Raw genomic sequence first — 230686 nt, forward strand, 5'->3', positions numbered from 1 at the left:
AATCGCCTTGCTGATCACGTCCTGTACTTCAGCAGCAGACGGCCAGATGTCTTTCAGGAATACATCCTTGCCATCGCTGCCCTGCCCCAAAGGCTCGTGGTACAGGTCAATATCCATGGTGCCCGCCAAGGCGTAGGCGACCACCAGCGGTGGCGACATCAGGTAGTTCATCTTCACTTCGGGGTGAATACGACCCTCGAAGTTGCGGTTACCGGACAGCGTGGACACCACGGCCAGATCGTTCTGGTTAATGGCCTGGCTGACCTCTGGAATCAAGGGGCCAGAGTTACCAATACATGTAGTGCACCCATAGCCAACCAGATCAAAACCGAGCTTGTCCAGATAGGAAGTCAGGCCTGCACGCTGGTAGTAGTCCGTGACCACGCGCGATCCGGGGGCCAGACTGGTTTTCACCCAAGGCTTGCGGCTCAAGCCCTTTTCCACGGCTTTCTTGGCCAACAGACCGGCGGCCATCATGACGCTGGGGTTGGAGGTATTGGTACACGAGGTAATGGCGGCAATCACCACTGAACCGTGATCCAGCTCACACTGGCTACCGTCGGCCAAGGTGAATTTCACAGCAGCTTTACGGGGTGCTGGCGGCTTATGCGAAGGCACGTCCGACGCGGGGAAACTTTCTTCCACGGCCTCATCGTAGGTCGCTACGTCGTCGCCCAGCAAGTCGCGCACAGCGGTACGGAATGCCGGTTTGGAGGAAGACAAGGCAATACGGTCCTGAGGACGCTTGGGACCAGCAATCGAAGGCACGACGGTGGACAGATCCAGCTCCAGGCGCTCGGAGTAACGAGGCTCGTGCTGAGGATCGTGCCACAGGCCCTGGGCCTTGGCGTAGGCGCGCACCAGTTCGATCTGCTCTTTGCTGCGGCCCGTCAGCTCCATATAACGCAGGGTTTCCTCGTCAATCGGGAACATGGAGATGGTGGAGCCGTATTCAGGGCTCATATTGCCAATAGTGGCACGATTGGCCAAAGGCACAGCGCTGACGCCGGGGCCGTAGAACTCTACAAACTTGCCGACCACCCCATGCTGACGCAGCATATCGGTAATCGTCAGCACCAGGTCGGTCGCGGTGGTGCCTTCAGGCATTTGACCGGTCAGCTTGAAACCCACAACGCGAGGGATCAGCATGGAAATGGGCTGGCCCAGCATGGCGGCTTCGGCCTCGATACCGCCTACGCCCCAGGCCACCACGCCCAGACCGTTCACCATAGGCGTGTGCGAGTCCGTGCCCACACAGGTATCGGGATACGCCAGCTGACGGCCTTGTTCGTCGCGCGTAAAGACCACGCGGGCCAAATGTTCCAGGTTCACCTGGTGAACAATACCGGTGCCCGGTGGCACGACCTTGAAGTTATCAAAAGCACTTTGGCCCCAGCGTAGGAACTGATAGCGCTCCATATTGCGCTCGTATTCGATTTCCACGTTGCGTTCAAACGAGCTGGGCTTGCCAAAGTCGTCCACGATCACCGAGTGGTCGATAACCAGCTCTACCGGTGCCAGGGGGTTGATTTTTTGCGGATCACCACCCAAGGCCTGCATGGCTTCACGCATGGCGGCCAGGTCCACAACGGCTGGCACGCCGGTAAAGTCCTGCAACACAACGCGTGCGGGAGTAAAGGCGATTTCACGATCGGGCTCGGCAGCAGGGTCCCAGGCGGCCAGGGCGCGAATATCATCGGCGGTGACATCGCCACCATCTTCGGTGCGCAGCAAGTTTTCCAGCAGGATCTTCAAGCCATAAGGCAGGCTGGCAACATCCAGGCCATCTCCACGAACCGCATCTAACCGATAGTAGTCGTAGGACTGCCCGCCGACATCCAACTGGTGCAAAGCCTTAAAACTATCTACGCTTTTCATATCGGGATCTCCATGGAAAAGTGCCGGCCGATACCATCCAATCTACCCAGCCAGCGATACACATGTGGTAACTGTCTATTGGTCTAGACCATTCCACATCTTACACTCTGGCGTAATCCCCTGCCCTGCGCGACGTCCTTCCTGTGGCCTTAGGTCACACCTCCTCAAACTCGGAAACATTCTTTACGTATAATGTTTTAGGCGTCTTACGCCCGTCTGTTCGGCCTCCCCCGCCCCTCCCTTTACTTCGAGCGTTCGCCCATCCTCATGTTTTTTGTTGATCTGCGCCGGCTGATTCTCTTGCTGGCTACTGCCAGCAGTCTGCTGACCATGGGCTACACCTTGTATGGAGCCTATTCAGCGGAGCGTTCCTTGCTGATCGAGCAAGCTCTGGAAAAGAACCGCGCCTACGCGCTGAAACTGGCCAGCAGCACCGATGCCTTCATCGCCAATTTGCAACAGCAACTTCGTTATAGCGCCAACGAACTCTCCCGTTCCCTGAATCAGGGCAACGAGCCCATGCTACGTGACGAAGTCAGACGCCTGAAAGAACAAAACAACAGCTTTAACTCGGTTTTGATTCTGAATACCGAGGGCCGGGTTCTGGCCAATGCTCCCCAACAGCTCAACCTGCTTGGCACGACACTGCGGGGGGAAGGCACGCAACTGGCACTGAAAACCCGGAAACCCGTGGTCAGCCCACCCTATCTGTCCGCCACCGGGCGCTTGCTGATCTTCCTGTCCCACCCGATTTTTGATGCAGAAGGCAATTACAAAGGCCTGGTAGGTGGTTCCATCTACCTGCACGAGCCCAATAGCCTGAACGCCTTGCTGGGCGAGCACTTTTACCGTGATGGTTCTTACATTTATGTAGTTGACCAGCACAAACGGCTGATTTTTCACCGTGACGTCGCCCGGATTGGCGAAGTCATACACGGCAACCCGGCCATTGACGCTGTCAGCCAGGGCGAGAGTGACGCTCTGTCCCTGCGCAACGTGAAGGGCGTAGACATGCTGGCCGGTTTCGCGCCCAGCAACGATGTGAAATGGGGAGTCGTGGTGCAAAGCCCCACCAAAGTGGTGCTGGATGAATTAACGGTCCTGCTGGGCAAAGTACTGCGCAATTCCATCCCCTTTTTCCTGGCCGTGCAGATCCTGATCTGGATGTTGGCCATGCTGATCGCCAAACCCTTGCGACAACTGGCTCGCCAGGCTCCGCATCTGGATTCAGCCAAGGCCAGCTCGCGCATCGAACAAGTTCATGCCTGGTATTTTGAGTCCCGCCAGATCAAGCTGGCCATGTTGCTGGGCTTGAAACGTGTTAATCGCAAAATGGGCGTCATGGATGTGGAGCGCAATACCGACCCGCTGACCGGCCTGAACAACCGCCGGGGCATGGCTGTTGTGCTACAGCAATGGAAGGAAACGGACACGCCCTTTTCCGTGCTGACGGTGGATATTGACCACTTCAAGCGCGTGAACGACACCTACGGGCACGATGTGGGCGATCTGGTGCTGAGCTTTCTGGCCGACACCATGCGGGCCTGTACCCGCGATACCGATCTGATCTGTCGAGTCGGGGGTGAAGAGTTCTGTATTTTTCTGCCCGATCAGGATGTAGACCAGGCCGTGCAACTGGCCGAGCGCCTGCGCATTTTGATCAGCGAAACCAATAGCCCAACTGGCTCACCCATTACGATTTCCATTGGGTTGGCGCACTGGCCCTTGCATGCCCGAGAACACAGCACAGTGTTGAAACTGGCGGACGAAGCGCTTTACAAGGCCAAGCGCAATGGACGCAACCGCGTAGAAATTTGTGATCCGGCCGCCAGCGACGCTCAGAGCAGATCAGCTTAAAGACGGCGCAAGACCTTGATACGCACATCCACCTGAAGATCCAGGCTCGTCAATTGGCGAGCCTGCTCCAGCCCTTGCGCGCTGGCTCGGAACAAATGCGGCGTCATCAAGAGCAGATCGGCAATTTTCTCTTGTGAATCAAGGCTGATCTGACAACGAACACGTTCAACAGCTTCCAGACTGAAACCGACCGGGGACTGCGGAGTCTCGTCCTTGTCGGCTTTCAAGGTCGGATAAATAATGCGGCGCAGCTCCAGCAAATGGTCTGGGCCCGCTTCAACCTGCACCCAGATACCGCCCGGCTTCAGCGCACGCAAGAACTCCTCGGGCACGGCAAAACCAAACATGCACAGCAAGGCATCCAAAGCACCATCTGGCACGGGCAATTGTGCATTGCTACCCACCAGCCAACGTATGTCCGAGGAACTACGCGCCGCCGCCATGACAGCCCACTTGGAAATATCCAGACCAATCAGGGCCAACTGCCCTTCCTGATCCTGCTGACGCAAATAGCGCGGGTAATAGCCTTCGCCACAGCCCGCATCCAGGCAGGCATAAGGCGCCTCCCCTTCCAGGCCATCCATCAAGGCACGCCACACGCCAGCGGCGATAGGCTCGTACACCCCGGACTCCAGATAACGACGCCGCGCCGCCACCATTTCCTTGCTGTCGCCCGGATCGCGTGAACGCTTGTTTTGTACAGGAAGCAGATTGATATAGCCCTGGCTGGCCGTATCGAAACAATGGCCCGAGGGGCAGCGCCAGCTGGGAGCCTCAAACGAGAGCGGCAAGCCGTCCAAAGGACAGCACAGTTTCTCGAACAGGGGCGGGGAAAGGTCAGACATGAATGAATCGCTCTACGGCCACCGTGGCCAAGGCGATAGTGTAGCGCCCCGGCCTGTCTATGCCGGGGCTCAGGATGAATTTACGACTTGGTCGCAAAAGCCAGCGCGTCGCGCAGCAAGGCCTCGATCAGGGGCTGGATGTTACGGGCCGCCTCTTCCTTGTACTCAAAGGGCCACTGCTCTTCCATGTAACAGCACTGCGCCATTTCCAGCTGCACAGCATGGATGTTCTGCTCGGGACGTCCGTAGTGGCGGGTAATGTAACCACCTTTGAAACGACCATTCAACACGCTGCTGTAGTCTTTGTTGGCCGAGGCGGTTTTCATCAGACGTTCGCTCAAGGCTGGATCGCAACTCTGACCATTGGCAGTCCCGAAATTCAGATCCGGCAGACGGCCTTCAAAAAAGCGCGGCACGACCGAACGAATCGAATGCGCATCCCACAGGACCACACGGCCATGCAGGGCCAGCAAACGCGTCAGCTCTTCTTCCAGCTTCTGGTGATACGGCAACCAGATGGTCTCGCGACGCTGGGCAACCTCACGCTCGTCCGGTTCCTGGCCAGGCTGGTAAATGGGTTCATCGCCAAACGTGTCCACGGGACACAGGCTGGTGACGCTTTGACCGGGATACAGGCTGGCATTGTCCGGCGGGCGGTTCTGATCCACCACAAACCGCGAATACGTCGCCACCAGCACGGACGCACCCAGTTTCTGGGCGCACTCATACAAGCGTGGAATATGCCAATCCGTATCCGGCACCTGACGCGCTGACTCCGTAAAACGCGCCTGCAAGTCCGAAGGCACGTAGGTGCCCGAATGGGGCATGGAAATCAACAAGGGGGCAGTGCCCGGATAAAACTCAAAGGCAGCAGGTACGGTCATGGCAGACTCCAGTCTGTTTCAGCACACAATCAAGAAGGAATAGGATACAGATCACCCCGGCGGTGCTGCCAGGCCGGAAGTGATTCACGCATGCGCTGCACGCGAGCGGGGTCCAGATCGGCGCAAATATAGCCTGGATGATCAGGCATACAGGCCAATACGGTGCCCCAAGGGTCAATAATCATGCTGCGACCCAAGCACGGCATGGCGGGACCGGGACCGCCAATCTGCGCGGCGGCCAGCACGTAACACTGATTTTCAATGGCTCGGGCGCGCAACAGCACTTCCCAGTGGTCACGGCCGGTATGCACATTAAAGGCGGCGGGCACTACCAGCACATTCGCGCCACGGGCACGCAAGGTACGGAACAGCTCGGCAAAGCGCATGTCGTAGCAAATGCTCAGGCCCAGATTCAGATCCCCGACCTGCACATTTTGCAGATGCTGGCCGTGGCAGAAATCGTCGGACTCGCGGTATTCCAGACCGTTCACCACCGCATCGTACAAATGCACTTTGCGGTATTGCGCCACGATTTCACCCTCTGGTGAAAACGTCACGCTCGTGTTGCCCAGGCGATGATCATCAGGACGGCGCTCGTGCATGGAACCCAGATGAATCCAGGCACCGGTGCGGCGCGCCAGGCTGGCCATGTGATCCGTCACCAGACCCGGAATGGGCGTGGCATTTTGCTGCAACCATTCCGTATCACCACGTACATCGCTGTACTCGGGAGTCACAATCAGTTGTGCGCCGTCTTTGGCAGCGGCCAGCACCCAATGTTCTAGCTGGTCCAGATTGGTTTGGCGGTCGCGGCCGCTATCCAATTGAACCAGGGCAACACGTGTCGTAGACATACTTTTATCCTTTCGGACCGGCTCAGTACTGCAGGGCTCGGGCCGTTTCCAAGGCCAGACGGGACAAGACACCCGCTCCCTGGCCACCGTATAAAGAGGTGCTGGTGCGGCCATCGGTAAAGCCATCGGCCATCACAGCCAGCACCACACTGCGTTCGCCCATCGTCAAGATACCGGCGTCGTGACGCAAGCCGGGCAAGGAGCCGGTCTTGTGAGCCAGTTGGGCGATAGAAGGCAAAATTGCCGCAAAGTGACCTCGTTCGCGCTGATCCGCCAGCATGTCCAGCCCCTGCTGACGCAGGTTTTCCGGCAGGGCAGGCGAATGCAATAGATACAGCAAGGTCGAGCAGGCATCCTGAACAGTCGTCCAGTTGTCTTTACCGGCCTCGCGCGCCTTCATGTCCATCATGTGGCGCTGCAAATCCGTGTGCTTCAAGCCGGCCTGGGCGCTCCAGGCGTTGATGTTATCCATGCCCAGCAAATCGATCAGGGCATTGGTAGCGACGTTATCGCTCAGAATAATCATTAAAAGAGCCAACTCGCGCAGGCTCAGGCTGGGCACGCCGGGCAGCTGACTCAAAATGCCGGTGCCAGGGGTACGGTCGCCCTCGGGCAGAGGGTAAACCGTATCGAGCGACAGCTTGCCCTGTGCCACCTGTTCCAGCAGGCACAGGAGCATGGGCGTCTTGATCAGACTGGCCGAGGGCATGACGCGCTGCGCCTGCCACTCGAACAAGGAGGTACCGTCGGTAGCGTAGACCGCCATCGAAATACGGGCGGACTCCTGGGTCAGCAAAGGCTCCAGTCGTTCCTGCAGGCGCTCACGAACCAGTGGCGCATCCAGCAACTCGCTTCCTAAGGTAAACATACAAACACTCCTTCAATACTCAGACCAGAATCAGGAACAGGCCGACGAACATCAACAAGTTGACCGCCATGACCGCCCAGCCGTTATACAACATGTACTTGAGCTGAGTGGAACGCGCCAGGCCCATCTGGCCGAACATATCTGAAGAAGGGAAAGGACCAAACCAGTCAATCTGCGAACTGCCCAGAATCACGGCGGCAGTGGCTGCGGGGCCCACACCGGCGGCCGCCAGCACAGGACCAAAGATCTTGGCGGTGAAAGTCATCTGCGCCACGGCAGCACCCGGAATGTGACCGACCACGTTAAAGGCCACAATCAACATGCACAGCACGGCGCCACTAATACCGACCAGATAGGGCTGCACCGAATCCAGCAAGGCGTGATAGGCGTTCAACTGATCCACCAGCACCAGCACCGGGTTGAACAGCCAGAACAGGAAGAAAATCCAGATCAGCTTGCCCGCACCGGCATACATGGCCTGCAAAATTTCACGTGGGTTCATGCCACCGGCCAGACCGGTGGTGGCACCCAGAGACACCATCACAATAATGGCGTAGGCAAAACCGGCTTTGGAGGCAATACCCACTGCAGCCAGACCCACGATGGTGATGCAGAAAGCCCAGGCAGCACGCACGGCCTTGGGGGAGGCCTTGGCATTCACGTCAAAAGCAGCCTGACCTTGCGAGGCTTCTTCGTACTGGAAATGATCCTTGGTCATCTTCTGAATACGACCGGACATGAACCAGCCCGTCAGCAAGGTAGCAGCAGCCATGGGCAGACCGGCAACCAGCAGGTAATCGGTGTAGCTCAAACCGGTCAGACCCGTCACGGTCACCACGTTAGGGGTGAATGGGCCCAGCACCAGACCGGCGGAACCGGCGCTTTGGAACAAGGCAGCCACAGCAGGAGGGGACAGACGCACGGCCGCGGCAATTGGAATCACCACCGCAGCAATAATGGCGTTACCGCCAGCCAGCGTACCCAGAGCGCCACAGATCAAGGTGGAGGCCACCATGATGCCCAGACGCACACGCACCGGATTGGACAAGCCAATACGCTTCACAATGGCTCGCACCAATTGCTCGGCGGCACCCGTACGGGCAGCCACTTCACCCACCCCGGCGCCCAGTACAATAATCAAACCCACCACGGCAATGAACGAGCCCAGGGACTCGGCCAGCAGTTTGCCCATGGCAATGGGCGTCGTACTGGTCATGATGGCGCCCAATACAATCGCACCAATCGTGGCCAGAACAATATCCACACCCAACAAGGCGATAAGCGCAAACACCACTACCGGCGTCAAGCCCCACAGGGAGCTTTCACCCGGCATGTAAAAGTGGGTGTACAAGGCAATCGCCATGCCAATTAAAAACACCACCATGGCAGCATTGCGCTTGCCCGTTGGCATTTGTTGCTGAATGACACTCATGTCGTCTCCTTAACGATCCTTCCTGGCCAGTTTTCAAAAACCGACCTGCATGTGATGCAATCGCCCTGCCCTGGTTGACCGCCCCAGATCACAGCGACTGTTTTCTTGTCCGACGCGCCGCTTATAGCGGGATAATCGGCGCATCCAGGCTTTGTGCCTGAGCGGCAAAGGCGCGATCAAGCACCTGGCCGGGCCGCTGCTCCGGGGCAACAGGGTGAACCTGTACGCCATTCACAAACACGGTCTGCACACCTTGAGACGGTAAGGTGGGCTCTTCCCAGGTGGCGCAATCTTGCACCGTTTCGGGATTAAACACCACCAGATCCGCCCAGGCGCCGACTTGCAACACGCCGCGGTTTTCAAGCCCGAAGACCGAGGCAGGCATGGCTGTCATTTTGGCAACCGCCTGCTCCAGGGACATCAGGCCATCTTCGCGTACGTACCGCCCTAAAATGCGCGTGAAACTACCCCACAAACGAGGGTGGGGATGCGCATCCGCAGGCAATCCGTCCGAGCCCACCATGCAACATGGGTGGCTGAAAATGCGCTGGACTTCTTTCTCGTCCATCGCAAAATAAATCGCGCCAGCAGGCAGCAAACGCCGTGCGGCAGTTTCTCGGTCGCAGCCCCACTGCTCGGCAATCTCGGCCAGATACAGGCCATTGCACTCGGGGTGAGGCTCGGACCAGGTAATACGAATCTGGTCTATGGTGTGGGCGCGCTCAGGGATCAGGATCGTGGAGCTGCCCGAATAGGGATAAATATCCAGGGTGGCCTGCACGCCATCGGCGCGGGCTCGATCAATATTGGCCAAGGTATGGCTGCTGCGGCCCCAGTTGGCCGGCATCATGCACTTGTGGTGCGACACCAGGGTGGCGCACTGCGTCTGGCGGCCTACCGCCAGCACTTCTTCTACCGACTCCTGCACCGTGTCGCCTTCATTGCGAATATGACTGGTGTGCAAAGAGCCCTTGGAAGCGGCAACACGGGCCAGACCTTCCAGTTCGGCCGGCTCGGCCATGCAGCCGGGCTCGTAAGCCAGGCCGGTACTAAAGCCCACGGCGCCTTCTTCCAAGGCCTTGGCCAGCAAGGCTTCCATGGCCTTTTGCTCATCGGCATTCGGCTGGGACAAGGGGTCCTGCATCACGGCCATGCGCAGATTCGCGTGACCGACCAGAGCCGCCACGTTGATCATGGGCTTGAGCTTGCGCACGGCTTGCACGTACTGCGCCATGTCTTCAAACAAGGGAGAATCGCCCAGCAAGGCCAAAGCCGCTGCCGAGTTACCGGGCAAAGGAGCCGGGAAAGCGCTGACGCCACAATTGCCGACCACAACCGTCGTAATGCCCTGGCTGGTTTTCCAGTCCAGAACAGGCCGCTCGATGAACATCAAATCATCATGGCCGTGAGTATCGATAAACCCGGGAGCCACCACATGGCCGCTGGCGTCCACCGATTGATCGGCGTGCCAGGCGCTCAAGTCGCCCACGGCGACAATCCGTCCTTCTCGAATACCCACATCACCACGCCAACGCGGGGTGGCCAAGCCATCAATAATCCAGCCATTGCTGATCTTGACGTCCAGCCTGCGGTCGTCTGTCTGCATCTACGTCTCCACTAACCCTCCCACAAAAAGGGGAGTTGACCGCATTATCCAAAGGTATTATTAATATGAAAAATTGTTTAAGTTAATTGATTAATCAGAAAATGATATGGACAGACTTCCCAAGCACATCACGCTCAAGCACTTGAACGCGTTTGTCGCCGTGGCCCAGGAGGCCAGTTTCACCCATGCCGCGCGTCGTCTTTTTCAAACACAATCCTCGGTCACGGGCCTGATCCAGCAGTTGGAAGTTGCCCTGAACACCACCTTGTTCAACCGCACCAGTCGGCGTGTATCCCTGACGCCTATTGGTCAGGAGTTCCTGCCGCGCATCACCCGCCTGCTGGCAGATTTTGATGGCGCCATCAGCGATGTCATGCGTTATGGGGAATTGAAAAGCGGGCGGGTCAGTGTGGCCGCAGCGCCGTCGGCCATTACGGATTTGATAGCACCGGCAGCCGCCAATTTCTCCCAGCAGCATCCGGCGGTCCGTCTGTATTTACGGGATGACAACTCGGGACGCATTCAACGCCAGATCGTGGCGGGGGAGATCGACTTTGGTCTGACCAGTCCCTGGGCGGATGTCCAAGGGTTGGACAGTCAACCCTTGCTGGAAGACCAGTTTGGCGTGCTCTATCGCAGCGACGACAAGCTGATCAAACCGGATGCCAACAACACGGTCAGCTGGTCTGCTCTGGACGAACGCAAACTGGTCGGCGTCGTAGACGAAACCGGGATCATGGCGGTGCTGCAGTCCCGTCCGGACCTGCCCATCGAAACCTCGGCCCCGTTTTACGAAGCCTCCAGCACCACCTCGCAAGCAGCGCTGGTGCAAAGTGGTCTGGCCATTGCCCTGCTGCCTGCCTTGGCTGCACAACGGGTCTTGATGCCCGGTCTGAGCTTCTCCTTGCTGCAGGCCCCCACGCTGGTCCGCACCTTGTGTCTAATGTTTCACCAAGAACATGACTTGACGCCCGCGGCGGCGGCATTGGTCGATGAGGTGCGAGCCTACGTGAAAAAAGCTCCTTTACCGCCTGGATGCCGCGCTCTGTAAGCATGTGCAAATATGGTGGGAGACAGGCTTGGGCTCAGTAACAATAAGGACGGCAAGTCGCGTCCCGTTTTTCTCGCGACTTGGCCCTGACTGCTCGACCCTTTCCCTTCGATAGACGAACAGCAAAGCCGGACGTAGAATCGCCTTCAAGCCTCGCCTGATCAGAATGCCGTCATGCCAGTGCTTCTTCTCTGGTATCGATCGCACACAGGGCGACCCTGCAGGTCATTGTCCTGCTCTCCAGGAGAAGCCATATGACGCAGTCCTCCGCGGCATCCAGCAACGCCAAGCCGCTTCACATTGACGACATTACCGTCGTAGACAACAGCAAACTTAAAAAAGCCGTAACCGCCGCTGCCTTGGGCAACGCCATGGAATGGTTTGACTTTGGCGTTTACGGCTTTGTGGCCGCCACCTTGGGTAAAGTCTTTTTCCCCGATGCCTCTCCCGCAGTACAAACCATCGCCGCCCTGGGTACCTTCTCGGTGCCCTTTTTGGTGCGGCCTCTAGGCGGAGTGTTCTTCGGGCTGATGGGGGACAAGTTCGGGCGTCAGAAAGTGCTTTCCCTGACCATCATCATCATGGCCATCAGCACCTTCCTGATCGGCCTGATTCCCTCTTATCTATCCATCGGCATCTGGGCACCCATTTTGCTGCTGCTGTGCAAGCTGGCCCAAGGCTTTTCCGTAGGCGGTGAATACACTGGCGCGGCAGTTTTTGTGGCCGAATACGCGCCCGACCGGCAGCGCGGGTTCCTGGGTAGCTGGCTGGACTTTGGCTCTATCGCGGGCTTTGTTCTGGGCGCCGGTTTGGTCGTGCTGCTGCAAACGTCCCTGACCGAAGAGACCTTCCAGGATTGGGGCTGGCGCATTCCTTTCCTGATTGCCGGTCCACTGGGTATTTTGGGCTTGTACCTGCGCCATGCCGCTGAAGAGACTCCCGCCTTTACCGAGCAACTGGAAAAGATGGAGAAAGAAGACCGCGCCGCCCTGACAGAGCGCCCCACGGTTTCCTTTGGCGAGATCTTCTCCAAGTACCGCAAAGCCCTGCTAATTTGTATTGGCATGGTGCTGGTCACCAACATCACCTATTACATGTTGCTGACCTATATGCCTACCTATCTGTCCAGCAGCCTGGGCTATGCCGAAGAACATGGTGTCTTCATTATTGTGGTGGTGATGATAGGGATGCTGTTCGTGCAACCGGTGGTGGGTTTTGTCAGCGACAAGATAGGTCGCAAACCCTTTCTGATGGCCGGTAGTCTGGGCCTGCTGATCTTTGCGATTCCCGCCTTTCACTTTATTGGTAGCGACAGCAATGTGCAGATCTTCCTGGGGCTGCTGATTCTGGCCGTTTTACTGAACTGCCTGACCGGGGTCATGGCCTCTACCCTGCCCGCCCTGTTCCCGACCCGGCTACGTTACAGTGCCTTGGCCGCCTCCTTTAACATCGCCATTATTGTGGCGGGCCTGACGCCTACGGTTGCGGCCTGGCTGGTGGAGCAGACCAACAACTTGCTGGTGCCTGCCTACTATTTGATGTTTGCCAGTGTCATCGGCTTGATTACCGCCCTGTTCCTGCCCGAAACGGCGAACCGCCCCTTGCGCGGCGATACACCTACCGCCTCCAACCGCAAGGAGGCCAAGGAACTGCTGCAAGAAGCGTATGACCACATCGAACAAAGCGTGCAAGATGTGGAAGAAGCCATTGCCAAGGCCGAGGAAGAACTGGAAGCCTTGAAGCAAAAACGCCAGCGTCTGGTGGACCGCCACCCCGAGCTGGATTAATAAAACAGTCTTCTCTATATAGAGGGTAGGTGCTGTCGGATGGGGGGCCTGAAACGCCCCCTGCAACTTTCACAGCGGCAACGCCAAACCGCTTGTTCCCGTAGAAAAAGCCTGAATCTGCTTTAAGTCAGATTCAGGCTTTTTTGTGGCGGCTCAGGATTCAAACAGGAATCCTCCAAGCCATCGTTCAGAACACGGTATTAAACCGTCAAACCGCCCGACACTTCCAGCGTCGTGCCATTGATGAAGCTGGCTTCATCCGAGGCCAAAAACGCATACACATTGGCGATCTCTTCAGGCTTGCCCATGCGGCGCAGCCAGCAATGATCACGAAAGCCTTGCAGCACTTTTTCGGGGATGGTTTTCAGAATGTCTGTCTCGATAAAACCGGGACAGACGGCATTGACGCGTATCCCCTTGGGGCCCAACTCCCTGGCCCAGGTTTTGGTAAAGCCTATCACCCCGAACTTGCTGGCCGCGTAATTGGTTTGACCATAATTGCCGTACAAACCCACCACGCTGGAAGCGTTCAGAATGGAACCGCTTTCCTGCTCCAACATCACCGCGGCCACGGCCTGAGTGAAGTTGAAAACCGCTTTCAGGTTCACATCAATCACATCATCAAATTGCTGCTCGGTCATGCGCACCAGCTTGGCGTCCTTGGTGATGCCGGCATTGTTCACCAGCACATCAATGCGGCCAAACTTTTGCTTCACATCCGCCACCATGGCGTCAATCTGTGCACGGTCCGTCACATCCACGGTGTAGCCTACGGCGGTAACGCCATTACCACTTAAAGACTGCGCTGCTTGATTGACGGCATCCGCATTACGATCACACAACACCACAATCGCCCCTTCCTGGGCAAACTTCCTGGCTGTTGCCAAACCAATTCCAGCTGCCGAACCGGTGACTATGGCCACTTTATCTTTCAATCGCATTCCAGCTACCTTTTAGAAATTGTTCAACGCTGTTGTGCAAACAAAAGGGCTTGACCGCAGCCGTACAGACCTTTTCCTGTGGCCTTGCTTGCACCAGCACACTGTTTTGTACTCCGATCACAGGCAGACCGCCAGTCACGGTAGGCAAACTGTACACAGACACAATGGCCCCGAAAGGGGCCATCTGAACAACGGGATAAGGGCGAAATACACATGCGCCATAGCCCTGCTCGGAAACCAGGACAGGCAGCCAGCAAACCACCGCCAGCGTCATCGCAATAGACGATCAGAACCAGCAGCCGTCACTGAAAATCAGTTGCTTTCCCATGGCAGATCCGGCGCAATCAAGGGTTCACCGTCATAGCCATGCACCACACCAAAGCGCTCATGGGCCGCACGCCAATCGCGTTGTGCCTGCCCGATGACTTCCTTGTTTTCACCAACAAAATTCCACCACAGCACCAGCTCCTCGGTATACGGCTCGCCACCCAGCACAATGACTCGGCTGCCGGCACTCAGACTCAAGCTCAACTGCGTCAGGCCACGGCCCACATAGGCCAGTTCATTGGCCTCGAACTGCTCGGACTGAATACCCAGGGTGCCTTGCACGACTAAAAAGCCATACTCAAACTCGGGGTTCAAATTCAGTCTCACTTCCCCAGCCTTGGAGCTGCTCAAATCCATCCCCACCATAGGCGAATACATTTTGCTGGGTGCCTGATGCTGTGCATAGGTACCGGCCAGCAGGGTAAAGTCGCACTCGCCCTCACGCCAATGAGGCAAGTCAGGATGGTGGTCAAAAGCGGGTTCACAGGTGGCGTCCTTGGAGGGCAAGGCAATCCAGAGCTGAACCGCATGCAGCTTGTCCTCGCCGGGCAAGGACTCCTCGGTATGGCTGATACCGCGTCCCGCTGTCATCAAGTTCACCTGACCAGGCTTGACCACTTGCACATGGCCCAGGCTATCACGATGCAGAACCTCGCCCTGAATCATCCAGGTAAAGGTTTGCAGACCAATATGTGGATGAGGGCCCACACGCAGGCCGGATCCCGACGTGAACACGGCGGGCCCTGCATGATCCAGAAAGCACCAGGCCCCCACCATGCGCCGTTGCGAGGAAGGCAGAATCCGGCTGACGGTAATGCCCCCACCCACTTGTGCGCCGCGCCCGGCAACACGTTGAACACGTTTTTCGCCGTTGATGTCTTCGGGACAATCAAAGGATGAAGAGACTTCGGAACTGTGTGTACTCATGGGTCGAACTCCTGAAAACAGATCTGGGGGCTGGGTTTCAAACAGCCAAAAGCGCTGGCCACTCAAGTGACCAGCGCAGCGCCGAAGCGATTTACTTACCGGATGTGAACTTGGTGTGGCTATTGATCAAGTTGCGGTAGTCGGGGATATGGTTGGAGAACAAGGCACCCAGACCTTCCACGTCGTTACGCCAGTCGCGGTGCAGTTCGCAAGCCACGCCAAACCAGGTCATCAGTTGAGCACCGGCCGAAGACATGCGATCCCAGGCCGAGTGACGTGTCAGTTCGTTGAAAGTGCCCGACGCATCGGTGACCACAAACACATCAAAGCCTTCTTCCAAAGCCGACAGGGCCGGGAAAGCCACGCACACTTCAGTCACCACACCGGCAATAATCAGCTGCTTCTTGCCCGTTGCCTTGATGGCTTTGACGAAGTCTTCGTTATCCCAGGCGTTGATCTGGCCAGGGCGAGCGATGTAAGGCGCATCCGGGAAGGTTTCTTTCAGCTCGGGGACCAAAGGACCGTTAGGGCCTTCTTCAAAGCTGGTGGTCAGAATGGTGGGCAAGTTGAAGTACTTGGCCAGATCGGCCAGAGCCAAAACGTTGTTCTTGAACTTGTCTGGATCAATGTCACGCACCAGAGACAGCAGCCCCGTTTGGTGATCAACCAGAAGTACAGCGGCTTGGTCTTTATCAAGACGTTTGTAAGGCGTAGTCATCTCAGTCTTCCTTAACGATGATTGAAAGGGGCGGGTGCGGGACTGCACCCGGTACTGCAAGAGCGCGGCGTTGATTAACGCTGCGAATCCAGCTGTTCCTGATTCTTGAGCACGTCCTGTGCTTTGGCATAGCTTTCGATCAGCAACTGATAGGCGGGGAAAATCTTGGTGTAGACCTGGGCCCATTCCTGGGCATCAGGGCGGTTCCAGGTGCGCTGCAGTTCGGAGGCAACAGCACCCGTATCGATAGGCACCACACCGGCCTGCATCATGCGAGCCAGGGTAATTTCCTCGGCCATCTTGGAGTAGGTGCCGGAGGCATCAATCACCACAAACACCTTGTAGCCTTCAGCCACCGCGCTGATCGCAGGGAAAGCCATGCACACGCTGGTAATGGTGCCGGCAATAATCAAAGTCTTGCGGCCGGTTGCCTTGACAGCGGCAACAAAGTCCTCGTTGTGCCAGGCATTGATCTCACCCTTGCGTGCCACGTATTGGGCGTGGGGAGCATTCTGGTGAATCTCGGGAATCAGAGGACCGTTCGGGCCTTGGGGCACGGAAGCCGTGGTAATCACAGGCAGCTTGCTCAAGGTGGCGATTTTGGCCAGTGCTGCCGCATGGTCACGCAAGGTGGTCATGGGCATGTCCTTCACGGTCTGAAACAGGCCGCTTTGGTGGTCGATCAGCAGCATGACTGCATCATCGGGATCAATTACGGGAGCGGCACCATTAAAGTTGGCTACATTGCTGGGGATAGTCATCACGTTTCTCCTGTGGATGAGAGACGGGGGCCACCTGAATGCGGCCCCCGCGGGCCTTGCACTACGATGCCGACCCTGGTGCCATCGCACCAAAGCGGCCACTGCTGAAGTCATCCATAGCCTGCAAAATCTCTTGCTTGCTATTCATGACGAAGGGGCCGTGTCCCACAATGGGCTCATCAATGGGTTCACCACTGATCAGCAAGACAACGGCGTCATTATTGGCTTCCACGCTGAACTGGCTGCCTGTCCGATCCAGCACGACCAGTTGCCCTTCACGAGCCACGCTTTGACCATTGACCAGTACGGTGCCTTGCAGCACCACCAAGGCGGCTGTCCAGCCTTCAGGGCTTTCCAGCTCGGCAATGCCACCCTGATTCAGACGCATATCCCATACATTCATGGGAGTGAAGGTCCTGGCAGGGCCAGTGGCACCGTCCTTTTCACCGGCAATGACGCGCACCATGCCAGCAGCATCAGGCAGTGCGACCACAGGAATTTGCTGGTCGGTAATGGCCTGATAGCCAGCGGGAGCACGCTTGTCTTTGGCAGGCAGGTTGACCCACAGCTGCACCATTTCCAAAGTGCCGCCAGAACGAGCAAAAGCGTCGGAGTGATACTCCTCGTGCAAGATGCCCGAGCCGGCCGTCATCCACTGCACATCACCGGGGCCGATCGTGCCGCCCTGGCCCGTGGAGTCGTGGTGTGAAACCTCGCCCTTGTAGACGATGGTGACGGTTTCAAAACCCCGATGTGGGTGCTGGCCAACGCCGCGCTTGTGGTTGCTGGGAGCAAACTCGGCAGGGCCGGCATAGTCCAGCAGCAGGAAGGGGCTCAACTGTTTTGCGTGTGTGTGGTACGAAAACAGGGAGCGAACGGGGAAGCCGTCGCCCACCCAGTGAGGACGGGGAGCGCTATAGATACCAAGAATTTTCTTCATGTCCATCTCCTTGTTTCAACATAAGAGACAGAATAAACTCGGGACAACGAAGCCAGTAGCCCCCTAAATCGGCCATCTATGTTCCATTTATGGAACGATAAAACTGCCATGCAAGATTTAAACGACTTGTACTTCTACGTTCAGATTGTGGATCACGGCGGCTTTGCCCCGGCCGGTCGCGCACTGGGTTTACCCAAATCCACGCTTAGCCGCAGGCTGGCTGCACTGGAAGAGCGCCTGGGAGTGCGGCTGATCCAGCGCTCCACCCGCCGCTTTACCGTGACCGAGATTGGCCAGACCTATTACGAGCACTGCAAGGCCATGCTGGTAGAGGCCGAAGCGGCACAGGCAGCCATCGAACTGACACGTGCCGAGCCGCGCGGTGTGGTGCGCCTCAGTTGCCCCATCACCTTACTAAACGCCCATGTCAGTGATATGTTGGCCGACTTCATGGTCAGCTACCCGCATGTCACGGTGCAATTGGATGCCACCAACCGGCGCGTGGACCTGATCGGGGAAGCGCTGGATATGGCGATCCGCGTGCGCCCGCCACCATTGCAAGACAGCGATCTGGTGATGCGTGTTCTGTCCGACCGCAGCCAATGTTTGATAGCCAGCCCGGAACTGATTGCCCGCCACGGAATGCCCGGCTCACCCGCTGATCTGGCGGACTATCCCAGCCTGGCATTGGGGCTGCCACAACAAAGCCATACCTGGACCTTGTATGGTCCCGATGGCGCACAAGCCGTGCTGCATCACACGCCCCGCCTGATTACCACCGATATGACGGCCCTGCGCTGCGCAGCACTAAAAGGCGTTGGTGTGGTGCAGTTGCCTACCCTGGTAGTCTGCGATCAATTGGCCGACGGCTCTTTGGTGAAACTGATTCCGGACTGGGCTCCACGACGCGAAATCATTCATGCCGTGTTTTCCTCCCGCCGGGGGCAGATGCCAGCTGTGCGAGCATTGCTGGATTACCTGGTCGAACGCTACCAGCAGATGGATGAGGACTGACAGCAACCTTGCCAAGGCACAAAGAAAAACGCCCTGCATATGCAGGGCGTTTTGTAGTCCTGGGCAATCAAGCCAAAGGATCAGGCGCCGCCATTAAAGTCACGAACTTGCTTTTCAGCTTCTTCACGTGCAATGCCGTAGCGTTCCTGAATTTTGCCGACCAGATATTCGGTATTGCCTTCGGCAACATCAATATCGTCATTGGTCAGTTTTCCCCATTTGGCCTGAATCTTGCCAGACAGCTGTTTCCATTTACCTTTGATCGTATCTTCATTCATAGTCGTTCTCCTGTTTCAACGGGAATTCACAATGAGGATTGATGACGGAACTTTTATTCCGGTTTTACTTTCAATCCCGACGAATCGACTTTCACAACGCCTTTCACACTTTCCGTTGCAGCAACGGCTTTCTTGTGCTCAATTTCACTGGGCACGGTACCGGTCAATGTTGCGACGCCATTATTGGTCTCAACAGAGATATCCGTGCTCTTCAAATCCTTGGTGCTGGCCAAATCAGCCTTGATCTTGGTGGTGATCCAGGTATCGCTGACGGCTTCACCTGCGGTTGCCGAGTGATCCTGATTAACGGCTGGCTCATTAGCCATTGCACCGCTTTGCAAACCAAAACTCAAAGCGGTAGCCATTAATACACTGGATAGGATGGCAGATTTTTTCATATAAATTCTCCAATATCAGAAAGGGAATTTTTAATTTAAAAAACCCTTTACCCCTGCTATTAAAAGGAGTCCAAATCAATCAACAAAAATTTCGTTGTTTGCGATGGATGGTTCCACCGTAACATTCCCGATCAGGCTGGAAACTACGAAATGCTACAAGCGTTTTCTTTATAAGTAATTTCTTCAAATTTCATACATCCCTATTCACCTCACTTATGGCAAGCGGCTTGTGTCAGGCCAATCCTGGCCATCATGCTGGCTAGACAAAATCCGCCCTGAGACGCAGCACGGCTGGTTTCCATACGTTCCTGCCGAAGAAACGGAGGCCCCTTTGACGCGAAAAATTCTGGGCACGAACAGAGCAGTCAAGCAGAGCCTCGCTCACTGGAGAGGAGCCGCTCAGGGCAGATACATAAAGTAAAAAATTTAGCAGGGCTGCTAACAAAACCACCGCCTGGGCCGCGATGCTTGCCGCGCAAACACGCCCACCGCAGCTAACAAGCGGAAAAAAAAGCCAGATCATCGAATTGATAATCTGGCCAAAATCAGAACAAGGTGCAGACTGCGCACTCTCACCCAAACAACAAAGTCACTATCGATCAACGCAGATGATGCACCTCCTGCATCCCGTAAACCTGCACCGGCAAGCCCGCCTGACGCGCTTTAAGCTGCAAGGCCAGGTACTGGGAATAATGACGCGACTGATGCAAATTGCCGCCATGGAACCACAAGTTCGGCTGTTGCGTTGGCTTCCACATATTGCGCTGCTCGCCCTCCCAGGGCCCTGGATCTTTGGTGGTTTCCGAACCCAAACCCCAGCACTTGCCTACCCTATCCGCCATTTCCTGGCCTGCCAGATCGGCCACCCAGCCATTCATGGAGCCGTAGCCGGTGGCATACACCACCAGGTCCGCAGGCAATTCCGTACCGTCTGTCAGCACCACAGCGTTCTCGGTCAAATGACTGATACCGGTCCGAGACCTCAACTTGATGCTGCCATCAATAATCAGCTCGCAAGCGCCCACATCGATGTAATAGCCCGAAGCACGACGCAGATACTTCATGAACAAACCGGAGCCATCGTCACCCCAATCCAGCATGAAGCCTGCCTCCTCCAGCTTCTGATAGAACTGTGCATCGCGCTCGCGGATCTTGTCGTACACAGGAATCTGGAAGTCCGCCATGATGCGGTACGGCAGAGAGGCAAAGAGCAAATCTGCCTTGCGCGTGGTGACTCCCGATGCCAGTGCCCGTTCAGAATATAGATCTCCCAAGCCGATCTCCATCAAGGAGTCGGACCGCACAATGTGGGTAGACGAACGCTGCACCATGGTGACATCTGCCCCCGCCTCCCACAGCGCCGCGCAAATATCGTGCGCCGAGTTATTGGCCCCGATCACCACTACTTTCTTGCCCGCATATGCTTCCGGTCCGGGATGCTGCGAGGAGTGCTGCTGTTCACCCTTGAACACATCCTGCCCCTTTATGCTGGGCACATTCGCCTTGCCGGACATGCCCGTAGCAAAGACCAATTGCTGTGGCCGTAACGTCATGGGCTTGCCATCACGTTCGATCTCCACTTCCCAGGTCTGGCTGGACTCGTCGTAGCGCACCTTCTTGCATACGGTGCTGCTCCAGTAATTCAGCTCCATCACCTTGACGTACATTTCCAGCCAGTCGCCAATCTTGTCCTTGGGTGCAAAGACAGGCCAGTTATCGGGGAAAGGCATGTAAGGCAGGTGGTCGTACCAGACGGGGTCGTGCAGGCACAGCGACTTGTAGCGTTTGCGCCAGCTATCGCCAGGGCGGGCATGTTGATCAATGATGAGCGCGGGTACATTCAACTGCCGCAGGCGCGCGCCCAGCGCAATACCACCCTGCCCGCCGCCGATCACCAGCACATAAGGCTGCTCGGTCGTGCCCAACTCAGCCTGCTCCTGTTGACGACGTTCCTGCCAGGTCTGACGCCCACGGCGAATGCCATGCTCGGCCCCCATGGGGCGGCGCACACCCAAAGGCTCCTCGTGCCCTTTCAATTCCGACATGGTGGTCAGGAAGGTCCAGATCTTCCCGTCCTTGACCCGAATATGGCCGTAGCCACGCGCCACGTCAGTTTCCACACGAAACCAGCCCTCCACCAGACCTTGGCCGTCGTCACTGACCGGCTCGGCACTGTCGCGCTCGAACCTGGCTGACACGGCACCTTGTTGCTGCTGCGTCAGCATGTCGCGGATCTGGTCGCGCCCTTCCATGGTTCGGATATTCCAGGTGAACATGACCAGATCACGCCAAAAACACTCTTCGGCAAACAGGGCTGCCGCATCGTCCGGTGCATTGCTGGCAAGCGCATGGGTCAGTTGTTCGAGAACCGTGTCCAACTGTCGCGCAGACGGCTGCAGTTGCTGCTGTGTTTGCATGATTTGTCTCCATATCGTTTTAATGTTGCGCCGGGCTTTTGTTGCCCAGCTATGGAGTACATAGCAAACACCGTGCCAAACCGGGAGTGGCTTGTTTTAAAGGGGTGCTGCCTGTTTTAAGGCGGTGAAACTGTGCCAGCGGTGACACAGGTGGTGCATCAGGTGTCGCAACCTGTGTCAGAGGGCGACTCTTGGCGAGCTACGCCTGCCCGTTTGATATAACGATGCAAAGTGGACCGGCTGATACCCAGTTGCCGGGCCGCCGCACTGACGTTATCGCCACAGGCCTGCAAAACCTGCTGCCAGGACGATTCTCCGGCAGAGACAGCTGCGGCCGTTGGGCTGCCTGTAGATGTGGCCAGACGCCGCTCTCGCAAGGCCTCCGGCAAATCCTGCACCTCAATGCAGGAACCTTCCGCCAAGGCCAATGCCAGCACCAGCGCATTGTCCAGCTCGCGTAAATTACCCGGCCACTCGTAGGCTTGCAGCGCTTGCCAGGCCTCGGGAGACAAACCGGGCACATCGCCTTTATTACGCCGATGCAATATCTGCTGCACCAACCATTCCAGATCACTACGCTGACGCAAAGCGGGCAAGGCCAGCACTGCCGCATTCAAGCGATACAGCAAATCCGCACGAAAGCGGCCTTGCTCTACCAAGGCACTTAAATCATGGTGGCTGGCTGAAATCACACGCAGGTCCACGCGCTTGCTTGTGCGTGCGCCCAGTGGCATCACCTCGGATTCGGCCAGCACCCGCAGTAAACGGCTTTGCAGGGCCAGCGGCATATCGCCGATCTCGTCCAGGAACAGGGTGCCTCCATCAGCCGCCTCGATCAAACCCGCACGGCCCCGTGCAGCACCGCCGGTGTACGTACCGGCCAGATAGCCAAACAATTCGCTTTCAATCAGGCTCTCGGGCAAGGCCGCACAATTGAGGGCCACAAAATGCCCGCCACGGCCGCTAGCCGTGTGAATCGCACGTGCCAAATACTCTTTGCCCGAACCTGTCTCGCCCTGCAACAACACCGGCATTTCCCGCGTTGCCAAACGCGCGGCTTTCAATAGCATGGACTGCATGGCCGCATCTGTGCCTGCCAAACCTCGCAAGGCTTGTGGCAAGGCGGCATCCACGGCTGCCCCATCCATCCCCACAGACCGGTTGCTCAACACACGTCGGGGTTCAATGGCATGGGCAAACAGCACACTGCCATCCCGCGCCATGACGACTCGCTCCTGCGTGGGGCGATAGCGCATCAAGGTCGGTAACTGATCCACTTCCAGATGCAGAAAGCGCATCAAACTCTGCCCCAGCAGATCCGCAGGATTACGCCAGTCCACCCCCGCTGCCCGCGCCAGAATCCGGGCACCCGTATGCGTCATGCCCTTGATACGGCCAGAGCCATCAATCGCAATAGCGGCTTCCGGATCAATATCCAGAAACTCTGGCGATTGCGACAAACATAGAATCCATTCCTGACGGTGACAGGCCATCAAATTGGCCAGCTCAATACGGCGGGTCGCCGCATTGGCAAGGTGCAGGGCCAAACCTTGGCTGGCCTTGGCCTGCGGCGACTGCAGCAAGGATAAATCCAGCACCGCAGCCAGCTCGCCGTCGTAATGATAGATAGGCGCCGCCGTGCAAGACAGGGGCGCGTGCATATGATCGAAATGATCGTTTTGGTGAATGGTCAGGGCCTCGCCCGTGTGCAGACAAGTGCCCACCGCGCAGGTTCCTGCACGCTCTTCAGACCATTCCGAGCCCATATACAGACCGGCCTGCCGCAAGGCATCACGCTGTCCATCCGAGCCCAGGAAATCAACCGTGACGCCCTTGTTATCAGATAGCAGCAGCACGTAATTCAGCCCGGAGACCTGCTGATAAAGACGCTCCAGCCCGGAGCGCGCAATATTGATCAGGGCTTCGGACTGCTGACGATGCTCGCGCAATTGGGAGTCCGGCACGATATAGGCCTCGCAAGCCTGCGCCGGGTCCAGTCTGTGATGCTCGATGCATCGTCTCCAGCTATGGACCACAGCCTGATCGCGCCGGGACAGGCTGCCCTGCCAAACAGCCGTGATCTCTTGGACGTGTGCCACATGTGAAGACTGCATCAGACCTCATCCCGAAAATAGGCCAAGCCCCGGGCGGGCGTGGCCTATCTTTCAGTGTGCCGCCATGCTTAGCCGCCGTACATGGAGGTTTTCCTTGAGATGCGGTGCAGCAAATCAGCTGCTTTGAGGCATTTCCCCATTGGCCAAGCGGCGGTTGATGTCTGCCAGCACCTCGGGCAGATCAACAATGGTATCGATCAGATAATGCGGGCGCGAATCGCTGAACATGGCCCCAATACGCTCGCGTTCGCTTTGCAGCTTGTCGGCAGGCAGCTTCTTGAACTCATCATAGGTCAGGCCCAGAGCATTGCCCGAGCAGGTCAGTGCCACGGTCCACATTCCCGCACTGCGTCCCTCCACAATGCCGGGCCAGGTGTCATCTACTTTGACGCAGGCGGCCACGTCCGACACACCCAAGGCAATCACGTTGGCCAGCGACTGGGCCGGGTACGGGCGGCCATTGGGCACCTCATCCGTTGCGACCACGCATTCTGCCATGTAGCCATTTTTCGCTGCCAGTTCGACCACTTTATCCATGACCACTTTGGGGTAGCCAGAACAGGATCCTACTTTGACACCGGTACTTTTCAGGTTGGAGATCACTTCCAGTGCCCCCGGAATCAGGGCCGAGTGCTCGGCAATTTTTTCGATCTGCAAAGGCATGAAGCGCTCGTAAATCGCCGTGACATCGTCGTCGCTGGGGACACGGCCAAACTTGGCTTTATAGCGCTCGGCAATCTCGGGCACGTTGCACAAGGTGCGAATGTGATCCCACTTGCCCATCCCCATGGGGCCACGAGCTTCTTCCAAAGACACTTGCACACCAAACTCGGCAAAAGCCTCGACAAAAATCTGCGTGGGTGCAAAAGAGCCAAAATCAACGACAGTGCCTGCCCAGTCAAAAATAACGGCCTGTACTTGTTGGGGTTGCTGATACGTCATCATCGTTCTCCAAACGCGAAATGCTGTGTAAACAAGCTAATGGGTGGATTCCAGATCCATGAACAAATCATTAATAAGTGGTCGGTCTTTTCGTAATTCCAGGCAGCACAGGTAGTAGTCGATATAAAAAGGATGCTGGTCGAACGTAATCAGCCGGGTACCGGGAATATCCACATACTCCGGCGCTGAGACAAAACCAATGCCCAGCCCTTTACGTATGGCATGCACAATGGCCTCGCGGCTGTTCAGTTCCATCACGCAATTGATCCTGATCTGATGCTGCCTGCAACCCTCCTCAATAATCTGGCGGGTGCGTGAACCTTGCTCCCTCAGCACGACGGGCTCATCCTGAAGCTGCTGAACCGATACCCGACCCTGCGAGCACCAGGGATGCTTTTCGGGCACCACAGCCACCACCGGATAGCGCTGGTAAAGCCGGGTGTACAAGCTTGGATCTGATTTGGGATGCGCCAGCAAGGCCACATCCACATCAAAGTCGTACAGCTTTTCCAGCACCTCGCTGGCCGAGGCAAAGTAGGTTTTCAATTCAATATCCGGATTGTTCTGCCCCAGCTTGAATATCAGATCCATCGCGATAGGTGGCGAGACCGCCCCCACTCGCAACAGGCCGGATTTACGCTGCTTGAAACTCTCCAGCAATTGCACCGCTTCCTCTTCAAGATCAAACAAGGGCTTGGTGATCTCGTAGAGCTGCTGTCCGGCCGAGCTCAGTTCCAGCTGATTGCCGGAGCGATAAAACAGCTCGACATCAAAACGCTTTTCCAAAGCCCGGACTTGTTCGCTGACGGTAGGCTGCCCAATGCTGAGATAACGTGCGGCCGAGGTGAAACCGCCGGTATGGGCGACGGCATAAAACGATCTCAACCATTTGTGGTACTGGTGCATGGACAAGCCTCAGGAGTGATGATTAACGACGTATGAATAGTGCCACCAGTGCACTGCAGGCACACGCAATCAACACAATCACAAAGATCAGCGAGGTATCCCCCGTCGAATCCAGGACGCTCCCGATCATGGGCTCGGCCAGACCGGCGAACAGATAGGAAGAAAAGTTCATGACACCGGTTGCCGTGCCCGAACGTTTGGCTCCCACCAGATCGGGACACAAGGCCCAGAAGCTGGAAGCGGGTCCATACACAAAGAAACCGCACAGAAACAGCGCCACCAGGCCCAAAGTGCTATGAACCGGCAAGGTCCACATCCACAGGCTGGTCAAGGCACCCAGGCTCGTATAGAGCATGATGGCCAGGTAACGCTTGGAGCCAAACAGGCGGTCTGAAATCCAGCCATTGCTCAGCGCTCCAACGGCCATGCCCACTGGCAGAGCGATCGTGATCCACTTGGGATCAATCAGGCTATCGCCCGTCTTCCAGTCCGCGCCCAGAAAATGGACCGGCACCCAGACAATCAAGCCGTATCGGGCTGCATTCTGAAAGCCCAGGGACAAGGCCGCAATCAGCAGGCGCTTGTTTTTCAGAACAGCCTTGTAACGCTCCCAGGAGGACTCCTTCTCACCTTCCAGAGCCTTGGCCTGATCGTTGGCATTGGCCACTCCCGTATCGGCCAAAGGCTCAAAACCCATATCCTCTGGCCGCTCGCGAGCAACCAGATAAAACACGATTCCGCCCAGCAACATCAGCAATACGGGCAGGCGGAAAATCCAGCGCCAGTCCAGATGCATGACATCGATCACCACGATCGAGGTGACATACGACAGAATCGACGCACAGCCTGCAGCAAACACATATAAGCCATAAGCCTTGCCGCGCTCGGACACACCCCACCAGTTGGAGATCAGGCGACTACCCGGTGCCCAGCCCAGCGCCTGAAAGTAGCCATTGGCACCCCAGGGAATGATCAGGCTGAAAAAGCCGGTGGCAAAGCTGGCTACCCAGTTCGCGCCACACGACAGAATCGCGCCAGCAGACATGATGCGACGACCGCCATACTTGTCCGCCAGATTGCCATTGATGGCTTGTCCAATGGCGTAGGCCCATAACAAGGCGGCCGATACCCAGCCCAGGGCAGCACTGCTAAAGCCAAACTCCTCTTTCAAGCCCGGAATCGCAAACCCGAAAGTCTGCCGCCCGGTATAGAAAAACAGATAACAGAACATCGCGGCCAGCAGCATGCGCCATTGGGCTCGACGAAACGAAGACCCGGATGCCGCCGTGGCCCCCGACAGACTTGTTGCGTGATTCATAACCAGCTCCTTTCACTCCCCCGCTGCTGGCAAGCCAGGCCAGAGGAATGCTCTATTCATGCGGTATGAGAAGGGGGGGAATCTTTCCTCTCTCCCTTCATTCGTTTGTCTCTCGTTTTTTTTATGATTCAAGCGGCGATAAAGTTCTTGCCGCGTGCACCCTGCAAGGCATAAGTAATCATGGCAGCCTGCTCGTCTGGCCCTACGCCGTAGTCCTCAAACTCGGTCTTGACGCCCACACTGAGCAAGAAGTCCCGCAAATGAGCTTGAGCCTGCTTGCGATCAGGGCCAAACAGGCTTTCAAACACCAGATCCCGAGATGGATCGCAGCCCCAGGCCAGGCCCAGTACAAAGGGCAAGGTAAAGGAGCAGGCGATGCCATGCGGCAAGCCGTGACGCAAGGTCATTTCGTAAGAGATGGAGTGCGCCAGGGCGGTCTTGGTATTGGAAAACGCCATGCCCGCTTTCAAGGCCGCCAGCGCCATTTTGGAGCGCAGCTGGATATTACCCAGATCCTTCTGCAGCAAGGGCAAATAGGTAAGGATGTCCTGAATGGCAGAGACCGCAAAGGTGTCGGAAATGGGGTTGGCATTCACATTCCAGATCGACTCCAGGGCGTGCGACAAGGCATCCAGCCCGGTCGAGACTGTCACTTTTTCCGGTACTGTCAGCATCAACTCCGGATCAATAATGGCAACGGCAGGCCAGGTTTGTTCCAGATGCAAAGAGTATTTTTTCTGTGCTTGCTGATCCCAGATCGTGGCCCACGGAGTGACCTCGCTGCCGGTCCCTGCGGTTGTAGGCACCGCAATCAAGGACTTGACCTGAACAGGAGTAAAAGCCTTGCCGGTGGACAAGAGATTCAGCAGTTCCTGGAAGGTGCCCGTCTGAGTCCCCACAATCAGCGCCTTGGCCGTATCAATGGCACTGCCCCCGCCCACGGCCAGCACAATGTCCGTTTGCCCGGCTTGCTGCCAGAAGGACTCGTAGACATCCTTCAAGTAACTGACATCGGGATTTGGCTGCACATCTTCGACAACATGAATCAGCCTGTCGCCCAGCAAATTCCCGATACGCTCAACCAAACCCAGCCCACGAGCCTCCGGAAAGGTCACCAAGGTGACTTTCTTGTTGGCCGCCAAGGTAGAAATTTCATTCAAACTTCCCGGGCCGAAGCAGGTACGAACCGGGTTGGAAAAATACGCCGTCATGGTTTGCCTCCTTATTGTTACTAGTCATCGTAGAGAGGCATACCAAGGGGGACAAATCGATTAATTCGCACTGGCTATCGATGCAACCAATAGCAAGGGCCATAGCAATCGAGTTATAGGGAATACAAGACAAGAAGGGCTGGACGCTTCTTTTGCATGCTAGGCGGATGCACCGCGTGCGATTTATTGATCACTGTGTTTGTGCGATTGAAAGCCCTGGCTCAGCATGACGCCGAATCAGGGCTTCGCAAGTACCTCAAATCAAAACTTTGGGGCATTTCTCGGGCATGTCCGAGTAGCTACCTAATGCGCATGCGCCGCAATCCTTCAGACAACCTCTCCTGCATGAGCGCCTCCAAACGAGGTCCGAGCAGGAGACGCACCTGATCAAACTGCCCTTCTATCCTGTCCAGCAGCCGATCAAGCAGCTCCGCCGCCTCTTCATCACCTGACAAGCCAAAGGCTTTGGCATCGTGTAACGCATTGGCTCGACTGATCTGGCGGCTTCCATGACTCAACTCCATCGCCAGATACTGAGGGGTGAAATCTGGATTGGGAACGACATCAAAAGCGGGCGTCAAACGCCACCGGCCCTGATCATGAAGATAATGAATGGCATGGTTGCGGGGATGATCATCATCATTGCCAATGACCGCATTGAAAATCATGCGACAGAACAATTCAATGGCGTCCTCCTGAGGGGCACCTATCATCGTCAACGTTCTGGCCAAGTTGGGATAACTCCAGGCCGATGAGCCTGAATGACCGGGATACTCCGTCTGCAGCAAGGATGCCGCACTCAATGTCATGATCCTAAGGCCATGTTGGCGATCAAACCTCAATGAGCGCATCACACTCAGGGCGGAGTCCTCACCCAAACCTGTGTACGCGGTTTGGGCAAAGTTCAAGCCCACTGCCCGGCCCCACTCTTGAGTTGCATGTTCAAGACGCGGAATATCCTCGGTATCAGATGGCAGGATCGGTTTCACAAGCCAGAACTGATCACCATCACGAACGGTTGCTTTCGGTCTGGCTCCACCCATACTGGGTGTGGCCATCAGCCGGCGACGTAAATGCGGGTCCACCGGAGGGCGGCGCAGCTGCATTGCTTGCAGCTCTGCGCTCAGCTTTTCAATTTCTGTGATGGGCGGTGCGGACAATTCTGCGATCGAGGGTTTAGGCGAAGAGCCGACCGCCAATGCTCCCCAACGCTCCGCATTACCAGCCTTCAGAAGATAGGCATGGTTTGGAGAACGATCACTTAATCCGTGTTGCCTTTGAATGAGTAACCGGCCCCAGGCGTCGGGACACGCATCACGTAGCGCATCATGCAGGCCACCATAGCGACTCGCCTGAATAGGAACAAAGCCACTCAGCGGTAAGTTCACTGGATCAATTGACCATGGCAGACCTGCATCCTGATAGCTAGGCGCATAAATGAATTGGCCAAGCTGAGCTGACGAGTCGTGGATGTACCGACCTACGGTCACCCATTGCCCCGTGTCAGGCCGCTGCAAATAGACGTATAAAGGCTTAGAAATACTCATCGTCATCTCTGTCCAGTCTTGCGCGCCCCTTCATATCTCCACTGCTCCAATGAGCATCAGGCATAGGCACGATGGATTCGAGCAGACCAAGCGCTGCCAAGGCAGTCAAATAGCTCCCCATTGCCACAGCCGGATCGCCTCGTTCCATTCGGCGTAATGTACTTTCTGAGACCTCGACTCTTGAACTAAAGACTTGAGCTGTAATTTTCTGAGCAACACGTTGAGTACGAATGCAGCGCCCCCACACCAGAGTCCGTGACTCGACGGCTGGCAGGTAAAACGGAGTAGGAGCGAGTTTCTTGGGCATGGTGCAGACAACAATTATCGTTCATAGATAACCGTTTATATCACATAAACTCTTATCTATGAACGTTTTTTAACTATCCAGCCTTACTTGCTAACCCTCAAACAGCTTGAGAATCCTTAGCCAGCTCCGTCAAGTGTTGAGCAAACCCCCCTTGTGCACCCGCTGCATTCACATGGTCGAAATACACGTACCAACCACTGGCTTTGATGCCAGCCAGCAAAGCCTGGCAAGCTTGTTGATCAGGGAAGCGCCACACACCCATAAAGCGGTGCTCACTGGCCTGGTCAATATCGTGCTCGGTAGCGGTCAGAGCCAGCACTTCAATACCCAGGGTGGAGAGGCCACCCATCGCCTCCTGCAGACCTGCCAGGAAAGACTGGCGCTGCTCGACGGGCAAGGCATTCCACTTGGCATTAGGCGTGTAAAGCTCGATCAAATAATGAGACATGGGCTGTTTTCCTTTCACTGAGGAGACGTAATAGGGACTGAAGAATTGGATATGTAGCGTTTACAGGTGGGGCAACAAAGAAACTGCGTGCAGCGCAAGACTGCAGCACTGTTTCACCCTTTCCACATAGAGCATGCCATTTAATTAGATATCTAATCTTATAGATCACGAATAAATTTCGCAAGCAATCCATACGCGTAAAAAAGCCCGAGTTCGGCATCACGCCAAACCCGGGCTTTGGTTCCCACCTTGTCAATCAATCAGGCTACTTTGGCCTTTTAGAACTGGATGCGCACCATACGCTCTTTAGTCCCTTTTTCCTTGCTGTTGCCGTCGTTCTTCACCGACACATACAAGGCTTTTTCAGCGGGGATGTATTCCAGACTGTTGGGGTGTGGAGCCAGCTCAATGGTTTGCAGCGGCTTGTAGTTCACCGTATCGAAAATACTGACCGAACCCTTGCCCTCTTTCTCGCGCACACCGCCTCGGTTAGCGACAAACAGACGCTGGGATTCGGCGTCAAAACGCACACCAATAGGCACTTCGCCGGTAGGCATGGTTGCCAGGGTTTTACCGTTGGATGCATCCAGCACAAATACTTGATGACCAGCGCTGCGGCGCTTGTATTCACGCTCCAGATGCAGGTTACGCGCGTCATCACGGTCAATCCCCTGGTCCACCCCGAACAATCGGTTCTGCGCCGGGTCATACGCCAGGTTCAGCAACTGGTCGGCCTCAATTTCCAAGACCTGATCAATGTTCAAGGTCTGGGTATTCACGACCATCAGTTGGCCCTGCATATTGGAGACAAACAAGCGGTTATTGGCCTCATCCAGGGTGATGCCCACGACGTTATAGCCAAAGCCGGGCAGCACTTTTTCCAGTTCCATGGTCCGGGTATTCACCACGAACAGCACACTGTCAAAACCCAGGCCCAAGCCAGGCGCGAACACACGGTGGTTTTTCTTGTCCACGACCAGTTCACGCGTCTTGTACTGGAAGTCCTCGGTAATCTTGAAACGCTCCATCATCTTCAGCAAACCGTCTTTGCGTGCCTGGCCAAAATCAGCCGCGTTGATGGTGTCCTGAAAATTGATTTTTTCCTGCACCCGAATGCGCTTGATGACCTCGTTCTTGACGGTATCAACCACGGCAATCGTGCCGTTGAAACCTTGAGTCAGATACAGGCGGTTGGCGGCATCATCCAGGGCTACCCCAAAGCTCTTGGCCTCCATGGGAATCTCTTGCTTGATTTCCAGGGTCTTGGGGTCCAGCACCAGCGTGCGCGACAAGGTCTCGTCCTTCCAGTTGGGAGAGGACACGTACAAGCTGGATTGCGCAGGGCTGAAGACGATTTCCAGAACTTCGGCGGCAGTCGGTTTTTGCATGATCTGTGCTTGGGTAACGGCTTGATAGCCTGCAGGGGCAGGAGTTTTGGCGTGTACGTAGCCGGCCGACAAGCTCATTGCAATAGCAAGGTACAGACCACGCACAAGATGGCGAGTAGTAGACGACGTCATAATTTAGGCTCGATAAAAGTGGGGGAAGGAATTACCACTGGTAATCAATGGACAGATGCACATTGCGCGGCGCGCCGTAACGTGCCCGGAAGATCACGAAGTTGTCGTAGTAACGCTTGTCGAACAAATTGTTTACCGTGAGCTTGGCATTCCAATGCTGGTTCACGCGGTAATTGGCGTGCAGGCCAACCAGGGCATAGCTGCTGTGGGTGTCTTCCAGCGCCTTGCCGTTGCTGGCCGTATAAGGACGGCCAGCCGTCCACAGATCACGCTTGCCAAACCAGTTCACGGTGGCGCCGGCGCTCAAGCCTTGCAACGCACCGGAGAATTGGTACATGGTGCCCAGACGGAAGGTTTGGCTGGGAATGTAGGTGTTGATTCGCTCGCCTTCACCGTTTTTAGTGCTGGCGTAGCTATAAGAAGCAAACACATTCCAGTTGTTGGTCAGTGCGCCGCTTAGCTCCACTTCAAAACCTTTGGTTTTGTTGCCAGCGCCCGAAGACACGTAGGGGCGGCTGCCATCAGGCAATAGGAAGTCATCCGGCACCGAAGGGTCCAGCACGGCCAGATTGTTTTGACGGGTCTCGAAAGCGGCCAGGGAGAACTGCAGGGCCTCCTCCATCAAGCTGCCTTTCAGACCAATTTCACGGTTAACCCCGGTAATGGGATCCAGGAAGTTCTCGTTGATGTCCTTGTAGCTTTGCGGCTGGAACAGGCGGGTATAACTGGCGTAGGCCGTCAGGTTCGGGTTGATGTCATACGTCACCCCAAAGTACGGCGTAATTTCATTACGGTTGCGCAGCTCGTTGGACACGCCGGTGAACTGGCCGGTTTTACCGTAGTTGTCACGGTAGGTTTTGTAGTCCGACAAGCGCATGCCCATGATCACATTCAAGGGATCAATAATGTTCAGGCGCGTGCCGGCAAAGAAACCGTATTCGCGTGTGTGGACCCGGTTCCATTCACCTGTGCGGCTGACGCTGGGCTCGGGCATATAGCCGTCCCAGTCGTAAATATTGGGGATGAACCAGTTGCGGGTATCGCTGACCTGCATGGTGTACGTGGTGTCACGCTTGCGAGTGCCGTTAAAACCGAACATCAGCTGGTGCTCGCGGCCAAACAGCTCGAAAGGACCATTGGCCGACAACTCCAGATTGTCCTGATGGCGATAGCCATTGGCGGCCAGGTTGGCGCGGATGCCAATGCCGGATCCGTCCGGGCGCACCACCGGGTTCACGCCTTGCCCCAGGCCAGTAATCAAGGCATCACCATCGTCACGTTGATGGCTGTAGCTGAGCTTGGCATTCCACTTGTTTTCAAACTCATGCTCGACCGAGAAGAAAGCGTTTTGATGCTTCTTGTCCCAGTAGGTCCAATCCGGCACCAGCGACATGGAGCGCGAAACGTCAATACGGTCGCCCTCGCTGGTAAACAAGGGCACACCCATATTGCCTTCGCCTCGCAGCTTGGCGGTCTGGTAGTCGTAGCCAGCGGTCAGCAAGGTTCTGTCTGTCAGGTCAAATTCCAGCATGCCGGACAGCAAATCGTTCTTGTGGTCCTGGCGATCCATGAAGGAATCCGCCTGCTTGCGCGAACCAATAACACGCATACGCAAACGGCCGTCTTCAGTCAGCGGGCCGGTCACGTCCGCCGTTACGCGTTTGTCGTTCCAGGAGCCATAGTGGGCGCTTAACTTGCCGCCAAATTCTGCTTGCGGACGTTTGCGAATCAAATTGATCAAGGCGGAGGGCTCGCCGGTAGGCGACAACAAACCTGTCGCTCCGCGCACGACTTCCACACGGTCGTATAAATCCATATCCAGAGAAATAGGATTAAACGCTCCACGCCCGGCAGCACGGTAGCTGCTTTGCACGCCATCCACTTGCACATTGCTGATGTCAAAGCCACGGGCCTGAAACTGAAACCCGCCTCCCACCGCAGCCGTATTGGCCGTCACGCCGGTGGTAAAGTTCATCACATCATCGAAGCTGGTCAGGCCGAAATCGTCCATTTGCTGGCGCGTCATTACACTGACCGATTGCGGCGTGTGCTGGGTGTCCATGTTCAAGCGCGTCGCGGTGCTGCTGGTACCGTTCAGCGTGTACAAGCCTGTGTCTTCAGTCGCCCGATTCAAGGTGCCCTGCACACGCACGGGGGCCAATTGAGTGGTTTCCGTGACGGGCCACAAATTGACGGTATTGGCATCACGCGAATACTTGATGCCCGTGCCTGCCAGCAAAGTATCCAAAGCCTGCACCACGCTGTAATTCCCTTTCAGGCCCGCGCTTTGCTTGCCTTCGGCCACGCTACCTGCGCCGACCAGGTAGACCCCGCTTTCTTGCGAGAAGCGCATCAACACCCGGCTCAAGGGGCCCGCTGGTATGTCATAACGCTGTGTCTTGTCTGCCGTCGGGCTGTTTTGCGTGGCCGCCTGAGCAGGCGAGGTACTGGCAATAAACGCGCTACCGGCCATCAAGACATACAGGGCCAAGGCCAGTGGACGCAAAGGGGCGCAATGCGATCCTGCATCCTTGGACAGGGAAAGGGGATCGGGGCGACGATGCATAAGGAGACATCCTTCAAAAACACGGGTCAGTCACAATAAAAACGATGAACCTGAACGATGTTCTTGCGTTGATGTTCAGTACTGAGCAGCCACGGCGGGCTGCCTCCTGCTTCATTGGCCTCACGCCAATCAGGTCCTCTTACTGTCTAAAACCACCAAGTCTCCAAAACCCGGAACCTGCTTTTGCATCTTTTTTGAGGTTTTTTGGCCAAAATCCGGCAAGCCTTTGAATCTGATAGGTTTTTATTTTTATTATTTATGACCATCGTTGGTGAAATGCCCTGCTCAATCAATCCAGAGCTTGCACACTGGTCCACCAGGGCATGGGCTGATCGATGCGAATCGGCAATGCTGAAGCCAGCATTTTCAGCACGCGGTCCGTGTCATGAATGGGGAAGCTGCCATAGACCTTCAGATCGGCCACTGCCTCATCTACACCTAGATAGCCTTTGCGGTAACGGCTCAATTCCTTGATCACGCTACGCAAGGCAATGTTGTCAGCCACCAGTACGCCTTGGGTCCAGGCCTCACGCGCCTGATCGGCGTCCATGCTTTGCCGGATACGCTGCGCACTAAAGTGCACCTGCTTGCCCGCCTGTACCGTGGCGGTGTTTTGACCTTTTGCCGTAGACACCTGCACGGCCCCTTCGTAGACCGCCAGCTGCGTACAGTCCTTGTCCATACGCACATTGAATTGCGTGCCCAAGGCACGCATATTGCCCTGCGGAGTTTGAACAGTGAACGGTCTGTCCGTATCGTCTTTGGCCGTCTGAATGAAGATCTCGCCGGAGATCAAAACAATATGGCGAACCTGCGCAGTGAACTGCACATCAATCGCAGAGGCGGTGTTCAGCCACAGCCGGGAACCGTCTGCCAGCACAATCTGGTTCTGCTCTCCGGTTTGTGTAGAGTGGTCAGCCGCCAAAGCCAGAACACTGGAGGGCAGCCAGGACTGACGCCAGCCCAGCCAGCTTAGAACTCCCGTGCCTGCCAGTACGGCGACACTGGTCAGCGCGCGACGGCGCTGATGCAAACGCTCGTTAGCCGTATGCAATTTCTCTACCACACGGCGCGAATCCGGCGTGGTGCGCACAGGCTCAAAACTGCGGCTGACTTCCTCCACATAACGCCAAGCGGTGCTGTGCATCTCGTCCTGTTTGAGCCAGTTCTGCCAGGCAGAGCGCTGCGCCGCACTGGCTTTGCCATCGCGCAGGCAGGCATACCATTCAGCGGCTTGCATCAAAACGGCGTGGGGAGGTGTAGCGGGAGAAGAAAAACTGGAGCCGTGCTTCATGAGGCTTAGTATTGAGGTTCCTGACGCAATTCGGCGACGGTCTGGCAAGCATGCAGGCTGATGCAGCCCAACATGGCTTGTGCCACGTACTTGCGCACCATGCGGCCGGAAATGCCCATTTCTGCACCGACCTCATCATCAGTCATCTCGCAAATGACGGCCAGGGTAAACGCCTTGGCTGCTTTGGGAGACAGGCTGCTGAGCATGACACTGATCTCTTCCAGCGCCTGCAAAATCATGGCCTGACGTTCTGCCGAAGGGTAAAAGTTCTCGGGTGTAGCAGCCAGAATATCCAGCCAGGCCTGCTCAATTTCCTGACGTCGCCACAGATTGATGCACAGGTTTTGTGCCGTCTTACGCAAGTAGGCGCGGGCCTCGCCGGGACTGGCAAATTGCCAGCGGGAACGGCTACTTAACAAACGCACAAATGTGTCCTGCGCCAAGTCAGCCGCCTGATCTGCCCCACCCAAACGGTGATGCAGCCAGCGCTGCAACCAACTATGGTGGTCGCAGTAAAGTGACTCGACCGACTCGGCCGAATACACGCCTGACAAGGGAAGAACTGAAGATGACACGAGGGTACTCCGCACCGCTAGATAATGAGAATCGTTATCAATTATTATATGGTGCAGGCTGCTAAATCCGCTAGCGGTGTGGGTTTGGAGCGACACATAAACTGGCTTTCAGGCAAGGCTCACCCTCTTTCGCAGGATTTATTTCCCTATAAAAACCACTCGAAAATTGCCAAACGGCGAAGAATGCAAAAAGAGCCGCATAAGCGGCTCTTTACGGTCGATGTAATCTGAAAAACTTATTCGACAGTCACACTCTTGGCCAAATTCCGTGGCTTATCCACGTCCGTGCCACGCGAGCAAGCCGTGTGATACGCCAGCAATTGCAGGGTCACGGTGTGCAAGATGGGGGACAGCTTGCCGTAGTGCTCTGGCATACGGATCACATGCACACGCTCGCTGCTGCCGATGCGGGTATCGGCGTCAGCAAACACGTACAGCTCACCACCGCGTGCATGGACTTCTTCGATATTGGATTTCAGCTTTTCCAGCAGTTCATCACGTGGGGCGATAGTGACCACGGGCATGGCTTCGGTGACCAGGGCCAGAGGGCCGTGCTTCAGTTCACCAGCTGGGTAGCCTTCGGCGTGGATGTAGCTGATTTCTTTCAGCTTCAACGCACCTTCCATGGCGATGGGGTAATGCATGCCACGGCCCAGGAACAAGGCGTTTTCCTTGCTGGCAAAACGATCCGCCCAGGCCATGATCTGTGGCTCCAGAGCCAGCACAGCCGCGATAGCGGTAGGCAAGTGGCGCAGGGCTTTCAGGTAGTCGCCTTCCTGCTCCTGACTCAGGTGACCTTTGACTTGAGCCAGCGCGATGGTCAGCAGGAACAAGGCGGTCAACTGGGTGGTGAAGGCTTTGGTGGAAGCCACACCAATTTCCACGCCAGCGCGGGTGATGTAGGACAGCTTGCACTCACGCACCATGGCGCTGGTGGCCACGTTGCAGATGGTCAGGGTCTGTTCCATGCCCAGGCTGCGGGCATGTTTCAAGGCGGCCAGCGTGTCAGCCGTTTCGCCGGACTGGGAAATCGTCACCACCAAAGTGCGCGGGTTGGGCACGCTGTCGCGGTAGCGGTACTCGCTGGCAATTTCCACATTGACGGGGATTTTGGCCAGAGACTCAATCCAGTAGCGAGCGGTCAGACCGGCGTAGTAGCTGGTGCCGCAAGCCAGAATCAGCACATTGTCGATGTCCTGGAAAACCTTGTAGGCCTGGTCACCAAACAACTCGGGTGTGACGCTTTCAATGTCTTGCAAGGTATCGCCTACAGCGCGGGGCTGCTCGAAGATTTCCTTTTGCATGAAGTGGCGGTATGGGCCCAATTCAGCGGCTGCGGTGTGCAGATGTACGGTGTGTACCGGACGATCAACAGCGCGGCCGTCCTTGTCCATGATCCACACTTTATTGATCTGCAAATCAATCACATCACCGTCTTCCAGGTAGATGATTTGATCGGTCGTGCCGGCCAATGCCAGAGCATCCGAAGCCAGGAAATTTTCATTCTGGCCCACGCCCACAACCAGAGGCGAGCCATGGCGAGCACCCACTACACGGTGAGGTTCGTCCTGACAGAACACAGCAATGGCGTAAGCGCCAGTCAAGCGACGGATGACCTGCTGCACGGCCTCGAACAGATCCCCGTTGTACAGGTGGTCGATCAGGTGAGCGATAACCTCGGTGTCGGTTTGGCTCTCGAACACGTAGCCAATGCTTTGCAGCTCGGCGCGCAATTCGTCGTGGTTTTCAATGATGCCGTTATGCACCAGCGCAATACGCGCTTTGCCCTTGCCGGAGAAATGAGGGTGAGCATTGTGAGTAGCAGGCGCGCCGTGCGTTGCCCAGCGAGTGTGAGCAATGCCGGTAAAGCCTTGCAGATGATCTGCCTTGACCTGTTCTTGCAGCTCGGCCACGCGCTGAGTACTGCGTGCCCGCAACAACTGGCCCTGCGCATGAACAGCAACGCCGCAAGAATCGTAGCCCCGGTATTCCAGACGCTTCAAACCTTCCAGCAGCACGGGGACAATATCGCGTTGCGCTACCGCGCCAACAATTCCACACATAGCCAACTCCTGTTCATGGCCCCTTTCGATGGGCCAACTAATCAATTCAATCCGCCTATTCTGATCTGAAACACGAAAAATTTTATGTCTATTTTTTTTCTGAAATGAATTAAAATTTCATTTAATAATCAAAATGAAAGAAAAACAAAATTCATTTTATTTAACGGAATTTTATTTCATCATAGATAGATAAACATTGTCATGATTGAACTGGACGAGCTGGATTTACGCATTCTGGAGCAACTGCAAAATGATGCTTCCATCAGCAATCAAACGCTGGCTTTGCGCGTGCATGCCTCTCCCCCAACCTGCCTGCGGCGAGTACGTCGTTTAAGCGAACAAGGGGTAATTCGCAGGCAGGTTGCCTTGCTGGACCCGGAGCAACTGGGCCCCAGCTTGACGGCCATTGTGGAGATTACGCTGGACCGTCAGGGTGAAGAATACCTGCAGCAATTCGAGCGCCTGATGGCCCCCGAAGCAGCAGTGACGCAATGCTATCGCGTCTCGACCGGGGTGGATTTCATTGTGATCTTGCAGGTCAGCGACATGACGGCGTATCACAAGCTGGCTCACGCTTTATTCACCAGTCAGGCGAATATCCGCAATATACGAAGCTTCTTTTCGATTCATCAGGCCAAGTTCGAGACGCGGGTGCCTTTACCTGCACCAAAGATGTAAGCCGGGCTCAGGTCCGTACACGTTGCTGTACCAGTTGCTGATACAGACGCAAGTAACGCTGCACCATGACAGCGGGGTCATGCTCCTGCTGCACCCAGCGATGCGCCAGCGCTGCCTGTTGCCGCGCTGCTGTCGGATTGCTCAAAGTGTCATCCAGAGCCTGTGCAATGGCTTGTGCATCCCCTACCGCGCATAACTTGCCACGGCCATTATCCAGCAGCTCACTCAAACCGCCCGCCATCGTGGCCGTAACGGGCACGCCGTACACGAACGCATCAAGAACGCTGGAGCCCAGGGCTTCATGCCGGGAACTCAAGACAAAGCCGTCCATCAAGCGATAAGCCTGTTCAGGGCGGGCTTCAAAGCCAGCCAGCTTGTAGCAGTCTTCCAGGCCCAACTGCATAATCAGTTCCTGTGCCGCCGAGGTCTCGGAGCCAGGCGCACCGAAATGCAAAAACACAAAGTCCTGACGACGCTGATACAAGGCATGAACCGCGCGTATCAAAGTCTGGGGGTCTTTCTCGGACGTCAGTGCCGCCATCGTCCCCAGAACGTGCAAGCCCTGCGGATTCCACCGCAGCCGCAAGTGGTTCACATAGGCCTCATCCTGCTCGACGTACTCGATGGCACTAGGAATCACATCTACGGAAAAGCCCAGGCGACGCGGCTCTGCCGCTGCTGCCTGGCTGATCGCTACCAAACGATCCGCCTTGCGCCACTTCCAACGCGTGCGTCGTTCCTTGGAAGTCAAAGCGCTGTCTGGCTGCTGTCCGCTACGTTGCTCGACGCGTTTGCGGTCAATCGGAAAAGCCGTGCGACGCGTAAAGACCACCCGTTTGGGCAACCAGAAATGCAGCAAGGCCAGCCAGCTCATGCAGGACGCGGTTTGGGAATGGACGATATCAAAACCCCGGCCATGCACCAGTAAATAACGCAGCGCGGCACCCACGGAGGCGCATTCCACCACACTCACGCCCTGCTCTTTAGCACGCTTGGCCAACTCTTCATCACGTCGGGCCAATAGACTGACCTGATGACCAGCCTGTTGCATCTGCTGGATGCTCAGCAGGGTTTGCCGCTCGCCACCGCGCCAGCCGCGCTCGAAGTTAAGCTGCAGAATGCGCATGACGACGATCCAGAATCAGCCCATCCGGGCACTGTGTGCCACAAGAGCAAGCAGCAATGCTCCCCTTGCGATGCAAAGGGAGAAATACCGAAGATGGGCTAACACACATCAAGATTTGCGAACCGGGCGCTTCCAGCCGGACACGCTGCGCTGTTCCGAACGCGACAAGGTCAGCTGATCATCCGGTGCATTGCGCACCAGGGTCGTACCCGCGCCAATCGTTGCGCCACGGCCTACCGTCACCGGAGCCACCAGCTGCGTATCCGAGCCGATGAAGGCATCGTCACCAATCACGGTGCGGAACTTGTTCACGCCATCGTAATTGCAGGTGATGGTGCCTGCGCCAATGTTCACACGCTGCCCCACATCGGCATCACCGATATAGGCCAGGTGATTGGCTTTGGAACCTTCACCCAGCTGGGTGTTCTTGATTTCCACGAAGTTGCCCACGTGGGTGTGATTGGCCAGAACAGCACCAGGGCGCAGACGGGCGTAAGGGCCGATACGGGCTTCTTCGCCAACCTGGGCTTGTTGCAGATGGCTGAAAGCTTCGATTTGCGTACCGGCACCAATCGTCACGTCACGCAGCACGCTATGCGGGCCGACACGCACGCCGTCTTGCAACACAACCTTGCCTTCAAACACGCAACCCACATCAATGAACACATCACGGCCACACTCCAGCGTGCCGCGCAGATCAAAGCGGGCCGGGTCGGCCAAGGTCACGCCTTTTTCCAGCAGGCGGCGAGCCTGTTCTGCTTGCCACAGACGCTCCAGTTCGGCTTGTTGAATGCGGCTGTTCACACCCAAAGTTTCCCAACCAGCAGCTGGCTGAGCTGCCTGCACGGGCACGCCATCGGCAACCGCCAAGGCAATGATGTCGGTCAGGTAGTACTCGCCCTGAGCGTTGTCGTTGGTGATGCGGGTCAGCCAATCTTTCAGGCGCGCCGTCGGGGCTACCAGAATGCCGGTGTTCACTTCCTTCACGGCACGCTCGGCTTCGCTGGCATCCTTGTGCTCGACAATGCGCTGTACGGTGCCATCTGCACCGCGAATGATGCGGCCGTAGCCGGTAGAGTCTGCCAGTGTTTCGGTCAGCACGGCCACGCCTTGGCCACGCGCTTGCAGCAAGCGGCGCAAGGTGTCAGCCTGGACCAAAGGAACGTCGCCATACAGAACCAGCGTGGCGTCATCTTCCTGGTCGCCACCGACCAGTTCAGGCACGGCCTGTTGCACTGCATGGCCCGTACCATGCTGAGGTTGCTGCAAGGCAAAGGCCAGCTCGGCCTGTGCGAAGGTTTGCTGAACGCGCTCGGCGCCATGACCCACCACGACCACAACTTTTTCCGGCTCCAGTTCACGTGCGCTGTCGAGCACGTGGGCCAGCATGGATTTGCCGGCGATAGGATGCAGTACTTTGGGCAGGTCAGACTGCATACGCTTGCCCATGCCTGCTGCCAGAATCACGATATTAAGCATAAAAATTTACCTACAAGGTTGGTCGATCAGTTCTTTTTGGTACTGCTTTTGGTGCTGCGCGTGGCGGTTTTTTTAGCCGCCGTTTTGGTGGCCGCCTTGGCCGCAGTTTTAGTGGCGGCTTTCGCTGCCGTTTTCACCGGCTTGGCTGCTGCCGGAGCACTGGTCTTGGCCGACGTCTGGGCATGGGCAGCTGCCGGTTTAGGGGGTTTGGCCGAGCCAGCCGCTTTGGCCTTGGTCGCCTGCTGGCGATAGTTTTCTACCTGCTGCATCGATGCGGCTGTGGCGGTCGCCATGGCATCAAATTGCTGTTGCAGCATGTTCCACCACGCTTGCGCAGCGGGATTGCCTGCACCGGCTTCCTGCTGAGCACCGGGCTGTTTATCTTTGGGGCTGTCCTGCTTGGCAGCCGCTTCAGGCTGTGGCGCAGCCTGTTGAGACTGTGGCGAGGGCTGAGCCGCTGCTGACTGGGATGCCGTATGCGCGGCCGCCTCCGGCTTGCTGGCCTGCGCCTTGGCACCGGCTGCATTATCTGCACCCGCAGCACCCGCTGCCATGGGATTGAAGGCCATAAAGGCTTCAAAGGGATTTTTCCCGCCCGCAGCCTGTGTACCTTGCTGTGCCATGGTTTTGATGGCCGCCAAGGTGGAGCGCTGAATCTCCAGCCCCTGGATGGTCGTGCTCAGCATGGACAGGTTCAGCTGCAACCAGCTTTCCACGGCACGCAAGTCACGAATACGACGATCCAGATCATCGGGGGACAAGCTGGGCATCATGCCCGAGCTCAAATCGCCCGCCCCGCCGCTGGCCATGTTTTTCCAAGCCTGCGCCATCATGTCCATGCTGCGCAGCAAGGGATTGTTGCCGCCGCCCAGGGCATTGAAATCAGGTATACCAAAAGGATTCGGGTTCATGCGTAGCTCCCATCGGGTTGATGCCTGCCCAGTGACTCCCAGGTTCAGGCCAGCTGTTCCAGATGCTGCTTGATGCTGTCGATCAGCACCACTTGCGCTTCCAGGGTGAACAAATCTGCTTCTATCATTTGCCAGGCTTCATCCAGCGTCAATAAGCGAAACTCACTAACCTCGCCGTCCATATTGCAGGGCCGTACATCGTCGGCCAGCACGCAATCGCTAACCAGGGCGTTCTCCACCTGATAGCCTTCCGGCAGGCGACGGTGCATGCGCAAGGACACACGCAAAGGGGTGCAATTGTCCAGCACGGACTCGGCCAACCCCGCTTCTTCATAACTTTCGCGTATGAGAGAGGTATGCAGCGATTCGCCACTGACCGCCAATCCACCGACCAGCGTGTCCCACATATTCGGGTCTGTTGACTTGGTGGGTGAACGACGTGCGGCCCAGATACGGCCGTCTGTGGACCAGCCATTCAAATGCACGGCTTGCGTCAAAAAGCCCAAGGGCCGTACCGCACCGCGTTCAATGCGCGACAGGCACTGCCCTTCTCCGACCACGTCCAGCAACTCGTCACGCCAGGCCCGAATGCAACCGCCTTCCTGCAAACGCAAGGCGACCTGATCCAGGACCTGAGCCAAGCTCAATTCCTGGCTGGGGCAATCGCTCAGACGCAAGACATCTTCTTCAATCGAGACCCCTGGCAAAGGCTCGATACAACGAGCGGCCTTGGGGGTGATCCATCCGGCAACGCGCCCATCTACAGTGACAGGGCGGCTGCCCGGTGGGGGCAATTGTTGCAGCTGACTGGTCAAGCTGGCCATGCGCTGACGCAGGGCCTGAGTAAGTGATCGGTTCTGGAACAAAGTCATAGTCGGCGATTGTAATTCAAGCCTTGCCCCATTACGGCTTTTGTAGCGTTTAGTCCAACCTTGTCTTCTAGGGACATACCCTGCCCTTGAAGGCTAAAACAAGTTCTATATAATTTCCGTGAACAGATAAGCTACTAAAAACTTCGAGCGGACCAGCACTTAGATGCGACAAGCCCGCCACTGCAACACAGCAGTTTCTTCCAGCGTTGGATTTTTCGGAGCGTTGACGCAGCCGAACCCCGGTTTGGCATGGCAACACCAAAAGAGGGACAACAATGAAGATGTGGAGAAGTTTATTTGCTCTGACCGCCTGTTCGACGGCAGGGCCAAGCCTGGCTCAGATCACCCACATGGAGGGTGGTCCCCGTGTCAATCAGCTCAATTTGCATAACGGGGTTACCCCCATCGCCCAGGACATTGCCTGGCTGCATTGGATGATGCTGATCATCTGTACCATCATCTTTATTGGCGTGTTCGGCGTGATGTTCTATTCCATCATCCGGCACCGCAAGTCCAAGGGCGCGATTGCCGCCCGCTTTCACGAACACCTGGGTGTGGAAGTGGCCTGGACCATCATTCCTTTCCTGATCGTGATCGGCATGGCACTGCCCGCCACCAAAACCGTGGTGGCCATGAAGGACACCAGCAGCGCCGACCTGACCGTCAAGGTCACTGGCTATCAGTGGAAATGGGGCTACGAGTATCTGGACGGTCCGGCCACGGGTGTGAAATACCTGTCCAACCTGTCCACCCCGCGCGCCCAGATTGAAGGCCGCGAACCCATTGGCCCGAACTATCTGATGGAAGTGGACAAGCCACTGGTCGTGCCGGTTAATAAAAAAGTGCGCGTCATGCTGACGGCCGAGGACGTCATCCACTCCTGGATGGTGCCCGAGTTTGGCGTCAAGCAAGATGCCATCCCTGGCTTTTTGCGCGATACCTGGTTCCGTGCAGACAAGGTCGGCACCTACCGCGGTCAATGCGCCGAGCTGTGTGGCAAGGACCACGCCTATATGCCCATCGTGGTGCAAGTGATGGCGCAAGAAGACTACGACAAGTGGGCCCAGGAGCAGAACGACTTGATGACTGCCCAGGCCGATGATCCCAATAAAGAGTGGACCAAGGACGAGTTGACCGAGCGCGGCAAACAGATCTTTGCGCAAAACTGCGTGGCTTGCCACCAGGCCAACGGCAAGGGCATGCCCGGCACCTTCCCCGCTCTGGATGGCGATACGAAATTTGTGCTCGCCCCCAAGAAAGGCCAGATCGACACGGTGTTGAATGGTCACCCTGGCACCGCAATGGCCGCCTTCCGCAATCAACTGACCGATGTACAGATTGCTGCGGTCATTACCTACACACGCAATGCCTGGGGCAACGCTGGCAAAGGGCCTGACCCTGTCGTGATGCCCGCCGACGTCAAGGAACAGCGCTAATTTTCCGCGCGCCGCCTATCACACTATCAATCTATCCCTGACTACGGCCAGGGGGAGTGCAGCAAGGAGTCAAGCATGAGTAGCGTCACCGTCGACCATGTAGCGAACCCGAGCGGACATGATGATCACCATCATGCCCATGCCACCCCTAGCGGCTGGCGTCGCTGGCTGTTCGCCACCAATCACAAAGATATCGGGACCATGTACCTGATCTTCTCCTTTGTGATGTTGCTGGAGGGCGGCGTGCTGGCCTTGCTGCTGCGTACCGAACTGTTCCAGCCGGGCCTGCAGTTTTTCCGGCCAGAGCTGTTTAACCAGTTCACCACCATGCACGGCCTGATCATGATTTTCGGCGCGATCATGCCGGCTTTTGTGGGCTTTGCTAACTGGATGATTCCGCTGCAAATTGGCGCATCGGACATGGCTTTTGCCCGCATGAACAACTTCAGCTTCTGGCTGCTGCCCGTGGGCGCGATTCTGTTTACCGCGTCCTTCTTTGTGCCGGGCGGCGCGCCTGCCGGTGGCTGGACCATGTACGCCCCGCTGTCCTTGCAGATGGGGCCGGGCATGGACTTCACGATTTTTGCGGTCCATATTCTGGGCGCATCCTCCATCATGGGGGCCATCAATATTGTGGTGACGGTATTGAACATGCGCGCGCCTGGCATGACGCTGATGAAAATGCCGCTGTTTTGCTGGACCTGGCTGATTACCGCTTATCTGCTGATTGCCGTGATGCCCGTGCTGGCCGCTGCCGTGACCATGCTGCTGACGGACCGTCACTTCGGTACACACTTCTTTAACGCCGCCGGTGGTGGTGACCCGGTTCTGTACCAGCACATCTTCTGGTTCTTCGGCCACCCCGAGGTCTACATCATGATCTTGCCGGCCTTTGGCATTGTCTCTGCCATCGTGCCTGCCTTCTCGCGCAAAGCTTTGTTTGGCTATGCCTCCATGGTGTACGCCACCGCCGCCATCGCGATTCTGTCCTTCCTGGTGTGGGCCCACCACATGTTCTCCACCGGGATGCCGGTAACCGGGCAGCTGTATTTCATGTATGCCACCATGCTGATCTCCATTCCGACCGGGGTGAAGATCTTCAACTGGGTAGCCACCATGTGGCGCGGTTCGCTGTCCTTTGAAACGCCCATGCTGTTTTCCATCGGCTTTATCTTCGTGTTCACGATTGGCGGCTTTACCGGCCTGATCCTGGCCGTGGCCCCGATTGATATTGCGGTACACGACACCTATTACGTGGTGGCCCACTTCCACTATGTGCTGGTGGCCGGATCGCTCTTTGCCCTGTTTGGCGGTGCCTACTACTGGCTGCCCAAATGGACCGGCCGCATGTACAACGAGCGTCTGGGCAAGATCCACTTCTGGTCCACCATGATCTCGTTCAACGTCACCTTCTTCCCCATGCACTTTCTGGGTCTGGCGGGCATGCCACGTCGTTATGTGGACTACGCCGGTCAGTTCACGGACTTCCACCAGATTGCCACCATTGGTGCCTTCTGGTTCGGTCTGTCGCAGTTGCTGCTGATCTACATCGTGATCCAGGCCGCACGCGGCAAGGGCGAAGTGGCCAGCGCCAAACCCTGGGAAGGTGCCGAAGGTCTGGAGTGGACTGTTCCATCGCCCGCTCCGCACCACACCTTTGAAGTACCCCCTGTCGTCAAGTAACACTGGAGGAACGCCGTATGACCCCCGAACAACGCCGTCGCAACCGCCGTCTGGGATTGCTCCTGGCCGTGTTCGTCATTGCCGTCATGGCCTGGACCTTTCTAAAAGGCAGTCAATTTTTAGGACAGTGATATGGATGACGATTTTCGGGACCTCACACGGCGCAAGCTCAGTTTTTTCCAGACATTGAAAGCCATTGCCTGGGGTTTTTTTGGAGTCCGTCGTGGTCGTGACCATGAGCAGGACATTGCCAAGATCAATCCGGTCTATCTGATTATTGCCGCCTTGATCGCCACGGTTGTTTTCGTTGTGGGCCTGATTATGGTGGCCCGCTGGTTCATTGGTCAGGCCAGCTGAACCCTGGCCGGATACTGCGCCCCAGGGCACATGACCCGAAGGAGAACACTATGCATGTCGAGACTACGGCTCACCCGTCCAAGGCGCCGTATTACTACGTCCCCGGCTTATCGGGGCACCCGGTACGCGCCAGCCTTTCCCTGTGCCTGACGCTGTTGGGTGCGGCTACCTGGATCAATAACTGGCCGGGCGGTTTCTGGGTGTTCCTGGTCGGGATTCTCAGCTTCTTGCTGGTGCTGTTCTTCTGGTTCAGCGATGCCGTGCGCGAGTCTGAAACAGGTCTGAACAGCACCCGTGTCGATATCTCCTATCGCTGGAGCATGTCCTGGTTCATCTTTTCCGAAGTGATGTTTTTTGCAGCCTTTTTCGGGGCACTTTGGTATACCCGTGAAATTGCCACGCCGCTACTAAGCGACCTGGATCACCGCGCCCTGCTCTGGCCTGACTTCACCGGCACCTGGCCGAATCAAGGCCCGGCGGGCACTGTTGCCCCCTTCCAGACCGTAGGCCCGCTGTGGCTGCCTACGATCAACACGGCCTTGCTGCTGACCTCGGGCGTCACCCTGACCATTGCTCACCACGCGCTGCGAGCCAGCAAGCGTAGTAGCGCGATTTTCTGGCTGTTCATGACGGTTGCGCTGGGCTTTGCCTTCGTGGCCTGCCAAGCTTACGAATACATGCACGCCTACGCCGAGCTGAACCTGAAGTTCACTTCCGGCGCTTACGGGGCCTTGTTCTACATGTTGACGGGTTTTCACGGTTTTCACGTGATTATCGGCGCCACCATGCTGACGGTGATGCTGATACGGCTGATGCGCGGGCACTTTACCGCCGAGCACCACTTTGGTTTTGAAGGGGCCGCCTGGTACTGGCACTTTGTGGACGTGGTGTGGCTGGGCTTGTATCTGTACGTGTACTGGTTCTAGCAATTCATGCTCCAGGCCCGTGTCTTCGGGCCTGGGTTTTTACTTCAAGCCAAAGGCACGCCAGTGCTTTCAATCCAACCCAGATGATGGGCCAGCAACACAAACAGGAACAGGGCCACGGACAAGCCCACTCGCCAGGTCAGCGCATAGGCCATGCGATTGGAATTACCCCGGTCCCGCATCAAATACACCAGGGCCGAACCCAGCGAAACAATAATCCCCAGAAACACGATCAGGACTAGCACACGCATTACGTATCCCCCGCTTCAGGTTGAATTGATGTCCAGCAACAATCCTCGTTCTTCTTCGACTCGATCCCTGCTTGCCCTGGTTTGTCTGGGTTTGCTGATGCTGCTGTTCATTAGCCTGGGGCGCTGGCAACTGAGCCGCGCGCAGGAACGTCAAAGCCTGGCACAACAAATAGAACAAGGCCGCCAGCAAGCTCCCCTTCATATTGATTCCCAGGCCAGCCTGGATAAAGGTGCCTTGTGGCAGTCTGTCGCAGTGCACGGCTCCTGGCGCAGTGAGTTAACTGTACTCCTGGATAATCGCAATTTCAAAGGTAAGCCGGGCTACTGGATTGCCACCCCTTTTGTGCTGGATGAGGGCGATTTGGCGGGCTCCAGCCTGCTCGTACTACGTGGTTGGTTGGCTCGCGTACCGGGGCAAACCCCTAGTGTTCCGGCTGCACCATCCGGCCACCAAACCATTTCCGGCGAGTTGATGGAACGCGTGCCGCGCCTGTTTGAGCTGGGCAGCAGCCCCTTGCCTGCACACTTGCCCGACCCGTCTGGCACGCCCCCCGTCGTGCAGAACCTGGCCCTGGAAGATCTGCGCAGCCGCATTGATCTGCCTGTGCTGCCGCGCGTGCTGGCCCAGACCGCCCCCGCCTCGGAGCTGCAAACCAATTGGCCCGACCCGAATATCGACTTTGAAAAGAACCGTGGCTACGCACTGCAATGGTTCGGTTTTGCCCTGATTGCCCTGTGTGCCTGGATCGGTGTAGCGTGGAAATGGCTGCGACGCTCCAGGCTCAACTCTGCCCCTACAAGGAAAACCTGACGTGGACACGACTCAACCCCCAACCCGCCCGCGTTCCATGACTCCGCTGTATCTGCTGCTGGCGATCAGTCTGGCGCCGGTGCTGTTTGCACTGGCTGCCTACTACATGCCATCACTGGGACTGCGGCCAGACGAGAGCAATGCCTACGGCCAGTTGATTCAGCCTCAACGCAGCGTGCCTGAACCTGCCGCACTGCCCCTGCGCAATCTGCAAGGCGAAGCTTTTGATCTGCAATCGCTGCGGGGCCGCTGGGTACTGGTCAGCGCCGATGAAAGCGCCTGCCCCGAAAGCTGCGTGCGCAAGCTGTTCATTCTGCGCAACTCCCACGCCAGCCAAGGCAAGAACGTGGAACGCCTGGCACGCGTCTGGTTTGTGACTGACCAGGGCCAGCCTTCGGAACAAATTCTGGAGGCCTATCAAGGCACCCATATGCTGCGTGCGGACCCACGCCAACTGGCCGAATTCCTGACCCCTGAAGCCGCTGGCAAGGCCCCCGAACAAGCCGTCAAAAATGGCATGTGGATCATCGACCCCAATGGCAATTTGATGATGCTGTTCCCCGGCGATGCCGACCCGCTCAAGGTTCGCACCGACATTCGCAAACTGCTGAACAATTCACGCATCGGATAAGCTCATGGCCGATATACGCCAACGCTACCGCAAGCTGGTTTACCTGACCTGGTTCCTGACCCTGGACCTGATCATGTTCGGCGCGTTTGTGCGTCTGACAGATTCGGGCCTGGGTTGCCCGGACTGGCCCGGTTGCTATGGCAAGCTTACGCCGCTGGGTGCAGGGGCACATATCGAACAAGCCTATCAAGCCATGCCCTATGGCCCGGTCAGCTGGGGCAAAGCCTGGATTGAAATGATCCACCGCTACGTGGGCGCGGCTTTGGGCATGCTGATCATTGCCATTGTCTGGATGGCGTGGCGACACCGCCATACGCTGGGGCATTCAGCCCGGCTGGCGGCTTTCACCTTACTGGCTGTGTGCGTGCAAGGGGCCTTTGGTGCCTGGACCGTCACCCACAAGCTGATGCCCATTATCGTCACCACCCACTTGCTGGGTGGCATGAGTGTGCTGGCCTTGATGACCTGGCTGGCCGTGCGCGAAAACCCAGGACCGCCAGTCTCGCCTGTAACGCGCCGTTGGCGACCCTGGCTGATCGGGGCCTTTATCCTGCTGACGATTCAGATTGGTCTGGGCGGCTGGGTCAGCACCAACTACGCGGCGCTGGCCTGCATGGACTTCCCGCAATGCCACGGTCAATGGATACCGGAGATGGATCTGCACGGCGGGTTCTCGCTGTTCCGCGCGTTGGGCGAGCTGCCTTCAGGTGAGATGATTTCCCAGGCCGCGCTGACCGCCATCCATTGGGTCCATCGCAATATGGCCTTTCTGGTGTTTCTGGTTCTGGGTTCCGTTGCGTGGAAATTACGCGCCGATCCCATCTTGCGTCGCCCCGCGACTTTGGTGCTTTTGCTGCTGCTGGCCCAGCTCATCACGGGGTTAACCACGATCTTTTTCCAATGGCCTCTTTTGATTGCCGTCCTGCATAATGGGGGAGCTGCCGGTCTCGTTTTATGCTGCGTCACCCTGTTGGTACGGCTTTCCCGCAAGTCGACTGTCCCCCAAGGAATACAGTATGACAAACACCGCTACCCTGGCTCCCGCCTCGCTCCTGCGCCAGTATCTGGTACTGACTAAACCCAGAGTCACCCAGCTGGCTGTTTTCTGTGCCGTTATCGGCATGTTTCTGGCTGCTCCCGGCCTGCCCGATCCGGGCACCGTGGTCGCGGGTACGCTGGGCATATGGATGCTGGCGGCTGCCGCCTTTGCCATCAACTGCCTGATCGAAAGCCAGATTGATGCCCGCATGTTGCGCACCGCTCGGCGCGGTACGGCACGCGGCACCATTACCCCGCCGCAAGTGCTGGCCATGTCCGGTTTGTTGGGTGGCATGGGCATGCTGGTGCTGTATTACTGGGTGAACCCGCTGACCATGTGGCTGACCTTGGCCACCTTCATTGGTTATGCGGTGATCTATACCGTGATTCTCAAACCCCTGACCCCACAAAACATCGTGATCGGCGGTTTGTCCGGTGCCATGCCACCTGCTTTGGGCTGGGCCGCTATTGCCAACGCCGTACCGGCTGAGGCCTGGTTGCTGGTGCTGATCATCTTCATCTGGACGCCGCCGCACTTCTGGGCCCTGGCGCTCTACCGTCAACACGACTACCAGCGCTCCGGCCTGCCCATGCTACCCGTCACTCACGGCAAGACCTTTACGACGCTGCATGTGCTGCTCTACAGCTACATCCTGATGGCCTCCAGCCTGCTGCCCTTCATCATCCGCATGAGCGGGCCGTTGTACCTGGCTGCGGCGATCTTGCTGGGTGCACGCTTCATTCAATACGCCCACCAACTGCACCGCAACTACAGCGATGAGCTGTCTCGCAAGCTGTTCCGCTTTTCCATTATTTATCTGGCGGTCTTGTTTGGGGCATTACTGCTGGATCACTGGGTACGCTTGATCTGATCACGCCCAATAAAAAAGCGAGCCATGATCGGCTCGCTTTTTTTTATGCCTGTCCCTCGGGGGGCTGCGCCTGTCGTACCCAGTCCGGGGGTAAAGGCGGGCCGACAAAACTTTCTGCCTCGCTCAAGGCATGAGCCAAACCAAACAGCGGTGGCAATTCCTCATGTTGGCGTTGGCCGGACTCGAACTCCTGCCACACTTGATACGCGCGCTGGCGCTGTCGCACCACGGCCTCGATCTTTTCACTGAAGATGGGATCTTTGCCACGCAAGGCATCGAAATCACGCTCAGTCAGCATCAGCAAGCGGCTATAGCCCAGGGAGCGCACTTCACCAACGTGGTCGCTATGTTCCACGACATTGACTTCACCAATCGTTTGCCCTGTCCCCAGTTCCACCAGGCTACCATCAGGCAAAGTCAGTTCCAGCGCCCCGGACGCCACAAAGAACATGACACGCATGCCACCATAACGCAGATGAATTTTCTGGTCTGGCAGCGCCAGACGTGGGCGTAAACGTCGCGCCAGCTCCTTCTTGGCTTGCTCGGAAATGCCATCGAACATGGGCACCTGGGCAATCAGTTCCATGGCGCTCATGGTCATGTCCAGAGTGGGACGCTCGTCCAGATAACGCCAGCGTTGTGTGATCTGCTTGACCAGATCAGCGTACATCTCGCTGGTAATCAGAGAGTGGGACAACATGGTGCGGTAGTGGGCACGTTCTTGCGAAGCGGCGACGCGCGCCAAATAGGACTCTTGCAGCCACTGCGCGAACACCGGGTATTGCAGTGTCAGCGAGTGCAAGGCATCTTCCAGTTGAGACAGACGCAACTTGTGAGCCTGCACAATCGTGCCCGTAGCCTGTTGTCCCAGTAAAGGAGCCAGCTCGGTTTCGGCAAAACGTATCAGACGCTGGGCCACAGACCGCTTGGCGATCAGGTTCGAGAAACGCTTGTCCAGTTCCCGCACCAGCCAGCCTTGCAGGCCAAACAGATAGTGCAAGCGCAAAGCAGACCGGAAACCTCGGGAATAGCGCAAATCATTGGCAATGGCGGCCTCGAAACCGGCCAAGCCAGCCAGACGCACCGTATCATTCATGCGTTCGGCGCGGCTCAACAAGGACTCGGCGGTTTTCCAATCCACAATCTGCGATTTCAGCAGTTCGTAAAACAGCTCCACCTCGCGGGCCGACAGAATCGCCATCCCCATTTTTACTTTCTGTGCTTCGGTCAGGCTTTGGATCTGGCCGGATGCCACACCGGCCTGACTGGCATCGAACACCGTACACAGGCGTTCGATGACCTGTGGCTTGATCTGCTCTTGCCGCCCCAGTTCTTCGGTCTTGTCGCGCAGCTCTTCCAAGGCCAGGCTCACCGCCTGATCGCGCAAGTGGCGCTCCAGCGGGGTCAGCTGATTCAGACCTAAACGACGAATCAAGGGGCGCAAACTGATCCCGTTCACAAACAAGGTCAGCAACACAAAGCCCGTGGTGGCCACGCCGATGAACTGTCGCACATCATGCGGAATGGCGTGCTGTTCCGTAACGGCCAAGGCCAGTGCCAGGGAAACAGCGCCACGCAGGCCGCCCCACAGAATCACCACCCGATAGGGGCGACTGACTCGGGTGCCAAAGCGGGTGCGCCCCAGCAAGGGCAGAACGGCAAACACCATAACGGCCCGTGCCAGCAAGGTCACCACAAACAGCAAGGCCACCAGGCCGATCTGCATCCAGGTGATTTCAGCCATCAGGCGTGGAATCAGCATGGCGGCAAACAGGAAGATCAGGGAGTTGGCCAGAAAACCCATCTGAGTCCAGGAGCTGCTCAAAAGCTCGAAGGTCGCAGGCGACATGCGGGTGCGGCCTGTCGAGCCCACCACCAGGCCGGAAATGACCGTGGCGACCACACCGGATACGCCCAGATAGTGCTCGGATACAAAAAAGGCCAGGTACGCCAAGGCAATGGTCAGCGTGACTTCAGCAGCCGGCCAACCGCGCAAGAGCACAAACAGGCCGCTGGCCAGACGCCCCATCAAGAAACCCGCGACACCACCGCCCAGAAAACTGAACAGGAAGCTGCCCAACACCTTGCTGCCACTTAATTCCCCACCCCCCGTCAAGACTGCCAACAGCACGGAGTACAAGGCAATGGAAGCCGCATCATTGAACAGAGCCTCGCCTTCCACCAAGGTAGACAAGCGTTTGGGTGCGCCCACTTCACGGAAAATGCCCACCACGGCCACAGGGTCCGTCGTGGCCACAATCGCGCCCAACATCAAACAGACCACCAGACCATAAGACGAAGCCGCGTTCAAGGCGTAGCCAACGGCAAAGGTACAGACCACTACGGCCACGATGGCCATCATCAAGATGGCGCCGATATCGTCGAGCAGGCGGCGCAAGTTCATGGCCAGCGAAGTCTCGAACAGCAGGATGGGCAGGAAAGCGTAGAGAAAGGTCTCGGAGGAGATGTCAAAGGCCTGCAAGGTATCCAGGAAGTCGGACACCATCTTGGGCGCCCAGGCATGCAGGTGTAGCAAAATGCCCAGCGCAAAGCCGATCAAGGCCAGAAGTACGGAGTACGGCAGTCGCAAGCGTCCAGCCAAAGGCGGCATAAAGGCAACCAGCCCCAGCAGGCCTGCCAACCCAAAAACAAACTGCCCAATCTGCATCGCGACATCCTTTGTCATCGGCATTGAGTCGATCGGCATGTACATACGCATTCAGGCATGGGCAGGCCAGATCGGCACGGAAAATCCCCCCGCTTTCCGCATGAATCAGAATAGCGCCTTTTTCCGGACACACAGCCGCCAAATTATCTTTTTCTCGCAAAATTTACGTTTTTTGGCCTATGGACCCGCATTCAGAAACACAAATGGACGGTGATACGGCGGCAAGCCAAAATCTGCGCCAGCGCAAGTTCACGTCTGACATAACTCGTTATACTTTCGCATCATGAATTTCCCGCGCACCTTCCTCGCTGCGACTCACTGGCCCCATCGTCTGGGCCTGTGCTTGTTGTTGCTGGCTGTGGTGCTGCGCGGCATGGTCCCTGCGGGCTATATGCCCAAGCAGACAGATCAGGGGTATGCGCTGGCCTTCTGTCTGCCTTCAGGACAAAGCCTGCCCCCTGAAATGATTCAGCACTGGGCGGCCTTGTTAGGCGAGGACGCCACGTCCCATTCGGACGAGGCCACCACCAGCGCCACCTGTCCGTTCTGCGTCATGCTGCAAGCCGCATTGACGCCCGCGCCGATTGCTATCGTCACGCCTTTGAGCCTGGGCCAGTTCCGGCCCTTCCTGCTTCCCCCTCTTAGCCCCGCTCTGGCGCAGGCCTTTATTCGTGGCCCGCCTGTGGGACAACGCGCCCCGCCCTCTCTTCTTCCTGTCTGATTCCCCGCGTTCGGCTCTGCCGCCACGCCTTTTCTCCTTTGTTGCTATCGCCCAAGCGGGTTTGCCGCTGGACGACGGCTGCTCTTCGGAATTTAGTCATGAAGAAATTAATAAACCCCGGCCTGATCAGCGCCGGTGTGCTGGCCTGCGTGCCCTCTCTTGCCCTGGCCCAATCCACCGTTATTGAACAACTCAGCCCTATCGTAGTGACCGGAGTGGCTCCTGAGTCCCCCTTGCAGTTCAGCACCAACCCCAAACTGCCCCGCCTGCCCTTGCCTGCCAGCGACGGCACGGATTACTTGAAAACCATTCCTGGCTTTGCGGCCATTCGTAATGGCGGCAGCAACGGAGACCCGGTACTGCGCGGCATGTTTGGCTCGCGTCTGAATGTGCTGACCAATGGCAGCTCCATGCCCGGTGCCTGCCCGTCACGCATGGATGCGCCGACCTCCTACATTTCGCCCCAATCCTTTGATGAACTGACCATCATCAAGGGCCCTCAAAGCGTGCGCTGGGGCCCGGGTGCTTCTGCCGGAACGGTACGCTTCGAGCGCAAAGCGCCCGGCTTTACCAAGAACGACGCCACGCTGGACGCCAGTATTCTGGGCGGTTCGGCTGGCCGTCACGCAGGCAATGTGGACTTTACGGCTGGCAATGCCTCTTACTATGCCCGCCTGACTGCCAATCAAGATCGCGCTCAGGACTACAAGGACGGTGATGGCGAACGTGTGCCCTCGCGCTGGAAGAAATGGAATACGGACGTCGCCATTGGCCTGACACCGGATGCCGACACCTTGCTGGAGCTCAGTGCAGGCACAGGCGACGGCTATGCCCGCTATGCTGGTCGTGGCATGGATGGCACAAAATTCAAACGTGAAACCTTGGGTCTGCGTTTCAAGAAGGATATGCACGAAGGCGTGCTGCGCAATGTAGAGGCCCAGCTCTACTACAACTACGCCGATCACGTGATGGACAACTACGGGCTGCGCACCTTCAAACCGGGTGGTGGCATGTCCATCCCTATGGCCTCCAATGTGGACCGCCTGACCTGGGGTGGCCGTCTAAGCATGGACTGGGCCTTGAGCGAGGACCTGACCTTGACCACGGGTGCTGATTTGATGCGCAGCCGCCATCGCAAACGCAGCGGTATGGGCATGCAGGACTACCGCGATCAGGACTGGGTGAAAGATGCCGAGTTTGACAATATTGGCCTGTTCACCGAAGCCCGTTGGGATCTGAACGACGCCAGCCGTTTGATTGGTGGCGCTCGTCTGGATTGGGCCAGTGCCCGCGACCTGCGACCCAGCCTGGGCAGTGGCATGATGAGCAAGCCCAACCCCGGTGCCAATGAGCGCCGTAGAGAAACCCTGCCCAGTGCTTTCCTGCGTATCGAGCATGATCTGGATTCCCTGCCCTTGAGCCTGTACGCCGGTATTGGCCATGTCCAACGCATGCCAGACTACTGGGAGCTGATTTCCCCGGCCAGCGGCCCGCAAGGTAGCGCCAGTGCCTTCCTGGGCATTCAGCCTGAAAAGACCACACAGCTGGATTTTGGTGCTCAGTACAAGGATGAAACGGTCTCGGCCTGGGCCTCTGCCTATATTGGCCAGATCCAGGATTACATCCTGTTCGACTACCTGCCCGGTGGCATGATGGGCATGAAAACCCAGGCCAGAAACGTCAAGGCCCGCATCATGGGCGGCGAATTGGGTGCGGACTGGAAAGCGACGCCCAACTGGACGTTGGGCGGCAGTCTGGCCTACGCCTGGGGCCGTAACAGTACGGATGGCCGCGCCCTGCCGCAAATGCCCCCGCTGGATCTGCGTTTGACAGCGGATTATGTGCAAGGCCCCTGGTCTGCCGGCGGTGTCTGGCGCATTGTGGCCACGCAAAATCGCTACTCGCAGGGACAAGGGAATGTGGTGGGTTACGACTTCGGGCCTACGGGTGGTTTCAGTACCTTGTCGCTGTATGGCGGCTACAAGATCAACCGCAATCTGTCCCTGACAGCCGGTGTGGATAATGTGTTCGACAAAACTTACGGCGAGCACCTGAATCTGGCCGGGAACAGTGGTTTTGGTTTTGGCGCAGCAAGCCGCTTTAATGACCCTGGCCGCACCGTCTGGCTGCGTGCCGCTCTGACCTTCTAACCGTTTTTTGCCTGCTGGGTCGGTCTGACTCGGCAGGCAAAATAGCTGAAAAATCAGGGCAAAAAAAAGGGACACCTAGCTGGTGTCCCGTAAACATCCGCTTCAAAAGGGAGGGGAAGAGGAGAAGCCGAAGCGGATGCGCAAATGCCGAATTGCATAGGTGGCAAAAATCAGCAAATGTATTGTTTAGTCCGCGAAGATCAGCTTAAGTTCTTCGGATTCCCCGAAAAGTTGTAACTCTTTAAAACGACTTAAGCCGCAGGCGCCAAGGCGACGCGCAGCTTCTTGAACGCCGCCACTTCGATCTGACGGATACGCTCTGCCGACACGCCGAATTCCGCGGCCAGATCGTGCAAGGTGGCACCGCCATCGTCCTGCAACCAGCGGGCGCGCACAATGCGCTGCGAACGCTCGTCCAGCGTGTCGATCGCTTCTTCCAGGCCGCTGCCTTCCAGCATGTCCTGGGCACGACGCTCCAGCACGCGTGTGGGTTCCTCGTGTCCTTCATCGGACAGGTAGGAGATAGGCGCGAAATTGTCATCGTCGTCGTTGGCCGGGGCTTCCAGGGCCATATCGTGACCGGACAGACGCACTTCCATCTCGCTGACGTCCTGAGGACGCACATCGAGTTCACGTGCAATCGCGTCTACCTGGGCCGTATCCAGCGTTTGACCGTCCGGACGCATGCGGCGCAGATTGAAAAACAGTTTGCGTTGGGCCTTGGTGGTGGCCACTTTCACCATGCGCCAGTTGCGCACGACATATTCGTGGATCTCGGCCTTGATCCAGTGCACGGCAAAGGACACCAGACGTACACCGCGATCGGGGTCAAAGCGCTTGACGGCCTTCATCAGGCCGACGTTACCTTCCTGAATCAGGTCGGCATGCGGCAAGCCGTAACCCAGGTACTGGCGGGCAATGGAGACCACCAGCCGCAGGTGCGACAAAATCAGTTCACGCGCAGCATCCAGGTCATCCTGGTCGCGCAGGCGCTGACCCAGCTCGGTTTCGCGTTCGGCGCTGAGCATGGGCAGGCGGTTAACAGCAGAAATATACGCTTCGATCGTCCCCAGTGCGCCTGGATTAGACACGGCGGCGACGAGTTCATTACCAGACGTCAGGGCCAAAGCGTTCGCTTGTTGTGTCATGGAAAATCCTTCAAAAGTCAGCCGGCGAGAGCACTAAACAAGGCTCTCAAACCGCAGAAAACGTATTTCAACAATCATTGAGTTTAGCACTCGATGGTCTGGAGTGCTAAAAATTTCGAGTACAGGAATAAGAGCGTCGCAGCAAGAAAAAGTTCACTACTTGAGGGAAAACTGCGGCAAATCGGTGGGCAGGACGCCACAAACAGGCAAAAAACCGTGGCTGCCTGAGAGTAACGCCTTAACACCCACCTGAAAATAACAAAGTGCGACCTTGTTTATCCAGCGATCACAGTCGCTCGGCGTGGAAATTCAGATGGTCCTGAATGAAGGTCGAGATGAAATAGTAGCCGTGGTCATAGCCGTCGTGACGGCGCAGGGTCAAAGGCTGTTTGGCCTGCTCGCACGCCTGCTCGAATACTTCCGGATACAGTTGTTCGGCCAGAAAGCCATCACTCAAGCCCTGGTCCACCAAGATACCGGCAGGATACGGCGTACTGGTCTTGGCCATCAGGGCACTGGCGTCGTGTTGTTCCCAAGCCTGACGATCCTGACCCAGGTAGGCACCAAAGGCCTTTTCGCCCCAAGGGCAGCGGGTCGGCGCAGCAATAGGCGCAAAGGCCGACACGGAGCGGTACTTGCCAGGGTGGCGCAGAGCCAGCGTCAAGGCACCGTGCCCGCCCATGGAGTGACCAAAAATACCGACACGGCGGGCGTCGCCGGGCAGGATGGTCGTGACCAGATCAAACAGTTCCTGGGTCACATAGCTTTCCATGCGGTAATTCTTGCTCCAGCCGGGCTCAGTAGCATCCAGATAGAAACCGGCACCGGTTCCCAGATCCCAGCCATCGTCCTCCCCGTCCACACCAGCGCCACGCGGGCTGGTATCAGGGGTGACCAGCATGATGCCGTGCTCGGCAGCGTAACGCTGGGCACCGGCCTTGATCATGAAGGTTTCTTCCGTGCAGGTCAGCCCTGCCAGAAAAAACAGCACAGGCACACGGCCTTGCCCAATGGCCTCTGCCAGGCTGGCAGCCCCTTTCTGAGCGCTGGCCTGTAGTTGTGGCGGCATGTACACAGAAAAACGCATGGGCAGGCCAATTGTCTGCGAAGCGTGTTGGTAGTAGCGCTGCCAACCATTAAAACAGCGGTGTTCGTTGAGCAGTTCCAGTGTCTGAGTCATAGCCCCCTCGTGTTCTCAATTGCAGATCCGGTCCAAAGCCCGTGGCACGCCCAAGGGCAGCATACGAGCTCTGAAACCGGGATAAAGGGGGCAGGCGACTGCCTGCGCCCTTTTCAAGCGACGTCTATCAGTACATCACCACCGAACGGATGGATTTACCGGCATTCATCAGGTCAAAGCCTTCGTTGATGCGCTCCAGCGGCAAGGTGTGGGTGATCAGATCATCGATATTGATCTTGCCATCCATGTACCAGTCCACAATCGTAGGTACGTCGGTACGGCCACGAGCGCCACCAAAGGCAGAGCCCTTCCATTCGCGACCTGTGACCAGCTGGAACGGACGGGTGGAGATTTCGGCACCGGCTTCGGCCACACCAATAATGATGGACTGGCCCCAACCGCGGTGGCAGCACTCCAGTGCCTGACGCATCACCTTGGTGTTGCCGATACATTCGAAGGAGTAATCCGCACCGCCGTCAGTCAGTTGAATAATGTGGTCGACCACGTTTTCAACCTCGTTAGGGTTCACGAAATCGGTCATGCCAAACTGGCGAGCCATGGCTTCGCGCTCGGGGTTGATGTCCACACCGATGATCTTGCCAGCACCAACCATCTTGGCGCCCTGGATCACGTTCAGGCCAATACCGCCCAAACCGAACACCACCACGTTAGCGCCCGCTTCCACCTTGGCGGTGAACAGCACAGCGCCCAAGCCTGTGGTCACACCACAGCCGATGTAGCACACCTTGTCGAAAGGTGCGTCGTTACGAATCTTGGCCAAGGCAATTTCCGGCACCACGATGTGGTTAGCGAAAGTCGATGTGCCCATGTAGTGGTGCACTGGCTTGCCGCCAATGGAGAAACGCGAGGTGCCATCGGGCATCAGGCCCTTGCCCTGAGTCGAACGGATCGCGGTACACAGGTTGGTCTTGCGCGACAGGCAGGATTTGCACTGGCGGCATTCGGGCGTGTACAGAGGGATCACGTGATCGCCGGGACGCAGGCTAGTCACGCCAGCACCTACATCCAGCACCACGCCTGCACCTTCATGGCCCAGAATCGCTGGGAACAAACCTTCTGGATCAGCACCCGACAAGGTGTAGTAATCGGTATGGCAAATGCCCGTCGCCTTGATTTCGACCAGCACTTCGCCCGCTTTGGGACCTGCCAGATCGACCTCTTCAATCGTTAGCGGAGCGCCCGCTTTCCAGGCAACAGCTGCACGTGTTTTCATGTGGTCCACCCTCCGGGTAAAAGTAATTATGGTTACGGCAAACTCGGTCCTTCGGGACCAAACTCTTAAAGTATAGAGAGTATTTTATAAGGCGCTGCCCGGCTGGCGGCACCTTGTATGGGTAAAGACCCGTACAAATTGCCTGGCAGGCATCAATACAAGGACGATTTACCCGTCAGCAGCACGCCCAGGCGCAACATGCCATAAGCCAGATAATCGCCCAGTCGACTGAACAAACCCAGCCGCTGATACTGCTCCGGGTAGACGCGCGCGGCATTGTGCTCGATCTCGTACTCCAGCTTGGCCTGCAGGTCCTGGGTGAAAGGCACATCCTGAATCAGCACATTAGCCTCGCGCGCCAGCAACAGGCTGAACGGGTCCAGATTGGACGAGCCCACCATGGAGTAATCGTCGATAACGGCGACTTTAGCGTGTAAATAGCTGGCCTTGTACTCGTACAGCTCGATGCCATGATCCAGCAACTTCCCGTACATGAATCTACAGGCCCGATATTGCAGGAAGTATTCGGCATGGCCTTGCAGCAACAAACGCACCCGCACGCCTCGTTCCGCCGTCTGTTCGATACGGCGACGCAAGGTACGGCCCGGAAAGAAATAGGCATTGGCCAGCACCACCTGCTCCTGCGCTTTGCCGAGCAAGTGCAGATACGCCTGCTCAATCTGCTGCCGATGGCGCACATTGTCCCGCAGCAGCAAGCAGGCCCGTACTCCTTCAAAAACCTGCCCGGCCTGCTCCGCCTTCTTGCGCGCCTGACGCCGCTTGCGCCATTCACGCCACAGGGTAAAGCGCTGGGTAAAGCTGTCCCAATCCTTGCGTCTGCGCCAGGCCATGCGCAGCCATAGAGCCTGCTGAGCACGCACCATATCGTCGACAATGGGCCCTTCGCAGCGTACAGCAAAATCAAAGCGCGGCCTGCCCTGTCCTTTGATCAGGGGCACTTCATCAAAGTCGTCCAGAATATTGATGCCGCCCACAAAGCCAATGCGCTCATCGACCACCAGCATTTTCCGGTGCAGTCTGCGCAAACGTCGCAAGGACAAGCGCGGTTCGCGCCACCCTTGGGGTTTGGGGCGATAAATCCGGTAGCGGGCCCGCATGGCCTTCAATTGCTCGGCAATCTGCAAGGCATGCACATCACTGCCAAAGCCATCAATCACCACACGTACGCGTACACCCCGCTCACAGGCTCGTCGCAAGGCGTCCAGAACGCTGTGACCGCTGTCATCCAGGTTGAAGATATAAGTTTCCAGATGCAGACGCTTTTTCGCCTGATCGATAGCTTCGCAAATGGCCGGAAAGAACTCCTGGCCGTTTTGCAGCAAGGTGATTTGATTGCCTTCGTGCCATAGTGGATCGCGCTTCAGACTCGGCATGCTTGCTAGGCCTATGCGTTAAGAAACCACTGAACGCCCCTTTACGGCAGCTCCAGCTCGGTCAGGATGGGGGCATGGTCGGACAACTGTTTCCAGGGGTCTCCCACCAGTACACGGGCATTACGCACTGCAAAACCACGCTGGTAGACGCGATCCAGACGTAGCCAGGGAAATGCCGCGGGGAAGGTACGAGGCGGTGGCGTCATGCGTGCAGCACCGTTCACGCCCAACTGAATGCCTTGATCCGGCACGACCAGCCCGCTTTTGCGCATGGTACGCAGCCATTTGATGGGCTGACGCAGTCGGAAACGGTTATCGGCCTGACCACGAGGCGAAAACGAAAATACCTCGTACAGATTCAACTGCTGCACAAAGATAGGTGCCAGGCGGTTATTCCAGTCGTTGAAGTCGCCTGCAATCAGCAAGGGCTCGTCCGCAGGGACAATGCGCTTGATGCGATCGAGCAAGGCCTGAACCTGACGAACCCGGCCGCTGTTGAACAATCCCAGGTGCACCACAATGCAATGCACTGGACGGCCATCGACATCAATGACGGCATGAAGCAAACCGCGCTGCTCCATACGATGGTCAGAAATGTCCTGGTTCTCGTACTGCAGAATGGGAAAGCGCGACAGCAAGGCGTTGCCGTGGTCCGTATGAGGGCGAACCACGTTGCAGCCGTAAGCCGTATTCATGCGCAAGGCAGCGGCCAGGGATTCGTGCTGGGCGTCCAGACTGCCTTGCAGCTGGTTACGCCCCTGCACTTCCTGCAAAAACAACAAGTCGGGAGACAGTCCGTAAAGTCCCAGGCGCAGATCCGCCAAAGACTCCCGTTTGCCCGAAGCCGAGCGGCCTTTGTGAATGTTGTAGCTAACTACCCGAATCACTGACACGCCGTCCCCCGTTCTGACTTACTTGTTTTCAACAGCCCGCAGACGAATGTGCAACTCGCGCAGCTGCTGCTCGTCCACAGCCGATGGGGCCTGGGTGAGCAGACACTGAGCACGCTGTGTCTTGGGGAAAGCAATCACGTCACGGATCGAATCGGCACCGGCCATCAGGGTGACCAGACGATCCAGACCCATAGCCAGACCACCGTGTGGAGGCGCGCCGTATTGCAGCGCATCCAGCAGGAAGCCGAACTTCAGTTGTGCTTCTTCAGGGCCGATCTTCAAGGCATTGAACACTTTGCTTTGAACGTCAGCACGGTGGATACGGACCGAGCCGCCACCCACTTCCCAACCGTTCAGCACCATGTCGTAAGCCTTGGCAAAGGCCTTGCCGGGATCTGTTTCCAGCAGGTCTTCATGGCCGTCTTTGGGGCTGGTGAAGGGGTGGTGAGCTGCAAAGTAGCGGTTTTCGCCCTCGTCGTATTCGAACATGGGGAAGTCCACCACCCACAGGGGTTTCCAACCTTCTTCAACCAGACCGTTCGCCTTACCGAATTCGCTGTGACCGATCTTGATACGCAGGGCACCAATCGCATCGTTCACGATCTTGGCCTTGTCAGCACCAAAGAAGATCAGGTCGCCGTTCTGGGCGCCTGTGCGCTCCATCACCTGTTTCAGAACCTCAACATTGATGTTCTTGACGATAGGCGACTGCAGACCTTCAGGGATCGAGGTCACATCGTTGACCTTGATGTAAGCCAGCCCCTTGGCACCGTAGATGCCGACGAACTTGGTGTATGCGTCGATTTCGCTACGCGGCATGGCGCCACCACCAGGAATGCGCAGAGCAACCACGCGGCAGGAGGGGTCGTTGGCCGGTGCGGAGAAGACCTTGAAGTCCACTTCACGCATCAGGTCAGCCACGTCCACGAACTCCAGCTTGACGCGCAGGTCAGGCTTGTCCGAACCGTAGCGCTGCATGGCCTCAGTCCAGCTCATGGTGGGGAACTTGGGCAGTTCCACGTTTTGCACAGTGCGGAAAATGTGCGTGACCATGCCTTCAAAAATATCGCGAATCTGCTCTTCGTTCAGGAAAGAGGTTTCGCAGTCGATCTGGGTAAATTCAGGCTGGCGGTCAGCACGCAAGTCTTCGTCGCGGAAGCACTTGGTGATCTGGTAGTAACGGTCAAAGCCCGACACCATCAGCATCTGCTTGAACAGCTGGGGCGACTGGGGCAATGCAAAGAATTCGCCTGCGTTCACACGCGAGGGAACCAGGTAGTCGCGAGCGCCTTCAGGGGTGCTCTTGGTCAACATGGGGGTTTCAATATCGATGAAACCCAGGTCGTCCAGATAGCGACGGGACTGCATGGCCACTTTGTAGCGCAACATCAGGTTGTTCTGCATTTGCGGACGGCGCAAATCCAGCACACGGTGCGTCAGACGCGTGGTTTCGGACAGATTGTCATCATCCAGCTGGAAGGCAGGCGTGACCGAAGCGTTCAGGATCTCGATTTCGTCGCAAACGATTTCGATCTCGCCCGAACGCAGGTCCGGGTTGACGGTGCCTTCAGGACGAGCCTGAACGCGGCCAGTAATGCGCAGGCAGTACTCATTACGGATACGTTCGGCCACTTCAAAGGCCTGCACGTTGTCAGGGTTGACGACAACCTGCGCCAGACCCTCACGGTCGCGCAGATCAATGAAAATCACACCCCCGTGGTCGCGGCGACGATGTACCCAGCCAAACAAATTGACCGTCTGGCCCAGGTATTCTTTGGAAACCTCGCCGGTATAACACGTACGCATCTAGGATGACTCCGAAATAGTAAAAACTGCAAATTGGAAAATTCAGGTTCCAGCCAAGGGGGGTGTCCCTTCGGGACCCTCCGGCTGGTCAGAAACAGGGGGCAAAGCGATCGGCTCGGTAGGGCTGACCACTCCCATGGATACGATGTATTTAAGCGCCGCATCCACTGTCATGTCGAGCTTGTGTACATCCGCCCGAGGCATCATCAGGAAAAAACCGGAAGTCGGGTTGGGCGTGGTGGGCACGTAGACGCTGACAAAGTCCTCTCCCAGTATCTGCGCCACTTGTCCGCCCGGCGTGCCGGTCAGAAAGGCAATGGTCCAGGAACCAGCCCTGGGATACTGCACCAGAACGGCCTCGCGAAACGCCTGACCATCGGGTGCCAACACCGTATCACTGACTTGTTTGACGGAATTATAAATGGAACGCACCAAAGGAATACGCCCAAGTAGCAATTCCCAACGATCCACGACTGCACGGCCCAGATAATTGGCCGCCAGCAAACCCGTGCCAAACAAGACGGCCAGCACCAGCACAATTCTAAAGCCGGGAATCCGCAGGCCGAACAAGGCCTGCGAAGACAGAAACTCCGGCACTACGCTCTCCAGCGTTTCGATCAGCAAAGTCATCACCCAAACGGTGATGACCAAGGGCACCCAGATGAGCAGGCCAGTGACGAAATAACGCTTGAAGGGGCGCATAAGAAGTGGTGTTAGCTGGACGATGAGGAACCAGATGTCGCCGCAGGCGCGGGTGTGGACGTAGCGCCACTGTCCGCGGGCTTGCTGCCACCCTGGTTACGAAAATCCGTTACATACCAGCCCGTACCCTTGAGCTGAAATCCGGCCGCCGTTACCTGTTTGGTAAAGGTAGGCTGGTTACATTCTGGACAAACCTCCAAAACGGGGTCCGACATTTTTTGCAGCACATCTTTTTCGTATTGGCACGAGCTGCATTTATACGCATAGATAGGCACGACTCATCCTAACAAAAAGCCGAAACAAACTTCGAGATACAAATAAGTAGGGTCGAAACCAGCCAATTTCAAGCCGGAGACCCGCTCAATCAGCAACCGCAAAGGGTTCCCAGGGGCGCTTCTGCCGTGATTTTAGCCCTTTTGGCGTTCAATCGCACTGAACTTCGCCCCGGCCAGACAAGCCGCCCCTGGCGGCCATCCGGTTCAGATCAAAAACATGCAGGCTGCGACCAGGGTTGGCACCATGGCACTGAGCAGCAAACGCAGAGGCGAGATCGCACCATCCGGGAAGCTGCCTTTCAGAATGGAGAAGCCGGCGGGGTTGGGCGCGTTGGCAATCACGGTCAGACCACCGCCCGTAACCGCACCGGCCACCAGCATATAGCGCCAGATATCCGAGGTGCCTTCCACCAGAGAACCCAGATAGGTCAGCGCCGCGTTATCCGTTACTGCCGTCAAGGCCGTCGCCCCCCAGAACAGCACGGTGGGCGACAAGCCGCCCAGCAGATCCTGCAGCCACCACTTTTGCAGACCGCCCAGGACCACCAGACCGGCCAGGAAGAAGCCAACCATCAGGCCTTCACGCACCAGCAAGGGGTTCTGGTAATGCTTGTAGGAGTGAGCGTAGCCAATAAACAGCATCAACAGGGCCATGAACACAATGGGGTGATGCGCGCCCAGCACAATCGCCACCAGGAAAGCCACGTGAATGGCCATGACGGTAATGGGCACTGAACGCTGTGCCTGTTGTGTTTCAGGCATGCCCTGCCCCATTTCCATCAAGGCTTTACGGCAAACCAGGGTGACCAGGGTGGCATTGATCAAGACGGCCATCACAGCACGCCAACCAAAATGCGTCGCCATAAAGGCGGTGTCCCAGCCAAAGGTGCTGGCCACCATCAAGACCGGAGGGGCTGCATAGGCAGTCAGCACGCCACCAATAGAGACGTTCACAAACAGCACGCCCACGGTCAAATACTTGAAACCGGCATGGCCTTGGTGACGGAAATAGGCTTTGTGCAACAGCAGCGCCGCCAACGTCATGGCAGCAGGCTCGGTAATCAGGGAACCGGCCAGAGGCACTACCGAAATAGTGATGAAGTAGGTGGAAATCTTGTCAGACACGGGCACGGCACGCGCCAGCACCGACACCGTCTTGTTCACCAGTTCCAGAATCGGACGGCTGGCAGCAACCACCATGATCGCGAACACGAACATGGGTTCGGTGAAGTTGCGGGTTTCCAGATACTCGATAGCGGACTGCAAATCCACAAAAACGGCCATATAGGCCACCAGCACACAGGCCCAGACGCCAAACACGGCCTCGACCTCGGACAACATGTGCCACAGCCCCGCGTGGCTGCCGCCTTTATTGGCCAGGCGGGCAAATACCGGAACCGAGAAGGTGTGGACGATGGCAATGGCAAATAGCGCCGTTGCGACATACTCAAGAGGAGAGGCCATTCTTCAAACCTTTAAAGCTTTACGTAAATTGCTTGAATGCAGATCAAGCCAGGCTGATCGTGCCAGCCAAAGCGGCCACCACCAGCAACACACCAACCCAGATGTTGGCACGGAAAAGGCGCAGGCCTCGTTCGGGATAGCGCACGTCAAACTGCCGCATCTGCCACAGCAGATGAATGCCGATGACGGCCATCACCACGTAATACAAAATCCGCTCGTTCAGCAGAAAACCACCCACCAGCCAGCAGGCCATGGCGGCGATGTAAAAACCGCTAATCCAGGTTTTGCCTGCATCGCGGAAACGCAGAGCCGTGGAGTGCAGGCCCAGCTTGGTATCGTCAGCCATGTCGATATAGGCATAGATGGAGTCGTAGCCCACCTGCCACAAAATCGCGCCCACCCACATCAGGATGGCGCCAAAAGGCACCATGTTCTGCGTATCGGACCAGGCCATCAACATGCCCCAGTTAAAGCAGATACCCAGAACCACTTGCGGCCAGTAGGTAAAACGCTTGCACAGGGGGTAAATCATCACGATCGGGAACAGGGCCAGTGCCAGCCAACGGCTGTACTCATTGATAGCCAGCAGCAGCAAGGCACACACGGCAATTTGCGCCAGCACGAAGATCACCGCCTGACGCATGGTGATCTGGCCACTGGTCAAGGGCCGGAAACGGGTACGTTCAACCTGATGGTCGAAATTACGGTCCGCCATATCGTTAAAGCAGCAGCCAATACCGCGCATCAACAAGGCGCCCAGAGAAAAGATCACCAAACGCCACAGGGTAGGAATACCGTCCGCTGCCTGCACCAGAGCGGCCAGAGCGGGCAAGAGGGTCAGCCAGGTGCCTACAGGCCGATCCAGCCGACACAAACGGGCATACGGCCCCCAGGATGCTGGCAAATAGCGGGCCACCCAGTCATTGTTGGGGCGCATATCGGACAGATCAGGACGCGGGGAAGATTCCGAAGCGGATGGAGATGTCATAGAGGTAAAACCTAAATCCAGGCCTCAAGCCATAGACTGAAAACAGGCATACCCTCTGGCAGAGGGTATGCGGTGGATTCCAGGAACCTGTTCATGCTCTGGGAGCAAGCAAAACGCAATGGCCGGCGCTGAAAACCATAGCGCTGGCCGCGCCAGCGCATGAAAAGACGCAGACCCATCAGTCTGCGTCCCTTGCCTGCCAAACGGCGATCAGGCTTCCTTGATGAGTTTACCCAAGATGGCGATGCCTTCGCGAATTTTTTCCTCGGGCACGGTGGCAAAGCTCAGGCGCAGGGTGTTGCGCTTGACGTCCTTGCCGGCGTAGAAAGGTTCGCCCGGAACAAAGGCCACCAGGTTCTCAATAGCTTTTTGCAGCAGGACCGTCGCATCCACATGCTCGGGCAAGGTCACCCAAATGAACATGCCGCCTTCAGGACGGGTCCATTGAGCCGTCGTCGGGAAGTTCTTGTCCATGGCGTCCAGCATGATGGCGCACTGTTTCTGGTAAATATCGCGCACTTTGGGCAGGTGCTTTTCCAGGAAACCGTTATGGACGGCTTCGTAAACAGCCATCTGTGTCAGTGTGGAGGTATGCAAGTCCGTGGCCTGCTTGATCTGCACCAATTTGTCGATGATCTTGGCGGGAGCCACGATGTAGCCCAGACGCAGGCCAGGAGCCAGCACTTTGGAGAAGGTACCCAGGCGTATCACAGTAGCACCAGCTTTGCGGCCCAAGGAAAGCAGGCTGGGCAGACGCTCGCCGGCGTAACGCAGTTCACCGTAGGGATCGTCCTCGACGATCGGGATATGCGCAGCCGCACATCGCTCTACCAGGTCCTGACGACGCTCCAAAGGCAGGCGCAGGCCGGTAGGGTTCTGGAAGTTGGGCAGTGCGTACAGCAGACGGGCACCCATGGCTTCAGGAGCCGACACGTACTCGGGGATCATGCCCTGGCCATCGGTAGGAATAGCCACGAACGAAGGATCGTACACAGACAGAGCCTGCAAAGCGCCCAGATAAGTAGGCGACTCCACCAGCACCTTGCTGCCTTCATCAATGAACAGCTTGCCCAGCATGTCCAGGGCTTGCTGCGAACCGTTCACCAGCAGGATTTCGTCGGCGTCCACAGGAGCGCCTTCGGCGCTCATTTGCTCTGCCAACCATTTGCGCAGGGGCAGATAGCCTTCCGTCGTGGTGTATTGCAGTGCCACACGGCCCTGCTCGCTCAGTACCTTGTTGAACGCGCTTTGCATTTCCTCGACAGGAAAGCCGACTGGAGTGGGCAGACCGCCCGCAAAGGAAATAATCTCGGGACGCGCAGTGACCTTGAGAATTTCACGAATTGCGGAGCCACTCAGTTTCTGGGCACGTTGGGAAAAGGTAAAAGACTGCGAGAGGGTATCCATGATTCGGGGAAGTCCTGAAGAAGAACGATTAAATACTTCATATGCAAACTTTCTAGCTTGCAATAAATAACGCAGGATGCCGAAAAAACCAGGCATCCTGCACCTTTGAATGAATTATGACTCGGGTTTATTAGCGTATACCTTGCCACCAAGCGGCTTGCAGCGCAAGTAGCTCAAGGGTTTGTGCTCGGGATTTACCCTGAAAAAACAGCCTGCCCTTCAAGACGATCGTCGCGCTTTGTCTATACTCAGCTATTGTATATACAATTGAAAATCCGCCCGGAGCCATGCCACCATGAGCCAGCCCCACCCTGCCACTTTGCTTCGTCTGCTAAACATCAGCAGCCTGCCCGCGCAGCCCTGGAAAAACGGTGGCGGCACCACGCGCGAGGTGCTGTGCCATCCCGAACATGCCGGCTATGAGCACTTTGACTGGCGCATCAGCCTGGCCCAGGTCCAGACCGCCGGCGATTTTTCCCGTTTCCCCGGCATAGACCGACACATCATGTTGATCGAGGGCGACAACATGCAGCTGATTCACGAGCAAGATATCCATGTGCTGCATCCATTCCAGCCCTACGCCTTCGCTGGCGAGGACAAGATGGCCTGTTTGTTACCACTCGGTCCGACACAGGACTTGAACCTGATGCTGCGTCGGGGCCGAGCCCAAGGCAGCTTGCACGCATGGCAAGGACGAAACGACTCCATGAAATTGGCCGCTGGTACGCATTTTCTGTACGCACCGCAAGGCGGCTATCAACTCCAGGCCGACACACACAGCTGGACCCTGGGCGCCGGGCAAGCCCTGACAGGCAGCACACCCGCCCCCTTGTCCCTGCAACTGCAGGCCGACCCTGCTGATGCCCCGCTGGTCTACGCCTATATCGCTCCCACGGAATGAAATGATGAGCTACACACTTTGGACCGATTTACGCCTGGCCCCCACCGCCGACCCCGAGTACGTCATCGAAGATGCCTGCCTGGTTGTACAGGCGGACCGTATCGCCTGGATGGGCCCACGTCATGACCTGCCTGCGCAGTGGCAAGACGCCACTCAAGAACACAAGCTGGGAAACCGCTGGGTCACCCCCGGGCTGATCGACTGCCACACTCATCTGGTGTACGGCGACAACCGCGCCCAGGAATTTGCCTTGCGGCTGGCAGGGGCCTCCTATGAAGAAATCGCCCGTCAGGGTGGCGGCATTGTGTCCTCCGTCAAAGCGACGCGCTCCCTGAGCGAGGACCAACTGCTGGCCCAAGCCCTGCGCCGACTGGATGCCTTGCTGGACGAAGGCGTCACCGCGATTGAAATCAAATCCGGCTACGGTCTGAATCTGGAGAGCGAGCGCAAAATGCTGCGTGTCGCCCGCCGTCTGGGCGAGCTGCGCCCGGTCACGGTGCGCACCACCTTTTTAGGTGCCCATGCCCTGCCCCCTGAATTTGCCGGGCAAACCGATGCCTACCTGGATCTGGTCTGTGATCAAATGCTGCCCACTCTGGCACAAGAAGGACTGATCGACGCGGTTGACGTCTTTTGCGAGCGTATTGCCTTCGACCTGAAGCAGTCCGAACGCGTTCTGAAAGCGGCCCAAACGCTGGGCTTGCCCGTCAAAATGCACGCCGAGCAGCTCTCCAATCTGGGCGGCACGGAAATGGCGACCCGCTACCAGGCCCTGTCCACCGACCATCTGGAATACCTGGATGAAGCAGGCGTCATCGCCATGAAAAAAGCCGGAACCGTGGCCGTGCTGCTGCCCGGCGCCTACTACTTTCTACGCGAAACCCAGTTACCCCCGATTGAACTGCTGCGCAAACACGGCGTACCGATGGCCCTGTCCACTGACAGCAACCCTGGCACCTCCCCCTGTGCATCCCTATTACTGATGCTGAACATGGGCAGCACGCTTTTCAGACTGACAGTCCCCGAAGCCCTGGCAGGCGTCACCCGCCATGCTGCTCAGGCCTTGGGTGCCCCCGACATCAACGGTGAACTCAGCATCGGGGCCCGTGCCGACTTTGTCGCCTGGGACATAGACTCCCTGCCCGAGCTGATCTACTGGCTGGGCCTGCCACGCTGCGCCCTGGTCGTATACCAAGGCACAATCAGCCGTGACCTGCGTAAGGAATCGCCATGAGCATCCCCCGAAAACATGAAGCGCTCTGGGCCCCTTGGGCCTATCTGGACGGCCAGTGGCAAGCGAATGTACTGCTGCGCTGGGACCAGGACGGCACACTGACAGACGTTCTGCCCGAAGCCAGTCAGCAGGCCATAGACGCGGCGGGTTCCGTCCACACAGCGCAAGGTGCCGTACTGCCGGGCATGCCCAATCTGCATTCACATGCTTTTCAAAGTGCCATGGCCGGGCTGACTGAATTCCGGGGGCAAGGCCAGGACAGCTTCTGGAGCTGGCGCGACCTGATGTACCGCTTCGCTGCCCGCCTGGAGCCCGAGCACATGCAGGCCATTGCTCAATGGCTCTATATACAGATGCTGAAAGCAGGCTACACCAGCGTGTGCGAGTTCCATTATCTGCATCACCAGCGCGACGGTCAGCATTACGCACCCATAGGCCTACTGGCCCAAGGCGTCATGGAAGCGGCCAGCGCCAGCGGGCTGGCTATTACCATGCTGCCCGTGCTGTACCAGTACAGCGATTTCGGCAGCAAGGCGCCGCGTCAGGATCAACAGCGCTTTCTGAATAGCCCTACACAGTTGCTGTACCTGCTGGAATCCTTGCACAACAGCCATCCCTTGAATGCTGACCGGCGTTACGGTGTTGCGCCCCACTCCCTGCGCGCCGCCAACGTCGGCTCCATCAGTACCTTGATCGACGGCCTGCACAGCCTGCCGTCACGCCACCCGATTCACATCCACATTGCCGAGCAGGTAGCCGAAGTGCTGGCCTGCCGGGACATCAAAGGCAGCAGTCCGGTGGCCTATCTCTATGACAACTTCAATGTGGACGAACGCTGGTGCCTGGTCCACGCCACTCATATTGACGAGCAGGAGCGCAAGCAAATTGCCCGCAGCGGTGCCGTAGCAGGTTTGTGTCCAAGCACCGAGGCGAATCTGGGTGATGGCCTATTCCCTGCCGCCGCCTTTCTGGCGGAGCAAGGACGTATGGGCATAGGTTCAGACAGCCATATCTGCGTAGACTGGCGCGCCGAACTGCGCTTGCTGGAATATGGTCAACGATTGACCAGCCAGCAACGCAATGTGCTGACTTCGTCCCAACAACCTTTCGTCGCGGACTACTTGTTTGACACCTGCGCACGCGGTGGCGCACAGGCGTCCGGTCGAGCCAGCGGGCAGCTAAGCCCCGGTCATCAGGCAGATTTAATGGTGATTGACCTGGAGCACCCCAGTTTGGCGGGGCTGGATAAGCAGCATTGGCTATCGGCTCTGGTCTTTTCCGAACGCGCCTACGCCAATCCGATTCGTGATGTATTCGTCAGTGGTAAGGCCTGTGTGACAGACGGCCAGCATCCTCAGGAAGAAGCGGCCTTTACGGCTTATAAAAAAACATTGAGCAGTCTACTGAACAAGGCTTAGATACAAAAAAATCAGATGATGGCCTGTAAGCCCTTGTCAGCAATGATATTCAGCAGCTTGAGCGCCGGGCCAGTGGGATGGGTTTCACCTTGCTCCCACTTGCGTATGGTCGATGCCGTAGTATGCAAATAAAGCGCAAATATCGGCTGGCTGAACTTCAAGCCTTCTCGCAGCCGCTTGATGTCGGCCGCATCGAACTCCCGAACTGGCGGTGGACAAATTGCGTCAAACTCGCGCATCGTCACCTTGCCGATCGCTCCTGCCTCCTGGAGCGCCGCCAGGTCGCCGCGTAGCGATTCGATGATCTTGCTCACAATGCACCTCCAATAACACGTCAGCCTGCAATGCATTCAACAAGGCTTCAGGCGACAAGCCCAGGAACACCTTCCCTACAAATTGCAGCGCTTTCTTTTCATCCGGCGTGATGTTCCCCTTGTCGCTCTTGGAGAACCCATGCAGGAACACATAACGGCTACCTATTCTGGCCGAAAGCAAGCTGCGATAGCCGCCGCTTTTGCCACCACCCGGACGAGCTACCTGCTTCTTGTATAAGGCGCCACCCAAGTCCACATCGATCAGACCGCTTTCCATCTCCTGAACTGCCTTGCACAAGGCAATATCGGGCAGCTTCTCCGCCGCCTGCCATCGCGCAAAGTCTTTGCGCTTGAAAACGCGCGTCATATCGATCTCCAAACTATACCCGTATCGGATACACTTATCAATCGCTCGCCGTGGAACAGCCGATTCGCCACCCGCTCGCCCCATCCCACGCGGGCTTATCCTCCTTATGAACATAGCGCATGCACATCGCCACAGCCATGTGACTTGTGAGCTTTATATCCATCTTGATTGGCACGCCTCAGTTGGCAATACAGGCCGTCGCTCGATAACAGATACCGTGCCTGCCTACGTAGGGGACGCAGCAGCCGTCGTGTTCACCGTGGACTTATGTCAGCAGGGCGTAGCCCAGAGAAATGCAATGCTAGGGTCGTCGTGAAGCAAAAAAATCCCCGGCTTGGTGATCCAGGCCAGGGACAAGTTCGTGGAGACAAAAACAATCAGCAGTACTTCATGAAAACTAGAAAAGATCAGCCGCCGTCGCCTCCAGGCTCTCATCCAGCACCAAGGCTTTCAGGGCCTCGATATCGGGAGCCAAGTAACGGTCCTGATCGTAAAAAGGCACGGCCTGGCGAATCGCGTCTTGCACCTTTTTCAAACGCTCGGAAGTCAGCAAGGGTGCATGGAAATCAATGCCTTGTGCCGCGCACAGCAATTCAATTGCCACAATCGCGGCCGTGTTCTGTGCCATGTCTTCCAGACGGCGCGCTGCAAAGGTTGCCATGCTGACGTGGTCTTCCTGATTAGCCGAAGTAGGCAGACTATCCACACTGGCAGGATGTGCCAGTGACTTGTTTTCCGAAGCCAGGGCCGCTGCGGTCACATGGGCAATCATGAAGCCCGAATTCAAACCCGCAGAAGGCACCAGGAACGGTGGCAAGCCAGAGATGCTGGCATCAATCAACAAAGCGACTCGACGCTCTGCCAAGGCACCAATTTCAGCAATCGCCAGAGCCAAGCCATCGGCAGCGAACGCCACCGGCTCGGCGTGGAAGTTGCCTCCGGAAATCACCTGATCCGGCTCGCCATTCTTGCCGGGAAACACCAGCGGGTTATCCGTGACAGCATTGGCTTCCGTCAGCAGGCTTCGTTCGTTCTGCGTGATCAGATCCTGAATCGCACCCATGACCTGGGGCTGACAGCGCAAGCTGTAGGGGTCCTGCACCTTGTTGTCATTGTCGCGATGCGACTGACGAATCTGGCTGCCAGCCAGCAGCTCCCGGTACAGGCGAGCAGCATATATTTGCCCCGGCTGTCCACGCACCTCATGGATGCGCGCATCAAAAGGCGCATCACTGCCTTTGGCGGCGTCCACACTCAAGGCACCGGCCAGAATCGCATTACGGAACAAGGTCTGGGTGCGGAACAGGCCGTTCAGGGCCAGGGCCGTAGATACTTGCGTACCATTGATCAGCGCCAGCCCTTCCTTGGCAGCCAGCACAATGGGAGTGATACCCGCCTTGGCCAAAGCCTGCTGGGCTGGCATCCATTCGCCCTCCCACTTGGCCTGTCCTTCCCCGATCAGCGTCAAAGTCATGTGCGACAAGGGCGCCAGATCACCCGATGCGCCCACCGAACCCTTGGACGGGATGAAAGGCACCACGCCCGCATTCAGAATATCCAGCAAGGTCGTAACCACATGCGAACGTATGCCCGAAAAGCCCCGTGCCAAGCTGGCAATTTTCATGGCCATGATCAAGCGGGCCACTGCATCGGACACCGGCTCGCCCACCCCCACGGAGTGCGACAGAATCAGGTTCTTTTGCAGTTGCTCCAGATCATGGTCGGGAATGCGTTGCTGAGCCAGCTTGCCAAAGCCGGTATTGATGCCATAAGCCGGATTACCTTCGCGGATGATCTTGGCCACAATGGCCGAGGACGCATCCATGGCCCCGATCGCCTCTGGTGGCAGAGTCAGAACAGTCGGTTCCTGCCAGATTTGGCGCAGCTGTGCCAAAGTCAGTGCGCCGGGAGAAAGCTCGATACTCTTGCTCATTTATCTGTCCTGTTTTTCTTACTTGATCATGGGCAATGTCAGCCCGAAATTCTTGGCCGTTTGAATCGCCAGCTCGTAGCCTGCATCCGCATGACGCATCACACCACTGGCGCAATCGTTAATCAAGACCCGCTCCAGACGGGCCGCAGCCTGCTCACTACCGTCGGCCACAATCACCATGCCAGCATGCTGGCTGTAGCCCATGCCCACCCCGCCCCCGTGGTGCAGCGAAACCCAGCTGGCCCCGCCGGCGGTATTCAACAAGGCATTCAACAAAGGCCAGTCCGACACGGCATCCGTGCCATCACGCATGCTTTCAGTTTCGCGGTTGGGGCTGGCCACCGAGCCTGTATCCAAGTGGTCGCGGCCAATCACAATGGGCGCTTTCAACTCGCCCTTACGCACCATTTCGTTAAAGGCCAGACCAGCGCGGTGACGCTCGCCCAGTCCCAGCCAGCAAATTCGTGAAGGTAAGCCCTGGAAAGCAATGCGTTCCTGCGCCATGTCCAGCCAGCGATGCACGTGCTGATTGTCAGGGAACAGCTCTTTGATTTTTTGATCGGTTTTGTAGATATCCTCCGGGTCGCCTGACAAGGCCACCCAACGGAACGGGCCTTTGCCCTCGCAAAACAAGGGGCGAATGTAGGCAGGCACAAAGCCAGGGAAATCGAAGGCATTGGCCACGCCTTCATCAAACGCAACTTGGCGAATGTTATTGCCGTAGTCCACAACCGGAATACCCATTTTCTGAAAATCCAGCATGGCTTGTACATGAACTGCGCAAGACTTGGCAGCCGCTTGTTGAATGCGGACGTGTTGGGCCGGGTCTTTCTGCGCCGCCTGCCACTGTTCCACCGTCCAGCCTGACGGCAAATAGCCATTGAGCAGATCGTGGGCAGAGGTCTGGTCCGTCACCAGATCAGGTTTCAAACCACCCGCTTGGGCACGTCGCACCAGTTCAGGCAGTACATCGGCAGCATTACCCAGCAAGCCAATCGACACCGCTTCCTTGGCGGCCGTGTGTTGGGCAATCAACTCCAGCGCATGATCCAGATCCCGCGCCTGTTTATCCAGATAACGGGTCTGCAAACGGAAGTCGATACTGCTTTGCTTGCATTCAATCGTCAGCGATACAGCCCCGGCAAAGGTCGCCGCCAAAGGCTGTGCGCCGCCCATGCCGCCCAGACCAGCAGTCAGAATCCAGCGCCCGGCCAGCGAACCACCAAAATGCTGACGACCTGCTTCAGCAAAAGTCTCGTACGTACCTTGCACAATGCCCTGGCTACCAATGTAGATCCAGCTACCCGCCGTCATCTGCCCATACATGAACAAACCGGCCTGATCCAGCTCGTGAAACTTCTCCCAGGTAGCCCATTTGGGCACCAGATTCGAGTTGGCCAGCAGCACACGCGGCGCATCGCTATGAGTACGGAATACACCCACCGGCTTGCCGGACTGAATCAGCAAGGTCTGGTCATCCTCCAACTGGCGCAGGCTGGCCAGAATCTGGTCATAGCATTCCCAGTTCCGGGCTGCACGCCCGATGCCGCCGTACACCACCAGATGCTGGGGGTTCTCGGCCACGGCCGGGTCCAGGTTGTTCTGAATCATGCGGTACGCAGCTTCCGCCACCCAGTTCTTGCAGCTGAGCTGGGTACCCGTAGGGGCATGAATCTGCCGCGCAGAATCGAAACGGGGATCGTGGCTGGCCGCCAAAGTGTGATGATCAGGCATGGTGATGTCCTCCATCTGAGGTGTCTCTGGATACGCGCTGGTTCTATCTGGCAGGCTGTTTCCACACCCGAAGGGCAGGTCCTGGCGCCGACAAAACAACGGTTTTCTTGTAAGCTCATGCCAATGTATAGTCATTTTTCCAAGTTGTCTATACATACAAAAGAGAGCCTTGCATAAGCCCGTGAATGCGAACATGGGAAGGCATCACTCGCGGCCTGGTGCACGACCTCAGATCTGGCCTGCGCGAAACTCTTTTGAGTGTGAACACGTCCTACAGGAAAGCATAAAAATGGATGTCCCCCAGACGAGTCATTCGTCAACTGAACCAAGCATGCCCGCCTACCTGCAAATCAAGAATTTTGTGCTGGAGAAAATCCAGTCCGGCCAATGGCGTGAAGGTGATCTGATCCCCACTGAACTGGCTTTATGCGAACAATTTGGCGTGTCGCGCATGACGGTCAACCGCGCGCTGCGGGAGTTGACGAATGATGAGCTGCTGGTCCGCATCAAAGGCTCGGGCACCTACGTCGCGCAGCCCAAATTCCAGTCCACCCTGATCGAGATACGCAGCATCGCGCAAGACATACGGGAGCGCGGCCACCAACACAGTTGCCAAGTGCTGAGCATGGAGCGGCTGCAGGCCAGCCCGGCTCAAGCGCGGCTATATGACATTGCACCGGGCGCAGCGCTGTTTCATTCCATTATTGTTCATGCCGAAAACGGCTTGCCTATCCAGTACGAAGATCGTCTGGTGGACGCGCAAATGGCGCCGGATTACATGGAGCAGGACTGGAGCCAGATCACGCCTAATGAGTACTTGGTGCGCGTTGCCCCCTTGCCAACCGGCTTTTACAGCATTGAAGTGCTGGTGCCGCCCGCCGGAATCGCGCAGGCCCTGCACATGAAAGAGCAGCAACCCTGTCTGGTGATGGACCGCCGCACTTTTTCCAGCGAGCAGTTCACAACGCACGCCAGACTGTGGCATCCAGGGGATCGCTACAAATTCACTGGCAAGATGTGAGCCGTAAATCTGCTCTGCCTAGAGTTTGACTCCCAAACGCATCGATCAGGCGCACAGGCTTCTGGCCTCCTGAGTCATACACCATCGCCATTGTCTTGTCGCATTGACCTGGCACGACCAACCCTTGAGCTGATCACTTGCCAACCACACCGGAACGAGCCTGCTCATGCTGGCGATAGCGGGTCAACGACAAGCCTGTGTGGCGCTTGAAGTACCGGCACAGATAAGAGGGATCCTCAAAATTCAGCTGATCGGCAATCTGCCCGATCGCCAGCTGGCTGTAGGAAAGCAGCGCCTTGATCTCCAGAACCACTTGCCTGTCGATCAAGGCCTTGGGACTGTCGTTAAAAAACTGTTTGCTCAGTTGGGACAGATAAAACGGGGTGATGTTGAGCGCATCGGCATAAAACTTCACCTCCCTGTGCTGCCGGCATTGCTGGCCAACCAGTTCCCAAAACCGCCAGCTGATCATTTCCTGACGGCTGAACGGCTGGCCGCCCTGATACTCGGACGGAATCTGCTCGGCAATATGTAGAAAGAAATTCTGCAGCTGATTACGCAGCATGATGTGCTGATGCAGCGTGCTGGTCTGCACAATCTCGTGCAGTTGCAGCAACCAGGCAGCCAGTAAAGCTCGATCTCTCTGCGGAGGCACACACAACGGATTGTCGTGCAGGAACACGAACAAGGAATTAGGCAGCTGATAAGCCACTTCTGACGCCAGGCTCTTGGGCATCAGCAGAAAAAACACCTTGAAACCGCGTGAGCGCCGTCTCAGCAAGGTAATCGTATCTTCGGCCAGCACCAGCACATCATGGGCCCGTACGACCTGATCCTTGAAATTCAAGCTGACCAAAGCACGACCCGACAGGCAGATCATCAAGGCCATATAGGCATGACCGAAAGACAAAGGCATTCCCACGCCTTCAGCCAGCGTGGTCTGGCCTGTCAGCCAGCTATCTTTGGCGCTGAATAGTTGTGGAATCTGATGCATGGTGTTCCTCTGCCCTTCACGGCCCGGCAACCGACAGGACTTGCTAAAAGTACCGAAACTACCAAGATCCTGCTCTGTTCGCCAAACCAGCCAGCTTCTATTCTGTTTTCTGATGAATGGTGAGTAAAGAAAATGACACTTCAAACAGAAAGACTTATTTTACGCCCCTGGCAGGACACTGATGCCAAGGACTTGTACGAATACGCCAAAGACGAGCGAGTTGGCCCGATTGCAGGTTGGCCGGTGCATACCAGCGTTGAGGAAAGTGCCGAAATTATCCGCACAGTTTTCAATATGCCCGAAGTGTATGCCGTCGAGCACAAAGTTAATGGCCGAGCTGTCGGTTGCATCGGCATCCTGATCGGCAAGAACAGCAACTTCGAGATCGGCGAAGAAGAAGGCGAAATTGCCTATTGGATTGGCGTGCCCTACTGGGGCCAGGGCTTGATCCCCGAGGCCATGCGCGAAGTGATGCGACACGCTTTTGAAACGCTGAAGCTGAAAGCACTGTGGTGCGGCTACTTTGCCAACAATGCCCAATCGCAGATCGCGCAAAGCAAGTGTGGCTTTCGCCATCATCACACCGAGGAAAACAGGTACAACCCGTTCCTGCAGGACTACCGGACTGAGCACATCAGCCGCATTACTGCTGAAGAATGGTTGTCCTTGCCCAAACAACAGGCCTGAACACCCGTCGTAACCCACACCCACGCCGCCGCTGTGGGTGTAGAACGGCCCCCAAAACCTGGATACCTGACCCAGGCGTTTGGGGCCCGTTCACCTTGGGCATCGCGTGCAGCGCACGCGGTGTCTTCTAGGCCGTTTGCAAAGCGTGCTTGGGCTGTCGCAACAAGACAAAGAGCAGACCGGCAATCAAGGCCGCCAGGCCTGCCAACGCATGCAGCACCGCCAAAAACGAAGCGGCATAACTGGCAGTCAATTGCGCTTCCAAACCAGGCAGCTGTTGCGCGGCCAACTGCAATTCACCCAAAGCCGCCCGACTGGCCGCTTCCAGAACCGCTGCTTGTGTAAACGCAGTGCTGCCCACACTCAGGTGCTGCTGAATCAAGGTAGCCAGCAGCACGCTGACCACGGCAATGGCCACACCATCCGCAGAGATCCGCACCGTATTGAAGATACCCGTCGCCATTCCGACCCGATCCGGGCTGACCACACTGACCGCCATCCCGTCCATCAAGCCCCAGGGCAAACCGATACCCATGCCGATCAGCAATAAAGGCAGATGCAGGGCTGGCCCGCCACCTGCCTCAAAGCCTTCAGCCAGAGTCCACAAACCCACGGACACCAGAAGCAAACCCAGGCTGGACAAGTTGCCTGCCGATAGCCAGCGAGTCAGCAAGGCCGCCACAAAAGGCACGATCAACAAAGGCGCAGCCAGCCAAACCATCATCTGCCCGGCCTGCAATGCACCGTAACCATCAATACCCATAAAGCGACCGGGCAACAACACAATCAGCACGATGAACAGGAATGCAGGGGCTGCAGCCAAAGCCTGCACACCCACAAAGCCGGGGTCACGAAAGAAACACAAATCAATCATGGGCTGCGCAACGCGGCGCTCTATGCAGACAAAGCCCACAAAGGCGACAACAGAGGCCAGCAGGGTGGACAGCACCCAGCTATCGGACCAGCCCCGTTCCGGGATCAGCAACATGCCATAAGTAAACAGGCCCAAAGCCAGCGTAAAGCTGATGGCACCCGGCCAGTCCAATGTACCCTGCGAGCCGCCCTGACTGGGCTTGGTACTGATCAGAACCAGCAACAAACCGACCACGCCAATAGCCCCGGTCGCGTAGAACACGCCTTGCCATTGCAGCGCCTCCACAATCCAGCCGAAAAACCAGGGACCAAAAGACAGCCCCAGCCCGAAAGACGTGCCTAACAAGCTGAACGCCCGCGCCCGTGCACGTCCTTCAAACAAGGGAGCCAGGGAGGACATGGCAGCAGCAAAAGCGGCGGCACCGCCCAGGCCCTGCATCATGCGCAAAATATCAATCCAGAACACGGAGGGCATGAAAGGAATGGCAATGGTAAAGGCGCAAAACCACAGCATGCCAATCAGCCAGATGCGGCGCTGGCCGTAAATGTCCGTCAGGCTGCCTGACACCATCATGGCACCGCCGTAACTCAGGATGTACGCGTTCATGATCCAGCTCAGCTGGGCGGCACTACCACCTAACTCTGCACTGATGGCCGACAGCACCACTGCTGGACCGGTGAAGCACAAGGGGATCAATAAAGCCGTTAAACAGGCTGACAATAATTGCAGCCGACGCATGGCCGGCGAGGAAGAAGAGGAAAGCATGGTTCTCATTGACTGCTAAAGCGTGCGTGCCCAACAGAAATGAACACGGCGTGAAATACCCGCATGATCGGGGTCGATTTCAGGAGCTTAAGCGTCACCCCATCAAAGAAAAATACACTACAGTTATTAATACTTAGGAAATAAATTCTTAAATAAAGTTGGCACCATGATGGAAAACCTGAGCAATATCGGCCTGTTCGTACGCGTGGCGGAACGCCTGAGCTTTTCGGCCGTGGCCCGCGAGTCCGGCCTGTCGCCCTCCACAGTAGGCAAGTCCATCGCCCGCCTGGAAGAGCGGCTGAAAGTGCGCCTGTTTCACCGCAGCACCCGCACTTTGGCCCTGACTGCCGACGGCAAGGTTTTTCTGGAGCGCTGCAGACGCATCTTGAGTGAAATCGAAGCGGCAGAACTGGAAATGTCCCAAGCCAGTGAAATGCCGCGTGGCACCTTGCGAATCAGCTTGCCGCGCTACAGCGGCCTGTTTCAGCAGGCCATCAGCCACTTCATGCAGCGTTATCCGGCTGTAGAACTGGATCTGGACTTTTCTGACCGTCTGGTCGATGTGATTGGCGAAGGTTTTGATGCTGCCATCCGTGCCAGCGCCTTGAGTGATTCAGGCCTGATGCGCCGCCGTCTGTGCACGTTCCGTCGCGTCCTGGCTGCCTCCCCCGAATATCTACAAGAGCATGGTCGCCCCTTGCACGCCAAAGATCTGCAACACCATGCCTGCCTGCACTACCGCTTCCCCAATACCGGGCGGCTGGAACAATGGCCAATTTCCGAAACTCAGGACGTACCCGAGCTGCCCCGCACACTGGTCTGCAATAGCGTGGAAATGCGGGTGCATCTGAGCTTGCAAGGGCAAGGCATCGCTTGCCTGCCAGATTTCACCGTGGGCGAGCATTTAAACAGCGGACGGCTGCAAACCATTCTGGATGAATGCACCCATAACACCGTGCCACTGTGGATTGTCTGGCCTGCCAGCCGCAACCTGTCGCCCAAGCTGCGCGCCTTTATTGATTGCATGAGCGAGGCGGTTTTCCAGACCTAACCAAACACATACTGCTAGTGCCTCCTGCTCAGTCCCCGGTCAGCTCGGAAGCGGCATCCTGGGACTGGCTGACGCACAAAAAGAGCAGGCCACCCATGACAGAGGCCCCAACAAATGACATCTCCTTAAGCCACCTGCTTGATCAGCAAGGCCGCAAGGTACATGCCCAAACCAAAAACCGCGTGTGTCAGCAGGCTGCGCAAACGGTTAGTCCAAGGCGTGGGGGTACGCGAGGCCGCCACTCCGGCTCCCATGGCGGGCTGCATGACAAAAAAGGGCATCACGACCGTAGCCATGCCCACCATGACGGCGGGCAACCAGCGGGGATCTTGCAGCCACTCAGTGCCGTAAACCGCAAGCAACAAAAAGGCGAAAACAATGCCCACAGCATAGTGAATGAACCAGCCCCAGGCAGACTCTCTCGCAATCGGCTCAGCCTTGCCGATACTGCTGTGTGCGATCTGGCCACGCAGCAAATGCCCGGCCCAGCGCCCCACCATGGCGTAGTTCAGCGTGGCAACGCCCATCGCCCTTTGAATCAGGCCCCAGACATCCATGAAAATAGTGGCTCCGACTCCGATCAGAATCACATGCACCCATTCATTGATCGACAACATTGGCAATCCTTCCCGTTGATAAGCACCTTGTTTTTGAGTAATCATAAAAGTTGAAGTCAACTTCAAGTCAACAGGTACAAGATGGATATTTCAGAAGTTGCCAAGCAAACCGGCTTACCCTCCTCCACCGTGCGTTACTACGAGAAAGAAGGCCTGATCCGTGCAGTCAGCGCCCCCGGAGAACGGCGTCGTTTTACGCCCCAAGTGCTGGATCAACTGGCCTTGATTGCCCTGGGGCAAGCGGGCGGTTTGTCGCTGGAAGAAATACGGGCCATGCTGCCTCCTGATGGAGCTCCGCAGGTAGACAGGCAATTGCTGCTGTCCAAGGCCGATCAACTGGATGCCACCATCAAGCGCCTGAAAGCCATGAGCGAAGGCTTGCGCCACGCTGCCCACTGCCCCGCCGCCAACCATACGCAATGCCCGACATTCCAGCGCTTGCTGAAAGCTGCCGCCATCCGGGTGAAGAAGAACAAGACAGGCAACTCCAGCGAGGCGGTGTCACGTCTTGCCAAAACTTTGCAGGGCAAAAAACCAACAGCCATCACGGACTGAGGCTTCAAGGCCGTAAAAACCTCCCCCTATAATAAACAGTTGTCGCGCCCCATCCCTTTGGACTGGGCCAGACGCAGCCATAACGTTTTCCCCGCGACACACTTTCAAGTTATTTATGTGAGGAGCCGTCTGCATGACGAGCACTAAGTCAGCAACTGAGTAAGCCGCAACAAGCTCTGGTCTTGTTGCGGCGTTCTGTACTTCCAATCCCGCTGATTGATAACAAACAGACGCCGCCCGATTTCTTTTTCGAGTGGTAATTTTGTTATGTCTTCCTCACGCTCTTCCTGGGCTTATACGCTGCCGGCTGCCCTGCTGCTGATGGCGCCCTTTGACATCCTCGCCTCCCTGGGGATGGATATTTACCTGCCCGTCGTCCCGGCCATGCCGGAACTTCTAGGTACGACCCCAGCCATCATCCAGCTGACCCTTAGCCTTTACATGCTGCTATTGGGTGCGGGACAACTGATCTTTGGCCCCCTGTCGGATCGCATAGGCCGACGACCTGTTTTGCTGACAGGGGCCGCCCTGTTCGTGTTGGCCTCAACCGCCGCTGCCTTGTCCAGTTCCGCCTGGGCTTTTGTTGGTTTTCGGGTGCTGCAGGCACTGGGGGCTTCGGCCACCCTTGTGGCCCTGTTTGCCACAGTGCGCGATGTGTATGCAGACCGCCCCGAAGGGGTAGTGATCTATAGCCTGCTCAGTTCCATCCTGGCATTCGTACCCGCCTTGGGGCCTATTGCAGGTGCTCTGATTGCCCGCATGGGAGGATGGCAAGCCATCTTCCTGAGTTTGGCGGCGATGGGGCTCATAGCCTGGATCCATGCGCTGTGCAGATGGCAGGAGACCCGACCTGCAAAACCGCTGCATTCACAGCAGTGCGCACTGGCCGTCTTCAAGAGTCCGGCCTTCTGGGTCTATACCCTGGGCTTCTCCACCGGGATGGGGACATTTTTTGTCTACTTCTCGACCGCGCCCCGAGTCTTGATCGGACAAGCTGGCTATTCAGAAGTGGATTTCAGCCTGGCCTTTGCCAGTGTTGCCCTGGTGATGATTGCCACCACCCGCCTGTCCAAAACCTTTGTGGCTCGCTGGGGAACGGCCGGGAGCCTGAGACGCGGTATGGGTTTGATCGCCCTAGCCGCCCTGTTGCTGGCAGCAGGACAACTCCTGCTGGAACCCTCCTTTAGCAGCTTTATCCTGCCCATGTGGCTAGCCGCCATGGGCATTGTGATGACGGTATCCGTCACCGCCAATGGCGCCTTGGCCCAGTTCAATGATGTGGCCGGTTCCGCCGTGGCGATCTACTTTTGCGTGGAAAGCCTGATTGTTAGCGTGTTCGGTACCTTAGCTGTGACCTTGCTGGGTGGGGATACGGCATGGCCACTGGTGGTCTTTGGGCTGGGAATGAGCAGTGTGGTTTTGCTTGCTTTGATGTTGCTGGAGAGAAGGAAAGCCTAACCAAAATGTCCGTAATAACAGTCCTTAATAGCTATTAAGACTGATATTACGGACATTAGACTACGCGTCTGTTTAGCAAACAATCAAATTCAATTAAAATGTCCGTAATAACAGTCCTTAATCAATTCAAGGACTGTTATTACGGTCAATAAATCAGAAGTCTTGACTCTACATGTTTCACAGGATTGTCCATGACGAACATGGCAGAAAGGGCCAACTATGAAATACGATGAGGCACAACGCACCCCCCCTAAACGCTTGCAGGAAGCCAGCGCCATTGGTCAGAAGCTCCAGCAACTGCGCATCGCCCATGGAATGACTCAAAGCGATGTGGCTGCTCGTGCTGGTATTTCACGGTCCACGGCCGCCCTGCTTGAGCAAGGTAATGAAAGCCGAACGATGTCTCAGATCCTGCGCTACCTCCATGCCATTGAGCCCGAACTTACCTTGCTGGATCTGCTCACAGAGCAGTCCGGCGCTGTGCGGAGCTTCAACAATGCCAACAAGGTACAGCGTGTCTCCAGGAAAAATGCATCGAATACGGCCAACATCGCTCCAGCCAAGGACAAATATGACTTCTAAACCGCGCAATCCATACAGCCGACCACCCAGTCAGGTTGCTGTGTTTGCTCATATTGCCCAAAGCGATCAGGGCAATGCTTTTGTACCAGCAGGACTACTGGAGAACGCGAATTCCGATGCGCCAAGCTTCACCTACGGTAAGCGCTATGTACAACGGCAACACGCGATTGAAATCGATCCTGCAGCACTGCCACTAACGGCAGAAAACGGAGGCATATAACGTTTTACCTTACCTGGGCTGCACGAGTTTGGTGGACTGCGCGACGCGGCCCCTGACGCATGGGGTCGACGTGTCATCGAAAACAAACTCAAAGTAGGCTCGGGCGTTTTACCTGAAGTCGCCTATTTACTGGAGGCAGGAGTGGATCGCGTAGGCGCACTGGTTATTCGACTTACGCTCGATTCCCCCGCCAAGAAATCGGCAGTTGGAGAGGTCAGCCTTGAACGCCTACTTGAAGCCGCTGATCGTATTGAAAATGACGAAGACATCGGTGAGGACCTGGCTGACTGCTTTGAAGGCCTAGGTTCGGCTGGCGGAGCCCGGCCCAAAGCATCTATTCGCGATGAATCCGATGTGCTGTGGCTGGCGAAATTCCCTTCCAAGTCTGATCGCGCCTGCAATGCTGTACTTGAAGCTGGCACCTTGGAATTGGCACGTGCTGCAGATCTATGCGTTCCACCCGTGCATATCCAATCTGTTGGCACGGCGCGCGTGCTCTTCATTCGTAGATTTGACCGTTACTGGGCAGCTCCGGGAGAAGCACCCGCTCCCGGCCAGGACAGTTGGTCGCCCGCCACCCCAGAACACAATGCTTCTACCGTTGAGGGGCGTATCGGCTTTTGCTCCGCTATGACCCTGATGGGCATTGATGAGTACGAAGCAAGAAGTAGTTCCTATCAGGCACTGGCCCTCAAACTACGAGAGCGTTGTTTGCCCACTTTCATCGATCGTGATTTACGTGAACTATTCAAGCGCCAAGCCCTGAACATCTTTGCCAACAACAATGACGATCACTTGAGAAACCACGCCTTCATCTATGACGTGGTCGGCAAAGGATGGAGGTTAAGCCCGCTCTATGACGTTCTGCCCATGAACACGGTGGCAAGCGAACGTTATTTGCACCTCGAACTAGGAGAGCAAGGAAGGCTGGCCACCCTGGACAACTTAATGACACGTTGGGCAGCCTACTTCTCTAGCCGCCAAGAAGCCATTCGCGCCTTGCATGAAGTATGGATAGTCGTCAGAGCCTGGAAGCCTTATTTTGAGCAGTTCGATGCATCCGCCCAAGACATAAACTATCTGGAGGGTGCATTCAGACCACTAGAGCGCTTGGCCTCCTCCTTAACGAAGGAATTGCGAGCCTTCGGGAACTAAACCATCATTCCTGTTAGTTGCATACTGGCATCCTGAAAAACGTATCACCTTCTACACGCCCCTAGCCCCCTTCTACAGATTCAAGTCATACGTCACCCACGCTGTTGCCTGAGTCAAACCATCGTATAGCCTGCGCGCCTGTACATTGTCCTGCGCCGTAATCCAGCGCAGGAACGGCCAGCCTTGCTCCTTACCTGCCTGGGCGACTGCCTCAATCAAACGGCGGCCCAGCCCGCTGCCTCGCTGGTCAGGCGACACAAACAAGTCATCCAGAAAACCAGCATCCTTGCCCAGCAAGGGCTCCGGAAAAGGACGGTAATGCGCCAAACCCAGCAGCGCACCATTCGCCGTAGCTACCACCTTCCCTTGTAAAGGATGCTGCGCATCCAGCAGCCAGGACCAGGTACGAGCCAGGATATCTTCATTCATGGGCTCTTTGTAAAACTCGGCGTATTGTCTGTACAGAGACTCCCAGGCGGCCCGGTCTTGTGGCTGCAGATCCCGGATCTGCATGCCATCGACTACTAGCTGTTCTGCACTGCTATTCATGCTTGTATTCCCCTGTTGCTACCATGCTGTTGCAAGGGCAGACTGCGCCTGGTGAGAGGCAAAATGCGGCAGCACATACTCAGCCAGCTCCTGGATAATTTCCGCCGCCGGTCGCTGTGCAAACTGAATACCCAAAGCGGCGTGATTCACACCCGCTGCCTGCCATTCCTCCAACAAGGTGATCAGCCCCTTGCGCCCGGTACGCAGTGTAAAACCACCTTGCAAAGGTGTGCGTGGATAATCAGGATCATCCACCAAGTCCAGCCACTCGTTGGTCATGTGTGGGCGAAAACCGCCATCTGGAATCCGGGCACGCCAGGCCTGAATTTTGGCAGCCAGCTTTTGCGGACCCAGCGGTATATGTGTGGCTTCCGGATAGGTCAGCCAACCATCGGCATGTTCTGCGATCCATTCGGGCGACTGCCCCGAGGAGCCGGTGACAATCAAGGGGATCGAACCGTGCACGGGCTTGGGCAGCAGCTCTGCCGTATTGAAGCGGCCTAGCGGAGAGTCGATATTCAATTGCCCCGCTTGCATCAGTTGACGGAAATAGCTGACAGCGTGTGCAAAACGCTCTGCCCGTTCGGCTCGCTCCACACCATAGGCGGGAAATTCTATAGGCCTATCCCCGGAAGCGATGCCCAGCACCAAGCGTCCACCGGACAACTGATCAATGGTGAAGGCAGATTTGGCCAGATCGATCGGGTGACGCAAGGAGAAAATCGTGCTGCCCGTGGCCAAGGCCACCCGCCTGGTGCGAGCAGCCAGAAAAGCCAGATAGGTAAAGGGATCGAACACCTGCCCCGCATCACCAAAGCTGGGGTCATACAACGGTACGTCTCGCACCCACACCGCCGCAAAATCCTGGCGGTCTATCTCCTCTACCAACGCGGCCTGCCCGGCCAGCACACTCATATCGCCTTGATAAAAACGCAGAGGCAGAAAGATACCCATGGTCAGACGGCCGGGTGCAAACATGCGGCTATAGCCAGGGTGAGTGGCAAAGGTAGGGAAAGATGCGCCTTGAATCAGGCTTGTTTCAATCGTCATGATGTTTTCCCCTCAAGCGCCGGTAGCGGGCTCAGGCAAGGTGATGCCTTTACGGACTGCAGGGCGCTGAGCCACGCGCTCATGCCAGGCACTCATGTGCGAGTAGTGGCTGAAATCAAAATCGATAATTCGCGCAATATGCGTCCAGCCAAAATGCGCAATATCGGCGATGGAATAGTCCTGTCCTGCCAGATAAGGATGGTCTGCCAAGCGTGTATCCAGCACGGTGAACAGATCATTCACCAGACGGCGGTAGCGTTCGATGGCGGCCGGGATTTTCTCCTGGGCGAACAACTCAAAATGCACGCGCTGACCCAGAATCGGCCCCACGCTGGAGGAGTGAAATTGCAGCCATTTGATTGTTTCCCAGCGCTGAACAGGTTCTTTTGAAAGCAATTGGCCGGTTTTCTCCGCCAGATACAGCAAGATCGCGGCGGACTCGAACAGGACAACACCTGTTTCATCATCCTTCATCACCGGGATACGCCCATGCGGATTCAAGGCCAGGAACTCTGGCTGCCTATGCTCGTTCGCGTCGATACGCACGTGATGCAAGCGGTACGGTAACGCCATCTCCTCCAAGGCGATGGTCGCCTTAAAGCCGTTAGGCGAACTATCGGTATACAGATCAATCATGGTGTGGCTCCAAAACTGAAAGTTCGCTCTTCCTTGTTATATAGATAAGCTAAACTTTAAAAACGATTCAGAAGCCTATTTTCCCCAGCTAGATGGCCAAATAAAAACGATTAAATCTACTTGATAGATTTAGATAAACTAAACCATGAATCCTGTCTTTCCTTTACAAGCTCTGCGCGCCTTTACCGAAGTCGGACGCCACGGCAGCATCAAGCTGGCCGCCCAGGCGCTGGGCGTAACCTCGGGCGCAGTCAGCCAGCAAATCCGGCTGCTGGAAGATCGCTTGGGCGTGACACTGTTTGTGCGCAGCCACAACAAAATGAGCCTGAGCGAAGCCGGTGATCAGGTCTACCCTATCCTGCTGACGGCGTTTGACCAGATCGAACAAGCCATGCACACGCTGGAAGCCACCAAGCAAAGGAAGACACTGACGATCAGCACCGTGCCTTCCTTTGCCGCATCCTGGCTGATTCCCCGGCTGGCCGACTTCAAGCAACGCCATCCCGATATCGAAATCCGTGTGGAGGCGTCCCCCACGCTGGTGGACCTGCGTCGCGACAAAGTGGATATCGCCATTCGCCACGGCCTGGGCGCGTATCCCGGCTTGCAGGCCGAGCCCTTGATGGCCCCTGTCTTGCTGCCTGTAGCCAGCCCTGCGTTGCTGCAAGACAAGCCAACCATTCAGGAACCAGCAGATTGTCTGGAGTGGCCACTGCTACAAGATGCCGACCGGGCCGACTGGGCGCTTTGGCTGTCTGCCCACGGGGTGGAGGACGATGCGCGCGCCGATAGAGGCACAGCTTTTGAGGATGATTACCTGCTGATACGCGGCGCGATTGCGGGCCTGGGGCTGGCTTTGATACCGCAAGAATATGCGCAGGATGAAATGGCCGCCGGCCGCTTGGTGCAAGTCCTGGACAAGCCCTGGCCAGCCCGCTTTGCCTACTATCTGGTGACCTTGCCCGATGCGACACAAAAAGCAGAGGTCCGTGCCTTTAGTGATTGGATAAGCGAGCAAGCCCAGCTATAGCAAGGTAGCCAGCCTATGTAGGACCACCACTTCAACAGTCCTCATGTCCACACCCCCTGCTCCAGACATCGAAAATCCGCCTGACTTCCAACAAGGAAGCATATGTTTTTTTGAAAAAAAACCCCGTCCCAAAAGGACGGGGCAAACCTCAACAAGCAATTGAAAAACTCTTAAGGTAATTCCACGGCCACCGGACCACGGGGACGGGAACAGCACAACAAGACTTTGCCCTCTGGCACAGGGTCCAGCGGCTCTTCAAAATAGTCGACCTCGCCCGATACCAGAGTGCACATGCAGGTATTGCACAGGCCTGCGCGACAATTGAAGTCCGGACTCAAGCCCGTTTCTTCCGCCAGATCCAGCAAGGAGGGACAGTCCTCATGCCATTGGCCCTGGCGGCCATCGGGCAGGAATGTCACCGTCTGCGCCGCATCTTCCGCTGCTGTCGCGGCTCCCCTTACTGCTTCTACAGGCGAATCCAGCTCCAACACATTCGCATCGACACGACTGGAGGGGGCAGGCTGGACCTGATCCTGAACCGCACTGGCTGCACCATCATCCGCCAAGGTGTTTTCCAGCACCGTCGCCGGGCCAAAAAACTCGTAGTGAATGCGCTCACGTGCCACACCCAGACTACGCAGCACACCATAATTGCTCTGCATGAAAGCACTGGGCCCACACAGGTAAAACTCGTAATCATCCAGTGGCAGCCAACGCTGCAACTGCTCACGTGTAATCAGTCCCGCCACATGGTGCAAACCGGCTTGCTCATCATGTTCAGTCGGGTTGCGATAGCAGAAGTAAAGCTGCACGCCTTCGCGTTGTGCCACCAGCTCACGCATCTCATCGGCAAAGGCATGCACCACGCTGTTATCGCACGCATGAATCACATACACCTTACGCTGGCTGCGTTTAAGTAGACGATGCAGCATGGCCAGCAAAGGGGTCTGGCCCACGCCACCGCTTAGCAACACCACAGGCCGCTGGCTGCTCTCATCCAGCACGAACTCGCCCATCGGCCCGGCCGCGCTCAGCACATCACCTGGCTGCACGTGTTGATGCAGCCAGGTGGAAGCCACACCATCGGCCACGTTCAAGCCTGCCGGAGCCTTCTCGTGTTTGACGGAGATACGCAGACGATCCGTGCAGTCTGGGTCCCCCGACACGCTGTAATTACGCAGCACAGTTTGCCCGTCAATCTCCAGACGGAACACCAGATACTGGCCTGGCTGATAAGGTGGCACAACACCGTCCACCGGCTGCAGTACAAACGAAGTAATCACGTCGCTTTCGCGCTGCTTTTCCAGGACACGATAATCCCGGAAACGGCGGTTGGCCGTAGCCTCCGTAGACGCAGATGATGCAGTCGTATTCATCACGCTCAAGCCGTTGCCGTCTCGCTGGCGACGGCTTGCTCGGCCTGGATCATCTGGCTGATCTTGCGACGGAAGCGCAAGGGGCCTGAATCCAAGGGCAAATCCAACGCGGCAGGACGCTCTTTCAGGGCTTTGTGCACTTCTTCCAGAACGACTTTGTCTTCCAGGAACGCGTGGCGTACATCTTCGTTGAAAATCTTGGAGATGGCCTCGTCATCCGGGCTGAAGTTGCGCAGCTGGAACCAGAAGTAACGGGTGTGTTCTTCGTCGATAGGCGTCAGGAAGTTATAGGAGTCCATCAGAAAAACGTCCTGGTGGTACTCGCTGGGCTCCTCGGTAGCCGCACCGGCGGGCAGAAAGATGGCCTTGATCACGGCCAGCGACGGGAAGCGCACTTCGTATTGCTGTTTGCGGTCGCAATTGCCTTCAAATTTCACAAACTGCTTGTAAAACGGCGCAACTTCCACATTTTTGGACCAACGCGAGACCGTCACGCCATTGTCCTCAACCTTGACAGTCAAGGGCAGACCAATGATGTCGGGGCTGCCAAATGAGCTTTGGTGTACCCAGGACACGTGCGAGGGGTCCAGCAAATTGTCGGTGACGTACAGGTAATTGCAGTCCAGTTCCATGGCGTCGCCACGGTTCACACCCCACTCGGGATTGTCCCACTCGGGGATATCGATCAGTTTGGACGGATCAGCCAACTCAGGATCACCCATCCAGACCCAGACCAGGCCAAAACGCTCCGTACAGGGGTAGCTGCGTACCACCGCGCTTTTAGGGATTTGCGCCACACCGGGCGCCTTGGTACAGGAGCCGCTGCAATCAAAGGTCAGGCCGTGGTAGCCACATTCCACCTGGTCGCCAATCAAGCGGCCTTTGGACAAAGGCAGGCGACGGTGCGGACAGGAATCTTCCAAGGCCACGGGCTGGCCGTCTTCGCGGCGATACAGCACCAGGTTTTCGCTAAGCATACGCACGGGCTGCAAGCTGCGACCGAGCTGTGTAGCCAATGCGCCTACATACCAGGCATTGCGTACAAACATGATTTACCCCCAACTCTGAATACGGTGCATGATGGCTGAACGAGCCCATTTCATGCTCTCTTGTTTGTCATGATAGTCGCAATCAAATTCAGCCTACTATCCATATCGTTTAGAATTTCTAAAGTTAAATTACTTTTCTGGACGGGGTCTGATCATCATGGATACCTTGCCTCCCTTACGCGCGCTGCAAGTCTTTGAGACGCTGGGCCATAGCCAAAGCCTGCAAGAAGCCGCCCGTCGTCTGAAAATTACCCCCGGTGCCATCAGCCAGCAATTACGTTTGCTGGAAGACTCGCTGGGCTGCAGCCTGACCTACAAAGAAGGCAAACGCTTGCGGCTGACAGCGGCGGGGGTGCGCTTTCATGAAATCTGTACCCAGGCATTTGAGCTATTGCGCGACGGACAACAAGAAATGGAGCGGTCGCGCAACACCAGCCTGCTTTCGATCAGCGCTTTGCCGTCCATGCTTAAAACCTGGATGGCACCGCTGGCATTTCAATGGCAGGAACAGTACGACCCGGAGCTGACACTGCATCTGAAAGGCAGCCATGCCGAGCCCGATCTGGAAGCCGAGCAAATCGACTTTCGGATTACCTACGGTCAGGCCGCCGCCCGCCCCCGCAGCTTTACCGAGCTTTATACAGACCGTGTCGTTCCCGCCTGCAGCCCGACCCTGCTCCAAGGGCAAGCCGCTTTGCGGCATCCCCGTGATTTATTGAGCTATCCCTTGCTGTCCTCGGACTGGCAGCCACGCTTTACCTCGCCCCCCTCCTGGCGCGACTGGTTTGAGTCCTTGGAGATAGATATAGGCGATACGCCACTGGACCGCTTCCGGGTTTTTTCCCTGTCGCACATGGCGCTGGAGTCTGCAGTGGCCGGTCAGGGTTTTGTATTGGCGCAATGCTCGATGATAGAAAAGGAAGTGCGCAGCGGGCAGTTGATCCTGCCCTTCTCCCATTCCTTGCCTCTGCCCTGGCCCTATGTGCTGACTCGACGAGCGGGTGCATTTGAGTCACCTCATAGCCAGGATTTTCATCGCTATTTGTTGAACCGGGCGCGGCAGCAGGAGCAGATCAATAAGGAACTGCTGCTGCAAGCATTGACCTGAGCAATGTCGCAATACGACGAAATACGGTCAGCTTGCCGGTTGACCTGCTTGCCTGACCATGGCTAAGCACTAATGAACCGTTGAGTGCTTCGGCTATGTAAGCGCAGGGCTATTCAATGGTTTAGCTCGACACTGTTCCGCTTTTCAATTCAGGTTCAAGCCCCCAGCCAAGTGGCCAAAGCAAGTCGGACGCATCAATCAGACAGGTACGTATAAGCGGCTTCCACCATACGACCAACGCAGCTGCGGATGCATTTTCAGCATCAAAAAAAGCGTGTTTACCGCCCCCGAAGGGGCCATAAACACGCTCTTTAATCCTGCGGGAAAGACCTCGGCGTCTTAGGCCACGACAGCAGCCAGCGACTCCGCAAAGTAATCCACATTGGACTGATTCAGGCCTGGCACGCTGATGCGGCCCGACTCCAGAACGTACACGCCAAAATCGTCACGCAGTTTCTGGATCTGCTCTTTGGTCAGGCCGGTGTAGCAGAACATGCCTTGCTGTTTGACGAAGTAGCTGCTGTCGTACTGGGGAGCCAGCTCTTTCAGACGATCGTGCACACGCTTGCGCATGGCAGCAATACGCTGACGCATGGTTTCCACATCTGCCGTCCACTCGGCCAGCAAGGCTTCATCGGACAAGATGGTGGCAATAGCCTGACCACCGTGCGAGGGCGGGTTGGAGTAGATGCGACGTACCACGGCCTTGAGCTGACCCAGAACACGATCGGCTTCATCCGCGCTCTTGCACACCACCGACAAGCCGCCGCAACGCTCGGAGTAGTAGGAGAAGTTTTTGGAGAAGGAGTTGGCCAGCAAGAACGTCAGGCCAGCATCGACCATGGCGCGCACGGCGAAAGCGTCTTCATCCAGGCTACGGCCAAAGCCCTGGTAAGCCATGTCCAGGAAAGGAATCAGCTTGCGCTGTTGCAGCACAGGGATCAGTTGCAGCCACTGCTCGTCGCTCAGATCAGCCCCGGTGGGGTTGTGACAGCAGGGGTGCAGCAAGACAATGCTGTGCTCGGGCAGGACGGAAATGTCTTCCATCAGGCCGGTGAAATCCAGACCGCGCGTGGCTGGATCGTAGTAACGGTAAGTGTGGGTAGGAATGCCCGATCCACGGAAGATGGAGTGGTGGTTATCCCAGGCTGGATCGCTGATCCACATTTCGCTATTGGGGTAGGCTTCGTGCAGGAAGTCGCCACCCACTTTCAAGGCACCCGAACCGCCCAATGTCTGAATGGTCGCAACACGACCTTCTTGCAGCACTTTGCTGTCGGCACCAAAAACCAGTTTTTGCACGGCGCTGCGGTAGGAAGCCAAACCTTCAATAGGCAGATAGCCACGGGGCTGGCCCTTGGCCGCCCATTGTTCTTCAGCCCGGCGAGCCACATCCAGCAAAGGCAGACGGCCTTGATCGTCGTAATACAAACCAATGGTCAGGTTGACCTTGCGATCGCGCGGATCGGCGTGAAATGCCTCGTTCAAACGGAAAATCGGATCGCCACCATAGGCCTGCAAATGCTCAAACATGCTTGTTCCTTGAAAAATTACGGTTGTGGGCCGCCCGGGCTGATCGCCGGTCTATTCAAATAACCATTGACCTTATACCTTGGGCCTACTTTAGCCAATATCCTGGGGCTCTTTTTGCAGCACATGAGCACGCGAGCGATGCGTGAATGCGTCATCAGACTTGTCCCCCCTTGGCTCGGCACGGCACCTGTTCTTGTCTAGTCGGTGCAGGCTGTCAAACGCCAGCGTCACCTTGAAGTCTGTTCACATTTTCAGCAAACCGAAGCCTCAAGAACGTGAACGCGGTGTACCAGCCTGTCTGCCTGGGCCTTGCCAGCAAAGAATATACATGGCTTTCTGAGGATACAGAACCGTGCACTTGCATTCATTGTGCTTTCGGTCCTCCCGCACTCCCCAGCTGTCACCGCATTGTCATATGCAGATCCCGTCCAAGACCGTTAACATGGGACTTTCACCGTTTCAACAGGAGTCCGCCGTGTCCGTATCGCCGCTGCCCAGTTCCCTATCCTGCCCTTTAGAAGGGGCCAGCAACTTCCGTGATATAGGCGGCTATGCCACAGACTCCGGCTCCTTTCGTAAGGGTCGCGTCTATCGTTCAGACCATTTGGCGGATCTGAGCAGCCAGGACCTGGACACCCTGCAAGAGCTGGGCATTGCCCGCTCCCTGGACTTTCGCGGAGCACACGAGCGCAAACGCTCGCCTTACCAGTACAGCTTTCTGACCAGCCACGCACTGACCGTCGAGCCCACCGTCTTGCCGGACTTTATGGACATGCTGGCCAAAGGTCAGGTGGATGTGGATGCGGCACACAGCACCATGAACAAGACCTACACCGAATTTGTGACCGGGCACGCCGCCACCTTTGGCCAAGTCTTTGATCAACTGCTGCAAGCTGATACGCCAGTAGTCATGCATTGCACTGCAGGGAAAGACCGCACCGGCTTTGCCGTCGCCCTGCTGCACCGCGCTGCCGGGGTGCACCCTGACGATGTCATGCACGACTATCTGCTGACCAATCAATTCTTCCGCCGCCCCGATCTGCCCGACAACCGTGGCATCAGTGACGAAGTGCTGGATATTCTATGGGGCGTCAAGCCCGAGTTTCTGGAAACCGCCTTCAAGACGATTGATGAAACGTACGGCAATCTGGAGAACTTCTTTCAGAACGCCTTGAAGCTCAGCCCCGCCCGACGCGAGGCCTTGCTGGAGCGCTACACCGCTTAAACCACGCCTACGGAGGTCGCTGGCAGTTCCCAGTGACCTTCCAGGCTCAGGGCCGGTCCCATCACATTGCGCCAGGTCGGCAAATCATGCATTTGCGTGAACAAAGGCATGCAATAACGTGGCTGCACCATATCCACCAGCCAGCGTAAATCCGTCAAACGCGGGTGCACATTCCAGCAAAGGGTATGCGTGCCACGTGGTGCATGTGGGGCCACATAGCCGGTGTGAATCAACAAGCGTTCACCAGACTCGGCATTGGGGTCCGCAGCCCGTGCCTGACGCTCCCGAATCAGCTCCCCTGCCTTGCCCTGACAGCCGTCCGGCTCACCGGCCAGCAGCAGGTGCGCTTGCGGATCAAACGTAGCCGCACGCGGCATCAACTCACGCAAGGATTGCTGCACACCCGGCAACAACAAGTCACTGCTTTGGCTGATCATGCGGGTCAGGTTTTCGTAGCAGGACGCGTCCATGCTCCAGTCCTCAAAACCTTGCTGCTGGCGCCACAAGGCAATCTCTATCGCCCGACCTGACGGCGGTACGGGCAACAAGGCGGGATGGGACTCCAGCAAGGACTCCAGAATGCTCCAGGCCACGTGATGAGACTGATCGTACAAACCGTAAGATGCGTCCAGCAAAGCCAGATACGCGGGCGGCGGCAAATCGAAGGGGAACAGCAAGGATTCGCAGGAAAAGTCCCCGCTATAGAACAGCCCACCGCCCACATCCAGATGCAGCCAGACACCCCCCAAAGCATGGCCGGACAAGCCGGTACGCACGGCAATATCGCCGATATAAGTCGTGCCACGGGTTGGCAGCTCACGCCAGATCCGCCCAGCAGGCAGGCTGCGCGCCGTAGAGGCCGTGGCATAAACAGGTATGTGTTCAGGCAGCTTGGACAAGGAGCCAATATGATCCTGGTGATCATGCGTCACCAAAATGGCATCCACCTCCAGCCCTTGATACCAGTCGCACACCTGCCCAGGATACAAAGGCCCGCCGGCATCCAGCAGCAATCGCAGGCCACATGCCTGCACGAGAATGGCGGCTGGCGCTTTGCCTCCATAGCCGCTTAACACCGTCACCAGGGTCTGGTTCATGCTCCGTCCCCTACAAGGCATTCAGGCCAATACATCGCCAAGCCACACCCGGCATCCTGCTTTGCAGCACGGCGCAACACCGGACACAAAAGCAAAGCATCAATAAGCGCAATGGGCCGCAGCGCACGCTGCCGGACAGAAAAAGGCATCAACTTAAAGAACCAGAGTCACCGAGGTGCCCTGCCTTAAAAAGACTACGACAGGCTCAGGTTAAACAAGTGTTCTTTCAGCCCTGTTACAGTTTTATGGCAGTTCGATGGCAGTCACCACGCCAGGAGAAAACAGACAAAATAAAAAAAGAGCGCCAACATCAGCGCTCCTAAAGTGGGGGGAACTACAAACAGGAACTCAGACAATCAAAGGCGTGAGAAACACAGCCAGTACCACTGCCGTCAACAAGCGCATCACAATGCCCAGAACGGCGGCCAGCATGACTTCTTTTTCATTCAGATCCGAGCATTCAGCCCAGACCACCGGAATCTGTCCAAAGACAGCCGACAGCGGCAATCCCGAAGAAGCCAGTACGAAGGAACCCACCACCAGAGATGGATCCAGTGTTGCAGCCATCGCCTGCAACTTGCCCATTGCCAAAGTGGGGCTGACCAGCATCGCCAGCACGCCGGTTTCAGGATGAATATTCAGCGCAAGCAGACCGCGCTCAAGCACATCGCTGATAGGTGCCCAAATGCCGATATGTTCAAGCAAACCAATGACACAGAACACCAGGGCCACAGCCGGGATCAGGATCAGCAGCAACAGTTCCACTCCTTCGCGGGCGGCCTTGAACAGCATGGGCGCAAAATCGATATTCGGTGTGAAACGGGGGGCTGCCAGCAGATCCACCGAACGAACATTGCGGTAGACCAGCCGCGACAGCAATAAGGGGGAGAGCAACAAGGGGCCGAAGATCGCAATCAGCACCACGGCAAAGACATTCACCCCGGCAAAGGTCAAAGCCATCATGCCCAGCATGAACGTGGAGAACGACTGCTGAGACTGCACCATCGTGGCTACCGCAATCTTTTGCTCATCCTTTGTTGCACCAGCCTGCCGCAACAAAGGCCCCGAAATACGACCAGCGGCGTTGATATCGCCAAAAATGTTGTACACGCTGGGAATAATGACGGCCGGATTGATTCCAATGGCCCGCATCGCCGGCATGAACACTCGCATCATGGCATCGGTAAAACCCAAACGCTCCAGCAAGCGTCCAATGATGACGCTGATAATGACAGCCACCCCAACCTGCCCGGTCAAAAATACATCCACCACCACGGGCTTGACCTTGTTGAGCACCGTATCAAACGCGCCCGACAAGGTAGCGGGAAAGAAAAACAGCGTCAGCATGGCGAGCAGCAGCAAGCCCAGGCCCACCGCCTCGATACGCTCCATGGGCCGACGGCCCGCAGGCGCTACATGCACTACTTTGTCTATTTCTATTGTTTTGTTATCCATGTCTCTCTCCGTTCAGGAAGCTGGACCTACTGGAAGCTCAACACGTTCTTGCCCATCAGGTGGGCAGTCGAAAAATGCTGGGCGTATTCACGCAGGCGGGCACCCCCCACCTGGTGCACAGGCGTAGACGTCACCCGATCACGGAACATCACCACCTCGACGCCATCGAGCAAGGCACTCAAGGCATAGGCCAAGGGCAGGCCATTCTCCAGGATCTCCAGCACGTGGCTATTGCCCACCAGGAAATTCAGACCCAATTCACGAGCACATTCGATAAGCGCATGACCGTCGTAGACCCGGCTGATAGAGGCCAGCACCGTGTCAACGCCCGGGTTCTCGGCCACCGCCTGACGCAGATGGTCGGGGCTGAATCCCGTATGCGGAAAAATGTGCAAAATACGCCCGACGCGACTGTTGCGCTCCCCTAGCCGAATCGCACCACGCGTCAAGGTGCTGGTCTCCAGAATGTTTTCATTGCCCTTGATGCGGCGTTCAGCCTGCAAGACCTGATCCTCCAGATCCAGCCCCATGAAGCCGTCAAGCCGATCCAGCATGTCGCCCAAGGTGCTCACCCCATCCAATGGTTCGCCCACGAACATCACATTGCCATGAATGCCTCCATAGGCAATATCGCTTTTTGCTACTTTGTGGCCATGCAGATACGCGATGCCCGGATGCAGACCATGAAACGCCTCATGACACTCCAGGGCAGCCACCCCATACAGGTCCAGGTAATCCTTCAGGGTCACGCCGCCGCAACTGGCGGCATCGGCGATCGGATGATGCGCAACAATGGCGTCCACCCCGGTTGCGCCCGCCAGCTCAATGCTCAATTCGGACATGGTCATGCACACCGCCACCTTGCGCACTTCCTTGTTAGGATCCCCATGAATCAAGCCTGGGATTTCCAGTACTTCCTTGCCGTAAATTCCAGAGGACTTCCAGATCACGAAGGGATGGTGGCCGCATTTGACCTCATCCATACAGGACACCATGCGTCCCCCCGTGATTACGTTCAATGCATCCAGCAAATCGGCTACATAGGCCATGATTTTGTCTCCAAATAAAAAGCCGGCCTCGAACCCTGGGGTATCCCAGAGTCCGAGGCCGGCGGTATGCGAGCACTTCCTGTCGGCAACTTCCCCAAGCGGACCTGTCAGGGCCTGGGCTTGGCTCCAGAGCAAATTGCACATCAGGCAATCCACTGCGGACGGAAGGACAACAAGACTGTCTACCAGTCAGCTTCTTTTTATCGGTTCGGAATTCAGGGCAACGGTTCTCACCAATGCCACTGCATTCACACTCCTTTTTGCAACAACACCATGGTGGAAGACAATTGCGCCGCGGCGTCGTAGTCCTTGAATATGGCCACCACATCCAGCCCATATTCATCCACCAAAACCTGCTTCATCTCCTTTTTGAAGGCCTTGATCAGATACAGATCCGCCAGATCAGCAATATGTGCATTTTCACGGCTCAACGTCTGCAAGGCAGGCTGGCGTTTATGAACCGCCAACATGCTGATCCGATCCTCCAGCACATCAATCTTCAGCGTCACGACACCTGATGCAAAAATACTGCTGTTGATGCGGTTGTAGTCCCGGGTCAGTGCCTGCTTGAATTCGCCTAAAGAAGAAAAGCCTGCCATCCCCATTGCCTACTCCCAACATGCTTGAATTATTGTCGTTTTTCAGTGTGCGGCAAGCGCCTCCTGCGCTGTCTTGCCAAGCTGATGACGGCGATACGCCAATCCAGCGACGGCAATATCTTCAATCGCCACACCCACTGATTTATACACGCAAATTCCCTGTGCGTCGTAGCCTTGTCCCCGGTCTAATTGCAACCAATCGCTTAACTCGCACAACTTGTCCGAAACGCCGCAATTGGACGCGGCCAGAATCAGGTCCCCCGCCTCCGCGAGAGTCTGCTCACCCCACTCCACCACAATCTTGCCTGCCCGCTGCAGGCAGGCATCATCCAACTCCCGCGCTGTTGGCAAACTGGAGCCAACGGCCGCGACAAAGCAGCCGGGCTTCAGGCTGCGTCCATCAAACAGGGGGTCGCGACTGCGGCTGGCCGTGACCAGAATATCCGCCTGTGCGGCGATCTCTTCCGCTCGGGCGGCTCGCACAGGCACACCACACTCCAGCTCCAGCTGGTGGCAGCGCTTCTCATCGACATTCGGGCTCCACACCAGCACACGTTGCAAATCAAAGGTCTGGCAAAACTGCAGGGCATGCGCCATCCCCTGGGCACCCAAACCCAGCACTCCCAAGGTTTGCGAATGGGGATTGGCGCCACGCTGTGCTGCCAGCACCGAGCAGGCTGCAGTACGCCACTGCGTGATGGCGCCAGCATCCAAGGTGGCCAAAGCCTGTCCGCTCAGTGCATCAAACAGCACAATGACAAAATTGAATGCGCCATGCACGGTCGTATAAATCTTGGCACCCGCCACTTGCTGGCCTGGGATGACCGCGCCCAAGGTCGACAAACGGGTATCGCCCACCTGCGTGCGCACACGACGCTGCTGGGCCGCCTGGCCCTGCCCAAACTCGATGAAAGCCTGCTCCAGCACCTCCTGTACGGCAGGCGCATCAAGCAGCTCGTGTAGTTGCTGATCGGTCAAATGCAGCATGGCCGCTCCTTTTACCAGCTCACCGTAACGTCACCACGAACAAAGGTCTGGCACGCCATACGAAAACCCTCTGCCAGATCCTGCTCGGACAAATGCTTGTGTTCCTTGGCCTTGACCTCATCCGTATTGCTCAGCCCTTCCGTAATTCGGCACTTGCAGGTGCCACAGATCCCGCCCCCGCATTTGAACGGGATGCCACCGCGCTCGCGGATGGAAACCCGCAGCAAGTTACTGTTCTCGGCGGCAGACACCACCAAATCATTATTCGACGCAAATGTAATCTGAACCATATTCTGCTACCTCAGGATTGCTGCTGTGCCGGGGTCTGTGCCCCTGCCTGGTGACCGTCAAGCTCACACTGACGCAATTCGGCTTGTATGCTGCCAAAGTGCGTCAATCCGGCCAGTTCTTCATAAGCCTGTTCGACTGTTGCAAACTTTTCCATTTGCCGGGTAGGGATGTCATTGACCGTGCCATTTGGCGTCTCTTCCACAATGCGAACGCGCGAGCCTTCCTGAATACGCGCAATGGCAAACACCGCCTTGAAACGACCCTGAAAATGGTATTCATAGGCCGCCACCATCTCCACGCCCACGCCCGGTTCCGTGCGGTATTCCCCTGGCTTGCTGGTCAGCACCACATACATCACTGCACCTCCTGTGTTTCAGCTTGCTCCAGAACGATGTCCTGATTAATCCATAGCTGACAGGCCAGCCGCCAGCCCTGATCGAGTCGCTCGCCCAATTGTTTTTTCTCTTTCCAGTTGGCCGCTGGCAAATGCTCGCCCCCCTCCAGAACACGGCAGGCACACTTAGCGCACTTGCCCATGCCACAACCGTAGGTCAAATGCGGAAAGGGAAATTGCTTGATACCCGCCCGGACCACCAGATTGGTGTTCTCCTGCACCTCACCCACATGCGTCTGGCCGTTTTTATGAAAAGTAATGGTTGGCATGAAACCTCCTGCTGGCTGCCAATAATGCGACCGGATTGCGAGCCCTGACCGCCTGAAAAACCAAGAACGGTATACCAAGATAAAAACCGCAACCTTCAAGCAACAGTTTTTCTTGTTTTTAGACACAAATATCCGTCAATTTGAGTAGAAACCCCTATTGCGGTATACTTAATTCAATTCAAACCCATTAACGAGATCATCATGAAAACCCCCGTCGAACTTCGCTATCTGCAGCGTCCCGTCGGCGAGCAGTTGCTGCCACACTTGGCAAAGCGCAAGCATCTGCGCCGTCGTATCCCGCTCATCAACCTGCCCTCATTAACTGAACTGTTTGGCGGCCGCAAGAAGCGCAACCCCGAAGCCGGTCAGGACCAACTCCCCCACCGAGCCTAGACAAGAGAAGGCTCTGCCGAGCTGGGATCAGACTGAAAGTTGAAGGCGTCGGCATACATGAACTGCTCATTGGCGCCATGCTCCTTGAACAAACCACGGGCCTGCTCAATCATCACGGGCGAGCCACACAAGTAAATGGCATGCTCTGACAGGTCAGGTTCATCCCGGCACACCTGTTGCTGCACATAGCCGCGCGCGCCTTGCCAACTCTCGTCAGCATGGGAGAGCACAGGGACAAAACGGAACTCGCACAAGCGCTCAGCCCAAGATTCAATCTCCTGGGCCAGATACAGGTCTTCGGGCCGATTCATTCCCCAATACAGGCTGACAGGCGGGCAATCATCCTTGTCCAGCAAGGACTCCAGAATCGCCTTGATGGGGGCAATGCCAGTTCCGGTTGCCACCATGACCATGGGTCGCCAGTCGCGCTCACGCCAATAGAACACGCCCAAGGGCAGTTCCAGCAGCAGCTCGTCGCCGGCTTTCAGGGTCGGCAAACATACCTGGGTGAAACGCCCACCCTCCACTTCCCGCACATGCAATTCAATGCGCCCCTGTGCGGCATCGGCATTGGCCATAGAAAAACTGCGTGCACGCCCGTCCTCAAACAAGATGTTCAGATACTGACCTGGACGGAACGACACTTGCACGTCCTGCGGCAACTGTAAAATCAGACGCCAGATCCCCTGACATGCCCTTTCCACGCTGTGAACCTGCGCCCGGACTTGCCGGGTTTCAGGCAAGTCATCTCGATGTGCGGCCAGACTGATCTCAATATCGGCATCGAGCCGTGCCTGGCAGGCGGCGGCATGGCCCTGCTCGTGTTCTTCATCAGCAATGCTCATGGGCAGGCAGTCATCCTCATAACAAACCTTCCCACGGGTGACCTGAATGCGGCAGGTCCCGCAGCCACCAAACTCGCAGTCGCTATAAATGCGCACGCCTTGGCGCTGGGCGGCCTGCAAGATGGTCTCTTGCGGTTCTACCCAAAACTGCTCGCCGGTTTCCTTGATATCGACACGATGGGCCATGACCCGTCCTCCTGATGCCACTATTTCTTGATGTCCGCCTGAACCAGCACGTCCAGACCCTCTGCCTTCAAGGCCTCGGCCAAGGCCTGCAAGCCAGCAACACCGGCTGCCGTATCCTGCTCGCCGTTACCACCGCTCAGGCCTATGCCACCAATGACTTCGCCGTTGACCACGATGGGGTAGCCGCCTACAAAAGCAGCAAAGCGACCTTCAAAGCTCAACTGAATCCCGAAGGCTTCGTTACCCGGCAAGGCGGGGCCATTAGGCGGCGTGGTGAACAAATGGGTGGAGCGCTTGTGGCCTGCAGCGGTAAACGCCTTGTTCCAGGCAATCTGGGCGCCGGTAATACGTGCCCCATCCATGCGCTCCATCACGATGGGGTAGCCCCCTTCGTCAACCACGCAAACGGTCTCCAGCACGCCAATCTCCTTGGATTTGGCAATCGCCGCGTCCACCATCAAGCGCGCTTCGCGCTGTTCGAGACGTAGGATCTTTTTCATATGTCTTCTCAGTATTTCGGGTTAATAAAATTCAGATACCGCGATACACGGTCTTGATCTGGGTATAGAACTCCAGGCCCGCCCGGCCCGACTCGCGGAAGGTGGAGGTGCTGGACTGTTTCAGTCCACCAAAGGGAGCATTGATCAAGTTGCCGGTTGTGGTGCGATTGATCTTGACCGTCCCGGCCTCAATGTCATTGGCGAAGCGATGCGCATAGTCAGCACTGCGCGTCACAATGGCGGCCGACAAGCCGTATTCGGTGTCATTGGCCATGGCCAGTGCCTGCTCGTAGGAATCGATTTCCAGCAAGGCAATCACCGGACCAAAAATCTCTTCGCGGGCAATACGCATTTGCTGGGTCACGTCTGTGAACAAAGCCGGACGCATGAACAGGCCCCGTGCGTAGTCACCTTCAGTCAAACGTTCGCCGCCCAGTAAATGGGTGGCTTCCTGCTTGCCGATGGCCACATATTCCAGAATGCTTTCCAACTGGCTTTCGGTGGCAATCGGGCCCAGATCGGGGTTGCCATTCAAACCATTACCCACGGTCAAAGCGCTGACTTTCTCTACCAGGCGCCGCGTGAATTCTTCTTTGACCTGACGATGCACCAGCACACGGCTGGTTCCCGTGCAGGCCTGGCCGCTCAAGGAGAATCCGCCTTGAACCACCAGTTTGACGGCCAGATCCAGATCGGCGTCTTCCATGACAATCAAGGGGTTTTTGCCACCCAGCTCCATTTGAGTCCGGGTGCTCATGCGTGCCTGACGACAAATGTCTTCACCCGCCTGGGTCGAACCAGTAAACGAAATAGCGCGTACCTGAGGAGATTGCACCAGCGTGGGCCCCACTTCACTGGCCCTGCCATGCACCAGATTCAGCACACCCGCCGGAATCCCGGCTTGCGCAAAGGCTTCGCACAGGTAATAGCCCGTCAAAGGTGTGTCGGATGAAGGCTTGAACACGACGGTATTACCGGTGATCAAGGCGGGGGCAATTTTGCGTGCCGGGATGGAGATAGGGAAATTCCAGGGCGCAATCACGGACACCACGCCCAATGGTTCACGCTGGGTGTACACCAGTTGCTGCGCATCATCCTGGGGGAAGGTCTCGCCGGTATAGGTCTGGCCTTCAACCGCATAAAAACGCAAGGTCTGGGCCGAGCGCCCGACTTCCATCTTGCTTTGCGCCAGCGTTTTGCCCTCTTCTCGCGTCAGGCCCTGAGCGATACGGTCCACATTGGCATCAAGCCAGGCTGCCGCCGCATTCAGCACACGAGCTCGAGCGGAGATAGGCGTGGCTCGCCATCCTGCAAAGGCAGCCTGAGCAGCTACAACAGCCGCCTTTGCGTCCTCAGCCGTGGACAATGGGAAAGCCCCCACTACATCGTCACGATCGGCCGGATTCAGATTGGGCTGCGTACGCCCGCTCTGGCTGGGCAGCCACTGCCCATCAATGTAATTGTCGAAAACGACGTCCTTGAGATTGTCCACCGCTGTACTTCCTTGTTTCTAGGTCGGCGGGCAGCCCATCTGCCCGCTCGGCTGTCTGGCTCAGGCTGCTTCCAGCTGCAGTTCTTGCAGGCTGATTTCGTCTTTGACGTAATCGTTGTACAAGGAGGTGGTATACAGTAGACGCATCTCGGCACCAATTTCGCAGATGCGCAGGCAACGCTGTTGCAGCTCTACGGTATTGGCGTGCTCAAGAACGATCTGGTAGCCGCGCTCGCCATGAATCTCGTCGGACACGATATGCAGATCGAAAAACTCCACTTCTTCATCGGTGAAGCCGTATTTTTCACGCAGGGTCGGTGTCTGCTTGCGGTAAATGGAGGGCACCTGAGACTCCAGGCCCACGACTAGCCCTGCAACGGCAACAACGGGGTCTTCACGCATGGCAATGGCGTAACACCAGGCCTGCAAGGCGCGGGTGGTGGCATTCATATTGTCAGGATCTTCGATCCGAGCCCGTGTCGTGCCACACGCTTCGCCAAAGCGGATCAGCAGGTCTGTGTGACGGTCGCCCCCAATTTCCTCTTCATACATATTGGCCAGCAAGAAGTCTTTGGCTTCTACGTATTCGGCGGGGGTGCGGGCATACAGATAGCCCAGGTAATCAGCAAAAGGGCCGACATAGTGGTAGTGGTTTTCAGCCCAGCGAGCCAGATGCTCACGGCTTAATTTGCCGCTGGCCCAGGCAATGCTGAAAGGGGAAGTATTGGCACTTTTCCCTTTAATGGCGGTTTCCAATGCGGTGCGAAATTCATCGCGATTCAGCAGTTTTTCCATGACTGTTTCCTTGTTGAAAGACGTCGCCCTGACAGCAGCCGACGAAAGATGAGGTTTGGACCATTTAAGTATATTGTATACCGTCTACTATTTTAGAAAGTAGGGAATAACCCTGCCCGATTATCAGGCCAGCGCCACGCAACCATCCTTACGAGGGTCAGAAACAGCCTGCAAACGGCCGTCTGCCAAGCGCTCAACCGCCTGAGCCCCGCCAAAGTCGCTGCGGCCAGCCAGTTCGCCTACGCCTTTATCAGGCGGCACATACCCGTGCTCACGCAAAAAGGCTGTACGGTTCGCATCAAAACCGTCCTCCAGGGCCAGACGCCCGGCCCCTTCCAGACGCCAGCGCGGTTCAAACATCGCTTTATCCAAAGGCCAGCCATCGCGCAAAACACGGGTCCATATCTGTATCTGCCCTTGGGGTTGCATCAAGCCGCCCACCACGCCCAGTCCCATATGGAACTGGCCGGACTTCAAGGCCAAAGACGGGACCACCGTGTGATAGGGCCGTTTGCCCGGCCCCGGGCCATTCACATGCCCTGGCTCGGAGAAACCGAACCCCCGGTTTTGCAGCACAAACCCACAGCCGGGCACGGCATAGCCTGACCCAAACCGTTTGAAGATGCTGGACATGAACGTAACCGCCAACCCGTCTGCATCGATCACAACCGTGCAGACCGTATTGCCTGCCGGATCACACACGACCCGTGAAGCCTGAACCATCGCCGCTTCGGTCGCCTTGACCAGTTCCAGCTCCGCCGCATCCTGGTCAACCGGGCGTTTCCAGGCACTTTGCACGGCGTCCAGGACTGCCACCCCATGCGTGTTGGGGGGACATTCATAGAGACTGAACTCTCCCAGCGATGCGCTGACAGGCTCGCAAAAGAACCCTTTATGGCGGCGAAAGTCCTCAGCCCTCAACAGCCCCTGTACCTGCTCCATTGCCTGCTCTGCCTGCTGCGCGGGACGCCCCAGATAGAAGGCATCGGGGCCTTGCGTGGCGATGTCCTGCAAGACAGCTGCCAGTTCAGGGTTCAGGTATTGCTCCCCCGCCTTGGGAGGCTTGCCCGCCCTATACAGGGCGGCACACACGGGATCGCGGTGCAGTACAAAATCAAAAATTTGCCATTCACGCGCCGCCACCGGCGCTACCGCAAAACCTTCCCGCGCTGCCTGAATGGCAGGCTGAAACAAGCAGGCCCAGTCCAGACGGCCATAGCGCTGGTGCATATCCCACCACCCTCGCACCAGGCCAGGCGTGGTAATGGACAACACATGACGCTCCGGAATCCGTCCCCCAGGCAAAGCCTGAACCTGCTCAGCCTTCAACAGCAGGGGCGCCGCTCCGCTGCCGTTATAAGCCACTGGCATACTGTCGGGCGATGCAATCATGGCCAACAGATCGCCACCAATGCCTGTCGCCATAGGTTCGACAACCCCCATGACAGCATCGGCAGCAATAGCCGCATCCACTGCACTACCCTTGAGTTCCAGCATGGCCTGCGCGGCCCGCACCGCCAAGGGGTGCCCGGCAGCAACGGCCCAATGTTTCCCCAAGCCCTGTTTTTCACCGGCGCGATAGGCTGTCGTACTCATATCGCTCATCCGAACACCAGCACAGCGCAAATTGTTGACAGGGCCATCCCCGCCAGCACAGGAACCGTCAGGGCTCGCACCAGATCCAGCACATGCACTCGGGCAAAGCCCGCCACGGCAATCAATGAAGACCAGGCAATCAAAGTGCCACCGCCCGTCCAGATAGCACCGATCTGTCCTACCGCAGCCAAGGTTTCAACCTCCAGCCCGGATACCGGGCTCAAGGCCGAGGCCAGGGTTCCTGTCAATGGCAGGCCCGAGAAGCCCGAGCCATCAATGCCCGAGATCATGCCCACCAACAGAACACCAAAAGCCACCAGAAAATGATTGTCCGGAATCAGATGCTGCCCCGCCGAGATCAGCTCGAACAGCAGACTGGGTGTTTGTTCCAGTGGGGTGCCCAAAATAGCAGACGTTGCTTCACTGGCGCCCAGGAAGAAGAAACCGGCGATGGGCAGCACCGAACCCATGGCGCGAAAGGCGAATACAAAACCATCGGTCATATGATCCGGGCAGGTGTCCAGCATGCGCCGCGGCCCTTCTGCCATACAGGTAGCAATCATCATCAACACAAAGGCCACACCCCCCACCAGACCGGCGGCGTCGCCACCCCGCAGGACTGGCAAGGACGGGATAAAGCGGGGCAACAGCATGATGCCAATCACCGCCAGAAACGCCAGTGGCGTAATCCAGGCCAGAATGCGCGAATAGCGCTCTTCCTTGGGGCTCAGGCCAGGATGCACCGTGTGTTCATTACCCGCCGTTCCACGAGCAATCTCGGCCTTGTCATACGTGCCTTGGGATTCCACTTCATCCAGGGTGCTATCCGGCGCCTGGCGCATCCAGGCATCCAGCAAACGGCTATCTGCCGGTTTGAAATAGCGGCGCATCAGCAAAAATGTCAACGTCAACGCAACGCCACCGGTAATCCAGGAAAGCACCAGCGCACGATCCGCCAGCACGGCAACATCGGCTCCGACGCCGGCTGCCTTGGCGCTGATGCCAGGAGCAACGCCAATGATGTAGTCGGACGACAGCGCCATGCCCTGCCCACAGATGGCGATAGCCATCGCCCCGACCAGGGGAGGCAAGCCAGCCGCAATCGCCGCCGGCAGCAAAATGGCCGACACCAGAGGTACAGCGGGTGTGGGCCAGAAGAACAGGGAAATAAAGTAGGTAGCCGCCGCAATCATCAGAAAGGACGAGGCACTATTGACCATGACCTTGCGGAAGGGGGCCACCATCTTCACATCGGCCTCCAGCCTCTTTAACGAGTTCAGCAGGGCAGTCATGAACGTGATTACCAGGAAAATATTGAACAGTTCCTGGGCCGCCACAAAGCTGGCTGAAAAAATACTGATGAAGCCTTGGATAGGGCTGCCAGTCATGGCGGTGACGACCGCCAAGGTGCCAATAACCGATGGCACCACCACATTGGCCCGGAAAATCATCGTAATGATGATGACCAGAACGCTGATCAAATAAGCCCAGTGCGCCGCACTGAGCACCACGTCGCTTTGCATGTATCCCCCTTCCTTCTCTTTTTTCTGAATATCGAGCACATCTGAAACGGTATACTATCTTCAATTGTGATTTCGAATCAGAAAAAACTATCAAAAACTGGGGAAAACTCTAAGAGTTTTATGTTTGAAACACTTAGATTGAATACCTTATACAAATGAAGAGGAAACTATGGCGGCTTTGATTGATCTGGTGGACCCGCTCTCCTGGCTGCTCATGGCCTTGCTGGTTGTGTTGGCCGCCTTTTTGCAAGGCGTTGGCGGAGTTGGGTTTGCAATGCTGGTCGCGCCGATTGCCGCCTTGATATTTCCGCAGTTGGTTCCAGGCCCTCTACTGGCCTTGGGTGGCAGCGTCTCTTTGCTGGCGGCCTTGCGAGAACGTCAACATATCGTGCCCGATGTCGTTGTCTGTGCTCTGGGTGGCCGTGCCACCGGATCGATCATTGCCATACTGGCCATGACACAACTACCCATAGAGGCGGTGAATCTGGGTTTTGCCCTGGCCATTCTGGCCGCAGTCGCACTGAGTGCCTGGGGCTTGCGCATCCTGCCTTCCAAACGAAACATGATCCTGGCGGGCATTGCCTCGGGCATCATGGGAACCCTGACCTCGGTAGGCGCTCCCGCTCTGGCAATTGCCATGCAAAACCTGGCTCCTGCACAGCTACGCGCCTCATTGGGTCTTATTCTGTTTTTAGGGGCAAGCCTGTCCTTGATCCTGCTTATGGTGGCTGGCCTGTTCTCCTGGCAACAGGCAATGCTCAGCATTGTGCTCTACCCCTTCATGCTGCTGGGCTTCGCCTTATCAGGACGATGGCGTCATAAAGTCAGCATGCCGCTAATGCGTAGACTGCTATTGGGGATTTGTTCGCTAAGCGCCGTGGTCTTGATCGCCCGCAGCGTGTGATGAGGATGCTTAGGCCGCAAACTGTATACCATATTCAGAAAAATGCGCTCACACCGTATAATCGTGGCTGGCCCTTTTGCCCAATTGCACAGGTCGCACCATGAATATCCCCAGTTTCAGCCTTCCCAACACCCTTTCCGGCGCGGAAAGCCGTCGCTTGGGCGATCAACATGCGTCATTGTTTGCGGTTATCCGTGACCAATTACGCGAGCGCATCTTGAGCGGAGAATTTCATCCGGGGGATCGCCTTGTAGAAGGTAAATTGGCTAGCGAACTGGGCGTCTCGCGTATTCCGGTACGGGAAGCCCTGCGCGAGCTGGCCTCAGAAGGTCTGGTCACGATCGAACCACGACGTGGGGCCTCAGTGGCTATCCTGTCGACCGAGATTGCCTACAACATGGCTGAAGTGCGCGCCACGCTCGAAGGATTGAATGCAAAACTGGCCGCCCAACGCCGGGACCCAGCCAATATCGAAAAGCTGCAAACCATTCTGAGCCAGGGCCATGAAGCCATGGATGCCGGCAATCTGGATTTGCTCAAATCCCTGAACCGCCAGTTTCATGAAACCCTGGCCACCATGTCGGGCAATATTGTTCTGACCGAGCTCATGCGCTCCCTGCGTGACCGCACCGCCCTGTTATTTGCGCCCAGCAATTTGCAGCGCATCCGCCAAAACTGGGAAGATCACTCCCAGATCCTCAATGCGGTTGTGGCCGGTAATGGTGATCTGGCCAACCTGCTGGCCACCCAACACGTGCACAATGCAGCCAAAGCCTATCAGGACGCCCAGAACGGCGAGAAAACCTGATCAGGCCGGGCGGCCTGCTCTCAAGGCCGCCTCAAATACCCTCCAGACCGATGCCAGACGCCGCTGGTATTTGTGCGCACCACCAAACAGAAGCTCGCTTTGCAGACTGTCGATCAAGGCCATGTACGTCATGGCCAGGGTCTCCACGCTCAAACCTGTTTCCGATTTGGCCAAAGCGGACTGTGCCAAGGCTTGATGAATGATGCGTTCCAGATCGTCCATGAACACATGCATGGGCTGCATCACCACATCGTACAAATGCACAGGCGGCGCAAACAAGGTGCGAATCCAGAAACGCACTTGATGTGATTGCTCAAAGCGCTCCTGTATCCCTTCCAGGTACGCTCGCAACTGCTCCTTGATGTCATCGCCTCCCTGCAGAACTTGACGGGCGTGGTTCAGCTCATCTTCCACAATCTTCGGAATCAGGTTCAGAAACAGCTCGTCCTTGTTGCGGAAATGGGCGTAGACCGAGGGCTTCTTGATGCCGACATCAGCGGCAATCTCGTTCATGGTGGTGGCATCAAAGCCCTGAACAGCAAAGCGCGCCAACGCGGCATCCTGCAGTTTTTCAGTCGTGGTTTTGCTCACAGTCCAACAGCTCTCAGTCAAAGGCCAATGATCAGGGCCGCTTTCGCGGCCCGCAGCAACTGCCTATTTTACAACCCCCAGCTCACTGACTGATCGGGTCACCGTGCGGCAACGGCCAGCCAGAACATACAGAACAATAGCCAACAGACCGCAGCCACCAATTGCCACAGGCAAAACCTGCGGCCCAGGCACGGCCAGACTGACGATATAGCCCACCACCGCCGAAATCAGGTAATGGAACATGCCCATCAAGGCTGCAGCCGTCCCAGCCTGTGGGCCAGCCACATCCATGGTCAAGGCCGTCACGTTGCCAAACACCATGCCTAAAGAGCCCACCGAAACAGCAATCAAGGCGGCATACAGAATCAGGCCCGCGACATCAGCTTGCACCACCACATACAGGAGCAGAGCCGAGGCCGTATGGACAATCAGTCCCAAAGCCAGCACCCGAGAGGTGGGCATCCCGGCCTTCAACAAATAATTGCTGACGACCCCACCCAGAACCAGCGCCACCGAGTTACCGGCAAACACATAGCTGAATACGGCCGGCGACAAGGAAAAATGCTGCGTGAACACAAAAGCCGAGCCGCTGATGTAGACAAACAAGGCTGCCAGTGCGAAACCACCGGAGCCGGTATATGCCATGAAAGCCTTGTTACCCAGCTCGCGACCGTAGGCGCGAACAATATGACCGGGGTTCAAAGGCACACGCTGGCTCACGGGCAGCGAATCCGGTATGGCTTTAAGTCCCCAGAGCAGCCCCATCGTCCCTAATGCCGCCAGCATCCAGAAAATGGCACGCCAGTCTGCATGGCTCAACAGGTAGGCACCCAGAATGGGGGCCACAATCGGTGCAATCATCATCACCTGCATCAGCAGGGAAAAGATGCTTGCCGACTCTTTGACATCGCACAAGTCCGCCACAATGGCACGCGGTGTGACCAAGCCCGCTGCGGCGCCTAACGCCTGGATAAAACGCGCCGCCAACAAGGCTTCAACCGATGTGGCCAAAGCGCCAAAAACCGAGCCCACCACAAAAATAACCACGCCCAGCAGCAAGGGCACTCGACGCCCGAAGCGATCCAGCAAAGGGCCGTAAATACCTTGACCCAAGGCCAGGCCTGCCAGAAACACCGACAAGGTTTGCTGAATCCGGCCGGGGGAAGCCCCCAGCTCCTGCGCGATAGCAGGCATGCCCGGCAAATACATATCAATGGCCATGGCATCCAATGCCGTCAACAAGGCCAGCAACAAGATCAAGGGCCAGGCCAGGCTTCTGGCACGTGACAGCTCGCTCATGTCACACCCTCTACACTGCGGAAGGACAGAAATTCAAACACGCTCACACCCCCGTATATAGCGACGTGAATCAAAACTACCTACCGATAGGTAGGAAAGCCGCTACTGTACTCCTTTTCAGAATTCAGGCAGAAAAAAACCCCGGAAAATACCGGGGTTTTGGTGAGCACCTGCGCAAATTACTTAGATATCCAGCAGATCGCCCATATCGTCGGCGTGCTCTTCTTCCACCGCCATGATTTCAACCAGCATCTGGCGAGTGGTCGGGTCGGTGTCGCCAATGCGCTCGATCATCTGACGATAGGACTCGATCGCAATACGCTCGGCAATCAGGTTGGCGCGAATCATGGATTTGATATCGTCGCTATCGTCGTACTCTGCATGGCTACGCTGGACCAGATTGGCCGGGTTGAAATCCGGCTCGCCGTTCAATTGCACAATACGTTCAGCAATGCGGTCGGCATGCTCGGCTTCTTGCTGGGCATGTTCCAGAAACTCGGCTTTGATAGGCTCATTGTTCAAGCCGGTAGCGGTGAAGTAGTGGCGCTTGTAGCGCATCACACAGACCAGCTCGGTGGCCAGGGCCTCATTGAGCATCTGAATGATTTCTTCACGATTACCCTTGTAGCCGGATGCCACCGCCCCGTCGTCCACAAACTTCTTGGCAGCTGCACGGATAGCGGCAACATCGATTGGACCTTGGCTTGCTTGGACTGCTTTCTGCTTACTCATTGCATTCCTCCGTATTGATTCCCACCGCGAAAGTGCGGCGCTGTATCGCGCAACAACCGGAAACGAACACACTGACTCCATAACCAACAAGAGCTTGTCCAAGGACAAGCGCTTTACCTAAACCTGGGCTTGAAGTCTGCACGCTGCTTGTGGTTGAGACCGGTCGTGCAAGAAACTGAACAAAGTGGATAGGTGCTGTCATGGTAGCGATTGCTCCTTGGCTTGGAAAGCGCAAAACGGCTGTTTTCCTTCCTTGGAAGGTGGCTGTTTTCGGATAGAAAACCGGGAAATCCCTTAAGCGAAAGTCGCCAGAACTCATGACACATGCGGCTTGGGGGAAGAAATTGTTACCGGCAATCGCGACCCGAAAATGGCCTGATTCTGTACAAGCCGGGATACAAGACCAAACACTTGGATACATACCCTCGGTTTCGAACGACATTTTCAGTTCTTCTTTTCAGAATCATATAGTTCGATTAATATGAAACGATCGTTACTTTAAATTCACGATTATGACTTCAATGAGCTGGCTGCTTCTTACCTATAAGGTCCCCTCTGAACCCAGTGCAAAACGGCTGGCCTTATGGCGGCGCCTGAAAGCGCTGGGCGCGGTGTATCTGCAAAACGGGGTATGTGTTCTGCCTAAAACCGACGAGCATGTGCGCCGTCTGAAGGTGCTGGAAAACGACATCACGACCATGGAAGGTGAATGCGTCTTGCTGGAGACCATTGCTCTGGACAAGGCACAAGAGGACAAAGTCATCGCCCGTTTTACGGACGACCGCAACGAGCAGTACCAGGAACTGCTGGGCCGTTGCAAAGACTTCGAGGCCGAAATCGACAAGGAAATTTCGATTCAGAAATTCACCTACGCCGAACTGGACGAAGAAGAAACCGATCTGAAGAAGCTGGAAAACTGGTACGAGAAAATCCAGAAACTGGATTTTTATGGCGCCCCCCTGGCACAGGTTGCTCAAGAGCGCCTGCAAGAGTGCAAGGCACGGCTGGATGCGTATGCCCAAATGGTCTATGACGCTCATGAAGAAAACCGCTAATCCCGCGCTTACCCCGACGGCCGACGCCTCCCGTGCCAAAATCCACCGCAGCGTCTGGGCACTGGGCTTTGTGTCCATGTTCATGGATATTTCCTCGGAGCTGATCCACGCCCTGCTGCCCATTTATATGGTCACCGTCATGGGTACATCGGTACTGGCGGTCGGTTTTATTGAAGGCATTGCCGAGGCCACCGCCTCCATCATGAAGGTGTTTTCCGGAGCGGTCAGCGACCGTTTTGGGAAGCGCAAACTGCTGGCAGTAATTGGCTATGGCCTGGCCGCCCTGACCAAACCCATTTTTCCACTGGCGAACTCGCTGGACTGGCTGGTCGGTGCCCGCTTTGTAGACCGCATCGGCAAAGGCATACGTGGTGCGCCGCGTGATGCTTTGGTCGCCGATGTCACCCCGCCGGAAATGCGCGGCGCAGCCTATGGCTTGCGGCAAACGCTGGATACCATTGGCGCCTTTGTAGGGCCCCTGCTGGCCATCGCCCTGATGTGGTGGACAGCAAACAACTATCAGCTGATCTTCTGGGTTGCCGTGCTGCCTGCCTTTGCGGCCATCGCCGTTCTGGTGTTCTTTGTACGCGAACCGAAGATCCCGGCCACCACCCGCCCCCGCAAACTGCCTCTGAACCGGGAAGATCTGGGCCGCCTGGGTTCCCGCTATTGGTGGGTTGTCGCAATTGGCCTGGCTTTTACCCTGGCCCGTTTCAGCGAAGCTTTTCTGATCTTGCGCGGTGAATCCAGCGGACTGCCGCCCATGTGGGCCCCTGCCGTGCTGGTCGTCATGAGCGTGGCTTTTTCCCTGTCCGCCTACCCTGCCGGTGTGCTGTCAGATCGTATGCGTAAAACTGACCTGCTCCTGATCGGTGTGGCCCTGCTGATTGCAGCGGACCTGATCCTGGCTTTCGTGCCCGGCTTGCTGGGTCTGGGCCTGGGCGTTGCCTTGTGGGGCCTGCATATGGGCTTTACCCAGGGCCTGTTCAACGTCTTGATCGCTGACAGCGCCCCCACCGAACTGCGTGGCACCGCCTTTGGCATGTTCCACCTGCTAACCGGTATCGCTCTGCTGCTGGCCAGCGTCATTGCCGGCGTGCTCTGGGACACCATAGGTTTCCAAGGCACCTTTGCCGCTGGTGCAATCTTTGCGGTTTTAACTGGCCTAGGGTTGATTACCTTGCGACGTTCCGCTCAAGGAGCGTTCTGAAACAAAAAGGCCGACTTCATGTCGGCCTTTTTTCATTTCATCATTCCGCGACGGCGGCGATGCATTCAATTTCCAGCAGGAACAAGGGGTTCCCCATATCCGCCGCAATCGTGGTGCGGGCCGGGTATTCGCCGTCCTTGAAGTAAGTGCGATAGATCTCGTTCATGCGAGCAAAGTCACCAGCGTTCTTCAGAATCACATTGGCTTTGACGATATGGTCCAGGGTGGAGCCCGCCTCTTCCAGCAGCGCTTTCACATTGGCCATGACCTGGTGCATCTGTGCGTCGAAGTCGTTTTCAGCGATCTGGCGATCATCAAAAAAACCTGGCTGGCCCGACACAAACACAAAGCCATTGGATCGCACAGCAGGCGACAAGGGGGCACGAGGGGGAGTCACTTTGTCGGAACGGATAATTTCTTTGATCATATTCATCTCCTGATTAGTAGCTTGAGCTCTCTGGGCTCTTTCGTATTCGTTAAGGGTTTACTGCACGCTGGCGCCGGAGGCTTTTACCACTTTGGCGGCCATTTCCATTTCAGACTTCAGATACTCGGCAAACTCGGCCGACGTCGTACCCGCAGGTTCCAGTCCTTGGGCCAACAAGCGTTCACGAATTTCGGGCAGGTTCACAATACGGACAAATTCAGCACTGAGCTTCTCCACAATCGGTGCTGGGGTACCAGAAGGCACTATCACGCCATACCAGGAGTTGGAGTTCATATTGTTCACGCCTGCTTCTTTGAAGGTAGGCACTTCCGGAATAGATTCCAAACGAGTGTCGTTCGCCAGGGCAATTGCACGCAGCTTGCCGGATTTCACGTGGGGCAAAACATCAGGCGTGTTAGCAAACATCATGTCTACATGACCGCCCAGCAAATCGTTCAAAGCCGGGGCCTGGCCTTTGTACGGAATATGCAGCACATCAATCTTGGCTTCTGCTTTCAAGCGTTCAATGGCAATATGCGGCGATGTACCTGCACCAAAGGACGCAAAGGACAGCTCGCCCGGTTTGGATTTCGCTGTAGCAATGACATCCGCCAGGCTCTTGACCGGCACATCCGGATTCGCCACCAGCAGGTGCGGTGTGTAGGCCACCCAGCTAACCGGCGTAAAGTCCTTCACCGTGTCGTAACGCAGGTTGTCGTACAGGCTGGGATTGATGGCAAAACTGTTCGCCACCATCCCCAGGGTGTAGCCATCCGGCGCGGCGCGGGCCACGATTTCCGTACCAATCACCGTACCGGCACCGGGTTTATTGTCGATGATGACGGGCTGTTTGAAGTCATCCGACATTTTCTGCGCCAGACTGCGGGTCAGATTATCCAGTGTGCCGCCCGCCGGGAACGGAACAATGATGGTGATGGGTTTGGTGGGATATTCCTGTGCCGTCGCAAGCGAGGGCACAGCCGTTAAAGCGCTTAATACAGCCACGCCTGACAGGATTAATTTAAAGCGCATAGTCGTCAACCTTACTCAATAGTAGTGACCAGCTCGCCTATAGCGGGGATACGAGCTTTGATGACATCGCCTGGTTCCAAAGAGCGTGGAGGCTGCATGGCAAAGCCAACCCCGGAGGGCGTGCCTGTTGCAATAATGTCCCCTGGCTCCAAGGTCATGCCCGCCGACAACTGGGCGATGATGTTGGGCACATCGAACAACATGTCCGACGTATTGGCCGATTGGCGCAGTTCGCCATTCACTTCCAATTCAAGATCCAGCGCGTTGGGGTCGGCAATGGAGGTCTTCAATGCCACTACCGGCCCAATCGGGCAGGTGCCGTCCAGTGACTTGCCCTTGAACCACTGACCATGCAGCGCTTGCAAATCACGCGCCGTAATATCGTTGATCACCGTGTAGCCAAAGACATAGTCCAGCGCGTCTTCAACTGGAATGTCCCGGCCTTCCTTGCCGATCACAATGCCCAGCTCCACTTCATAATCCAGCATCTTGGTGTGAGCCGCATGGCGGCTGACCAGGGCCTGATGCCCCACCACCGTGGTGGGCGGTTTGCTGAAGAACTCCAGGGCTTTGGGGAAGTCATCCGCCGCACGACCACGTGCCAGATTGCCTTCCACGATATGGGCGCGGTAATTGCGCCCCACACAGAAAATGTTTTTGGCCGGATTCGGGACAGGAGCCAGAAAGCACAGATCTGAAGCGGCATGGACGGGAGCCTTGGCCTGGCTTGCCTGCTCCATCAAAAGCTGCAGGCTGATCAGGATCTCATCGCCCATAAAAATAGCGTCGATGACTTCAGTGGGAGCCTGCCGAGCACGTAAAGGATGCTCGTACATCCTCCAGGCCTGTGTCAGATCCACCACCCGATCATCGTCCAGCATGCCGCCCAAATGCGTTTCCCCTGCGGCTACAAAGGTCAGTAACTTCATGACAGCAAACCTCCTTATCGGATGTTGTTGGAACTGTTCAAGGTTTGCGTCAGCAACCCTTGAACGTGCTCGCGCGCCAGACGATCTGCCAGCGCTGCATCCCGTTTTTCAATCGCGTCGATCATGGCCAAGTGCTCGGCCAAAGACTCGTGCGCCCGTTTCAGACGCTCGATGGTTTTGGTCTTGAGCATGTCGCGGTGCCCAAAGGACTTCCATACCTTCTCCAGCAAACTATTTGCAGCCAGACGCATGATGGCCGCGTGGAATTCCACATTGGCTGCCGCATATTCGCTGACACGCTCTTCCACATTGTCTTGATTGAAGGGGGCAAACAGCGCGCGCAAGGCATCGACATCCCGCTGCGAGGCATTCAAGGCGGCTTCACGCGCCGCAAAGGCTTCCAATTCAATGCGCAGCTTCAGCCATTCGATGTAGTCCTGCTTGGTCAAGGGCGAGAGCAAGGCACCGCGCCGAGGCTCCATGGTCAAAATGCCTTCCTGCCCCAGACGCAGCAGTGCTTCGCGCACCGGCGTGCGGCTGACATTGAGCATCTTGGCCAGTTCTTCTTCCCGAACCCGCACGGGCTCATCAATGTTTTTCACCAGGCCAAGAACGTGAGCACGCACCGACTCATACACCCCATCGCTGTGACTTGCTGTTTTGATCGTGGTCATTGTTTTCCTATTTTGCATTCATTTTTTATGGATTGTATACAAGAATTGATATTGGTACACATTGGTGTTTGTACGAACCAGGCATTGTTTGTGTGGGACATTGCGATCAATTATTGATAATGGTTATTATTAGCAACTGTCGTATATTTCCACCTGATCATGACCCAAAGCAGTCCGGACGCCTCGTTTGAAGGGCTCTACAGCCAGCACCAGTCTTGGCTGTGCGACTGGCTGCGTCGCAAAACCGGATGCCCGGAGGATGCGGCGGACCTGACCCACGACACTTACCTGAAAGTGCTCATGCGCCGTGACGATGTTCGCAGCTTTCGCGAACCTCGTGCTTATCTGGTCACCATCGCACACGGCCTGCTGGTCAATATGTTTCGTCGACGAGATATCGAGCGTGCCTATCTGCAAGCACTGGCTGCTCGCCAAGACGATTCTGCGCCGTCCCCGGAGCGTCGTGCCCTGGCCGTGGAAGCACTGGTCGAGATAGACAAACTACTTGACGGCCTGCCTCCCAAAGCCCGCCAGGCCTTTTTATTGCTGCAGCTAGAGGGGCTGAAACACGCACAGATCGCTGCACAGCTGCAAGTTTCTGTCAGTTCGGTTCGGCAGTACTTGGCCCTGGCTATTCGACATTGCCTGACATCGTGTTGAATCCACCGGATACGGGAAACTTGCCTGAAAAGGTCATCGCTACGGCCAGCGAATGGTTTGTGCGCTTGAGCGCGGAAGAGTGCACGCCCGCCGACCACCAAGCCTGGCAAGCATGGCTCGCCGCCAGCCCCTTGCATCAACATGCCTGGAAACGTATCGAATTACTGAATCAGCAATTTGGCCAGTTTGATCAGGCCGCTGGTTTCCATGCATTAAGCACACCGCTCTTTCGACGCCGACGTACCGTACTCAAGTCTTTTGCCTTTGTGCTGACCGCTGGTGCCAGTGCGGCATTGATTCAGCAGCTTCCCCTGCAGGTATGGACCGCTGATCAGCGCACGGCCGTTGGCCAGCGCCGGCAGACTACACTTGAAGATGGCAGCCAGCTAAGCCTGAACACGGATAGCGCTGTCGACATTTCCTATAACAATCAAATCCGTGAAATCAAGCTGCGCCGGGGAGAAATCCACATTGCAACGCACGCCGATCCTCACTTGCCAGCCAGATCATTGGTGGTCAGCACCCCAGCAGGGCGAATCGTGGCGTTGGGCACGCAGTTCTCTGTTTACTGGAGCGAAGACAGAGCCCATATTCATGTCAGTCAAGGCAGCGTCAGGCTGGAACCTGCGCTGGCCGCTAACTTGACCACGATCGTGCCCGCAGGCATGAGCTCCACACTGGACGCGCACCGAGCCAGCATCCCCACGGCTATGCCCACTCAACAACACGCCTGGCTAGATGGCATGCTCTATGCCGACAATATGCGCCTTGATGAATTGATAGCCGCCCTGGCCCGCTACCAGCCAGGCTTTCTTAGTTGTGATCCAGCCGTGGGCGCGCTGCGCATCTCTGGGGCCTACCCCTTAAGCGACATTGAGCGCAGCCTTAGTGCTATTGAACGAGTTTTACCAGTTCGAACAGAACGCCGCACGGCGTACTGGACGCGGATCATTGCACGTTAAGCACTAAAAATTGTCACTTTTCCAATCTCGTTTGGCATACAGGGTGAAGTAGTAAACCTCTTCCCGGAAACCAAACACTATGTACACCCCTTCCCTGCACTCTCGCGGCACCTGCCAGCCGCGCCATACCTTGGCCCCCCTGGCCACTGCCATCCTGATCTCCTTGTTAGGTGTCCTGCCCCCCAGCTCCCTCGTATGGGCACAAGGGTCAGCGCAAAACAGCGGGCGCGCCATTAACATTCCTGCCGGGCCGTTGGGACCGGCTCTGGCACGTTACGCCCAGCACATGCAGGTGCTGCTCTCATTCCCTCCCTCCCAAACCGATGGCCTTCAGACCCCTGGCCTGCAAGGAATTCATAGCCTTGACGAGGGTTTTGCACAGCTCCTGAGTCAAACCCCCTTGCAGATTCAGCGGCAAACTGACGGCAGCTATACCCTGACGGACACTCCCAACGCCCCCATCACGCAACTGGGCACCGTTGTGGTGCGCGGTGCAGGCGATACCACGGAACATACAGGCTCCTATACAACTGACTGGATGCGCTCGGCCAACGGCCTGATTCTGACGCAACGCGATACTCCACAATCAACCAGCAGCCTGACCCGACAACAACTGGATGATCACGCGATGAGCAGCGTGCGCGACATTATGGAAAATGCCACCGGAATGAACGTGCAGCAAAGCGAAACTGACCGGCTCAGCTACTATTCACGCGGTTTCAAGATGGACACCATGCAGTTTGATGGTGTGGTCAAGCCGTTGGACGATACCTACCAGTTCGGAGATGGCAATCTGGATCCGATTATCTATGATCACGTAGAGATTATTCGCGGTGCAACGGGCCTGATGAGTGGTACCGGCAACCCAGGCGGCTCCATGAACTTCATCCGCAAACGTCCTGGCCGTGAGTTCCAGGGCACTATCCGCGCCATGGGCGGCAGCAACGATACCTACCGCGGCGAGCTGGATCTATCCTCTGCACTGAACGAGTCAGGCTCCTTGCGCGCCCGCCTGGTCGGTGCCAAAGAGCGAAGAGGCGATACGCTGGATTTTTATCGCAAAAAACGCGATGTTCTCTACGGCATTATCGAAGCCGACGTGGGTGAAGCCACCACCTTGAGCGCAGGTGTGTCCACTCAGCGTTCTCGTCCCAAAGGCGTTATGTGGGGTGGTTTGCCCATTTTTGACACCAATGGCGAGCAAGTCGATTGGGAGAAAGGACAAACGGTCGGCGCCAAATGGACGACCTGGGATACCGACGCGACAGAATACTTTGCCTCGCTGGAGCACACATTTGCCAATGGCTGGGACGGCAGACTGTCCTATTCCAGGCTGAACAATGACTTTGATGCCTCCCTGTTGTTTGCCGCCGACTTTCCTGTCGATGCCAATACGGGCTTGCTATCCGGGACACCCACCCTGCGCAAATACAAAGGCGATAGCAAGCAAGATGTATATGGCGGCTCATTGACAGGGGATTTCGATCTGCTGGGAGCAAACCACGAGTTCAATCTGGGCTTCTCACACTCCAAATCTCGTAGTCAAACCAAGGGATGGAATTCTTCCGACCAGGCAAGCTATCCCATACCCAATATTCATGACTGGCACGGCAACTGGCCAGAACCTGTCTGGGATCAAGCCGTCTCCGATCAAATCCTGCGTACCACCCAGACGGGAATTTTCGGCACAACCCGCTTTAATTTGAGCGATGATCTGCACCTGCTCGCCGGGGCACGCTGGACACGCTGGGAAGCCGATGAGTACCGCTGGAACCAATGGACACCGGGCACCACCCCCATCATTCTGTCCCAGTCACAGCGCTACTCGGAAATAACACCGTATCTGGGCGTGACCTATGACCTGAATGACACTTATACGGTCTATGCCAGCTACACCAACATCTTCCAGCCCCAGATGTACAAGACCAAAGACTGGGAAATGACAGGGCCAGCGTACGGACACAACTACGAGGCAGGTATCAAAGCGTCCTACCTGGATGGACGCCTGAACGGATCGCTGGCTGTTTTCCAGACCAATCAGAAAGACGTGGCCGAGTACGGTGGCTTTGATGTCGCTCGTAACGAATCGTGGTACGAGATGCTGGATGGCACACGAACGCGGGGCGTGGAACTGGAACTGGCCGGCGAACTAAGCCCTGGCTGGAATGCCTTTATCGGCTATACCTACCGCGTGTCCAAGGACAACGAAGGGCGCAAGGTCCAGACTACGCAACCCGAACAAATGCTCAAGCTCAATACCACGTACCGATTGCCAGGCACCTTGAAGAACCTGGTGGTAGGAGCGGGAATACGTTGGCAAAGCCGCACCCATGCACAAGGCTATTACGGCGAACAGTCCGCATCGGTTGAACAAAAACCTTATGCCTTGTTCGATCTGATGGCGCAATACGACCTTGGCGAACGAACCCAGTTGCAGCTCAATGTGCGTAACCTGGCCGATAAACGCTATTACCGTGCCATGGGCTTTTACAACTCGGTATATTACGGCGAAGGACGCACTGCCTTGGCTACACTCACGCACCGTTTCTAATCGCAGTACGACAAGGCAGCCCATTCTGCCCCACTCTTGCGCCGCAGCGCCGCGCAGAGATGCATAAAAAACCCCGGTGAATTTTAAATTCGCCGGGGGTTTTTAGTATTGCCGAGCCAATCAACAGTTCAGGAAAGAGAGACCCTTTGTCCTGACAGGGCCAGGCCGAGCTTCATCTTGCCCAATTAGAACGGAATATCGTCATCCATATCGGCCAGATTGTCCGACATAGGAGCGTTATTACGTGGGGCCTGTTGTTGCTGCTGTTGTTGAGGCGCTGGGCGCTGAGCACGTTGCGGAGCTGGTGCACCACCGCCGCCACCGTATTCGCCACCACCCATGCTGCCACCGCCCATATCACCACCGTCACGGCCACCCAGCATTTGCATTTGCTCGGCAATGATTTCGGTCGTGAAACGCTCCTGACCGTCCTGACCTGTCCATTTACGGGTGCGCAGACGACCTTCTACGTAGACGGGACGGCCTTTACGCAGGTACTCACCTGCAATTTCAGCCAGACGGTTGTAGAACACCACACGGTGCCATTCGGTTTCCTCGCGGCGCTCGCCGGAGGTACGGTCTTTCCACTGCGAAGTCGTGGCAATGGAAATATTGCAGATGGCCGAGCCTTCTGCGCTGTAGCGTACTTCTGGGTCGCGGCCAAGATTGCCCACCAGAATGACTTTATTTACCGATGCCATGAAAAAAATCCTGTAGTCAAAAATTCGATATCAAGCCGTATTATCGTGGATTCGTGCCTTAATTAACACTCCCTCCCCGCTCCGGGAAGGGCAGTTTTATCCATGCCATCGATCCTGTTACGGCACCTTGAACGGCGTATATGGCTAACACCTGATGGTGTCACCTGTTCCGCCCAGCTCTTGATTCTTGCGGCCAATCCAGCCACTTTACTTGTTGCTGCCTGCCACGTCTTTGCACAAGCGTAACAGGCAATGCCTTTTAATATTTGTCTTTGAAACCACGCGCTGTCAGCAACCAGAGCAAAGCCAGGGCAGCGCCGGTCCACAACACCCATTGGGTGAGCCCTCGCCCTGCCAGGATGCCGCCGATCAGGCCGCCGGCAAACACGCCCAGGGACTGAGAGGTGTTGTAAAAACCCAGCGCCAAACCTTTGTATTCTGGTGGCGCCACACGCGACACCAAGGAAGGCTGCAAGGCTTCCAGCACATTAAAGCCGATGAAGAAAAACGTCAGCGCGGCCACCATGGGAACCAGCGAATCGCGCGCCCATGGCATCACGGCCAGCACCACAATCAGCAGCAACACAGACAGTTCCAGCGCATGCTTGTGACGCTTGCGGGTCTCTGTCCAGAACACCGCTGGCACCATCAGCACAAAAGAAACCAGAATAACGGGCAAGTACACCTTCCACAAATCCTGAGTGCCGTAGCCACCCAAGGTCGCCAGAATGCCCGGTACGACGATGAACAGGGACATCAGGATAAAGTGCAGACAGAACACGCCAAAGTTCAGGCGCAGCAGATCCAAATGACGCAACACCTGTCCGGCGGTAACCTGCACAATCGAGGCGGGTGCTTTAGGCGCGCTGGGCACTACAAAAGCGGCAATCAACAAGCAGACAAAGCCCAGCAAACTGATGGCCCAGAACAGTCCCGACAAACCAAATTGCCCCACCAGCACTGGCGAGAGCACCAGCGATACAGCAAAAGACAGCCCAATCGAGCCACCCACCATCGCCATGGCACGTGTGCGCACTTCGGGACGGGTGGAGTCGGCAACCCAGGCGGAAATTGCCGCTGAAACTGCCCCCAGACCTTGAATACAGCGGCCTACCGTCACCCAGTCAATATTCTGGGCCAGCGCGGAGATCACCCCACCGATCACGAACAAGGCCATGCCGATGACGATAATCGGTCGGCGTCCGAAGCGATCCGATGCCATCCCCAAGGGGATCTGCAAGACAGCCTGCGTCAGACCATAGGCCCCCAATGCCAGACCCACACGGGCGGCATCATTACCGCCGGGCAAGGAGTGCGCGGCCACTGCAAAGACCGGGGTCAGCAAAAACAGACCCAGCATTCGACAGGCAAACAACAGGGCAAGCAGGATGCTGGCCTTGCGCTCTTGCTGAGTCAGACTCAGGCGCGCTGGGCGCGATCCGGCCGTATTCATGGTTTGGTGTGTACTCATTTAATACTCTGTCACAACTGGGCTAGCAGAGAGCCCGGATACCCGTTCACATAAATTCTGACGCAACGCGCTATAGTAGCAAGTTGCCTTTTGACAAGCCTAAATAAAGCGATGGAAGCCATCCGCATTCGTGGTGCCCGTACCCACAACCTGAAAAATGTCTCCGTAGACCTGCCACGCCACCAGTTGGTCGTGCTGACGGGGCTGTCCGGTTCCGGGAAATCCTCTCTAGCCTTCGACACCTTGTATGCCGAAGGCCAGCGGCGCTATGTGGAAAGCCTGTCCGCTTATGCACGTCAGTTCTTGCAACTGATGGACAAGCCAGATGTGGACTTGATCGAAGGTTTGTCGCCTGCCATTGCCATCGAGCAAAAAGCAGCAGGCCATAACCCGCGTTCCACCGTGGGGACCACTACCGAAATCCACGATTATTTGCGCCTATTGTACGCGCGGGTCGGGACTCCTTACTGCCCGGAACACCACTTGGCCTTGCAGGCTCATAGCGTGAGCCAGATGGTAGACCAGATTCTGCAATGGGAACCTGAAACCCGTATTGCTGTGCTGGCACCCATGCACCGTGGCCTGGTTGGTGACCTGCAGCTTGAACTGCGCGGCCTGCAAGCCCAAGGCTTTGTACGGGTACGCGTCGATGGCGAGATCTCCAGCATTGAAGATCTGCCTGCACTCAATGCCCAACAGGCACACGACCTGGACCTGGTCATAGACCGTCTGCGCATTCGACCCGATAGCCAGCAGCGTCTGGCCGAGAGCCTGGAAACCGCCCTGTCCACCAGCAACGGTCGTTGTCTGGTGGTGAATCTGGACACGGGCTTGGAACAGTCCTATTCCAGTCACTACGCCTGCCCGGTCTGCGATTACTCCTTGCCCGAGCTGGAGCCACGCCTGTTCAGCTTCAACAATCCAGCAGGAGCCTGCCCGGACTGTAGCGGCCTGGGGCAAGTGGATGTATTCGACCCCGAACGGGTGGTGGCCTTTCCGGAACTGAGCCTGGCAGGCGGTGCCATTGCGGGCTGGGACCGGCGCAATGCCTTTACCTACACTTTGCTGACCAGCCTGGCGGCCCATTATCACTTTGATATAGAGGCCCCCTTCGAGTCCCTGCCCGAAGCGCTGCGTCGCACCGTGCTGTATGGCTCCGGCGCGGAAGAAATCCCCTTTCTCTATTTGAATGAGAAAGGCCGCACCACCGTGAAAACTCACCCATTTGAAGGGGTGATTCCGAATTTGCAGCGTCGCTGGGCGGAAACCGATTCCAGCGCCGTGCGCGAGGAACTGAACAAGCTGCGTCGCACTCAGACCTGCCCAGCCTGCCATGGCGCACGCCTGCGTCTGGAGGCGCGTCACGTCCGTATCGGGGATGATCCGATTCCCAGCCATACTGGGTGCAAGCATCATGCAGGCACCGCGTCTGCCCACTCCGCAACCCTCAATGTCGACCAGCTGTCTGACAATGCCGCACAGTGCACGCAGACTCACTCCGCAGCGCAAGGACAAGCCAAAGGTCTGGCCATCTATGAGGTCGAAGCCCTGGCCCTGTCCGACTGCCTGGCCTGGTTCGAACGTCTATCGCTGACGGGTGCGAAAAAAGAAATTGCCGACCGCATCGTGCGTGAAATCCGCCTGCGGCTGGAGTTTTTGAACAATGTGGGTCTGAACTACCTGTCTCTGGACCGCAGCGCCGACACCATTTCCGGTGGCGAGGCCCAGCGCATTCGTCTGGCCAGCCAGATCGGTTCCGGTCTGACCGGCGTGATGTACGTGCTGGACGAGCCTTCCATTGGCCTGCACCAGCGCGATAACGACAAGCTGATCCAGACCCTGCAACACCTGCGGGACCTGGGCAATAGCGTGATCGTGGTCGAGCACGACGAGGACATGATACGCACCGCCGACTATGTCATCGACATGGGCCCCGGCGCAGGTGAACATGGTGGTCAAATTACCGCTCAAGGCTCGCCCGCAGAGCTGGCCCAGAACCCCGACTCTCTGACCGGCCAGTACCTGTCCGGCAAGCGCCAGATTGCCATCCCCAAGCGTCGCCCGGTGGATGACAGCCTGAACTGGCTGCGTCTGTACGGTGCCAGCGGCAATAACCTGAAGTCTGTTGATTTGGCGATTCCGGCTGGGCGACTAGTCTGCATTACGGGCGTGTCCGGCTCGGGCAAGTCCACGCTGATCAACGACACGCTGGCAACCGCCTTCTCGCATTTGCTGCACCGTGCCCATGCCGAACCGGCGCCCTACGATCGTATGGAAGGCCTGGAGCATTTCGACAAGATCATCAACGTCGATCAAACCCCGATTGGTCGTACCCCACGCAGTAATCCAGCCACCTACACGGGCATGTTCACGGCTATTCGTGAGCTGTTCGCCAGCGTGCCCGAGGCGCGTTTGCGTGGCTACGACCCAGGCCGCTTCTCCTTTAACGTTAAAGGCGGCCGCTGCGAGGCCTGCCAGGGCGATGGCGTGGTCAAGGTAGAGATGCACTTCCTGCCGGACGTCTATGTGCCTTGCGATGTCTGCCAGGGCCGTCGCTACAACCGTGAAACGCTGGACATTCGCTACCGAGGCCGCAATATCAGCGAAGTGCTGGACCTGACGGTTGAGCAGGCGCTGGAATACTTTGATGCGGTGCCAGCGGTCGCGCGTAAATTGACTACCTTGATTGATGTGGGCTTGTCCTACATCCGCCTGGGTCAAAGCGCGACTACCCTGTCTGGTGGTGAGGCGCAGCGGGTGAAATTGTCACTGGAGCTGTCCAAGCGCAGTACCGGTCAAACCTTATATGTGCTGGACGAGCCCACAACCGGCCTGCACTTTCAGGACATTGCTGTCTTGCTGGAAGTGCTGGACAAACTGGTTGAGTCGGGCAATAGCGTGGTCGTAATTGAGCACAATCTGGATGTGATCAAAACGGCAGACTGGATTGTGGACATGGGACCGGAAGGTGGCCAGGGCGGTGGGCAGATTGTGGTGCAAGGCACCCCGGAGACTGTTGCTGCTTGCGAGCAAAGCCATACCGGGCGCTATCTGAAGCCTTTATTGCAGCGATAAAGGCTGTCTCCCTTAAAAGACCACGCTGTTCAGGCCTCGAGCACCAAAACATGGTTTTTTGGCGCTTTATCAATGAAGAAGAGCTCCTGAACAGCACACGGCTACTGGCCGATAGCAGGTCACGTAACTCCACCACAGGCTGCAAGAGCTACATCTTGAAGATAGCGTCGTGCTCGCGAATGGCATGGCGGTCCGTCATGCCAGCGATGTAATCAGCAATGGCACGGGCCTGAGCAATCGGGTCTTCACGGCGATGCTCCGCCGCCAGCAAACGAGGATCATCCAGAAAAGCATGGAACAGCTCGCGCACAATGTTCTGCGCCTTGCTCATCATGCGCACCACCTTGTAGTGGCGATACAGATTCGCGTGCAAGAAGCGTTTGAGCTCATCAGCCTGCGCCCGCATATCTGGCGAGAATCCGGCCAAACGAGGCAAATGACGAATCGCATCCACGCTGTCCGGGCGATGCTCTTCCAGCTTGGCGCGCGTGGTTTCCGTTAAATCCACCACTAGCGTGTTGATCATGCCGCGGATAATCTCCGCCACCAAACGTTGACCGCTCAAGCCCGGATATTGGGCTTGTACATGCTCGTAATGACTGTTGAACAGGCGCAGTTCCAGCAACTGTTCCAAGCGGATCAGGCCGGAGCGCAAACCGTCATCAATATCGTGATTGTTGTAAGCAATTTCATCGGCCAGATTGGCCATTTGGGCTTCCAGCGACGGTTGGGTACGATCAATAAAGCGCTGGCCGACCTCGCCCAATTCACGGGCGTGCTTCAGCGAACAATGCTTCAAAATCCCCTCGCGGGTTTCAAAGCACAGGTTCAGGCCATTGAAGGCGGCATAGCGCTCTTCCAGCTCGTCCACCACCCGCAGACTTTGCAGATTATGCTCAAAGCCCCCGGCCTCGGGACGCAGGCTTTGCATGCAGCTATTCAAGGTGTCCTGACCTGCATGGCCAAAAGGAGTGTGGCCCAGATCATGAGCCAGAGAGATCGCTTCGATCAGGTCTTCGTGCAAACCCAGATTGCGGGCGATGGCCCGCGCCAGCTGAGCCACTTCCAGACTATGCGTCAATCGTGTTCGAAATAAATCACCTTCGTGGTTAATGAAAACCTGGGTTTTGTATTCCAACAAGCGAAAGGCATTGCAGTGAATGATCCGGTCGCGGTCCCGCTGAAAGGCGTTACGGCCTTGGGGCGCTGCCTCTGCATAACGCCGACCGCGGGACTGTTCAGGGTGACAGGCATAAGCGGCAAGCATTTGCATAGGTTTTACTCCTGTTCCACCGTTGTAAAGCGGGCCAATGCCTGGCGTACCACATCAGGCGCGACCGCCTGCACCTTGGCATGGCCTAATTTATCCAGCAGCACAAAACGCAGCTGGCCACCTTCATTTTTCTTGTCCACCTGCATCAATTCCAGCCAACGGTCCGCAGGCCATTGTGGTGGAGTGATCGGACATCCGCTGGCTTGCACCAGGGCCTTGATACGAGCCACGTCCTGAGCCGGCAAGCCGCAGACCAGGGCGGAGAGCTCGGCAGCCATAATCATGCCGCAGCCCACGGCCTCACCATGCAGCCATTGGCCGTAGCCCATGCCGGACTCGATCGCGTGGCCAAAAGTGTGACCAAAGTTCAAAATGGCGCGCAGACCAGATTCGCGTTCGTCCTGGGAAACGACTTCAGCCTTGACCTCGCAGGAGCGACGAATCGCATAGACGATTTGTTCTTGTTCCAGCGTACGCATGGGCGCAATCTGCTCTTCACACCAGTTGAAGAAGTCCAGGTCGTAAATCATGCCGTATTTGATGACCTCCGCCAGACCGGCGGAGATCTCACGAGCAGGCAAAGTCTTGAGTACGTCCGTATCCACCTCTACAGCGATAGGCTGGTAGAAGGCGCCCACCATATTCTTGCCCAGCGGGTGGTTGATCGCCGTCTTGCCGCCCACCGAGGAGTCCACCTGCGCCAGCAAGGTCGTCGGCACTTGCACAAAGCGCACGCCCCGCATGAAGCAGGCCGCAGCAAAACCGGCCATATCGCCGATAACGCCACCGCCCAAGGCCACAATCAGGGCCTTGCGATCCAGGTGACCGCCCAGCAGCGCGTCAAAAATCAGGTTCAGGGATTCCCAGTTCTTGTAGGCTTCGCCATCGGGCAGCTCGATCACATGAACAGGCTTGCCGGTTGCAGCCAGGGCTTCCTTTGCAGGTGCCAGGTACAGGGCGGCCACCGTAGGATTGGTGACGATTGCAATGGCAGACGTATCGGCTGGCACCGTGTCTGCAAGATGCGCCAGACGCCCGGCGGCGATATGGATGGGATAAGCGCCACCCTGGGCGTCAACATGCACTACAGACATTTAGCAACCTCGTTCTTTCAACAGGGACAATAAGTGGCGCACCGCATGATGAACTGGCGCCGAGCCAGTTTCAAAGCGGACATCAGCCACTTCTTCATAGAGGGGTTCGCGCGCTTGCAACAGTTCCTGGATGCGGGCGCGTGGGTCCGCTGTTTGCAACAGCGGCCGGTTACGGTCTCGGGCCACGCGACGGTACAGCTCATCCACGGTAGCGCACAAGTACACTACGATACCGCGATCTTTGATGATCTGGCGATTGGCCTCGGACAAAATGGCCCCGCCCCCCGTTGCCAGCACAATACCGGTCTGGCGCGAACAAATATCGAGCACCGCAGATTCGCGTTTGCGGAACCCTTGCTCGCCTTCGAACTCAAAGATAGTGGCCACTCGCACACCGCTACGGGCTTCCAGCTCGTGGTCCAGGTCCATAAACTCGCGCTTGAGTTCCCGCGCCAATTGGCGACCAATGGTCGTTTTACCGGCTCCCATCATGCCTACCAAAATAATGGGGCGTGGGCCAGTCTGTTGTAAATGGAGCAGCTCGGCGTCTGTTAAGGGATCAGGATGTTCTACAGGCATCAGCTCAGCGGGTAAAGAGTGGTTCATTTGTGTATTATCCCATTAGCCTTCCCTAAGCACAGTCCGCTTGCTTAGTATTATTTTGTTACATTGATACTTGGTTTGAGGCCCAGTCCTGCTGCGTTTGGACTTTAAAATCAGCCCTAATGAGTTCCTCTTCCCGCTCCCCCAATTCTAAACCCGAGCAAAGCTCCGGTTCCTGGCTTGCCCGCCTCATCATCAAGACCTCGGTCTTTTTTGTGGGGCTTGGTCTGTGTGCCGTCCTGCTCGGGTCGCTTGCGCTGGCTTTGGCCTGGCCAAACCTGCCTGACCTTAGCGCCATGATCGACTACCGCCCCCGAGTGCCGCTGCGCATTTACACGGCGGATAAGGTGTTGATCGGCGAATTTGGTGAAGAACGCCGCAATGTGTTGCGTTTTGACGAAATTCCCGATGTCATGAAATCGGCCATTCTGGCGGCCGAGGACGATCGCTTCTACCAGCACGGCGGTATTGACTGGATGGGTGTTGGCCGTGCTGCCTTGGCCAATATGACCCATATGTCCAAGACCCAGGGGGCCAGTACGATCACCATGCAGGTAGCGCGTAACTTCTACCTGTCATCGGAAAAGACCTATACCCGCAAGTTCTACGAACTGCTGCTGACCTTCAAGATTGAAGCCACGCTAACCAAAGACCAGATTCTGGATCTGTACATGAACCAGATTTATCTGGGTCATCGTGCTTATGGTTTTGCCGCAGCCTCACGAACGTATCTGGGCAAGCAACTGGGCGAAATCACCACAGCAGAAGCCGCCATGCTGGCCGGTATTCCCAAAGCCCCCTCGCGCTTCAACCCCATTGCCAACTTCGAACGTGCCAAAACTCGCCAAGCCTATGTGCTGGGCCGCATGCGTACCCTGGGCTACATCACTGAGCAGGAATACCAGGACGCGATGGCACAGGAAATCGTCGTGAAATCGGCTCTGGGTACGCCTGCAGGTGGCTACGCCATCCACGGTGAATACGCAGCTGAACTGGCTCGCCAACTGCTGTACGGCGTCTACCAGGACAATGTGTACTCGCGCGGCTTCAATATCTACACCACGATCAAGTCCACCGACCAGGAAGCGGCTTACCTGGCCGTACGCAACGGTATTCTGGATTACACCCGTCGTGCTCCTTACACCGGCCCGCAAGGCCAGGTGGATCTGCCTGCCGGTATTGAAAACGATCACGCCCAGCTGGACTCCATTCTGGATGACTTGCAGGACAAGTACCCCGACACAGGCGACTTGCTGACCGGTGTGGTGCTCGATGCCAGCCCCAACCAGATTCGCGTGGCCCGTACCGCCCAGCAAATTATTGATGTCAACGACAAGCGCGCCCTGAAGATTGTCGCTCGTGGCCTGGTGAAAAACGCCAAGGCAGACGTGCGCATTCAGCGCGGTTCCGTGGTCTATCTGTTCCGCAATGGCGATTACTGGGAAGTGATCAATATGCCTGCGGTGCAAGCGGCTTTTGTGTCGGTACGCCCGCAAGACGGCGCTATCCAAGCCATGGTGGGCGGTTTCCACTTCTCGGACGGGAAGTTCAACCGCGTCACGCAAGCCTGGCGTCAACCCGGCTCGGCCTTCAAGCCCTTCATCTACGCCTCCTCGCTGGAGCGTGGTCTGACTCCAGCCACTCAGATTTCGGACGAACCTTTTGTTTTGACCGCAGCCCAGACCGGCTCCAAGCCCTGGACACCCAAGAACTACGGTCGCACCTACGAGCCCATGCTGACCATGCGCCAAGGCTTGTATAAATCCAAAAACATGGTGTCCATCCGTATCATGCAGGCCGTCGGTCCCAAGTATGTGCAGGAATACGTGACCCGCTTTGGTTTCGACAAAGCCCGTCAACCCGCCGTGCTGCCGCTGGCTCTGGGTGCCGGTAGCGTAACGCCTCTGCAAATGGCCGGTGCCTACTCGGTCTTTGCCAACGGCGGTTACCGCACTGAGCCCTACCTGATCGATTACGTAACCGACAGCACCAACAAAGTCATCATGCGTGCCAAGCCCATTGTGGCCGGTGATGCGGCTGCCCGTGCCATCGACGCCCGTACGGCTTACGTCATGAACGATTTGCTGCGCGGTGTGGCAACTTCCGGTACTGGTGCCCGCTCCTCGCGCGAATTGAAGCGTACGGACATTGGTGGCAAGACAGGGACCACCAACGATTCCCAGGACGCCTGGTTTGCCGGTTACACGCCAGATCTGGTTGGTATTGCCTGGATGGGCTTTGACAAGCCACGCAGCCTGGGTTCGGGTGAAACCGGCGGTGGTGCTTCCATGCCTATCTGGATCAACTACATGCGCGCCGCGCTCAAAGACAAGCCTATCGTCCCTCCAGGCCCCATGCCTTCCGGCCTGTCGCGCATCAACGGGGACTTCTACTTTGACGAATTCCCACCCGGACAAGCGATTGCCCGTGTTGGTCTGCCCGCTCCAGGTGACGGTGCCCTACAACAAGGCGGTAGCGATCAAAGCGATGGTATTGGCGACCTGCTGCGGCAACTGGACTCTGACTCCGGTTCTTCGAGCACGCAAGCCCAGCCCTTCGTCCCCTTCTAAATCCAGTACCCAAACGCCGGCCTAGCCGGCGTTTTTTTATGCTTTGTCCCTCACAATGGCATAATGTTCTGCATTGTCTGCACTAGCTCAACACCTTATGAACAAACTACGTTCCTCCCGCCTGCTGGCCTTGCTGGCACTTAGCATTTTTCTTAGCGCTTGCGGCTACAAAGGCCCCTTGTACCACCCTCCTGCGCAGGAAGCAGCGGACGCCCAAACAGCGCCGCGCTGATTTCCGCCCTGCTCGCTTAACCTCTGTTATTTGACGACACCATGACCGTTGCACCTCACTTCCAATTTCAGAACAACACGCTGCACGCCGAGCAAGTTCCCCTGAACAAGCTGGCTGAAGAATTCGGCACCCCTCTGTATGTGTATTCCCGCCAAGCCTTGCGCGACGCCTGGGAGTCCTATCGAGTGGCAGGCCAGGACCGCAAGTTGTTGGTGTGCTATGGCATGAAGGCCAACTCCAACCTGGCCATTCTGCAAGAATTCGCCCGTCTGGGTACCGGCTTTGACATTGTCTCGGGCGGTGAGCTGGCCCGTGTCATCGCCGCCGGTGGCGATCCAGGCAAAGTGGTGTTCTCCGGTGTCGGCAAACAGGTTTGGGAAATTGAAGCTGCCCTGAAAGCAGGCGTGAAGTGCTTCAACGTCGAATCCGAAGGCGAGCTGGAGCGCGTTGCACAGGTTGCTGAACGCATGAATGTGAAAGCGCCTGTTTCCTTGCGTGTGAATCCGGACGTGGATGCTCGCACCCATCCCTACATTTCCACCGGGCTGAAAGACAACAAGTTCGGCGTGCCTATTGATCAGGCTCCTCGCATCTATGCACGCGCCCAAGAGCTGCCCAGCCTGAATATTGTGGGTGTGGATTGCCATATCGGCTCGCAGATTACCGAAGTCAGCCCCTATCTGGATGCGCTGGACAAGCTGATCAAGCTGATCCTGGCCCTGAAAGAGCAAGGCGTGAACCTGACTCATCTGGATTTGGGCGGCGGTCTGGGCATTCGCTACACCGACGAAACCCTGGTGACCCCTACCCAGCTGCTGACCGAAGTGTTTGCCGCTCTGGACAAGAACGGACTTGGCCATCTGGAAATCGTGCTGGAACCCGGCCGTTCCATGGTGGGCAATGCCGGTGTGCTGCTCAGCCGCGTGGAATACCTCAAGCATGGCGAGACCAAAAACTTCGCCATCATTGATGCCGCCATGAACGACTTGATTCGCCCCACTCTGTACGACGCCTGGCACGGCGTGGAAGCGGTAGAGCCTCGTCCAGTGACGGAGTCCACTCCCCGCTACGATCTGGTTGGCCCCATCTGCGAAAGCGGTGACTGGCTGGCTCGTGACCGTCAGCTGGATCTGAAACAGGACGATCTGGTCGCCATCATGTCCGCCGGTGCCTACGCCTTTACCATGGCCAGCCAGTACAACACCCGCCCCCGTGCGGCTGAAATTCTGGTCGACGGCGATCAGGTTCATGTGATCCGCCCCCGCGAAAGCCTGGAAAGTTTGTTTGCCACCGAACGATTGCTCCCTTAAAGGCGGGCAAGAATGCAGGTAACAACCATTCAGCCTTAAAGAACTCTCGAATCTGACCGTAAAACAGGCCGGGACTGCGCTGCCATCAGCAGGCATCGCAGTCCCGGCCTGTTGCGTCCTGTCCTAGCCGGGAACGCACAGATTTCGCTGTCAGTGGCCAGACAGTTCGATGGTAAGCGCTGGAGGCTGTACCACCATCATGACCACCCCAGGGATACCGACACACGGCTTTGAGCCTGTTACTTCGGCCAGCGAGCGCCTGATTCGCGGCTTGAGTCTTTACGTCATCCCTTTGTTTCTGATCATGCTCACTTTATGGGCATTACTGTTCCTGCCGAATCGCTACCCTACCGTTCCCGGTCAAAGTTTGGGCATTCAGGCGCTGGCCAGCCAGCAAGAGCATGCGGATCCAGAGTTACTGACGCAATTGGAAAATGCCCCGACCCGGCAACGATTGCACCTGAGCGAGCCCCATTGGCTGCTGCTGACCCTACCCGCCCCCTTCCCCCAGCAGGACCAGGTCCTGCACTTTCCGGCCTCCCCGATTTCTTCGCTGCACTGCCAAGACGCCCGCAGCGGCCAAGCCCTGCGTAACAGTGAGCTGGACCCGCCTACCCCGCTGTCACCCGCCCCGGTAAAAAGCTACACCCTGGAATTAGGCCAGGCGAACCACCCCGACACCGTGCTGTGCCGTGTCGAGACCTCCCGCCCCACCCTCCTGCAAGCTCAGCTCTGGGCCAGCGCTGACGTCACCAACTCCTCGATCCGTCTTAGCCGTGGCATAGGGCTGCTGGAAGGCGGCTTGCTGACCATGGCCATGTTCATGCTGGTGCTGGCCGCCACCAACCGCGCCTGGATCTACCTGCTGCTGTCAGTCTGGCTGATTGGCAACCTGCGCCTGGGTTCGATGGCCATGGGCTGGGATACCCAGTGGCTAGGCCAGATTCTGCCCTCGCAGTACATGCCGGTGCTGCGTCAGGTGACCATCGCCTGCTACTTCATCCTGAGCTATTCCCTGTTTACGGTATTGCTGGGCAACTCGATTACTACCGCCCGCCTGCAACGCTTGCTGCCTACGGTGGGCATACTGGGCCTGATCCTGTTACCCGTGTCCCTGCTGGCCCCGGCGTCCGTGTTCCAGCCCGTCATGTGGGTCAGCACTATCTACGCGCTGTGCTGCGTCTCTGCCGTGCTGCTGTCCGTCCTCCTGCACACCCGCTCGCGCATCTTGCTCTGGCAACTGGTGCTGCTCAGCATGGCCCTGTGCATGCTGATTTCAGCCATCTTTCTGGTGGCCTTTGGTCGCTCCAGCTTTGTAGAGAACTTCAACGGCGTCATCGCCTTCCTGCTCTCCAATCTGATGGTAGCCCTGGCCGTAGGTGAACGCTTGCGAGAAGACCGCAGCGAATCCCTGCGCGCCCGTAACGAACTCATGGCCCACTACCTGCTGACCCCTGTCGGCATGTTCACCCTGAACGAATCCGGCGTCTTTCTGCGCATCAGTCCCATTCTGGCGCGCATGCTCAACATAGACGCAGACCCGAACGAAAGCACCATTCACTGGACCAATTTCTTTCCCGAACAAGACTGGAAAGCCGTCGCCCAAAGCACACAAAATGGTCAGGACGTGACCATTACCTACTACGACGCCGATGCCCAGCCCTGCCAATTTGCCTTGCGTGTGGCCATCGTCAATCAGTGCATCGAAGGATCTCTGCAAGACATCACCGCCCGTGCCGAGACCTACCGCCAACTGCGCCTGATGGCCGACAATGATCCGGTTACCAATGTCCTGAACCAGCGCGGCATCGAAAAAGCACTGGACGGCCTGCTCAGCCGCAGCCAGGACGACAAACCGTGCCTGCTGGCCTACTTGGACCTGAACCACATCAAATATGTGAACGGCACCTTCGGCCATTCCTCGGGCGATGCCCTGCTGCTGAAAGTCTGCGAGCAACTGGAATCTGTCCTGCGCAGCAAAGACAAGATTGGCCGCATCGGCAGCGACGAATTTGTCATCATCTTTGAAGACTGCGAACCCGACCAGGCTCGCACTCTGGCCAATAGCGTGCTGGAATCGCTGAACAAAAGCCCCTTGCTGGCTGGCAACCGCAGTTTCAACCTGCGCAGCACACTGGGGCTGGTCGAAGTCGCCCCCGGCATGGCTCCGCAAGAAGCCATCTCCGCCGCCAGCCGAGCTGCCCGCGACGCCCGCCGCCTGCATCAGGACATGATTATCTACGGGCAGGACTCCAACGTCCTGCAAGAACACGCCGAAGAACTACGTTTATTTGAAGAGCTGGAAGGTGGCTCTTCTCGCGCGCTATACCTGGAAATGCAGCCTATCGCTGCCTTGCGTCGCCCCATGGACAGCCTGAACTTCGAGGCCTTGCTGCGCGTGCGCGACTCCTCTGGCCAGCTCATCCCTACCGGCCGCATCATCGCAGCAGCAGAAGAAAGCGGCACCATCACCATCATCGATAAATGGGTGTTCTCCGCCACCCTGGAATGGATGTCCAAACACGAAGCTCAGTTGAGCAAGACCCAATGGGTCACCATCAACCTGAGCGGCGTGTCCCTGAACGACGACACCTTCATCAAATGGCTCTTCGACATCCTGGCCCGATTCGAACACCTGGCCCGCCGACTGTGTGTAGAAATCACCGAAGGCGTCGCGCTGGACGACCTGGAGCACACACGTAATTTCATGCGTCGCCTGCAGAAAATGGGCGTACGCATCGCACTGGATGACTTTGGAGCGGGGTACACCTCCTTCTCCTACCTGCGCGAACTGCCCGCCGATGCCATCAAGATCGATGGCGCCCTGATCTGCGACATGCTGAAAAAAGAAACCAACGTCGCCATTGTCCGAACCATTGTTGAACTGGCCAACAACCTGGGCATGATCAGCATCGCCGAATGGGTCGAAGACGTCCCCACCCTGAAAGCCCTGCAAGAACTGGGCGTGGACTACGTACAAGGCTTCATCATCTCCAAAGCCTGCACCCCTGCAGACCTGCTCAAAGCCAACGCCATGACCGACTTGGTCCACGACGCCGCCGCCAGACAGTTCCTGATCGAATCCCAGGACAAGTTCCCGCCCGCCATGTAAGTAGGTAAGCGCCCAAGCCCCACAGAGGGCCTGGGTGGCAAAGGACCGCGTTTCTCACCACATTGATGCGCCTTCATTGCAAATGTCATGGGGAAGCTATAAAAGCCTTCCTGACACCATCATCACCCCGACACCCTGCCATATAAGAGCCTGAGTCTTCTGGCCCGATCGCACCACTTACCACTGCGTAATACCCAACTCTAAATTTCGCACTTCATATCTGCTACCGCTCCGAGTGCAGGCGCGTATCTAAAGTTGGAGCAGTAAATAGATCTGAAGATAGATACAGACATCGAGCTAGCTTGGGTTTTAGCGGTCTAGATCTGAGTCTGGCTAAGCAAAGCCACCTCAATCCAACAAACTTCCGATTAACGCCTAACCCAAAAACCGCAATCACGCTTCCCCTAAACCCACCCACTATTCACCGAAAAAATTAGGACTGGTCCATAAACAAACACTGTGAGCCGCTGGTGTGCGGGTCGGGGTGTCGGGGCGATTCAGAGTGCTTGCCGCGGGCGGAAGATCGCGTAGGGGTTCAAGCATCCTGCTGTTTGAGCACGACGCTTATGGTTTGTCCGGGGGACAAACCATCGTGCGAGTTCAGGATGCGCCCTACGCGATCTTCTACCAAGGGCACCGGTGCACAGCACCGGCAAGCGCTCAAGCCCCGACACCCCGACCCGCACACCAGCGGCGTCTCCCAGAGCTTATGCCCCCCCCCAAAGCACCATTCAAGCCCCTACCAGGCACCCGCCCCTAAAAGAACAAATAAACAGCCACAAAAAAACCCGAGTCCGGCACTCAGCCAAACTCGGGTTTCCCAATTCTACAACCGCCATTCCGAAGCCCAAACACAAGCACCCCAGAACAGCAAAAACCTTACAGCTCCCCGTAGGAATGCAGCCCCGACAAGAACATATTCACGCCCAGGAACGCAAAGCTGGTAATCAGCAGCCCACCCAGCGCCCAATATGCCGCCATCGTGCCACGCAGCCCTTTAAGCAAGCGCAAGTGCAACCAAGCCGCATAGTTCAGCCACACAATCAAAGCCCAAGTCTCTTTCGGGTCCCATTGCCAGTAAGTGCCCCAAGCATCAGCGGCCCACAAGGCCCCCAGCACCGTAGCCACCGTAAAGAAGGCAAAACCCACCGCAATCGCCCGGTACATAATGTCATCAAGCACCTCCAGCGAAGGCAGCTTGCGCGAAATCGGACCACGGAAATACAGAATCGTACCCACGATCACACTACCGATACCGAAATACAGCATCCAGGTAGGCGACAACTCGCGCGAACCAAAAATCATGGGCTCAGCACACAGAATCGCACCTAGCAAAAACACTGGAATCAGCTTGGCACGCGAACGCGTCTCGCCATTCTCCTTAACCAGATACGCAAAACCCACCATGGCCGCCAACGAGAACGTACCGTAACCAATAAAGTTGGCCGGCACGTGCAGCTTCATCCACCAACTCTTCAGTGCAGGCACCAAAGGCTGAATCTGATGCGCATCACGCGTGAAGGAATACCACAGCAGGAAAATAACCAGCGAACTGATCGCCAACAGCACAAAGCCACCCAAGGCTCGCGTGTTGTAACGACGCTCGTAATACATGTAGAACAAGGCCGTAATCAGCGCCAGCAGCACAAACACTTCATACAAATTGCTGACCGGAATATGACCGATGTCCGGACCCAACAAGTGACCTTCGCGCCAGCGCACCAGCAAACCGGTCATCCCGGCATAGATCGCCGCCCAGGTCAGTCCCGATCCCATCCAGGCCGCCGTATTGCTGAAAAAACCAGCCCAGTACATCACCGTAGCCAGAATGAACAGCGCGCACATCCACAAAATGGCGGACTGGGAAGAGAACAAATACTTCAGCAGAAAAACCGAATCGGCCTTTTCAATATCGCCGGTGCCCAAACCATCACCCGTGCTGTACAGCCAGACCGCCAGCAAAGCTGTCAAACCAGACAACACCAGCAGCGTGCGCAACGGACGCCACAACCACCCCAGCCAGGCAACAAACGGCACAAAAGCCACCAGAATGATCTTTTCGTAGTAATCCATACTGGTGCTGTACACATTGAGCGCATACGCCGCACCCAAAGCCAGTACCACCAGAAACAGCACATCCGTCCAGTCCGGACGGCCACGGATACCGCGCCGGTCACCACTGGAAGCGATATTGTCTTGCCACATCGAGGGAGTGGCCGAAGAAAGGGTCTGCGCCATAGTAGCTACACCTTGTCAGACAGATAGCCGGTTGAACGCCGCTTTAAGGCGATCAAACTCGAGGTTAAAGTCCAAGTTGCGACGTTGAGATGTCATGGCAGCCATGACACTGCTGCCTTGGTTGTGAGGGCGAATCCAGACCCACACACGGCGATCCCGGATATAGAACATCGAGAACACGCCAATAATCAGAAACAAGCAACCCAAGTACACAATGTACATGCCTGGGCTGCGCGCCACCTGGAATACGCTGGCCTGAACTTGCTCAAAGCTGTCCAAGGTCAACATAACCGGTGCCGGGTAATCAGGCAGGTTGGCAAACGCCAGTACAGCAGACTGAATCCAGCGATTGGCATCGCTATTTTCCTGACTGTAATCCAGCTCTGGCAAACCTTGTTGCTGCCTGATCAAATCACGCAATTCCGACAGTGTGAACTGAATCATGGGAATTGCAAAACCCAGAATACGCTCGCGCTCGGCCTCGGGGACACGGCTGATCAAGCCATCAAAACCGGCACGCACAAACGTCTGCAAAGCAGTTCTGGACGCGGAGAGCATCAGCTCTTTTTGCTCGGGCGACGAAGAGTTACGCTCGGCAAAGCGCTCGGCCGCCTGGGTCACCAGGGCCTCATTCTGCGTGGCCGCACGCAAATCCATGAATTCTTTCAAGGAACCCTTGTCGTCAGCCGGGAAACGCACATAGCGGAACGGCTCGGCGGGCGAAAAGCGCATACCGGCCAGAAACACCAGGGTGCCATCCAGCTCCACCGGCAGCATATAGTTCACAAACTCGCGGGACTGGCCCTGATCGTCGATCAAGCGATAGTTCACGCTGGGGCCGACGTTCTTCAGATGCTGATCTTTCTTGTTGGCAGCGCTACCAGTAACCGCGGCTACGTGTTCAATCATGGCCTTGGGCTGAGGATCACCCTCAGTCAGGTTCTCCACGTTGATGGGGCGCAGCTCGGTCAACTGAACCGTCAAAGCATGTTCGTTGGGGCTTTCCTGGGCCGCAATGCCCACGGTTTCGCCCACTTTGCCATTTAGCGCAAAGGTCTTGGAACCGGGGCCTACCAAGGGATAGCCCTTCAGGCTGAGGATACTGCCGCCATCGTCAAAACCGGACTGGTAAACCGTGACCCCCTTGTAGCGCAGCGGCTCGTTCACCTCGATGGTGCGCTCGAACGTATCGCCCGTGACGGGATCGGTAACTTCCACTTCACTCTTGAAGCTGCTGGGCATGCCGGTTGAGTAGTACTCCACCAGGAAACGCTTGAGTTCCAGGGCAAAAGGCAAAGGCTGAATCAGGACGCCTTCACCGGAATTGACCACGGCAGTAGCCGTACGGGCTCCCTCTGGCACCAGCATATTGGCGCGGAAGCTGGGATTGCCCAAGCCCAGTCGACCCGACTCGGGAACCTGGGAAATCAGCATGTTTTCAGTAATGGGCTGTTTGCCACCCAGCCACACTTGCAGGCGCACGGGCAATTCGCTGTCGAGCAGGCCGCCCACACAGATCACCACAATCGCCAAGTGGGCAAAAATGTAACCCAGCTTGTTGGCGCTGCCCTTCTTGGCCGCCATCATCATGCTGCCGTCGTCATCCTGACGCACGCGCACGGCGTAACCCTGGGACTGCAACCAGCCTTGCACCTGCTCGCGATTATGTTCGGGAGCACCGGCGCTTTCCAGTTCAACACGGTGGGGAAAGGCTTTCAGACTGCCGCCGCGCACATGCTCTTTGAACGTGCGCATTTCACGGATCATCTTGGGGGCATTACGAATGACGCACAGCGTGGTCGAGACCACCAGAAACGTCATGATGACCATGAACCAGCCACTGTTGTAGATGGACCAGATCGAAAAATGGTCGAAAAATTCAAACCAGTACGGCCCGAATTGATCGATATACGTATTGGCGGGCTGATTTTGCGCCAGAACAGTGCCGATCAGACTAGCTACGCAAATGAACATCAGCAAGCTGATGGCAAAGCGCATCGAACCGAGCAATTCCAGAAAATCGGCCGCAAAGCGACGTACGGGGGATACTTTTTTCACAAAGGCTAGCTTAGGAGGTGGGGGGTTTCACCGGAAACATCCAGACTTTGAACGCAGAACGCACACAAAGTTCGATCGCTGGACAAAACACCAACACGAGACCCGGCCCAAATCGGCACTGCCCGTTGTTAAGGCTCCCAAACTGCCATGACTATCAGGAAGCTGGGGCCAAAAAGCGAATGTCAGGCTTCAGACAGTCAGGGGGCCAATGGCCCCCTTGGACTGATTAACGCAGGCCAGCTGCGAAATCTGACACGGCTGCAATGTCGGCGTCCGACATGCGATCCGCGATGTCATGCATCATCGGGCCATTGGCACGGTCGCCGCTGCGGAACAATTTGAGCTGTTCGGCAATGTAGGCAGGGTGCTGGCCAGCCAGACGGGGGAACTGACCGGGCATACCAGCGCCGTCAGGCGAGTGGCAAGCGGCACAGGCCGCAACACCGCGCTCGGGCAAACCGCCGCGCCAGATCTTCTGGCCACGCTCCATGGTGTCTTCTTTGGTAGCGTTAGCTGCCTGATCCCAGTTCACGGGCTGTTGGGACAGGAAGAAAGCCACGTTTTGCATGTCTTCTTCGGTCATGCCAGCAGCAATGGCGGTCATCAGGCTGTTGGCGCCTTCAGGGCCGCGACGGGAAGGCACAGACTTCTCGTCCTTGGCACGGAAATCGTGCAGCTGCTTGACCAGGTACTCGTACGGCTGGTGAGCCAGCGACGGGTTGACCGGAATAATACTGTTGCCGCCATCCCCGTGACAGGTCACACAGGCCAGCACGCCACGCGACATCTCACCTTGCAGGTAGAGCTGCTCGCCTTTGGCGGCATCTGGCTTGGGCAGACCAGCTGCATTGGCCACGTTAGCGGTAAAAACCACAGAGCAAGCCATCGTCAGGCTGCTTGCGATAACGACTCGGGAAAGCGCACGCTTCATTTGGACCTCGATAATCGCGAATCAATCGGGGTGCCGCATGCGCCCCGCAAAAGCCACCGTAAGCCGCTGGTCAGTACCCAGTGGACTACGACATTACTGTTTCAAATCGAGAGATTATACAATAGGCGCTGAACCAATATGGAATTACGCTGCAACCATGTCGATACTGCACCGCGCTCACTTCACGATTTCAGCTGCTCAGATCGATCAGCTGCCTCCTCCCGGACCGCCAGAGGTCTGTTTTGTGGGGCGCTCCAATGCGGGCAAATCCTCCGCCATCAATGTGTTGGCCAACCAACGGAAACTGGCTTTTTCCAGTAAAACGCCGGGACGAACACGCCTGATCAATATGTTCGGTATCCCCGACCCGCTCTCGCCGGGCGACTTTCTGGGCCACCTGGTGGACTTGCCCGGCTACGGCTATGCCGCCGTGGCGCGCCACGAAAAGCAGGACTGGGCCGAAATTCTGGGCGAGTACCTGGTCTCCCGCCCCTCGATTGCCGGCATTGTGTTGCTGATCGACATCCGACGCGGCGTGACCGACCTGGATATGCGTCTGGCCGACTGGATTGCACCTACCGGCAAGCCCGTACTGGCTCTTTTGACCAAGGCCGACAAACTGCCGTATGGTCAACGCATCAAGGCGGTGGCCGAAGTGCGCCGCCAACTCCGGGAAATTGGCGCCCTGCATGCGCTGCCCTTCTCCTCCACTGATCGTATCGGCTTGCCCGAAGCGACCGAATGCATCGAAAACTGGATTTCTCCGAAGGTTGTTCCATGACTCGTTTTATTCCTCCTGCCGACTTTCCAAATACTCGCCTGCGCCGTAACCGCCGCGACGAGTTTTCCCGCCGTCTGGTGCGCGAAAACCGCCTGTCCACCGACGACCTGATCTACCCGGTCTTTGTGCGTGAAGGCGAGAAAGTTCAGGAGCAAGTCGGCTCCATGCCAGGCGTCATGCGCTATTCGCCTGATGAACTGATGCGCGTGGCCGAACAGTGTCTGGAGCTGGGCATCCCCGTGTTGTCCCTGTTCCCGTCCATCGACCCGTCCCTGAAAACGCCGGATGGCAGCGAAGCCGCCAACCCGAACGGCCTGATTCCGCGCGTGGTGGGCATGCTCAAGCAGCAATTCCCCGAGCTGGGCGTGCTGACTGACGTGGCTCTGGACCCCTACACCAGCCATGGCCAGGACGGCATTCTGGACGAAGCCGGTCACATCCTGAACGAAGAGACGGTCGCCATGCTGATCCGCCAGGCCCAGACGCAAGCCCAGGCTGGCGTGGACATTGTGGCCCCCAGCGACATGATGGACGGCCGCATCGGCTCCATCCGCGCCGCTCTGGACAAGGACCAGTTCATCCACACCCGCATCATGGCTTACTCGGCCAAGTACGCCAGCGCCTTCTACGGCCCCTTCCGCGACGCGGTGGGCTCGGCTGCCAATCTGGGCCGTTCCAACAAGAACACCTACCAGATGGACCCCGCCAACCGTAACGAAGCCCTGCGCGAAGTGGCCGCCGATATCCGCGAAGGTGCCGATATGGTCATGGTCAAACCTGGCCTGCCTTACCTGGACATCCTGCGCGACGTAAAAGACGCCTTTGGCATGCCAACCTACGCCTACCAAGTCAGTGGCGAGTACGCGATGATCAAGGCTGCCGCCCAGAACGGCTGGCTGGATCACGACAAGGTCATGATGGAGTCTCTGCTGGCATTCAAGCGTGCTGGTGGCGACGGCATTCTGACCTATTTCGCCATCGAAGCCGCCAAGCTGATGCGCGAACAGAACTGCTGATTCACATCAATCAGAACGCAAAAAACGCAGCCTGTGAGCTGCGTTTTTTGTTGTGTGTACGCGACGATCTATCGTCTGTTAAGCCCTGATAAGGCCGATTCGGGGCAAATCAGGAACTTCAGGCACCGGCCAGAACCTCATCCAGCACCTTGGAAAAGCGACTGGCATCCTGAAAACCGATCACGCGCAATTGTTCCAGCTGTTTCCCCTTGGAATCGAAAAACATGATGCCGGGAGGGCCAAACAGGCGGAAATGTTTCAGCAACTCCCTGTCCTCGGGAGTGTTGGCTGTCACATCCACCTGCAGCAAATCAAACTGTGCCATACGCTGTGCAACCGCAGGATCACTGAACGTGAAATTCTCCATTTCAATGCAGGACACACACCAGTCTGCGTAGAAATCCAGCATGACGGGACGGGTGGTCTTGGCCAGCCGTCCTTCCAGCTCCTGCAAAGTGAGTACGCGCTGAAACTCCACTTTGCTTTGAGCGGCTGCCACCGTACCGGACGATTTCAGCCCTTCCAGTGGACGAATCACGCTAGGACGACCCAGGGCAATACTGATCATCATCATGATGGCCCAGACCGCCAACATCATGCCTACGCCCTGGCGCAAACCCGACCAAGGTGTGCGCGCTGCCGTACCGCGCCCAAATGCACCCAACAAGGCCGCGGCCCACAAAGCCAAAACGACCCAGCCAAAGACCGCGATCGTGCCAGACATCAAGGGCGATACCATCCACCAGGCCGTAGCCAACAGCAAGACACCAAATGCGGTTTTGACACTTTCCATCCAGGCACCGGCCTTGGGCAACACACTGCCAGAACCCGCGCCCACAATCAGCAGCAACACGCCCGACCCCCAGGCCAAGGCGAACAGAGCCGAGCCGCCCAGGACCACATCACCCGTCTGCGAAATAAACAGCAGCACACCCGCCAAAGGCGCTGCTACGCAAGGGCCGACGATCAGCGCAGACAGCATGCCCATCAGGAACACGCCACCCATCTGCCCACCCGGCAAACGGTTCATGGTTTCATTCAGGCGATTTTGCAGCGCTGCCGGGGCCTGCACCGTAAATACATCCAGCATGGACAAGGCCAGCACCACCAGGATCAGGGCAAACAAGCCCAAGACCCACGGATTCTGCAACCAGCTTGCCAAGCCTGCGCCCAGCAAACCTGCCGCCACACCCAGCAAGGTGTAGACCAGAGACAAGCCCAGCACAAAGGCAAAAGCCATTTTCAAACCATGCCAGCGCGATGGCGCAGGCTGATTACGGCCCGCAATGATGGACAGCAGAATCGGCACCATCGGCAAGACGCAGGGTGTAAAGGACAGCAGCAAGCCGAACACAAAGCTCAGCAGCACAATCTGCCCCCAACCTGCTTGCTTGAGGTAATCCGCCAAGCCCACATCACTCAGGCTCAAGGCCGACGCGACACCACCTGTGCTGGCAGATGTAGCCATAGACGTCGTGCCTGCGGTGTCTGTTTTCTGACCCGAGCCTTCACCCGGCGCAGGCACCGACACCACACCGAAGGGGCCTGCCACTTCCCAGCCCTGTCCGGTGGGGATCAGGGTCAAGGTTTGCGTAGAGGGGGAATAGCACAGGCCAGCATCGGCACAACCCTGGCTGACCACATCAATTTTCAGATCCTGGCCCGTACCGCTATCGGCCAGAACAGGCACTCGCAGAGTGACCGAGTTGCGGTAGACCTCCATGACTTCGTCAAAGGTAGGGTCGTACACCTTTTCGCCATCGGGAAGCTGGGGAGTACCCAAATGCTCGGCCTTCTCGGTCGAGATCCCGAAGCGCTTGCGATACATATAGTATTCAGGCGCAATCTGGAAATGGATATCCAGCTGATCGGGCTGGCTCATGGCCGCGGTCAGTACAAAAGCCTGTTCCGGGTCCAGAAACTCTTCTTCTGCCTGCGCCGTCAATGGCGTTGCCAGCCAGGCCAGCATCAGGACAAAGAAAACAGCAAACCACGCGCCAAGACGCTGGGCAGAAAACGGGGAACGCTTCAAAGACAAAGGCACAAATCTATTCCGGTTTTTTAGGCTGGGCTATCTGAGATTACGCTGGACGCGTCTGGGTGCGGACCCAATCCAGATAAGCGGTGAAACCACCAACAACCGGAAACACAATCAATTCAGGCAGTTCGTAAGGATGCTGCTCTCGCAAGCGATCTGCCAGTTCCGGTAGCCGGGCCACTGTGGTTTTGAAAGTCAGCGTGATTTCCTCATCACCCTGTAACTCCCCTTGCCACATGTACATAGACAAACTGGCGGGCGCAAGGTTCGCACAAGCGGCAATTCCATCTTCAACCAGGTGATGAGCCAGGTACTTGGCCAGCATCATATCGGGCACCGTCGTCTGCACCAGCACCAATTGCTGTGCATCCAGATCGGGCAAGGTCAAGGCCAGTTTGGGTTTGGAACTGGAGGAATTCTCAGAGGACATGCAGGGCTCCTAATCAAGCCCTTAGTGTAGCGCCGGATGCCGGCGCTTAGATGCTGGACCGAGGTCGAGTCAGGCCGCTTAATGTTTCAGAGGGGCGCTCGCCATAGCGATGTCGATAGTCAGCAGAGAACTGTCCCAGGTGGGCAAAGCCACAGGCCAGGGCCACTTCGGTGACTGACATGCCGCCTTCCTGCAAATATCGGCGGGCCGCTTCCAAACGCATCTGCTTTAGACGCGCCATCGGTGCGACACCCAAATGCTCCCGGAATCCCGCGTACAAACTGCGCACGCTGACCCCGGCTGCCTGGGCAATATCAGCAATCGTGATGGACTGGCTGGATTGGCTTTCCATGAAATCCAGGGCACGTCGCAAAACATACGGCAAGGCTGCCGCGGTCTTATGAGCAGGCTGATTGTGCTGGTGCAGCTCGAACAAGGCATAAATCAGGGTCTGCTCGAATTGGCGTACCTGACGGGGCTGATCAAACAAAGTGCCGTCCGACACTTCGGCAAACTGCCAATCCAGCAAGCGGCGCAAACTGGCTCCGCCAGGCGCATCCAAAGGAATGGAAGGCTGGAACTCCAAAGGGCCGCGCACAGGCTGGGCAAAATAATCCTGATAATGGCGCTCCAGCCCTTGGCGTCCAATACGCACAAACAGCTTATCGGCCTCCAGACTATGTTCCATGCTGAAGTCTTGAGTCGGGCTGATGATGGAAGCCAGGCGAGAGGTAGACGCGAAACGTCCGTGCGCCGTATGAATCTGCTCTTGTCCCGACAGAGGAATTTGCAAGAGATAGAAGTCGTCCAGTGGCTGGGGCTGAATCTGCACCTGCGCGCCATAGCGCAAACGACCATAGGCTACATCCTGGCCTTGGCGTAGATACAAGCGTGCATTCAGACGCTGACGAGTATCCGCCAGGGTCAGACTATGCGGGCAGAAAACCTGGGAGATATAGTGCTGAACGCAGTCCACATCCTGCGAATGCAGCTGGGCATAGCGATTCAGTATGGTGGTCATGAGCGTCGCAACAAGCGATAAAAAAAGCTGTGCCTTAGTGTGGCACAGCCTCTTGCACTGCAACATCGAGACTATCCCTAGGCCCGGCTAAGGTGCCAAGACAGAGACAGCGATCCCGACGATTTACTGGCCCTGAAAACGGCCAAAACGTCCCTGCCAATACAGCAAAGGCGAATCCTGTGCCTGCTCGGCATGGTGCACCTGCAAGACACGGCCCAATACCAAAGCATGGCTATGACGTTCAATTACTTCCACGATCTGGCAGGCCAAAGCGGCAGGAGCTTGTCGTGCCAACCAGATACCGTGCTCGGTACGCAGCCAATCATGTCCGGCATAACGCGCATCGCCTTGCTCGCCTTTGAAACCGGCAAACTGCAAAGCCATGCCTGCCTGCTCGACACCCAGAATATTCACACCGAACAGGCCACTGTCACGCATTAAAGGCCAGGACGAGGAGCTTTGATTCACACAGACCAGTACCTCTGCCGGATCTGCGGCTACCGAGGTGACCGACGTTGCCGTCAGGCCGCTACGCTGGCCCTGGTGTTCGACCGTAATCACATTGGCCGTGCCACCCAGATGGCGCATAGCAAGTTTGAACTGCTCGGCAGAAACTCCAGGCGCGTGCAGCGCTTGGTCTGTCGGCAAGGAAGCCAATTCCACAGGCATGATTCACCCTTTTTTAATCTTATGGGCAGCACAGTCATCAGGACGGTGCTGCCTGCGTGGCGTACGTGAACTGGCTATCCCCCAGAGCAAACCCAAGCCTGCCCGATAGCCAGAAAATCGCTCTTAGCGAATGCCACGCTGCTGCAACAAAGGCAGCACAGTATCACGGAAATAAGGGAATTCCTTTACATAGTCCACAAAGGACAAGGTTGTTCCCCGGAAACCGGCTTCGTGCAACGCACACAAACCGTCAGCCACTTGCTCGGGCGTACCCACCAGCGGGAAGCCACCATGGCCCGCGGCCATACGCTCGCGAATCTGCTCCAGCAGCTCGTGCGGGAAGGAATGGGCGTGGGCAAACTGCAAATTCATCAGGTTATCCACGGCACCATTGTCGATATTGGCCATGATGCGTTCCCACTCGGCCTTGGCCTCGGCTTGCGTCGGACGGCAAACCACGTGCGAGAAGGTCATCACATCAACCTTGCGGCCTTGCGCTTGGCCTTGTGCCTTGAGTTCAGCCACTTCTTTCCTGGAGCGCTCCAACTCCATGGCAGGCGTGAACAGGAAGTTCGCGTTGCGGCTGGCAAACTCACGGCCCTGACCAGAACCAGCGGCGTTAAAGATAGGTGGATCAAACTCAGGACGAGGATTGCCGTAGACGCCTTTGGCCTGAAAGTACTTGCCATCCCAATCGAAGCGACCGTCGTGGTGCCAGATCTTCTTGATCAGATCGAACCACTCTTGTGCATAGCCATAGCGGGTTTCGTGATCATCAGGCAACTTCACACCCAAAGCGTCGTACTCGGGCTTGTTCCAGCCAGCCACAATATTCAGACCGACACGGTTGCCGCTCATCTGCGCCATGGTGGTGATCTGCTTGGCGATCACAACGGGGTGGTTCGCAACGGTGTGCACAGTGGCAAACACGCTGATATTGCGAGTATTGGCCAGCAAGGCCGTCGCCCAGGTGACAGTTTCCAGTACATAGCCGTGGAAATCGGTTTCGCCACCGTAACCAATCCAACGGGCGATAGGCAGCATGAAGTCGATGCCAGCATCGTCCAGCAGCTTGCCCAGCTTCAGATTGTTTTCCCACGTAGCCTGCCAGCGATCGGGCAAGGTCGACACCGTCATGCCACCACCGCAGTTGGTAGCAAAGGTTCCCAGCAGAAACTTATCGTGTGTGAGCAATGTATTCTGTGCCATCGCCAGTCTCCTGAAAATCGTTGTTCTTTACAGCTCACCACCATGGCGAAGCTGACATAGCGCAGATTTTAGGGATTGGCTTTACGGCCCACTATCGGATCACTGCCGGTTTTATCAATTGCCTGCAATTATTTGAACTTTAAAACTCTACAGGCCACCAAACCTAGCAAAAACCCTTATATAACAGCGGCTTGCCGTGTTTTCAGAACTTTTTCAATAGTCAAAGCACCCTGCTTTACACCTTCACACTGTACTGAAACGGAGTCCACGCTCTGGCTCAAGCCCACGCTTGGACTTATATGAGGGGTAGGCTTGGCACTAAGCCTGGGGCAAAAGCGAAACGAAGGTGAGAATCAAGGTCAGCAGCAACAGCAGCAACAAGGTTAAGGCCTTCCCAAAAACGCCCACCCCGTGATGAATAAGGCCATACGCCGCCAATAAAAAAACGGACTCCTGAGAGTCCGTTTTCAATACTACTGTAGAAACAAGCGGCGCTTATTCAGCAGCGGCTTCTTCCTGAACTTCTGGACGATCCACCAGCTCCATGAATGCCATAGGAGCGTTGTCACCCTGACGGAAACCCATTTTCAGGATGCGGGTGTAGCCGCCGTTACGCTCTTGGTAACGTGGGCCGAAAACTTCAAACAGCTTGGTCACTGCATCGCGGTCGCGCAGACGGGCGAAAGCCAGACGACGGTTTGCCAAGGTTGGGTTTTTAGCCAAAGTGATCAGAGGCTCAACCACGCGGCGCAGCTCTTTAGCTTTAGGCAGGGTGGTTTTGATGGCTTCGTGAGTCAGCAGGGACACGGACATGTTGCGGAACATGGCCAAACGGTGGCTGCTGGTACGATTCAGTTTACGTAGACCGTGACGGTGACGCATGATGATTTTCCTAAATAATGAATCTAATTGGCACGCCGCTTATGCGACATGCGTAAATCCGGTTCTTCTATCAGCTAAGCTGCGGACCAGATGGACAGCGCAAAACAATAGCACATTTTCAGCCGCCACCTACACTTTTTGCAGGTGTACAACACCAGAAAAAGTGTAAGCGGCGTCTAAGTACGTCTGTCTTGCTTACTACTTATGGACGCTCAAGACCCAGTGGTGGCCAGTTTTCGAGCTTCATGCCCAAAGTCAGACCACGTGCAGCCAACACTTCCTTGATTTCGTTCAAGGACTTGCGACCCAGGTTTGGAGTCTTCAACAGTTCGTTTTCGGTACGCTGGATCAGATCGCCGATGTAGTAGATATTTTCGGCTTTCAGGCAGTTTGCGGAACGAACCGTCAGTTCCAGATCGTCGACAGGACGCAGCAACACAGGATCGATCTGTGGAGCGCCACGCACTGGAGCTTCGTAGGCATCGCCCACACCTTCCAGAGCAGCAAACACAGAGATTTGATCCATCAGGATGCGAGCGGACTGGCGCACGGCTTCCTCGGGCGAGATCACGCCGTTGGTTTCAATGTCCAGAACCAGCTTGTCCAGGTCAGTACGCTGTTCCACACGGGCGTTTTCGACCGCGTAGCTAACACGACGCACTGGGCTGTAGGAGGCGTCCAGCACGATACGACCGATCGTGTGGGTGCGATCATCAGCCAGGGCGCGCACGTTACCAGGAACGTAGCCACGGCCTTGCTCAACCTTGATTTGCATTTCCAGCTTGCCGTCGTCGGTCAAGGTGGCAATCACATGATTGGGGTTGATGATTTCAACGTCGTGCGGCAATTCGATGTCGCTGGCCAGAACTTGGCCGGCGCCTTCCTTGCGCAGGATCAGGGTAACTTCTTCACGGCTGTGCAGCTTGAAGACCACGCCCTTCAGGTTCATCAAGATATCAACCACGTCCTCGCCCACGCCTGGCAGCGTGGAGTACTCGTGCACCACACCGGTAATCTGCACTTCAGTGGGTGCATAGCCGGTCATGGAGGACAGCAAGATACGACGCAGTGCGTTGCCCAGAGTGTGGCCGTAGCCGCGCTCGAAAGGCTCCATGATCACTTTGGCGTGATTTTTGCTGATCGGTTCAACTTCGATGGAACGGGGTTTCAAAAAACCTTGAGACATTCGATTTCCTTTTCAATACCCTCGGCTCGTTACACCGATAAGGCTGACGGAAACTGGCAAAGCCAGCGGGATAGTATCGCAAAGCCCACTTGCCGAAAATCGGGAAGTGGGCCTGCGATTACTGCATTGCGTAAGAGGTCTTCGCGTACAAAATTAACGCGAGTACAACTCAACAACCAGCGATTCGTTGATGTCTTGAGCGACATCAGCGCGATCAGGAGCTTGCTTGAACACGCCGGACAGCTTGGCGGTGTCAACTTCTACCCACTGAGGCAAGCCAATGCCCGTAGCCAGATCCAGGGATTCCTTGATACGGCCTTGGGATTTAGCTTTTTCGCGCACGGAAACAACGTCACCAGCCTTGATCAGCATGGAAGCGATGTCAGCGGTGTGACCGTTGACTTCGATTGCACGGTGGTTCACCAGCTGACGTGCTTCTGCACGTGTAGAGCCAAAGCCCATGCGGTAAACCACGTTGTCCAGACGCGATTCCAGCAATTGAATCAGCGTTTCACCGGTGTTGCCACGACGGCGGTCAGCTTCAACGTAGTACTTGCGGAACTGCTTTTCCAGCACGCCGTACATACGCTTGAGCTTTTGCTTTTCGCGCAGCTGCAGACCGAAGTCAGACGTACGAGCACCGGAGGTGCGGCCGTGCTGACCAGGACGCGATTCCAGTTTGCACTTGGAATCCAGCGAGCGACGGGCGCTCTTCAAAAACAGATCGGTACCCTCGCGACGCGAGAGCTTGCATTTTGGTCCAATATAACGAGCCACTTCGCTTCCCCTTAGATGCGACGACGCTTGGGCGGACGGCAGCCGTTATGCGGAACCGGTGTGATGTCTGCAATGCTGGTGATCTTGATACCCAGAGCATTCAGAGCACGCACAGACGATTCACGGCCTGGACCGGGGCCCTTGATGCGAACTTCAAGATTTTTAATACCGTATTCCATGGCAGTACGGCCGGCTGTTTCAGCGGCAACCTGCGCGGCAAACGGCGTGGATTTACGAGAGCCTTTAAAGCCCGCGCCACCCGACGTAGCCCAGGACAATGCGTTGCCCTGACGGTCAGTAATGGTGATGATCGTGTTGTTAAAAGAAGCGTGGACGTGAGCAATCCCGTCCGACACGCTTTTTTTGACTTTCTTGCGTGCGCGTGAAGCGCTGCTAGAAGCTTTGGCCATCTTCTATTCCTCGATTATTTCTTCAGGGACGCGGCGGCGCGACGCGGACCTTTACGGGTGCGAGCGTTAGTGCGTGTACGTTGGCCGCGCACTGGCAGACCGCGACGATGACGCATGCCACGGTAAGTTCCCAAGTCAGCCAAACGCTTGATCGAGAGCTGAACTTCACGACGCAGGTCACCTTCTACGGTGAACAGGCCGATCTGTTCGCGAATGCGCTCGAGTTCCGCGTCGGTCAGATCTTTGACCTTCTTGGAGTATTCAATACCCGATGCTTCGCAAATCTTGCGAGCGCGGGTGCGACCGATGCCGAAAATCGCGGTAAGACCGATTTCGGCGTGTTGATGCGGCGGGATGTTAATGCCGGCAATACGGGCCATGGTTATTCCTTGTTAAATCGGTTGCGTTTCGGCAACTTAGCCTTGACGCTGCTTATGACGTGGATCGGTGCAGATGACACGCACCACGCCATGACGTTTAATGATTTTGCAGTTGCGGCAGATCCGCTTTACTGATGCCATTACCTTCATGGTTTGACTCCTAGTTTCCTGTAACCGGCCGCTTATTTGGAGCGGAACACAATTCGTGCTCGGGATAGATCATAGGGCGTGAGCTCCACAGTGACCTTATCGCCCGGCAGAATCCGGATATAGTGCATACGCATTTTGCCTGAAATGTATCCGAGCACTACGTGACCATTTTCCAGCTTGACGCGAAAAGTTGCGTTGGGAAGGTTCTCAAGAACCTGTCCCTGCATTTGAATGACGTCGTCCTTTGCCATTTTCGTGAATTACCGCATCGGCAAGCTCGAGCCTTTGAAGTTAGCCTTCTTGAGCAGCGAGTCGTATTGTTGTGACATGACATAGGCCTGGGCCTGCGCCATGAAGTCCATGGTTACTACAACAATAATCAGCAAGGATGTGCCGCCAAAATAGAACGGTACATTCCAGCGCATTTGCAAGAACTCTGGTACCAAACACACCAAGGTAATGTAGATCGCACCGGCCAAAGTCAGACGCATCAAAATCTTGTCGATATAACGCGCTGTCTGATCACCGGGACGAATCCCTGGTACGAAGGCTCCACTCTTTTTCAGGTTGTCTGCAGTTTCGCGGCTGTTGAACACCAGGGCCGTGTAGAAAAAGCAGAACAAAATGATCAGCGCGGAGAACAAAGTAATGTAAAGCGGCTGACGCGGCGACAAAGCAGCCTCGATTTCACGCAACCAACCCAGACCGGGTGTGCTGGAGAACCAATTAGCAATTGTCGCTGGCAACAGAATGATGGACGAAGCGAAGATCGGAGGGATCACGCCAGCCATGTTCAGTTTCAGCGGCAAATGCGAGCTTTGACCACCATAGATACGGTTACCTACTTGCCGTTTGGCGTAGTTGACCGTGATACGACGCTGACCACGCTCGACAAAGACGACGAAGTACGTGACGGCGGCTACTAAAACGAGGATAAACAGTGCCGATAGAATCGACATGGAATCCGTACGCACCAGATCAAGCATACCGCCCAAAGCATTAGGCAGACCCGCTACGATACCGGCGAAGATCAGGATGGAAATACCATTACCCAATCCACGTTCAGTGATTTGTTCACCCAGCCACATGACGAACATGGTGCCAGTGACCAGTGTTACCACTGTCGTGAAGCGAAACAGCATCCCTGGGTCGATAACCAGACCGGGCTGCGATTCTAGAGCGATGGAAATCCCAACTCCCTGGAACAAAGCCAAAAAGACCGTTCCGTAACGGGTGTATTGCGTGATCTTGCGACGACCCGACTCACCCTCTTTCTTGATTGCTTCCAGCGTGGGCACCACAGCGGTCATCAATTGCATGATGATGGACGCAGAGATGTAGGGCATGATTCCCAGTGCGAACACTGAGAATCGCTCTAAAGCACCACCGGAGAACATGTTAAACAAACCCAGAATACCACTCTGGTTTTGAGTAAACAGTTCGGACAAGGCATCAGGATTGATGCCTGGTACCGGAATGTGCGTACCCAAGCGGTAGACAATCAGGGCGAGCAACAGGAAAACGAGACGACGTTTCAAATCGCCGTAGCGCGGACCCGACTTACTCTGTGCCTGAGCTTTTGCCACCGTGACCCCTTTTTATTCCAGCGAGCCGCCGGCTGCTTCGATCGCGGCGCGAGCGCCGGCCGTTGCATTAATGCCTTTCAGCGCAACTTTACGGGAAAGTTCACCGGACTTGATGACTTTAGCGTAACGCACCATTTGGCCAACCACGCCAGCCTGCTTCAGTGCCTGGACGTCGATAACTTCGGCATCCATTTTTTGCAGTTCGGACAGACGTACTTCTGCGTACAGGTGGTCGTCCAGGGTGGTGAAACCACGCTTGGGCAAACGACGTTGCAAAGGCATTTGACCGCCTTCGAAACCGACTTTATGAAAACCACCCGAGCGGGATTTCTGGCCTTTATGACCACGTCCGCCGGTTTTGCCCAAGCCGGAACCGACACCGCGACCAACACGACGTGCTGCGTGTTTGGCGCCAGCGGCGGGCTTGAGATTGTTCAATTGCAATTCAGACATCCCGATTCCTTTCAGGCTTCCGAGACCGTAACCAGATAATCCACCTTGCGGATCATCCCACGAACCTCAGGAGTATCAACCAATACACGGCTGGTGTTGACTCGGCGCAGACCCAGGCCGCGAACGGTGTCGCGATGGCTTTGCTTTGTGCCGATGACCGAACGCACCAACGTAACTTTGATTTGTTTCTGTGCCATGACTTACCCCAGAATTTCTTCAACTGTCTTGCCGCGCTTGGCAGCAATGTCAGCAGGTGTCGAGCAAGCACGCAAACCGTTCAATGTAGCGCGAACCATGTTGTATGGGTTGCTGGAACCCAGGCTCTTGGCTACGACGTTGCGCACGCCCATCACTTCGAAGATAGCGCGCATTGGGCCACCGGCGATAACGCCAGTACCTTCAGCTGCGGGAGAGATCAGAACGGTGGCTGCACCGTGCTTACCAACTACGGTGTGATGCAAGGTGCCGTTCTTCAGAGGCACTTTGATCAGACCACGACGGGCCTGTTCCATTGCCTTCTGAACAGCAACGGGTACTTCGCGGGCCTTGCCCTTACCCATGCCGATGCGACCATCGCCATCACCGACCACGGCCAGCGACGCAAAGCTCATGGTGCGACCACCTTTAACGACTTTGCTGACGCGGTTGACCGCAATCATCTTTTCTTTCAGGCCGTCATCGCGCTCTTGCTCTGGAGCCTGTCTGCCTTGTGCTTTAGCCATTTGATAATTCCTTTAGAATTTCAAGCCGGCTTCACGCGCGGCCTCGGCCAGCGCTTTCACGCGGCCATGGTAACGGAAGCCCGAGCGGTCAAAAGCAACCGTCTCGATGCCCGCAGCCTTCGCCTTTTCGGCGACGCGCTTGCCAACCAGGCTGGCTGCCGCTACGTTGCTGCCAACGGCCAATTCTTTGCGAACTTCGGTCTCGACAGTGGAAGCACTGACCAGAACGCGGTCGCCTTCGGGCGAGATGATGCTCGCGTAAATATGCGTATTCGTGCGATGCACCGACAGGCGGTGTACGCGCAGCTCGGCGATCTTGCGGCGAGTAGCCACTGCACGACGCATACGGGATTGTTTCTTGTCCATGATTCGTCCTTGCCTGCGGGCTTATTTCTTCTTGGTTTCCTTGAGGATGACGCGTTCGCCGACGTAACGTACACCTTTGCCTTTGTAAGGCTCTGGTGGACGATAGCCACGAATTTCTGCGGCAACCTGACCAACCACCTGCTTGTTCGAGCCCTTGATCACGACTTCCGTCGGAGTTGGGCACTCGGCTTTGATGCCTTCAGGCAGGTCGTGCACGATGTCGTGCGAGAAACCCAGTTGCAACTTCAAGGCATTACCCTGGACGGAGGCACGGAAACCCACGCCAACCAGACTCAGCTTGCGTTCGAAACCGGCGCTCACGCCAACAACCATGTTGTTGACCAGTTGGCGCACGGTGCCGGACATTGCGTTTGCGTGACGAGTTTCGTTCGCAGGCACAAAAGACAGCTGACCGTCTTGAAGTTCAATAGTGACGTCGCCAGTCAGAGTTTGAACCAAAGTGCCCAGAGGGCCTTTGACCGTGATCTGATCAGCGGCAATGGTCGTTTCTACGCCTTTAGGCAGGGAAACGGGATACTTAGCGATACGTGACATATGATGTTCTCCTTATGCCACGTAGCACAGCACTTCGCCACCGACGCCAGCTGCACGTGCTTTGCGATCGGTCATCACGCCGCGAGACGTGGACACGATAGCAACACCCAAGCCGTTCATGACTTGAGGGATGTGTGTGCTGCCTTTGTAGATGCGCAGTCCAGGACGCGAAACGCGGTCGATGCGCTCGATGACTGGCTGGCCGGCATAGTATTTCAGGGTGACTTCCAGTTCTGGCTTGGCTTTTTCGCCAACGATACGGAAATCTTCGATGTAGCCTTCGTCTTTCAGCACAGCAGCAATAGCTGCTTTCAGCTTCGAGGAGGGCATGCTGACCGATGTCTTGTTGACCATTTGCGCGTTACGCACGCGGGTCAACATATCGGCGATTGGATCGCTCATGCTCATGTGTATTTCTCCTACCAGCTGGCCTTGGTCATACCGGGGATCTCGCCGCGCATTGCCATTTCGCGCACTTTATGGCGAGTCAAACCGAATTTCTTGAAAACACCACGAGGGCGACCGGTGATAACGCAGCGGTTGCGTTGACGGGTCGGGTTCGCGTTGCGTGGCAATTGTTGCAACTGCAAACGAGCTTCGTAGCGCTCTTCGTCAGACTTGGACTGGTCGTCAATGATCGCTTTCAGTGCTGCACGCTTGGCGGCGAATTTCTCAGCCAGCTTGGCGCGCTTGATGTCGCGATTGATGAGGGAAAGTTTAGCCACGTTGCGCCCCTTAGTTGCGGAACGGGAAGCTGAACGCGCTAAGCAGCGCCTTGGCCTCTTCGTCCGTCTTGGCAGAAGTAGTGATGCTGATGTTCAGACCACGCACTGCGTCGATTTTGTCGTACTCGATTTCGGGGAAAATGATTTGCTCTTTAACCCCCATGTTGTAGTTGCCACGGCCGTCAAACGCACGACCCGACACACCACGGAAGTCACGAACGCGTGGCAGAGCCACAGCGACCAGACGATCCAGGAATTCGTACATGCGTTGACCGCGCAGGGTCACCATACAACCGATCGGGTAATCTTCGCGAATCTTAAAACCGGCAATAGCTTTGCGGGTTTTCGTGATAACGGGCTTCTGACCAGCAATTTTGGTCATGTCCGATACCGCGTTCTCGATAATCTTCTTGTCAGCAACCGCTTCCGAGACACCCATGTTCAGAGTGATCTTGGTGATGCGGGGTACTTCCATAATGCTCTTGTACTCGAACTGCTTTTGCAGATCGGCAACCACTTTTTCGCGGTAGAACTCTTGTAAACGTGCCATGTTATCCGCCCCTTAAGCCTTGGCGCCAACGGCTTTGCCGCTGGAACGATAAACACGCGTCTTCTGACCGTCGATCACCTGGATACCAACGCGGTCGCCCTTGCCGGTTTCTGGGTTGAACAGTGCAACGTTCGAGATGTGGATAGGCATGGTCTTGTCGACGATACCACCCTGCGTGCCAGCCATAGGATTGGCTTTAACGTGTTTTTTGACTACGTTGATGCCTTCCACGATGACGTGGTCTGCATCGACGCGTTGCAGTACTGTGCCACGGCGTTTTTTATCACGGCCGGTCAGCACAATAACTTCGTCGCCTTTACGAATTTTTTGCATTTTTTCGCGCTCCTTACAGCACTTCGGGAGCCAAGGACACGATCTTCATGAACTTCTCGGTACGCAGTTCACGCGTAACGGGTCCGAAGATACGGGTGCCGATGGGTTCCAGCTTGGCATTGAGCAATACGGCGGCATTGCCACCGAAACGAATCAGCGAACCGTCTTTACGGCGCACGCCCTTAGCGGTACGAACCACTACAGCGTTGTAGATTTCGCCTTTTTTGACGCGTCCGCGCGGGGCCGCTTCTTTAACGGTAACTTTGATGATGTCACCAATTGCGGCATAACGGCGCTTCGAGCCGCCCAGCACCTTGATGCACATTACGGAACGCGCACCTGTGTTGTCGGCCACGTCCAGCGTGGTCTGCATTTGAATCATGATTTTTCCTGTTCCAACTTAATTGCAACGATCCAGTCAAAATGACTGGGTCACACAACCAGTTTTGGTCCCGTCAGATTCGGATCCAGCCAGTTCGATACCGTAAACCCGATCTCGATCTGGTCCGGCAAGCCGAACCCTAGGTTGAAATCTTGCGAGAGACAAAACGTTGTATTACCAACTTCAATCCGGATAGGCGACTAAGCCTCTCCGGTCAAAATAAAGAGGTAAGCCACATATACTAGCAAATAAGCCCCAGAAAAACAAGGATTTATTTGCTAAGGCCTTGGCACGACGGCGTTTTCACGCAACAGCTCGTCCAGCTGGGCACTATTGCTGCCTCGGGTTACCCGGCGCAAACCTATCCCCAATTCCTGCAGGCTCTGCAGGAACGCTGTCAGCAAATGTCGGCCACCCACCTCGGCCTGCAGCGTCTGGGCGCGCTCATCGTCCAGGACAATATATTTGAGTGCCATCATGTGCAACCACAGAATCGATTCGGGCTGCTCCAGAACACGACGCAGACCAAATTGCACACCCAAGGGCCGCAATTTATCCACGAAAGCGACTGTTTCCACATCGTGCTCACTCAGGCAATAAGCATCCAGTTCGATAATCAGACGCCGGGCCTTGTCACCAGCCTTGGTCAGAACCTCTGCCACCTGATCTGCAAATCCAGGCTTGATCACCGATGCCCAGGAGACACGGACACTTAAACTGCCCTCGTTATCGGCTAACCAGTCGCTTGCCAGCTCCATCGTACGCAAGTCACACTGCCACGACAGACCCAGACGCACCGCCACCGGAATGAACAAATAGGCAGGCAAACTGGCCTGTCCCGGTTGCTCGGGCAACAAATTCAGGGTTGCATCGTGAATCTGGCCCGCTTGCCCCCAGACTTCAACGCCCGGCTTCACACTCAATTCAATCCGGCCTTGCTTCAGACCACGCTCAATACGTGAATGCCATTCCTGCTCACCAATGGAAGAGCTCGCCTCGGAGTGAAGCCCTTCAGACGGACGGTATTCCACTTCCTGATGCCCTGCCCCTTCGGCGCGCATCAAGGCATTGTCCAAACGGGTCATCACGGCGCTGAGCGAGTCCTGACCTTCATAGTTCGTCATCGCCATGGACCAGCGGCACAAACTGCCATCGGGTAGAGGCTGGCGCAATTCCTGCAAGGCAGTACGCAGTTCCTGGGCAAAGCCCATCACTTGAGGACCCGTCTGGCCCTTGAGCAGCACAATAAAATCAGAACCATTCAAGCGCGCCAGATTGCCCGCGTCCATGCCATTTTTCTGCAATAGCTCCGTACAGCGCTGAGTCACCAGCTTCAGCCAGGCATCCACCGCGTCACGAGACAGGGAGGTATTCAATGGCAGCAAGTCCCGCTGACGGAATAACAGCACATGGCCGCCCTCTTCCTGTTGCAGCACCTGACGGAACATATTCACGAAGTACTTGCGATTGGCCAGGCCCGTGACCGGATCGCAGTTCAACTCCAGCTGTAACTGCTCGATTCGAGCATTTTGCTCCTGGCTGCTAACACGAATACGTTTTTGCACCGTGCTTAAGGTATGTGTGACGGCTTCCAGCTCGGGGATCGTGCGCACTTTCTTGCGGCTGGGTACAGACTCGCTTTGATCCATCTGTTGCAGCTCGAACTGGACGTGTTCACGCAAAGCCCGGCGCAACCAGGCCATGACCATCAATACAAACACACCCCAGGCAACCCCGGCGCCCAGCACCAACAAGGTGACGCGCACAAAGCTTTTCCACAAACTGGCGCGGGCGTACTCGTCAGCAGGTTTTACTTCGATCGTACCAATCTGATTCCAGCCATTACTGACATGAGCCGAGGCCACGGGTACATCAATCGGCAAAGAGTTGGCGAACCACGCAGGCGAAGATCCGCTGATCTGTGTTTCTTGCTGAGCACTACGCTCCACCAGGACCGTATCGGAAGTGTCAATAAAGCGGATACGCTCAAACTGCCCGGTATCGTACAAGGCGGCAATCAAAAGCTCCTGCGTCACCGGGTCCTGGTTGCTGGGCTGGGACAAGGTCAAGGCCAGCGAAGTCGCGGCCGACTCACCCTGAGCCTGCAACTGACTGCTTAAATACTGCCTTGCCGAGTCGACGCTGAACCACAGCGTGCCAATCAAGATAGCAAGAATCGCGCACGAGACACTTAGCAGGAGCTGTTTAAGTAAAGACATAGCGCTTCCGTATATTCCATAAATTCTGGTCTAGCCCACCCGACAAGGGTGTCCTGAGGTCTGTTTCCATTTGGTGCTCTAGCCCAAGGACCGGCACATCATCAAGGAACAAAACCTTCCTTACGCATTTTTTCCAGCAAACCACGCCACCGGCTGATACTGTCCACCGAACCTTTCTGGGCATTACCCACATACACCCCTTGCGAATTGAAGCTGAACACAGGGGTCAAATCAGGACGCTGGCTGGCGGGGCGAATCGAGCCACTTAAATTATCCAGCAGCAAAGGCTCGGCCTGGGGCGTGGGATAGTAGCCCAGAACCATGTGCGCAATGCTTTGCCCACCTACTTGAGCCCGCACGTAAATCAATCGCAGTTTTTCATTGGGCACACCCAGGTGCAACAAGGAAAAATACTTGCCGATAACAAAGTCCTCACAGTCACCCGCCGCTTTGCCCAAAGTCTCGATGGGCGTGGCCCAATAGTCCAGCTGGCCCCAAATATGAATGTCCTCGCCAGCCATCACATTCATATTCCAGAAATCATTGACGGCATCCAGCTGACGACGCTCACTTAAACCACGGGCGGACTCCAGATTAGCCATCCACCGATCCACGGCAGTCCCGGCACGGGCGCCAAAGCGGGAAACGGCGGTCTGGCGAATCTTGCTGACCTCGAACTGCAAGGCAGGCGCCGACAAGGGCAGCCACACCACAACCAGCAGTGCGACCAGCACAAACAGCGCAATCCTAGATCGAAGAAAAAGGCGTAGCCAGGCAAGAGACAAGAGCACGTCAATCCCAAATAAGCAAACCCTTATAACGGCGTTATAGCTTGCCTATTTAGTGGACGCTTGGCAATCGACAAAGCGTCTGAACCCTCTATATATAGAGCAGGCTGTTAAACGGTCTCGAATCACCCCAGCAAAAAGAAACAGCTGGTCTACAAAACCGCAGAGCCAACGCCTACCAGCTCAGCCTGGCCAGCCGTTCTGCTGCATGCACCCTCCTTCCTGCAGCCACATCAAGGATCATAGTCACAAATGCCAAACACCCACTATTGGCGCTGACGACAAGCTGCAGACATAAAAAAACCCCACAAACCCAAAAAGGCTTGTGGGGCTTGGGCACTACCCGCAGATAGTGCCTATCCGGTGAACAGCTTAGAAATCAGAGGACTTCAAAGTACCGTCTTTCAGCGAGTTGGCGATCTGGGCTGCCTTCTCTGCGTCAAAGTCGATGTTGTCCAGAATGATCTTCTGATCGATCTGGCCATTACCTTGAGAGCTGATACCGATTTCCATCTTGCCGTTATCCGAGCTGCCTACCGTCAGGTACTGGCTCAGATTACCGTCGTTGACGTCGTGGCCCGACAGCAAATCAGTGATATCCAAGGTGTCGGTACCCGAATCACCAAAGTCCATCACGTAATCCACAGCCGGTTTGCTGCTGGTACCTTCATCACCCTTGTTCCATACGAAGGTGTCATCACCCTCGCCGCCGAACATGATGTCGTCGCCAGCACCGCCGATCAGGATATCGTTGCCACCTTGGCCGTACAGGATGTCGTTACCAGCACCACCATCAAGGATGTCGTTACCACCGCGCTTGTCACCGTCAACATTGAAGTCAGCGTGGTTTTCCTTGATGTACTCGTACAGATCATTACCTGTTGCTGGAGTACCGCCGTTCTTCATTTGCAAGAACACTTCCAGCGCCTTCAAGCCCGAGCCGTCAGGCAGGTTGTCTGGACGACCACCCACTTCATGCCATGGCAACACATCGCCATCGGTATTGATCGTGTCACCAAAGATGATGTCGTTGCCGTCACCACCAATGATGTGGTCATTACCAACGGGGGCTGGATCGTTCGTTACCGAACCACCCTTCAAGGCTGCATCCAGGTCTTCCTTGGTGTTGACGATGTCGACCTTGTTAACCTCAGTCCAATCTTGAGGATTGCCGGAGGACAACAGCGTTACGTCATCAATGTAGACCTTGTAATTACTGCTGCTGGAACGATCGTCCACCAGGAACTCGAAGCGGTATTGGCCTTCGCCCACGGGCTTGGTCGTGATGGTGCCGGAGCTACCTGGACGACCACCTTCCTGCACAACTTCCCAGTTACCTGTCTTCTCGTTGTACTTCTGCAGTTGCCACTTAAAGACGTCGGCACTGTTACGGCCGCTTTCAGCATAGTGGAAGCTCAACTTGCCATAGCTGCCCGCAGCAACGGTCATACCTGGGCCACGAACGGTAGTCGCGGTATCGCCATTGCGGCTGTAGGTATCCGTAATTTCCAATCGGTTATCCGGATACCAAGTGCTACCCTGGTTCTTGACTCCAACTGTGCCGTTACCGCCGACCTTGTTCCAACCGTCATGACGGCCGTTTTCAAAGTCAGTCACGTCCTTGGTGCCACGAACAACGTCAACAACCTCAGTACCCGTGTTGTCGTATTTGCGCAGGACATCCACGCTGACGTCGTTACCAATACCCACGGCGTAAACCTTGCTACCCGAAGAGGTAACCAGGCTGTCGTAGGCTGCTTTACCACGCGAATCAGCCGTAGCGTCGTAACCGCTACCAGCACCTTGGCCAGTACCGTACTGGGTTGGGTTACCGTCAGTCAGGAAGTACGTAACGTTTTCATAAGCGTTGCCGTACTTGTCGACTGCAGGTGCATCGCCAGTCTTGAACCATGCTTCAGCGGCCTTGAAGGCTGCTTCGTAGTTGGTACCACCCACGCTGGAGTTCCAGCTGGAGTTGTAGCCGTTCAAGGTATCAATCGAATTGAGCAGATTGATCAAATCGGCATGAGTCAGGTCCTTGAAGACCATAGGCGTATCAGCCCTGGTACCAAAGCCAATAATGCTCAAGTTCACCGTGCCGCCTTCGTGGTTGGCCAAGCTTTCAGCCAAGGTCGTCAGCGCAGCCTTGAGCAACTGCATACGGTTCATATTGTCCGTACCAGAGGCTTCCTTCATGCTGTTGGAACGGTCAACCAGGATGGCAATGTTGTAGCTCTGGCCGTGAACAATGTTTTCTTGCACACCGCCGCGGTCACCAATAATGACGTCGTCGCCCACGCCACCATTCGGATTGCCACCACCGTTACCATCAACAATCAGTTGATCCACATCCAGCGTGTATGGACCGGAGTCGTTGGCAGACACACTGTTGCCAGCCGAGTCTGTCGTCGTCACTTTGGCGTCAACCGTGTCGTTCTTCAACAGATCCTGTACAGGTACTGGGATCTTGAAGGTCAGATCATTGCCAACAGTACCGGTGTATTCCTTGCCACCGATAGTCAGAGTCACGGTATCGCCGGGCTGTACATCCTTGCCAACCGTACCGGTCACATCAATCGTACCCTTGCCGTCACCAGCCTCATTGTGATCCAGCACGCCGTCACCGGCGATCGGATCCAACGTGATCTCGGCTTCAGGCAATGTGGTCTGCACACCGTAGTCGCGGTCAGCTTCAGCACTAGCGCTGTTACCGGCGTCATCCTTGGTCTCGACCTTGGCGTGGACGTTGTCATCCAGAGCCAGCTCGGAGCCAGGAACATTCACGTTCCAGGTCTTGCCATCGGTATTAACCGTGGTGGTGTAATCCTTACCGTTCACGGTCACAGTGACCTTGTCGCCAGCCTTGACGTCCTGACCAACCTTACCAGTGATGGTGATGGTGGACTCGGACTCCGCCTTGTTGATCACGTCATCGCCAGCAATGGTGTCGATGGTGATCGAAGCTTCGGGCAGGTCGGTGTCGACACCGTAGCCACGGTCAGCTTCAGCGCTCGCTGGGTTGCCCGCAGCGTCTTCGGTCTCAACCTTGGCGTGAACATTGCTGTCCTGGGCCAGTTCGGTACCAGGAACGTCCACGTTCCAGGTCTTGCCGTCAGCGTTAACGGTGGTCGTGTAGTCCTTGCCGTTCACGGTCACGGTGACGGTGTCGCCAGCCTTCACATCCTTGCCAACCGTACCAGTGATGGTCACGTCAGACTCGGACTCGGCCTTGTTGATTACGTCATCGCCAGCAATGGTGTCGATCGTGATCGAAGCTTCAGGCAGATCGGTATCGACACCGTAGCCACGGTCAGCTTCAGCACTCGCTGGGTTGCCGGCGGCGTCTTCCGTTTCCACCTTGGCGTGAACATTGCTGTCCTGGGCCAGTTCGGTACCAGGAACGTCCACGTTCCAAGTCTTGCCATCAGCGTTAACGGTGGTCGTGTAGTCCTTACCGTTCACGGTCACAGTGACGGTGTCACCAGCCTTCACATCCTTGCCAACCGTACCAGTGATGGTCACGTCGGACTCGGATTCAGCCTTGTTGATCACATCGTCGCCAGCAATGGTGTCGATCGTAATGGCGGCTTCGGGCAGATCGGTGTCGACGCCGTAGCCGCGGTCAGCTTCAGCCGAAGCGGGGTTACCGGCGGCGTCTTCCGTTTCCACCTTGGCGTGAACATTGCTGTCCTGGGCCAGTTCGGTACCAGGAACGTCTACGTTCCAGGTCTTGCCGTCAGCGTTCACGGTGGTGGTGTAATCCTTACCGTTGACCGTCACGGTCACGGTATCGCCAGCCTTAACGTCTTTACCCACGGTACCGGTGATGGTCACGTCGGACTCGGACTCGGCCTTGTTGATCACGTCGTCACCAGCAATGGTGTCGATGGTGATCGAAGCTTCTGGCAGATCGGTATCGACACCGTAGCCACGGTCGGCTTCAGCCGAAGCGGGGTTACCGGCGGCGTCTTCCGTTTCCACCTTGGCGTGAACATTGCTGTCCTGGGCCAGTTCGGTACCAGGAACGTCCACGTTCCAGGTCTTGCCGTCAGCGTTAACGGTGGTGGTGTAATCCTTACCGTTGACCGTCACGGTCACGGTATCGCCAGCCTTAACGTCTTTACCCACGGTACCGGTGATGGTCACGTCGGACTCGGACTCGGCCTTGTTGATTACGTCGTCACCGGCAATGGTGTCGATCGTGATCGAAGCTTCGGGCAGGTCGGTGTCGACACCGTAGCCGCGGTCGGCTTCAGCCGAAGCGGGGTTACCGGCGGCGTCTTCCGTTTCCACCTTGGCGTGAACATTGCTGTCCTGGGCCAGTTCGGTGCCAGGAACGTCCACGTTCCAGGTCTTGCCGTCAGCGTTAACGGTGGTGGTGTAGTCCTTGCCGTTCACGGTCACAGTGACGGTGTCACCAGCCTTGACGTCTTTACCCACGGTACCGGTGATGGTCACGTCAGACTCGGACTCAGCCTTGTTGATCACGTCGTCACCGGCAATGGTGTCGATCGTGATCGAAGCTTCGGGCAGATCGGTGTCGACACCGTAGCCACGGTCGGCTTCAGCCGAAGCGGGGTTACCGGCGGCGTCTTCCGTTTCCACCTTGGCGTGAACATTGCTGTCCTGGGCCAGTTCGGTACCAGGAACGTCCACGTTCCAGGTCTTGCCGTCAGCGTTCACGGTGGTGGTGTAGTCCTTGCCGTTGACCGTTACGGTCACGGTATCACCAGCCTTCACATCCTTGCCAACCGTACCAGTGATGGTCACGTCAGACTCGGACTCGGCCTTGTTGATCACGTCATCGCCCGCAATGGTGTCGATCGTGATCGAAGCTTCGGGCAGGTCGGTGTCTACACCGTAGCCGCGGTCAGCTTCAGCGCTCGCTGGGTTGCCGGCAGCATCTTCGGTCTCGACCTTGGCGTGAACATTGCTGTCCTGGGCCAGTTCGGTGCCAGGAACGTCCACGTTCCAGGTCTTGCCGTCAGCGTTAACGGTGGTCGTGTAGTCCTTACCGTTCACAGTCACAGTGACGGTGTCACCGGCCTTGACGTCTTTACCCACGGTACCGGTGATGGTCACGTCAGACTCGGACTCAGCCTTGTTGATCACGTCGTCACCGGCAATGGTGTCGATCGTGATCGAAGCTTCTGGCAGATCGGTGTCTACACCGTAGCCACGGTCAGCTTCAGCCGAAGCGGGGTTGCCCGCAGCGTCTTCAGTCTCAACCTTGGCATGTACGTTCGAATCAGCAGCCAACTCAGCACCAGGAACGTCTACGTTCCAGGTCTTGCCATCAGCGTTAACGGTGGTCGTGTAGTCCTTACCGTTCACGGTCACAGTGACGGTGTCGCCAGCCTTCACATCCTTGCCAACCGTACCAGTGATGGTCACGTCAGACTCGGACTCAGCCTTGTTGATTACGTCGTCACCGGCAATGGTGTCGATCGTGATCGAAGCTTCAGGCAGATCGGTATCCACACCGTAGCCACGGTCGGCTTCAGCCGAAGCGGGGTTACCGGCGGCGTCTTCAGTCTCGACCTTGGCGTGAACATTGCTGTCCTGAGCCAGTTCGGTACCAGGAACGTCCACGTTCCAGGTCTTGCCATCAGCGTTAACGGTGGTGGTGTAGTCCTTGCCGTTGACCGTTACGGTCACGGTATCACCAGCCTTGACGTCTTTACCCACGGTACCGGTGATGGTCACGTCAGACTCGGACTCGGCCTTGTTGATTACGTCATCGCCAGCAATGGTGTCGATCGTGATCGAAGCTTCAGGCAGATCGGTATCGACACCGTAGCCACGGTCAGCTTCAGCACTCGCTGGGTTGCCGGCGGCGTCTTCCGTTTCCACCTTGGCGTGAACATTGCTGTCCTGGGCCAGTTCGGTACCAGGAACGTCCACGTTCCAGGTCTTGCCGTCGGCGTTCACGGTGGTCGTGTAGTCCTTACCGTTGACCGTCACGGTCACGGTATCACCGGCCTTCACATCCTTGCCAACCGTACCAGTGATGGTCACGTCAGACTCGGACTCAGCCTTGTTGATTACGTCGTCGCCAGCAATGGTGTCGATGGTAATCGAAGCTTCGGGCAGATCGGTGTCTACACCGTAGCCACGGTCAGCTTCAGCGCTGGCTGGGTTGCCTGCAGCGTCTTCAGTCTCGACCTTGGCGTGTACGTTCGAATCTTGGGCCAGCTCAGAGCCAGGAACGTCCACGTTCCAGGTCTTGCCATCGGCGTTAACGGTGGTCGTGTAGTCCTTACCGTTCACGGTCACAGTCACCGTGTCACCAGCCTTCACATCCTTGCCAACCGTACCAGTGATGGTCACGTCAGACTCGGACTCAGCCTTGTTGATCACGTCGTCACCGGCAATGGTGTCGATCGTGATCGAAGCTTCGGGCAGGTCGGTATCCACGCCGTAGCCACGGTCAGCTTCAGCGCTCGCTGGGTTGCCCGCAGCGTCTTCGGTCTCAACCTTGGCGTGAACATTACTGTCCTGGGCCAGCTCAGCACCAGGAACGTCCACGTTCCAGGTCTTGCCGTCAGCGTTAACGGTGGTCGTGTAGTCCTTACCGTTCACGGTCACAGTGACGGTGTCACCGGCCTTGACGTCTTTACCCACAGTACCGGTAACAGTGACATCCCCTTCCGATTCGGCCTTGTTGATCACGTCATCGCCAGCAATGGTGTCGATGGTGATCGAAGCTTCGGGCAGGTCGGTGTCGACACCGTAGCCACGGTCAGCTTCAGCGCTCGCTGGGTTGCCCGCAGCGTCTTCGGTCTCAACCTTGGCGTGAACATTGCTGTCCTGGGCCAGTTCGGTACCAGGAACGTCCACGTTCCAGGTCTTGCCATCGGCGTTAACGGTGGTCGTGTAGTCCTTACCGTTCACGGTCACAGTGACGGTGTCACCGGCCTTCACATCCTTGCCAACCGTACCAGTGATGGTCACGTCGGACTCGGACTCAGCCTTGTTGATCACGTCATCGCCCGCAATGGTGTCGATCGTGATCGAAGCTTCAGGCAGATCGGTATCGACACCGTAGCCACGGTCAGCTTCAGCACTCGCTGGGTTGCCGGCGGCGTCTTCCGTTTCCACCTTGGCGTGAACATTGCTGTCCTGGGCCAGTTCGGTACCAGGAACGTCTACGTTCCAGGTCTTGCCATCGGCGTTAACGGTGGTCGTGTAGTCCTTACCGTTCACGGTCACAGTGACGGTGTCACCGGCCTTCACATCCTTGCCAACCGTACCAGTGATGGTCACGTCGGACTCGGATTCAGCCTTGTTGATCACATCGTCGCCAGCAATGGTGTCGATCGTAATGGCGGCTTCGGGCAGATCGGTGTCGACGCCGTAGCCGCGGTCAGCTTCAGCCGAAGCGGGGTTACCGGCGGCGTCTTCCGTTTCCACCTTGGCGTGAACATTGCTGTCCTGGGCCAGTTCGGTACCAGGAACGTCTACGTTCCAGGTCTTGCCGTCAGCGTTCACGGTGGTGGTGTAATCCTTACCGTTGACCGTCACGGTCACGGTATCGCCAGCCTTAACGTCTTTACCCACGGTACCGGTGATGGTCACGTCGGACTCGGACTCGGCCTTGTTGATCACGTCGTCACCAGCAATGGTGTCGATGGTGATCGAAGCTTCTGGCAGATCGGTATCGACACCGTAGCCACGGTCGGCTTCAGCCGAAGCGGGGTTACCGGCGGCGTCTTCCGTTTCCACCTTGGCGTGAACATTGCTGTCCTGGGCCAGTTCGGTACCAGGAACGTCTACGTTCCAGGTCTTGCCATCAGCGTTAACGGTGGTCGTGTAGTCCTTGCCGTTCACGGTCACAGTGACGGTATCACCAGCCTTGACGTCTTTACCCACGGTACCGGTGATGGTCACGTCGGACTCGGACTCAGCCTTGTTGATCACATCATCACCGGCAATGGTGTCGATCGTGATCGAAGCTTCGGGCAGGTCGGTATCGACACCGTAGCCACGGTCAGCTTCAGCACTGGCTGGGTTGCCCGCAGCATCTTCAGTCTCAACCTTGGCATGTACGTTCGAATCAGCAGCCAACTCGGAACCAGGAACATCCACGTTCCAGGTCTTGCCGTCAGCGTTCACGGTGGTCGTGTAGTCCTTGCCGTTCACGGTCACAGTGACGGTGTCACCGGCCTTGACGTCTTTACCCACAGTACCGGTAACAGTGACATCCCCTTCCGATTCAGCCTTGTTGATTACGTCGTCACCGGCAATGGTGTCGATGGTGATCGAAGCTTCTGGCAGATCGGTATCGACACCGTAGCCGCGGTCAGCTTCAGCGCTCGCAGGGTTACCCGCAGCATCTTCGGTCTCGACCTTGGCATGTACGTTCGAATCAGCAGCCAACTCGGAACCAGGAACGTCTACGTTCCAGGTCTTGCCATCAGCGTTCACGGTGGTGGTGTAATCCTTACCGTTCACGGTCACAGTGACAGTGTCGCCAGCCTTGACGTCTTTACCCACGGTACCGGTGATGGTCACGTCGGACTCGGACTCGGCCTTGTTGATCACGTCGTCACCAGCAATGGTGTCGATGGTGATCGAAGCTTCTGGCAGATCGGTATCGACACCGTAGCCACGGTCGGCTTCAGCCGAAGCGGGGTTACCGGCGGCGTCTTCAGTCTCGACCTTGGCGTGAACATTGCTGTCCTGAGCCAGTTCGGTACCAGGAACGTCCACGTTCCAGGTCTTGCCATCAGCGTTAACGGTGGTGGTGTAGTCCTTGCCGTTGACCGTTACGGTCACGGTATCACCAGCCTTGACGTCTTTACCCACGGTACCGGTGATGGTCACGTCAGACTCGGACTCGGCCTTGTTGATTACGTCATCGCCAGCAATGGTGTCGATCGTGATCGAAGCTTCAGGCAGATCGGTATCGACACCGTAGCCACGGTCAGCTTCAGCACTCGCTGGGTTGCCGGCGGCGTCTTCCGTTTCCACCTTGGCGTGAACATTGCTGTCCTGGGCCAGTTCGGTACCAGGAACGTCTACGTTCCAGGTCTTGCCATCAGCGTTAACGGTGGTCGTGTAGTCCTTGCCGTTCACGGTCACAGTGACGGTGTCACCAGCCTTCACATCCTTGCCAACCGTACCAGTGATGGTCACGTCAGACTCGGACTCAGCCTTGTTGATTACGTCGTCGCCAGCAATGGTGTCGATCGTGATCGAAGCTTCGGGCAGGTCGGTGTCGACACCGTAGCCACGGTCAGCTTCAGCGCTCGCTGGGTTGCCCGCAACGTCTTCGGTCTCGACCTTGGCGTGAACATTGCTGTCCTGGGCCAGTTCGGTACCAGGAACGTCTACGTTCCAGGTCTTGCCGTCAGCGTTAACGGTGGTCGTGTAGTCCTTGCCGTTCACGGTCACGGTGACGGTGTCGCCAGCCTTCACATCCTTGCCAACCGTACCAGTGATGGTCACGTCAGACTCGGACTCGGCCTTGTTGATCACGTCGTCACCAGCAATGGTGTCGATGGTGATCGAAGCTTCTGGCAGATCGGTATCGACACCGTAGCCACGGTCGGCTTCAGCCGAAGCGGGGTTACCGGCGGCGTCTTCAGTCTCGACCTTGGCGTGAACATTGCTGTCCTGAGCCAGTTCGGTACCAGGAACGTCCACGTTCCAGGTCTTGCCATCAGCGTTAACGGTGGTGGTGTAGTCCTTGCCGTTGACCGTTACGGTCACGGTATCACCAGCCTTCACATCCTTGCCAACCGTACCAGTGATGGTCACGTCAGACTCGGACTCAGCCTTGTTGATTACGTCGTCGCCAGCAATGGTGTCGATCGTGATCGAAGCTTCGGGCAGATCGGTGTCGACACCGTAGCCGCGGTCAGCTTCAGCCGAAGCGGGGTTACCGGCGGCGTCTTCCGTTTCCACCTTGGCGTGAACATTGCTGTCCTGGGCCAGTTCGGTACCAGGAACGTCCACGTTCCAGGTCTTGCCGTCAGCGTTAACGGTGGTGGTGTAATCCTTACCGTTGACCGTCACGGTCACGGTATCGCCAGCCTTAACGTCTTTACCCACGGTACCGGTGATGGTCACGTCGGACTCGGACTCGGCCTTGTTGATTACGTCGTCACCGGCAATGGTGTCGATCGTGATCGAAGCTTCGGGCAGGTCGGTGTCGACACCGTAGCCGCGGTCGGCTTCAGCCGAAGCGGGGTTACCGGCGGCGTCTTCCGTTTCCACCTTGGCGTGAACATTGCTGTCCTGGGCCAGTTCGGTGCCAGGAACGTCCACGTTCCAGGTCTTGCCGTCAGCGTTAACGGTGGTGGTGTAGTCCTTGCCGTTCACGGTCACAGTGACGGTGTCACCAGCCTTGACGTCTTTACCCACGGTACCGGTGATGGTCACGTCAGACTCGGACTCAGCCTTGTTGATCACGTCGTCACCGGCAATGGTGTCGATCGTGATCGAAGCTTCGGGCAGATCGGTGTCGACACCGTAGCCACGGTCGGCTTCAGCCGAAGCGGGGTTACCGGCGGCGTCTTCCGTTTCCACCTTGGCGTGAACATTGCTGTCCTGGGCCAGTTCGGTACCAGGAACGTCCACGTTCCAGGTCTTGCCGTCAGCGTTCACGGTGGTGGTGTAGTCCTTGCCGTTGACCGTTACGGTCACGGTATCACCAGCCTTCACATCCTTGCCAACCGTACCAGTGATGGTCACGTCAGACTCGGACTCGGCCTTGTTGATCACGTCATCGCCCGCAATGGTGTCGATCGTGATCGAAGCTTCGGGCAGGTCGGTGTCTACACCGTAGCCGCGGTCAGCTTCAGCGCTCGCTGGGTTGCCGGCAGCATCTTCGGTCTCGACCTTGGCGTGAACATTGCTGTCCTGGGCCAGTTCGGTGCCAGGAACGTCCACGTTCCAGGTCTTGCCGTCAGCGTTAACGGTGGTCGTGTAGTCCTTACCGTTCACAGTCACAGTGACGGTGTCACCGGCCTTGACGTCTTTACCCACGGTACCGGTGATGGTCACGTCAGACTCGGACTCAGCCTTGTTGATCACGTCGTCACCGGCAATGGTGTCGATCGTGATCGAAGCTTCTGGCAGATCGGTGTCTACACCGTAGCCACGGTCAGCTTCAGCCGAAGCGGGGTTGCCCGCAGCGTCTTCAGTCTCAACCTTGGCATGTACGTTCGAATCAGCAGCCAACTCAGCACCAGGAACGTCTACGTTCCAGGTCTTGCCATCAGCGTTAACGGTGGTCGTGTAGTCCTTACCGTTCACGGTCACAGTGACGGTGTCGCCAGCCTTCACATCCTTGCCAACCGTACCAGTGATGGTCACGTCAGACTCGGACTCAGCCTTGTTGATTACGTCGTCACCGGCAATGGTGTCGATCGTGATCGAAGCTTCAGGCAGATCGGTATCCACACCGTAGCCACGGTCGGCTTCAGCCGAAGCGGGGTTACCGGCGGCGTCTTCAGTCTCGACCTTGGCGTGAACATTGCTGTCCTGAGCCAGTTCGGTACCAGGAACGTCCACGTTCCAGGTCTTGCCATCAGCGTTAACGGTGGTCGTGTAGTCCTTACCATTGACCGTCACGGTCACGGTGTCGCCAGCCTTGACGTCTTTACCCACGGTACCAGTGATGGTCACGTCAGACTCGGACTCAGCCTTGTTGATCACGTCGTCACCGGCAATGGTGTCGATGGTAATCGAAGCTTCTGGCAGGTCGGTATCGACACCGTAGCCGCGGTCGGCTTCAGCACTGGCTGGGTTGCCCGCAGCATCTTCAGTCTCAACCTTGGCGTGTACGTTCGAATCAGCAGCCAACTCAGCACCAGGAACATCCACGTTCCAGGTCTTGCCATCGGCATTAACGGTGGTGGTGTAGTCCTTACCGTTGACCGTCACGGTCACGGTATCACCGGCCTTCACATCCTTGCCAACCGTACCGGTGATGGTCACGTCAGACTCGGACTCGGCCTTGTTGATCACGTCGTCACCGGCAATGGTGTCGATCGTGATCAAAGCTTCGGGCAGGTCGGTATCGACACCGTAGCCGCGGTCAGCTTCAGCCGAAGCGGGGTTACCGGCGGCGTCTTCAGTCTCGACCTTGGCGTGAACATTGCTGTCCTGAGCCAGTTCGGTACCAGGAACGTCCACGTTCCAGGTCTTGCCGTCAGCGTTAACGTTGGTGGTGTAATCCTTGCCGTTCACGGTCACGGTGACGGTGTCGCCAGCCTTCACATCCTTGCCAACCGTACCAGTGATGGTCACGTCAGACTCGGACTCAGCCTTGTTGATTACGTCGTCACCGGCAATGGTGTCGATCGTGATCGAAGCTTCTGGCAGGTCAGTATCGACACCGTAGCCGCGATCGGCTTCAGCCGAAGCAGGGTTACCCGCAGCATCTTCGGTCTCGACCTTGGCATGTACGTTCGAATCAGCAGCCAACTCGGAACCAGGAACATCCACGTTCCAGGTCTTGCCATCGGCGTTAACGGTGGTCGTGTAGTCCTTACCGTTCACGGTCACAGTGACGGTGTCACCGGCCTTGACGTCTTTACCCACGGTACCGGTAACAGTGACATCCCCTTCCGATTCAGCCTTGTTGATCACGTCGTCACCGGCAATGGTGTCGATCGTGATCGAAGCTTCGGGCAGGTCGGTATCCACGCCGTAGCCACGGTCAGCTTCAGCCGAAGCGGGGTTACCGGCGGCGTCTTCCGTTTCCACCTTGGCGTGAACATTGCTGTCCTGAGCCAGTTCGGTACCAGGAACGTCCACGTTCCAGGTCTTGCCGTCAGCGTTAACGGTGGTGGTGTAATCCTTGCCGTTCACGGTCACAGTGACAGTGTCGCCAGCCTTCACATCCTTGCCAACCGTACCAGTGATTGTCACGTCGGACTCGGACTCAGCCTTGTTGATCACATCATCACCGGCAATGGTGTCGATGGTAATCGAAGCTTCTGGCAGATCGGTATCGACACCGTAGCCGCGGTCGGCTTCAGCGCTGGCTGGGTTACCCGCAGCATCTTCCGTTTCCACCTTGGCGTGAACATTGCTGTCCTGAGCCAGTTCGGTACCAGGAACGTCCACGTTCCAGGTCTTGCCATCAGCGTTAACGGTGGTGGTGTAATCCTTACCGTTGACCGTCACGGTCACGGTATCGCCAGCCTTAACGTCTTTACCCACGGTACCGGTGATGGTCACGTCGGACTCGGACTCAGCCTTGTTGATCACGTCGTCGCCCGCAATGGTGTCGATGGTGATGGCGGCTTCCGGAGCATCGGTATCAACATCGTATGGACGTTCTGCATTGGCGGAAGCGGGGTTGCCTGCTTCGTCCTCAGTCGTAACCTTAGCGTCAACTTTAGCGTGACCCAGCAGGTCCACGCCTGGAACATTCACGTTCCACGTCTTGCCATCGGCATTAACCGTTGTAGTGAACTCTTTACCACCGATAGTGATAGTGACGGTGTCGCCGGCCTTGACGTCCTTGCCAACCGTACCGGAGATGATCACGTCGGATTCGGACTCGGCCTTGTTAATGACGTCATCTTCAGCGATGACATTAATAGCGATCTCGGCTTCAGGAGGCGTAACGTCGACATCGTAAGGCTTCTCGTCGGTCGCAGTCGTGGTGTTGCCGGCGTCGTCGGTCGTGGTGACTTTGGCTTCAACCTTGTCGTTGTTGACCAGCTCGGAACCAGGAACGTCCACGCTCCAGGTCTTGCCGTCCGGATTGACGGTGGTTTCGTATTCTTTACCGCCGACGGTCACAGTGACCTTGTCGCCAGGTTTGACGTCTTTACCAACCGTACCGGTGATCGTGACGTCGCCGCCCGACTCTTCCTTGTTGATCACGTCGTCGCCTGTAATCGGATCGATTTCGATCTCGGCTTCAGGAGGCGTAACGTCGACGTCGTAAGGCTTCTCGTCGGTCGCCGTCGTGGTGTTGCCAGCGTCGTCAGTCGTGGTGACTTTGGCTTCAACCTTGTCGTTGTTGACCAGCTCGGAACCAGGAACGTCCACGCTCCAGGTCTTGCCGTCCGGGTTGACGGTGGTTTCGTATTCTTTACCGCCGACGGTCACAGTGACCTTGTCGCCAGGTTTGACGTCTTTACCAACCGTACCGGTGATCGTGACGTCGCCGCCCGACTCTTCCTTGTTGATCACGTCGTCGCCTGTAATCGGATCGATTTCGATCTCGGCTTCAGGAGGCGTAACGTCGACGTCGTAAGGCTTCTCGTCGGTCGCCGTCGTGGTGTTGCCGGCGTCGTCGGTCGTGGTGACTTTGGCTTCAACCTTGTCGTTGTTGACCAGTACGGAACCAGGAACGTCCACGCTCCAGGTCTTGCCGTCCGGGTTGACGGTGGTTTCGTATTCTTTACCGCCGACGGTCACAGTGACCTTGTCGCCAGGTTTGACGTCTTTACCAACCGTACCAGTAATAGTTACATCACCTTCGGACTCTTCCTTATTGATGACGCCGTCTTCAGTAATGGAATCGATCGTGATTTCAGCTTCTGGGGGCAGCGTGTCGACCGTGGTCGTGTCTTCGCCGCCGTTACCTGGGGTACCAACTTCGTTGGTGTAGCTACCGTCAGGCACTTTGACGGTGATTTCACCTTCGTAATTCGGTGGGGGAACCAGCGTTCCGGTCCAGGTCTTGGGATCTTTGTTGTCTGGTGTCAGACCTTCGATGCGACCGCCGCCGGTGACCACGATATCTTCGATATCAAAGCCAAATGGCACTTCAGTAAATGTGAAGGTAACGGTGCCGTCGTCATTGATCTTGACAGTAACGGAGGGAGGAACCAGAGGACCGGCCTCTTCTTCGCCAGTACCGCTGTAGCCACCCAAGCGCACGTTTTCAACGGTGGGCACGCCAGGACGTGGGTATTCCAGGGCCAGAGGGCGTGTGGTTTCCACAATGCTGACCAGGCGGGTGAAGCTGCTGCCACCGCCTTCGCCACCACCGGTCAATACGGCAGCGGTTGGGTCAAGTTGGGAGAATGGGTCATCGCCAGCTTCCAGAGCGGCCAACACAGCCGTAATGGCTGGGTCGTTCGGGTTGGCCAGAGCAGCGGCTACTGGGTCCACATCGGTTTCTGCGATATCGCCGCTGACCAGGAAGGAGCGGTTATCGGAAATGGTCATCGATGGGCTGCCAGGGATCTCAAGCTCGACGCTGGCGCCGGTCTCGGTGATGATCTCGGCATTAACAGGGACGCGCATCCCTTCTTTGACAGCTACTTTGGAGCCATCGGCGGTACGGATCCATGCCGTACCTTCAACTCGTGTCACTAAAACAGTATCCAGTGCCATGACTGTCTGATTCCTAAAAAAAGACTGCCGCCAAGCAGCAGTCAGAAATGGACTTTCTTTGATCAGAGAATAGCGAGTTGGTCCGCTAGTCGATATTGGCGTCGCCGCCAGTTCGCTGTTTTATTTATTGTTATTGACCTTACTTAACAATACGAACGGGACGGCGAGCAGGGGTTTAGGCTATGCCGTGTACTTTTAGCGCCAACATCAAACGATCTGTTACATCCAGCTTTTCAAAAACCGCCTGCAGATGGGCGCGAACCGTTCTCTCGGTGATGCCCAAGTCCTTTGCAATCAGCTGATTGGAGTGGCCCAGCGAGGCGCGTTGCGCAACCTCGACTTCACGGCTGGTCAGGGTGCTTTCCCAGCCCGCCTTGGGTTCCAGACGACGGGTAACGTCGCTAAGCAAACGGCTCAGCAAGGACTCCCCAACCCAAACCTGCCCGCTAGCCACGTGGTCCAGCGCCTGCACCAGCAAAGGCGACGAGCTGTAGGCGTGAATGTAACCACGAGCCCCCAGGGCCAGTACGGCCTGACCTTCGCTATCCAAAGGACGTGGGCTGGCGACAATAATCTTCATGCCCTGCACAGCCTTGGACCATTGGGGATGATTCCACAAAGCCAGGGCACTATCGACCACCACCAGATCACGCTGCTGTTGTTTCCAACGCAATAAATCGTCCATGCCCTGCCCTCTGGCGGGCAGCCAGGTGACCGAATCCAGATGACGCCAATGCTGCCACAACGCCTCATCGGCAGTCAGAAATAAAACCGAATTTACTTGTCGCATACCGCTTTTCCCTTACTGGTAACACGAGCTATATGCCATCAGCTCTTGGTCTGACTCGGGTGTTACACCTCTATCGTCAGCGCTACTCCCCCAACGGACCAATCAGCCTTAACGCTCTCTGAATGCGTTGGATCTGGCCCTGAGAATAGGTTTGAGTAAGTACTGCATAACAGTCCGCTTGCCAGTCATGATGTGCACTTCGGCCACCATACCGGGCAAGATTGGACGGTTATCGTCACCGACATACACCGTGTCCGTACGTACTTTAGCTATATAGAATGAATTGCCTTTTTCATCGGTAATGGTGTCGGCACTGGTCTGTTCCAGCACACCGGGCAAGCCGCCATAAACAGCAAAGTCATAGGCGGTGAATTTGACCTCGGCAGTCTGGCCTGAGTGCAGAAACCCGATATCGCGCGGATTAATACGCACTTCCAACAGCAGGGTGTCGTCAGTAGGCACGATTTCCAGAATGTCTTTACCGGGCTGCACCACACCGCCGACCGTATTGGCAGACAGGGTCTTGATGGTGCCGCGCACGGGCGAGCGCACTTCAGCCAGGCGCACACGGTCGGCCAGGGCACGTTGGCCTTGCTCCAGGGAAGCCAGCTTGGCACGTGTTTCAGCCAGTTCGGTACGGGCCTGATTGCGGAAGGTAATTTCCACTTCACCAATCCGGTTCTGGGCTTCCTGAATCGAGGCCTGAATACGGCTGATCTGTGCCGTGGCCGCTTTTTGCTCACCGCAGTAACGAGCCACATCACGCTGCAGGCGCAGCAAATCCACTTCGGACACCGCCCCACTTTTGAGCAAAGGACGTGTCATTTGCAGTTCTTGCGAGGTCAGCCCGCAACTGGACGCGGCCTGATCACGATTGGCCTGCGTCTCACGCAATTCTTGTTGACGCTGGTTCAGCTGTTCCTGAGCCACCGAAATATTGGAGCGCAGCTCTTCGGTACGAGCCTGCCAGACGCGGCGTTCCATTTCTGCCAGATCAGGGGCTTTTTCCAGCACTTCACTGGGCATATCAAAGGGCTGATCGGCAGCAATCGCTTCCAGTCGAGCTGCCTTGGCCATCAAGGACAAGGACTCGGCTTCGTTCTCGCCCAAGGAGGACGAGGCACGGGTAGGATCGATACGCAACAGCACTTCGCCCGCTTCCACGGACTGGCCAGGGCGTACCAGAATTTCTTCCACCACACCGCCGTCCAGACTTTGCACAATCTGGACCTGGCGAGATGGCACAACCTTGCCCTCGCCACGCACCACTTCATCAATGCTGGCAAAACTGGCCCAGACAATCAGCAGGCTGATGGCCAGCAAGGTCAACCAGATCAGCAGCGTGGAACCCCGTACATCTTGGTAACGAGCCGTCCACGATGCGTTTTTGAGCATATTGCTACCAGGAGGTGGGGAATTGGTGTCCTGGAGTTGCGCACGCACCCAATTGGTCAGGTTCTTTATTTTCATGCTGCACTCCGGGCCTTACCAATCTGCCCACTACGCAAGGCGGCAATGACCTGATCCTTAGGACCATCCGCCACAATACGCCCCATATCCATCACGATCAGGCGATCCACCAGCTCCAGCAAGGCGGTGCGGTGGGTCACCAGCACAACTGTCTTGCCCTCACATTCTTTATGCAGGCTGCGACGCAGGGCCGATTCGCTCTGGTTATCCATATTGCTGCTGGGTTCATCCAGCAACAGAATGGACGGGTTACCGATCAAGGCACGAGCCACAGCGATAGCCTGACGCTGACCACCCGAGAGGGATTCGCCGCGTTCGCCAATCATCATGTCGTAGCCATCAGGATGGCGTCGTGCGAAATCATCCACCCCGGCCTGACGAGCCGCTGCCAACATTTGATCGTCAGTTGCGTAAGGCGTGCCCATCAGCAAATTGTGTTTCAAAGTGCCATAGAACAGCGTGGGGTCCTGCGAGACATAGCCCATGGAGCGACGCACGTCTGCCGGGTCAATCTGCTGGCTATCAATTCCGTCCAGCACAACGGTGCCGCCCGTCGGTTTGTACAGACCCAGGATCAGCTTGGACAAGGTGGTTTTGCCGGAGCCAATACGGCCGATAATCCCTATCTTCTCGCCAGCCTTCAAGGAAAAACTGACCTTATCCAGCACGTTCTGGGTTGTGCCGGGATAGCTGAAACTGACGTTGCGAAACTCGATAGAGCCTTCCAGATAAGGACGCGGCACAAAGTGACGCTCTTCCGGATGCTCTACCGGCATATTCATGTACGAATCCACCGAACCCAGGGAGGTACGGGCATTCTGATACTGCATCATCAAGCCAGCCACCTGCCCCAAAGGAGCCAGGCAACGGCCTGCAATCATGGAGGAAGCAATAATGCCCCCCATGGACAATTTGGTTTCCTGAACCAGATACACCCCGATAATCACCACGCTGATGGTGACCATCTGCTGCAGCATCTGCACCGTGTTTACGGTCAGGGTGGAAGTCATCTTGATACGCGCACCCTGACGAGCCAGGTACTCGGTGGACTGCTCCCAGTCGCGCTGCGCATTGCTTTGCGCATTCAGGACCTTCAAGGTTTCCATACCAGCCAGGGATTCGACCAGGCCGGCGTTACGCTGGGCAGCAGCCTGGAAGGTCTGTTTGGTCAGGCGTTCCATACGTGCCTGAGCAAACCAGGAAATACCCAGAATGATCACAATGGCCACAACGGGCGGGATCAGCATCCAGGGCGAGATCCAGGCCAGCACAGCCAAAAACAGCAGCACAAATGGCAAATCGACCAGTGTCGTCAAACTGGCCGAAGCGATAAAGTCGCGCACCGATTCAAAAGAGCGCAGATTGGCAGCAAAAGAGCCCACCGACGGCGGTCGGTTCTCCATGCGCAAGTCCAGCACCCGCTCCATAATCCGCGCAGACAACTGAATATCCACCCGTTTGCTGGCAGCATCAACTACATAGGCTCGCACACTGGAGAGCACCATGTTCATGACCAGCACCAGCCCAATCCCAATCGACAGCACCCACAGGGTTTCAATCGCTTTGTTGGGAACCACCCGGTCGTACACGTTCATGGTGTAGAGCGGAATGGCCAGCGCAAACAGGTTGATCAGCAAGGCAGCGCCAATGGCGTCGCGATACAGACGCCAGTTTTGCACTACGGCTGTCCAGAACCAGTGTTTGCCCTTCATGGGGGCCACACCATCTTTGGCACGCGCTTCGACGCGGAAATCCGGCTGCACCACGGCCAACAGCCCGGAGTACTGCGCTTGCAGATCTTCCAGGCTGATTTCGCTGGGGCTACCACTTTCCGGGAAATGCACCCGGGCACGTTCTTCTTCCAGCCCCAGCAACACACATGCCCGGTTATTGTTCAGCAACAAAATAACCGGGAACAGATTGGTGTCGAGTTCGGTAAAGGCGCGACGCCATACTCGGGCCGTGCAATGACCACGCGCGGCCGCTCGACTGAGCAAGGCAGGCGTCAAACGCCCACGCTGCAACGGCAAGCCTGCAGACAAGTGCTGCGGCGTGCAAGGATTACCGTGGATACGGGTAATCTCTGCCAGGCAGGTCAGAAGAGGATCATCATGCGTCAGATGAGGCGGGATACTGTATTGCCCGCTTGCTTGTGTCGTGCTGTCAGATGAGTGGTTCATCGTCATTAATCAAATCCAGCGAATCCCGCAGGCGTTGACGGGTACGTTTGCGCTCGTTCAATTTGGCCAAGGCCTGGGGAGGCAGATCAGTCATACGAAGCACACCGTTAGCAACCAGTGCGTCAATCAAATCCTCCAGCACTCGGATAAAACTGGCATCCGAGACTGAGAGCTCTTGTTTGTAGTCATCTTCGTTCTGACTCATACGTGCCTCCCTTCACTATCCAATAACGCCAAGAAGCAGCTACTTACAGCCCGGCTGGTTTCTCGCGCAGGACTGGCGGAGCCATACCGTCGCGGTAATCAACAGAAACCGGGGTCAGGTTGCTGGTATCTGGAACAGGCGTCATACATGCCTTGAATGCCTCTTCGGGGAAGTCCAGCTTGGCGGCTTCTTCAGGCTGCTCCGAGTAAGGCTGGGACAGGCCAACCGCCGACACCAGACGGTGCGACAAGGTCAACCAACGGTATTCGGCTTGTTGCAGGTCGTAAGTGGCATTGGCCAGAGCGCGACGCGCATCAAACAGTTCGTTTTCCGTATCCAGCAAGTCCAGCAAGGAGCGCTGACCGATCTGGAACTGCTGCATGTAAGCAACGCGAACCTTGGACGTAGCCAGCTCGTGTTGTTTCAGGAATGGCAACTGAGCACGCAGGCGCTCGATGTTGTTCCAGGCCACGGCCAGATCCTGCTGTACGTTGCGGCAGGTGTAATCGCGCACGTCGCGGGCAGCGTACTGCTGAGCTGTGGTTTGACGGATGCGAGCAGCATCGGCACCACCACGGAACAGGTTGTACGACAGCATCAACTGCACGTTGCTGCTTTGCGAGTTGCGGTATGCGGAACCGGGAGGATCATTCTTGTCCTTGCCTGTCGCAGCACGGAATTCCAAAGTAGGCGACATGCGGCCTTGAGCCACGTGTTTGCCCGACTCAGCAGCTTGATACAAAGCCTGCTTGGCCAGAATCACGGGGCTGGTGCGCAAGGATGGCAAGAAGTCGGTGGTATTGGCAGGAATCGACTCGCTCAGGCTAGGGGCCGCTTGCATGACTTCAGGAGCAGCCACACCCACAATGCGACGGTAGCGTTGCAGCACGTCGTTCAGGTTGCCGGCCTCGGTCATCATGTTGCTTTGAGCCAGGGACTGGCGGCCATAAGCCTGTTCCAGGTCCACACCACGGCCCACGCCGGATGCCGAACGTTCCTGAATCTGGCTCAGGATGTTCATGTGCATGCCGTAGTTTTCACGGGCCAGCTTTTCCATTTCGCGGTAACGCAGCACATCAATGTGCGCGTTGGCCGCTTCCAGAGCCAGAGAATCTACCGAAGCCAGCAGCTCGTAGTAGGTAGCCAGTTTTTCGTAACCCAACTGACGAACCTGGTTGATCGAGGAGAAACCATCAAAAATCAACTGACGCAGTTGCAGGCTGTAGCCGCTGCGGGACCAGTCGGTAGACGGAGCACCGGAGGTGCTGCCACGCCACTCTTTGCCAACCCAACCCTGTGCATTGACCTCGGGCAACAAGGCGCCACGGCCAACGTTCTGACCTTCAAGCGCAGACTGGAAATCCTGGAAGCGAGCGCCAAGTTCAGGATTGGACATAATTGCCCGCTCAATACTGTCCTTGAAGCTCAAGCTGTTTTCCTGCTGGGCAAGCGCTGGTTGCGCCAGCAGTAGCGCTGTCAGCAGCGCACTTACCGTTAGAGTTTTCTTACCACGCACGTCGGCCTCCGTAAGATCCTGTGCCGCGTTCGCAACAGACGTCATTACGTCAGCGTTGCAACGCATTGCCAGATCAAATTTAAGTACAAAAATGAAAGAAGAATGGGTTCGGTGTGTCGCTCAAACAAAGCGAAAGAAACACCACCCGAGGGCCCAACACCTATGTATTGCACATGGGCTTTACATCTAAGACTGGCAAGTACATCGCCAGCCGCAGCAGTATGTTCATAATGGACCGGGGCAAGACAAGGCGGAGCTACAGGCTTCTGACCTGTATTCTTGGAGCATAACCTTGTGTCTGATTGTGACTTTTTACGTGACGCATAGTGAAACTCATCACGTAGATCACGGGACAAATTGTATCTTAGATTACAAGGGGCTTCGTGGACGACAATGTTAAAAATGATAAATAGCCTGTGATAAAAAAGGCAACAATACACTGAAATTAAACGATTTCGGGCGATTAGGCGCTTAAGCAATAACTGTTGCGCTTATCCCACGTGGCGCGATCGTTGGTAATAATCTACAAAAAACTTTCACCTTAATAAGCATTTAGGTTACATCAAGATAAAACCAGGTTATCACCAGGCGATAAAAATATTTTCATCGTTAAAAATATAACAATCGCTCACATTAAGAATGCTGCACTTGTAACGATTTCTTATTGCAGCTTGATGTCGGTTTTCATCTCTTTGTCAGGCCTTCAAAAAGAGATATGAAATCAAAAACTTATAACGGTTTCTTGAAGGGCTCCCTGTTTCGCGCCCGTTTGTAGCTTCTCTGAACAATCCGTTGCTGCAATATCCGCCGCCCACGCTTGTCCCGTTTCTGCTCGCCCGATACCATCGAACGGTACGTATTTAGTTAGCAACACAGACAACTTGGAGGCCGCTCATGTATCAACACCTGGCCCTGTATATCAATGGTCAATTTCTGGATGGACAAGGTCGCCAGACCCAGGCCGTCATCAATCCTGCCAATGGCAGCACCTTGGGCCAACTGCCGCTGGCATCCCAGGCGGATCTGGACGCGGCTCTGAACGCCGCCCAGGACGCGTTCAAAAGCTGGCGTCACAGCTCGCCCATGGATCGCAGCGCGATCCTGCGCAAGGTCGCGGAACTGTCGCGTGAACGCGCCCAGGAAATTGGCCGCAATCTGACACTGGACCAAGGCAAGCCCTTGGCCGAGGCGGTAGGCGAAATCATGTCCTGCGCAGACCATGCGGATTGGCACGCCGAGGAGTGCCGCCGTATTTATGGCCGCGTCATCCCCGCCCGCAACCCCAAAGTGCAGCAAATGGTTCTGCGCGAGCCCATCGGGGTCTGCGCCGCCTTTACGCCCTGGAACTTTCCCTACAACCAGGCCATTCGCAAAATCTGCGCGGCTATCGGTGCTGGGTGCACGATTATTCTGAAAGGCCCCGAGGACTCCCCCAGTGCGGTCATGGCTATTGCCCAAGCCTTTCATGATGCGGGCCTGCCTCCGGGTGTACTAAATATTGTCTGGGGTGTGCCACAGGAGGTGTCGGACTACCTGATCCGCTCGCCCATCGTGCGTAAAGTCTCCTTTACCGGATCTGTACCTGTAGGCAAGCAACTGGCTGCACTGGCCGGTGCCCATATGAAACGCATCACCATGGAATTGGGCGGTCACTCGCCTGTGCTGGTCCTGCCTGATGCCGATGTAGCCCGCGCTGCTCGTCAGCTTGCTCGTTTCAAAATTCGCAATGCTGGTCAGGTGTGCATTTCGCCCACGCGTTTTTATATCCACGACGACATCTACACTGCATTTGTGGACCGCTTCACCGAGGAGCTGGCTAATGTAAAAGTGGGCGATGGTCTGGACCCGGATACGCAAATGGGGCCCTTGGCTCACGAGCGCCGCCTGCCCATGATGCAAAAGTTTGTCGACAACGCCCGCTCTCTGGGTGGCAAAGTGTTGCTGGGAGGAGAACAGATCAAGCGCGATGGTTTCTTTTTCTCGCCCACAGTGCTGACGGATTTGCCCGACGATGCACTGGTCATGACCGAGGAGCCATTTGGCCCCATCGCCCCCTTGACGCGCTACAGCGATCTGGACGATGCCATCGCCCGTGCCAACAGCCTGCCCTACGGTTTGTCGGCCTATGCCTTTACACAATCCTTGCAAGACGCGCATCGACTGGGTACCGAACTGGAATCCGGTATGGTCAATATCAATCACTTCGGCAGTTCCCTGCCCGAGACTCCGTTTGGCGGCGTCAAGGACAGCGGCATTGGCAGCGAAGGCGGTACCGAAACCTTTGACGGATACTTAGTCACCAAATTTGTGACCCAGATCTAAGACTGGCTCCTGGCCCCGCTTTGCGGGGCTAGGGTGAACCCCTACTGTACTAACTGCGCATTCCCGTTACATTATTCAAACACTCGTTTGAAATTAGGAAATAACGGTGAAACGCTCTGATCGGACACAGTCCGCCATTCTCGATGCAGCCGAACATCTTTTCGCGCTGTATGGCCACGAAAATACCTCCATGCGCCAGATTACGGCGCAAGCCAAGGTGAACCTGTCGGCTGTCAATTATCACTTTGGCAGTAAAGACGGACTGACACAGGCCGTGTTCCAGCGCCGCCTGAACAGCATCAATCAAGAGCGCCTGGAAAAACTGGCATTTTATCGCCAGCAAGCCGGTGAAGGTCCTTTGAAAGCATCCCAGGTGGTGGATGCCTTTTTTGGCCCACTGATCCGCCTGGCGGGTTCAGGCAACGGCGCCCCACGCTCGTTTATTCCTTTGCCGGGGCAGGACCGCCCGGCGCCGCAGGATTTCATTCAGTCCATCTGTTGGGACGAACAAGTCGCCATCTTCCTGCCCTTCAAGCAGGCTTTGCATGAAGCTCTGCCTACCGTGCCTGAAGAAGAAATCATCTGGCGATTCCATTTCATGCTGGGTGCCACCTCTTATGCCTTGATGGGCACCCAATCACTGCGTCGGGCTTTGCAATTACCCCTTAGCGACAGCCCGGAAAGTGAGCAACAACTGCAACAGCGCTTGATGAGTTTCCTGCTGGGTGGATTACGAGCTCCTTTACCCGCCAGCACCTGAGCTGAACGGCCCTGACCACCAAGCTACACCACGGTGAACCGCGCCCCTCTCTTAGGGGCAGCAAGTCGAAGGTGCAGCATGAGGGGGGTTTACCGCCGGGTCGCTCCCAAAGCTCGGCGCCCCCGGTAAAAAGTGCCCCCTCGGGGGCAACAAGCCGAAGGCGCAGCGTGGGGGCCTTCTTCTTTTTTTTCTGAGCTAGTCCGGAGTTGCTATGTTTGTGACCTTGCTATTGATAGTGCTAGTGCTTGGCTGCGTCTACGTTCTCAAAAACCGGAATCTACGCACCAAGTGGCTAAGCCGCCCAATCTACCGCGCCTTTTCCAGCGTTCTGCCTGCCATGTCCCAAACCGAGCGCGATGCGCTGGAAGCAGGTACGGTCTGGTGGGAAAGTGAGCTGTTTCGCGGCAAACCCAACTGGAATACCCTGAGCTCTTATCCGGCCTACCGGCTCACCGATGAAGAGCGCCAGTTCATGGACAATGAAGTCAATGTGGCTTGCGCCATGATTGACGACTGGCAAGTCAGCCAGGAAGACTTCGACATGCCTGCCGAGGTCTGGAACTACCTGAAAGAAAACCGCTTCTTCAGCCTGATTATTCCCAAGGAATACGGCGGTCGCGGTTTTTCGGCGCAAGCGCACTCGGCGGTTGTCGCCAAGCTCTCCACCCGTAACTCGGCCTTGTCCGTCTCGGTCATGGTGCCCAACTCGCTGGGCCCGGCAGAACTGCTGCTGCACTACGGTACCGACGAGCAGAAACAACACTATCTGCCCCGCCTGGCTGATGGCCGTGACATTCCCGCTTTCGCACTGACCAGCCCTTGGGCCGGTTCGGACGCCGCCTCCATTCCTGACGTAGGGATTGTCTGCAAAGGCGAATGGGAAGGTCAGGAAGTGCTGGGCATGCGCGTCACCTGGGACAAACGCTACATCACCCTGGCTCCGGTTTGCACCTTGTTGGGTCTGGCCTTCCGCCTATATGACCCGGACGGTTTGCTGGGTGGCGAAAAAGACATTGGCATTACCTGCGCCCTGGTTCCAAGCGACCACCCCGGCGTGGACACTGGCCGTCGTCACTTCCCCTTGAACGCCATGTTCATGAACGGCCCCACCCGTGGCAAAGACGTGTTCATGCCGCTGGAGTTCATCATTGGTGGCCCCGCCATGGCTGGCCAGGGCTGGCGCATGTTGATGGAATGTCTGGCTGCTGGCCGCTCCATCTCTTTACCCTCCTCCTTTACTGGCATGGCCAAACTGACCAGCCGCGCCGTGGGTGGTTACTCCGCCGTGCGTACCCAGTTCCGCAGCGCCATCAGTAAATTTGAAGGCGTGGAAGAAGCACTGGCTCGCATTGCCGGCCATACCTACGCGATGGATGCCGCCCGCACCATGACGGCTGCTGCCGTGGACCTGGGCGAGAAACCTTCTGTCGTCTCGGCCATCGTCAAATACCACGTCACCGAGCGTGGTCGCATTGTGGTGAACGACGGTATGGATGTGATTGGTGGTAAAGGCATTTGCCTTGGCCCCTCCAACTTCCTGGGCCGGGCTTACCAGCAAATTCCCGTCGGCATTACGGTGGAAGGCGCCAATATTCTGACGCGCAGCCTGATCATCTTCGGTCAAGGCGCTATCCGTTGCCATCCTTTCATCCTTGAAGAGATGACAGCCGCCCTGAACCCTGACCGCGAAGCCGGTTTGCGTAAATTTGACCAGGCTTTCTGGGCACACATCCGCTACACACTGGCCAATACAGGCCGCTCCTTCTGGCTGGGCCTGGGTGGCTGGCGCTTGCTAAGTGGCCCTACCGGCACCTCCAAGGCCATGCACACCTACTACAGCCAGGCCAGCCGTTACAGTGCTGCTTTCTCCCTGCTGGCCGATGCCTCCATGCTGGTTCTGGGTGGTTCCCTGAAAATGCGTGAGCGCCTGTCCTCGCGTCTGGGGGATGTGCTGTCCGAGCTGTACATGCTAAGCGCCGTGCTCAAGCGTTACCAAGACGAAGGCCGTCAACAGGAAGATGCACCTCTGGCTCACTGGGCGGCTCAAGACGCCTTGATGCGTGCTCAACACGCTCTGGACAAAGTACTGGAGAACTTCCCGAACCGTCCTTTGGCGGCCGTACTGCGCTTCCTGGTCTTCCCTCTGGGTCTGCGCCGTCTGGGCCCTGATGACAAGCTGGACCACACTGTTGCCAAACTGTTGACCAAGCCCGGTGCCACTCGAGATCGCCTGACTTACGACACCTACTTGCCTGACGACGATATGGAACCCGTCGGTGCGATTGAAGCGGCCCTGCTGGCTTCGCTGAACACCCGCGATATTGACGCCAAAATCCGTCAGTTCGAGAAAAGCGGTCAATTGCAGGACAACCCCAAAGCCAACGTACGCGATCTGGCCGAAGCCGTCTTTCAGGCCGGTGGCATCACGGCTCAGGAATACGAGCAAATCCAGGCCCGCGACATCGTGCGCGATCGGGTTATTGCCGTTGATGATTTCCCCTTCGATTTGCGTCGGGAAAATCCTGCCGCTGAAGCCGCCAGTGGGAGCCAAGCATGAGTTTTCAACCGGTCTATATTATTGACGGCGCACGCAGCCCGTTTCTGAAAGCGCGTAATGCGCCCGGCCCCTTCTCTGCTGGAGATCTGGCCGTGCAAACGGGTCGCGAGCTGTTGCTGCGCCAACCCTTTGAGGCCCCGCAGCTAAGCGAGGTCATCTTGGGTTGCGCCGCCCCCTCGCCCGATGAAACCAATATCGGCCGGGTTCTGGGTCTGCGTCTGGGCACAGGTCACAAAGTGCCGGGCTGGACCGTGATGCGTAACTGCGCCTCGGGTATGCAGGCACTGGACTCGGGCGTACAGGCCATTCAAACCGGCCGCTCGGATCTGGTGCTGGCCGGTGGCGTAGATGCACTGTCTCACGCCCCCATCCTGTTCAGCGACGACATGGTGCGCTGGCTGGCCACCTGGGGCAAAGCGCGTAGCCTGGGTGCACGTCTGAAAGCGCTGCGCAGTCTGCGTCTGTCCTATCTGAAACCAGTGATCGGCCTGCTTAAAGGGCTGACGGATCCCGTCGTTGGCCTGTCCATGGGACAGACCGCTGAAATTCTGGCGCACGAGTTTGGTATCAGCCGTCAGGATATGGACGAGTTTGCAGCCCGCAGTCACCGTCTGGCTTTGCGTGCTCAACAAGAAAACGCTTTTGAAGAAATCGTGCCGTTAAGCGACACGCGCGGTAATAACTACCCGCAAGATGATGGCGTACGCGAAGACTCCACGCCCGAGAAGCTGGCCAAGCTGCGCCCAGTCTTTGATCCGCCTTGGGGCAATATCACGGCCGGCAACAGCTCCCAAGTGACTGATGGCGCTGCCCTGCTGATTCTGGCCAGCGAAGCCGCCGTCAAGGAACATCAGCTCAAACCCATTGGCCGCATTGTGGATGCGCAATGGGCTGGTCTGGACCCAGCCACCATGGGCCTGGGCCCTGTTTTCGCCGCGACGCCTATTTTGGAGCGCAACCGTCTGGCCCTAAATGGCCCGGACTTGTGGGAAATCAACGAGGCTTTTGCAGCACAGGTACTAGCATGTCGTGCTGCATGGGACAACCAGGAGTGGTGCCAAAAGCATCTGGGTCGTGATGCTTTGGGTCTGCTGGATATGGACAAGCTCAATGTGGACGGTGGCGCCATTGCGATCGGCCACCCGGTGGGTGCCTCCGGAGCCCGAATTGTGCTGCATTGCTTGAATGCCCTGCGTCGTCGCAACTTGCGTCTGGGCATGGCCGCTATTTGTATTGGCGGCGGACAAGGCGGTGCCATGCTGATCGAATCGCTGCAAGGAACTGAATCATGATGCCCGTCGCTACCCTGGATTTGCAAAACTTCACGCTGTACACGGACGATCAGCAAATTGCCTGGCTGAAAATCGATTGCGTGGGCAGCTCGGTCAATAGACTCTCGGCAGCCGTTCTGCAGGAGCTGAACCAGGCGCTGGACTACCTGGGCAGCCATCCTCCTAAAGCACTGATCATTTACTCCGGCAAAGCTGCCGGTTTTGTAGCCGGTGCGGACATTGACGAGTTTTCGGAACACAACAACAACCCTGAAAAGGGCTTGGCACTGGTCACACGCGGCTGGACCGTCTTCAACAAGCTAGCCAAGCAGAGCTACCCCACGTTGGCGCTGGTGCAAGGCCACTGCCTGGGCGGTGGTCTGGAGCTGGCCCTGGCATGCCGTTATTGCCTGGCCGTAGATCAGGACGATACACGCCTGGCTCTACCTGAAGTGATGCTGGGTATTTTCCCCGGTTGGGGCGGCATGTTGCGACTGCCTGAATATATAGGCCCTGCCGCCGCCATGGACTTGATGCTGAGCGGCAAAAGCGTGGATGCCCGCAAGGCCGCCCGTCTGGGTATGGTCGATGCCTGCGTTCCCGTCCGTCTGGCCAAGCAAGCTGCTATCAAACAGGTGCTCAGTGGCAAGAAGCCGCGGCGCGCCAAGGGTCTGCCACGCTTGATGAATACCAAGCTGCTACGCCCCCTGGTTGCTAATCAGGTACGCAAGCAGTTGGCAAAGCGCGATCCCTATCAGCACTATCAGGCGCCCCGCGCCATCCTGGAGATCTGGGAAAAGCACAACGGCAATGCCTTGAAGGCTCCCGAACTGATCGAGCAAATCACCCGCTCGAACACCGCAGCCAATCTGCTGCGTGTCTTCCATTTGCAAGAGCGTCTGAAAAGCGTAGGCAAGCATTCGTCGACTCAGGAGATCAAGCATATTCACGTGGTCGGTGCTGGTGTCATGGGAGGCGATATTGCCGCCGTATGTGCGCTGAAAGGCATGCGTGTGACGCTGCAGGATCAGGACCGCAAGCGTATCGCCCAGGCACAAGGTCGTGCCGCCAAGCTGTTCCAGCGCCGTCTAAAAGACCGCAGACTGGTACAAGCTGCATTGGACCGATTGATCCCGGACCCGGACGGCCACGGCATCCCGTCGGCAGATCTGGTTCTGGAGGCCATCTTCGAGAACGCCGATGCCAAGCGCAGCCTGTACGCCACCATTGAGCCCTTGCTAAAGCCCGGTGCTGTGCTGGCAAGCAATACCTCCAGCCTGCCTTTATCCGAGCTCAGCCTGAACCTGATCAATCCGGAACGACTGGTAGGCATTCACTTCTTTAACCCGGTCTCTCGCATGCCCTTGGTTGAAGTGGTGGAAAGCGAGTTGCTGGCCCCGGAAGTGCGCAGCGTTGCCTACGCCTTTGTGAACCAGATTGGCAAGCTGCCCCTGCCCGTTAAAGACAGCCCCGGCTTTCTGGTCAATGCCGTCCTGGCTCCCTATATGTTGGAAGCCATGCGCTGCGTGGACGAGGGGCTGGACCCGGCCACCGTGGACAAAGCCATGGTGCAGTTCGGCATGCCTATGGGCCCGCTTGAATTGGCCGACACCGTGGGCCTGGATATTGCCCGTGATGCAGGTGCCCAATTAAGCCAGCAGGCGGCCATGCCAGCCTGCCTGAAAACCCATCTGGACCGCCAGGAACTGGGTCGCAAAACCGGCCAGGGTTTCTACACCTGGAAAGACGGCAAAGCCCAAAAATCTCCTGCGGGAACAGTCCCAAGCGGTCTGGCAGATCGCTTGATCAAACCACTTATCGAACAGACCGAACACCAGGTTCGCATCGGTGTTGTGGAGAACGACGATCTGGCCGATGCAGGCGTGATTTTCGGTACCGGCTTTGCGCCATTCAGAGGGGGCCCTCTGCATTACAAAGCAACACAAAAACAACGCAATTAGTTCGGATTGGCACAAATACCTATACGCCGATTGGCCTAGGTCATGCACCATAGAAAACAAACAGGTGTTTTAAAACTTGTCATAAGCCTCTGTCAGACGTCGCACCTATACCTTGGAGAAGAGACATGAAAAAGACGGTTGTAGCTTTGCGTACCATCCCCGCCTTGCTGATTCCTCTGGGAATGAGCATGGGAATGGGTCAAGCCCATGCGGCTGGTTTTAACTTGCTCGAACAAAATGCGAGCGGCCTGGGCAATGCCTACGCAGGCTCGGCCGCCATTGGTGAAAATGCCAGCACGATCTACTTCAACCCAGCTGGCATGACTCTGCTGCCCGAGACCAACTTCTCGGCTGGTATCAACGTCATTAAACCCACCTTCAAATTTTCGGATAAAGGCAGTACGGATCCCTTGGCATTGACAGGTGGGGCCAGCCGACCTGCAACGGGTGGATCAGGTGGCGATGCCGGTAAAGTCGCTCCTGTACCCAATATTTATCTGTCCCATCAACTCTCGCCGAAATGGTGGATCGGTTTGGGTATTGGTGTGCCCTTTGGTCTGACAACTGAATACGACGAAGGCTGGATTGGACGCTACCACTCCGAGAAATTCGCCATTGAAACCGTCAACGTCAATCCGTCGGTGGCTTACAAAGTCAACGATCAGTTGTCCTTCGGTGTGGGTGTGAACTGGCTGCACATTGATGCGGACTACCGTCTGGCTACCCCGGTTGGTTATCACCCGGCTTTGGGTCCACTGGACATGGACACCCGCGTCAAGATGAAGGGCGACGCCTGGGGCTGGAATGCCGGTTTGCTGTACCAAATTACCCCCAGCACTCGTTTGGGCGTTTCCTATCGCTCGCAAATCAAGGTCACGGCTGATGGCGACACCAAACTGCGCAACCGCAACGTGCCGGCTGGCATTCCTGCCCCCAACATCAATTGGGACGCAGAAGCCACCATCAAGCTGCCTGACACCGCCATTGTCAGCTTGGTGCACGACCTGAACTCGCGCTGGCAATTGCTGGCCGATGTGTCCTGGACAGGCTGGAGCAGCATCCCGCGTCTGACCATTGAAAACAGCGGCCCCGGTGCCAAGGATTCCGGTCTGGAACTGAAGTTCAAGGACGCATGGCGCGTCGCCCTGGGTGCGAACTACCACTACAACGAGCAGTGGACCTTCAAGGGTGGTATTGCTTGGGACCAATCCCCCGTTCGCGACAAGAACTACCGCCCAACCGCTCTGCCTGACAGCGATCGTTACTGGGTGTCCCTGGGTGCTCAGTATCGTGCCAGCAAGAACGCCACCTGGGATATCGGCTACACCCACTTGTTCCTGAAAAATACCGACATGAACAACAACACGGATCTGAAAGGTCGTGGTTTGACACGCGGTACCTACAAAAACAGTGGCGACATCCTGGGCGTGCAGTTCAGCTATCGCTTCTAAGGATGCACTATGGCCCGCAGTCGCCGCATGGAGCTGCTCGCACGCCTACCCCCCACATGGCGTGCGCGCTTTTTGCAGCTGGGCTTTAACTGGCACCCCGCCTTCCGGGCAACCGGCGGGCGGGTCCACAAAGTTTCAGCGAACTTGCAACACATCGTCGTACGCCTGCCATTGCGTCGTCGCACTCGCAACATCAATGGCTCTTTATTTGGCGGCTCCCTGTTTGCCATTACAGACGGCGTGCACGCCACCATGCTTCTGGCTGGGCTGCAACGCCATGTGATTGTCTGGGACAAGAATGCAGAGATTCAGTATCGCCGCCCCGGCTACCAAACTCTGTACGCCAATTTTCAGATCAATCCAGATGAACTGGACGCAATACGAGGACAGCTAGACCAATACCACGAGGCTGAAGCCACATTTACCGTGCAGATCCAGGACCCCGAAGGCCAGATCTACACCACGGTGGAACGCACCATCTATATCGCCGACGCCCACTTCTACAAGCAGAAATCACAATCACGCTAATTTGCCGGAGGACCGCTTCATGTTTACCCCCCGCTGTGCCGCCCTGATTTTAAGTCTGTCCCTGGGGCTACCCGCCGCCCAGGCCGCGACTGTTGCGAATGTCACCGTGCCAGACACGGTCACCGTCGAGCAGCAAAGCCTGAAACTGAATGGGGCAGGCCTGCGCAAGAAAGTTGTTTTTGATGTGTACGTCGCCGCCCTGTATACCGCTTCGCCTTCCCAGGATGCCGAGGCCATTATTCAATCCCCCGGACCGCATCAGATCCGGCTGGTCCTCAAACGCGACCTGGATGCCCAAACCCTGATCGATGCCCTGAAAGACGGCATTCACAGCAACCTGACTGATCCTGAAAAACAAGAACTGGACCCGGTCATCAAGCAATTTGAAGACTTGATGCGCCAGGTGGGTGAAGCCAAGGAAGGCGACGTTGTGGTGCTGGACATGCACACCCCTCAGGTCAAGATCCTGTTCAACGACAAGACGCTGGGCGAGCTCTCTCACCCTGATCTGACCCCTGCTTTGTTGAAAATCTGGCTAGGCAAGAAGCCTGCCCAAGAATCGCTCAAAAAGGCCCTGCTGGGATTGTCTTGAACCTACACGCCTCGGAGCGCTTCATGGATAAAGTCTGGCTGCAGAACTACCCCGCCGGTATTCCTGCCACTATCGAAGATCAGGCCCAGCAGTACTCTTCCTTGCTGGATGTATTTGAACAAAGTTGTACCGAGTTCGCGCAGCGCACTGCCTATATCAGCATGGGCAAACGCATGAGCTACCGCGAACTGTCGACCAATGCCTTGGCCCTGGCCAGCTGGCTGCAAAGCCAAGGCGTGAAAAAAGGCGACCGTGTCGCCCTGATGATGCCCAATATGCTGCAGTACCCCATCAGTCTGTATGGGGTGTTGCGCAGCGGGGCCACCATTATCAATACCAACCCGCTGTATACGGCCCGTGAACTGCGCCACCAGCTGCAAGACAGCGGCGCAGAAACCATCATCATTGCGGAGAACTTTGCCCACGTGCTGCAGGAAATCCTGCACGAAACACCCATCAAGCGAGTCATTGTGACCAGCGTGGGGGATTGTCTGGGCGGCTTCAAGGGCTGGCTGGTCAATCAAGTGGTGCGCCACATTAAAAAAGGTGTGCCTGCCTGGTCCTTGCCTGGCTCCGTCTCTTTCAAAGCCGTACTGACACAGGGCCGAGGCCGGGCACCGGCCCCGGTCAAGCTGACCCACGATGATATTGCCTGCCTGCAATACACCGGGGGCACGACGGGCGTTGCAAAAGGGGCCATCCTGACCCACGGCAATCTGGTTTCAAACCTGAGCCAGGCCCTGTCCTGGATTCGCCCCTATTTGAAAGAAGGCCAGATCGACTGCGTTGTTACTGCCCTGCCGCTCTACCATATCTTCGCTTTCACCGCGAACCTGCTGGTGTTTCTGCGTCTGGGTGCGGAGAACCTGTTGATCATTAACGCACGCGACATTCCCTCCATGATCAAGGACATGTCCAAGCTGCGTTTTACTGCCATTACGGGGGTGAACACACTCTTTAATGCCATGCTGAACAATGCCGAGTTCCGCAAGCTGGATTTCTCCTCGCTGCGCTTTACATTGGGTGGCGGTATGGCAGTGCAGGAAGTGGTCGCCAAGCGCTGGCTGGAAGCGACCGGCAAACCCCTGGCCCAGGCTTATGGACTGACTGAAACTTCACCAGCAGCCACGATCAATCCGCTGGATAAAAAAGAGTTCACTGGCTCAATCGGGCTGCCCGTTCCTTCTACCGACATACGCATACGCGACGAAAACCAGAACGACCTGCCGTTGGGCGAAACGGGCGAGCTATGCATTCGTGGGCCGCAAGTTACTCCCGGCTACTGGCAACGTCCCGATGAAACCGCCAAGGTCTTTGATCGCGACGGCTTTTTACGCACGGGCGATATTGGCTATATGGACGAGCAAGGTTATGTCTTCCTGCTGGATCGCAAAAAAGACATGATTCTGGTCTCGGGCTTTAACGTCTACCCCAATGAGGTGGAAGCGGTCGCCGCCCAGCACCCGGATATTGTCGAGGCCGCCGCCGTCGGTGTACCGGATGAAAAAGCAGGCGAAATCGTCAAGCTCTATGTCATCAGCCGTAATCCCGAGCTGACGGAAAAAGACGTGATTGCCTTTTGCCGCAAGGAGCTGACCGGCTACAAGGCCCCGCGTATTGTCGAATTCCGCGACGATCTGCCCCGCACCAATGTGGGCAAAATCCTGCGTCGGGAACTGCGTCCATAACACGTATTTCGCACGCGCTTAGACCAAGATGAAAGGGGCTTATGCCCCTTTTTCATTAACCGGAGTATTCATAAACAAATAAGAATCGGATCGTTCGTAGCCCTGATACCGCTCTTTAGAATGGGACAAACTATTTATATAAGCGAGTGTCAGAATGCACGCCCTGTCCCGCCTCTCGGAGTCCAATCGCACGGCGATTGCTCAAATTACCGACGAGCTCGATCCGCTGTCCCTGAACTGGCTGTCCGGCTATCTCGCGGGTGTCGCGCAAGTGCGCCACACCGGCCTTCCCGCTCAAGCGCCTGTTTCCCCTGAACTGTCGTTGGTGCCCGCCGCCGCTGCGCCCGCCCAACGACCTGCCACTATTGTGTTTGGCAGCCAGACAGGCAATGCCCAACGCGTCGCCGAAGCCTTTGCCCAACGCTGCGAAGCCGCCGGCATCCCCGTGCGCCTGCTGCGCGCCGATCGTTACCCCACGCGCGAGCTGAAAGAAGAGCGTCTGCTGTACGTCATTATCAGCACCCAGGGTGAAGGCGACCCGCCAGACGATTCCATCGCATTCTTCGAGTTCCTATCCGGCGCCCGTGCTCCCAAGCTGCCCGAGCTGAAATTCGGTGTGCTGGGTCTGGGTGATTCCAGCTATCCCCTGTTCTGTGGGATCGCGGAAAAGATTGATCAACGTCTGCTGGCGCTGGGTGCGGAACGCATTCTGGACGCAGGGCTGGCTGATCTGGATATTGATACGGTCGCCGCCCCCTGGCAGGACAAAGCCTTTGGTTTTCTGGAAACGGATCACAAGGCCCACGCCGCTGCGGCCGTTCCTGCCGCCCAATCCAGCAACGTTACGGTGCTGGAAACCCAGACCCGCAGCAGCTTCACCCGCGACAATCCATTCCAGGCCACCGTGCTGCAAAGCCAAAGCATTACGGGCCGCGACAGCACCCGCAACATCTATCACTACGAGTTGTCGCTGGAAGGCAGTGGCCTGAAGTACCAACCCGGTGATGCATTGGGTGTCTGGCCTACACAAAACGCCAAGCTGGTCGAAGCAGTTATCCAGACGTTGAAGCTGGACCCTCAAGAGACCGTCACCATTCAGGACAAGTCACACACGCTGCAAGAGTGGCTTAGCCATTACCGCGAGCTGACACAACTGACCAAACCTTTCCTGGTGGAACTGGCCAAGCGCAATAGCGATGCCGTGCTACAGACAGCCGTAGGCCCAGAAGGTTTGAGCACTTTGCAAGAGCTGCTGAAAACCCATCAAGTGCTGGACGTACTGGAGCGCTTCCCGGCCACCTGGAGCGCTGCCGAGCTGGTGCAAGCCTTGCGCCCTCTGGCACCCCGCATGTACTCCATCGCCTCCAGCCAGTCCGAGGTGGACGAAGAAGTACATCTGACCGTGGCCAATGTGCATTACCAATTCAACGAGCAGGATCGTTGGGGCGTGGCCTCCGACTATCTGGCCCGGCTGAACGAAGGCGATACCGTGCCTGTCTTTATCGACCCCAATACACGCTTCCGCCTGCCTGAAGATACCAGCCGTGACGTAATCATGATTGGTCCTGGCACCGGTGTAGCTCCTTTCCGCGCCTTTGTGCAGGAGCGCAGCGTTCAGGGTGGCGAAGGTCGCAACTGGCTGTTCTTTGGCAACCCGCACTTTCACTCCGATTTCCTCTACCAGACCGAATGGCAACGCGCCTTGCAGGACGGCCAGTTGCAACACCTGGATCTGGCCTTCTCGCGCGATCAGGAAAACAAGGTTTACGTCCAGCACCGCTTGCTGGAAAAAGCAGCCGAGGTCTATGCCTGGATTCAGGGCGGCGCCCACATTTATGTGTGCGGTGATGCCAACCAGATGGCCAAGGATGTACACCAGACCCTGCAGGAAATTGCCCGCCAGGAAGGTGGATTGGACGCAGACCAGGCTCGCAGCTGGTTGGAAGAACTCTCGGCGCAGGGCCGTTACGCCCGCGACGTTTACTGAGAAGCAAGGACATGACAGAAAAGAAAATCGCCGCTATCGAGCAAGTAAAAATTGATAGCCGCTATCTGCGCGGTGGCATTACCGAGGGTCTGGCAGACCCAATCACGGGCGCCATCAGCGAAGACGACAACAAGCTGCTGAAATTTCACGGCAGCTATCAGCAAGACGACCGCGACCAGCGTGAAGAGCGTCGCAAGCAAAAGCTGGAACCAGCGTTCAGCTTCATGATTCGCGCTCGCCTGCCCGGTGGCGTGGTTACGCCCGCCCAGTGGCTGGCCTTTGACCAGATCGCCTGTGACTGGGCCCAGTTTGGCCTGCGCATCACCACCCGCCAGACCTTTCAATGGCATGGCGTACGCAAGCCCTTTTTAAAACCCACACTACAAGCCATCAACAAGGCCATGTCCACGACATTGGCTACTTGTGGTGACGTGAACCGTCAGGTGGTCAGCGCCACCAATCCCTTGCTGTCCGAGCAGCATGGTCTGGTTCAAGAGTGGGCTGACAAGATTTCCGAAACCTTCCTGCCCAAAACCCGCGCCTATGCCGAGATCTGGCTGGACGGCAAAAAAGTCGAAGACGCCATTGACGGCGAAGACTTTGAACCGATTTACGGCAAGACTTACCTGCCCCGCAAATTCAAGATCGGCATTGCCGTGCCTCCCTTGAATGATGTGGACGTATTTGCGCAGGACATCGGCCTGATCGCGATTATTGAAAACAATCAGTTGCTGGGCTTTAACGTCGCCATTGGTGGTGGCATGGGTGCCACACATGGCGACGACACCACCTATCCACGGCTGGGCAGCGTGATCGGTTTTGTACGCCCTGAGCAATTGCTGGCCGTTTGCGAAGCCGTCATCACCACACAACGTGACCATGGCAACCGTGACGAGCGCCGTCATGCCCGTCTGAAATACACCGTGGATAAGCTGGGCGCCGACTGGTTCCTGGAAGAAGTGCAAAACCGCAGTGGTCAAACGCTGGAGCCGTCACGCCCCTACCATTTTGACCACAATGGCGACCGCTTCGGCTGGACCCAAGGCAGCAATGGCCGCTGGCACCTGAGTCTGCGTATCGATTCGGGCCGCATCATGGATACCGAAGTCGGCCCCTGGCTGACGGGTATGCGTGAGATCGCGAAGATCCACCAAGGGCAGTTCCGCCTGACCTGCAACCAGAACCTGATCATTGCCGATGTGCCTGAAGAAGATAAGGCCAAGATCGACAAGCTGGTTGCTGATCACAAACTGGATGTGTACCAGACACAAAGCGGCATACGCAGCAGCACGATTGCCTGTGTCTCTCTGCCCACTTGCGGTTTGGCCATGGCCGAGAGCGAACGCTACGCCCCCATCCTGCTGCCCAAGCTGGAAGCCTTGCTGGACAAGTACCAGCTGCGCGACGAGCGCATTGTGCTGCGTATCTCCGGCTGCCCCAACGGCTGCGCCCGTCCTTACCTGGGTGAAATTGCCCTGGTTGGCCGTGCTCTGGGTCGCTATGACTTGCGTCTGGGTGCGAACTTCAGCGGCGAGCGCCTGAACGTAATCTATCGTCAAAATATTGCCGAACCTGAAATTCTGAGCATTCTGGATGAGCTGTTTGGCCGCTTCGCTGCCGAGCGTCTGGAAGGCGAGCACTTTGGCGATTTTCTAGTTCGCGCTGGCGTGGTTGCCGAGCCTACAAGCCGCTTGATTCCTTTAGTTTTACAGCCAGCCTGACATGAACCTCTTTCCTTTATTCGCCAACTTGAAGCAGCGCGCGGTATTGGTGATCGGCGGTGGAGAAATCGCCGAGCGCAAAGTGCGTCTGGTCCTGGCCGCCGGTGCCCAGGTCACGCTGGTCGCCCCCTATGTGGTGGACAGTCTGGAAGAGCTGGCGAATCAAGGGCGTATTACCCTGATTCGGGAGCGCTATCAGGCCCAGCATCTGCAAGGGGCCTGGCTGATTATTGCCGCCACTGACAAGCGTGACGTGAACCAGGTCATTGCCCAGGACGCACAAGAAGCCCGCATTCTGGTCAATGTGGTGGACGACCCCGAATTGTCCAGTTTTCAGGTGCCTGCCATTGTGGATCGTTCACCGCTGATTATTGCCATTTCCTCTGCAGGGTCGGCCCCCATGTTGGCACGGCGAGTACGGGAGCAATTGGAAACCATGTTGGACCACAGCCTGGGTGCGATCAGCCGTCTGGCGCAGGAATACCGCAGCGCCATTCGGCGCGCCCGCCCCGAGCTGGGTGCGCGCCGCCGTTTCTACGACTGGCTGCTGGATGGCCCGGTAGGTGCCGCCCTGCGCAGTCAGCAAGCCGAGCAAGCCCGCTTGAGCCTGGAGAGCGCGCTGCAACAGCCTGAGTCACCCCGCGCCACACAAGGCCGCGTGATTCTGGTGGGCGCCGGTCCAGGCGATCCAGGTCTGCTGACCCTGCATGCCCTGCGTGCACTGAATCGTGCTGATGTGATTCTGTACGATCGTCTTGTATCCGATCAGGTGATGGAGCTGGCTCGTCGCGATGCCCACCGTATTTTTGTAGGCAAGCAATTGGGCGAAGATCATCACCAGACCCAAAACCGCATTCATCAATTGATGATTGAACACGCCAGAGCAGGTCAAACCGTGGTGCGCCTGAAAGGCGGCGATGGCTTTATTTTTGGCCGTGGCGGTGAAGAACTGGAATATCTGGCCGAGCATGGCATCGCATTTGAAGTGGTACCCGGCATCACGGCTGCCATCGCATGTGCGGCTTATAGCGGTATTCCTCTGACCCATCGTGACCACGCGCAGTCCGTGCAGTTTGTGACGGCTCACCGCAAAAGCGGTCATGGTATTGAGGACTGGAACCCGCTACTGGACACCAGCCAGACGGTAGCTGTGTACATGGGTTTGCAGCAAATCCTGGGCTTTAGCCATGAACTGGTGCAGCGTGGCCGCAGTGCCACCACGCCCTGCGCCTTGATTGAAAATGGCTCGCGCCCCGAACAGCGCACCTTGCTATCCACACTGGAAAATATTGCCCAGGATGCGCAGCAGCATCAGTTTGCCAGCCCCTGCATTCTGGTGATCGGTCAGGTAGCTACCTTGGGCAGTACCTTGTCCTGGTATGGCGAGCTAATCGACCAGCTCAGTCCACGTACAGCAATTACGCAGGATGCGGACAATACCCTGGTCGCTGCATGAAGGCAGTGATCAAGGCCTAGCTAGAGTCTCGTCTCAAGATCACTTTTCTATACGTACATAACCACTCAGGCTCCAGTCAGTGCGGGATTAGCATCCTTGAATACCGCTTCAAACTGAATCCAAAAAGGCCCTCAACATCTCAATGTTGAGGGCCTTTTTTATCTTTCTGCAGCTTCTGAAAAACCACTAAGCACCAGGTAAAACTGCCAGCGCCTACAAGAACAAAACTGGCAGCGGCAGATAGCCTGAGCATGCTCTGTCACTTGTCTTTCCTGGAAATACAAAACAGTCAAAGCTCTTCGCCTGTCGGCCCAAGGGCTGAGTATTTAGCGCTGTCCAAAAGCCGCAAACATGGCTCGCAACGCACTATCCAGCAAATAGCCAATCAGACCAATCAGGACAATTACGGCCATCAACTCGGAATACGCCATGCGATCACGCGTATCCAGAATCAGATAACCCAAACCGGCTGACACACCCAGCATTTCGCAAGGTACCAACACAATCCACAAGACGCCGATTGCCAGTCGGCTACCTGTCAAGACTGAGCCTACAATGCCAGGCAGAATCAAGTACAACAGCGTTTCCAGCTTGGTGGCCGCCAGACTGCGACCCAGCATCAGCCAGCGCGGATTCAGATGCCGTACGCCCGAGGCTGTATTCAGCAAGACAGGCCAGACACCGGCCACACCCAACAGAAAATAAATCGGTGCATCCCCAATGCCAAAGGCCATGACGGCAATAGGCATCCAGGACAGGGGCGAGATCATGCGCAGGAACTGGAACAAGGGAGTCAATGCGGCGTGAGCTCGCGCTGACAAGCCCAGCAGCAAACCGGCGGGCACGCCGACACCCAATGAGATCGCCAGCCCTACAAAAATACGTTGCAAGCTGGCACCTACGTGCATCCAGGTCTCGGACCAGCCCAGTATCTCCAGCAAGCTATGAAAGGCAGCTGCTGGTCCGAATTGCTGCATCAAAGGGCTGCTGGACCAGGCTGTGGCCAAGTACCACAGCACGACTCCCGCCAATAAACCGCCCAAGCCCCACAGGGTGCTGGCAATCCAGGCATTCATTTTGGGGCGTCGCAAAGACGCAGCCGATCGCGGATCAGACTGCGCCAATGACGGAGAAGAAGCAGACGCACTCAAACTCATACAACAATGCTCTCGTTGCGGGTGTATTGCTCGGACAAGCCAAACTGCGCCAGGCCCCCCTGCTTTTCCAACGCGGCACGGACAAAGCGGTCATCCACCAGATCGCTGGCTACGTGTTCAGGAGACAGCCCTTCCAGGAAACCACGCTCGCCCTGAATCAAGGTCCCTTGCAGCATTTGCACCAAGGACTCGGTGTAGCTGGGGAAAGGATAAGGTTGAAAATCGATACGCTGGTCGTCCCAGTCCGGATGACGAATCACGCCAGACTTCACGTATTGCGCACGATCCGCCGGGTCCGGGGACAGCACTTTCAACAGGTTTTCCTGAGTGTGCGGGGTATAGCGGTTCCCGCCTTCACGCGACAGAATCTGGGCCGCCTCGGCGCGGTGACTGCGTATCCAGATCTGTGCCTTGACCAGACCATCCACCACGGCTTGCGACCATTGGGGGCGAGTCTGCAAATCCTGCTCGTGCATGAAGGCCACGCAACAGGCGTGATCACGCCAGACGTCGCCAGTAAAGCGCAGGATGCGGCCCATGCCTTGAGTTTCTGCCAAAGCATTGAAAGGTTCGGCCACCGTAAAACCAGCGATCCGTCCCGAGGCCAAGGCCGGAGGCATATCCGCAGGGGCCATCACCACCAGATTGACCTCATTGGGTGCCAGCGCACCGGCGTTTTTCACGACAGGCGTCAGGCCATGTGCTTTGAGCACATGCTGCAGCACCACGTTGTGAATCGAATACCAGAAAGGAATCGCCACCGTCTGCCCGCCCAATTGCTCGGCCGAGCTGATGTTCTGCGCCACCGTGATAGCAGAGCCACTCATGTGATTCCATGCCACCACTTTTGCAGGGACGTTGCTGCCGTAGCGCGCCCACACCGTCATGGGCGAGAGCAAGTGCACCAGATTGACCTGACCGGAGATGAAAGCCTCGATCAACTGAGCCCAACTGCGCACCATCACGGGCTTTTCAACCGCAATACCCGCTTCTTCAAAATATCCATTGTGATGCGCCACCAACATGGCGGTGGCATCGGTAATCGGCAAATAGCCGATACGCAAAGGCGCATTTGACTCACTTTGTGCACGGGCAGTCCCTTGGGCCAGCAAGGGCGCAGCACCCGCAACGGTCAGCAAAGACGCCAGTTTCAGCAAGTCGCGACGGGTACGGGAAGTAGGAGATTCAATCATGAAATGCACCTTACAAAACAGAAGCGTGATCCGCCTGGGAGAGGCTTTGCTCCAGGCTGGCCACAATTTCCAGGCGTATGGCCTGAAGCCAGTTATCCAGATGAGATCGGGGGTGTGCCGGGCAGCTCCATTCACGCTGCAAACCGGCAGGACGGCCACCTAACAGCAGAACTCGGTCAGCCAGCAAAAGGGCCTCATCAATATCGTGAGTGACCAGCACAATGGCGCAGCCAGTCTGGTCGCGTATCGACAGAATCAGCTCCTGCATCTGGCGACGAGTTACTTCATCCAGGGCGCCAAAAGGTTCGTCCATCAACAAGACTTGTGGGCGTCGAGCCAGACAACGCGCAATGGCAACACGCTGTGCCATACCGCCCGACAAGGCACCAGGACGCTGATGACGGCTTTCATACAAACCAACCTGACGCAGCGCCTGTTCAACCCGCAGGCGGCGCTCGGCGGCGGATACAGAAGGCTGGCGCGCAAAACCCAGACCAAAACCAGTATTGGCCTGCACATTCAGCCACGGCAAGAGAATGGCTTCTTGAAACGCCATGGCCAAAGCGGGGTGAACCCCACGCACGGGCTGCCCCAGAAAGGACACCTCGCCCTGAGTGGGCGCTTGCAAACCGGCCAGAACCCGCAACAAAGAGGATTTACCCACTCCGCTGGGGCCCAGCAGCGCCACGATCTCTCCCGCGCGCACGTTCAAATCCAGGTTCTGCAAGATCGTCTGGCCACCGTAGGCCAGACTGATCCCCCGTGCGGACAAGAGCCCGGCCCCTTCAGAATCGGTAGGCGAGGGGGCGCCGGAACTCATACTGCATCCTGCCCAAGTTCGGCTTTCAGTTGCGCCACCGTGGGTGAAATCAAAGGCACCAGCATGGCTTCGCGATAACGGCGCAGCAGTTGCGGATGCTTGCCCTGCATATAGGTCGCCCCGCCGATCGCGGAGCTTTCCAGGGCCACAGCCTGCGACGCCAAACTACTTAGCTCGATACGGACTTTGAACAAATCAGGCGGCGTGGCCGAGCCGGGCTTACGTACGGCATCAACCAGCACATCCGACAATTCCTGCACACGATCCAGCAGGCGGCGGGCGGGCTGCTCCTGTACCCATTGGCAGCGTGGCGCATCCAGCACTTGCTTCAAGGAACGACGTGCCAAGCCCATGGTCATCCCGCATTGCAGCGCCATGAAACGGGGGCGTACCGAGCGCACAAAGTGGCCTGCATCGGGATGCAGCAAACGCTCTTGTCCCAGACGCACAGCATTGAACTTCAAAGCGGCGGTATTGCTGCCACGCAGTCCGACCAGATCCAGATCTGCGGAACGCTCCAAGCCTGGATCGCCCAGTTCTGCCACCCAAATACCGGCTTGCTCTTCAGGCATGGCGGCCACAATGGCAACCAGGCAGTTGCCGGGACGCAGATTGGTAATCCAGGGCAAGCGGCCCTCAAACTGCCAATGTCCTTGTTCAGGCTGAGCACGCACTTGCAGCTCTTCAATACCACCCAAAAACTTGATGGCATTGGACAGACCCGTCGCACCCGCAACACTGCCATCCAGCAAACCGGGCAAATAGCGCTCGCGCATGGCGGGGTCCTGAACGTCACGCAGGTATTCAATAAAGGTACGCTGGCTCCACAGGACAAAACCTGCCGTCAGCGAATGCTCGGCCACTTCCACGATGGATTGAACGGCATCACCGAAGTCGGAAAAATCCGCTTTCAGGCCCAGGCTCAACAAACCGTCTTGCGCCAGGCGAGGCAACAAGGCCTGCGCCTGAGATGCATCGCTATCCAGCGACAGGGCATGCTCTTCCAGCCACTGGGCCAAGCCAGGCGACAAAACAGGGCGCTCTGAGGCCAGCACAGGCTGCTCAGCGCGCTTTAAGGCGTTTCCCATGCGTAGGCCTCCAGCTGGCTATTGAGCGGCGTACGAGCCAGATTATTGGCAAAGTTGCAGATCGTCGCCAAGCCAATACCGGTAATCACTTCCAGAGCCTGCTGGTCGCCGTAACCGGCAGCGCGGAAATCGGCCAAAGCCTGATCCGACATCTGACCACGGGTATCAATCACGGCGCGACTGAACAGAGCCAGAGCCTGCAGGCGCTCGTCGTTGATCTGGTCAAAGCCACGCGCACGCAAAGCGGCCAGAATTTCCGGGTCCAGCTTGGCTTTATTGGTCGCAATGGCGGTGTGACCGGCCACGCAGAAGCGGCAACCGTGAGTGGTACCGGCAACCAGTTGCACGACCTCACGCTCGATCAGCGACAGGCTGGCGGTGGCGTTCAAGGCAGACATATCCTGATAGGCTTGCAGGGCAACGGGAGCATTAGCCAAAATAGCCAGCAAATTGGACAAAAAGCCGCTACCACGCACAGCTTTCTCAAGGGCTGGTTTGACCGCCTCTGGTGCGGAGTCCACAGTATGCAAAGTTAAGCGAGTCATGATGGCGACAATTCCTTAGTTAATCCGAGAAGGTTTCATTGTCGATTGACTGGCGCCTTATCTCCATGTGCGAACATAGCGGTATTCATATTAAAAATATCCACGAAAAGAAATAAGCATATTTTCTGCATGAGCGACTCTGCCTTTCCTGACAGCCATTGCGCTGTCGACTCCAAAGACACAGGACACCCTGTGGAGGAACTGCTCTTGTCCGGGCTGGAGATCTCTGCCAGCCTGTTTCACTTGGGGCAATACTGCAATCAATGGGAAAGCAGCCTGCACGGGCACCAACGCGCAGGCTTTCATGTGGTCTTGCATGGGCCGTGCTGGCTGCATATTCAGCATCAGGAAGCCTTGGCCTTGCAGGCGGGTGACGCAGTGTTTTTCTTGCGGGATGTGCCCCATCGCTTAAGCTCCTCGCCCACGCCGCCAGACTGGAATGCGGCCATGCGGCGACAAACCATGCAGAGCCTGGAGCCACAAGTGCCACACAGTACGGGCTTGCTCTGTGGTTTTCTGGATCTGGGCCGTGGTTTGAGCGAATTGCTGCTGGCAACCGTGCCTGATGTTTTGTTAATTGATGGTTCTCAGACAGATGCAGATTCAGGACGCCCTTTGCTGGACTTGATCCAGGCCGAAATGCGACGCCAGCCGCAAGCCAACTCCAGCCTGCTGGAAAAGCTGGTGGAGCTGTTGTTGTTCTATACCTTGCGCCAGCAAATCGGACAGACACCTGCCGAAGGTGCCCTGCCCGCCGGCTTGATTCATCTGGCCAGCGACTCTGCCTTTGGTAGCCTGATCGAGCAGTTGCTGCGTAAACCTGCCAAAGCCTGGTCGGTGGACGATATGGCCGCCTATCTGAATATGTCTCGTGCCGCCTTTCACCGCCGCTTTACCTTGCTGTGCGGGATGGCTCCAGCCCAAGTACTGTTGCAACTACGTATGCAGCTGGCCAAGCGTCAGCTGGAGCAAGGTCTGACCATGGAGCAGATTGCCGAGCGTATCGGTTATAGCTCTGCGGCCGCATTCAGCGCCGCGTTCAGACGCAGTGTGGGTCTCAGCCCGGCGCAATGGCGCAAGCAAGACGCGCGTCCATAAGTCAGCAAGCTGCTACAACTCTGACCCCCAGATTGTCGTCCTACCCCGAGTACGTATGCAGGGTAGCTGGCACGATATAGCCCTCGCCCCATAGTTGCCACCGCACAGAATAGAACAAGCTGTTCCCGCTTTTTTGTGAAGGCTTCCGGCTTACGCATACAAGCCGCTAAGCCCCAAGCTTGATCATTCAGTTCAGCTGCCGGTTCAAGCGGCATGACGGGCAACAAGACGAAATACGAACATTGCTCCTGTCTATGAGCAACAGCAAAGTGGACAAGCATAAAAAAACCCCAATCTGTAAACAGATCGGGGTTTTTGACCTACCAGAGCCAAGCCGAAGCCTGGGCATCTGAGCAAGCGTTTAGATCACGCGGGCTGCTTCGATCAGACGCACAACAGTCCAGGACTTGCTGCGGCTGATAGGACGGCCTTCGGTAATCTCAACGGTATCGCCTTCGTTGTACTGGTTGGTCTCGTCGTGCGCTTTGTATTTATTGGAGCGGACGATGATCTTGCCATACAAGGGATGTTTAACGCGGCGTTCAACCAGAACGACGACAGTTTTGTCCATCTTGTTGCTGACAACTTGACCGATCAGGGTACGTTGACGTTTTGCGGTAGTTTGAGTTTCGCTCATCTTACTTTCCTGCGGTCTCAGCCATGACGGTACGGACGCGAGCGATGTCGCGACGTACTTTGCCCAATTGGCTGGTGTTGGAAAGCTGTTGAGTAGCACGCTGCATGCGCAGGTTAAATTGTGCTTTCAACAGGCTCTCGAGCTCTTTTTGGAGCTCGGCGGCATCTTTAGTACGGAGTTCGCTGGCTTTCATGACGTCTCCTTAAGCACCGATCTGACGCGTTACGAACGTCGTCGAGATAGGCAGCTTGGCAGCGGCCAGACGGAATGCTTCGCGTGCCAGCTCTTCGCTAACACCTTCCATTTCGTACAGGACCTTGCCTGGTTGAATCTCAGCGACCCAGAACTCTGGATTACCCTTACCGTTACCCATACGAACTTCGGCAGGTTTCTGCGAAATTGGCTTATCGGGGAAGATGCGGATCCAGATGCGGCCACCACGTTTGATGTGACGGTTAATTGCACGACGTGCTGCTTCGATCTGGCGAGCAGTCAGACGGCCACGGTCAGTGGCTTTCAGACCAAATTCGCCAAACGAAACTTGCGCACCGCGAGTAGCCAGACCGGTGTTACGGCCTTTGTGCTCTTTGCGATACTTTCTGCGAGAAGGTTGCAGCATGTTTTATTCTCCTTCGGACGCAGCAGGAGCAGCGTCTTTACGAGGACCGCGGCCACGACCACCTGGACGGCGGTTTTCAGGGCGGTCACCACGTGGACGACGTGGGCGGCGCTCTTCAGGGGCTACGGTGTCAACAGGCATTTCGCCGTTAGGCAGCATGTCGCCCTTGTAGACCCAGACCTTGATACCGATGATCCCGTACGTCGTGTGCGCTTCGGAAGTACCGTAATCGATGTTAGCGCGCAGGGTGTGCAGAGGCACACGGCCTTCGCGGTACCATTCGGTACGAGCGATTTCGATGCCGTTCAAGCGACCCGAGCTCATGATCTTGATGCCTTGGGCACCCAGACGCATGGCGTTTTGCATGGAACGCTTCATCGCACGACGGAACATGATGCGCTTTTCCAATTGCTGAGCAATGGAGTCGGCGATCAGTTGAGCGTCGGTTTCAGGTTTGCGAATTTCTTCGATGTTAACGTGCACTGGCACGCCCAACAGGCGCTGCAGGTCAGCCTTCAGGCTTTCGATATCCTCGCCGCGCTTGCCGATCACTACACCAGGACGAGCCGAGTAAATAGTGATGCGAGCATTCTTGGCAGGACGCTCGATGACCACACGGCCAACGGACGCACTTTTCAGCTTGCGTTTCAGGTATTCGCGCACACGGATGTCGTCAGCCAACATCGTACCGAACTCAGCACCGTCAGCGTACCAACGCGAGCTCCAGTTACGGTTAACAGCCAGGCGGAACCCAATTGGGTGGATTTTCTGTCCCATTGTGACTCCTTAAGCGCCGACTTTGACCACAATGTGGCAAGTCTGCTTCTCAATACGGTTACCGCGGCCTTTGGCTCGTGCAGAAAAACGCTTCAACGACTGAGCCTTGTCCACGTAAATGGAGGTGACTTTCAGTTCGTCGATGTCGGCGCCGTCATTGTGCTCAGCGTTGGCAATAGCCGATTCCAGAGCTTTCTTGATGATGCCAGCGGCTTTCTTGGGAGTGAAAGTCAGCGTATTCAGAGCGTGAGCGACGGACTTGCCGCGGACCATGTCCGCAACCAGACGTGCTTTTTGCGCCGAAATATGGACTCCACGAATAATTGCTGTAGTTTCCATCACTTATCTCCGGGCCTTTTTGTCCGCAGCGTGACCCTTGAAAGTACGGGTCAAGGCGAACTCGCCGAGCTTGTGGCCAACCATGTTCTCGTTGATGTAAACGGGAATGTGTTGACGGCCATTGTGAACGGCAATCGTCAGCCCAATGAACTCGGGCAGGATGGTAGAGCGGCGCGACCAGGTTTTGATTGGTCGCTTGTCGTTACCCACAACGGCTGCGTCAACCTTTTTGATCAGGTGAGCATCAACGAATGGGCCTTTTTTGATCGAACGTGACATAGTGTTCGCCCCTTACTTGCGCTTACGGCGCGAAACAATCATGTTGTCTGTGCGCTTGTTACGACGGGTGCGGTAGCCCTTGGCAGGAGTACCCCATGGGCTGACTGGCTCACGGCCTTCACCCGTACGACCTTCACCACCACCGTGCGGGTGATCGACTGGGTTCATCGCCACACCGCGAACGGTAGGACGAATACCACGCCAGCGAACAGCACCGGCTTTACCGATTTGACGCAGGCTGTGATCGTGGTTGCTGACTTCGCCAATCGTGGCGCGGCAGTCGATGTGAATGCGGCGAACTTCACCGGAACGCAGACGCACTTGAGCGTACGTGCCTTCACGAGCCAGCAACACAGCGGAACCACCAGCGGAACGAGCGATTTGAGCACCCTTACCAGGCAGCATCTCGATGCAGTGAATGGTTTGACCCACAGGAATGTTGCGGATAGGCAAAGTGTTGCCGGAACGGATAGGAGCTTCCGCGCCAGACACAACCGTTGCACCCACTTCCAGACCACGAGGGGCGATGATGTAACGACGCTCGCCGTCTGCGTAGCACACCAATGCGATGTGAGCGCTGCGGTTAGGGTCGTATTCCAGACGTTCTACTTTCGCAGGAATACCGTCCTTGTTGCGACGGAAGTCGACAATACGGTAATGCTGCTTGTGACCGCCGCCACGGTGACGAACCGTGATGTGGCCGTTGTTGTTACGGCCAGCACTGCTGGATTTCTTTTCCAGCAAAGCCGCGTAAGGAGCGCCTTTGTGCAGTTCAGGGTGAACCACTTTGATCATGCCACGGCGACCTGGCGACGTTGGTTTTACTTTTACCAATGCCATATTAGTTCACCTCAGAAAAGTCGAGTTCCTGACCGGGCTTGAGCGAGACATATGCCTTGCGCACACTGCGGCGGCGACCCATGAAACGGCCAAAGCGCTTTTCCTTGCCCTTCTGATTGAGCACCTGCACCGACTCAACTTCTACTTTGAACAGCAGTTCAATAGCAGCTTTGATTTCAGGCTTGGTAGCATCAGGAGCGACGCGGAAAGCGATTTGCTGATTTTTTTCGGCAACGTACGTGGCTTTTTCAGTCACGACAGGAGCCAGAATTACTTGCAATAGACGTTCGGCGTTCATCCCAACATCTCCTCAAACTGAGCGACAGCCGCTTTGGTGACCAACACTTTTTTGTAGTGGATCAGGGACAGCGGGTCGGCGTAGCGTGGTTCAACCACAGCAACGTGAGGCAGGTTACGCGTAGCCAGGTACACGTTCTCGTCCAGCGCGTCGGTGATGATCAGCACGGATTCCAGGCCCAGGTCTTTCAGCTTGTTGGCTGCCAGACGGGTCTTGGGTGCTTCCAGAGTGAAGGAATCAACAACCAACAGACGCTCGTCACGGACCAACTGAGACAGAATCGCGCTGATACCGGCGCGGTACATCTTCTTGTTGACCTTGTGTGCGTAGTTTTCTTCACCGGTGTTGGGGAATGCACGACCGCCTCCACGCCACACGGGCGAGGATGTCATACCAGCACGAGCGCGGCCGGTGCCTTTCTGGCGCCATGGCTTCTTGGTGCTGTGGTTGACTTCGGCACGAGTCAATTGCTTGCTGTTACCGCTGCGAGCATTGGCTTGGTATGCAACAACGATCTGGTGAACCAGTGCTTCGTTGAATTCACGACCGAAAACGGTTTCGTTGGCCTGCAATGTGGATGCAGCTTGGCCTTGTTCGTTCAGGAGCTTCAGTTCCATGGATTAGGCTCCTTTCACAGCAGGGCGCACAACGATATTGGCATTCTTGTGACCTGGGACAGCGCCCCGGACCAGCAACAAGCCACGCTCGGCGTCGACGCGGATCACGTCAAGATTCTGAACCGTACGGGTAACGTCACCCATATGGCCCGACATTTTTTTACCTTTGAACACACGGCCTGGATCCTGGGCTTGACCAATGGAACCGGGTACGCGGTGCGAGCGCGAGTTACCGTGGCTGTTACGCTGGCCGCCAAAATTGTGGCGTTTGATGGTACCGGCAAAGCCTTTACCAATCGTGGTGCCCGTAACGTCAACCTTCTGACCCGCTTCGAAAATGCTTTCCACAGCAACTACGGAACCGGCGGAAAGCTCGGCGATAGCAGCGGGGTCGAGGCGGAATTCTTTCAGGATGCTGCCAGCTTCAACGCCAGCTTTTGCATAGTGCCCTGCCTGGGGCTTGGTAACGCGTGTTGCACGACGGGTGCCAAAGGCAACCTGTACAGCAGCGTAACCGTCAACTGCGGGCGTCTTGACCTGGGTGATGCGGTTGTTGGACACGTCCAGCACGGTCACAGGGATGGACTCGCCTTCCTCTGTAAACACACGGGTCATGCCAACTTTACGCCCAACAAGGCCCAGCCGCCACGCGGCAGGCGTAGGTGTCGAGTTCGACATCGTTTTCTCCATTCCTGACTACGATTGGTCAGGGCTAACTGAGAGTACACGCAATAATTTGCGCGACGACCATAGCCAAAACTTTTTGGCTAAGCTAGTAAATATAGCACGCAGCTGTAAAGCCAAGCAAGATTTACTGCAAAAATCCGCCCTAAACTGCTTGATTGACAACAGTTTTTTTGAATTCGGGGTGCTTGGCTACACAGTCTGAATCAGAAAAATTGATCTACCGCGCATTTTCTATTGGTGCGCCTTATTGACAAAACGAGCCACGTATTCGTTCACCGGTTCATCACGAATTTGAGCCGGAGTACCGCTTTGTTCCACCCTGCCCTCACGTAGCACCACAATATGCTGGCCCAACCGTAATGCCTCATCAATATCGTGAGTAATAAAGATGATGGTTTTGTTCAGGCTGCTTTGCAGGCGTAAAAGCTCATCCTGCATCTCGTAGCGAATCAAGGGATCCAGGGCCGAGAAGGCTTCGTCCATCAAAAGAATGTCTGCATCAACGGCCAAGGCTCGGGCAAGTCCTACTCGTTGCTGCATCCCGCCTGACAATTCGTCCGGATAGTTATCGGCATAATCATGCAGACCCACGCGCTCCAGCCATTGCCGAGCCTGCTCTCTGGCCTGTGAACGCTTGTCTCCTCGGACCTCCAGACCGAAGGCGACGTTCTCCACCACCGTCAAATGGGGCAGCAAGCCAAAGGCCTGAAAGACCATGCTGATTCCATAGCGACGAAATTGTCGCAAGCTGGCCATGTCCAGCTGCAATATGTCCTGCCCATCCACCAACACCTGCCCGGCACTGGGGTCGATCAAACGGTTGATGTGACGCACCAGCGTGGATTTGCCCGAACCGGATAAACCCATGACGCAGGATATCTGCTGCGCGGGAAAGCAGGCATCGACCCCTGCCAGGCCTACGATGCAATCCGTCTGCTTTTGCACGGCCTGCTTGTCGGCCCCCTGCTTTAACAGCTCTACGGCTTCGGTCGCCCGGCTCCCAAAGACCTTATAAACGTCTCGCAGTTCTATCTTGCAGGCCTGCTCACCCGAGGGGGTAGGAATGATATTCATGCTTGCCTCCTGACCTTGCGACGGTGACGCTGGGAACGACCAAAGGATTGAGAGATTCGGTCAATAACAATGGCCAGGATCACAATCGCCACCCCTGCCTGCAAACCACGCCCTATATCCAGTGTCTGAATACCAGCCAGCACGTCTTCACCCAAACCCTGGGCTCCAATCATGGAAGCGACCACCACCATGGACAAGGCCATCATGGTGGTTTGATTAATACCGGCCATGATGCTGGGCCGCGCCAGGGGCAAGGTGACCTTGGTCAGCATTTGCCAGCGTGTAACCCCGTACGCCTGGGCTGCTTCCATCACATGTTTGTCCACCTGTCGCAAGCCCAGGCTGGTCAGGCGAATCAAGGGAGGGACGGCATAGACAACAGTGGCCAAAACGGCGGGAACCTTACCCAGACCGAACAGCATCAGTACCGGGATCAGATACACAAAACTGGGCATGGTTTGCATCACATCCAGTACGGGCGTCAGCACTTTTCTAAGCAGGCGGCTACGAGCACTAAGAATGCCAACCGGGACGCCGATCAGCACAGAAAAGACCGTGGCCACCAGTACCAAGGTGAAGGTTTGCATCAGCTTGTCCCACAGGCCCATAGCGCCTATCAAGTACAGGCCAGCTACATAGAGCAGAACAGGCAAAAAGCGCCGTTGTCCCCACCAGGCCAGCAAACCGGTCAAGGCCAGAATCGCCCAGGCAGGCACCTGCTGCAAGACACGCTCCACCGGCAAAATGGCATGCGTCAGAATCCAGGCGCTGATCTGACGAAAACCTGTGCCCCAATCCTGCACGGCCACCAACAACTGACGATTAACCCAGTCTGCAGCTGACCACTCCGGGAAGAAGCGGGACTGCGCTGCGGCGACCGGCTGTATTGCCTGAGGTTCCAAAGCTGCCTGCAAGCGATCTGCCTGGGCCATTGGCATCCACTGACGCCATTGCTCTGCATTCTCTTTCAGGAACTTCTGTACCTGGGTGCTGGCGTTCTGCCCACCCTCTGTCATGCCCAGAATAATCTTGTTCATCTGTTCGGGCTCCAGCTGGATCTTTTCAAACAAGGTCACCAGCTCGGGGTGGGACTCTACGAAAGGAGTAGAAGCCGCTACGCCTATATGCGCCAGGATAAAGTCCGTTGGACAGATCTTGCCCTTACCCGACACAGCGGCTTCCCAACAGCTTTCATTGAAAGGCGCGCTAGCTAACTTCTTGAAGGAATACTTGGCCATCAGACCCGCAGGCTGCCAGTAATAGAACAGGATCGGTTCACGCCTGTCATAGGCGGCGCTGATTGCCGCATCCAGAGCCGCGCCCGTACCGGGCCGAAAGTTTTGATAGTGTTCGCCCAGACCATAGAGATCGAACAGGCGACTATTGAAGGTTTCACATACCCAGCCGGAGGGGCAGTTATAGAAGCGGCCTTTATTGGGCTGTTCCGGGTCACTAAAAACAGTGGCGTAACGCCCTAAATCCTCAACTTTCTGTAGCTCGGGTGCAGTGGGCTTGATTCCCTTGTCCGGGTCGCCGTCGACCACATAGTCCGGCACATACCAGCCCTGTTCTGCCCCACCCTTCAGGGTATTACCAAGTACCTGCACCTGGCCGGCTTCAATGGCTTTTTCAATGATCTCGGTACGTCCCGACCAGATCTCGCCAATTACTTGAATATCATTTTGCGCCAGCGCACTTTCCAAAGCCGCCGAGGAGCCTGGAACCCGTTCGGTCTTGCAACCGTAGGCCTTCTCCAGAATCTGCTGATACAGCTCGGTGCTAAATGCTGCGCTCTCCCAGCTCAGGTCCGCCAGCCGTATGGGTTTGTCGTCCCCACACGCTTGCGCTGATGCACTGCTTCCCCACAGACATAGCCAGAGCGCCAGGAAATACCACAGGGCCAGGAACGGCTGTCGTCTCCGATTTATCATTCTTGTCCTCCTTCAACCCTGCCCATCGTCGCATTTGTAGCCCTGGCAAAGTGTGTCCGGTCGTAAAAAGTAGACCAAAACCCGCTTTTTCCCAATCACAACACCATGATGAACTAGCCATGAAGCACCTAAGAGCAAAGCTCTTGTTCTGTTCAGGATAAACGGGCAGTCGCCATTGCTCCTGCAGCGTCCGAAGGAAACGTGCAGACGAAAAAAAACGCCATGCAGTTGCATGGCGTTTCTTTCGATGTAACTCGAACAGCTAGGCAGAATTACTGCAGAGCGATTTCGACGTCAACACCGGCTGGCAAATCCAGACGCATCAGAGCGTCGACGGTCTTGTCGGTAGGATCGACAATGTCCATCAAGCGCTGGTGGGTACGCATTTCAAACTGATCGCGCGATGTCTTGTTGACGTGCGGCGAACGCAGAATGTCGTAGCGACGGATACGTGTTGGCAGTGGTACTGGACCACGAACAACAGCGCCGGTGCGCTTGGCGGTTTCTACGATCTCAGCAGCAGACTGATCGATCAACTTGTAATCGTAAGCCTTCAGACGGATGCGGATTTTCTGGTTTTTCATGGGTAATCCTAAAGAACGATATAAGTGGGGGCTTTTTGACCGGGTTTATCGATAACTCGAAGAAACGCTGACTAAAAAGCACCCCTTTTGGGGGTAGCAAAGACGCGGCGGGAAGGTTTGCACCTTCACACCGCGATCAAGGCTTATTACTTGATGATTTTTGCAACCACGCCAGCGCCAACGGTACGGCCGCCTTCGCGAATAGCGAAGCGCAGACCTTCTTCCATGGCGATAGGAGCGATCAGGGACACTTTCATCGAAATGTTGTCGCCTGGCAGAACCATTTCCTTGTCTTCTGGCAGCTCGATGGTGCCGGTCACGTCAGTTGTACGGAAGTAGAACTGAGGACGGTAGCCCTTGAAGAAAGGAGTGTGACGACCACCTTCTTCTTTGGACAGAATGTACACCTCGGCGTCGAAGTCCGTGTGTGGCTTGATCGAACCGGGCTTGGCCAGAACCTGACCACGTTCCACGTCTTCACGCTTGGTACCACGCAGCAGCAGACCGACGTTATCGCCAGCTTCGCCCTGGTCCAGCAGTTTGCGGAACATTTCAACGCCGGTACAAATGGTCTTGACCGTGTCTTTGATACCCACGATTTCGATTTCTTCGCCGACTTTGATGATGCCGCGCTCAATACGACCGGTCACAACCGTACCACGGCCGGAGATCGAGAACACGTCTTCAACAGGCATCAAGAAGGTACCGTCAACGGCACGCTCAGGCGTAGGAATGTAGCTGTCCAGCGCTTCGGCCAGAGCCAGAACGGCTTGGCTGCCCAGTGGGCCTTCGTCGCCTTCCAGAGCCAGTTTGGCCGAACCCTTGATGATCGGGGTGTCGTCGCCAGGGAAGTCGTACTTGGACAACAGTTCACGAACTTCCATTTCAACCAGTTCGATCAGCTCTTCGTCATCAACCATGTCGGCCTTGTTCAGGAACACGATGATGTAAGGAACGCCAACCTGACGGCTCAGCAGGATGTGCTCGCGAGTCTGGGGCATTGGGCCGTCAGCGGCCGAGCAAACCAAGATAGCGCCGTCCATCTGGGCAGCACCGGTAATCATGTTCTTGACGTAGTCAGCGTGGCCGGGGCAGTCAACGTGAGCGTAGTGACGGTTAGGCGTTTCGTACTCAACGTGCGACGTGCTGATGGTGATACCACGTGCTTTTTCTTCAGGGGCGTTGTCGATCTGCGAGTAATCGCGTGCTTCGCCGCCGTATGCCTTGGACAGAACCGTGCAGATTGCAGCGGTCAGAGTGGTTTTACCGTGGTCAACGTGACCGATAGTACCGACGTTGACGTGCGGTTTAGTCCGTTCAAACTTACCTTTTGCCATGATTTATCCCAATTATGTTTTACAGGAAAACAAAAAAATTGTTGAGCAGCCCGCCATAGGGCGGGCTGATATTGCTATTACTTACCGCGAGCGCTGATCACTTCGTCAGCCACGTTCTTTGGAGCTTCAGCATATTGCTTGAATTCCATCGTGTACGTAGCGCGACCTTGTGTTTGCGAACGCAGGCTGGTCGAGTAACCGAACATCTCGGCCAGAGGAACCTCGGCCTTGATGACCTTACCACCACCAACCATATCGTCCATACCCTGAACCATACCGCGACGGGAGGACAAGTCACCCATCACTGTACCGGCGTATTCCTCAGGGGTTTCAACTTCTACAGCCATGGTGGGCTCCAGCAGAACTGGGGCAGCCTTGCGCATACCATCCTTGAAGGCCATCGAAGCGGCCATACGGAAGGCGTTTTCGTTCGAGTCCACATCGTGGTACGAACCGAAGAACAGCGTAGCCTTGACGTCAACCACTGGGTAGCCAGCGACCACACCTGCGGACAGGGTTTCGCGAATACCTTTTTCAACGGCAGGAATGAATTCGCGAGGAACCACACCGCCCTTGATGGCGTCAACGAACTCAAAGCCGCCGCCTGCTTCCAGGGGCTCCAGCTTGAGGACAACGTGACCGTACTGACCACGACCACCGGACTGTTTGACGAATTTACCTTCGATTTCGTCGCAAGTCTTGCGGATGGTTTCGCGGTAAGCCACTTGTGGTTTACCCACGTTGGCTTCCACGCCGAATTCACGGCGCATGCGGTCTACCAGAACTTCCAGGTGCAGCTCGCCCATACCGGAAATAATGGTCTGGCCGGATTCTTCGTCGCTGCTGACGCGGAAAGAAGGATCTTCCTGAGCCAGACGGGACAAGGCCACGCCCATTTTTTCCTGGTCGGACTTGGTTTTTGGTTCCACAGCCTGCGAAATCACGGGCTCTGGGAACTCCATGCGTTCCAGAATGATGTGCTGACCGGCGTCACACAGGGTTTCACCTGTGGTCACGTCTTTCAGACCCACCACGGAAGCGATGTCACCAGCAACCAGTTCTTTCAGCTCGGCACGGTTGTTTGCGTGCATCTGCAAGATACGGCCGATACGCTCTTTCTTGCCCTTGATAGGGTTGTAGACCGTGTCGCCCGAACGCAGAACGCCCGAGTAAACGCGTACGAAAGTCAATTGACCAACAAAGGGGTCAGTCATCAGCTTGAACGCCAGAGCGGACATAGGCTCTTCGTCGTTGGCTTTACGATGAATGACTTCACCGTCATCGTCCGTACCTTCGACAGGTGGAATATCCACAGGCGATGGCAGGTAGTCGATCACGGCGTCCAGCATGCGCTGTACACCCTTGTTCTTGAACGCGGTACCGCACAGCATTGGCTGAATTTCGCAGGCAATGGTACGTGTACGCAGACCCAGGTTGATGTCCTCTTCGGAGAGATCACCGTTTTCCAGGTACTTGTTCATCAGGTCTTCGCTGGCTTCAGCAGCCGACTCGACCATTTTTTCGCGCCATTCTTCGGCCGAAGCTTGCAGCTCGGCAGGAATGTCGGTGTATTCAAACTTCACGCCGTTGCTGGCTTGATCCCAGATGATTGCTTTCATCTTGATCAGGTCAACCACGCCTTGGAACTCTTCTTCAGCGCCGATCGGGATAACGACAGGCACGGGGTGGGCTTTCAGACGCAGCTTGAGCTGGTCGTAAACCTTGAAGAAGTTAGCGCCAGTACGGTCCATCTTGTTGATGAAGGCCAGACGAGGCACGCCATACTTGTTGGCTTGACGCCATACGGTTTCCGACTGAGGCTGAACACCACCCACCGCGCAGTAAACCATGCAAGCGCCGTCCAGCACGCGCATGGAACGCTCAACTTCAATAGTGAAGTCAACGTGACCGGGGGTATCAATGATGTTGATACGGTGTTCTGGGTAATTGCCCGCCATACCACGCCAGAAAGCAGTGGTAGCAGCCGAGGTAATGGTGATCCCGCGCTCTTGCTCTTGCTCCATCCAGTCCATGGTGGCCGAACCTTCGTGGGTTTCGCCCAGCTTGTGGTTCACACCGGTGTAGAACAGGATGCGCTCGGTAGTGGTCGTTTTCCCGGCGTCGATGTGAGCCGAGATACCGATATTGCGGTAGCGCTGAATGGGGGTTTTGCGGGCCATGGTTATATGTCCTCAGATTACCAACGGAAATGGCTGAATGCTTTGTTAGCATCGGCCATCTTGTGCGTGTCTTCACGCTTTTTCATTGCACCGCCACGGCCTTCGGCCGCATCGGACAATTCGCCGGCCAGGCGCAAGTCCATCGATTTTTCACCGCGCTTTTTAGCGGCTTCGCGCATCCAGCGCATGGCCAGAGCCAGACGACGGACAGGGCGCACTTCGACAGGAACCTGGTAGTTAGCACCACCAACACGGCGGCTCTTGACTTCAACAACAGGTTTTACATTATTGATGGCAGCATTAAACACTTCGAGCGGATCTTTGCCGGTTTTCTGCGCAATTTGTTCCAGCGCGCCATAAACAATACGTTCGGCAACAGCTTTCTTGCCGGACAGCATGACCACGTTCATGAATTTGGCCAGCTCAACGCTGCCAAATTTTGGGTCAGGTAGGATTTCACGTTTGGGTACTTCGCGACGGCGAGGCATTTTAATTTCCTTGTGACTATTCAGTTGAACCGCTTTTCGCGGTCTCGGTCATTCATGACAAATGACCACTTACCTACCATGGCACTCAGGCCACGGTTGCACGGATCCAGATCAGTGAACTGATCGATGGATACATGGATTACTTGGGACGCTTGGCGCCGTACTTGGAGCGGGCTTGTTTACGATCCTTGACGCCTTGCAGGTCAAGAGCACCGCGAACAATGTGGTAACGCACACCTGGCAAGTCTTTAACACGACCACCACGGACGAGAACGACCGAGTGCTCTTGCAGGTTGTGGCCTTCACCACCGATGTAAGAAATGACTTCGAAGCCGTTGGTCAGACGCACTTTGGCGACTTTACGCAGAGCGGAGTTAGGCTTCTTGGGGGTCGTGGTGTATACACGGGTGCAAACACCGCGGCGTTGTGGGCAGTTCTCGAGCGCAGGGCTCTTGCTGCTAACGCGGCTGACTTCGCGCGGTTTACGCACGAGCTGGCTAATGGTTGGCATGACCTTTACGTATCCTATAACGTACTTTACGTACTGGTTGACGTATATGTTTTGAAAAACGCCGTCCAGTTGGCGGGTGTTGAAACCCTGGACCGGAAGCGGCATTGCGCAATACCACTCCCCATAAAACACGAAAAAGAGCGGTCTTGCACATGGCTTGGGCTTGATTTCAAGCACTAAAAAAGTGCCCGCAGCCCCTAAATTCAGGGCTGCCATCAAATTACTGCAAGGTGTACCGGCAAAGGATCCTTAAAGTAAGCTCTAAAATTTACCACAGTAAACCCTTATAGGTCAACGATTTGGACACCAATCCGGCAGTTTCCCGTTGTCACGGCACACGCATGGAAGCACTTGGTCACTCGCTATCTACATATCGTTATACTGCAGGGCTATTGCACTTCTGCGACAAGGACAATACCCATGATCATCGCTTCCCTGGAAGACGACCTCGTCCAGGCTGAACTGATTGCCCGGATCCTGACCGAGGCTGGCTATGAATGTCGCTCCTTTCATCAAGGAAAGGACCTGCTGGCCGCTCTGGCCAAGCCACATAATTTCGGTTTATTGCTACTGGACTGGGAACTGCCGGACGTCAGCGGCCTGGATGTGTTGCGTTGGGTTCGCACCACACTGGGCCATGCCCTGCCCGTCATATTCCTGACCAGCCGTACCCAGGAAGAGGATCTGGTCACGGGTTTGCAGGCCGGAGCCGACGACTATATTAATAAGCCCGTACGCAAGGGAGAGCTGGTTGCGCGCGTCAATGCCGCTGTGCGCCGTCTGGATCTGAGCACCTCGGCCACTCAGGACAGCCGCTTTTCGTTTGCAGGCTACGATATCTTTCCTGAACAAGGCCATATTGTGCTGAACGGTGAAACCGTTACTCTGGCGCCCAAAGAATTTGAATTGGCCCTTTTGCTGTTTCGCAACCCCGGCCGCCTGTTCTCGCGTGATGTTTTAAGCTCCGCGGTCTGGAACCGGGAAATTCCGGCCACCTCCCGTACGCTGGACACTCACCTGTCCAACATACGCCGTAAACTCCAGTTGCGACCCGAAAACGGGGTACGCCTGACGGCGTCTTACGCCCTGGGCTATCGCCTTGAACTTTTGACCGACCCTAGCTGATTTCTATGATTACTTTGCGTATCGCCGCGCCTCTCGTTTGCGGCCTGATTTGGGGTGGCGTCGTGTCAGCCCAACCTTCTGGCGCCCGCGGCGAAAATTTTGTCTATAAAGTGCTGGCCGGTGACACCTTGCTGGGCATCTCCCAGACCTACACCCGCCAGGACCGCAACTGGTCCGAAATTCAGCGTCTGAACGCGGTGGCCGATCCCTACCGTCTGCCTATTGGCAAAGAACTGCACATCCCATTTCGCATGATTCCGGAAGTGCCCGCCCCCGCCCGTATCACTCACCAGACCGGCCAAATTCTTGTGAACGGTCAAGCACTGGGTGCAGGAACGACTCATTTGCAAGAAGGTGACCTGATCCGCACAGGCAGCAATGGCTACCTTACGTTGGAGTTGCAAGACGGCAGCCAACTGAGCGTACCCGCACAGGCATCCTTGAGCGTGGCTCGCATGCGTGCCTTTGAAGGCACCGGCCTGACCGACTCGATCATCGCTCTGGACGATGGCGACGTGGAATCACGCGTTTCCCCGGAAAAAACCGGCGTAGGTCGCTTTGAAGTCCGCACCCCTGTCAGCATTACCGGTGTACGTGGCACCGAATTGCGTGTGCGTACTCAACAAGGCATGGCTCACAGCGAAGTGCTGGAAGGCCGCGCAGAATTGGGAACCCAGCAACGCAGCACCCCCACCGCCCTGAAGCAGAATCAAGGGGCCGCTGTAGGCACAGATGGCAATATCATGGCGCTGGAGCCTTTGTTGCCCGCTCCGCAGATCTCCACGCCCGAGCGTCGCGGTGGCCAATGGAACAGCACGATTCAGGCCGTGCCCGGTGCCCAGGCCTATCTGGTCCAGACCTCTACCGACCCGCAAGGTGCCAAGCTGCTGTCGCGTAACATTACGACAGATACGGATATTCAGTTCGGTGCCTCGCGTCCCGGCACGTACTACGTTACCGTTCGTGCCATTGACCGCCATGGTCTAATGGGCCCGGACACAATCGAAAGCTTTGAAGGCGCAGCCAGCCTGACCAGCTCGGATGGCCAAGCCGTGGTCAGCAATTTTGGCGATCCAATCCTGCTCTCTCAGTTCGAGTAGCTAAACGGCGTACGGCATGAGCAGCCCAGCCCCCAGAAACAACAAGCTACTCTCTGACCGGATTCGGAAAGAGTGGCATCTGGTTTCGGGCTTGCTGATGCTGCTGACCTTATTGTTCAGCTCCCTGCGTGACGACTTCGCGCTGGGCAAGCTGAACAACCTGATTTACGACTTCACCATGGCAGCCGCTCTTCCACAGGCTGCGCCCCCGGATATTGTCATTGTCGCCATCGACGACTACAGCATCGCCAACCTGGGCTTTTGGCCCTGGCGACGCATCAACCATGCCCAACTGCTAGGCCGTCTTGAACAGGCTCGTGCTGTCGGCATCGATCTGGTTTTTCAGGAGCCCAACCCGGCTTACCCCGATGATGACCTGGCTCTATCAGAGGCCATACATCATCACGGACGCGTTGTGCTGCCAATGATCTATGACACTCAGCGGCAGGCCGTGCATACCGCCATTCCCGTGCTCAGCCAAGCAGCCAAGGCGTCGGGCTACATCAATATCGAACCTGATTCAGATGGGGTAGTGCGCCGTGTCGCCCTGCAGCAGACGACCCCCTTGGGCCGTGTGCTGCCGCACTTCACGATTGCCATGTTGATGACAGGCGGAGATGTGGATCTGGCCCTGCAAGCTCTGGACTCCAGTCAGAAAGACATTCCCCACATTCCCTTTCTGGGCCGCAGCGGTCACTTTCGGACCGTGCCTTACTTCAATGTCCTGAACGGCGATATTCCGCCCTCTTTCTTCAAGGACAAGTATGTGCTGGTGGGAGCCTGGGGCAGTGGACTGGGCGATACCTTTCCTACCCCTTTGTCCAAAGCCGGCATGAGCAGCATGTCGGGCGTTGAGATCCTGGCCAATACCTTGCAAGCCGTACGCAGCAATCATTGGGTACGCACCCCACCAGCCTGGTTCATTGCGCTGGCCAGCTGCCTGCCAGTCCTGCTGGCATGTCAGGTTCTGATCTATCTGTCGCCACGCGCCACCTTGCTGAGCCTGATCGGGCTGGTCTTTGCGATCCTGCTGGTGAACTGGATCGCCATGCATGGCTTCAATCTGTGGATTCCGCCACTAGCCAGCCTGATCACTGTTCTGTTGGCCTACCCGCTATGGCACTGGCGCAGTCAGGAGGCTGCCCTGAATCAGGTGACCGAAGAACTGAACAAGCTGCAGCTGGAATACCCCGATGTAAGAACTGCTTTGAACGAGCGCCTATCGGGCTTAAGTACACGTAACCTGCCTCATCGTCTGACCCAGCTACACAAATCCATCAATTTATTGCGCCAGACCCAGACCAAGCGTGAAGAGACCTTACGCTTCATTTCGCATGATATGCGGGCGCCCCAGAACTCCATCCTGGCACTAACGAGCTTGCAACGTCAGGATGATAGCAAGCTGCCGCCAGATCAGTTTCTGCACAAGATGGAAGGCTATGCCGAACAAACGCTGGAACTGGTGGACAACTTCATCAGTCTGGCACGGGCCGAAGCCATGGAAATGGTACTGAGCCCGCTGAACCTGTTTGATCTGCTGGCAGACTGTCTGGATGACGCTTGGGCCAGCGCCAGCAAGCGCTCTATCAGCCTGAACTTGAACGACTCGGAGCTGGTCTGGGTGAACGGCAATGCGCCCATGCTGCGCCGCGCCTTTACCAACCTGATTCAAAACGCCATCAAGTACGGACCGGATGGCAACCAGATTGATATAGACCTTATGCTGGGCAACAACAGCGTTCAGGTATTCGTCAAAGATCAGGGCTGGGGAATTCCGGCAGAAAATCAGGCGACGATTTTTGAGCCTTATCATCGAGCCCACGAAAATACCGAAGGTGCACCTTCGGGTAGCGGACTAGGTTTGGCCTTTGTGAAAACCGTGATCAACAAACACGGCGGGGATATTGTCCTGGACAGCACGCGTGAGCAAGGCTGTACCTTTATCGTCTCCCTGGCCACGATTACTATCTCTGATGAAGACTGAATTCTGGCGCGATGCCGCCCTGCCCTATGTAGAAAGCCGACGTGCTTGCAACAGCCGGATCTGCTATCAGGAACACAGCCACCCCACCTACTCGATTGGCGCCGTTGATGGCGGTGGCAGCGTCTTTACGGGCGCACCCGGCGGCCCGGTCCAGCTTGCACCAGGCTCTCTGGTCTTTGTCCCTGCGCACCGCAGCCATGCCTGCAATCCTTTGCCAGATCAGTCCTGGAGCTATCAGATGCTGCATCTGGATGCAGGGTGGCTGGAGCAGCTTTGGCAGGAAAGTACAGAGTTCAGACTTCAAGCCCAGGAGCCCATCCGCGTTAGTCACGAGCCGCTGCTTTATGCAGCCTACTGTGACTTGAACTCGCTCTTGTTTTCAGCCGCTCCTCTACTGAGTAAAGAAGCAGCCCTGATCGACTTTTTGCTGCACCACGGCTCAGCCCAATCCCAGCCTTTGGCACCCGCTCCCCCACCTAGCCCCATCTTGCAGAAAACCCTGGATCGCTGGGTTGAAGGCCAATTAGCCACTATCCCCCTGCACGAACTGGCCCAGGAAACCGGTTTTAGCCGCTACCAGCTGATTCGCGCCTTTCGTCGCCATACCGGCCTGACTCCACAGCGCTGGCAATTGAACCAACGTATCAATCTGGCCCGAAACGCCCTGCGCCAAGGTGACGAGCTGGCTGATATTGCCTATCGCCTGGGCTTTGCCGACCAAAGTCATTTTCAGCGTGTCTTCAAGCACTACACCGGTGTCACTCCGGGCCAGTACCGCAGTTAAAGCGCGCGCACTTTTATTCAATACGGCACCCACGCTTCTGGTCACACTGCAGTTTTGCTCCTGGACGTACCGCCGTGTCCTTGTTCTTGCTGATCGCCAGCACCCATTTCCTGGCCCTGCTTTCCCCCGGCCCCGATTTTTTCCTGATCGCCCGCAGCACCCTGGCCCATGGACGCTGGGTCGCAAGCGGAGCGTGTGCCGGTGTCGCCCTGGCCAATGGCCTGTACATCAGCCTGGCACTAACGGGCTTTGCCCGGATAAGCACTGGCAGCCCTCTCTTTGTGCTGCTACAGGGCGCTGGAGGACTGTATTTACTGTACTTGGGCGTGACGTTCCTGCAGGTAGCCCACCACACTGCTGGGCAAAGGATCAAGGCCTCTGAAGCCTCTACAGGTGGCTGGTGGCATCACGCTCTGCTTGGTCTGCTCTCGGGGCTGCTGAATCCCAAGAACGCCTTGTTTTACGCCAGCCTGGCCTCCGTACTGGCCAGCAGCCGCGCTGGCACCGGCCTGCACATCTTGCTGGGTCTGTGGATGTTTTTAATTGTTCTGCTCTGGGACTTGTTCATCACCGTTCTGATCGGGCACCCGCTTTGGCAGCAGCGTATACAAAAGCACTTGCCACGTATCGAACAACTCTGTGGCCTGCTGTTGTGCCTGATTGCCGCTGCCGCCCTCTTCAACGTGGCTCAACACTTGGTCACAAACTAAACATCCCGAAAAGTGAAACCTGATCTGCACCGCCGTCAAGCTACCTGAAGGTGATAGAGTGAGGCTGTTAGAGCCACATCAAACGATGGGAAAACAAATCATTTACGGTCTCGGACGCGGCGATATAAGCCGGTAAAATAGTCCGGGTCTTTGTTTTGTTAAGCACCTTGAGTGCGCTACAGTCTATGCTGTAAGACCGGAACAACACCCCCCGTGTCCCGTTCCTTTTTTTGTCAGTTTTCAAGGAGTTACTAGAATGTTTGCCAAAATCGCTTTCACAGCCGTTCTTGGATTGGCCAGCGTGCCTGCTTTTGCTGCTTGCGACGTTACCATCGAAGGCAATGACTCCATGCAGTTCAACACCAAGAGCATCGTTGTTGACAAGACATGCAAGGAATTCACAATCAACCTGAAACACACTGGCAAGCTGCCTAAAGCAGCCATGGGCCACAACGTCGTTATCTCGAAGAAAGCCGATGAAAGCGCTGTTGCTACCGATGGCATGAAAGCCGGTCTGGACAACAACTACGTTAAAGCCGGTGACGAACGCGTGATCGCTCACACTGACGTGGTTGGCGGTGGCGAAAGCACCTCCGTAACCTTTGACGTCTCCAAGCTGAAAGAAGGCGAAGACTACGCATTCTTCTGCTCCTTCCCAGGTCACTGGAGCATCATGACTGGCGAAATCAAGCTGGGTAGCTAAGCGCATCCGCTTGTAGCCGCCAGACGGCCATAAAAAATCCCCACGTGGCCTGGCCATGTGGGGATTTTTTTTAGCTCGAACTATCTGGTTTTAACCGACTACCTGAAGGTAGCGGCCCACCCTGGATAAGCAGGGTGGGGAACCACTAAGTCTTGCTTATTCCTGATCGCCCTCTGGGGCTGCAGGTTGCTGCTCGGGCTCGGAGGCACCGGACACAAAGACCGGATCTTCCGAAGGCTCAGGAGCCGATGCAAACGGGTTTTCCAGTTCACGGGCTGCTTTGCGCTCTGCCACTTCAAAGGCTTCTTTTTCCTTGCGGGCGGAATGGAAGGCCATACCGGTACCAGCAGGAATCAGACGACCCACGATCACGTTTTCTTTCAGACCACGCAGATCGTCGGTTTTGCCCATGATGGCCGCTTCGGTCAACACGCGGGTGGTTTCCTGGAAGGAAGCCGCCGAGATGAAGGAGTCGGTCGACAGCGAGGCCTTGGTAATACCCAGCAGCACGTTTTCGTACGTAGCTGGAATACCGTTTTCGGCCAGAACGCGATCGTTCTCGTTCAGCAATTCGGAGCGTTCAACCTGTTCACCCGTGATGAAGTTGGTATCACCGGCATCCACAATGTTCACGCGGCGCAGCATCTGACGAACAATCACTTCAATGTGCTTGTCGTTGATC

204 protein-coding genes and 2 pseudogenes (2 of these 206 running past the window's edge) are annotated in these 230686 nt (G+C 56.6%); 64 read left to right on the forward strand and 142 right to left on the reverse strand.

What is annotated here, in order from left to right; genetic code table 11:
- On the reverse strand, positions 1-1878 hold the 5' portion of the coding sequence (gene acnA, locus NIZ92_RS18230) for an aconitate hydratase AcnA (protein WP_115634553.1). Its footprint begins 876 nt before the window's first position; 1878 of the gene's 2754 nt are visible here — the first part of the coding sequence; the start codon lies at positions 1876-1878; its stop codon lies beyond the left edge, outside the window.
- Positions 1879-2145: 267 nt separating this feature from the next.
- Between acnA and NIZ92_RS18235 the strand changes: the two genes are divergently transcribed.
- Positions 2146-3735 carry a diguanylate cyclase gene (locus tag NIZ92_RS18235; RefSeq protein ID WP_035269803.1) on the forward strand — a complete coding sequence of 530 codons (1590 nt, stop codon included), beginning with the start codon at positions 2146-2148 and terminating at the stop codon, positions 3733-3735.
- Here NIZ92_RS18235 and NIZ92_RS18240 read toward each other — a convergent pair.
- From NIZ92_RS18240 to NIZ92_RS18265, 6 genes are all read right to left on the reverse strand, one after another.
- Entirely contained in the window at positions 3732-4580 is an 849-nt protein-coding gene (locus tag NIZ92_RS18240) for a putative RNA methyltransferase (RefSeq protein WP_254002409.1), read from the reverse strand. The two genes, NIZ92_RS18235 and NIZ92_RS18240, sit on opposite strands and share 4 nt — an antisense overlap.
- 80 nt (positions 4581-4660) lie before the next feature.
- Positions 4661-5464: an N-formylglutamate deformylase gene (gene hutG, locus NIZ92_RS18245; RefSeq protein WP_226348213.1), complete on the reverse strand. Its 804-nt coding sequence runs from the start codon at positions 5462-5464 to the stop codon at positions 4661-4663.
- Between the two features lie 29 nt (positions 5465-5493).
- Complete coding sequence (locus tag NIZ92_RS18250) at positions 5494-6318, reverse strand: carbon-nitrogen hydrolase family protein (RefSeq protein ID WP_026483610.1); 825 nt, start codon at positions 6316-6318, stop codon at positions 5494-5496.
- Between the two features lie 22 nt (positions 6319-6340).
- Entirely contained in the window at positions 6341-7186 is an 846-nt protein-coding gene (locus NIZ92_RS18255; protein WP_035269792.1) for a serine hydrolase, read from the reverse strand.
- A 19-nt stretch (positions 7187-7205) separates the two neighbouring features.
- On the reverse strand, positions 7206-8618 hold the full coding sequence (locus NIZ92_RS18260) for a hypothetical protein (protein WP_035269790.1): 1413 nt from the start codon (positions 8616-8618) through the stop codon (positions 7206-7208).
- Positions 8619-8739: 121 nt separating this feature from the next.
- Positions 8740-10224 (reverse strand): amidohydrolase family protein, encoded by a 1485-nt coding sequence (locus NIZ92_RS18265; RefSeq protein WP_035269787.1) that lies wholly within the window; start codon positions 10222-10224, stop codon positions 8740-8742.
- Positions 10225-10330: 106 nt separating this feature from the next.
- Here NIZ92_RS18265 and NIZ92_RS18270 point away from each other — a divergent pair, with 106 nt between their 5' ends.
- Together NIZ92_RS18270 and proP are read left to right on the forward strand one after the other, a co-directional pair.
- Positions 10331-11275: a LysR family transcriptional regulator gene (locus NIZ92_RS18270; RefSeq protein ID WP_035269784.1), complete on the forward strand. Its 945-nt coding sequence runs from the start codon at positions 10331-10333 to the stop codon at positions 11273-11275.
- Positions 11276-11529: 254 nt separating this feature from the next.
- Entirely contained in the window at positions 11530-13062 is a 1533-nt protein-coding gene (proP, locus tag NIZ92_RS18275; RefSeq protein WP_022983652.1) for a glycine betaine/L-proline transporter ProP, read from the forward strand.
- A gap of 200 nt (positions 13063-13262) precedes the next feature.
- On the opposite strand, the gene fabG is transcribed toward proP, so the two are convergent.
- The 5 genes from fabG to NIZ92_RS18300 all read right to left on the reverse strand — a co-directional run bounded on the left by fabG (position 13263) and on the right by NIZ92_RS18300 (position 17676).
- Entirely contained in the window at positions 13263-14003 is a 741-nt protein-coding gene (fabG, locus tag NIZ92_RS18280; protein ID WP_009456856.1) for a 3-oxoacyl-ACP reductase FabG, read from the reverse strand.
- A gap of 312 nt (positions 14004-14315) precedes the next feature.
- The gene (locus NIZ92_RS18285; RefSeq protein WP_083054946.1) at positions 14316-15257 is read right to left on the reverse strand and encodes a pirin family protein; all 942 of its coding nucleotides are present in this window, start codon (positions 15255-15257) and stop codon (positions 14316-14318) included.
- Positions 15258-15348: 91 nt separating this feature from the next.
- Positions 15349-15975 (reverse strand): isochorismate family cysteine hydrolase YcaC, encoded by a 627-nt coding sequence (ycaC, locus tag NIZ92_RS18290; protein WP_026483600.1) that lies wholly within the window; start codon positions 15973-15975, stop codon positions 15349-15351.
- 74 nt (positions 15976-16049) lie between these two features.
- Positions 16050-16736, reverse strand: a complete 687-nt coding sequence (locus NIZ92_RS18295) for a hydrolase (protein WP_042485591.1) — start codon at positions 16734-16736, stop codon at positions 16050-16052.
- A gap of 61 nt (positions 16737-16797) precedes the next feature.
- Complete coding sequence (locus tag NIZ92_RS18300; RefSeq protein WP_060185469.1) at positions 16798-17676, reverse strand: pirin family protein; 879 nt, start codon at positions 17674-17676, stop codon at positions 16798-16800.
- Positions 17677-17784: 108 nt separating this feature from the next.
- Between NIZ92_RS18300 and NIZ92_RS18305 the strand changes: the two genes are divergently transcribed.
- Complete coding sequence (locus NIZ92_RS18305) at positions 17785-18690, forward strand: LysR family transcriptional regulator (RefSeq protein ID WP_009456866.1); 906 nt, start codon at positions 17785-17787, stop codon at positions 18688-18690.
- 80 nt (positions 18691-18770) lie between these two features.
- Here NIZ92_RS18305 and NIZ92_RS18310 read toward each other — a convergent pair whose 3' ends face one another.
- The 15 genes from NIZ92_RS18310 to glmS all read right to left on the reverse strand — a co-directional run bounded on the left by NIZ92_RS18310 (position 18771) and on the right by glmS (position 38594).
- Positions 18771-18968 (reverse strand): CsbD family protein, encoded by a 198-nt coding sequence (locus NIZ92_RS18310; protein ID WP_009456875.1) that lies wholly within the window; start codon positions 18966-18968, stop codon positions 18771-18773.
- 53 nt (positions 18969-19021) lie between these two features.
- A complete protein-coding gene (locus NIZ92_RS18315; protein WP_035269768.1) occupies positions 19022-19366 on the reverse strand; it encodes a BON domain-containing protein in 345 nt (114 codons plus the stop codon).
- 599 nt (positions 19367-19965) lie between these two features.
- Complete coding sequence (locus NIZ92_RS18320; RefSeq protein WP_254002410.1) at positions 19966-21783, reverse strand: NAD(P)/FAD-dependent oxidoreductase; 1818 nt, start codon at positions 21781-21783, stop codon at positions 19966-19968.
- Between the two features lie 158 nt (positions 21784-21941).
- Positions 21942-23897, reverse strand: coding sequence for a sigma-54-dependent Fis family transcriptional regulator (locus tag NIZ92_RS18325; protein ID WP_254002411.1), 1956 nt, complete (start codon positions 23895-23897; stop codon positions 21942-21944).
- Between the two features lie 114 nt (positions 23898-24011).
- The gene (gene phnX, locus NIZ92_RS18330; protein ID WP_035269761.1) at positions 24012-24839 is read right to left on the reverse strand and encodes a phosphonoacetaldehyde hydrolase; all 828 of its coding nucleotides are present in this window, start codon (positions 24837-24839) and stop codon (positions 24012-24014) included.
- A gap of 36 nt (positions 24840-24875) precedes the next feature.
- Entirely contained in the window at positions 24876-25745 is an 870-nt protein-coding gene (locus tag NIZ92_RS18335; RefSeq protein WP_035269759.1) for a LysR substrate-binding domain-containing protein, read from the reverse strand.
- A gap of 22 nt (positions 25746-25767) precedes the next feature.
- Positions 25768-27063, reverse strand: a complete 1296-nt coding sequence (locus tag NIZ92_RS18340; RefSeq protein ID WP_035269757.1) for an MFS transporter — start codon at positions 27061-27063, stop codon at positions 25768-25770.
- Between the two features lie 128 nt (positions 27064-27191).
- Positions 27192-28274: an iron-containing alcohol dehydrogenase PsrA gene (psrA, locus tag NIZ92_RS18345; protein ID WP_254002412.1), complete on the reverse strand. Its 1083-nt coding sequence runs from the start codon at positions 28272-28274 to the stop codon at positions 27192-27194.
- 299 nt (positions 28275-28573) lie between these two features.
- Positions 28574-29821: a type II toxin-antitoxin system HipA family toxin gene (locus NIZ92_RS18350; RefSeq protein WP_254002413.1), complete on the reverse strand. Its 1248-nt coding sequence runs from the start codon at positions 29819-29821 to the stop codon at positions 28574-28576.
- Positions 29822-30225: 404 nt separating this feature from the next.
- Positions 30226-30576 carry a DUF6616 family protein gene (locus NIZ92_RS18355; RefSeq protein ID WP_254002414.1) on the reverse strand — a complete coding sequence of 117 codons (351 nt, stop codon included), beginning with the start codon at positions 30574-30576 and terminating at the stop codon, positions 30226-30228.
- Positions 30577-30854: 278 nt separating this feature from the next.
- A complete protein-coding gene (locus NIZ92_RS18360; protein WP_254002415.1) occupies positions 30855-32096 on the reverse strand; it encodes a YncE family protein in 1242 nt (413 codons plus the stop codon).
- 31 nt (positions 32097-32127) lie between these two features.
- Positions 32128-34662 (reverse strand): TonB-dependent siderophore receptor, encoded by a 2535-nt coding sequence (locus NIZ92_RS18365; protein ID WP_254002416.1) that lies wholly within the window; start codon positions 34660-34662, stop codon positions 32128-32130.
- Positions 34663-34951: 289 nt separating this feature from the next.
- A complete protein-coding gene (locus NIZ92_RS18370; RefSeq protein WP_254002417.1) occupies positions 34952-35956 on the reverse strand; it encodes a FecR domain-containing protein in 1005 nt (334 codons plus the stop codon).
- Positions 35957-35961: 5 nt separating this feature from the next.
- Entirely contained in the window at positions 35962-36531 is a 570-nt protein-coding gene (locus tag NIZ92_RS18375; protein ID WP_301555091.1) for a sigma-70 family RNA polymerase sigma factor, read from the reverse strand.
- Positions 36532-36767: 236 nt separating this feature from the next.
- A complete protein-coding gene (gene glmS / locus NIZ92_RS18380; protein ID WP_254002418.1) occupies positions 36768-38594 on the reverse strand; it encodes a glutamine--fructose-6-phosphate transaminase (isomerizing) in 1827 nt (608 codons plus the stop codon).
- 201 nt (positions 38595-38795) lie between these two features.
- On the opposite strand from glmS, the gene NIZ92_RS18385 reads away from it, so the two are divergent.
- Positions 38796-39272 (forward strand): Lrp/AsnC family transcriptional regulator, encoded by a 477-nt coding sequence (locus tag NIZ92_RS18385; protein WP_052159272.1) that lies wholly within the window; start codon positions 38796-38798, stop codon positions 39270-39272.
- Between the two features lie 7 nt (positions 39273-39279).
- Here NIZ92_RS18385 and NIZ92_RS18390 read toward each other — a convergent pair whose 3' ends face one another.
- From NIZ92_RS18390 to NIZ92_RS18405, 4 genes are all read right to left on the reverse strand, one after another.
- Positions 39280-40398: a glycosyltransferase family 4 protein gene (locus tag NIZ92_RS18390; RefSeq protein ID WP_254002419.1), complete on the reverse strand. Its 1119-nt coding sequence runs from the start codon at positions 40396-40398 to the stop codon at positions 39280-39282.
- A 108-nt stretch (positions 40399-40506) separates the two neighbouring features.
- Positions 40507-41877, reverse strand: coding sequence for a bifunctional UDP-N-acetylglucosamine diphosphorylase/glucosamine-1-phosphate N-acetyltransferase GlmU (glmU, locus tag NIZ92_RS18395; RefSeq protein ID WP_035269735.1), 1371 nt, complete (start codon positions 41875-41877; stop codon positions 40507-40509).
- 26 nt (positions 41878-41903) lie between these two features.
- Complete coding sequence (locus NIZ92_RS18400; protein WP_009457503.1) at positions 41904-42788, reverse strand: PhaM family polyhydroxyalkanoate granule multifunctional regulatory protein; 885 nt, start codon at positions 42786-42788, stop codon at positions 41904-41906.
- Positions 42789-42832: 44 nt separating this feature from the next.
- Entirely contained in the window at positions 42833-43660 is an 828-nt protein-coding gene (locus tag NIZ92_RS18405; protein WP_009457498.1) for an NUDIX hydrolase family protein, read from the reverse strand.
- 275 nt (positions 43661-43935) lie between these two features.
- Here NIZ92_RS18405 and coxB point away from each other — a divergent pair, with 275 nt between their 5' ends.
- The 5 genes from coxB to NIZ92_RS18430 all read left to right on the forward strand — a co-directional run bounded on the left by coxB (position 43936) and on the right by NIZ92_RS18430 (position 48062).
- A complete protein-coding gene (gene coxB / locus NIZ92_RS18410) occupies positions 43936-45096 on the forward strand; it encodes a cytochrome c oxidase subunit II (RefSeq protein ID WP_026483582.1) in 1161 nt (386 codons plus the stop codon).
- A gap of 75 nt (positions 45097-45171) precedes the next feature.
- The gene (ctaD, locus tag NIZ92_RS18415) at positions 45172-46779 is read left to right on the forward strand and encodes a cytochrome c oxidase subunit I (protein ID WP_009457496.1); all 1608 of its coding nucleotides are present in this window, start codon (positions 45172-45174) and stop codon (positions 46777-46779) included.
- A 17-nt stretch (positions 46780-46796) separates the two neighbouring features.
- Positions 46797-46910 carry a cytochrome oxidase small assembly protein gene (locus NIZ92_RS18420; RefSeq protein ID WP_009457495.1) on the forward strand — a complete coding sequence of 38 codons (114 nt, stop codon included), beginning with the start codon at positions 46797-46799 and terminating at the stop codon, positions 46908-46910.
- 1 nt (position 46911) lies between these two features.
- Positions 46912-47136 carry a DUF2970 domain-containing protein gene (locus NIZ92_RS18425; RefSeq protein ID WP_003805158.1) on the forward strand — a complete coding sequence of 75 codons (225 nt, stop codon included), beginning with the start codon at positions 46912-46914 and terminating at the stop codon, positions 47134-47136.
- A 50-nt stretch (positions 47137-47186) separates the two neighbouring features.
- Complete coding sequence (locus tag NIZ92_RS18430; RefSeq protein ID WP_009457487.1) at positions 47187-48062, forward strand: cytochrome c oxidase subunit 3; 876 nt, start codon at positions 47187-47189, stop codon at positions 48060-48062.
- Between the two features lie 44 nt (positions 48063-48106).
- On the opposite strand, the gene NIZ92_RS18435 is transcribed toward NIZ92_RS18430, so the two are convergent.
- Positions 48107-48313, reverse strand: a complete 207-nt coding sequence (locus NIZ92_RS18435; protein WP_026483580.1) for a twin transmembrane helix small protein — start codon at positions 48311-48313, stop codon at positions 48107-48109.
- Positions 48314-48341: 28 nt separating this feature from the next.
- On the opposite strand from NIZ92_RS18435, the gene NIZ92_RS18440 reads away from it, so the two are divergent.
- From NIZ92_RS18440 to cyoE, 4 genes are read left to right on the forward strand one after another with little or no spacing between them, the layout of a single operon-like run.
- Complete coding sequence (locus NIZ92_RS18440) at positions 48342-49124, forward strand: SURF1 family protein (protein ID WP_060185483.1); 783 nt, start codon at positions 48342-48344, stop codon at positions 49122-49124.
- A 1-nt stretch (position 49125) separates the two neighbouring features.
- Complete coding sequence (locus NIZ92_RS18445) at positions 49126-49755, forward strand: hypothetical protein (RefSeq protein ID WP_254002420.1); 630 nt, start codon at positions 49126-49128, stop codon at positions 49753-49755.
- Positions 49756-49759: 4 nt separating this feature from the next.
- Positions 49760-50833, forward strand: coding sequence for a heme A synthase (locus tag NIZ92_RS18450; protein WP_022983661.1), 1074 nt, complete (start codon positions 49760-49762; stop codon positions 50831-50833).
- On the forward strand, positions 50772-51665 hold the full coding sequence (gene cyoE / locus NIZ92_RS18455) for a heme o synthase (RefSeq protein ID WP_022983662.1): 894 nt from the start codon (positions 50772-50774) through the stop codon (positions 51663-51665). Before NIZ92_RS18450 ends, cyoE begins: the two co-directional genes overlap by 62 nt.
- 43 nt (positions 51666-51708) lie before the next feature.
- Here cyoE and NIZ92_RS18460 read toward each other — a convergent pair whose 3' ends face one another.
- Positions 51709-54333 (reverse strand): cation:proton antiporter, encoded by a 2625-nt coding sequence (locus NIZ92_RS18460; protein WP_254003230.1) that lies wholly within the window; start codon positions 54331-54333, stop codon positions 51709-51711.
- A 283-nt stretch (positions 54334-54616) separates the two neighbouring features.
- Between NIZ92_RS18460 and NIZ92_RS18465 the strand changes: the two genes are divergently transcribed.
- Both NIZ92_RS18465 and NIZ92_RS18470 read left to right on the forward strand, forming a co-directional pair.
- A complete protein-coding gene (locus NIZ92_RS18465) occupies positions 54617-55054 on the forward strand; it encodes a DUF2946 family protein (RefSeq protein ID WP_239054864.1) in 438 nt (145 codons plus the stop codon).
- A gap of 98 nt (positions 55055-55152) precedes the next feature.
- Positions 55153-57204, forward strand: coding sequence for a TonB-dependent copper receptor (locus NIZ92_RS18470; protein WP_254002421.1), 2052 nt, complete (start codon positions 55153-55155; stop codon positions 57202-57204).
- 251 nt (positions 57205-57455) lie between these two features.
- On the opposite strand, the gene rpoH is transcribed toward NIZ92_RS18470, so the two are convergent.
- The 11 genes from rpoH to NIZ92_RS18525 all read right to left on the reverse strand — a co-directional run bounded on the left by rpoH (position 57456) and on the right by NIZ92_RS18525 (position 69695).
- Positions 57456-58352 (reverse strand): RNA polymerase sigma factor RpoH, encoded by an 897-nt coding sequence (rpoH, locus tag NIZ92_RS18475; protein ID WP_009457472.1) that lies wholly within the window; start codon positions 58350-58352, stop codon positions 57456-57458.
- 286 nt (positions 58353-58638) lie between these two features.
- Positions 58639-59532, reverse strand: a complete 894-nt coding sequence (gene fghA / locus NIZ92_RS18480) for an S-formylglutathione hydrolase (RefSeq protein WP_035269721.1) — start codon at positions 59530-59532, stop codon at positions 58639-58641.
- A 127-nt stretch (positions 59533-59659) separates the two neighbouring features.
- Complete coding sequence (locus NIZ92_RS18485) at positions 59660-60766, reverse strand: S-(hydroxymethyl)glutathione dehydrogenase/class III alcohol dehydrogenase (RefSeq protein ID WP_022983664.1); 1107 nt, start codon at positions 60764-60766, stop codon at positions 59660-59662.
- 152 nt (positions 60767-60918) lie between these two features.
- Positions 60919-62160, reverse strand: coding sequence for a cardiolipin synthase ClsB (clsB, locus tag NIZ92_RS18490; protein ID WP_254002422.1), 1242 nt, complete (start codon positions 62158-62160; stop codon positions 60919-60921).
- Between the two features lie 41 nt (positions 62161-62201).
- Complete coding sequence (locus NIZ92_RS18495) at positions 62202-63053, reverse strand: endonuclease/exonuclease/phosphatase family protein (RefSeq protein ID WP_009457467.1); 852 nt, start codon at positions 63051-63053, stop codon at positions 62202-62204.
- 18 nt (positions 63054-63071) lie between these two features.
- Positions 63072-64859 (reverse strand): aspartate--tRNA ligase, encoded by a 1788-nt coding sequence (gene aspS, locus NIZ92_RS18500; protein WP_009457464.1) that lies wholly within the window; start codon positions 64857-64859, stop codon positions 63072-63074.
- A gap of 42 nt (positions 64860-64901) precedes the next feature.
- Entirely contained in the window at positions 64902-65561 is a 660-nt protein-coding gene (locus tag NIZ92_RS18505; RefSeq protein ID WP_083054980.1) for a DUF502 domain-containing protein, read from the reverse strand.
- Positions 65562-65572: 11 nt separating this feature from the next.
- Positions 65573-65836: an FmdB family zinc ribbon protein gene (locus tag NIZ92_RS18510; RefSeq protein ID WP_083054982.1), complete on the reverse strand. Its 264-nt coding sequence runs from the start codon at positions 65834-65836 to the stop codon at positions 65573-65575.
- A 204-nt stretch (positions 65837-66040) separates the two neighbouring features.
- Positions 66041-67300: a putative Na+/H+ antiporter gene (locus NIZ92_RS18515; protein ID WP_226348186.1), complete on the reverse strand. Its 1260-nt coding sequence runs from the start codon at positions 67298-67300 to the stop codon at positions 66041-66043.
- A 43-nt stretch (positions 67301-67343) separates the two neighbouring features.
- The gene (ubiA, locus tag NIZ92_RS18520; protein WP_254002423.1) at positions 67344-68288 is read right to left on the reverse strand and encodes a 4-hydroxybenzoate octaprenyltransferase; all 945 of its coding nucleotides are present in this window, start codon (positions 68286-68288) and stop codon (positions 67344-67346) included.
- 210 nt (positions 68289-68498) lie between these two features.
- Positions 68499-69695, reverse strand: a complete 1197-nt coding sequence (locus tag NIZ92_RS18525) for a PLP-dependent aminotransferase family protein (RefSeq protein ID WP_115634570.1) — start codon at positions 69693-69695, stop codon at positions 68499-68501.
- Positions 69696-69990: 295 nt separating this feature from the next.
- Between NIZ92_RS18525 and NIZ92_RS18530 the strand changes: the two genes are divergently transcribed.
- From NIZ92_RS18530 to NIZ92_RS18540, 3 genes are read left to right on the forward strand one after another with little or no spacing between them, the layout of a single operon-like run.
- Positions 69991-70596 (forward strand): HutD family protein, encoded by a 606-nt coding sequence (locus NIZ92_RS18530; protein ID WP_254002424.1) that lies wholly within the window; start codon positions 69991-69993, stop codon positions 70594-70596.
- A gap of 4 nt (positions 70597-70600) precedes the next feature.
- Positions 70601-71830 carry an imidazolonepropionase gene (gene hutI, locus NIZ92_RS18535; protein ID WP_254002425.1) on the forward strand — a complete coding sequence of 410 codons (1230 nt, stop codon included), beginning with the start codon at positions 70601-70603 and terminating at the stop codon, positions 71828-71830.
- Entirely contained in the window at positions 71827-73248 is a 1422-nt protein-coding gene (locus NIZ92_RS18540; protein ID WP_254002426.1) for a formimidoylglutamate deiminase, read from the forward strand. The genes hutI and NIZ92_RS18540 overlap by 4 nt, the downstream gene beginning before the upstream one ends.
- An 11-nt stretch (positions 73249-73259) precedes the next feature.
- On the opposite strand, the gene NIZ92_RS18545 is transcribed toward NIZ92_RS18540, so the two are convergent.
- From NIZ92_RS18545 to hutU, 4 genes and pseudogenes are all read right to left on the reverse strand, one after another.
- A complete protein-coding gene (locus NIZ92_RS18545; RefSeq protein WP_254002427.1) occupies positions 73260-73562 on the reverse strand; it encodes a DNA-binding transcriptional regulator in 303 nt (100 codons plus the stop codon).
- A pseudogene (locus NIZ92_RS18550) lies at positions 73549-73929 on the reverse strand (type II toxin-antitoxin system RelE/ParE family toxin); the annotation flags it as partial. The gene NIZ92_RS18545 and the pseudogene NIZ92_RS18550, both read right to left, overlap by 14 nt.
- 397 nt (positions 73930-74326) lie before the next feature.
- On the reverse strand, positions 74327-75862 hold the full coding sequence (gene hutH / locus NIZ92_RS18555) for a histidine ammonia-lyase (RefSeq protein ID WP_254002428.1): 1536 nt from the start codon (positions 75860-75862) through the stop codon (positions 74327-74329).
- Between the two features lie 18 nt (positions 75863-75880).
- Complete coding sequence (hutU, locus tag NIZ92_RS18560; protein ID WP_254002429.1) at positions 75881-77611, reverse strand: urocanate hydratase; 1731 nt, start codon at positions 77609-77611, stop codon at positions 75881-75883.
- Between the two features lie 316 nt (positions 77612-77927).
- On the opposite strand from hutU, the gene hutC reads away from it, so the two are divergent.
- Positions 77928-78617, forward strand: a complete 690-nt coding sequence (hutC, locus tag NIZ92_RS18565) for a histidine utilization repressor (RefSeq protein ID WP_009457425.1) — start codon at positions 77928-77930, stop codon at positions 78615-78617.
- 133 nt (positions 78618-78750) lie between these two features.
- On the opposite strand, the gene NIZ92_RS18570 is transcribed toward hutC, so the two are convergent.
- Entirely contained in the window at positions 78751-79611 is an 861-nt protein-coding gene (locus tag NIZ92_RS18570; RefSeq protein ID WP_254002430.1) for a helix-turn-helix domain-containing protein, read from the reverse strand.
- A 132-nt stretch (positions 79612-79743) separates the two neighbouring features.
- Here NIZ92_RS18570 and NIZ92_RS18575 point away from each other — a divergent pair, with 132 nt between their 5' ends.
- On the forward strand, positions 79744-80298 hold the full coding sequence (locus NIZ92_RS18575; protein ID WP_254002431.1) for a GNAT family N-acetyltransferase: 555 nt from the start codon (positions 79744-79746) through the stop codon (positions 80296-80298).
- 127 nt (positions 80299-80425) lie between these two features.
- Here NIZ92_RS18575 and NIZ92_RS18580 read toward each other — a convergent pair whose 3' ends face one another.
- On the reverse strand, positions 80426-81937 hold the full coding sequence (locus NIZ92_RS18580; RefSeq protein ID WP_254002432.1) for an MFS transporter: 1512 nt from the start codon (positions 81935-81937) through the stop codon (positions 80426-80428).
- 169 nt (positions 81938-82106) lie between these two features.
- Between NIZ92_RS18580 and NIZ92_RS18585 the strand changes: the two genes are divergently transcribed.
- Positions 82107-82988 (forward strand): LysR family transcriptional regulator, encoded by an 882-nt coding sequence (locus tag NIZ92_RS18585; protein WP_254003231.1) that lies wholly within the window; start codon positions 82107-82109, stop codon positions 82986-82988.
- A gap of 125 nt (positions 82989-83113) precedes the next feature.
- Here the strand turns inward: NIZ92_RS18585 and NIZ92_RS18590 are convergent, their stop codons facing one another.
- Positions 83114-83605 (reverse strand): DUF2938 domain-containing protein, encoded by a 492-nt coding sequence (locus NIZ92_RS18590; protein ID WP_254002433.1) that lies wholly within the window; start codon positions 83603-83605, stop codon positions 83114-83116.
- Positions 83606-83686: 81 nt separating this feature from the next.
- On the opposite strand from NIZ92_RS18590, the gene NIZ92_RS18595 reads away from it, so the two are divergent.
- The 5 genes from NIZ92_RS18595 (at position 83687) to NIZ92_RS18615 (ending at position 87575) form a co-directional block, all read left to right on the forward strand.
- Entirely contained in the window at positions 83687-84160 is a 474-nt protein-coding gene (locus NIZ92_RS18595; RefSeq protein ID WP_254002434.1) for a helix-turn-helix domain-containing protein, read from the forward strand.
- 267 nt (positions 84161-84427) lie between these two features.
- Positions 84428-85618, forward strand: a complete 1191-nt coding sequence (cml, locus tag NIZ92_RS18600; RefSeq protein WP_254002435.1) for a CmlA/FloR family chloramphenicol efflux MFS transporter — start codon at positions 84428-84430, stop codon at positions 85616-85618.
- Positions 85619-85837: 219 nt separating this feature from the next.
- The gene (locus NIZ92_RS18605; protein ID WP_042485454.1) at positions 85838-86200 is read left to right on the forward strand and encodes a helix-turn-helix domain-containing protein; all 363 of its coding nucleotides are present in this window, start codon (positions 85838-85840) and stop codon (positions 86198-86200) included.
- A complete protein-coding gene (locus NIZ92_RS18610) occupies positions 86190-86420 on the forward strand; it encodes a hypothetical protein (protein ID WP_254002436.1) in 231 nt (76 codons plus the stop codon). The genes NIZ92_RS18605 and NIZ92_RS18610 overlap by 11 nt, the downstream gene beginning before the upstream one ends.
- Before the next feature lie 141 nt (positions 86421-86561).
- Positions 86562-87575 (forward strand): type II toxin-antitoxin system HipA family toxin, encoded by a 1014-nt coding sequence (locus NIZ92_RS18615; RefSeq protein WP_254002437.1) that lies wholly within the window; start codon positions 86562-86564, stop codon positions 87573-87575.
- A 72-nt stretch (positions 87576-87647) separates the two neighbouring features.
- Here NIZ92_RS18615 and NIZ92_RS18620 read toward each other — a convergent pair whose 3' ends face one another.
- The 3 genes from NIZ92_RS18620 to NIZ92_RS18630 are packed head-to-tail and all read right to left on the reverse strand — an operon-like array spanning position 87648 to position 89810.
- Positions 87648-88124, reverse strand: a complete 477-nt coding sequence (locus tag NIZ92_RS18620; RefSeq protein ID WP_254002438.1) for a GNAT family N-acetyltransferase — start codon at positions 88122-88124, stop codon at positions 87648-87650.
- Between the two features lie 18 nt (positions 88125-88142).
- Positions 88143-89174 carry an LLM class oxidoreductase gene (locus tag NIZ92_RS18625; protein WP_254002439.1) on the reverse strand — a complete coding sequence of 344 codons (1032 nt, stop codon included), beginning with the start codon at positions 89172-89174 and terminating at the stop codon, positions 88143-88145.
- Positions 89175-89186: 12 nt separating this feature from the next.
- Entirely contained in the window at positions 89187-89810 is a 624-nt protein-coding gene (locus tag NIZ92_RS18630) for a glutathione S-transferase family protein (protein WP_035269680.1), read from the reverse strand.
- Positions 89811-89955: 145 nt separating this feature from the next.
- Between NIZ92_RS18630 and gcvA the strand changes: the two genes are divergently transcribed.
- Entirely contained in the window at positions 89956-90840 is an 885-nt protein-coding gene (gene gcvA / locus NIZ92_RS18635) for a transcriptional regulator GcvA (RefSeq protein WP_254002440.1), read from the forward strand.
- A 170-nt stretch (positions 90841-91010) separates the two neighbouring features.
- Here gcvA and NIZ92_RS18640 read toward each other — a convergent pair whose 3' ends face one another.
- Together NIZ92_RS18640 and NIZ92_RS18645 are read right to left on the reverse strand one after the other, a co-directional pair.
- Positions 91011-92216, reverse strand: coding sequence for a 2Fe-2S iron-sulfur cluster-binding protein (locus NIZ92_RS18640; RefSeq protein WP_254002441.1), 1206 nt, complete (start codon positions 92214-92216; stop codon positions 91011-91013).
- Positions 92217-92221: 5 nt separating this feature from the next.
- The gene (locus NIZ92_RS18645) at positions 92222-93265 is read right to left on the reverse strand and encodes an aromatic ring-hydroxylating dioxygenase subunit alpha (RefSeq protein WP_254002442.1); all 1044 of its coding nucleotides are present in this window, start codon (positions 93263-93265) and stop codon (positions 92222-92224) included.
- Between the two features lie 157 nt (positions 93266-93422).
- Between NIZ92_RS18645 and NIZ92_RS18650 the strand changes: the two genes are divergently transcribed.
- Positions 93423-94373, forward strand: coding sequence for a LysR substrate-binding domain-containing protein (locus NIZ92_RS18650; RefSeq protein WP_254002443.1), 951 nt, complete (start codon positions 93423-93425; stop codon positions 94371-94373).
- Positions 94374-94712: 339 nt separating this feature from the next.
- Here the strand turns inward: NIZ92_RS18650 and NIZ92_RS18655 are convergent, their stop codons facing one another.
- A complete protein-coding gene (locus NIZ92_RS18655; RefSeq protein WP_254002444.1) occupies positions 94713-95906 on the reverse strand; it encodes an amino acid aminotransferase in 1194 nt (397 codons plus the stop codon).
- Between the two features lie 475 nt (positions 95907-96381).
- Here NIZ92_RS18655 and NIZ92_RS18660 point away from each other — a divergent pair, with 475 nt between their 5' ends.
- Positions 96382-97131 carry a tyrosine-protein phosphatase gene (locus tag NIZ92_RS18660; protein WP_060185509.1) on the forward strand — a complete coding sequence of 250 codons (750 nt, stop codon included), beginning with the start codon at positions 96382-96384 and terminating at the stop codon, positions 97129-97131.
- Here the strand turns inward: NIZ92_RS18660 and NIZ92_RS18665 are convergent.
- From NIZ92_RS18665 to NIZ92_RS18700, 8 genes are all read right to left on the reverse strand, one after another.
- Positions 97128-98228: an MBL fold metallo-hydrolase gene (locus NIZ92_RS18665; RefSeq protein ID WP_035269662.1), complete on the reverse strand. Its 1101-nt coding sequence runs from the start codon at positions 98226-98228 to the stop codon at positions 97128-97130. The two genes, NIZ92_RS18660 and NIZ92_RS18665, sit on opposite strands and share 4 nt — an antisense overlap.
- Before the next feature lie 348 nt (positions 98229-98576).
- On the reverse strand, positions 98577-99683 hold the full coding sequence (locus NIZ92_RS18670) for a hypothetical protein (protein WP_035269660.1): 1107 nt from the start codon (positions 99681-99683) through the stop codon (positions 98577-98579).
- Positions 99684-99709: 26 nt separating this feature from the next.
- Complete coding sequence (locus tag NIZ92_RS18675; protein WP_026483541.1) at positions 99710-100732, reverse strand: Nif3-like dinuclear metal center hexameric protein; 1023 nt, start codon at positions 100730-100732, stop codon at positions 99710-99712.
- Positions 100733-100980: 248 nt separating this feature from the next.
- On the reverse strand, positions 100981-101331 hold the full coding sequence (locus tag NIZ92_RS18680) for a hypothetical protein (protein ID WP_035269656.1): 351 nt from the start codon (positions 101329-101331) through the stop codon (positions 100981-100983).
- Positions 101332-101373: 42 nt separating this feature from the next.
- On the reverse strand, positions 101374-102318 hold the full coding sequence (locus NIZ92_RS18685; RefSeq protein ID WP_042485417.1) for an ornithine cyclodeaminase family protein: 945 nt from the start codon (positions 102316-102318) through the stop codon (positions 101374-101376).
- An 11-nt stretch (positions 102319-102329) separates the two neighbouring features.
- Positions 102330-102608 carry a 2Fe-2S iron-sulfur cluster-binding protein gene (locus tag NIZ92_RS18690; protein WP_009457378.1) on the reverse strand — a complete coding sequence of 93 codons (279 nt, stop codon included), beginning with the start codon at positions 102606-102608 and terminating at the stop codon, positions 102330-102332.
- Positions 102609-102619: 11 nt separating this feature from the next.
- The gene (locus NIZ92_RS18695; RefSeq protein ID WP_035269651.1) at positions 102620-102964 is read right to left on the reverse strand and encodes a hypothetical protein; all 345 of its coding nucleotides are present in this window, start codon (positions 102962-102964) and stop codon (positions 102620-102622) included.
- Positions 102964-103272, reverse strand: coding sequence for a 2Fe-2S iron-sulfur cluster-binding protein (locus NIZ92_RS18700; RefSeq protein ID WP_009457376.1), 309 nt, complete (start codon positions 103270-103272; stop codon positions 102964-102966). Before NIZ92_RS18700 ends, NIZ92_RS18695 begins: the two co-directional genes overlap by 1 nt.
- A 201-nt stretch (positions 103273-103473) precedes the next feature.
- Here NIZ92_RS18700 and NIZ92_RS18705 point away from each other — a divergent pair, with 201 nt between their 5' ends.
- Positions 103474-103665 (forward strand): hypothetical protein, encoded by a 192-nt coding sequence (locus tag NIZ92_RS18705; RefSeq protein WP_083055009.1) that lies wholly within the window; start codon positions 103474-103476, stop codon positions 103663-103665.
- Here the strand turns inward: NIZ92_RS18705 and NIZ92_RS18710 are convergent.
- From NIZ92_RS18710 to NIZ92_RS18735, 6 genes are all read right to left on the reverse strand, one after another.
- Positions 103662-104696 carry a 2Fe-2S iron-sulfur cluster-binding protein gene (locus tag NIZ92_RS18710; RefSeq protein WP_137430499.1) on the reverse strand — a complete coding sequence of 345 codons (1035 nt, stop codon included), beginning with the start codon at positions 104694-104696 and terminating at the stop codon, positions 103662-103664. The two genes, NIZ92_RS18705 and NIZ92_RS18710, sit on opposite strands and share 4 nt — an antisense overlap.
- 20 nt (positions 104697-104716) lie before the next feature.
- Positions 104717-105196, reverse strand: coding sequence for a heme-binding protein (locus NIZ92_RS18715; protein ID WP_022983673.1), 480 nt, complete (start codon positions 105194-105196; stop codon positions 104717-104719).
- Between the two features lie 31 nt (positions 105197-105227).
- Positions 105228-106688, reverse strand: a complete 1461-nt coding sequence (locus NIZ92_RS18720) for an aldehyde dehydrogenase family protein (protein ID WP_254002445.1) — start codon at positions 106686-106688, stop codon at positions 105228-105230.
- Between the two features lie 60 nt (positions 106689-106748).
- On the reverse strand, positions 106749-107483 hold the full coding sequence (locus NIZ92_RS18725; RefSeq protein ID WP_022983674.1) for a TenA family transcriptional regulator: 735 nt from the start codon (positions 107481-107483) through the stop codon (positions 106749-106751).
- A 123-nt stretch (positions 107484-107606) separates the two neighbouring features.
- A complete protein-coding gene (locus tag NIZ92_RS18730; protein WP_254002446.1) occupies positions 107607-109079 on the reverse strand; it encodes a gamma-glutamyltransferase family protein in 1473 nt (490 codons plus the stop codon).
- Between the two features lie 5 nt (positions 109080-109084).
- Positions 109085-110602 carry a hypothetical protein gene (locus NIZ92_RS18735; RefSeq protein ID WP_009461936.1) on the reverse strand — a complete coding sequence of 506 codons (1518 nt, stop codon included), beginning with the start codon at positions 110600-110602 and terminating at the stop codon, positions 109085-109087.
- 169 nt (positions 110603-110771) lie between these two features.
- On the opposite strand from NIZ92_RS18735, the gene NIZ92_RS18740 reads away from it, so the two are divergent.
- Together NIZ92_RS18740 and NIZ92_RS18745 are read left to right on the forward strand one after the other, a co-directional pair.
- Entirely contained in the window at positions 110772-111506 is a 735-nt protein-coding gene (locus NIZ92_RS18740; protein WP_035269638.1) for a sulfite exporter TauE/SafE family protein, read from the forward strand.
- Between the two features lie 100 nt (positions 111507-111606).
- Positions 111607-112314, forward strand: coding sequence for a GntR family transcriptional regulator (locus NIZ92_RS18745; RefSeq protein ID WP_009461948.1), 708 nt, complete (start codon positions 111607-111609; stop codon positions 112312-112314).
- Here NIZ92_RS18745 and NIZ92_RS18750 read toward each other — a convergent pair whose 3' ends face one another.
- The 4 genes from NIZ92_RS18750 to NIZ92_RS18765 form a co-directional block, all read right to left on the reverse strand.
- Positions 112315-112905, reverse strand: coding sequence for a TetR/AcrR family transcriptional regulator (locus NIZ92_RS18750; RefSeq protein ID WP_009461950.1), 591 nt, complete (start codon positions 112903-112905; stop codon positions 112315-112317). It lies immediately after the preceding gene.
- Positions 112906-112968: 63 nt separating this feature from the next.
- Positions 112969-114204: a multidrug effflux MFS transporter gene (locus NIZ92_RS18755; RefSeq protein WP_035269633.1), complete on the reverse strand. Its 1236-nt coding sequence runs from the start codon at positions 114202-114204 to the stop codon at positions 112969-112971.
- A 183-nt stretch (positions 114205-114387) separates the two neighbouring features.
- The gene (locus tag NIZ92_RS18760; protein WP_009461955.1) at positions 114388-114936 is read right to left on the reverse strand and encodes a bacterioferritin; all 549 of its coding nucleotides are present in this window, start codon (positions 114934-114936) and stop codon (positions 114388-114390) included.
- Complete coding sequence (locus tag NIZ92_RS18765; RefSeq protein ID WP_137430495.1) at positions 114929-115378, reverse strand: hypothetical protein; 450 nt, start codon at positions 115376-115378, stop codon at positions 114929-114931. The genes NIZ92_RS18760 and NIZ92_RS18765 overlap by 8 nt, the downstream gene beginning before the upstream one ends.
- Positions 115379-115457: 79 nt before the next feature.
- Between NIZ92_RS18765 and NIZ92_RS18770 the strand changes: the two genes are divergently transcribed.
- Both NIZ92_RS18770 and NIZ92_RS18775 read left to right on the forward strand, forming a co-directional pair.
- A complete protein-coding gene (locus tag NIZ92_RS18770; RefSeq protein ID WP_080747983.1) occupies positions 115458-115991 on the forward strand; it encodes a Chromate resistance protein ChrB in 534 nt (177 codons plus the stop codon).
- Positions 115951-117201 carry an MFS transporter gene (locus NIZ92_RS18775; protein ID WP_254002447.1) on the forward strand — a complete coding sequence of 417 codons (1251 nt, stop codon included), beginning with the start codon at positions 115951-115953 and terminating at the stop codon, positions 117199-117201. The genes NIZ92_RS18770 and NIZ92_RS18775 overlap by 41 nt, the downstream gene beginning before the upstream one ends.
- A gap of 40 nt (positions 117202-117241) precedes the next feature.
- Here NIZ92_RS18775 and NIZ92_RS18780 read toward each other — a convergent pair whose 3' ends face one another.
- The 4 genes from NIZ92_RS18780 to NIZ92_RS18795 are packed head-to-tail and all read right to left on the reverse strand — an operon-like array spanning position 117242 to position 120263.
- Positions 117242-117628: a RidA family protein gene (locus NIZ92_RS18780; RefSeq protein ID WP_172400387.1), complete on the reverse strand. Its 387-nt coding sequence runs from the start codon at positions 117626-117628 to the stop codon at positions 117242-117244.
- A 57-nt stretch (positions 117629-117685) separates the two neighbouring features.
- Positions 117686-118660 carry a tripartite tricarboxylate transporter substrate binding protein gene (locus tag NIZ92_RS18785; RefSeq protein WP_254002448.1) on the reverse strand — a complete coding sequence of 325 codons (975 nt, stop codon included), beginning with the start codon at positions 118658-118660 and terminating at the stop codon, positions 117686-117688.
- A gap of 11 nt (positions 118661-118671) precedes the next feature.
- Positions 118672-119589, reverse strand: coding sequence for a fumarylacetoacetate hydrolase family protein (locus NIZ92_RS18790; RefSeq protein ID WP_254002449.1), 918 nt, complete (start codon positions 119587-119589; stop codon positions 118672-118674).
- Positions 119590-119603: 14 nt separating this feature from the next.
- Entirely contained in the window at positions 119604-120263 is a 660-nt protein-coding gene (locus NIZ92_RS18795; protein WP_009461966.1) for a GntR family transcriptional regulator, read from the reverse strand.
- A gap of 159 nt (positions 120264-120422) precedes the next feature.
- On the opposite strand from NIZ92_RS18795, the gene NIZ92_RS18800 reads away from it, so the two are divergent.
- The 3 genes from NIZ92_RS18800 (at position 120423) to NIZ92_RS18810 (ending at position 124436) form a co-directional block, all read left to right on the forward strand.
- Positions 120423-120923: a sigma-70 family RNA polymerase sigma factor gene (locus NIZ92_RS18800; protein ID WP_083055026.1), complete on the forward strand. Its 501-nt coding sequence runs from the start codon at positions 120423-120425 to the stop codon at positions 120921-120923.
- A 20-nt stretch (positions 120924-120943) separates the two neighbouring features.
- Complete coding sequence (locus NIZ92_RS18805; protein WP_035269623.1) at positions 120944-121885, forward strand: FecR domain-containing protein; 942 nt, start codon at positions 120944-120946, stop codon at positions 121883-121885.
- Between the two features lie 79 nt (positions 121886-121964).
- On the forward strand, positions 121965-124436 hold the full coding sequence (locus NIZ92_RS18810; protein ID WP_254002450.1) for a TonB-dependent receptor: 2472 nt from the start codon (positions 121965-121967) through the stop codon (positions 124434-124436).
- A 185-nt stretch (positions 124437-124621) separates the two neighbouring features.
- Here NIZ92_RS18810 and ssb read toward each other — a convergent pair whose 3' ends face one another.
- Together ssb and NIZ92_RS18820 are read right to left on the reverse strand one after the other, a co-directional pair.
- Positions 124622-125137: a single-stranded DNA-binding protein gene (ssb, locus tag NIZ92_RS18815; protein WP_035269622.1), complete on the reverse strand. Its 516-nt coding sequence runs from the start codon at positions 125135-125137 to the stop codon at positions 124622-124624.
- 259 nt (positions 125138-125396) lie between these two features.
- Positions 125397-126608, reverse strand: coding sequence for an MFS transporter (locus NIZ92_RS18820; protein ID WP_022983677.1), 1212 nt, complete (start codon positions 126606-126608; stop codon positions 125397-125399).
- 111 nt (positions 126609-126719) lie between these two features.
- On the opposite strand from NIZ92_RS18820, the gene uvrA reads away from it, so the two are divergent.
- Positions 126720-129683, forward strand: a complete 2964-nt coding sequence (gene uvrA / locus NIZ92_RS18825) for an excinuclease ABC subunit UvrA (RefSeq protein ID WP_254003232.1) — start codon at positions 126720-126722, stop codon at positions 129681-129683.
- Positions 129684-129831: 148 nt separating this feature from the next.
- Here uvrA and NIZ92_RS18830 read toward each other — a convergent pair whose 3' ends face one another.
- From NIZ92_RS18830 to NIZ92_RS18840, 3 genes are read right to left on the reverse strand one after another with little or no spacing between them, the layout of a single operon-like run.
- Positions 129832-130956, reverse strand: coding sequence for a deoxyguanosinetriphosphate triphosphohydrolase (locus NIZ92_RS18830; RefSeq protein ID WP_060185522.1), 1125 nt, complete (start codon positions 130954-130956; stop codon positions 129832-129834).
- 5 nt (positions 130957-130961) lie between these two features.
- Positions 130962-132050 carry a 3-dehydroquinate synthase gene (gene aroB, locus NIZ92_RS18835; RefSeq protein ID WP_022983678.1) on the reverse strand — a complete coding sequence of 363 codons (1089 nt, stop codon included), beginning with the start codon at positions 132048-132050 and terminating at the stop codon, positions 130962-130964.
- A complete protein-coding gene (locus tag NIZ92_RS18840; RefSeq protein WP_009461975.1) occupies positions 132051-132656 on the reverse strand; it encodes a shikimate kinase in 606 nt (201 codons plus the stop codon).
- Between the two features lie 119 nt (positions 132657-132775).
- Here NIZ92_RS18840 and NIZ92_RS18845 point away from each other — a divergent pair, with 119 nt between their 5' ends.
- From NIZ92_RS18845 to NIZ92_RS18860, 4 genes are all read left to right on the forward strand, one after another.
- On the forward strand, positions 132776-135223 hold the full coding sequence (locus NIZ92_RS18845; protein ID WP_009461977.1) for a penicillin-binding protein 1A: 2448 nt from the start codon (positions 132776-132778) through the stop codon (positions 135221-135223).
- A 97-nt stretch (positions 135224-135320) separates the two neighbouring features.
- Complete coding sequence (locus NIZ92_RS18850) at positions 135321-135455, forward strand: lipoprotein (RefSeq protein ID WP_022983679.1); 135 nt, start codon at positions 135321-135323, stop codon at positions 135453-135455.
- Positions 135456-135496: 41 nt separating this feature from the next.
- A complete protein-coding gene (gene lysA, locus NIZ92_RS18855) occupies positions 135497-136765 on the forward strand; it encodes a diaminopimelate decarboxylase (protein ID WP_009461980.1) in 1269 nt (422 codons plus the stop codon).
- Between the two features lie 199 nt (positions 136766-136964).
- Complete coding sequence (locus NIZ92_RS18860) at positions 136965-139877, forward strand: EAL domain-containing protein (protein ID WP_238441714.1); 2913 nt, start codon at positions 136965-136967, stop codon at positions 139875-139877.
- 879 nt (positions 139878-140756) lie between these two features.
- Here NIZ92_RS18860 and ccsB read toward each other — a convergent pair.
- The 3 genes from ccsB to NIZ92_RS18875 form a co-directional block, all read right to left on the reverse strand.
- Complete coding sequence (gene ccsB / locus NIZ92_RS18865) at positions 140757-142115, reverse strand: c-type cytochrome biogenesis protein CcsB (protein WP_035269615.1); 1359 nt, start codon at positions 142113-142115, stop codon at positions 140757-140759.
- Between the two features lie 15 nt (positions 142116-142130).
- Positions 142131-144173, reverse strand: a complete 2043-nt coding sequence (locus tag NIZ92_RS18870) for a cytochrome c biogenesis protein ResB (protein ID WP_035269614.1) — start codon at positions 144171-144173, stop codon at positions 142131-142133.
- A 226-nt stretch (positions 144174-144399) separates the two neighbouring features.
- Positions 144400-145104: a cytochrome c gene (locus NIZ92_RS18875; RefSeq protein ID WP_026484814.1), complete on the reverse strand. Its 705-nt coding sequence runs from the start codon at positions 145102-145104 to the stop codon at positions 144400-144402.
- Between the two features lie 157 nt (positions 145105-145261).
- Here NIZ92_RS18875 and yihA point away from each other — a divergent pair, with 157 nt between their 5' ends.
- Positions 145262-145885 (forward strand): ribosome biogenesis GTP-binding protein YihA/YsxC, encoded by a 624-nt coding sequence (gene yihA, locus NIZ92_RS18880; RefSeq protein WP_009459957.1) that lies wholly within the window; start codon positions 145262-145264, stop codon positions 145883-145885.
- Positions 145882-146901, forward strand: a complete 1020-nt coding sequence (hemB, locus tag NIZ92_RS18885) for a porphobilinogen synthase (protein WP_035269608.1) — start codon at positions 145882-145884, stop codon at positions 146899-146901. Before yihA ends, hemB begins: the two co-directional genes overlap by 4 nt.
- Positions 146902-147019: 118 nt before the next feature.
- Here hemB and dsbD read toward each other — a convergent pair whose 3' ends face one another.
- The 31 genes from dsbD to NIZ92_RS19040 form a co-directional block, all read right to left on the reverse strand.
- Positions 147020-148945, reverse strand: a complete 1926-nt coding sequence (gene dsbD / locus NIZ92_RS18890) for a protein-disulfide reductase DsbD (protein WP_254002451.1) — start codon at positions 148943-148945, stop codon at positions 147020-147022.
- 37 nt (positions 148946-148982) lie between these two features.
- A complete protein-coding gene (gene cutA / locus NIZ92_RS18895) occupies positions 148983-149369 on the reverse strand; it encodes a divalent-cation tolerance protein CutA (RefSeq protein ID WP_081055347.1) in 387 nt (128 codons plus the stop codon).
- Positions 149370-149415: 46 nt separating this feature from the next.
- Positions 149416-150390 carry an AraC family transcriptional regulator gene (locus tag NIZ92_RS18900; protein WP_254002452.1) on the reverse strand — a complete coding sequence of 325 codons (975 nt, stop codon included), beginning with the start codon at positions 150388-150390 and terminating at the stop codon, positions 149416-149418.
- Positions 150391-150513: 123 nt separating this feature from the next.
- A complete protein-coding gene (locus NIZ92_RS18905; protein WP_009459970.1) occupies positions 150514-151059 on the reverse strand; it encodes a flavin reductase family protein in 546 nt (181 codons plus the stop codon).
- Between the two features lie 123 nt (positions 151060-151182).
- A complete protein-coding gene (locus tag NIZ92_RS18910; protein WP_254002453.1) occupies positions 151183-152268 on the reverse strand; it encodes an LLM class flavin-dependent oxidoreductase in 1086 nt (361 codons plus the stop codon).
- 495 nt (positions 152269-152763) lie between these two features.
- Entirely contained in the window at positions 152764-153150 is a 387-nt protein-coding gene (gene rplQ, locus NIZ92_RS18915) for a 50S ribosomal protein L17 (protein WP_003805334.1), read from the reverse strand.
- A gap of 202 nt (positions 153151-153352) precedes the next feature.
- Complete coding sequence (gene rpoA / locus NIZ92_RS18920) at positions 153353-154336, reverse strand: DNA-directed RNA polymerase subunit alpha (protein WP_003805337.1); 984 nt, start codon at positions 154334-154336, stop codon at positions 153353-153355.
- Between the two features lie 153 nt (positions 154337-154489).
- On the reverse strand, positions 154490-155113 hold the full coding sequence (rpsD, locus tag NIZ92_RS18925) for a 30S ribosomal protein S4 (protein WP_009459976.1): 624 nt from the start codon (positions 155111-155113) through the stop codon (positions 154490-154492).
- Between the two features lie 11 nt (positions 155114-155124).
- Positions 155125-155523 (reverse strand): 30S ribosomal protein S11, encoded by a 399-nt coding sequence (gene rpsK, locus NIZ92_RS18930; RefSeq protein ID WP_003805343.1) that lies wholly within the window; start codon positions 155521-155523, stop codon positions 155125-155127.
- A 14-nt stretch (positions 155524-155537) separates the two neighbouring features.
- Positions 155538-155903, reverse strand: a complete 366-nt coding sequence (rpsM, locus tag NIZ92_RS18935) for a 30S ribosomal protein S13 (protein ID WP_003805346.1) — start codon at positions 155901-155903, stop codon at positions 155538-155540.
- 36 nt (positions 155904-155939) lie between these two features.
- Positions 155940-156053 (reverse strand): 50S ribosomal protein L36, encoded by a 114-nt coding sequence (rpmJ, locus tag NIZ92_RS18940; protein WP_003805360.1) that lies wholly within the window; start codon positions 156051-156053, stop codon positions 155940-155942.
- Positions 156054-156085: 32 nt separating this feature from the next.
- Positions 156086-156304: a translation initiation factor IF-1 gene (gene infA / locus NIZ92_RS18945; RefSeq protein WP_003805361.1), complete on the reverse strand. Its 219-nt coding sequence runs from the start codon at positions 156302-156304 to the stop codon at positions 156086-156088.
- Between the two features lie 9 nt (positions 156305-156313).
- The gene (gene secY / locus NIZ92_RS18950) at positions 156314-157639 is read right to left on the reverse strand and encodes a preprotein translocase subunit SecY (protein WP_003805363.1); all 1326 of its coding nucleotides are present in this window, start codon (positions 157637-157639) and stop codon (positions 156314-156316) included.
- Between the two features lie 12 nt (positions 157640-157651).
- On the reverse strand, positions 157652-158092 hold the full coding sequence (rplO, locus tag NIZ92_RS18955; protein ID WP_022983333.1) for a 50S ribosomal protein L15: 441 nt from the start codon (positions 158090-158092) through the stop codon (positions 157652-157654).
- Between the two features lie 11 nt (positions 158093-158103).
- A complete protein-coding gene (gene rpmD, locus NIZ92_RS18960) occupies positions 158104-158289 on the reverse strand; it encodes a 50S ribosomal protein L30 (protein WP_003805366.1) in 186 nt (61 codons plus the stop codon).
- Between the two features lie 3 nt (positions 158290-158292).
- Complete coding sequence (gene rpsE, locus NIZ92_RS18965) at positions 158293-158814, reverse strand: 30S ribosomal protein S5 (protein ID WP_003805367.1); 522 nt, start codon at positions 158812-158814, stop codon at positions 158293-158295.
- Positions 158815-158826: 12 nt separating this feature from the next.
- Positions 158827-159180 carry a 50S ribosomal protein L18 gene (gene rplR, locus NIZ92_RS18970; protein WP_009459977.1) on the reverse strand — a complete coding sequence of 118 codons (354 nt, stop codon included), beginning with the start codon at positions 159178-159180 and terminating at the stop codon, positions 158827-158829.
- A 21-nt stretch (positions 159181-159201) separates the two neighbouring features.
- Positions 159202-159735, reverse strand: coding sequence for a 50S ribosomal protein L6 (gene rplF / locus NIZ92_RS18975; protein WP_009459978.1), 534 nt, complete (start codon positions 159733-159735; stop codon positions 159202-159204).
- A gap of 12 nt (positions 159736-159747) precedes the next feature.
- On the reverse strand, positions 159748-160143 hold the full coding sequence (gene rpsH / locus NIZ92_RS18980) for a 30S ribosomal protein S8 (RefSeq protein WP_009459979.1): 396 nt from the start codon (positions 160141-160143) through the stop codon (positions 159748-159750).
- A gap of 11 nt (positions 160144-160154) precedes the next feature.
- Complete coding sequence (gene rpsN, locus NIZ92_RS18985; RefSeq protein WP_003805371.1) at positions 160155-160460, reverse strand: 30S ribosomal protein S14; 306 nt, start codon at positions 160458-160460, stop codon at positions 160155-160157.
- 10 nt (positions 160461-160470) lie between these two features.
- A complete protein-coding gene (gene rplE, locus NIZ92_RS18990; RefSeq protein ID WP_009459981.1) occupies positions 160471-161010 on the reverse strand; it encodes a 50S ribosomal protein L5 in 540 nt (179 codons plus the stop codon).
- Positions 161011-161022: 12 nt separating this feature from the next.
- Positions 161023-161343, reverse strand: a complete 321-nt coding sequence (gene rplX, locus NIZ92_RS18995; protein ID WP_003805373.1) for a 50S ribosomal protein L24 — start codon at positions 161341-161343, stop codon at positions 161023-161025.
- A 13-nt stretch (positions 161344-161356) separates the two neighbouring features.
- A complete protein-coding gene (rplN, locus tag NIZ92_RS19000) occupies positions 161357-161725 on the reverse strand; it encodes a 50S ribosomal protein L14 (RefSeq protein WP_003805375.1) in 369 nt (122 codons plus the stop codon).
- Between the two features lie 278 nt (positions 161726-162003).
- Positions 162004-163944, reverse strand: coding sequence for a LapD/MoxY N-terminal periplasmic domain-containing protein (locus NIZ92_RS19005; protein WP_254002454.1), 1941 nt, complete (start codon positions 163942-163944; stop codon positions 162004-162006).
- A 101-nt stretch (positions 163945-164045) separates the two neighbouring features.
- Positions 164046-164678 (reverse strand): transglutaminase-like cysteine peptidase, encoded by a 633-nt coding sequence (locus NIZ92_RS19010; protein WP_035269590.1) that lies wholly within the window; start codon positions 164676-164678, stop codon positions 164046-164048.
- A gap of 426 nt (positions 164679-165104) precedes the next feature.
- Positions 165105-180044: a retention module-containing protein gene (locus NIZ92_RS19015; RefSeq protein ID WP_254002455.1), complete on the reverse strand. Its 14940-nt coding sequence runs from the start codon at positions 180042-180044 to the stop codon at positions 165105-165107.
- Between the two features lie 175 nt (positions 180045-180219).
- Positions 180220-180834 carry a response regulator transcription factor gene (locus tag NIZ92_RS19020; RefSeq protein WP_035269588.1) on the reverse strand — a complete coding sequence of 205 codons (615 nt, stop codon included), beginning with the start codon at positions 180832-180834 and terminating at the stop codon, positions 180220-180222.
- A gap of 108 nt (positions 180835-180942) precedes the next feature.
- Positions 180943-182229: an HlyD family type I secretion periplasmic adaptor subunit gene (locus NIZ92_RS19025; protein WP_230940577.1), complete on the reverse strand. Its 1287-nt coding sequence runs from the start codon at positions 182227-182229 to the stop codon at positions 180943-180945.
- 71 nt (positions 182230-182300) lie between these two features.
- Complete coding sequence (locus NIZ92_RS19030; protein ID WP_336974702.1) at positions 182301-184484, reverse strand: type I secretion system permease/ATPase; 2184 nt, start codon at positions 184482-184484, stop codon at positions 182301-182303.
- Positions 184468-184689: a hypothetical protein gene (locus NIZ92_RS19035; protein WP_022983326.1), complete on the reverse strand. Its 222-nt coding sequence runs from the start codon at positions 184687-184689 to the stop codon at positions 184468-184470. The genes NIZ92_RS19030 and NIZ92_RS19035 overlap by 17 nt, the downstream gene beginning before the upstream one ends.
- A 43-nt stretch (positions 184690-184732) precedes the next feature.
- Positions 184733-186205 (reverse strand): TolC family outer membrane protein, encoded by a 1473-nt coding sequence (locus NIZ92_RS19040; RefSeq protein WP_238441713.1) that lies wholly within the window; start codon positions 186203-186205, stop codon positions 184733-184735.
- Positions 186206-187099: 894 nt separating this feature from the next.
- Here NIZ92_RS19040 and NIZ92_RS19045 point away from each other — a divergent pair.
- The 12 genes from NIZ92_RS19045 to cysG all read left to right on the forward strand — a co-directional run bounded on the left by NIZ92_RS19045 (position 187100) and on the right by cysG (position 204499).
- A complete protein-coding gene (locus NIZ92_RS19045; protein WP_226349457.1) occupies positions 187100-188527 on the forward strand; it encodes an NAD-dependent succinate-semialdehyde dehydrogenase in 1428 nt (475 codons plus the stop codon).
- 100 nt (positions 188528-188627) lie between these two features.
- Positions 188628-189287: a TetR/AcrR family transcriptional regulator gene (locus NIZ92_RS19050; RefSeq protein ID WP_164837990.1), complete on the forward strand. Its 660-nt coding sequence runs from the start codon at positions 188628-188630 to the stop codon at positions 189285-189287.
- Between the two features lie 211 nt (positions 189288-189498).
- Entirely contained in the window at positions 189499-191844 is a 2346-nt protein-coding gene (locus NIZ92_RS19055) for an acyl-CoA dehydrogenase (protein ID WP_026484842.1), read from the forward strand.
- Entirely contained in the window at positions 191841-193136 is a 1296-nt protein-coding gene (locus NIZ92_RS19060; RefSeq protein WP_022983329.1) for an acetyl-CoA C-acetyltransferase, read from the forward strand. The genes NIZ92_RS19055 and NIZ92_RS19060 overlap by 4 nt, the downstream gene beginning before the upstream one ends.
- Positions 193133-195076 carry a 3-hydroxyacyl-CoA dehydrogenase NAD-binding domain-containing protein gene (locus NIZ92_RS19065; protein ID WP_254002456.1) on the forward strand — a complete coding sequence of 648 codons (1944 nt, stop codon included), beginning with the start codon at positions 193133-193135 and terminating at the stop codon, positions 195074-195076. The genes NIZ92_RS19060 and NIZ92_RS19065 overlap by 4 nt, the downstream gene beginning before the upstream one ends.
- Before the next feature lie 125 nt (positions 195077-195201).
- Positions 195202-196527 carry an OmpP1/FadL family transporter gene (locus tag NIZ92_RS19070; protein WP_254002457.1) on the forward strand — a complete coding sequence of 442 codons (1326 nt, stop codon included), beginning with the start codon at positions 195202-195204 and terminating at the stop codon, positions 196525-196527.
- Positions 196528-196536: 9 nt separating this feature from the next.
- Positions 196537-197055 carry a DUF4442 domain-containing protein gene (locus tag NIZ92_RS19075; protein ID WP_026484839.1) on the forward strand — a complete coding sequence of 173 codons (519 nt, stop codon included), beginning with the start codon at positions 196537-196539 and terminating at the stop codon, positions 197053-197055.
- Positions 197056-197074: 19 nt separating this feature from the next.
- A complete protein-coding gene (locus NIZ92_RS19080; protein ID WP_026484838.1) occupies positions 197075-197647 on the forward strand; it encodes a chalcone isomerase family protein in 573 nt (190 codons plus the stop codon).
- A gap of 23 nt (positions 197648-197670) precedes the next feature.
- The gene (locus NIZ92_RS19085; protein WP_254002458.1) at positions 197671-199335 is read left to right on the forward strand and encodes an AMP-binding protein; all 1665 of its coding nucleotides are present in this window, start codon (positions 197671-197673) and stop codon (positions 199333-199335) included.
- Positions 199336-199489: 154 nt separating this feature from the next.
- Positions 199490-201322 carry an assimilatory sulfite reductase (NADPH) flavoprotein subunit gene (locus NIZ92_RS19090; protein ID WP_035269574.1) on the forward strand — a complete coding sequence of 611 codons (1833 nt, stop codon included), beginning with the start codon at positions 199490-199492 and terminating at the stop codon, positions 201320-201322.
- 11 nt (positions 201323-201333) lie between these two features.
- Entirely contained in the window at positions 201334-203043 is a 1710-nt protein-coding gene (cysI, locus tag NIZ92_RS19095; RefSeq protein ID WP_035269572.1) for an assimilatory sulfite reductase (NADPH) hemoprotein subunit, read from the forward strand.
- A gap of 1 nt (position 203044) precedes the next feature.
- On the forward strand, positions 203045-204499 hold the full coding sequence (gene cysG / locus NIZ92_RS19100) for a siroheme synthase CysG (RefSeq protein ID WP_115634624.1): 1455 nt from the start codon (positions 203045-203047) through the stop codon (positions 204497-204499).
- A gap of 326 nt (positions 204500-204825) precedes the next feature.
- Here the strand turns inward: cysG and NIZ92_RS19105 are convergent, their stop codons facing one another.
- From NIZ92_RS19105 to NIZ92_RS19125, 5 genes are all read right to left on the reverse strand, one after another.
- A complete protein-coding gene (locus NIZ92_RS19105) occupies positions 204826-205575 on the reverse strand; it encodes an ABC transporter permease (RefSeq protein ID WP_254003233.1) in 750 nt (249 codons plus the stop codon).
- Between the two features lie 77 nt (positions 205576-205652).
- Positions 205653-206849, reverse strand: a complete 1197-nt coding sequence (locus tag NIZ92_RS19110) for an ABC transporter substrate-binding protein (RefSeq protein ID WP_254002459.1) — start codon at positions 206847-206849, stop codon at positions 205653-205655.
- A gap of 10 nt (positions 206850-206859) precedes the next feature.
- Positions 206860-207669: an ABC transporter ATP-binding protein gene (locus tag NIZ92_RS19115; protein ID WP_254002460.1), complete on the reverse strand. Its 810-nt coding sequence runs from the start codon at positions 207667-207669 to the stop codon at positions 206860-206862.
- A complete protein-coding gene (locus NIZ92_RS19120) occupies positions 207666-208757 on the reverse strand; it encodes an acyl-CoA dehydrogenase family protein (RefSeq protein ID WP_088451690.1) in 1092 nt (363 codons plus the stop codon). Before NIZ92_RS19120 ends, NIZ92_RS19115 begins: the two co-directional genes overlap by 4 nt.
- Positions 208742-209302: a carboxymuconolactone decarboxylase family protein gene (locus tag NIZ92_RS19125; RefSeq protein WP_254002461.1), complete on the reverse strand. Its 561-nt coding sequence runs from the start codon at positions 209300-209302 to the stop codon at positions 208742-208744. Before NIZ92_RS19125 ends, NIZ92_RS19120 begins: the two co-directional genes overlap by 16 nt.
- A 129-nt stretch (positions 209303-209431) precedes the next feature.
- Here NIZ92_RS19125 and NIZ92_RS19130 point away from each other — a divergent pair, with 129 nt between their 5' ends.
- Positions 209432-210400 carry an AraC family transcriptional regulator gene (locus NIZ92_RS19130; RefSeq protein ID WP_254002462.1) on the forward strand — a complete coding sequence of 323 codons (969 nt, stop codon included), beginning with the start codon at positions 209432-209434 and terminating at the stop codon, positions 210398-210400.
- A gap of 361 nt (positions 210401-210761) precedes the next feature.
- On the opposite strand, the gene rpsQ is transcribed toward NIZ92_RS19130, so the two are convergent.
- The 18 genes and pseudogenes from rpsQ to rpsL form a co-directional block, all read right to left on the reverse strand.
- Positions 210762-211037: a 30S ribosomal protein S17 gene (gene rpsQ / locus NIZ92_RS19135; protein WP_009462428.1), complete on the reverse strand. Its 276-nt coding sequence runs from the start codon at positions 211035-211037 to the stop codon at positions 210762-210764.
- Between the two features lies 1 nt (position 211038).
- Positions 211039-211230: a 50S ribosomal protein L29 gene (rpmC, locus tag NIZ92_RS19140; RefSeq protein ID WP_003803032.1), complete on the reverse strand. Its 192-nt coding sequence runs from the start codon at positions 211228-211230 to the stop codon at positions 211039-211041.
- 9 nt (positions 211231-211239) lie between these two features.
- Positions 211240-211656: a 50S ribosomal protein L16 gene (gene rplP / locus NIZ92_RS19145; protein WP_003803033.1), complete on the reverse strand. Its 417-nt coding sequence runs from the start codon at positions 211654-211656 to the stop codon at positions 211240-211242.
- Between the two features lie 3 nt (positions 211657-211659).
- Positions 211660-212433, reverse strand: coding sequence for a 30S ribosomal protein S3 (rpsC, locus tag NIZ92_RS19150; RefSeq protein ID WP_003803035.1), 774 nt, complete (start codon positions 212431-212433; stop codon positions 211660-211662).
- 9 nt (positions 212434-212442) lie between these two features.
- On the reverse strand, positions 212443-212772 hold the full coding sequence (gene rplV, locus NIZ92_RS19155; protein ID WP_009462426.1) for a 50S ribosomal protein L22: 330 nt from the start codon (positions 212770-212772) through the stop codon (positions 212443-212445).
- Positions 212773-212775: 3 nt separating this feature from the next.
- A complete protein-coding gene (rpsS, locus tag NIZ92_RS19160; RefSeq protein WP_003803039.1) occupies positions 212776-213051 on the reverse strand; it encodes a 30S ribosomal protein S19 in 276 nt (91 codons plus the stop codon).
- Positions 213052-213063: 12 nt separating this feature from the next.
- Positions 213064-213891 (reverse strand): 50S ribosomal protein L2, encoded by an 828-nt coding sequence (gene rplB, locus NIZ92_RS19165; RefSeq protein ID WP_003803041.1) that lies wholly within the window; start codon positions 213889-213891, stop codon positions 213064-213066.
- A 1-nt stretch (position 213892) separates the two neighbouring features.
- On the reverse strand, positions 213893-214189 hold the full coding sequence (gene rplW / locus NIZ92_RS19170; RefSeq protein ID WP_003803043.1) for a 50S ribosomal protein L23: 297 nt from the start codon (positions 214187-214189) through the stop codon (positions 213893-213895).
- Complete coding sequence (rplD, locus tag NIZ92_RS19175) at positions 214186-214806, reverse strand: 50S ribosomal protein L4 (RefSeq protein WP_009462425.1); 621 nt, start codon at positions 214804-214806, stop codon at positions 214186-214188. The genes rplW and rplD overlap by 4 nt, the downstream gene beginning before the upstream one ends.
- Before the next feature lie 3 nt (positions 214807-214809).
- The gene (rplC, locus tag NIZ92_RS19180) at positions 214810-215484 is read right to left on the reverse strand and encodes a 50S ribosomal protein L3 (RefSeq protein ID WP_003803046.1); all 675 of its coding nucleotides are present in this window, start codon (positions 215482-215484) and stop codon (positions 214810-214812) included.
- Between the two features lie 240 nt (positions 215485-215724).
- Entirely contained in the window at positions 215725-216567 is an 843-nt protein-coding gene (locus tag NIZ92_RS19185) for an ATP-binding cassette domain-containing protein (protein WP_060185547.1), read from the reverse strand.
- The gene (locus NIZ92_RS19705; RefSeq protein ID WP_306459884.1) at positions 216564-217382 is read right to left on the reverse strand and encodes a proline/glycine betaine ABC transporter permease; all 819 of its coding nucleotides are present in this window, start codon (positions 217380-217382) and stop codon (positions 216564-216566) included. The genes NIZ92_RS19185 and NIZ92_RS19705 overlap by 4 nt, the downstream gene beginning before the upstream one ends.
- A 159-nt stretch (positions 217383-217541) precedes the next feature.
- Positions 217542-218498 (reverse strand): annotated as a pseudogene (locus NIZ92_RS19710) (glycine betaine ABC transporter substrate-binding protein); the annotation flags it as partial.
- A gap of 272 nt (positions 218499-218770) precedes the next feature.
- A complete protein-coding gene (gene rpsJ / locus NIZ92_RS19195) occupies positions 218771-219082 on the reverse strand; it encodes a 30S ribosomal protein S10 (protein ID WP_003803053.1) in 312 nt (103 codons plus the stop codon).
- Positions 219083-219228: 146 nt separating this feature from the next.
- Complete coding sequence (tuf, locus tag NIZ92_RS19200; protein WP_009462422.1) at positions 219229-220419, reverse strand: elongation factor Tu; 1191 nt, start codon at positions 220417-220419, stop codon at positions 219229-219231.
- Between the two features lie 77 nt (positions 220420-220496).
- The gene (fusA, locus tag NIZ92_RS19205; protein ID WP_035269563.1) at positions 220497-222599 is read right to left on the reverse strand and encodes an elongation factor G; all 2103 of its coding nucleotides are present in this window, start codon (positions 222597-222599) and stop codon (positions 220497-220499) included.
- Positions 222600-222616: 17 nt separating this feature from the next.
- Complete coding sequence (gene rpsG, locus NIZ92_RS19210; protein ID WP_035269562.1) at positions 222617-223087, reverse strand: 30S ribosomal protein S7; 471 nt, start codon at positions 223085-223087, stop codon at positions 222617-222619.
- A gap of 139 nt (positions 223088-223226) precedes the next feature.
- On the reverse strand, positions 223227-223598 hold the full coding sequence (gene rpsL / locus NIZ92_RS19215; RefSeq protein WP_003800872.1) for a 30S ribosomal protein S12: 372 nt from the start codon (positions 223596-223598) through the stop codon (positions 223227-223229).
- A 420-nt stretch (positions 223599-224018) separates the two neighbouring features.
- On the opposite strand from rpsL, the gene NIZ92_RS19220 reads away from it, so the two are divergent.
- The 6 genes from NIZ92_RS19220 (at position 224019) to azu (ending at position 230004) form a co-directional block, all read left to right on the forward strand.
- Entirely contained in the window at positions 224019-224723 is a 705-nt protein-coding gene (locus tag NIZ92_RS19220) for a response regulator transcription factor (RefSeq protein WP_009464199.1), read from the forward strand.
- A 5-nt stretch (positions 224724-224728) separates the two neighbouring features.
- On the forward strand, positions 224729-225823 hold the full coding sequence (locus tag NIZ92_RS19225; RefSeq protein ID WP_035269560.1) for a FecR domain-containing protein: 1095 nt from the start codon (positions 224729-224731) through the stop codon (positions 225821-225823).
- A 16-nt stretch (positions 225824-225839) separates the two neighbouring features.
- Positions 225840-227807, forward strand: a complete 1968-nt coding sequence (locus tag NIZ92_RS19230) for a CHASE2 and HATPase_c domain-containing protein (RefSeq protein ID WP_254002464.1) — start codon at positions 225840-225842, stop codon at positions 227805-227807.
- Positions 227797-228591, forward strand: a complete 795-nt coding sequence (locus NIZ92_RS19235) for an AraC family transcriptional regulator (RefSeq protein ID WP_035269558.1) — start codon at positions 227797-227799, stop codon at positions 228589-228591. The genes NIZ92_RS19230 and NIZ92_RS19235 overlap by 11 nt, the downstream gene beginning before the upstream one ends.
- Before the next feature lie 74 nt (positions 228592-228665).
- Complete coding sequence (locus NIZ92_RS19240; RefSeq protein WP_035269556.1) at positions 228666-229301, forward strand: LysE family translocator; 636 nt, start codon at positions 228666-228668, stop codon at positions 229299-229301.
- A 256-nt stretch (positions 229302-229557) separates the two neighbouring features.
- Positions 229558-230004: an azurin gene (gene azu, locus NIZ92_RS19245; RefSeq protein WP_035269554.1), complete on the forward strand. Its 447-nt coding sequence runs from the start codon at positions 229558-229560 to the stop codon at positions 230002-230004.
- A gap of 156 nt (positions 230005-230160) precedes the next feature.
- Here azu and rpoC read toward each other — a convergent pair whose 3' ends face one another.
- A protein-coding gene (rpoC, locus tag NIZ92_RS19250; protein WP_035269553.1) for a DNA-directed RNA polymerase subunit beta' crosses the window boundary here: on the reverse strand, positions 230161-230686 show its end. The gene runs 3737 nt beyond the window's last position; 526 of the gene's 4263 nt are visible here — the last part of the coding sequence; the start codon falls outside the window, past its right edge; it ends in the stop codon at positions 230161-230163.

Source organism: Alcaligenes sp. 1735tsa3 (assembly GCF_024134565.1).
GTDB lineage: Bacteria > Pseudomonadota > Gammaproteobacteria > Burkholderiales > Burkholderiaceae_B > Alcaligenes > Alcaligenes phenolicus.

Bases quoted from the DNA above. Each gene is read 5' to 3' on its own strand.
- NIZ92_RS18235 (WP_035269803.1), top strand. From the start codon at position 2,146: ATGTTTTTTGTTGATCTGCGCCGGCTGATTCTCTTGCTGGCTACTGCC.
- NIZ92_RS18240 (WP_254002409.1), bottom strand. From the start codon at position 4,580: ATGTCTGACCTTTCCCCGCCCCTGTTCGAGAAACTGTGCTGTCCTTTG.
- hutG (WP_226348213.1), bottom strand. From the start codon at position 5,464: ATGACCGTACCTGCTGCCTTTGAGTTTTATCCGGGCACTGCCCCCTTG.
- NIZ92_RS18250 (WP_026483610.1), bottom strand. From the start codon at position 6,318: ATGTCTACGACACGTGTTGCCCTGGTTCAATTGGATAGCGGCCGCGAC.
- NIZ92_RS18255 (WP_035269792.1), bottom strand. From the start codon at position 7,186: ATGTTTACCTTAGGAAGCGAGTTGCTGGATGCGCCACTGGTTCGTGAG.
- NIZ92_RS18260 (WP_035269790.1), bottom strand. From the start codon at position 8,618: ATGAGTGTCATTCAGCAACAAATGCCAACGGGCAAGCGCAATGCTGCC.
- NIZ92_RS18265 (WP_035269787.1), bottom strand. From the start codon at position 10,224: ATGCAGACAGACGACCGCAGGCTGGACGTCAAGATCAGCAATGGCTGG.
- NIZ92_RS18270 (WP_035269784.1), top strand. From the start codon at position 10,331: ATGGACAGACTTCCCAAGCACATCACGCTCAAGCACTTGAACGCGTTT.
- proP (WP_022983652.1), top strand. From the start codon at position 11,530: ATGACGCAGTCCTCCGCGGCATCCAGCAACGCCAAGCCGCTTCACATT.
- fabG (WP_009456856.1), bottom strand. From the start codon at position 14,003: ATGCGATTGAAAGATAAAGTGGCCATAGTCACCGGTTCGGCAGCTGGA.
- NIZ92_RS18285 (WP_083054946.1), bottom strand. From the start codon at position 15,257: ATGAGTACACACAGTTCCGAAGTCTCTTCATCCTTTGATTGTCCCGAA.
- ycaC (WP_026483600.1), bottom strand. From the start codon at position 15,975: ATGACTACGCCTTACAAACGTCTTGATAAAGACCAAGCCGCTGTACTT.
- NIZ92_RS18295 (WP_042485591.1), bottom strand. From the start codon at position 16,736: ATGACTATCCCCAGCAATGTAGCCAACTTTAATGGTGCCGCTCCCGTA.
- NIZ92_RS18300 (WP_060185469.1), bottom strand. From the start codon at position 17,676: ATGAAGAAAATTCTTGGTATCTATAGCGCTCCCCGTCCTCACTGGGTG.
- NIZ92_RS18305 (WP_009456866.1), top strand. From the start codon at position 17,785: ATGCAAGATTTAAACGACTTGTACTTCTACGTTCAGATTGTGGATCAC.
- NIZ92_RS18310 (WP_009456875.1), bottom strand. From the start codon at position 18,968: ATGAATGAAGATACGATCAAAGGTAAATGGAAACAGCTGTCTGGCAAG.
- NIZ92_RS18315 (WP_035269768.1), bottom strand. From the start codon at position 19,366: ATGAAAAAATCTGCCATCCTATCCAGTGTATTAATGGCTACCGCTTTG.
- NIZ92_RS18320 (WP_254002410.1), bottom strand. From the start codon at position 21,783: ATGCAAACACAGCAGCAACTGCAGCCGTCTGCGCGACAGTTGGACACG.
- NIZ92_RS18325 (WP_254002411.1), bottom strand. From the start codon at position 23,897: ATGCAGTCTTCACATGTGGCACACGTCCAAGAGATCACGGCTGTTTGG.
- phnX (WP_035269761.1), bottom strand. From the start codon at position 24,839: ATGACGTATCAGCAACCCCAACAAGTACAGGCCGTTATTTTTGACTGG.
- NIZ92_RS18335 (WP_035269759.1), bottom strand. From the start codon at position 25,745: ATGCACCAGTACCACAAATGGTTGAGATCGTTTTATGCCGTCGCCCAT.
- NIZ92_RS18340 (WP_035269757.1), bottom strand. From the start codon at position 27,063: ATGAATCACGCAACAAGTCTGTCGGGGGCCACGGCGGCATCCGGGTCT.
- psrA (WP_254002412.1), bottom strand. From the start codon at position 28,274: ATGACGGCGTATTTTTCCAACCCGGTTCGTACCTGCTTCGGCCCGGGA.
- NIZ92_RS18350 (WP_254002413.1), bottom strand. From the start codon at position 29,821: ATGAGTATTTCTAAGCCTTTATACGTCTATTTGCAGCGGCCTGACACG.
- NIZ92_RS18355 (WP_254002414.1), bottom strand. From the start codon at position 30,576: ATGTCTCATTATTTGATCGAGCTTTACACGCCTAATGCCAAGTGGAAT.
- NIZ92_RS18360 (WP_254002415.1), bottom strand. From the start codon at position 32,096: ATGACGTCGTCTACTACTCGCCATCTTGTGCGTGGTCTGTACCTTGCT.
- NIZ92_RS18365 (WP_254002416.1), bottom strand. From the start codon at position 34,662: ATGCATCGTCGCCCCGATCCCCTTTCCCTGTCCAAGGATGCAGGATCG.
- NIZ92_RS18370 (WP_254002417.1), bottom strand. From the start codon at position 35,956: ATGAAGCACGGCTCCAGTTTTTCTTCTCCCGCTACACCTCCCCACGCC.
- glmS (WP_254002418.1), bottom strand. From the start codon at position 38,594: ATGTGTGGAATTGTTGGCGCGGTAGCGCAACGCGATATTGTCCCCGTG.
- NIZ92_RS18385 (WP_052159272.1), top strand. From the start codon at position 38,796: ATGATTGAACTGGACGAGCTGGATTTACGCATTCTGGAGCAACTGCAA.
- NIZ92_RS18390 (WP_254002419.1), bottom strand. From the start codon at position 40,398: ATGCGCATTCTGCAGCTTAACTTCGAGCGCGGCTGGCGCGGTGGCGAG.
- glmU (WP_035269735.1), bottom strand. From the start codon at position 41,877: ATGCTTAATATCGTGATTCTGGCAGCAGGCATGGGCAAGCGTATGCAG.
- NIZ92_RS18400 (WP_009457503.1), bottom strand. From the start codon at position 42,788: ATGAACCCGAATCCTTTTGGTATACCTGATTTCAATGCCCTGGGCGGC.
- NIZ92_RS18405 (WP_009457498.1), bottom strand. From the start codon at position 43,660: ATGACTTTGTTCCAGAACCGATCACTTACTCAGGCCCTGCGTCAGCGC.
- coxB (WP_026483582.1), top strand. From the start codon at position 43,936: ATGAAGATGTGGAGAAGTTTATTTGCTCTGACCGCCTGTTCGACGGCA.
- ctaD (WP_009457496.1), top strand. From the start codon at position 45,172: ATGAGTAGCGTCACCGTCGACCATGTAGCGAACCCGAGCGGACATGAT.
- NIZ92_RS18420 (WP_009457495.1), top strand. From the start codon at position 46,797: ATGACCCCCGAACAACGCCGTCGCAACCGCCGTCTGGGATTGCTCCTG.
- NIZ92_RS18425 (WP_003805158.1), top strand. From the start codon at position 46,912: ATGGATGACGATTTTCGGGACCTCACACGGCGCAAGCTCAGTTTTTTC.
- NIZ92_RS18430 (WP_009457487.1), top strand. From the start codon at position 47,187: ATGCATGTCGAGACTACGGCTCACCCGTCCAAGGCGCCGTATTACTAC.
- NIZ92_RS18435 (WP_026483580.1), bottom strand. From the start codon at position 48,313: ATGCGTGTGCTAGTCCTGATCGTGTTTCTGGGGATTATTGTTTCGCTG.
- NIZ92_RS18440 (WP_060185483.1), top strand. From the start codon at position 48,342: ATGTCCAGCAACAATCCTCGTTCTTCTTCGACTCGATCCCTGCTTGCC.
- NIZ92_RS18450 (WP_022983661.1), top strand. From the start codon at position 49,760: ATGGCCGATATACGCCAACGCTACCGCAAGCTGGTTTACCTGACCTGG.
- cyoE (WP_022983662.1), top strand. From the start codon at position 50,772: ATGACAAACACCGCTACCCTGGCTCCCGCCTCGCTCCTGCGCCAGTAT.
- NIZ92_RS18460 (WP_254003230.1), bottom strand. From the start codon at position 54,333: ATGCAGATTGGGCAGTTTGTTTTTGGGTTGGCAGGCCTGCTGGGGCTG.
- NIZ92_RS18465 (WP_239054864.1), top strand. From the start codon at position 54,617: ATGAATTTCCCGCGCACCTTCCTCGCTGCGACTCACTGGCCCCATCGT.
- NIZ92_RS18470 (WP_254002421.1), top strand. From the start codon at position 55,153: ATGAAGAAATTAATAAACCCCGGCCTGATCAGCGCCGGTGTGCTGGCC.
- rpoH (WP_009457472.1), bottom strand. From the start codon at position 58,352: ATGACACAACAAGCGAACGCTTTGGCCCTGACGTCTGGTAATGAACTC.
- fghA (WP_035269721.1), bottom strand. From the start codon at position 59,532: ATGACTCAGACACTGGAACTGCTCAACGAACACCGCTGTTTTAATGGT.
- NIZ92_RS18485 (WP_022983664.1), bottom strand. From the start codon at position 60,766: ATGAAAACACGTGCAGCTGTTGCCTGGAAAGCGGGCGCTCCGCTAACG.
- clsB (WP_254002422.1), bottom strand. From the start codon at position 62,160: ATGCCGAGTCTGAAGCGCGATCCACTATGGCACGAAGGCAATCAAATC.
- aspS (WP_009457464.1), bottom strand. From the start codon at position 64,859: ATGCGTACGTGTTATACCGGCGAGGTTTCCAAAGAATACCTGGGCCAG.
- NIZ92_RS18505 (WP_083054980.1), bottom strand. From the start codon at position 65,561: ATGCGCCCCTTCAAGCGTTATTTCGTCACTGGCCTGCTCATCTGGGTG.
- NIZ92_RS18515 (WP_226348186.1), bottom strand. From the start codon at position 67,300: ATGGCCTCTCCTCTTGAGTATGTCGCAACGGCGCTATTTGCCATTGCC.
- ubiA (WP_254002423.1), bottom strand. From the start codon at position 68,288: ATGACATCTCCATCCGCTTCGGAATCTTCCCCGCGTCCTGATCTGTCC.
- NIZ92_RS18525 (WP_115634570.1), bottom strand. From the start codon at position 69,695: ATGGATACCCTCTCGCAGTCTTTTACCTTTTCCCAACGTGCCCAGAAA.
- NIZ92_RS18530 (WP_254002424.1), top strand. From the start codon at position 69,991: ATGAGCCAGCCCCACCCTGCCACTTTGCTTCGTCTGCTAAACATCAGC.
- hutI (WP_254002425.1), top strand. From the start codon at position 70,601: ATGAGCTACACACTTTGGACCGATTTACGCCTGGCCCCCACCGCCGAC.
- NIZ92_RS18540 (WP_254002426.1), top strand. From the start codon at position 71,827: ATGAGCATCCCCCGAAAACATGAAGCGCTCTGGGCCCCTTGGGCCTAT.
- hutH (WP_254002428.1), bottom strand. From the start codon at position 75,862: ATGAGCAAGAGTATCGAGCTTTCTCCCGGCGCACTGACTTTGGCACAG.
- hutU (WP_254002429.1), bottom strand. From the start codon at position 77,611: ATGGAGGACATCACCATGCCTGATCATCACACTTTGGCGGCCAGCCAC.
- hutC (WP_009457425.1), top strand. From the start codon at position 77,928: ATGCCCGCCTACCTGCAAATCAAGAATTTTGTGCTGGAGAAAATCCAG.
- NIZ92_RS18570 (WP_254002430.1), bottom strand. From the start codon at position 79,611: ATGCATCAGATTCCACAACTATTCAGCGCCAAAGATAGCTGGCTGACA.
- NIZ92_RS18575 (WP_254002431.1), top strand. From the start codon at position 79,744: ATGACACTTCAAACAGAAAGACTTATTTTACGCCCCTGGCAGGACACT.
- NIZ92_RS18580 (WP_254002432.1), bottom strand. From the start codon at position 81,937: ATGCTTTCCTCTTCTTCCTCGCCGGCCATGCGTCGGCTGCAATTATTG.
- NIZ92_RS18585 (WP_254003231.1), top strand. From the start codon at position 82,107: ATGGAAAACCTGAGCAATATCGGCCTGTTCGTACGCGTGGCGGAACGC.
- NIZ92_RS18590 (WP_254002433.1), bottom strand. From the start codon at position 83,605: ATGTTGTCGATCAATGAATGGGTGCATGTGATTCTGATCGGAGTCGGA.
- NIZ92_RS18595 (WP_254002434.1), top strand. From the start codon at position 83,687: ATGGATATTTCAGAAGTTGCCAAGCAAACCGGCTTACCCTCCTCCACC.
- cml (WP_254002435.1), top strand. From the start codon at position 84,428: ATGTCTTCCTCACGCTCTTCCTGGGCTTATACGCTGCCGGCTGCCCTG.
- NIZ92_RS18605 (WP_042485454.1), top strand. From the start codon at position 85,838: ATGAAATACGATGAGGCACAACGCACCCCCCCTAAACGCTTGCAGGAA.
- NIZ92_RS18610 (WP_254002436.1), top strand. From the start codon at position 86,190: ATGACTTCTAAACCGCGCAATCCATACAGCCGACCACCCAGTCAGGTT.
- NIZ92_RS18620 (WP_254002438.1), bottom strand. From the start codon at position 88,124: ATGAATAGCAGTGCAGAACAGCTAGTAGTCGATGGCATGCAGATCCGG.
- NIZ92_RS18625 (WP_254002439.1), bottom strand. From the start codon at position 89,174: ATGACGATTGAAACAAGCCTGATTCAAGGCGCATCTTTCCCTACCTTT.
- NIZ92_RS18630 (WP_035269680.1), bottom strand. From the start codon at position 89,810: ATGATTGATCTGTATACCGATAGTTCGCCTAACGGCTTTAAGGCGACC.
- gcvA (WP_254002440.1), top strand. From the start codon at position 89,956: ATGAATCCTGTCTTTCCTTTACAAGCTCTGCGCGCCTTTACCGAAGTC.
- NIZ92_RS18640 (WP_254002441.1), bottom strand. From the start codon at position 92,216: ATGAATACGACTGCATCATCTGCGTCTACGGAGGCTACGGCCAACCGC.
- NIZ92_RS18645 (WP_254002442.1), bottom strand. From the start codon at position 93,265: ATGTTTGTACGCAATGCCTGGTATGTAGGCGCATTGGCTACACAGCTC.
- NIZ92_RS18650 (WP_254002443.1), top strand. From the start codon at position 93,423: ATGGATACCTTGCCTCCCTTACGCGCGCTGCAAGTCTTTGAGACGCTG.
- NIZ92_RS18655 (WP_254002444.1), bottom strand. From the start codon at position 95,906: ATGTTTGAGCATTTGCAGGCCTATGGTGGCGATCCGATTTTCCGTTTG.
- NIZ92_RS18665 (WP_035269662.1), bottom strand. From the start codon at position 98,228: ATGAACCAGACCCTGGTGACGGTGTTAAGCGGCTATGGAGGCAAAGCG.
- NIZ92_RS18670 (WP_035269660.1), bottom strand. From the start codon at position 99,683: ATGGATAACAAAACAATAGAAATAGACAAAGTAGTGCATGTAGCGCCT.
- NIZ92_RS18675 (WP_026483541.1), bottom strand. From the start codon at position 100,732: ATGGCCTATGTAGCCGATTTGCTGGATGCATTGAACGTAATCACGGGG.
- NIZ92_RS18680 (WP_035269656.1), bottom strand. From the start codon at position 101,331: ATGGCAGGCTTTTCTTCTTTAGGCGAATTCAAGCAGGCACTGACCCGG.
- NIZ92_RS18685 (WP_042485417.1), bottom strand. From the start codon at position 102,318: ATGCTGCATTTGACCGATCAGCAACTACACGAGCTGCTTGATGCGCCT.
- NIZ92_RS18690 (WP_009457378.1), bottom strand. From the start codon at position 102,608: ATGGTTCAGATTACATTTGCGTCGAATAATGATTTGGTGGTGTCTGCC.
- NIZ92_RS18695 (WP_035269651.1), bottom strand. From the start codon at position 102,964: ATGTATGTGGTGCTGACCAGCAAGCCAGGGGAATACCGCACGGAACCG.
- NIZ92_RS18700 (WP_009457376.1), bottom strand. From the start codon at position 103,272: ATGCCAACCATTACTTTTCATAAAAACGGCCAGACGCATGTGGGTGAG.
- NIZ92_RS18705 (WP_083055009.1), top strand. From the start codon at position 103,474: ATGAAAACCCCCGTCGAACTTCGCTATCTGCAGCGTCCCGTCGGCGAG.
- NIZ92_RS18710 (WP_137430499.1), bottom strand. From the start codon at position 104,696: ATGGCCCATCGTGTCGATATCAAGGAAACCGGCGAGCAGTTTTGGGTA.
- NIZ92_RS18715 (WP_022983673.1), bottom strand. From the start codon at position 105,196: ATGAAAAAGATCCTACGTCTCGAACAGCGCGAAGCGCGCTTGATGGTG.
- NIZ92_RS18725 (WP_022983674.1), bottom strand. From the start codon at position 107,483: ATGGAAAAACTGCTGAATCGCGATGAATTTCGCACCGCATTGGAAACC.
- NIZ92_RS18730 (WP_254002446.1), bottom strand. From the start codon at position 109,079: ATGAGTACGACAGCCTATCGCGCCGGTGAAAAACAGGGCTTGGGGAAA.
- NIZ92_RS18735 (WP_009461936.1), bottom strand. From the start codon at position 110,602: ATGCAAAGCGACGTGGTGCTCAGTGCGGCGCACTGGGCTTATTTGATC.
- NIZ92_RS18740 (WP_035269638.1), top strand. From the start codon at position 110,772: ATGGCGGCTTTGATTGATCTGGTGGACCCGCTCTCCTGGCTGCTCATG.
- NIZ92_RS18745 (WP_009461948.1), top strand. From the start codon at position 111,607: ATGAATATCCCCAGTTTCAGCCTTCCCAACACCCTTTCCGGCGCGGAA.
- NIZ92_RS18755 (WP_035269633.1), bottom strand. From the start codon at position 114,204: ATGAGCGAGCTGTCACGTGCCAGAAGCCTGGCCTGGCCCTTGATCTTG.
- NIZ92_RS18760 (WP_009461955.1), bottom strand. From the start codon at position 114,936: ATGAGTAAGCAGAAAGCAGTCCAAGCAAGCCAAGGTCCAATCGATGTT.
- NIZ92_RS18765 (WP_137430495.1), bottom strand. From the start codon at position 115,378: ATGTCGTTCGAAACCGAGGGTATGTATCCAAGTGTTTGGTCTTGTATC.
- NIZ92_RS18770 (WP_080747983.1), top strand. From the start codon at position 115,458: ATGAGCTGGCTGCTTCTTACCTATAAGGTCCCCTCTGAACCCAGTGCA.
- NIZ92_RS18775 (WP_254002447.1), top strand. From the start codon at position 115,951: ATGCCCAAATGGTCTATGACGCTCATGAAGAAAACCGCTAATCCCGCG.
- NIZ92_RS18780 (WP_172400387.1), bottom strand. From the start codon at position 117,628: ATGATCAAAGAAATTATCCGTTCCGACAAAGTGACTCCCCCTCGTGCC.
- NIZ92_RS18785 (WP_254002448.1), bottom strand. From the start codon at position 118,660: ATGCGCTTTAAATTAATCCTGTCAGGCGTGGCTGTATTAAGCGCTTTA.
- NIZ92_RS18790 (WP_254002449.1), bottom strand. From the start codon at position 119,589: ATGAAGTTACTGACCTTTGTAGCCGCAGGGGAAACGCATTTGGGCGGC.
- NIZ92_RS18795 (WP_009461966.1), bottom strand. From the start codon at position 120,263: ATGACCACGATCAAAACAGCAAGTCACAGCGATGGGGTGTATGAGTCG.
- NIZ92_RS18800 (WP_083055026.1), top strand. From the start codon at position 120,423: ATGACCCAAAGCAGTCCGGACGCCTCGTTTGAAGGGCTCTACAGCCAG.
- NIZ92_RS18810 (WP_254002450.1), top strand. From the start codon at position 121,965: ATGTACACCCCTTCCCTGCACTCTCGCGGCACCTGCCAGCCGCGCCAT.
- ssb (WP_035269622.1), bottom strand. From the start codon at position 125,137: ATGGCATCGGTAAATAAAGTCATTCTGGTGGGCAATCTTGGCCGCGAC.
- NIZ92_RS18820 (WP_022983677.1), bottom strand. From the start codon at position 126,608: ATGAGTACACACCAAACCATGAATACGGCCGGATCGCGCCCAGCGCGC.
- uvrA (WP_254003232.1), top strand. From the start codon at position 126,720: ATGGAAGCCATCCGCATTCGTGGTGCCCGTACCCACAACCTGAAAAAT.
- NIZ92_RS18830 (WP_060185522.1), bottom strand. From the start codon at position 130,956: ATGCAAATGCTTGCCGCTTATGCCTGTCACCCTGAACAGTCCCGCGGT.
- aroB (WP_022983678.1), bottom strand. From the start codon at position 132,050: ATGTCTGTAGTGCATGTTGACGCCCAGGGTGGCGCTTATCCCATCCAT.
- NIZ92_RS18840 (WP_009461975.1), bottom strand. From the start codon at position 132,656: ATGAACCACTCTTTACCCGCTGAGCTGATGCCTGTAGAACATCCTGAT.
- NIZ92_RS18845 (WP_009461977.1), top strand. From the start codon at position 132,776: ATGAGTTCCTCTTCCCGCTCCCCCAATTCTAAACCCGAGCAAAGCTCC.
- NIZ92_RS18850 (WP_022983679.1), top strand. From the start codon at position 135,321: ATGAACAAACTACGTTCCTCCCGCCTGCTGGCCTTGCTGGCACTTAGC.
- lysA (WP_009461980.1), top strand. From the start codon at position 135,497: ATGACCGTTGCACCTCACTTCCAATTTCAGAACAACACGCTGCACGCC.
- NIZ92_RS18860 (WP_238441714.1), top strand. From the start codon at position 136,965: ATGACCACCCCAGGGATACCGACACACGGCTTTGAGCCTGTTACTTCG.
- ccsB (WP_035269615.1), bottom strand. From the start codon at position 142,115: ATGGCGCAGACCCTTTCTTCGGCCACTCCCTCGATGTGGCAAGACAAT.
- NIZ92_RS18875 (WP_026484814.1), bottom strand. From the start codon at position 145,104: ATGAAGCGTGCGCTTTCCCGAGTCGTTATCGCAAGCAGCCTGACGATG.
- yihA (WP_009459957.1), top strand. From the start codon at position 145,262: ATGTCGATACTGCACCGCGCTCACTTCACGATTTCAGCTGCTCAGATC.
- hemB (WP_035269608.1), top strand. From the start codon at position 145,882: ATGACTCGTTTTATTCCTCCTGCCGACTTTCCAAATACTCGCCTGCGC.
- cutA (WP_081055347.1), bottom strand. From the start codon at position 149,369: ATGTCCTCTGAGAATTCCTCCAGTTCCAAACCCAAACTGGCCTTGACC.
- NIZ92_RS18900 (WP_254002452.1), bottom strand. From the start codon at position 150,390: ATGACCACCATACTGAATCGCTATGCCCAGCTGCATTCGCAGGATGTG.
- NIZ92_RS18905 (WP_009459970.1), bottom strand. From the start codon at position 151,059: ATGCCTGTGGAATTGGCTTCCTTGCCGACAGACCAAGCGCTGCACGCG.
- NIZ92_RS18910 (WP_254002453.1), bottom strand. From the start codon at position 152,268: ATGGCACAGAATACATTGCTCACACACGATAAGTTTCTGCTGGGAACC.
- rplQ (WP_003805334.1), bottom strand. From the start codon at position 153,150: ATGCGTCACCGTCACGGTCTACGTAAACTGAATCGTACCAGCAGCCAC.
- rpoA (WP_003805337.1), bottom strand. From the start codon at position 154,336: ATGTCTCAAGGTTTTTTGAAACCCCGTTCCATCGAAGTTGAACCGATC.
- rpsK (WP_003805343.1), bottom strand. From the start codon at position 155,523: ATGGCCAAAGCTTCTAGCAGCGCTTCACGCGCACGCAAGAAAGTCAAA.
- rpsM (WP_003805346.1), bottom strand. From the start codon at position 155,903: ATGGCCCGTATTGCCGGCATTAACATCCCGCCGCATCAACACGCCGAA.
- rpmJ (WP_003805360.1), bottom strand. From the start codon at position 156,053: ATGAAGGTAATGGCATCAGTAAAGCGGATCTGCCGCAACTGCAAAATC.
- infA (WP_003805361.1), bottom strand. From the start codon at position 156,304: ATGGCAAAGGACGACGTCATTCAAATGCAGGGACAGGTTCTTGAGAAC.
- rplO (WP_022983333.1), bottom strand. From the start codon at position 158,092: ATGTCTGAATTGCAATTGAACAATCTCAAGCCCGCCGCTGGCGCCAAA.
- rpmD (WP_003805366.1), bottom strand. From the start codon at position 158,289: ATGGCACAGAAACAAATCAAAGTTACGTTGGTGCGTTCGGTCATCGGC.
- rpsE (WP_003805367.1), bottom strand. From the start codon at position 158,814: ATGGCTAAAGCACAAGGCAGACAGGCTCCAGAGCAAGAGCGCGATGAC.
- rplR (WP_009459977.1), bottom strand. From the start codon at position 159,180: ATGGACAAGAAACAATCCCGTATGCGTCGTGCAGTGGCTACTCGCCGC.
- rplF (WP_009459978.1), bottom strand. From the start codon at position 159,735: ATGTCACGTATCGCTAAGTATCCCGTTTCCCTGCCTAAAGGCGTAGAA.
- rpsH (WP_009459979.1), bottom strand. From the start codon at position 160,143: ATGAGCATGAGCGATCCAATCGCCGATATGTTGACCCGCGTGCGTAAC.
- rplE (WP_009459981.1), bottom strand. From the start codon at position 161,010: ATGGCACGTTTACAAGAGTTCTACCGCGAAAAAGTGGTTGCCGATCTG.
- rplX (WP_003805373.1), bottom strand. From the start codon at position 161,343: ATGCAAAAAATTCGTAAAGGCGACGAAGTTATTGTGCTGACCGGCCGT.
- rplN (WP_003805375.1), bottom strand. From the start codon at position 161,725: ATGATTCAAATGCAGACCACGCTGGACGTGGCCGACAACACAGGTGCG.
- NIZ92_RS19005 (WP_254002454.1), bottom strand. From the start codon at position 163,944: ATGTCTTTACTTAAACAGCTCCTGCTAAGTGTCTCGTGCGCGATTCTT.
- NIZ92_RS19015 (WP_254002455.1), bottom strand. From the start codon at position 180,044: ATGGCACTGGATACTGTTTTAGTGACACGAGTTGAAGGTACGGCATGG.
- NIZ92_RS19020 (WP_035269588.1), bottom strand. From the start codon at position 180,834: ATGCGACAAGTAAATTCGGTTTTATTTCTGACTGCCGATGAGGCGTTG.
- NIZ92_RS19025 (WP_230940577.1), bottom strand. From the start codon at position 182,229: ATGCTCAAAAACGCATCGTGGACGGCTCGTTACCAAGATGTACGGGGT.
- NIZ92_RS19030 (WP_336974702.1), bottom strand. From the start codon at position 184,484: ATGAACCACTCATCTGACAGCACGACACAAGCAAGCGGGCAATACAGT.
- NIZ92_RS19035 (WP_022983326.1), bottom strand. From the start codon at position 184,689: ATGAGTCAGAACGAAGATGACTACAAACAAGAGCTCTCAGTCTCGGAT.
- NIZ92_RS19045 (WP_226349457.1), top strand. From the start codon at position 187,100: ATGTATCAACACCTGGCCCTGTATATCAATGGTCAATTTCTGGATGGA.
- NIZ92_RS19055 (WP_026484842.1), top strand. From the start codon at position 189,499: ATGTTTGTGACCTTGCTATTGATAGTGCTAGTGCTTGGCTGCGTCTAC.
- NIZ92_RS19060 (WP_022983329.1), top strand. From the start codon at position 191,841: ATGAGTTTTCAACCGGTCTATATTATTGACGGCGCACGCAGCCCGTTT.
- NIZ92_RS19065 (WP_254002456.1), top strand. From the start codon at position 193,133: ATGATGCCCGTCGCTACCCTGGATTTGCAAAACTTCACGCTGTACACG.
- NIZ92_RS19070 (WP_254002457.1), top strand. From the start codon at position 195,202: ATGAAAAAGACGGTTGTAGCTTTGCGTACCATCCCCGCCTTGCTGATT.
- NIZ92_RS19075 (WP_026484839.1), top strand. From the start codon at position 196,537: ATGGCCCGCAGTCGCCGCATGGAGCTGCTCGCACGCCTACCCCCCACA.
- NIZ92_RS19080 (WP_026484838.1), top strand. From the start codon at position 197,075: ATGTTTACCCCCCGCTGTGCCGCCCTGATTTTAAGTCTGTCCCTGGGG.
- NIZ92_RS19085 (WP_254002458.1), top strand. From the start codon at position 197,671: ATGGATAAAGTCTGGCTGCAGAACTACCCCGCCGGTATTCCTGCCACT.
- NIZ92_RS19090 (WP_035269574.1), top strand. From the start codon at position 199,490: ATGCACGCCCTGTCCCGCCTCTCGGAGTCCAATCGCACGGCGATTGCT.
- cysI (WP_035269572.1), top strand. From the start codon at position 201,334: ATGACAGAAAAGAAAATCGCCGCTATCGAGCAAGTAAAAATTGATAGC.
- cysG (WP_115634624.1), top strand. From the start codon at position 203,045: ATGAACCTCTTTCCTTTATTCGCCAACTTGAAGCAGCGCGCGGTATTG.
- NIZ92_RS19105 (WP_254003233.1), bottom strand. From the start codon at position 205,575: ATGAATGCCTGGATTGCCAGCACCCTGTGGGGCTTGGGCGGTTTATTG.
- NIZ92_RS19110 (WP_254002459.1), bottom strand. From the start codon at position 206,849: ATGATTGAATCTCCTACTTCCCGTACCCGTCGCGACTTGCTGAAACTG.
- NIZ92_RS19115 (WP_254002460.1), bottom strand. From the start codon at position 207,669: ATGAGTTCCGGCGCCCCCTCGCCTACCGATTCTGAAGGGGCCGGGCTC.
- NIZ92_RS19120 (WP_088451690.1), bottom strand. From the start codon at position 208,757: ATGGGAAACGCCTTAAAGCGCGCTGAGCAGCCTGTGCTGGCCTCAGAG.
- NIZ92_RS19125 (WP_254002461.1), bottom strand. From the start codon at position 209,302: ATGACTCGCTTAACTTTGCATACTGTGGACTCCGCACCAGAGGCGGTC.
- NIZ92_RS19130 (WP_254002462.1), top strand. From the start codon at position 209,432: ATGAGCGACTCTGCCTTTCCTGACAGCCATTGCGCTGTCGACTCCAAA.
- rpsQ (WP_009462428.1), bottom strand. From the start codon at position 211,037: ATGAGCGAAACTCAAACTACCGCAAAACGTCAACGTACCCTGATCGGT.
- rpmC (WP_003803032.1), bottom strand. From the start codon at position 211,230: ATGAAAGCCAGCGAACTCCGTACTAAAGATGCCGCCGAGCTCCAAAAA.
- rplP (WP_003803033.1), bottom strand. From the start codon at position 211,656: ATGCTGCAACCTTCTCGCAGAAAGTATCGCAAAGAGCACAAAGGCCGT.
- rpsC (WP_003803035.1), bottom strand. From the start codon at position 212,433: ATGGGACAGAAAATCCACCCAATTGGGTTCCGCCTGGCTGTTAACCGT.
- rplV (WP_009462426.1), bottom strand. From the start codon at position 212,772: ATGGAAACTACAGCAATTATTCGTGGAGTCCATATTTCGGCGCAAAAA.
- rpsS (WP_003803039.1), bottom strand. From the start codon at position 213,051: ATGTCACGTTCGATCAAAAAAGGCCCATTCGTTGATGCTCACCTGATC.
- rplB (WP_003803041.1), bottom strand. From the start codon at position 213,891: ATGGCATTGGTAAAAGTAAAACCAACGTCGCCAGGTCGCCGTGGCATG.
- rplW (WP_003803043.1), bottom strand. From the start codon at position 214,189: ATGAACGCCGAACGTCTATTGCAAGTAATTCTGGCTCCTGTCGTGACT.
- rplD (WP_009462425.1), bottom strand. From the start codon at position 214,806: ATGGAACTGAAGCTCCTGAACGAACAAGGCCAAGCTGCATCCACATTG.
- rplC (WP_003803046.1), bottom strand. From the start codon at position 215,484: ATGTCGAACTCGACACCTACGCCTGCCGCGTGGCGGCTGGGCCTTGTT.
- NIZ92_RS19185 (WP_060185547.1), bottom strand. From the start codon at position 216,567: ATGAATATCATTCCTACCCCCTCGGGTGAGCAGGCCTGCAAGATAGAA.
- rpsJ (WP_003803053.1), bottom strand. From the start codon at position 219,082: ATGAAAAACCAGAAAATCCGCATCCGTCTGAAGGCTTACGATTACAAG.
- tuf (WP_009462422.1), bottom strand. From the start codon at position 220,419: ATGGCAAAAGGTAAGTTTGAACGGACTAAACCGCACGTCAACGTCGGT.
- fusA (WP_035269563.1), bottom strand. From the start codon at position 222,599: ATGGCCCGCAAAACCCCCATTCAGCGCTACCGCAATATCGGTATCTCG.
- rpsG (WP_035269562.1), bottom strand. From the start codon at position 223,087: ATGCCTCGCCGTCGCGAAGTACCCAAACGTGAAATCCTACCTGACCCA.
- rpsL (WP_003800872.1), bottom strand. From the start codon at position 223,598: ATGCCAACCATTAGCCAGCTCGTGCGTAAACCGCGCGAAGTCAGCCGC.
- NIZ92_RS19220 (WP_009464199.1), top strand. From the start codon at position 224,019: ATGATCATCGCTTCCCTGGAAGACGACCTCGTCCAGGCTGAACTGATT.
- NIZ92_RS19225 (WP_035269560.1), top strand. From the start codon at position 224,729: ATGATTACTTTGCGTATCGCCGCGCCTCTCGTTTGCGGCCTGATTTGG.
- NIZ92_RS19230 (WP_254002464.1), top strand. From the start codon at position 225,840: ATGAGCAGCCCAGCCCCCAGAAACAACAAGCTACTCTCTGACCGGATT.
- NIZ92_RS19235 (WP_035269558.1), top strand. From the start codon at position 227,797: ATGAAGACTGAATTCTGGCGCGATGCCGCCCTGCCCTATGTAGAAAGC.
- azu (WP_035269554.1), top strand. From the start codon at position 229,558: ATGTTTGCCAAAATCGCTTTCACAGCCGTTCTTGGATTGGCCAGCGTG.